Raw genomic sequence first — 226,563 nt, forward strand, 5'->3', positions numbered from 1 at the left:
CATCCTAAAAAGCGAATATCGCATGGCTGAGACCTTTCCGGACTACAAAACGGCACTTGCACAGCTGGTCAAGGCAGTCAATATATACAATCATTTTAGGCCACATATGTCCTGCAATATGATGTCTCCCCAGCAGGCACATCAGCAATTGCAGAACCAAAAAGTTCCCAAAATGTTTCAAAGACGTAACGCTGAGTCAAAAAAGTTCCGCAGCAAAACTAGGGAAACTGTGGTTAGGGAAAGGACAACCGATAACAGTCAGAAAACGGACAATGACAACCAAATCCAGTAGAAAAAATAGGATGTAAAATCTATATAGTAATCTGTTCGGTAAATGTAAACCTATTTCAGTATAATATATTCTGCCTTTTAACGCTGCTTGTTCGGTGCTTCTTCGGTACTTGTTCGGTACTCATTCGGAGCTTCTTCGGTTACAAGCGAAGAAGCTCCGAATGAGTACCGCTTCATATCCGTCGATAATTCCTATAAATACCGAAGTTGTCCTATGCTTTTCATTGTCTAATTCCAGTTTATTCCGCATTTGTTTTTCTCTGTATCCATATCGCTTTATTGCCAATAGGTTTAATATCGTCTTTGCTAAAGATTAAAAGATTTTAAGTAAAACGATCCGCTGTTTTTGTTAGCTTTATATGGATTATTGTCCATTTTATGAAGGGCATTCAGATTAACTTAAAGGATAACTAAAACAAAAAAATATGAACATTGAAGATCTGAGAGAATATTGTTTGTCTATTGGGCCAGTTATGGAGGAGACGCCATTTGGTCCGGATACACTGGTATTTAAGGTTGGTGGCAAGATTTTTTTATTGGTGGGACTGGATCAGATTGATGAGCTTCGGTTTAATGTGAAGTGTAATCCGGAGTGGGCAATTGAACTGCGTGAAAGGCATGAACACACAGTGCTTCCGGGGTATCATATGAATAAAAAGCATTGGAATACCATTATTGCTAATCGGGAACTTGATGATAGAAAGCTTGAAGAGTTAATTTTGCATAGCTATCAACTTATTGTCGAAAGCCTGCCTGTGAAGATTAGACAAGAAATAAGTGTACGCTAAGTGTGGTTTACGTGTAAAGAATTACGGGACCTGTATTGACAGATCCACTTTCGGCAACGCAGTTTGGTCTTCCTTTCAATCAGATACCGTTGGTTTTGGAAGGTTACTATAAATATAGTCCTGGCGCGACGGTGACGGACGAAAACATGAAGCCGGTCAATACCAAAGATTCCTGTGATATCTATGCGGTTTTTTATAATCGCAAGCAGCTGATGGATTCGGAGCCTGATCCGAAGAAGAAAGTTTCCTATTTGACCGGACATAATATTTTGAAAGATCCAAGTATAGTGGCTATAGCCAGGCTGGAAAATGGTGGCGCAACAGCGACCAATGGTTTTGTCAAGTTTACATTGCCATTTAAGTACACGGCGAAAGTAACTGATGCTGACGTTGCCAATTTGGATTATAGCATTGCTATTGTGATGTCTTCGAGTAAATATGGTGATAATTTTATTGGTGCTGTCGGTAGTAAGTTAACGGTGGATGATCTCAAAATTGTAACGAAGAAATAATGAACATGATAAAATATACAATCGCAGTGGCTGCGATGGTTTTGATAGGGTCTGTTGCAAATGCGCAGGAAAATACATCGGGTGAAAGTAAATTAGGTTTTGATGTGATGGTTGGCAGTAAGATCGGCGGAGCCGCACCGCTTTCATTGCCACGTGAGATCCGAAAAATTAAAAGCTATAATCCGAATGTTCCCTTTTTTGTCGGAACAAGGGCAAACTATCGTATTGATCCCAAATGGGGAGTATCTTTGGGACTCGTCTTCGAAGGAAAGGGAATGGATACGAAAGCGACTGTTAAAGGATACAAGACGACATTCAATGCTGTGAATGATGCAAAAGAGGAGTTGAGAGGTTATTATACCGGTGATATTACAACTAAAGTGCATAATCTGTATCTGTCTGTGCCGATTCAAGCGACTTATCAGCTTTCAAATCGTTGGAATGTGCAGGCAGGTCCTTATATTTCTTTTGCGGTAAAAAAGGAATTCTATGGTGAGGCTTACAATGGCTATCTTAGACATGAAGAACCTACTGGAAATAAAATTGTTGTGGATAATGCCGATTATGATTTCTCGGAAAGTGTTAGGAGTATTGATGTTGGTATGAGTTTGGGAGCCCATTATGCTATTGACAAAAGATTTTTTGCGTTGGCACAGTTGGATTATGGCTTCAATAATATTATGAAAACCGGATTTGAAAGTATTAGTTTCGGATTGCATAATATCTTTATGAATGTTGGTATAGGTTATAAATTGAAATAGCTTTCATATCCGTAAAAAAGAAATGGCCGATCCTAAGATCGGCCATTTCTTTTTTATATGCTGTTCTGCTCATTTAAACCAATTTAAATGATGCGGAGTGTTACATTTTTAATCCGATTTCTCTTAAGCGTTCATCCAGGTATTGACCGGCGGTATAATCTTCATAGACTTTCGGGTGTTCTGCATCGATGCAGGAATCTAATGAAGCCAAACTCATGGCGGATTTTGGGTGTAAAAAGAATGGAATAGAAAAACGGGAAGTGCCCATTTTTTCACGTGGCGGGTTTACTACGCGATGCGTAGTGGATTTCAACTTATTGTTTGTTAACCGTTGCAACATATCACCCACATTGATGACGATATCTTCACCTTTGGCTTTGATAGGGAACCATTCTCCGTCTTTTGTCAATACTTCAAGTCCATCCGCACTAGCCCCAATCAATAAGGTGATAAGGTTGATATCTTCGTGAGCGCCTGCACGTACGGCATCTGGAGATAAGGCATCAGGATCGCTGATTGGAAAGTAGTGTATTGCACGTAGAATAGAATTACCATTGATAACATATTTTTCAAAGTAATCTTCTTCCAGATCAAGGTAGGTAGCAATCGCTTTTAATAAGTCCCGGCCTGTATCTTCTAATTTTTTATAGACCTCCGCTGTCACACCATTAAAGCGAGGTATTTCAGCCACTTCAGGATTGTCCGGAAAATCTGCTTTGGAGTATTCTTCACCAACGATCGTTTGACCGCGTTGCCAAAATTCCTTTAAATCAGGAGTCTTCGCATCTTTCGCTTTTTCTCTTCCTTTTGCTGTATAGCCACGTTGACCTGCAAGTTCTGGAAATTCATATTTTTCCTTCGTCTCGGTCGGCAAACCAAAAAACTCAGGAACTACCTGATATAATTCTTCAATCAGCTCTTTTGATAAGCCATGATTTGCAATCGTTACAAAGCCCGTTTCGTTAAAAGCCTTGCCAATATCTTGGATGAATTGATTTCGTTGTTCTTGGGTTCCTTGAGTATAATGTAGCAAGTCCAAGCGAGGTATGTTTACTAAAGCCATACGGTGTTGATGTTTGTTCAGGACAAAGTTAACGGAATTAATTTTGATTATTAAACAGGGGCTGTTAATAAAAGTTTTGTGTTTTGTTTTATTTAGTTGTATTTCAGTGCTTAAAAGTTTTCCACATTTTCTATTATTGGCAAATTCAGCTAAGAAATATGAAGCGCAGTCATGCTGACGAATATATGACAAAATTTATATTTTGGATCTTGTTATTCTGATTACTAACTGGTATATTTGTTATGCAAGCATAACAAATAGCTTGTGAGTACGCTTATGAACCAAAATCAGACAATCGACTATTTTTTAAAAACAGGCTGGCAGACAATTGCCAATAAATATAATCAAATTGCTTCGCAGTACGGTTTTACCCAGGCCGCAGGTTATATTTTGATTAACATTCATAAAGAGGGTACACCTGTTTCTCAGATTGCAAATTTGACAGGAGTTAAAACAACTAGTTTGTCTCGGGTGTTGAATAATTTGGAGTCATTGGGATTTATATACCGTGAGACGAGTGAGACCGACAAGAGATCTGTAAAAGTATACTTGACTGAATTGGGTCGGGAGAAAAGAAGAATTGCCAAGGATGTGGTGCGTAATTTCAATCAATACTTAGCGGATAATTTTTCAGAAAATGAACGTGATCAATTGATTGCTTCTTTAGCGAAACTCAATGAGCTTGCAACCAGTTACAAGGAAGAAGTAATCGTTTAGAAGTTAAACCAAATGTACAGAAGTGCATAATAAATATGTTATGATGAACAGAAATATTAGAAAAGTGGCGGTTCTCGGTTCGGGTGTTATGGGCTCGCGAATTGCTTGTCATTTTGCTAACATTGGTGTTGAGGTTTTATTGTTGGATATCGTTCCACGTGAACTGCTGCCAGCGGAACAAGCCAAAGGTCTCACGCTGGAGAGTAAGGTTGTTCGGGACCGAATTGTCAACAGCTCCCTAGAAACGGCTTTAAAAACAAACCCTTCGCCAATTTATAGCAAGTCATTTGTCAGACGTATCAAAACAGGTAATTTTGATGATAATCTAAAAGACATTGCTCATGTGGACTGGATCATAGAGGTTGTTGTTGAGCGACTTGATGTTAAAAAGTCTGTTTTTGAGCGTGTTGAGCAATTTCGTAAACCTGGAACATTGATTACTTCCAATACTTCTGGTATTCCTATTCATTTAATGACAGCGGACAGAAGTGAAGATTTTAAAGATCATTTCTGCGGTACACACTTCTTCAATCCGCCACGCTATCTTCCTTTATTGGAGGTTATTCCCACACCGCACACGAAGCCTGAGGTCGTTGACTTTATTCTTCATTTTGGCGATAAGATGCTGGGAAAATCTGTTGTATTATGTAAAGATACACCTGCATTTATTGGTAATCGTATCGGTGTTTATTCGATGTTGGCGGTTACTCATTTGGTGGAACCTCTTGGGTTAACCGTGGAAGAGGTCGACAAATATACCGGTCCCGCAATGGGGCATCCCAAATCGGCAACTTTTCGTACGGCTGATGTTGTAGGGCTTGATACCCTGGTGAATGTTGCCAATGGGCTGGCACAAAATGCGCCTGAAGATGAAGCCAAGGGTGTCTTTCAACTTCCAACATTCATCAGTAAGATGGTAGAGAATAAATGGTTGGGTGAGAAAACCAAGAAAGGGTTTTATGAAAAAGTAAAAGCTGCCGATGGTAATTCGGAGATTTTGTCTCTAAATCTAAAAACACTGGAATTTGGTTCACAGCAAAAAGTGAAATCAGCAACTTTGGAAGCCACCAAGCCTGTGGAGGATATCCGCAAGCGGATGAAAGTATATGAACAAGGGGGAGATAAAGCGGCGGAACTTTTCCGTGCCATGCATTATCCCTTGTTTGAATATGTGTCCCGCCGTGTTCCCGAAATTACAGATGACTTCTTCCGCATTGATGATGCCATGCGTGCTGGATTTGGTTGGGAGTTAGGACCATTTGAAGTATGGGATGCGCTAGGTGTCCGAGAGACCTTAGCTAAAATTAAGGCCGAAGAAAAACGACTTCCAGGTCAGGATGGGGAGGTTGCTTCCTGGGTACACGAGATGTTGGAAGCGGGATGTGAATCATTCTATAAAATTGAAAATGGTGTACGTCACTATTATGATATTGCGACCAAATCTTATAAAGCTATTCCCGGAACGGAAGATCTGATCGTATTGGATCATATTCGGGAAAGTAATACAATCTGGAAAAATACGGGGGTTTCTATTATTGATCTTGGCGATGGTGTCATTAACTGTGAATTTCATACCAAGATGAATACCATCGGCGGAGATGTTATCCAGGGCTTGAATAAAGCTATTGATCTCGCTGAAAAGGAATATCGCGGTTTAGTGGTGTCCAATGATGGGAAAAACTTTTCTGCTGGCGCCAACATTGGAATGATTTTCATGATGGCCGTAGAACAGGATTTTGATGAATTGAATATGGCAGTCCGTGCCTTTCAAAATACATCCATGCGCTTACGCTATTCGTCAATACCTGTAGTCGTTGCGCCATTTCAAATGACCCTCGGTGGGGGCTGTGAATTCTCCATGCATGCTGATTTTGTGCAGGCTCACGCCGAAACCTATATGGGCTTGGTTGAACTTGGCGTTGGTGTTATTCCCGGTGGCGGTGGAACCAAAGAATTTACACTACGTGCCTCGGAGGAATTTAAGGAGGATCAGATTGTTCAGAACACCTTGAAAGATAAATTCCTGACCATTGGGCAGGCGAAAGTTTCGACTTCTGCTTATGAAGCCTATGAACTCGGCTATTTGCAGAAAGATAAATTTGCAATTACAATGAACCGTGCCCGCCTTTTGGCAGATGCCAAAGCAAAGGCATTGGAATTGGCTGATGCGGGTTATGTTCAGCCTGCTCCACGCAATGATATCAGGGTTTTAGGAAACCAAGGATTGGGGATCGTGTATGTGGGGGCTTCGTCGATGCGTGAAGGTAATTATATCTCTGATTATGATCGAAAGATCTCAGAAAAACTAGGCTGGGTGATGTGTGGTGGAAATTTATCGTCACCGACCGAAGTATCTGAACAGTATCTACTGGATCTTGAACGTAAAACTTTCCTCGAGCTTTGTGCCGAACGCAAAACGCTTGAAAGGATTCAATTTATGCTGACCAAGGGTAAGCCTTTACGGAACTAAAAATCACTACTCACGAAAAAAATAAAAATAATGGAAGCATACATAGTAGCAGGATTTCGTACAGCAGTAGGCAAAGCGCCGCGGGGAGTATTTCGCTTCATGCGGGCGGATGATTTAGCCACGGATGTTATTAAACATCTTGTATCCACTGTGCCAAATTTAAATAAAGAAGATATAGACGATGTCATCGTTGGGAATGCGATGCCGGAAGCGGAGCAGGGACTCAATATGGCTCGTTTCATTTCACTGATGGGATTGGATACGGATAAGGTCCCGGGAGTAACCGTTAATCGGTACTGCGCTTCAGGTTTGGAGACTATTGCAACAGCGGTCGCAAAGATCAAGACTGGCATGGCAGATGTTATTATCGCCGGTGGGGTAGAGGTGATGTCCGGAATGCCCTTTGGAGGTTGGAAAATTGTTCCTAATCCTGTCGTAGCAAAAGAGCATCCCGATTGGTATTGGGGTATGGGATTGACTGCCGAAGCTGTAGCCAAAGATTACAATGTCTCACGTGAAGATCAGGATGCTTTTGCACTTAAATCAAATCAAAAGGCAGTTGCAGCTATTCAAAATGGTCATTTGAAAGATGGTATTGTGCCTATCACCGTAAAGGAAAATTACTTGAAAGACGGCAAGATTGCAACGCGTGAATATGTCGTTGATACGGATGAAGGTCCTCGAGCTGATACTTCCCTGGAGGCTTTAGGGAAATTAAAACCAGTTTTTGCAGCGAATGGTTCCGTGACAGCAGGGAATTCCTCACAAACTTCTGATGGGGCTGCATTTGTCTTGGTGATGTCTGAAGCAAAAGTGAAAGAGCTTGGTGTAAAACCTATAGCAAAGCTCGTTAGTTTTGCTGTAGCAGGTGTTCCACCTCGCATTATGGGTATTGGACCTATCTATGCCATACCCAAGGCTTTGGCAAGAGCCGGTCTTAAAAAGGAAGATATTGATCTCTTTGAGCTGAATGAAGCTTTCGCCTCTCAATCGCTAGCCGTAATTCGTGAACTTGGATTAGACGAAGAGAAAGTAAATGTCAATGGCGGTGCCATCGCTTTAGGGCATCCTCTTGGATGTACAGGAGCTAAATTGACGGTCCAAGTCTTAAACGAGTTGAAACGCAGAGGCAAAAAATATGGCATGGTGACGATGTGTGTCGGAACTGGTCAAGGAGCTGCTGGTATTTTTGAGTTACTTTGATCTTAGGAGTAAAGAACAAGGAGCAAAGATAAAAGATGCATAATTTTAGGAATTTAGAAATTTGGAAAGGAGCAATGGATTTGGCTCAAATTCTTTTAGAAACAACCAGATTATTCCCTGTTGATGAAAAATTTGGTTTAACCAGTCAATTGCGACGTTGTGCGGTTTCCGTTCCATCAAATATTGCGGAAGGATCTTCTCGTAGTTCAAATAAGGAATTTGCTCATTTCTTAAAAATATCTTTGGGATCCTGCTTTGAAATAGAAACGCAACTGGTTCTTGCAGAGAGATTCGAATACATTCCATCAGATCATAATGTCAAAATAATTGAACAAGTGGTTACACTGCAAAAACGAATAACAACATTTTTAAAAACAATAGAAGCAAAGCAATAGGGTATTGAGAGTCAATCTTTACTCTTTATTCCTTGCTCCTTAATCTTAAACAAAATGGACAATAAAGCAATTAAAGGCGGAGAGTTCGTGATTAGAGAGACTCCCTATACAGCCGTTTTTATTCCGGAAGAATTTGATGAAGAAGCCAAAATGATTCGTCAGACCTGCTTGGATTTCTTGGATACGGAAGTATTGAACAAGCTGGACCGTATCGATGCGCAAGAAGAAGGACTTATGCCTAGTTTGATGGATAAGGCCGGTGAACTGGGGATGTTGGGTGTTTCTATTCCCGAAGAATATGGTGGTTTCGGCAAGAATTTCAACACTTCTATGCTTGTTGCCGATGCGGTAGGTGGCGGGTTTTCTTTTGCTGTCGCATTGTCTGCTCATACGGGAATCGGTACGCTGCCTATTTTGTATTATGGTAATGATGCCCAAAAGGCAAAATATGTTCCAAAGCTTGCTACTGGTGAATGGAAGGCGTCGTATTGTTTGACAGAACCCAATGCTGGATCGGACGCAAATTCGGGTCGTACTTCCGCAAAATTAAATGCCGAAGGGACACATTATTTGATCAACGGACAAAAAATGTGGATTACAAACGGTGGTTTTGCAGATATCTTCATCGTATTTGCAAAAATCGATGATGATAAAAACCTAACGGCATTTATTGTCGAGAAAGATTTTGGTGGCATCACGATGAATCCCGAAGAACATAAATTGGGTATCAAGGGATCTTCAACACGTCAGATCTTTTTCAATGATTGCGCCGTTCCTGTAGAGAATATGCTTTCTGATCGTGAAAATGGATTTAAGATTGCTGTAAATATCCTGAATATTGGTCGTATAAAACTGGGCGCTGCCACGATCGGTTCGGCACGTATGGTGATCAACCATGCGGTGCAGTATGCCAATGAACGTGTGCAGTTTAATCTGCCGATTTCTAAATTTGGTGCCATTCGGTATAAGCTGGCTGAGATGGCAACACGTTTGTTTGCTGTGGAGTCGGCATCGTATCGTGCCGGTCAAAATATTGATGATGCTTACGATGCATTGATTGCTGGCGGTATGGATGAAGCAAAAGCAAAATTGAAGTCTGTGGAGCAGTTTGCAATTGAGTGCGCTATCATCAAAGTATGGTGCTCGGAGATGTTGGATTATGTGGTTGACGAAGGGGTACAGATTTATGGTGGAATGGGTTACTCAGCAGATGCGCCAATGGAACGCGCTTATCGGGATTCACGGATCAACAGGATCTTTGAAGGTACGAATGAAGTGAATCGATTGCTTGTCGTTGACATGCTGTTAAAACGGGCCATGAAAGGTGAATTGGATCTGATGGGACCTGCCCAAGCTGTAGCTGGAGAGCTTCTCGCTATTCCAGATTTTGGTGAAGAGGAGGATGCGCCTTTCGCTGCAGAAAAGAAAATTGTGGCAAACCTTAAAAAAGCTGGGTTATTGATTGCGGGAGCAGCAGTGCAAAAATTGATGATGTCTCTTTCCAAAGAAGAGGAAATCCTCATGAATATTGCGGATATTATCGGGTATGTTTATATCACCGAGTCAGTTTTGTTGCGCGCAGAAAAATTGCTGCATACAGGATCTGATAAAGCAGACTATGCAAAAGATATGGCTAAGATCTATCTGTATGGTGCTATTGATAAAATCAGCGCTGCCGGTAAAGAAGCATTATATTCTTTTGGTGAAGGTGATGAACTGAATATGATGTTGGTTGGTTTGCGCAGATTCACAAAAGCACAGCCATTTAATGTGAAAGATGCACGTCAGCGAATCGCAAAGAAATTGATAGATGAGAATAAATATTGTTTTTGATTGATAATAGATTATTGGTTTTGGTTGATGGCCGGAGAGAAATCTTCGGCCATTTTTGTGTTACAATCCTAGAAAGTCACTGTAATTATGCTAAATTTAACCTTTTAAACCCTAACCATTATATGACATCTTCAAGATCATTTACATTTACAGAAGACTGGGTAGTCGTCATTTTGGGGATCGCTACCATATTTCTCGCACTCTCAGGAATTGTTGCGCCAGTACCTAGTTTTTCGTGGAGTAATTCCGCCGAACTCGTCGCAACGGTTTTCGACCCGACAAATTTAATGAAGCTTTTTGAGCAGTTTATTTTTGTATTCGTTACCGCGATATTGGGCGCCTTTCTTTTGGGGAAATCTGTAAAACATTTATTCGTTGTATTTCCTGTTGTATTTATCCTTACCGTATTTGCATTGGTGCTGGCAGGGAATGCAACAGTTAAAGAATACAATCTCGAAGCTGTAATTTTTAGTTTGATTATCGGTTTAGTCATCAGCAATTGCTTTAAACTGCCTAATTGGTTTAAAGAGGCGCTCAGTACCGAGCTGTATGTCAAGATAGGCCTAATTCTGCTCGGGACTACCGTGATCTTCGGGGATATCCTGAAAGCGGGATCCTTGGGGCTTATTCAAGCACTGGCTGTCGTATTGTCCGTTTGGTATTTTGCGTTCTGGATCTGTAAAAAATTAAAGATTGACAAGGAGATGTCGCTGATGCTGTCGAGTGCAGTATCTATTTGTGGTGTTTCCGCAGCGATAGCAACTTCGGGAGCAATTAAAGGTGATAGCAAAAAGCTTTCCTATGTCATTTCACTGGTCCTTATTACGGCGATTCCAATGATGATTTTCATGCCTTATATGGCGGAGTGGATGGGCTTGTCGCAAGAAGTTACCGGTGCTTGGCTCGGCGGGAGTATTGATACAACTGGTGCTGTCGTGGCTTCAGGTTCCCTGGTCGGAGAAGAAGCGTTGAAGATCAGTACCATTGTGAAATTTTCCCAAAACGTATTGTTGGGGCTGGCTGCTTTTGCAATCAGTATTTATTGGACTTATGCGAAATCGGTTGATGATGAAACCAAGCGGGATAAGCCTACGCTAAAAATTATATGGGAGCGTTTTCCGAAGTTTGTGTTGGGATTTGTATTTGCATCGCTGCTCTTTTCATTCGTGATATCTCCCGAGAAGATTGATGCCGTCAAAGGAAGTTTGAAAAATTTACAGGGCCTCTGGTTTACCTTGGCATTTACATCTATTGGTTTGGAAACGAACTTTAAGGATCTTTTTGCTCAAGACAATAAGAAACCGCTATATGCTTTTCTGATTGCGCAGACTTTTAATGTTATTATTACCTTATTGATTGCACTGGTGCTATTTCGCTAAGACGGTAAGTGTTTCAAGGTGAAATAGATTGTTAAAATATGACTGTAAAGATGGGGCTGTCCAAAAAGGTTGGATAGCCCCTTTTTTCTTGAATTTTTACCGAATCCCTATACAGGTACTTTTCAAATATTCAATTCTCAGAGGGTTTGTTTTTACTTTTTAGACACCTTCTTTTTTATGCTTTTTCATCAAGGGTTTATGCGTGAATTTTTTTCTGATTCGTAGCACAGATCTTCGTTTTTTATACAATCGCTTGCTTCTTGATTTTCGCTGGGTAGTTGGTGATTAGGATGGTTGCCTTCGCGATTTTTTTCATGCTGAAAGAAATTTGAGACGCTTTTTATTTGCTTTAAGTGTCTTAAAATTAAGGCTTAATGGCTTTTTGAAAAAAATATTATTAAATCTATCAAATTAGTAGTCTTTTAAAAAATATTTATATATTTGTATCGTTATCTGATTTACAGGTAAATAGGAAGGCGAGCAAAAAGGACTGACTTGATTATGAATCGAACTAGCCATGAAATTGATTTTATAAAAAAGAAATGTGATGAAAGTTGTTTGAAATTGCCGCCTGATAAGTGCATATACGGATTCGTTTATGCAGCAGGAAATAAAAGAAAATAACAAGATAAAAAGAATGAAACAAAATTACTCTCCAAAAACAAATTTATTGGTTGCTTCGGTAGAAGGATCTGTTGTTACCCTAAAAAGTGACAAGAAACGAATGTGTTGTTAAAATTTCTCTCTTACACTCTCTTATATTAGAAAAGGGAAGCCGAGGCTTCCCTTTTACAAAGTTTTAACAATGAAGCAAGTATCGATTGGCGTTGGCACTTGTTTTAGATTCACCATTAAACTGAATAAATTTATGAAAAAAAATGCTATTTTTCGAATTAGCGTCATTTTTAGCTTGCTTTTAACAGGTTCTTACCATACCTACGCGCAAGTAGAAAACCCTAAACCTATTATAAATGCCTCGTTAACAGGTACCGTAATTGACGCCGTAACAAAAGAGCCCCTGCAAGGCGTAACGGTTCAGTTGGAAGCCGTTACACACCAGGTGAAAACCGACAGTAAAGGCGTTTTTCAATTTGTAACTGGACAAAAATTGCCATTTTCATTGATCGTATCCATTGTTGGTTATCAAACTCGTCATATCGTGGTGGACCATTCTCCAGCAGTGATTGAGCTTACCCCACGATTGGAAGCATTGGATCAAGTAGTGGTCACCGCACGCCGTCGTAAGGAGCAGTTGCAGGATGTTCCGATTCCCGTATCGATTATTCGTGGCGCAGCATTGGAGGATGCAGGGGCATTTAATGTCAATCGACTAAAAGAGCTTGTACCTACAGTTCAGTTATATGCATCGAATGCACGTAATACGACGCTTAATATCCGGGGACTGGGCTCAACTTATGGCCTCACCAATGATGGTATCGATCCTGGTGTAGGATTTTATCTTGATGGTGTATATATCGCCCGCCCTGCCGCGACTTGGCTGGACTTTATTGATATCGACCAGATAGAGGTGCTGCGTGGACCTCAAGGTACACTCTTTGGAAAGAATACAACAGCAGGTGCATTTAATATAACCTCACGTTTACCACAATTCACACCAGAGGCCAATGTGGAAGTCAGCTACGGAAACCAAGGTTTTATTCAGGCGAAGACTTCAATCTCAGGGCCATTGGCCAAAAACCTGGCTGCGAGAGCTTCTTTCTCTGGCACACAACGGGATGGAAATTTGTTTAATGTACATACCAATAGGAAGATCAATGATATTAACAACCTGGGCTTTAGAGGGCAATTGCTGTTTACCCCAACCGAGAATATCAAACTGGTGCTTTCGGGTGATGTGTCATCACAGAAACCCGATGGTTACGGCTGGGCGGTTGCCGGAGTTGTAAAAACACAGCGTGCGGACTACAGACAATTTGATGCAATTATTAAAGATTTGGGCTACGAGTTGCCTTATAAAAGTGCCTTCGAGCGTAAGATAGATTTGGATACTCAATCTAAAGCTGATAATAAATTGGGTGGGGTCGCATTGAATGCCGATATCAAGATTGGAGAAGGGACACTGACCTCAACCTCTGCGTGGCGGACATGGACATGGGTTCCGCTCAATGACCGCGATTATTTAGGACTTCCGGTATACACCGTTTCAGCAGGTAATTCCGTCCATAACCAGTGGTCACAGGAGTTCAGATACTCTGGTAAAATCAGTGAAAAGGTCAGCGGGGTTGTTGGTTTATTTGGCCTTTGGCAGGATTTGGGGACAGATCCCGTACATACCGAAGAAACAGGATCTGCCTTTTGGCGTTTTCAAAAAAGCTCTACCAGTGCTTTGTGGCAGACACCGGGATTATTTGATAATTTTGGAATCAAGACCGTTTACGGGATTAAAAGGACAAGCTTGGCAGCCTATACACAGATTGATTGGGCTGTAACGCCAAAATTACATATCCTCCCAGGGCTGCGCTACAACTACGATAAAAAGGTGGCTAACTACGATAGGCAGACCTATGGTGGTTTGCAGACCTCAGATCCCGCCCTGCTTGCCTTAAAGAACGGTGTATATACCAATCAGACTTTTGATGTCAATGCGGATGCAGACAATTTCTCTGGTCAACTCTCCGCAAGATATCGCTTCAATCCGAAGATAAATGCTTACGCAACGTATTCAATCAGCTATAAACCTGTCGGTATCAACGTCGGCGGATTGCCGACAGCCAATGGAGCGGTGTTGCTGGATCTCGCCGAAGTAAAACCTGAGGCTGTCCGCCATAAGGAAATTGGTGTGAAGACAAATCCAACACGCAATTCACTCCTCAATCTGACCGTCTACCAAACGGATATCAAAGACTATCAGACCCAAGTGCAGACTCCTGAACCAGGGGTAAACCGTGGTTATCTGGCCAATGCCGAGAAGGTGCGTGTAAAGGGAGTTGAATTGGATGGAAACATCAACATCGGACATTTTCTCCGATTGAATGGAGCACTGGCCTATACAGATGCCAAGTATGTCAAATTTACCAATGCACCTGTCCCTTTAGAAGAGGTTGGCGGAGCTCAGGCTTTTAAAGATATTTCTGGTGGCGTCCTTCCTGGTGTTTCCAAATGGTCTTGGTCGCTGGGTGGCGAAGCGAATAAAAGCGGTAAGCTGATCGGGATTAATGGATCTTACTTTTTGGGTGCAGACCTATTTCACCGTTCTAAATTTTCGTCCAGTTCTTCACCATCTCAATACCTAAATATTGATGCCTATTCGGTCTTGAACGCCAGGCTAGGATTCAGGGGATCGAATGGTATTTCGGTGTTTGTGTGGAGTAGAAATCTAACAAATAAAGATTACTACGAGCAGTTGCTGGCGGCACCTGGAAGTTATGGGCAATACGCAGGTGTAGTTGCAGATCCAAGGACTTACGGCGTTACACTGCGATACAATTGGAAACAAGGGAATTAAATCCGTAATTCATATTATATTCTTATCGACCGTCTCCATTTTATCATGGGGACGGTTTTTGTTTTTTCGGTAATTTTGAATAGCTCCTTTTTTTATATATGGAAATTTGTATATTAAATCATCATTAAGGTGAATGATTTGCGCATGAACGAAAAAGAGCTTTTACAACACTATAAAACAAGCGGTGACTTGTCTACACTGGGGAAACTATATTCGCCCTATATGTCTTTGCTTTATGGTGTGTGCTTTAAATACTTACAGGATCCCGATCGTAGTCAGGATGCTGTGATGCAGATATTTGAAGAACTGATACCGAAGCTTCGTCAATATGAAGTCGATAATTTTAAGAGCTGGTTACACGTTTACAGTAAAAATTATTGCCTTATGCAATTACGTAAGGATAAGCGGACGACGCAGGTTGATATTGAAAACAATTTGTTTGAAAGCGAACAAAAGCTAAATGATACCAGTGAAGCGAAGTGGGAAGAAAAGGATTTCGAGAAACTGGAAGGCTGTATGCAAACTTTAAACCGCGAACAAGAGGAATGTGTACGTTTGTTCTATCTCGAGCAAAAATGTTATAAAGATATTGCAGATTTGACTGGATATGATTTGAATAAGGTCAAAAGTGCTATTCAAAATGGAAAGCGCAATCTGAAAATCTGTATGGAAAGGAAAGAAAATGGAAAATAATTATCAATTATCAAGGATCCATAATTACATCCATGGTTTGATGAGTAAAGAGGAGATGTTTCAGTTGGAACGTGAAGCGTTGGAAGATCCCTTTTTACAAGATGCCATCGATGGTTACCGATTGCAAAATGGTGTGGATGCCCGGCAATTGAGCCTATTGCAACAACGCCTGAATCGTAGGGTGGAAGATACTGTTGCAACAAGACACGCCCAGTATTTCACATGGCAGCGTTTGGCCATAGGTGCTACCGCGGGTGTACTTTTTGTGACTTTATTGGCCCTGCTATATTTTAAACATTTTAGCGGTAAAGCTGAGCGCACAACGGATGTAGAATTAAGTGAACCTGAAAATAGGGTATCTGTTCAACCTTTGCTGGATGGGGGGGATGCAACACCCCGTGAAGGATGGAAAATTTTTGAACAGTACCTCAACCAGAAGTCCGTAGCGCCTGCAGGAGGTGGCGAAATTATTGTCAATTTTACAGTCGACAAAAATGGAGTGCCCACTAATATTAGTACCGAAGGGCAACCCGATCAATCACTCTATAATGAAACGGTTCGCCTTCTCCAGAATGGACCAAAATGGCAGGGAACAAAAGGACGTTTAAAGATTGTTTTCCCCGCGAAAGCGGAAAATAATCCGGCACAAGCAGCTGTCATTAAACCTCCGCATTGTTTTGGAATTGAGAAGAAATAGAAGTGATCTGATAAAAGCAGCGAGCCATTTCTTTCATAGGAAATGGCTCGCTGCTCTTTTTATAGGGTCTGAATTACTTAAAATGCATATCTCAGGCCCAGTTGTACTTGATAAGGATTACCATTTAAGTTAGATACGCCAACGCCTGAACTCATATTATAAACATATTGTTGATTCGCTGCATCAAAGCTTTTGATGGCATATAGATTTTGTTTACCCAGATTGTGTCCTACGCCCCAAGTTTTTTTCAAAAGGTTGGCTACATTGAAAATGTCTATCGAAGCTTCGATGCCATGTTTCTTGTAAACTTTTAGATTTTTGGCCAAGTGCAAGTCAAATACGCCATAAAAACCGTTGATGCCTCCGTTACGTTCGGCTATGCGGTCGAGGTTTCCATTGATGTATTTTTTGATGCTTTGCTCTGCATTTGGATCGTCTAAAATAGCTTGAATGCCGGTTTTGATGTAATCGGGGGTGTTTTTGTTATTTGGATCGTATACGAAGGCAAGATCGTTGGAATTTACAAAATCACCGTTGACATTCCCATTGACCGCTAAAGAATAGCGTGTTCCTGCAATTCCGCTGAAACGTAAACCCATCGAAACACCCCATAATGATGGCATGGTACCATAAAAGACGACTTTATGGCGGAATTGATTGTCCGAATATGTCATCGTACTCAAGTCGCGTGGATCATCTTTGACCATCAGGGAAAGGGTGGCGGAGTTGGCAACATTACCGTTATAGGAGGTATTATCTTTTGTATCGTTCCAAGTGTAAGACATGGTGATCTGACCGTCCTTATAATAACGATAAGTTCCGTCCAGTACAACGGTGTAAGAATTATTTTTCCCTTCACTGTTCATTTCTAATACACGGCCTATTTGTTTGGTTTTACGGCTATTGGTCCAGTTGGCGGCACCATTTGTCGTGTTGATGCTCGATGCAGGAACATACACCCCACGGTTACCTTCGGCAGTAAGTCTAAAGTAAGGGTCCTCCACCATATTGCGATCTACATACATATAATTGTTGCGTCCCCAAGTTCCGTAAGCACTTAATCCGATACGTAATGAAGGTGTGAAAAAGTGATTGATGGAGATATTGGCTTTATATACCGTCGGCACTTTCACATCCTTACTATTGGTATTGATGGTGACAAGTTTTTCAATCTTTGGATTGTCCAACAATTCACGTCCCGGAGCTGTATCGGGATCCTTGCGATATCCTGCAAAATTTGGCTTGGGAATTAAGGTCGGGTCAGTAATATCTACACCGGCAATGCGTGAACCATCAAACAACATATTGTTTAACATAGAATAGGGGTTGAGGGCCGAACCGAATATACCAGCGCCAAAACGGATGATATTTTTCTTTTCTTCATTGATATCCCAGTTGAACTGCACACGGGGCTGTATCTGAAAGGTATTGATCCCATTATCGGTCGAGAGACCCAGTTCGTCATAGACCGTTTGGTTGAATGTTGCCTTCTTTAGGTATTTCGTGTTGTCTAGACGTAGCCGCCGACAACATCAAGACCTCTTGCGATTTTAGCTTCCATTTGTCCATAAAGGCCTACAGCCAGATTGTTGACCAGGGTGTTTTCTTTGTCGGTCATATATACATCACGGGCATAGCGATAAGGAGTCAGGTTGTCGAAATTTTGCAGACCGGTAAAATAAAAGCGACCATTCATTTCGCTGCCGTAGCGGAAGTCCATGTTGGTATACATGACATCTGCACCGAAGGTATATTTGATTTTATCTGTATTATAATATAGGTTGTTGACCAATTGTAACATATTTCCGTTGAACCATTCTGGCGCGTAACGCTGACCACCAAGCTGTATTGAATTGGTATATTTATTTGTACCGTCTACAGATTGAACGGATTCGACGATCGCACGCGGAATACTGTGTGATTGATCAAATCCAGCAACATTATGCTGTGCTTCTGAGCGTTCATAGAAATGTTGTACCTTCAAATCGTTGGTCAGTTTGGAGTTGATAGACGTACGCAAGGAGGCCATTAGGCTATTGTTTATGTATCTTCTGTTGGTATAAGATTCAAAAGCATTGATCCCTGTATTGTCCCCTTCCTGTTGATTGTCCATATCGTAGACAAAGTTGTTACGAATTGTCAATAGGTTTTTATCGTTCAACTGCCAGTCAATGCGGGCAAAGGCAGCATCGGTCTTTTTCTTTTTGTCGAAAGAGCCAAACAGACGATCGGCGCTAGCGCCATATTTGCCCACAGCAATGCGGGTAAACTCATCTAAAGTAGCCTGCGTTACTTTGTAACGTGCAATATCCTCGTTTGTTTGAATATCAGCGATCTGAAGTGGGCGGGTATCCATTTGACGGTCCCAGGTTACAAAGAAATGGGCTTTGTCCTTGATGATTGGCCCACCAAGTGAAAATCCATATTGATAGGTGGAGAATTTTTGTTTACGTGCCGTTCCATTCAGGTTGTACTTGCTCGAAAGCCAGCCCGCACGAGCAAAAGTGAACGCACTTCCCGTTAAGGTGTTGGTGCCTGATTTGGTTACTGTGGTAATACTTCCGCCACCGCTGCGGCCGAACGTGACATCGTAGTCATTGGTCACTACCTTGAATTCCCGAATCGCTTCCATGGAGATTGAATAGGCGCCACCGCTGTTCCCGCCAGCGACGGTACTCCGTGAATTCATGCCGTCTACCGTAAAATTGGTCGAAGATGCTCGTTGTCCGGCTAGATTTGTTCCACTGCTAACAGGTGATAAATCAATTAGCGAGGAGAAATTACGTCCATTTACAGGCATTTTTTTGAGATCATTGGCCGTAATAGCTGTGGATGCACCCAATGTCTTGATCTTGTTTTTTAGATCAGCTGCAGTTCCCTGAACGATGACTTTATCCAATTTATTTTCGGCTGATGATAAGGTAAAATCTACATTGAGTTCGTCACCATAGCTTAATTTATAGTCGGTCTTTTTTTGTTCGGCATAGCCAACATGGTTTACTGATATGCTGTACGGTGACCCTAAAGGTAATTGTGGAAAGGTATAGATACCATTTTGATTCGTCAGTGTTGTTTGTTTAAACCCGGTAGATTCATTTTTTACCGATACAGACGTTCCTTTTACGGGGCCATTGTTGTCCATGATACGACCTGTAATGGTTGCTTCCGTACCCTGAGCCCAGCTGTTGGTTGGAATTTGAAAAAATGTAATGATGGTCAATGAGATTAACCAAATGATCTGTCTTTGCATAATAATTTCACTTTTTAGTTGATTAGTGTCTGTCACAAGTATGTTGCGAAATTATCCCTGCAAGATTGTTAAATGGTTAAGGGCTCATTATTAAATATTTAATAAAAATGGATTTAGGTTGCCTATTGCGTATAATTAATTAACCTATACACAGAGCGGGCGGCTCGGAAGAAACCGAGCGGTTTGCTATTAAAATATCTTTAAATAGATAAATATTTGTTTCTTTTGTTCAGTGCAGTGAACGATTTTTTATATTTTTGTTTTTTATAATAAACAAAATAGGCATTTTTCAAACAAAATAAACATTATCACATGGAAGAACTAGTTCAACAATTTAAACGACGCATAAGGTTTGTGGATATGAATTTTGTGCGAAATATAATGTATGAAATTAATTGGTCCGCTCGCTTAATTGGAATTAAAGGAGCAAGGGGAATTGGTAAGACGACCTTATTGCTTCAATACATTAAGCTAAATTTGTTCGACAGGTTGGACGAAGTGCTTTATGTCAGTTTGGATGCAGTGTGGTTCAATAATAAGTCTTTGCTGGATTTAGTATATGAATTCGATCAAAAAGGAGGAAAGTATCTGTTTCTGGATGAAGTACATAAATATGAAGGCTGGGCCCAAATATTAAAAAATATTTATGACGACTACCCTGAGATGAAGATCATCTTTACTGGCTCCTCCCTTTTAGAAATTCTGAATGCCCGTGCTGATTTAAGTCGTAGGGCAGTAGTTTACAAAATGCAGGGATTTTCCTTTCGTGAATTTCTTTCATTGGAAACAAAAACTACTTTCCCAATATTTAGCCTGGATCAAATTTTAGAAGAGCATAGCAAAGTGGACTATAAAATCAATGCCATAGTTAAACCTTTTCAGCATTTTGAGAAATATTTGAAATATGGTTATTATCCTTATTACCGAGAACAGCTTGATTTATATGAGATGCGAGTAATGGAGGTCATTAATATGATTCTGGAAATTGAATTGCCGCTCTTACGAAATGTAGATATCGCTTATGTTACTAAGATTAAGCAATTGCTTGTTATCATTGCTGAATCTGTCCCTTTTGTGCCTAACATCAGTAAGCTCAGTGAAAAGATTGGTATTAGCCGGACAACTCTGTTGTCTTATCTCTACTATTTGGATGAAATTAGTTTAACGCATAATCTCTATAAGGTGGGTGAAGGTATAAGTCAGTTACAAAAACCATCTAAAATTTTTCTAGACAATACCAACCTTTCCTTCTTATTTGCACATGAAAATGTTAACCCTGGAAATCTAAGGGAAACATTTTTTGTTAACCAACTTGCATTTCAACATCAGGTGAACTATGCGGAGCAAGGAGATTTTATTGTTGATGAAAAGTACACCTTTGAGGTAGGAGGGAGAGACAAGTCCAATAAACAAATTAAAGGAATAAACAATGCCTACATTGCAGCAGATGACATTGAGTTTGGTCATCAAAATAAGGTCCCACTATGGTTGTTTGGCTTTTTATATTAATAGCATACTATTTGATGCAAATGGTAGCAAGAAAAAATCAGAAGCGGCCTGGAAGTGTGGCTAGACCGCTCTGTATTTCTATATAGAGATTTACTCTTCCCAACGAATTTTATCTGCAATGGGTGTACGGATAGGTTCACGCGCCTCAGATTGGTGGTGTCCTAAGTAGAATAGACCGATACATTTTTGATTTTCTTCGAGATTTAAGAAACCACCCAAGTGATTGATTAAACCTGGAGTCGCCCAGTATCCCCCGATATTTAGCGAGTGTGCAGCCAACCACATGTTTTCAACTGCAGCAGCTGTACAAGCCAATTCTTCCCATTCGGGAACTTCACCTGTATAATTGACAACAATAGCGATCGCAACGTTTGACTGTGTTGCTTTTTTGCCCATTGTTATTTCTGTTGCTTCAGTGTACTTCTCTGCTGGTGTTACCGATTTGTAAATACGTGATAACTCCGTGCCCAAACGTTCCAATCCCTCTTTGCGGAAGATGACAAAACGCCAAGGTTGTGTCCTTTTATGTGTTGGAGCAGCATTGGCCGCTTCCAAGATACTCAAGATATCTTCTTTACTGACTTCTTCTTCAGTGAAGGAAGCTTGAAATACTGATCTTCTGTAGTGTATTGCCTTTAATACGTCGTTTTTCATTATAATTTATTTTTCCTTTATGCTTTTTCTTCCCATAAAGATACAACATGCAAAATTGTTTTGACGGCTTTTTCCATATCTTGTACAGCTACCCACTCTTGTTTTCCATGGAAAGCATGCCCTCCGGCAAAAATATTTGGACAAGGCAGCCCCATAAACGAAAGACGGGAGCCATCTGTTCCACCACGGATACTTCTTCTTTCGGCTACCATTCCTGCTCGGTTGATGGCTTCCATCCCGATTTCCATAATTTCAGGATGCTGATCCAGCACTTCTTTCATATTACGGTATTGTTCTTTTACAACAAAAGTATAAGTACAGTTTGGATATCGCTCCACGATTGATTTTGCTATACCTTCCAGTTCATCTTCATGTTTCTTGAGATTGGCCGTAACGTGATCACGTACGATAAATTGAATTTCTGCTTTTTCCACAGATCCACTGATATGAACAGGATGTACGAAACCGTCTTTTTTGTTGGTGCTTTCAGGTGAAAGCCTATCTTTCGGTAGCGCCTCAATTATTGCACTGGCGATTTTGATGGCGCTTTGCATCTTCCCTTTAGCAAAACCTGGATGCACCGATACGCCATGAATAGTTAATGTAGCTCCATCTGCGGAAAATGTTTCATCTTCGATGGTTCCGGCTCTTTCACCATCCATGGTATAAGCGAAATCTGCTGCTAAACGTTTTAAATCTGCTTTATCAACACCTCTACCAATCTCCTCATCTGGCGTAAAAAGAATTTTGATGTCACCATGTTTGATTTCAGGATGTTTCATTAATAAACGGGCAGCATCCATGATTTCGGCCACACCTGCTTTGTCATCTGCACCGAGTAAAGTAGTGCCACTCGCTGTAATGATATCATGGCCAATTTGATTGGCTAGATCGGGATGTTCGGCATATTTGATGATAATACTATTGTCATCAGGAAGCACAAGATCTTGGCCCTGATAGTTAGCATGAACCAGTGGTTTTACATCTTTTCCAGAAGAGTCCGGAGATGTATCCATATGAGAACAGAAACAGATAACGGGAACTTGCTTTGTGGTATTGGATGGAATAGTTGCGTAAATATATCCATTTTCATCCATTGCCGCGTCTGAAATACCCAATGCCAGCAACTCCGTTACAAGTAACTTTCCTAGGTTCTTTTGCTTTTCTGTAGAAGGACATGTTGGTGAATTTGCATCAGATTGTGTGTCAATCTGTACATAGCGTTGAAATCTTTCGGATACCGAAAAATCACTTATGTTGTTGATCTCAAATGTGCTCATTTTCTAATAGCCCTAATGTGATAAGGGTGGTCAAACTTAGATAAATTGCTTTTTATTTGCAATTTAATTTGGTTGCATTTACAAACAATTTACCCTTCATACATGCGTTTGACGCTATTGTAACAAATGGGCAATAACAGAAAGAGATCGGAGCGGATAGAATCCTAATTTTCCTAAAGAGAATGTACCGCTAAAGAAAATGTATCGCTAGATAGCATTGTGCTGGAGATCTTTTGAGCTGTTTGGTTTATCCATGGATAGGAAAAAAGAAATCATGATGGTCCTGCATCAATTAAAACCTTCATGACTTCGCAGACACCAACAGCAATGAAAGCAAACTGAAGGTTCTTCCTGGCCAATAAGACCAGACAATTTCAGATAAAAAAAGGACCTATCAAATTGTTGACAGGTCCTTTTTTTACATGTAAATCGTGTTCTATTTCTTTTGATCAGCGTAACCAAATACCTTCTGCAGGATATTGGTATTTCTACTGCCATCTATGTTGTGTCTAATTTTTGACTCCTGGTCGGCAACTTTGATAAATAGACCATCTATTGCTTTCTGCGTAACATATGCCGTAAGATTTGTCTCCACTTTATTGCCTAAAGGAAGGTTGTTGTAAGCTGTTGTCAATTTGGTCCAGTACTGGTCCACATTGTTTGTACCCATGGCAGATTTGATAACAGGACTAAACTTGTTTGTTAATTCGGTCGATGTATTTGTTTTAAAAAACGTTGTCGCGGCGTCTTCTTTGCTACCTAAAAGAATGTTGGTTGCATCTGTAATCGTCATCTTCGAAAGTGCATTGACAAATACTGGGGCAGCCTCTTTAACGGCTCCCTCCGCAGCTCTGTTCATGCTCTGTATAAACTGATCGCACAATTTCCCCATCCCAACAGCACGAAGCGTTTTTTCTACTTTCTGTGCTTCGGCAGGCATCAAAATCTTTACTGCTGCATCTCCCAAAAAACCATCCTTCTTGGCTAGAGATTCGATACTCAGATTTAAGCCGTTGCTTAAAGCCTGTTTGATTCCCAACGATGCATCCTTATTGGACAAAGATGCCAAGGTATTCGATTTTGATGCTATTGCGGTCGTATTTGTTGTTGTCGTTGTTTTGGTACTGTCGGTCTGGCCCTGATTTGCTTTTGCCAATGTCTCACTGATTTTCTTAAAAATCTGTGCTTCGCTTGCATTGGAATAAAGCAGTCCGGAGACAAATAGTGTACAATATAATAGTGGAAATTTCATTATGTTTTTGTTTTGCTGTCAAAATTAAACATATCGACTGTTAATTTATGTGAAAGTTTAAACCAATTGCCAGGAAACATAGCTATTGTCTGGAATCGTAGCAGATACGCTACAGCGTGCTGAGTCGCTATTCCTGATGCGGTGTAAATAAAAGCTGTCCCACAAAATAAAACAGCAGATCCTAAGCGAACCTGCTGTTTGTGTTATAGGGTTGTTGTAATTAACAAGATATTATTTCCAGGAGAGTGTCGTTGCTACAGGAAAGTGATCCGATGGAAATTTATTCATGTATGTATCGGTCAGGATACCATATTTTTTTACTTGGAAAGGTTTGGTGATAAAAATATGGTCTATGCGGCCTGTTGGTCTAATGCTTTTGCCCCAACCATTGAAAGAAGAATTGGGCTCATATTTAAATGTTGCCAATTCATGTACATCAGTGACCACTTTGCTATTGGCAAGTGTAAAATAAGCCTCATCTTGTTCATCCACATTGAAGTCTCCGGTTAAAATGAGCGGTAGATCTTTGGCAAACTCTTTTGCTTTTGTCAGAATCAATTTTGCACTTTCGGTACGTGCAGTACGACCGATATGGTCAAAATGTGTATTCATAAAGATAAAGCGTTTTTTGTTGGCCTTGTCTTCAAAGATACCCCAGGTACAGATTCGCGGTAGTGCTGCATCCCAGCCTTTATTCGGGTGTTCGGTATCTGAGGCTGAAAGCCAGAAAGTTCCACTCTTTATCGCTTTAAAGCGATTTGTATTGTAATAAATCGCCGAGTGCTCGCCCTCTTGTGCACCATCGTCGCGACCTACACCCACGTAATCAAATCCAGGAAGGAGCTTTTTGAGATCTTGAACCTGATCAAAAAAACCTTCTTGGATACCAAAGATATCAAAACCATGGTATTTGATCAGATTGGTAAGCGGGACTTTCCGGTCGTTCCACATGTTATCGACATCGACGGTATTTCTTTGGCGTATATTATAACTGCCTGCAATAAATTCCTGCCCATACGATAGGAAAGATAAACACAGTGCTATAACGAGAAAAAGACTTTTTTTCATTTATTTGAATTATTTATGCTATTTATGAGTGATCTTCATGTGTTTAAATGAACTCGTTTCACTCGGTTATTTGTTCATCATTTATTCTTTATATAAAGGCAATCATGCTGCCTCGGGCGACACGAGTGTTTAGTTTCATCGCTATAAATGTCCTTTGTTCACTCGGTTTGTCCTTATTTCTTTAATATGCGGAGCAACAACTCAGGTTCATCAGTGGTAATAAAATCAATTTTCTGATCGATTAGATTTGTCATTTCTTCTTCTGTGTTTACGGTCCATGCATTCACTTTCATACCAAGTTGATGCGCATCTTTCAGCCATGTCGCATTCTTTTTAAAGACGGAAAAGTGATAATCCACCCCATTAATCCCAGCAGCTTTTACATCTGAAGGAGATTTATCTCCTGTAAGATATTGGATATTAGCCTTAGGAGCCAATTCGTGGATCTTTTGACAAGCTTCAAAGCTGAAGGAAATGTAATCCGTAATTTTCTCAGCTTTTAAGCTTTTGACCATTTCAACCGTTTTTGTGGTCGCTTCAAGCGTACGCTCGACCCCAAGTTTATTGATTTTCAACTCAAGGATAAGGCGTAAACCCTTTAATTTTTTTCCAGCATTAATATATTCTTCCAACGTGGGAATGGATTCACCGTTAGGATGTTTCTTTTCTAAGAGCTCTTTGTAGGTTGCCGTTGCGATATCAATGCCATAGAAATCATTGTCATGGTTGACCACAAGAATATTGTCTTTGGTCAAATGTACATCAAACTCGGATCCGAAGAGCTTGAGTTCGTGGGCCGCTGTTAAGGAAGCAATGGAATTTTGCGGAAGATGGCTGTTTTTCCATACGCCACGATGTGCAATGGCTTTCGTTTGTGCGAATAATGCGGAGGATGAGATTACCATAGCCAGTGTCAGACAGCTAAAAATATGTTTTTTCATGTGATAATTATGTATGAGTGTTTGTTTTCAACGGCATAATTTGCACGTTTCACTCGTTGATTTATTCCTATTCTATTTCTCTTTTTGGGCATTATATTACCGATTAAGATGTTTATGGTAAAAAATCGACCCCTAATGATAGGATCGTTTCTTACAAAGCTGTTTAAAAGCTGATTTTACATGGAACAAAAAAAGTGGTACTTTTTATCTCGATGTACAAGATCTAAAGTACCACTTTTATATTTAGGAATTGTTAAGTGTAATTTATTTTTTACCGTTCCATTCGGCCATGAACTCATCTAGGAAGCTGAGCATATAATCATGGCGATGCGCTGCGATTCTTTTCGCGGCTTCTGTATTCATCTTATTCTTTAACAATAGTAGCTTTTCGTAGAAGTGATTGATTGTAGGAGCTTCCGAATGCTTGTACGCTTCCTTATCCTTATATTCCTGAACGGGAACATTGGGATTATACATCTCACGGCCTTTGTTTCCGCCAAAGCTAAACGCGCGGGCAATACCTATTGCGCCAATAGCATCTAGACGGTCAGCATCTTGCACGATCTCCATCTCTTTTGAATGGAATGAAACTTCACCTAAACTTGCTTTGAAAGACATGTTGAAGATGATTTTCTTGACATGGTCAATGATCTCAGGCGAAATTTCTAGACTTGCCAAAAACTCTCCGGCAACACGAGGGCCGATTGTTTCGTCGCCATCATGGAATTTACTGTCAGCGATGTCATGTAATAGCGCCGCCAGTTCGCACACCATAACATCTGCTTCTTCATCTTCTAAAATTAACTTCGTATTGTTCCATACGCGTTGAATATGCGACCAATCGTGGCCTGCTTCTGCAAATTTCAACCGGTCTTGCACAAATGCTACTGTGCGCTCAATAATGTTATTCATACAATACTTTTGTTTTTTCGCGAGTACCCTCGTATAATTCGTATTCTAATAATCTACAATCTAATTTACCATTATAAAATTCTATACGTCGGGATGCACGCAACCCGATTTTCTTTGCCAGATCTGGATTTCCAGTAAATATATAGCCTCTATAACCTTTGCATTCCTGTTTCATGAAATCTCCCATACGCTTATAGGTAATTTCTAGCTTGCTGTGTGTGCCCAAACGTTCACCATATTCAGGATTGAATAAAATGACACCTCCTTCTTTAGGAACGTGTGTTTCGGCAAAATCGCATACTTCAAATGAAATTAATTGCTCTACACCAGCAGTTCTTGCGTTCATCTTGGAGACGTTGATAGCCTCTTCCGAAATATCACTTGCGATAATTTGCGGTGCCGCTTTTTTATTGATCTGATCTTTAAGTACGCGACGCTCCTGGAAGAAAACTGTTTCATCATAACCTATGAAATGCATAAATGAATAGTTCATGCGTAATAATCCAGGTTTTCTGTTTGTAGCAATCAGAGCTGCCTCAATAGCTAAGGTTCCGGATCCACACATCGGGTTCACAAAAGGAGAATTACCATCCCATTTGGATGCAATAATAGTTGAGGCTGCCAGGGCTTCTAACATTGGCGCTTTTCCAGGGATTTTCCGGTAGCCATGTTTCGCTAGTGTTTCACCTGAGGTATCGAGAAAAATTTCAGCACGGTCATCTTTCCAGTACAAGTGCACAACCGCTTTATTATTGTCCGGACCTGAATTAGGGCGCATACCCTTTTTTTCCTTGATACGGTCTACGATTGCATCTTTAACCTTGACGTTTGCAAATAATGGTGTGCTGATTGTCTCATTGTCCACATTGGAACTGACAGAGAAGTATCCGTCAAATTGAATGAGTTCTTCCCATGCGATTTGACGCAATTCGTCATAGAGCTCCGTCGGATTATTGGCCGTAAACTCTTTTAACGAATACAAAATCTGAGATGCTGTGCGCAGGTTTAGATTGAGCTTGATCGTATCGTTTATACTGACCTTTAATTCTACTCCTGTAGGAAATGCCCTGACAATGTCAAAACCTAACTCTTTAACTTCCTGTTGCAAATAAGGTGATAAGCGCTTATTGCACGTTATAATAACTTTATTGGGGGTGTTGAAAACTTCCATCATATTTTGTACAAAGTTAATTAAACTCTTCCTCAAAAATTGCTTAATTTTACGCTTTAATATTTATTTTTTTGATTATGGAAATTAGAGGAAAAGTACACGAGATAGGAGCGACACAACAAGTGACAGAATCATTCAAAAAACGCGATATGATTGTAGCTTATGCCGAAAACCCACAATTTGTTGAGTATATCCGTTTTGAATCAACACAAGACAGAACGTCAATTTTTGATAACCTAGCAATTGGTGAAGAGGTAGAAGTATCTTTTAATCTTCGTGGTCGTCCTTGGACTAATAAAGATGGCGTAACAACTTATTTCAATTCATTGGTAGCATGGCGTGTAACAAAATTAGGTAATGCTGCTCCAGCACCATCTTCTCCAGGTTACGCAGATATGCCTGCTCCTGTAGATTTGGCTGGTTCATCAGATGATGATGATTTACCATTCTAATTTGAATAGGATTTTATGCACTATCGCCCTTGCGGTAGCCAATAGATTATTTGAACTGTAAACAATTTTTACAATAGAAAGGCTTCTTCAAGAAGCCTTTTTTCTTTCATAGCATCAGCATGGGCACCTGATTTTTCTTGGCGCTGAAATTGCTTGCTATACGGTGTCGTACATCAAAAAACAATAAATATGAAATCATCCGTATTATTTCTTTGCTTAGCAGCAGTTTCGCTAAGTGCATGCAATCAAACTTCAAAAGAGAGTCCGCAGGCTACAGCAGATTCTTCAGTACATGAGACTGCGGCAGTAGATACTGCCCATACATCGCAAAACTCACTGGATTGGGCTGGTACCTATGAAGCTACTATTCCCTGTGCAGATTGTGAAGGTATCAAAACCAATATCACCTTAAAGAATGATAATACTTTTGCCATCGTCAGTGAATATATTAATAAAAATACCAAGGTTGAAGATACTGGCAAAGTCATGTGGCATGATAACGGATCTGTTGTTCATCTCACAGGGAAAGAGACAAATATGAAATTGAAGGTCGGTGAAAATAAGCTGATTGGACTAGATCAGGAAGGCCATGAGATCGATGGTCCCAATGCACATCTCTATGTGTACAATAAGGTCGAAGGAGAGAAACTGTAAAACGAAGCTCCGATAACAGAATTAGCCGCTGACGTATTTACCGTAGGGAACTTTTCGGAGAAGATACGTCAGTAAGGCACTCGCTAACAGGGTGAGAACCGTTGCTGCCGGGATTTTCCACAAAGTGGATAATGGAAGCAAAGGATGAATATAATTCAGCAATAAAATATGGCATAAGTAAATGCCAAAGCTGTGAATGTCGATAAATTCCCAGAAGGGGTTGAGCTGTTCTGGGAGTTTAAGGCCTTGCACGAAGATGAATAAAAAGCCTGCACTCAATGCGATATTTGGCGAAGGATAGTTGTAAAGTGTCGGGTCAAACTCTCCGCGAGAAACACTCAAATGCGATGTCCCCGAAGCCGTAATTAAACAACAGATCAGAAAAAACGTAAAACTTGATAATTTGACCATTTGGATTGGATAATTACGTAAATAATGCCCCAAGACAAGGTAACCCGCATACCCCGAGAAAAAGGTCAGGTCAAAATTAGGTAGGTAACTATTGAACCATTTATTCGTAAAAAATAACGCTGCAAACCACAATCCCAAAAAGATCTCAAGTTCCCTTTTACTGCAATTGCCAACAATTTTGCGTATGAAAGGAACTGCAAGGTAGAGCCCAAGTATCATGTATAGATACCAAAGGTGTGCGTTCGTGCCTGATTTTAAGCGAATTAACACAATGTTAATAACTTGTGGAAAACCAATGTAGTCAAAATCAATGTACCGAATAAAATAATAGAGAAGATAGACGATCGTCCAAAAAAGAAAGGGCGGGACAATTTTTAACAGACGTTTCCGATAAAATTGTCCCGTGCTTTCGTCTTTCTGTAGCAGCAGAGCGCCTGAAATAATGACAAACAGGGGTACCGCAAAGCGCGAGAAGCTATTGAGCCAATTGGCATAACTCCAGTCGAATGACTCAAATTCATTGCTGTTTAGGTAGCCCGAAGAGGAATGAATCAAGATAACGAGGAATATCGCAACAATACGTAGTACACTGATATAACTGGTTCGCGCCATTTGATTATGCTGTTTTTATTGACTTTTACTGTCGTAGGCTTTCAAATACAGCAGGGTTAGGAGCGCGCCAATGCTCGCCATGCCAACGCCAACAAGCGAAGGTGTGTTATAGGCTAAACCCCAGGTTATTGGAATTCCACCTAAAAATGCACCTAAGGTATTGCCCAGGTTAAAGGCAGCCTGGCCACCTGCCGCAGCCAATGTTGCAGCTTCTTTTGAAGCGCGAATTAACATCAGTTGTGTCGGCGAACCAATGGTGAAGGATACCAGTCCAGTAATAAATGCCAAAGGATAAGCAGTCCAGCCCAATGGCGATATAAAGTAAACCATCACAAGGCATAGCGCCATGGCAGAAAAACTAGCGATCGCAGCTTTGGTTGGGGAGATTGTATCTGCCAATTTTCCGCCGATAAGATTCCCGAAAAACATACCAACACCGATCAGGACCATAATCAACGGTACACGATCAGCAGCGATGCCCGACACATTGGTCACCAAAGGTGCGATGTAACTGATCCATGCAAAAAGTCCACCGGTACCGATGGCGATAATAGCCATTAATAGCCAGGCAATTTTTTTGTTGAAGAAGTTGAGCTGGCTAAAGATGTTATTCCCTTTGGAAGCTTCAATTTTTGGCATCCAAGCATAAATTGCTGCAAAAGTGATTAATCCCAATATACTGATAATACCATACGTCAAACGCCATGAATAATGATGGCCGAGGTAGGTTCCTAGCGGTACTCCAGCCAAATTGGCAATGGTCATTCCTGTAAACATGATAGATATAGCCTGGGCTTCTTTTCCCTTTGGTGCCAACCGAGCAGCAACAACAGATCCAACACCAAAAAATGCACCATGCGGAAGCCCCGCCATAAAACGGGAGAGGCTGATCAAAAATTGACCTGGAGCAATACTAAATAGGCCGTTGAAAATAAAGAAGAGCAACATTAAAAAAAGTAATACCTTCTTTGGCGGATATTTTCCCGTAAATAGGACTAATGTTGGGGCACCTACAACAACACCCAGTGCGTATAGTGCAATCAGGTGCGCGGCAGTAGGGATCTCGATATGAAGATCTTTGGCAATATCAGGCAAGATACCCATCATCGTGAATTCGGTCATTCCGATGGCAAGTCCGCCAAATGCCAAAGCGATAATTCCTTTGTTCATTGTATTTTAAGGTTGAGGTTGTACGATAATGGTACGAAGATAATAAATAGATTGTACTAAAAATTATTGATACCTTTTTTGAGGGACACAAGTAATATTTTTAGTTTTTCTTAAGATGATCTGACGTTGATCTAATCTGCTTTCCAGTACCACCGAATCCGCAGCATGATAAACAACTTTAAAGCGGGGGATATACTGGCCGGAAAGATAGCAGCCTGAAATTTTCTGCTTGCCATTCTCTTTGGTATAAATACCATCGACAATGATGGAGTCTCCACGCAAAACATAAATACCCTTTGCATGTTCTGTCCAGGATCCATTTTTGTAACAGCTATCCGGGATTGTTTGTACCTTATTGTTGACGTGCATGGTCGCGTAAACAGAATCACAGGTAAACTTGAAATCGGTCAAGGTATATTGCATCATCTGCTGTTGTCCTGGAATACTGTCTTGGACCCATTCTCCCTGTAAAAAGGGTGCGCCTTCGTTCTGCATATCCGAATTGAATTTGCAGGCAGTAAAAAAGAAAAACATACCTATGGCAAGTGCCAATAGGTATGTCTTTGTTCGTATGTTTTTTATTGAAATAAAAGTCACAGCTTATTTTAAACTTCCAACCATATCTTCTGGTTTTACCCAGGCATCGAAATCTTCAGGAGTCACATAACCTAAGCGTACGGCTTCTTCTTTAAGCGTAGTACCATTTTTATGTGCTGTTTGCGCGATTTCTGCTGATTTGTAGTAACCAATTTTTGTGTTCAGTGCCGTTACTAACATCAATGAGTTGTCTACCAATTCTTTGATGCGTTTGTAGTTCGGTTCAATACCAGCTGCACAGTGCTCTTCAAATGAAACACAAGCATCACCCAATAGGCGAGCAGACTGTAAGAAGTTTGCGGCCATCAATGGTTTGAACACGTTTAGTTCATAGTGACCTTGCGTTCCACCAATTGTAATAGCCACATCATTACCCATCACTTGCGCCGCAACCATTGTCAATGCTTCACATTGCGTTGGATTAACTTTACCTGGCATAATCGATGATCCTGGTTCGTTCTCAGGGATCAAGATTTCACCGATACCTGAACGTGGGCCAGAAGCCAACATACGGATATCGTTTGCAATTTTATTTAATGAAACAGCCAATTGCTTCAATGCACCGTGTGTTTCAACGATTGCGTCGTGAGCAGCCAATGCCTCAAATTTATTTTCAGCGGTTACGAAAGGTAGGCCGGTAAATTCAGCGATATATTTAGCAACGACAACGTCATAGCCGTTTGGTGTATTTAATCCTGTACCTACAGCAGTACCACCCAATGCAAGTTCTGACAAATGCGAAAGTGTATTTCTTAAAGCTTTCAGACCATGGTTCAATTGAGCGACATAACCTGAAATCTCTTGACCTAGAGTCAATGGAGTAGCATCCATTAAGTGTGTACGGCCAATTTTAACTACGTTTTTAAACTCTTCAGCTTTTTTCGCCAATGTGTCACGCAATTTTTCTACACCTGGAATGGTAACTTCAGCAACAGCTTTGTAAGCCGCAATATGCATTCCTGTAGGGAAAGTATCGTTAGATGATTGTGATTTGTTTACATCATCATTTGCTTTTAACACAGGTTCACCTTCACCAATTTTATGTCCAGCCAATACTTGTGCACGGTTTGCTACAACCTCATTCACATTCATATTGGATTGTGTACCCGAGCCCGTTTGCCAAATAACCAATGGAAATTGATCATCCAATTTGCCCGCCAAGATCTCATCACATACTGTAGCGATCGCATCACGTTTCTCTACAGGTAATACCCCCAACTCGTGGTTAGCATAAGCAGCTGCTTTTTTCAAATAAGCAAAGCCTGCGACGATTTCGTGTGGCATTGAGGCTGCCGGTCCGATTTTAAAGTTGTTGCGTGAACGCTCTGTTTGTGCACCCCAGTATTTGTCTGCAGGTACTTGAACTTCACCCATTGTGTCTTTTTCAATTCTGAATGACATAGTATGTAAGTATAAGTAAAACGTAAAAATTAAAAGCATATGTGCAAAGCACATCATACATCACTCACAAAGTTACAGGATAATACAGTAAAGAACAAGGATTAAAGCATAAAGACACAATAAGCAGGCTTTAAAAACCAAGACGTTTTGTCAAGGAATCATTCACATGGTGGAAAACCTGTTTCGGTTTTAACGTCCGCCAGGGAATCACGTTCAATGTACCACCGAAATTAATGTAATAATCTATATTTTGCTGCTGGAATTCTTCAATAACATGCTCACGGAAACCAATACCCGCAATCCATCCGTCCTCGATATCCTGAAACCATTCCTCGTAGTAAGAGTCGTCTGAAGCATGAAAATTCAGTACATTCTCTCCGATGAGAATAAAATACTTGATCCCTTGACTGATCAATACATCAATAATCTCTCGCTTGAGTAACATGATGTCATTGTAGATTGCATCATTCCATTCACCAATCAGTTCGATAATACAGTATTGTTTTTCATAGTCTACAAATAGTATTTTCAGATATAAGGTAAGCGAACCGAATTCGTCCCATTGTGGGTGCAGAAGGAAATTATAGATCTGTTTGTCAAAATCGAATTCGCTGTAGACTGTACCATAAAATGGAGATTGTTCATCTTCAGCGGCAATGTAATAGTCCCGCCAATTGTAATAAGGTTCGATTTCGTGCATAAAGTGGAATCTTTTTCAATTCAAACTAAGATAAATTTATGCACATTTGCAAGTTAAATTATAGACATTATTGTCATCTATGGAAACTAAATGTTTGCCTCTCCAATCGGTGGTTTGCTGATTTTTTAATAAGGATTTTTCGCCAAGTGCAGCTTTGCTCTTTAATGAAAACAAGGACGTGGACTTTTTGTTTTTAATGTAAAAATATGGGTTCAAAAACTCGTTTAACCGAATAAACTTGCTATTTTTGATAAAGTAATTAATTGTTGAATAGTTTGTCTCATCTTCGGTAATTCATGAAGATTTCCCATGCAGAAAAGTATTAAACGAAATATTTTTGTAGCCGCTACATATGCTGCAGTATTGCTTCTCGGCTTGCTGTTGGGACAAAATTATGCCGAGGAGCAGGGAAGTAACCAGAAAACAACTTTTTCAAGTTTGCGCTCCAATGGCAATTCCGATAAATTACAATATCTCATTCAGTTAATTTCCGAGAATTACGTCGACAATGTCAGTATAGACACCGTGCAGGATGAAGCCATTGAGCATGTTGTTTCCCGCCTGGATCCTTTTTCCACCTTTTTGAAACCCAATCAAGTGCTAGCAAAGCAGGAAACTCTTGAGGGAACATTTGATGGTATCGGAGTAGAGTACTTTCGCCTGAAAGATACGCTACTTGTTGTTGGGATGGTTGCAGCTGGTCCCGCTGAAAAAGCAGGTATGCGTATTGGCGACCGCATTTTAAAGATCGGAAATAAGGATCTTGTCGGAAGAAAGGTAACCGAATCCGAAATTGAAAAACTGATCCGCGGAAAGAAGGGTACAGCTGTATTGATCTCCATTCAACGCAATGGAGTAGTATTGGGCAATCCAATAAAAGTCATTCGTGATCAGGTAAATGTTTCGAGTTTAGATGCATCGTATATGATCGCTCCGAAAACAGCTTATGTGAAAATTCGAAGATTTGGACATAAGACAGCAGATGAATTCCGGCAGTCACTCATTGACTTACGAAAAAGCGGAGCTCAAGATCTTATTTTGGACCTACGTAATAATGGTGGCGGATTTGTACATACGGCAATTGATCTGGCTGGTCAATTTTTCAAAGAAAAGAGACTGTTGATGTATACCGAGGGTGCGAATGAACTGCGCCAGGATTTCTATTCTGAGAAGGCTGGTGATTTTGGTGATGGCCGGGTCATTGTGCTGATCAATGAAAGCACAGCATCAGCGAGCGAAATACTGAGCGGTGCTCTTCAGGATTTGGATCGGGCAACTATTGTCGGCCGCAGATCCTATGGCAAAGGTTTGGTGCAAGAGCAATTTGATTTTTCAGACGGTTCTGCAATCAATCTGACTGTTGCTCGCTACTATACACCGCTTGGAAGATGTATTCAGCGAAAATATGCACGGGCAAATTTTGATGCAGCAAAATACATGACAGGCTTCGATCTATGGACAATGGATACCGAATTCAGCCAAAAAGAAATGTTTACAACCAGCAAAGGAAAGCTTGTATTCGGTGGTGGCGGTATTCTTCCGGACGTGACTATCCCGATTGACACCAATGAAACCAGTGCCAAGTACCGCGAGATATTTCATTCCAATGCAATCGAAGAGTTTGTTTATGATCGTTTCACGAAACATCTGCCAGCATATTCTATCGAGAATTTCATTAGTGGCTATCACTTGCCAGCAACAGAATTTGATCTATTCATTTCATATCTTAATAGCCAAAAACGGATCGCGGTCACAGCCAAAGAAGCAAAAAACTTACATGATTTAATTCAATCCGATATCGAGGCCTTGGTCGGTCGATATTATTTTGGTCGTGAAGCGTATTACAAAATCAAAAACCGAAGAGATAAATTTATTGAAATAGGTCTTAAAACGTTGGGGTATCAGATGCCTAAGGTTTAAGTCTAAGATCAGACCATACAGGATAATGATCCGACAATTTCTGTTTGACAATCTGATAGTTCATCACCTGAAATTTCGGACTGGCAAAAATATAGTCGATCTGGAATATCGGAAGCAGGGCATGATGGGTTACTCCCCAGCCATTACCTTTCTCCTTAAATGCATTATACAGCCTGTCTCCAATTAGATTGACCGAGTAGCTCATTGGCGTATCATTGAAATCACCTACCGCAATATAAGGATATTGACATTCATTCATGTGTTTCTTTAACGAATGCGCCTGTTCGCTACGAAGCTCGAAGGCATTCTTAAGTTTACGGCTCAATTTACGTGTCCTCGAATTATCCGATTCATTATTATTCGACAGATTTTGGATAAATTCCTTGTCTTCATTTTGAAGCGCAAAAGAACGGAGATGTATATTATAGATACGAATCAGTGTATCTTGTTTTTTGATATCTACATAACTAATCCGGTTGATTCCGTAATCGTTGTCTCTGATGGTCCCTGAATCATAGATCGGGAAACGCGAAAGAACAGCCATTCCATACGCCTCGTAATCGTTTTTAGAACTAGGCTCAAAGAAAAAATAATCATAGCCCAGTTTATCTTTGAATTCCTCTGAGAACACATGTTTTCCTTTAATCTTGCTAATATATTCCTGAAAGCAGATCACATCGGGAGATATGCTGTCAATAATTCGGACAACGTCGGCTTTAAAGTTTTTTTTCTCATCGTTTACTTTTTTGAACAAATGAGCATTGAAGGTCATGATGCGAAGGGTACGTGTCTCGGAGGATACAGGGGCATTCTCTTTGCGAATGTTCCAATGTTTAGTTAAAAAAGGCCATCCAATGAGGATTGTAACGAGTGAATAAAGTGCAATTTTCCGTTTGCGGAGTAGCCAGTAAAAGATAAATCCAATATTGATAAGGAGAATTGGAAGGTAGCCCAGGCCCATAAATGCAATGGGCCAAAAAGATTTAGGATTAATGAAGGTCGCCGAATAGCTCATAAGCAATGCAACGATCGCAAGCATATTTGCCAGGAACATTGTTTTACTTATAAAGCCCAGTTTTCTTCTTAAAAATGTCCTTTTATCCATCAACCTTGTCACCACTATTGCTTGCCCTAAAGAGCGTTTCTTTTTCATGGTTCGTTAGACTGTCGTAGCCAGAAACAGAAATTTTATCTAAGATAGCATCGATTTCGTCCTGATTGGGTAAGTCATAACGATGTTTCCGATTTGTCGGAATATTGTTACCTACAACGACTTTCATTTTTGCAGGCTTCTGTTGTTTTTTCTGAAAAATCGTAGACCAGTCCATTCCCGATTTTAGCGCATAAGTGAATCCCATTCCAAAAAGTATAACTGCAAAATACGAAATGGCAGCAGGTCGATTGGTCATCGTAAGGGTAAGGAATTCCAATCCAAAATAAATAATAGCCACTAATTTTAGCTTAACAGTACCAATAAGGAGAAAGCGTAATTCGTACTTGGGAACCAAAGTCACAATCGCGGCTAATACCGCTGCCAGGGGAAGAGAACCTCCCATAAGCTGTAAGTTACTTGGCATGGGAATAAGTGACCCAAAGCCCATATAGAGCACGCTGCCGAGCAGCCATGAGGCGATATAGACAAATAGAAATTGCCGTTTGTTTAAGAAGGTAAAGAAGATCTGACCGACCCAATAGAGCCAGAGACTATCAAAAAGTATGGTCCAGAGCTTGACGTAAACGAAATTCGATGTAACCAATGACCAGGGTTGTGCAATAAAGCTTGAGAAATTACTCGGTAAACTTAATAGACGCACCGTAGGCTCCAAAAAGCTTTGTGGTACAATTTTTAATTCGAAGAGCAGGTCTAAAAAATAAATGAGGACAAATAAACAGACCTGAATACTGATCACCAAAGGTACGGGCGATCCAGTTTTATAGGTTTGTCTCCAAAAATCTTTTAAACCGATGTTATTCATTGCGCACGATATTAATAAATTCCTTTTCTAATCTTCCACAGTTTAAGCAGTAGATAGCCAAATAGTGCACCACCGACATGAGCCAGGTGAGCCACAGAATCCCCTGGTCTAGACAAACTCATATAAATTTCGATGAGAATGAATCCACCGATCATATACTTTGCTTTGACTGGTACAGGAATAAACAAAAATTGAAGCGGTATGTTTGGAAAAAGGTAGGCAAATGCTAATAGAACACCATAAATGGCTCCTGAGGCCCCCAACATCGGAATGAGGTAGGTTAGTGCTTCATTATTTCCGGTATTGGCCATGGCAATAAGTTCGTTTCCGCTTATGCCGTGAAGTGGAGCGAAAGAACCTGTCGCATTATAGAGTTGTATACCATTTACAGCTGTATAAAGAAACCAGGCACCGATTCCCGAAACCAGGTAGAAATTTAAAAAACGTTTTGAACCAAGGACCTGCTCAATCATAGGACCGAACATGACCAGGGAAAACATATTGAAGAAGATATGGCTAATATTGTTCTTGTCGTGCATAAACATATGCGTGATCACCTGCCAAATTTTAAAATAAGGGGAGTCCGGATAATAGACCGCAAGATAATCATATGCTACAGGTACAAGTTGTGATCCAATATAAAATATGATATTGATGATCAATAAATTCTTGATAACAGGTGTCAGTTGTGGAAACATATATTTTATCTTCTAATTTTTGCCAAATTTTTCCGCTAATTCTTGCAATGTAAATGTTACAATCACAGGGTTGCCATAGATGGAGATATTGGGTGAGTGACAGGCAAATAGTCTGTCCACAAGCTCTGCCATTGCTGTATTGTCCAACGCGGTACCAGGTTTAATGGCCGCATTACGGGCAAGGCTTTTTGCAAGATTTTCGCGCTTAGCGAGCTTATACTCAGATTGATTGTTTTTGTAATCCTCCAATATTTTCTCAATCATCTTTATTTCGTCGAATCCTGTCCCTAAGTCTGCAGGAATTCCGTCAATAATATAGGAATTTTTTCCAAATTCACGAATTTGAAAGCCTAAGCCATTGATGTCCTCCAAAAGGTCTTTCATTAATTCATTATCTGCAGCATTTAGGTCCAAAGTCTGTGGAAACAAACTTTGCTGACTCAGCCCTTTATGTTGGTCCAGTTGCGCAAGAAATTGCTCAAAGAGAATACGTTCATGTGCAGCCTGTTGATCAATTAGAATAAATCCAGAGTGAATCTGAGAGACAATATATTTATTATGGAGCTGAAAAAAGAGCTTTGAGGATGACTTATCTTCGACCTGAATGACCTGTGAGCTATCCGTATGCAATTCCGGCTCCGCATGCAATGGCAGCTGAACAGATTCCTCCTCTTCGACGATTTGGTACAGGGAATCCCAATTGCTAGGTATGCCACCTGTTTTCTTGTTAAGTCCTTCAGCGTAGCTTTCTGAACGGGTGTAGCTCGAATTGGATTTCGATTTGTCTGTATCAAATGGATTGAAGTCTGGATTAAAAGTTACCGTTGGAACGATGATTTCATCTAATGCCTTTTTTGTAATAAGATTGGTGAAGCTTGTTTCCTGTTCAAAATCCAAAGATGGCATGATATTGTACCGTCCCAACGATCTTTTTACGGCTGAACGGATAATGGCGTAAATAGCCTTATCGTCTTCATACTTAATTTCGGTCTTGGTAGGGTGTACGTTGATATCGATGCGTGCAGGATCTATGTCGATAAATAATACATAGAAAGGGAATGTTTCGGCCTGTAAAATATCTTCATAAGCATTCATGACTGCATGGTGCAGGTATGGATCACGTACAAAGCGTTTGTTGACAAAGAAAAACTGTTCACCACGTGTTTTTTTTGCAAATTCAGGTTTCCCAACAAAACCTTCTACCTTGATGATGGACGTATCTTCTTCCACAGGGACAAGTCGCTGATTGTAATTGTTGCCAAAAATATGGACAATACGTTGTTTCAGCGTCTCAGCCGGCAAATGGTAGATCTCATTTCCGTCGCTATGTAAGGTTAGGAAAATCTGTGGATTTGATAAAGCAATACGTTGAAATTCATCAATGATATGACGCATTTCTACCGAGTTGCTCTTTAGGAAGTTTCTCCGTGCAGGAATATTGTAAAAAAGATTTTTAACTAAAATATTTGTCCCGGCAGCAACAGCTTCCGGGTATTGGTTGACAACTTTTGATCCCTCTATCTCAACAACTGTACCCAGTTCATCTTCAATGCGGCGTGTTTTGAGCTCTACCTGTGCAATCGCAGCAATGGATGCCATTGCTTCACCACGGAAACCCATCGTACGGATAGCGAATAAGTCTTCAGCCTTACGAATTTTCGATGTTGCGTGACGTTCAAAACAAAGACGAGCATCAGTTACGCTCATGCCACAGCCATTGTCAATGACCTGGATCAATGACTTGCCTGCATCTTTAACAATAAGTTTTATTTTGTCAGCTCCAGCATCAATAGCATTCTCAATCAATTCTTTAATGGCAGACGCTGGTCGCTGCACCACTTCTCCCGCCGCAATCTGATTAGCAACATTATCTGGAAGTAATTGAATAATATCCGACATATAATACAAAGTTAAGAAATATCCATATTTACAGCGTATAAACACTGATGAAAATCAACTGGACATTCCGTATGTTCTTTAAAAGCAAAAACCTTTAATGTGTTCATTTATACAAATGAAATGGATGGCATTGATAAATAGTTGCGCCCTATTCCTCGGCCGTCAAAGTCAGTGTGCGATATCTATTGCCCCATGTAAGACAAAGCTCAAGGAGTTGGAAAACATTCCTGCGCAATAACCGAGCCATCCCGAGCAAACAGCAGTCACGAAATATAATACTTCGCGGCTGCCGTTTCAAAGGCATTACATTTCCAATTTTAAGAAACGTGCTGTTTCGCTTTTATTATTTTTAATTAAGTTTTCAGGTGTTCCTTCAAATAGAACCTGCCCGCCGTCTTTGCCACCCTCGGGACCGATATCAATGACCCAATCGGCCGATTTAACGACATCAAGGTTATGCTCAATAATCAAAATGGTATTCCCGCGCTCGACCAGACGATTGATAACGCCCATAAGGACATTGACATCTTCAAAGTGAAGACCTGTTGTCGGTTCATCAAGGATATAGAATGTATTTCCAGTGTCTTTTTTAGAAAGTTCAGTAGCCAATTTTACCCGTTGTGCCTCACCCCCCGATAAGGTTGTGGAGGACTGTCCTAAGGTGATATAACCCAAACCTACATCCTGCAGTGTTTTGATCTTTCGGTAAATACTCGGTACATTTTCGAAGAAATCCACAGCATCGTTGATGCTCATATCAAGTACATCGGAAATGGATTTTCCTTTGTAGCGTACCTCTAAAGTTTCTCGGTTGTAGCGTTTTCCGTGACATGTTTCACAAGGAACCTGTACATCGGGAAGGAAATTCATTTCGATGACTTTCAGCCCGGCTCCCTGACAGGTTTCACAACGACCACCTTTGACGTTAAAGGAAAATCTTCCTGGTTTATAGCCTCTGATCTTAGCTTCTGGAAGTTGAACAAACAAGGTTCTGATATCCGAAAATACACCGGTATAGGTCGAAGGGTTGGACCGTGGTGTACGGCCGATAGGACTTTGGTCGATCTCGATGACTTTGTCAATATGTTCTAACCCTTCAATTTTTTTGAAAGGAAGTGGAATTGCTTTGGCTCTGAAAAAATGTTTATTCAAAATCGGGTATAAAGTACCTGTGATTAGGCTTGATTTACCCGAACCTGAAACACCCGATACAACAATGAGTTTTCCTAATGGAAAAGAGACAGACAGATTTTTTAAGTTATGTCCGGTTGCTCCATGTAATGACAATGTTTTTCCATTGCCCTCACGGCGTTTCTCGTGAATCTTAACCTCTTTTGTCCCGTTGAGGTAAGCTGCTGTTAAAGAGTTCGATTTTAGGATTTCTGTTGGTGTACCTTCGGCAACCACAGTCCCACCATGAACGCCTGCAGCAGGTCCCATGTCGATAACATGGTCGGCATGTAGGATCATGTCTTTGTCATGTTCCACAACAAGGACCGAATTGCCAATATCGCGTAGGTTTTTAAGCGCATTGATCAAACGTTCGTTATCCCGCTGATGGAGCCCAATACTCGGTTCATCCAGAATATAAAGTACATTCACCAGTTGGGAACCAATCTGTGTGGCCAGACGGATCCGCTGTGCTTCACCCCCCGAAAGTGTTTTAGCTGTACGGTCTAAAGTCAAGTAATTTAGGCCGACATCCAACAAGAAGCCCAAACGTGCACGGATTTCCTTTAATATCTCTGTTGCAATAATGAGCTGGCGTTCATCAAGTTTGCTTTCTACCTGATCAAACCATTCTTTGATGGATGTAATGTCCATCGTTGAGAGCTCATGGATATTTTTATCCGCAATTTTAAAATGTAAAGACTCTTTTTTTAGACGTGCTCCCGCACAGGTTGGACAGGTCACTTTCGTTCTGAAGTCATCTAAAGAAGGCGCTTCATCCGATGATTTTCCCGAAAACTCTTCCAGCATCTTAAAGATTCCTTCAAATTCAACACGATATTCGCGTGTGCCATAACTTCCATAAGATACCGTGACAACGATAGGCTCTTCCTTATTGCCAAATAAAAGCTGGTCAATCTGTTCTTCAGTTAGTTTTTCAAGCGGTGTTGTAATGGTAAAATCTAATTTTTTTGCGACAGCTTTCAATACTTCTGAAGTCCAATTTTCCCGGGTAGGTCCCAAAGGGGCCAAACCACCTTTTTGAATACTTAGTTTTTTATCCGGGATAACGGCATTCTTATCAATTTCAAAAATATAGCCCAAACCATCACATGTCGGACACGCACCGTATGGGGAATTGAATGAGAAGGTATTTGGCTGTGGCTCATCATAAGAGATCCCCGATTCGGCATCCATGAGATAACGGCTATAGAATTGCTCCTGATTATCTTTCGTGGAGACCTTGATGATACCTTTCGCTGTTTTCATCGCCTGCATCACGGAAGTTTGTAAGCGCTTTTTATCTTCACGCTCTACTTTCAGACGATCTACGACGATTTCAATATCGTGTATTTTGTAGCGGTCAACCTGCATTTTTGGAACAAGGTCCAATATTTCTCCATCCACACGTACTTTCACATAGCCTTGCTTACGGATTTGTTCAAACAACTCACGGTAGTGGCCTTTACGCCCTTTAACCACTGGTGCCAGGATGTTCAGTGCCTGTCCTTCAAACTCAGTCAAAATCCGTTCGATAACCTGATCGTCCGACATACGCTCCATTTTCTTCCCAGTCACATAGGAGAAAGCTTCTCCTGCTCGGGCAAATAGTAGACGCATAAAGTCATACACCTCAGTAATGGTTCCAACAGTGGACCTCGGGTTTTTGCTGGTGGTTTTCTGTTCAATGGAGATCACTGGACTTAAGCCCGATATCTTGTCCACATCCGGACGTTCCATGCCGCCCAAAAACTGACGGCTGTAGGCACTGAATGTCTCCATATACCGACGTTGTCCTTCGGCATAAATGGTGTCAAAAGCCAAGGAAGACTTTCCGCTGCCACTTAAACCTGTGATAACAACCAATTCATTTCTCGGAAAAGAAACATCTATATTTTTTAGATTATGCGCACGCGCTCCAAATACCTGAACTTCACTTTGTTCGCCCAAATCTGGGCTTCTTTTTACTGCCATGAAAACTCCTTAAGGTCCCGTGTGAGGGATTAAATGCAAAACATGCAAAATTACAGATTTTAAAGGAATTATGCGAGCCTTTCTGACTTTTGGAACAAAATGTGATATACAAGTGATTTAAAAAAATAATGTACCTTGCACAGTAAATCTAAATTTATGCGAAAATACGACGTCAGCAAACAAGAGAAACAATCGATCGACGATATTGTCCAATTTTGGAAGAAAGAGAACTTATTAGATGAGCAAAAAGCGAACGAGCTGATGGATAGTTTAGACGTAAAAAGTTTTGACTGGGGACAACTGGCTAGATATGCCTTTTGGATTGCCTTGGCATCTCTGGTCTTCGCTGTCTTTTCGTTGTTTACAGATGCATCATTCTTGGCCTTTGTGGACACCCTCTACGAAGCACCTAATATCCTATTTTGCTTCTTTTTCGCTGCCGTGGCTGTATTATTCTATACGCTGGGTTTTCGGTATAAGAAACGCTATCCTTATAAAAATCTATCCACGGAAACCATGATGCTGATTGGAGTTTTCGGAACTGCGGCCTGTATCGGGTTTATGGGTAAAGTATTGGACAAAGATACGATGCACTATTCGCTGTTATTTTTACTCTCCGTGGCGATTTATGGCTTTCTTGCCGTCAAGCTCGAGAGTAAGCTGATTTGGACGTTTATGCTTTTGGCCTTGGGCGTATGGTTTGCGACCGAGACCGCCTACCATAGCAATTGGGGATTTAAGTTTTGGGGGATGAACTATCCGCTGCGTTTTACCATTTTTGGGGCACTGATAACCGCCTTGGCTGTTTGGGTTCAACCCAGGTTTGAAAGGCTACAAATCTTTCAGCCCATCAGTTATATTGTGGGATTGATCTATCTGATGGTATCCTTGTGGACCCTTTCTATTTTTGGAAATTATGCTGATTTCTATGAATGGACGACTGTACGTCAATACCATATGTTCTACTGGGGTATTTTATCCACTGCCGTGTCGGTATTCCTGGTTGTCTACGGCTTAAAAGCGAAAGATAACGTCAGCAGAGAAGTAGGATTTGTATTTTTAGTGCTCAATATCTATACCCGCTATGTCGAGTATCTCTGGGATAATATCAATAGAGCAGTGTTCTTTTTAATTTTGGCCGTGTCCTTTTGGTTTGTCGGCCGTTGGGCAGAGAAATTATGGAACAAACGGAAGGAAGAGATTGCTGGATAACTCTTAAAATTGAATCGTAAATCCGACACCTCTATTCGAACTGATGCTCAGATTAGGATCCAGGCTTAAATATTTGCGGATCCGGGTAATAAAGACATCCATGCTCCTTCCTGTGAAGAAATCTGCATTTCCCCATACTTTTTCAAGGATTTCTTCACGCGTGACAAGCTGATCATTGTGTTGCCATAGAAAGAGGAGAAGTTGGGCTTCACGTTCAGTGAGCTTATATTGTTTCGAAGCATGGCTTAATAATAATTGTTCAGGATGGAATAGATAGCTCCCGATGGCGATCGATTTTGGAGTACTATTTTTCTGATTCCGCTTTAATATATTTTGTATGCGAAGCAATAGTTCCTCGGGATCACAAGGTTTAGTGACATAATCATCGGCACCGATTTTTAGTCCCGTGAGCTTATCTATTTTTTGCTCTTTGGCTGTTAAAAAGATAAAGGGTAAAGTAGGGTATAGTGCATTGATTTCTTTGGCGAGGCTAAAACCACTGATTTGAGGAAGCATAACATCCAGTATAACCAGATCATAATCGGCTAGCTGCTGGAAATTTTCCGTAAGATCATTGGGCTGTGCTATCCAGTCTATGGCAAATGTGGATAGCTCAAGGTATTGCTTAAGCATAAAACCAAAATCGGGATCGTCTTCAACGAGTAATATTTTATTCATTTTTGTTTTCAGTAGTTGAGTTAATATAAATACTTTAGTCTATGGCCGTCTATTGTCTTTTCACAGCTTATCCTTGTTTTTGGTCATATTTCCGATGATGGGACAAGCGCATGCGGCAGCTGGATTTTAAACGTAGTCCCGACATTGGGTTCGCTGGTTACAGTAAGTTGTCCGTGATAACGATCGACGATTTTTTTTACAAGGAAAAGACCTATTCCCAGGCCTTTGGTGTCGTGAATATTGTCTTTTTGGATGCGGTAAAACTTGTCGAAAATATAGGGTAGCTCGGACTCCTCCATGCCGTAACCGTTATCCTGTATATAAACCGAGAGTTTGCCTTTCTGATCCTCAAAAGAGATATTAATCCAAGTTGCACCATATTTTACGGCATTGTTCATCAGGTTCTGAAATAGTGTTGTCGCATCATTTGGGCTCAGGCATAGTTTGCCGTCAGGCAAGAGACTTAATTGGAATGCAATAGCGGAGTTGGTCAGTTGAAAATCGTCGAAAATAGCTTGTAGTTCTGTGCTTTTAACAGGAGGCTGATCAATAGTGTGAAGATTTTCGTTAAGTGGATCAAGGGTTTGTTCCAAGCGATTTACTTGTCGTTCAATGACGGTTATAATGCTTTCGTCTGTTGATTTCCAAAGTGTTTTAGCAGCAATTTTCAGGGTTGCAATAGGTGTTTTGAGTTCATGTGAAATATTGTCGACGACATCGTGCAGTACGGTGATCTGTTTCTGCTGTTTTCGGAGATTCTGAATGGTTCTATAAAAAAGCCAAAGAAAAGCGGCTAGAATAAATAAGGTGCTCAATAGGAGCGAAGTAAGTTCTTTGAACAATATCCAGTTGAGATTCGTCACCTCAAAGGATGTCTTCCTATGTACAAGAAAGGTATATAAGACCTCTTTGCTCTGGATGCTGTTTTCGATTTTCTGTGTTTCTGTTTTTTCTGTTATCCACTCGCTTGAGGAAAGTTCAACGGGCCGCCGAAAAGCTCCAGACGTTGTGTAGATGGTAATGGGACCCGCTGCGATCTGTTTTTCTAAGCTCTTGAAATAGATGCCCAAAATTTCTTTTTTCAGAATGACATCCATTCCAAGTGGCTGAAATAGACTGTCGACATATTGCGTTAGCCTCTGGGATGTTTTATGGGCGTTTGCATGGTATAACTCCTTTAATTTTTCGGCCGTTATCTCATGTTTAACCAATTTGATGTAGTAATCTCTAGCAATGTCTTTGCTCATTAAATCATCATCAAAAAGCTTGTCATTGTCATGAAGCTTACTTAGCTTACTTTTTACAGTGGCAAAAATATCACGCTGTTTGAGCTGATAGGTATTGTACAATTGATACCCCTGTATGCCAATAAGTACGGCAAAAAATAACGTGAATAGGACGATATAACTTTTGGGTTTCAATTCCATACACAAATATAACTGCTGAGGGCTAAGATAATGTACCTTAACCCAGTATTAACCCTTTATTAACCATTATTTGCCGTCACTATAGACACTTTTGAAGCATAGCATATCAGTATGAAATGGCCGCGATTGTCAAATAGAATAATGCGGATAAGCTATACTAGAATTAAAAGACTAATTATTTGTACATGAAATTGATCCTATTTTTTCTGGCTTTCCCCTTGTTACTTTCGGCACAGACCAAACAAATCGGGGGACAAGTACAGGATGCAAACAAAATTGTGCTGGCGGGAGCGACTGTTATGCTATTGGATAGCAACTATCAGGAGATCCGGGAAGTAAAGACGGACCATTTTGGAAAATTTATACTTATGCTGGATCATCCTAGTGGCTACTATCTACGAACAACCTATCTAAACTTCAAGTCTCAGGAACTTTTTTTTCACAGCGATACCATTTCACGCCCTTTCTTGCTTGAACTTCTTCCCGAAGCAAAGGTACTCGAAGAAGCACAAGTCGTCGGTCGCGCTCCTAGATTGATCCGCAAGTTGGACCGCTTGGAATTTAACGTTCAGAATTCAAATCTTTCAGCGCTCAACAGCTGGGACATTTTGAAGCGTACGCCATTGGTGATGGTGAATGGTGCGGATTTAATGGTCCGTGGAAACAAAAATATTGTTGTCCTCATTAATGACCGAAAAGTGATGCTCACGGGGGACGAACTGAAAACCTATCTGGAGAATACAGCAGGTAGCGACGTGCAATCGATAGAGGTTATTACCAATCCACCTGCAAAATATGAAGCTGAGGGAAGTACGATTATCAATATTAAACTTTCCAAATCCAACCTATATGGCTATAGAGGCACGGTGGTTGCATTGGCCGAAAAAAGCAGTACCTGGAAGCAACTGTTTGGACTAACCCAGTATTATAAAAATGAAAAATTCAATCTTCGAGGTACGTATAATTTCGGACGAGGGACTTACGCACGCTATGAAACGAATTATGTTTATTATCCAAATGAGCAAACCTCATGGGAAGGTGTCATGGATCGATTTGATACCAATAACAGTCAGAACAGCTATGTGTTTTCGATAGACTATACACCCGATACAACCTGGACGGTTAATGCTGGACTAAATGGATATTATGGACCGAAAACCTATGGGATTTATGAAGTGCCAACCGTTATATACGATAAAAATCATGTACAGGAGTCCAGTTATTTTACCACCAATGATCATCAACGATCGACAAAAACGAATAACCTCTACCTTCAGGTAACAAAGAAGCTTAATTCCAGGTGGAGCATAAATTGGTCATCCTACTTCACTGACAATCATTCGACAAATGATCAAGACGTGCTGACGGCACTGCGATTTAAGGGGGAGGAACCCACATATACCCGATTTATCAGTAATAATGGAAATAAAAATCGGCTTTTTTCTTCCCAGATAGATTTCACCGGAAAAATAAAGAAGCTGGGGCTGGAGTTTGGTGGAAAATTTAGCGATGTGAAAACGACGAGTACCCTTGCTTTCTTTGATGATGAATCAGGAGAGCTCGAGCAAAGGCCTGATAAGAGTAGTGTGTTTGATTACAAAGAACGTAATGTGGCTTTGTATGGCTCATTGGACTATGCCTGGAAAAAATGGAGCTGGAAAGCAGGTCTAAGGGGAGAATATACCGATTTGGAAGGTATTGTATCCGAACCAGCTGATATCAATAAGCGTGATTATTTTGTGCTCTTTCCGACATTTTACATGCAATATGCCTTGACTGACGATCAGCAGTTTGGTTTTTCCTATGGAAAGCGTATTAGTCGCCCAGCATACTCCTGGCTTAATCCGGCTAAGTCCTACTATAATCGCTTTTCCTATTTTCAGGGAGATCCACGTTTAAGGGCGACGATCGTTCATAACCTGAATCTGACCTGGACAAAAAACAACTGGAATATCGATTTATTCTACCGATTTGAGAAGTGGCCGAATATGGAAATTTCCCGCCAAGATAACAACAATCACCAACTTATTTTCCAATATACCAATATCAAGAAAGGACAAGGGGCAGGGATAGACTTAGGAAAGAGTTTTCAGCTGACCGGGCGCTGGGGATTGAATCTGCAGCTAGAGGGGATGTATAACCAGAATTACTTTATGGGTACTGATGACGTATTGCACAAGAATGATGTGTATATCGGCAACGGAAACGTAAGCACCAACTATGTGCTGAATAAGGATGCCGGTTGGAACCTTGAACTGGTTAATACATTTACATCGCCCACGATACAGGGGCCATTTCATATTACAGGGTATTCAAGTACCTATGTGATGACAAATCGAAAATTCTTTAAAAAGAAATTTGAAGTGAATCTCTCATTTATGGACATTTTCAAAACAGAAAAAATGACGATATCATCCAAATATGGTGACCAAAACAACTTTTATAAAGATTACCGCGATACTAGAAAGGTGAATCTGACGCTGCGGTATCATTTTGGAAACCAGAAGGTCAAGAGCAGCAATCAGCCAACAAGAACAGAAGAGCAGAATCGCTTGTAATTCGGTTAATTTTGGCAAAGTCAAATCCTGCTGGAGATTCTATTTCCTTGGTTATATTCTCCATACGCCTGTAAAAGAGAATAAATACCGCATGGATCAAAAACAATAATCCTCCACATGCGATGTGGAGGATTATCAGATGCAAGGAAAGTATTTCTTAGTTTATTTTCAGTGAATACGTGATATTAATACCGCCAGCGGCAAGCATATCGTGTACCGAACAATATTTTTTAACAGCTAATTCAGCTGCTTTGGCTGCTTTTACTTCATCAATTTCACCTTTTAGGAAAAAATTGATGTGAATATCTGTAAAGACCTGTGGAATTTCTTCGCGTCGTTTTCCTTCCACCTCAACCTGGATATCGTCAATTTGCTGGCGTTGTTTTACCAGTATACTATGGAGGTCAAAGACGCTACAAGAACCCAGTGCCATTAAAACCAATTCCATTGGACGAACACCTTTTCCTTCGCCGCCGATAGCTTCTGAACCATCGATGTTGACTTTCACGGGGGATAATTCACTGCTGGCTTCGAAATGCACAGCTTGGTTGACACGGTTTAATTTGATTTTCATCTTATTCTATTTTATTCTTTTTTGCTCGTTTAGGCTGTGGAACGTGAAACGAGTTTTTTTCTGTTCAATCTATACTAAACAAACTTAGATAAATTACCTTTTATATGCAATATAATTGCGTAGTATATAAAAGTAATTTATCGATCTCTCCTCTGCCTATTGAGGAACTTATTTATAGAGGAAATATACAAAAAAGGCAGACGATTATTCGTCTGCCTTTTGTCAGTATGTAGATCACTCTTTATTTTGTGACGGTATCGGGTAGTTTGACACCGCGATATTTCGCTACATCAACCTGTGGAATCTTTGAGCCATATTTAGAATTGATGGCGCTGATAAAGATGTTCGCCATTAGGGCGTTTCCAATTGGTGTTAAGTGAATACCATCTAAAGAGAATGCATTTCCGGTAATGTATTTTGCACTCACCGCTAGTCCGTTGATACGAACACCTCCTTTTACATTATTCAAGAATTCATGCACATCAGCTAAAGCTAGACCTTTTGAATTTGCAGCAGCTTTGATGGCTGCATTATACTCTTTGATGCGTTGTACGACCGTTGCTGTTTCGCTTACATCAAGCACGTATTTGTCTTCCACGGGGTTCAGTGGGTGTAAGCCGTACGGAATTTGTGCCGCATTTGGTTTCCCCAATAATCCTGTTGAAGAGAAAGGGAGCACAAAATAATCTTGATCAGTAGCTGCACGAGGACCTGACTTTGTTGCAATGTAGATATTTGTTACCGGTGTCGGCGGATTTGTTGCATTCACAGCTGCCAATAAAGCAGCACGGGTTACCGTCGTAAAATAAGGTGTTGCTGTTACATCTGGAATTGTGGCCAGTACGCCTTTTTGACCTCCTGCTGTTAATGTCGTTACATAGTTGCCCAATAAAGACGTGAAGAGCGCAGTAGAAGTCAATGTTGATGTTGGTCCATCTTCTACACCACCGTTAGTCGCCCAGCCTAAAGCATCGTTATTGCCTAAAGCAAAACTAAAGAAGGTATGGTTTTGCGTCGTTGAATAGGCAAAATATGTTTTCATCGCATCTGCGTCAGGTAGTAAGCGTTCGAAATACATGTTTCCAGCTTGGGATCCCACGCCAGCAGCAAAGGCCATATCCATACGCATGCCCGGTACGCCAAGGTTGTTAATCGGGTCGGTATATTTTGTCAATAATTTTGGTGAAGCAGAACGGTAGGCCAATTTATCCGTTACCTGTGCCGTTACTGGCTGGCCATTGACGAGCGCTGTAAGTGTAATATAACCAGAACCATTGGCTTGATCTTCACTGAAAAACGGCGATTTGAATTCACTACCATCGACTTGCTTTAACTGTTCAGCAATTAAATTTGGATAGGCTACCTTTTGGCCCTCCAAGTAGAGTCCGCCATCGGCATAACCTGCTGTCAATGAATTTCCGATGGCAACATATTTTGAAAAATTAAGCGATCCAGCCGAAGGCGTATATTCGTCCAAGGTAGGTTTACATGAGGCGATCGCTAAAAGTGCTAACGCCGCAGCTATATAAAGTTTGTTTTTTTTCATCTTAGTCAAATTTGGCTGTTAATTACCATTTATAGCTTACACCAATACCAGGAGCAAAAATATTTGTCGCATAAGTCCCCGAAAGATGACTCTCCACATTGGTTGATTGGCGAGCCACGATGCGCTGGTATGCAAAGGAACCTGTGACGTCAAATTTTGGTGATGGTTTTATTGTAAAACCTCCTGATATCAAATACCTGGTGTTATCTGGTGTCTCCGGATAAACATAAGCACTCTGCTGTACTGGAGTTGCGATCACACCGCCACCTATACGTAATTGCAAGCGTTCGGAAGCAATATATTCCAATCCTGCTTTGACGGATCCTGCTTTATCGTATTTTTTTGGAGAATGCGTATCTTGCAATACCGGCGTATTTTCTTTGTAATCGAAATCTAGCGCCTTATAGATGTCATAATTGATGATTGTTGCATCAAGAGCCATCTTCAATTTCTCCGAAATAGGGAAGGCAACGCCCGCGGCAAATGTGGATGGTAGCGGTAATTCAGCACTGAATTTGTTGCCCGCAGGGAAGTTGCTTGCTACCGATTCAGGCACGTCAAAATTTGCATCTCCATTTTTAAGTTTGGTGACGACTTTAGAGCGGTAACTTACCGATATAGCGAAGTCGTCTTCTAAGTTATAATGAATACCCACGTTATACCCCGTTCCAGTTCCGGTTCCTTTTAGGGTTGCCAGTCCGGCGTGACCGTCCGGATAGAATACCGGAACAGAATTTTCGAGGTCTACGGTACCAACGTTGTATACAAAACCACCCCCAACACTAAAATTTTCAGTCAGTTTGAAACTCAATGTGGGCTGAATATAGATTGCACGTAGCGAAAGGCTGACCAAACTGAATTTACCTACCCAATCTTTCCCCCAATCGACGGCCCCACCGTAAGGTGTGTATACTCCAATACCGGCTTTCCACCAGGAGTTTTTAGGGCCGAATGCAGCAAATAATGAAAAAGGAGTTGAAATCTGATTTCTAGTATGATAAACAACTGTACTGCCGACCTCTTGAAAGGCAGATTTGTACATCACGGCATTACCGGCAACTGAAATAGCGTTATGGTCCATTTTTGCTAAAGCACCCGGACTATAAAAAATGGAAGACTCATCTAAAAAGTAAGCAGAACCTGCTCCCCCCATTCCCACAGCTTTGGGACTTTGTAGATTCACTTGAGATCCTTGTGCAAACAGGAGTGACGGACTTGCACAAAGTATTGAAAATAGCAGTTTCTTCATACTAGTGTTTATTTTTGGTTAACATTCCTCTTTCAAATACAATGCTAACATAATAAATGTTTGACTAAAATTAATAAATGTTGTGTAATATTTTTTTTGCTCGTACCTTTAAGTGCAAGGATACTAAAAATTAAACGATCATATTATATGGCTACAATCACTTTTAAAGGCAATCCAGTAACCACGAAAGGCAGTTTACCACAGGTTGGCGAGCAAGCTCCTGATTTTAAATTAACTGCAGGCGATCTTTCCGATAAGTCTCTTACAGACTTCAAAGGAAAAAAAATTGTATTAAATATTTTTCCTAGTGTAGATACCGGAACTTGTGCCGCTTCCGTACGTGCATTTAATAAAGAGGCTTCTCAGTTGGATAACACTGTGGTGTTATGTATATCGAAAGATTTGCCTTTTGCACAAGGCCGCTTTTGTGCTGCAGAGGGGCTAAATAACGTAGTGACATTATCAGAGTATAAAGATTCAAACTTTTCAGATGCTTATCAATTGGCTATCGCTGATGGACCTTTGGCAGGTTTATTGAGCCGTGTTGTCATCACATTGGATGAAAATGGAAAAGTATTGTACGAAGAGCAAGTCGCAGAAATTGCTGATGAGCCAAACTATGCTGCAGCGATCGCATCGTTGAATTAAGTAGGATGAGAGTGAATAAAAAAAGCCTTTGCTTATGCAAAGGCTTTTTTAGTTAATGTATATTCGCTAACTATTACAAAGCGAACGTTTATTTCGTTTTCTCTAAAGCCTGTAAGATATCGTTGATGATATCTTGTTGATCTTCCAGACCCACAGACAGGCGGATACTGCCCGGTTTGATGCCCAGATTCAAACGTTCTTCTTCCGACAATTTTGAGTGTGTCGTTGAAGCTGGATGCGTTGCGATTGATCTTGAATCTCCTAAATTAGAGGTATATAAAATCATTTCCAAATGATCTACAAAGGCTTTTGCTCGCTCAAAACCACCTTTGACAACAAAGGTTACAATACCGCCACCAGCTTTCATTTGTTTCTTGGCCAGCTCATATTGTGGATGGCTTGGTAAAAATGGATATTTTACATCCTCAATTTCCGCATGATTTTCCAATGCCTCGGCCAAAGCCAATGCGTTAGAACAATGGCGATCCATACGGATGCCCAACGTGTCTAAACTTTTTGATATGATCCAGGCATTGAAAGGCGATAATGCGGGGCCTGTATGACGGATAAAGAACATCAATTTATCGATAAGCTCTTGTTTTCCGACAACAATACCGCCCAAAACACGACCCTGTCCATCCATATATTTGGTCGCCGAATGGATAACCAGGTCAAATCCATATTGAATCGGTTTCTGAAGATAAGGTGTGGCAAAGCAGTTGTCGATCGACAGAATGATATGAGGATATTTCTCCTTGAATTTACCCAACCATTCCAAATCAACCAATTCCAGACCTGGGTTGGATGGCGATTCTAAAAAGATGATTTTCGTATTCGGCTGAATTGCTTTTTCCCATTCTTCGGGATTAGCGGCGTCTACGTAAGTTGTTGTAACGCCCCAACGTGGGAATAGTTCCGTAAATAACTGATGTGTAGAACCGAATATTGCACGTGAAGAGACAATATGGTCTCCACTTTCGATAATTCCTGCAAAGGAGGCAAATACTGCTGCCATACCTGACGCAAAAGACAATCCTGCTTCTGCACCTTCAAGAATACAAACTTTGTTGATGAATTCTGAAGTATTTGGATTAGCATAGCGGGAATAAATCATTGCATCCTCTTCGCCAGCAAAGACCGCCCGACCTTGTTCAGCGCTGTCGAAGATAAAACTTGATGTAAGGTATAAAGGAGTCGAATGTTCGCGAAGTGCTGAACGATCGACCTGTTCACGTATGATTTTAGATTGATCTTGTTTCATGATGGGTAAAGTTACGAGATGAAATTTTTATATTCGTATAATTAGCAATGAAATAACCCATTTTATGAAAAAAATATGGCTTTTGCCTTGTACTATATTCCTAGTGCTTTGCTTTTCCTGTTCAAAGGACGAGGAAGGAACTTTTGACAAAGACCAATGCAAATTCCGATCTTGTATCTAGAGTCATCTACCGCTGAATTATTTATGTCTAACGTGAACGAAATGAAATTGAGTTATCGTGGGAAACAATTGGATCGCATTATAGGCGGATTTTTAGAGATACCTACCACGAACGGATTTGCCCCCTTTTTTACGGATAAGGTGTACTGGGACGTTCGTGTAAACGGAAATCGGATGATACTTGAAAAAAAGAGTTTTAATAAGGAACTTATATTTTCAGACAGACAGAAGTTATTATTTGAGGGCGGGAAAATTGTCGAACTTATCAATACATAGGTGATTTGCTAAAAGGGGAGTACAGCTACGTCGACGAGCAACTCAGGTCCTAAAAAACGTTCTATTTTAATTCAGCGAAGAACCTAGATAGCCTCGTTGTAAGTTATCCTAATTCAGCTTTTAAAACTGTTCAGATATTTAGTGACTATGATGCCAAGCCTAATGAGATCAAAGGAGTTATGGTGCTGGAAGAGTTTCTCCCCCGAGCCTTGTCGACAAACAATTATTTAAGAAAAAATACAGTTTCGATTTCTGAAACTGGCGAGCGGGTTCAAACTGGCGGGGCCGCATGTGCTGAACAATTGTTCTACTAGTGCCAAGTATTATTACAGCATTCATGTTTTGCATATTTTAATCAATCGATTGATTTGATCAAAAAATACGATTTGCCCCAGGAATACATCCTAATCGAGCTGAGCATCGCTCGGTTTTGTACGCAAATGTTACATACAGCATTTTGCAAAACTTCTTATCTTAGGGCTTTACAACCTAATTTTCTAGCACATAAATATAGACTATGTTGACAATCTTGTTATCCTCCATTTTACTTTCCAGCGGGCCTGTCGCCAAATCAGATACTTTAAAAGCTTACGGGGCCTTGCCAACCGAGCGTCAATTAAAGTGGCAGGAGATGGAAACGTATTGTTTGATTCATTATACGCCGACAACTTTCCAAAATAAGGAGTGGGGTTATGGTGATGCACAGCCCTCATTGTTTAATCCTTCGGCTTTTGATGCAAATCAAATTGCTAAGGCAGCGGCAGCGGGTGGTTTCAGGGGCTTAATTAGTGTGGCAAAACACCATGATGGATTCTGTTTGTGGCCAACCAAGACAACATCCTATAGTATCGCTTCCTCACCATGGGAAAATGGAAAAGGTGATATGGTCAAAGATTTTATGCAAGCGACCCATCGGAATGGGATGAAATTTGGTGTATATCTTTCTGCTTGGGACCGTCACGATGAACGTTACGGCACACCGGCCTATGCAGATGCCTACAGACAGCAACTGACCGAATTGATGAGCAATTATGGCTCTTTGTTTACCTCCTGGCATGATGGAGCAAATGGCGGCGATGGCTTTTATGGTGGCCATGAAGGGAAGCGTATCATCGATCGAACAACTTACTATGAGTGGCATGAGAAAACTTGGCCTATTGTACGAAAATTACAGCCTGAAGCGGTTATTTTCTCAGATATCGGTCCCGATATGCGTTGGGTGGGTAATGAAAAAGGATTTGCTGCTGAAACTTCATGGGCAACATTTACGCCGATTGGCTTAAACGGAAAAGTCGCTGTACCCGGAGCGACAGAATCACATAATGCCGAAACAGGTGACCGTAATGGTAAATATTGGATACCTGCTGAATGTGACGTGCCACAACGTCCGGGATGGTTTTATCATGAAGAACAAGATAGCCGTGTAAAAACACCAAATCAGCTTTTTGAGATCTATTTAAAATCCGTTGGAAGAGGAGCATGCATGAATCTTGGCTTAGCACCGATGCCTTCTGGTACATTACATGAGAATGATGTGAAGTCGCTGCAGGCTTTTGGGAAAAAAGTGAAGGAAACTTTCCGTACCAATTTAGCCAAAGGAGCGACCATCACGGCATCCAATGTCCGTAACGGTGATTCCAAATCCTATGGTACTTCATTTATTACCGATAACGACCGCTATAGCTATTGGGCAACAGACGATTCCAAAACATCGGCAACATTGGAAATAAAATTAAAATCCCCAGCGAAGTTCGACCTTATTCAGTTGAGAGAAAATATTAAGTTGGGACAACGTATCGATAGTGTTTCGATTGAACGTTGGGAAAATAACAGCTGGAAGCCTTTGGCCAAAGCAACAAGTATCGGCGCAAACCGCCTCATCAAACTCGAGCAACCTCAAACTGCAAGTAAATTACGTCTTCATGTTTATGCTCCGGTAGCAATCACGCTCAGTGATTTTGGACTGTTCAAGGAGTACAACGAACCCTTTGCATTTAATACCAAAGAGGTGAAAAAGCTGACTGGATTTAAGATTTCGACAGGTAGATCCAATAATAATGCTTATATATCTGACGGAAAACCAGGTACTTTTGCGACTGTTGCCGATCAAGGTGTAATCGTTGTCGCTACAGACAAACCTGTTTCTGGTATCGGCTTCCTTCCTCGTCAGGATGGAAAGAACATAGGGACACCAACACATTATAAAATATCAACCAGTACCGACGGAAAAACATGGACCCTTGTTAAAGAGGGCGAGTTTTCCAATATTAAGGCAAATCCAATTTTGCAACAGGTGTTTTTTGATACAAACAGTGCAACCAAGTTTATCAAATTTGAACCAAAACAATTTATCGACGGCAATGAATTGGCCATAGCGGAACTTGAATTGTATGGCAAATAAATTCTTAATGTTTATCGTGGTATGTATATGTCATACCACGTTGCTTTTTGCCCAACAAAATCCACTCGTACTTTGGTATAATAAGCCCGCGAAGGCTTGGGAAGAAACTCTGCCATTGGGAAATGGACTCATCGGCATGATGCCAGATGGAAATCCTAGTCAGGAAAAGATCGTGCTCAACGAGATCAGTATGTGGTCGGGCAGTCCAGAAGATCCCAATAATTATGAAGCCTACAAAAATGTTGAAGCCATTCAGGCACTGCTTAAAGCTGGTAAAAATGATGAAGCCGAAAAACTGGTCAATGAAACTTTTGTGACCAAAGGCAAGGGATCTGGTTTTGGTAATGGTGCAAAGGTTCCCTATGGCTGTTATCAGTTATTCGGTGACCTTTTGCTGGATTATAAATTGCCCGCGGGAACGATCGAAGAGTACAAGCGTTCCTTGGACTTAGCGACTGCCTCGGCACAAACTTCATTCAAGATAAACGGACAACAGTTCCAACGTCGTTATTATACTTCTTTTGACAATAATGTAGGTGTTATCCAATTGAGTCAACATAACGATGAGGTACAGCAGTTAGGCATATCATTCCAGCGGCAGGAAAATATTGACCGTTACACCTTGTTGGACGATGGGATTCTGATCGAGGGATTTTTGCCTGATGGAAAAGGAGGTAAAAATCTGAAATTCGTTGGATTAATTCAGGTTAAAGGTAAAAATCTGCAGATCAGCAAAAAGGATAAAACCTTAGAGGTGTCTGCAAAAGGTGGTCTCACGGTCTATTTCTCAGCAAGTACTTCCTATTATGGGAAGGATCCTTTACCTGTTGTCAAAGCGGCTGTTGCAGCCGCAAAAACTGCTGACGAACAGAAAATATATAAAAACCATCTTGCTGCCTATCAAAAAATCTTTAATCGGGTAAATCTTAATTTGTTTGGAAATAAGGCGAATAACGCTATCCCTACCAATGAACGGATTGCCAATTTCTATAAAAATCCAGTTCAGGACCCTGATCTGGCCACAATTTATTATCAGTATGGAAGGTATTTGAATATTTCAAGTGCTGCTCCTAAAAATACAAATTCTCTGCCGCCAAATCTGCAGGGACTATGGGCTAATCAGATCAATACACCTTGGAATGGTGACTATCATCTCAATATCAATGCACAGATGAATCATTGGGGCGTGGAGGTCAATAACCTGAGCGAATATCATAAGCCTTTTATTGAAATGATAAAGCGGATTGCAAAAACTGGCGAGCAGACAGCAAAGGCTTACTATAACGCACCGGGTTGGGTGGTCTATATGATGACGAATATCTGGGGGTATTCCGCTCCGGGTGAGCAGGCTTCCTGGGGAGCGAGTACGGCCTCAGGCTGGTTATGTAACCATCTCTGGGAACATTATCTGTTTACCGGGGATAAAAATTACCTCAAAGAGATTTATCCGATACTCAAAGGAGCGGCAGAGTTCTACGATCATACATTGGTTCAGGACCCTAAAACAGGATGGTGGGTCACTTCACCGTCGGTGTCGCCGGAAAATGCTTTCCGAATGGCCAATGGAAAAGTTGCTGCGGTTGTGATGGGACCTACCATTGATAACCAGATCGTACGGGAGTTATACCAGGCGGTGATCAAAGCTGATTCTATCCTTACGACGAACGATAGTTTTGCCGGCGCCTTGAAAGCGAAGCTGAAGGATATCCCTCCGCCTGTAGTTGTTAGCCCATCGGGGCGTGTGATGGAATGGCTCGAGGACTATCAGGAAGTTGAACCTAAACATCGACATGTATCACATTTATATGGTCTGTATCCCGCGGCATTTATCTCGCCACAGACGACACCTGAATGGGCTGACGCAGCACGTAAGACTTTAGCTGTACGTGGTGATGAAGGAACCGGCTGGTCTAGAGCATGGAAAATATTATTTTGGGCGAGATTACAGGATGGTGATCATGCACTCGAAATTCTAAGGCAGTTGCTTAAGCCCGCTTTTACCAATGAAACAACCTATCAGGGAGTCGGGGCAGGTACCTACCCTAATTTGTTCTGTGCGCATCCGCCTTTTCAGATAGACGGAAACTTTGGCGGTGCAGCCGGGATTGCCGAGATGTTGATACAGAGCCACAATGGTTATATCCATCTATTACCTGCGCTACCTAAAGCCTGGTCAAAGGGTGAAGTTAGCGGTCTCAAAACCAGAGGAAACTACACTGTGGATATGAAATGGGAGAATGGAAAGGTTTCCGACCTCCAGATTAAAGGTAAAAAAGGAAAGATTCGTCTATTTGAAAACGGAAACTATAAAGATTATGAAGTTCGTTAACTATTTTTGCTTGATTTCTGTGCTGGCCTTGGGGACGACAGCCTGTACACAAAAGTCCGAATCGGCGAAGACAGCCGCCTTGTTGAATAGCTTTAGCTATAAAATAACCGGAAAAACTTCCGCCGGGGACGGGACTCAGGTGAGCCTCGTCGATCACGATAATAAATTGCAGCAATTTGTAAAAACACAGGTTGCCAATGGGCAATTTGTTCTGGAAGGTGAATTGGCTATGGCCGGATTTTATGATATTCAGATAAAGGGTATGGAGCCCTATACGTTATTTGTCGAAGGCGGGAGTGAATATGATTTGAGTGAAAATCAGGGCAAGTTTACCTTGACAACCTCTTCACAGAATGCGAACGATTTTGTGCAGTTCAATGCAGCCTACCAAAAGCGTGAACAGGAGGAAAAAAATAAAACTGCAAATAAAAGTCAAAGGGTAAGGCAACTGGAGAGCCAGTTGCCTTCGATGGCTGCAAGAAATGACGGTTCCTATGAAAAAACAGTCGATGAAATACAGCGCTTAAGTGGCAATACAGCATTTAATCCACGCACACTATACGCCGATTTTATTCTCGATAGTACCCATCGTTCATCCTTGGTATTGCCTTATTTTTTTAAATACATCTCCTTGGATCAGACGAACTATAAAAAATTCGATGCCGCATTGCTGAGTTTTAATGCAGATTTACAGAAACATCCTTATTTTAAGTTTGCACGTGAAAAGGTCGATAAGGTGAAAGACTTCTATGAAAATATGCCTGTATTTCCTGCTATTAGCCCCATGAATGTAGAACGGGATAGTTTGAATTTGAAGGATTTTTCAAAAGCTAAAATGCTGATTGCCGCGTTTTGGAGAACTTCCAATACAAATAGTAAGGCGGATATAGAGATGTTACGGAAAAAAGAATCTCAGTTGAACGCTATGGGGGTAAGGGTTATCTATTTTTCGCTGGATAAGGATCTGGATAAATGGATCAAATCAAGTAAAGAGCTTGCCCTGGGCAAGCAGAGTTATTTTTTGAATTATAACGACCAAGCAACGATGGAAAATGATTTTGGTATAGATCGTACGCCAAGTTATCTATGGATAAATCCACGGACTTTCCAAATTTTATCCTTGAGTGGTGAGGACCCAGCGATGCCACAGTTTTTAGGGAAGGTAAAGGAATTTCTTGCTAAAAATTAACGATTATTGTCTTAAAAAATCTTACATTTGAATTAACTGTTTAATATTTGTTGTTTCAATACGTAATGAAAGTCGTTCAATTTACAGTTCCGGTAGTTTACCAAGGATCTATTTGTGTGCAGGAAGATATTCTGCCTTCATTCTATAGCAACTACCACCGACACAAGGAAATCCAGCTGACCTATATTTTGAAGGGGCGAGGAACCTTTATGATTGGCAACTTTACCCACAATTTTGAAGAGGACGAGATCTATATCGTTGATGCGGATGAACCGCATATGTTCAAAACAGGGGAGGATATAAAGGATGGTATTCATGCCATCCATATTTTTTTCGACTACGAACATTTTAAACCCTTTCTGGATTTTCCTGAATTCGATGATGTTAAGTATTTCCTGGAACACATCAACGTCAGTAAAAAATTGGATGCGGAGCATTCCGTCGCGTTGAAAGAAAAATTTGTACAGATTAACGTGAGTGCGGGCATAGATCGTCTCCTTTCGTTTGTGAAGCTGATTAATTTTTTAAGTAAAAAAGTAGATCAATGGACTTCGCTGTATACAGGTATTCCACAAAAGAAGTTCTCAGATGCCGAAGGATTGCGAATCAATGAAATATTCCAATATACTTTCCAGCATTTTGGAGACAAGATTTCCTTGGAAGATATAGCAGCGGTAGCACACATGACACCACACGCATTTTGCAAGTATTTTAAGAAACATACCCGGAAAACCTATGTGACCTTCCTCAATGAAATCCGGATTGAACGTGCCTGTAAAATGTTGATTGACGAATCTTCGGAAAGTGTTTCTAATATCGCTTTTAAAACAGGATTTAACAATGTTGTCAATTTCAATCGGGTGTTCAAGAAAATAACCAAACTGTCGCCGAGTGAATATGTACAGGAACATCGTATGCGCTACTAGGTTGTTTGGCGGATGTTACTATGCCGTTTAATGGAATAGTCTATGGAGATTTCCGAGCTATAACTGGATCCTCATACCGTTGATTTTTGGTGGGCTCCCCTCCACGGAAATCGGAAGAATGGTTTTGTTGACAATATCGGAGAAAGACTCGTCACTGTTAATTTTAAGAGCAATGACATCGCGATGCGCGAAATTGGACATTCCTTTGCCCAGCTTTCCGATGAGTATTGGACTGGTAATCCATATGCTATTGAGTCTGTAAACCGCTCGCAATCGGCAGATGCAAAGCAGGTCCACTGGAAATGCTGGCTTGGAAAAGACGGAGTTGGTATTTGGACAAAATTGATTAGCCAAAGAATATTCAGGTTAAAATCGACAAGAAGAAAAACACAGAACAATTGACAGTAAAGGATAAAGTCGATGCGCGTTATAGCTATATCTGGATGAATGAAGAAGGTAATCCGATCTATGAATGGGACGAATTTAATGGCGAGTATGTACGTCCAACAGGGATGAATAATGTGCTCAAAATGAAATTAACAACCTCTTCTGGAAAGATATACGTTCAAAAAATAGATAAAGAGACCACTGGCAAAAGTGAAAAAAGGATTGTAACTTTTTAGTTATACTATTGGAGTGAAATGATTTATAAGTTAATTTTAATCTGCCGGTTAATTAACTTATAAATCATTTATATTTATGAAAAGAAAATCCAAGTCAACTTGGGGAATTCTTTCATGTGTATTCATCCTGGTTTTAGCCGCAATGCCTTCGTGCAAAAAGCATGCAAAACTTCCCGATGAAAACGATGAAACAATTCATGCGGTAAAATTCAAAGTCAAGGATTTTGAAGCGATTGTTACTCCCCTAAAAAAACAATCAATCAAAGCAAAACGGGCTGCGCTAAGCGGAGCTGCTTCCGAAAACGAATTGCTGTACCACTGGACGTTTGATAGTAGCAACACTGTTCCTGAAGTCGCACTCGATGCCGCCGTTTCGATCGATTACAACAATGAAAAGACAGACTATGATTTCTTGGCTGGTTGGCCCGCAACGGGAAAAGCCGTTAGTTTTAAAGGGAGTAAAGAGATACTAGTCAAGATTCCTACTACAAGTATTCACTCGCTGGGTACTTGGACCTTTGATTGCAATAGTTCGAGTACAGGACCAAGGGCGCTGCTTTTGAGTTATTCGCTTGATAAGGGGAATAGTTTTTCCGCACTTTCAGACACAGTCAAGTATCCTTCTAATCTGTCTCTTTCATCTAAAGTTTCTGTAAGTGCTTCTTTGGCTGACATATCGCTTGGCAACAGTAAAGAGCTTTGGTTGAAAATCTCATTATTTGCGGGTAGCAGGGATGGAGGAGCGGGTTACAGTCCAACGACAGGTACCTTTAAGATGGACAACTTGATGATTTACGGACAAGTCAACCCGGCCGTTTTACCAAGCAAGTTTTACTATCATGTGTTCGATGCAAAATCGAAGGCCATGATCAAATCGGGAGTGCTTAATTCGCAGGAAACATTCGCTGTTGAATTGCCGATTGGAACTTATTACCTCAGTCTAATAGCTAAAAATTCAACATTACCGCTGATTATGGCAGAGGCTGTGGATTTTGAACATTTTTATGCTACCAATGCTTTTTCTGAACAATCTGCGGAGTTGTTTGCCGCTCGGGATACCTTTGAGGTTAAGGGGGCGTTAGAGCGGGTCCTAAACTTAAACCGGATCTACAGCGAGGTCAAGTTGACTTTTACAGACAGCGAAGATCTGAGCGCAATTGATAGTATTCAGGTAGAGCAACTTCATCCTGTATTTCATTATTATCCTTTTATGACGCGGAGTAGCGATCATTTCGATAAAAGTGTGTTGACGGTTGTCCCACATTTTACGGTGGCTAATCAAAGTTTTTCGTTCAACCAATTTATGGGCTATTATCTCGATAACAAGGCTATTAAATATCAGTTCCGAGTTTTCAAAGATGGCCAATTGCTACGTACGTTTGAATTGGGAAGTGAAATCCGAAATAATGTTCAAATACAGTTTAAGGGCAAATTGCTGGAGACCGCCAATGGGAATCTGGGATTTCAGGTCGTGAAGAACGAACAGTGGGACGACAATATTGTGATAGAATACTAGCACAGTTGTTGTACTTAGCATCTAGCCGCCCTACATCTATTAAAAACAAAAAGGTGTCCAGCAATGGACACCTTTTCTGTTATAGCGATTCGACTATATTAATTTTTTAAGTAGGGTGTTCCAACCAGCCAAGTCATTCAATATTTTTTCAAGGTCGGCAATGGCAACACGTTCCTGTGCCATCGTATCACGGTGACGGATGGTTACGGTGTTGTCTTCCAATGAATCGTAATCGACTGTGATACAGATTGGTGTTCCGATTGCATCTTGACGACGGTAACGTTTTCCAATGGCATCTTTTTCGTCATATTGAACGTTGTAATCCAATTTTAGTGTATTTAGGATCTCACGTGCTTTTTCTGGTAAACCATCTTTTTTGGTCAATGGTAAAATTGCAGCTTTTACCGGTGCCAATGCTGGTGGAAATTTCAATACAACGCGCGAATCTTGTTTTTCTGCTGTAGAAAGATCTTCTGTTACCAAAGAGTTACATAATACAGTTAAGAAAAGGCGGTCCAATCCGATTGAAGTTTCAATGACATATGGAATGTAGTTTTGATTGATCTCCGGATCAAAATATTGCATTTTCTTTTTAGAAAATTCCTGATGTTGTTTCAAGTCAAAATCTGTACGGGAGTGGATACCCTCAACTTCTTTGAATCCGAATGGGAAGTTGAATTCAATATCAACTGCAGCATTTGCGTAATGCGCTAATTTATCGTGGTCGTGGTAACGGTAGTTTGATGAATCGAAGCCCAATGCCAAATGCCATTTCAAGCGTGTCTCTTTCCATTTGTTATACCATTCCAATTCAGTACCCGGGCGGCAGAAAAATTGCATTTCCATTTGCTCGAATTCGCGCATACGCATGATAAACTGGCGGGCAATTACTTCGTTACGGAAAGCTTTACCAATTTGGGCGATACCAAAAGGAATTTTCATACGTCCTGTCTTTTGAACGTTCAGGAAGTTGACGAAAATACCTTGTGCGGTTTCAGGACGAAGGTAAACCTGATCAGCTCCATCTGCCATAGCACCCATTTGGGTTGCAAACATCAAATTAAATTGACGTACTTCAGTCCAATTTTTGGTGCCTGAAACCGGACATACGATATTATGTTCTTCAATGATGGTTTTCAGTCCAGCTAAATCGTCTGCATTCAATGCGGTATTCAAAGCGTCTAATAGGGCAGCAGCTTCAGCTGTCTTACCATCTGCCTCATAACGTGCAATCTTATCTTCGATCAATTGATCGGCACGGTAACGTTTTTTTGAATCCTTATTGTCGATCATTGGGTCGTTAAAACCATCAACGTGACCAGATGCTTTCCATGTTGTTGGGTGCATGAAAATTGCGGCATCAATACCAACAATGTTTTCGTGCAATTGCACCATGGATTTCCACCAATAAGTCTTTAGGTTGTTTTTTAATTCCGAACCCAATTGACCATAATCGTAGACGGCACTTAATCCGTCATATATTTCGCTCGATTGAAATACAAAACCGTATTCCTTCGCGTGTGATACTACACTTTTGAAAAAGTCGTCTGTCTGTTTGCTCATAAGTGGCAAATATAGATATTAGTTTTAGATTTTAGATATAAGATTCTTGATAAGAGGTATTCTTTAAATGCCTAAATCACGGATCTGCTGGGACGCATTTTTGTTATCTACTTTTTTGATGATATGTTGGATAATGCCATCTGCATCAATCACAAAAGTGGTACGTGCTGTGCCCATATACTTTTTGCCATACATGTTCTTTTCGACCCATACACCATAGGCCTCTACAAGGCTCTTGTCTTCATCTACAAGCAGCTGAAAAGGAAGCTCATGTTTGCTGATGAATTTTTGGTGCGATGCTTCGCTGTCCACACTTACGCCTATGATTTCAAAACCATCTTTTTTCAAAGACTGATAATTGTCTCTGAAATTACAGGCTTCCGTGGTGCAACCTGGTGTATTGTCTTTTGGATAAAAATATAAAATAACTTTTTTCCCTTTAAAATCTGAAAGATGGACTGTTTCACCATGTTGATTTTTTGCACTGAAATCCGGTGCTTTCTGTCCTATTTCTAGTGTTGCCATATTACATTGTATTTAGTCGATTAAGATACGAAATTATAACAATAAATCTATCCGATGGTATGCTTAAGCATTTTGGTTAACGTGCCTGCTGCTACTCGTGAAGTCGACAACTTGGTTCTCGCCAAGTAATTTGATAAAAGATCTGTCGGCTGGTACAGTGAGGATAATTTTTTAGAAAATCAATTGTTCTATCGACACATAAATTACTATTTTTAAAAAAACATGGAAATGGAACTATCATCTTTTGAAAAACAGATCAATAGTACGATTTTACAGCGAGGTAAAGTCTACTACCAAAAAGGACAGGTTGAATCTCTTGGAGAAACAGAAGATGGTGTATGGGGTGCAGTGGTAGCAGGGTCGGACGATTATTTTGTAGAGATTGAAATTAGCAAAAAAGGATCAGTAGGAGATTATGGATGTGACTGTCCCTACGATGGCGATTTGTGCAAGCACGTGGTTGCTGTCTTGTATGCTATACGGGATGAAAAAGCGATTGCTCCTGAGGATGTACCTAAAACTACCAAGAAAAAAACAAAACTATCCTTTCAAAAACTACTGGACAATATCAGTAGCGACGAGCTGAAAGCATTTATTGTCCAGTACAGCAAAAAGGACAGTAGCTTTAAATCTGATTTGGAACTATTCTTTGTAGAAAAAGATGAAAACTTTGACATAGAAAAGCAAATAAAGGATCAGATTAGGAAAGCGATCAAGACCTACAGCAAACACGAATTTATCGATTATGGTTCAAGTGGTAAGCTAGCACGGGAATTACAAAAAATTCTGATGCAAGGTCAATATTATCTATCCAAAAATAACATCCTAAACGGTAGCTTGTTATGCATGGCGTATATACAGGAAGTCATGCCAGTGATTACTTACGCCGACGATAGCAATGGATCTATAGGAGATGCTATCGATAGTGGTATATCCTTATTGACAGATATTGCGGTGCAGTCCCCCGTCGATTTGAAAGAAAAGATTGCTGCGTATTTGAATAAAGAGCTGCAACAGGATCTGTACTTTGACTATGGCGATTTCGGATATGATATGACAGATCTTTATGCGCAGCTATGTCTGGATTTAAGTAAAATAGATGATTTTCTGCACTTTGCCGATGTGGCTATTCATAAAGCTCGTTTAGACCGTTATGATTACCGTAGTAGTTTTTTTATACAGATTAAAGCCTCCATCCTTCAAAAAGGAAACAGGAAAGAAGAGGTACAGCAATTGATAGAACAACAAATCCATTTGCCACAAATGAGGAAGGTTCAGGTCGAAAAAGCTATTGAAAACGAGCGCTTTGAAGAGGCCAAGGAATTGCTGGTTGAAGGAATACGACTAGCGGAAGAAGCACAGCATCCTCGTGTAATAAGGGACTGGGAAGAAACCCTTTTTCATATTGCCGTTCTGCAAAATGACATTCCAATGGTGCGCTCTTTTACAGAAAAATTCGCTATAGGTTACTCTTTTAGCAGCCACTATTACAACCAGTGGAAAAACACCTATACCTCAGAAGAATGGAGAAGTGTCATTAACGACAAAATCAACTCGATTCGCGCAAAATCAACCGGAGAAAAGAGTTCCTATTCGAAACACCAAGACTACTGGCTTTTGAACGAAATAGGTCCTATCTATATTGAAGAGAATATGTTCGACCAATTACTTGCACTGGTGCAACGGCAGACCGATCTGGAAACCATACTAAACTATCATGAGCATTTATATAAATTGTATCCTGCGGAACTTATGAAATTGTACTCATCCCTATTGGATCAACATGCTGAGTCTGCCAATAAACGTAATGCCTACCAACGATTGATGGACATCGTATTCGCTATATTTAAAGATATACCTTCTGGTAGGGAAACACTCTTGGCCCAAATGCTTCACTGGAAAATGATCTACAGGCACCGTCCTGCGATGATGGATGAATTAACGAATATACTGGACAAAATCAATGCACAGGGGGAGTAGATGAATACATGTTCATCTAGGCCCCGATATCTGCATTTTGGTTAACTTGCTTGATTAAGCTCATGAGTTTGACAACATTGTTTTCGTCAAATAATCCGATAACCCCGCTGTCATCTAGCTCCGTAAAAGGAGGTTCCATGAGATCGGCGGTTTCTAGATAACCGTTGGTTACGAAATAACGTATTACAGTGTCCATAAACTTGATCTGCTTGGCCGAAAGGTTAGCTTCACCAATAAAATTTGTGAAATGAGCCTGTATAGCCTCTTGATCCAAGCCGATAATGGACCGAATAAAAGTTCCTAGCGGCTGATCACCAAATTCTTTTATAAACTCTTCCTTGGACCCCAGTGCCTCCGCTACGAGGTATTGTTCTAACTGCTGTAATTCGAAAGCATTGATCGGTTGATTTTTATGCAATTTGTCGATCACAAGATGATGCTTATTCTTTTTGATAAAGGCGGTTACTCGATCTTTATAACCTTGTAGATTTTTAAAATTTGCGATAATATCATACCCGATAATTTCTTCCTTTAAAAGATTATCATCAAGCTTTGTATAAATAGGTTTAATGTTATTCTCCTCTTTGAGCAAGTGTATTAGATCTCGAATTTCCTTTCGTAGATTTTCAATTTTTGATACTGATGCATCTTGCCAAAAATCTATGGAGGCCATCTCTCTTATGACGATTTCTTTAGCAGCGACAGCAGGTACATTTCGCTTTTTTAATAGTCTCTTTCCTATATCCATAAAGTTCTGGATAAGGACGGTCTGCCGCGGAGATTTATTAATCATTGCTCCTTGCAGTTTATAACTATTTAGATCGAATCGTTTAGCCATTTCATCTATGTCTTCAGTGTAAGGAATAAGATGAGACAGTTCCGTTTCTATAGCAATGATAGCAGATTTATTGAGGTTGTCCCACTTGCTTCTATCTGCAAATTGATGCACTACAGCGAGATGCTTTCTGACCTCATACCGAGCTGTATCCAGCTGCGCTACTTTGGCATGTAGTTGATTGATATATTCCTTTGCTAAAGCTAAATCTTGGTTATTGGCATCCATATTCTCCTGAATAAGGTTAGCAACATGTAATTGTTCCAGAAACAACAGTTGACTTAAAGGTCTTTGGGTATTCGTTTGATAACCGTCCGGATTCTCCTGAAAGAACTCAAGGTTTCGGCAGTAGTCAAATAGTAGGAAGAATTTTTTATCCTCATGGGGTCCAAATAAATCACGACGTAAACGAGTACCCCTTCCTACCATTTGCCAAAACTTAGCATATGATTTTACCGGTTTAAAAAATATGAGATTCAGTACGCTAGGTGCATCGACTCCTGTATCCATCATATCGACCGAAATAGCAATCTGAGGTTCTAGTTCTTCTTTGTCATAACAGAACTTTTCAAGTAAATCTTGCGCTTTGTCATTGTAATTGTCAATGACCCGGCAAAAGTTGCCTCCATATTCGGGATAGTTTTTGTTAAATCGCTCTTCGATAAAAACAGCATGACGATGGTTTCTGGCAAAAATAATCGTTTTGCCGACCTTATCGCCAGAAGCTACTTTTAACCCATTATTCATGAGGTGATCCAAAACAAGATCTACTGTAGGTTCATTAAATAAAAAAGAATTAATCTGAGACGCTCCAACTTCAAATTCCTGAAGGGCTTCATCAGATACCGCTGTCAATCCCAACTTTTCCTCTAATTCGGCCTTATCCTCATCGCTTAAATCTTTGTATTTCACGCCATCCCTTACCATCTGTACAGGGACAGCATACGAGCGTGGCGGTACTAAAAAGCCGTCGTTTACGGCAGTATCTAATTCGTAGGCAAAAGTGGGTATATCATCCTCTAATTGAAAAAATGAATACGTATTTTTATCAAGATCTTTTTTGGGTGTAGCCGTTAACCCAATCAATAAACCATCAAAGTAATCGAAGATAGATTGGTATTTTTGATAAATGGAGCGGTGTGCTTCATCGATGAAAATAGCATCAAAGTGACCTACACCATAATCCCGACTATCGCCCTCCATTTGGTTGTTGATAAGGTTCATCATGGTTGGATAAGTCGAAAAAACAATTCTGGTATGACCTGTTTCTTTTTCTTTGGTCAGATCTACTGCTGACAAGTGAGGCAAATGCTCCTTAAACGCATTTTTAGCCTGTGTAACCAACGCATTTCTATCTGCTAGGAAAAGTATCCGTTTGGCCCAATTGGACTTAGTAAGCATATCCACAATGGCAGCAGCAGTACGTGTTTTACCTGAGCCCGTTGCCATCACCAATAAAGCACGACGATTTGTTCCTCTCAGTTTATCATTCTTCACCGTTACGAAATGCTCCGAAAGTCGCTGTATTGCCTCTAGCTGGTAATATCTCCCCGCGATGGCAGCATTTACTTCAAATTTCCTGATATCCTTTCGCGATTCCCGTCTTTTGATCAATGTTTGTAACTCCGATTTGCTGTAGAAACCGTAAATCTGTCGGGGCGGATAAAACTGATCATCCCATATATACGTTTCATACCCATTGGAGTAAAAAATAATAGGGCGCTGGCCGGTATTTTTTTCTAGACAATCCGCATAAAGTGTGGCCTGGTGTTGACCCTTATGTACATCGTGAAGCGTACTTTTAGCTTCAACAATCGCTAGTGGTTTGGCATCATCGTTCCAAAGGACATAGTCGATGTATCCTTTGCCAGAAGGATTCGTTGATAAAGGCATTCCACTTACTTCAAACTCCAGATCGCGGGGTTTTTGTAGGTTGTCCCATCCAGCTTCTCTCAGATAAAGATCGATGAGCAAGCGACGTGTCTCCAGCTCAGTTATGAGCATAGGCGGCGCTGGTAAAGCGGCGATAACTTGTTCTCGTTCTTCCTTTCTGTTGGCGAGTAGCGATTGTACTTCTTCCAACTGTTTGCGCAACACTTCATTCTGCAGTAAAGCCTTTTGTTTTTCTTTGTAGGCTTCATCTGCAAGCTTTTGAGCCTCTTGATAAGATTGATTTAGTTCTTTAACTTTTTTTACGTTGATATCATCGACCAGACCACGAGGGATTAGATTCTCATCGAATTGTGCTTCTCCCGGAAATCTTTTGGCGTATAATTTTGCTATCCAATGTAAAAAGTTGTACATGCATTTGAGTACATGTAAGGCCTCTGTATCTTTAATTGTTTTTACGGTATTCCCTTTTCCTGCGTGCGAAGCAATATTGCCTAACAAACGAACAGTATTCAATTCTTCACGCACAGAGGACCTTATGTTTTCACGGAATGAGTCCGTATGCAGCAGACTATTGATCGATTTGTCAAATGGCATTTCAAAATCCGAGTCATTTTCGTAAAGCCAAAAAAGCGACATCTCTAAGGTAGAGCGGCATAGCATCGCCGCAAAACGCGGTGCTGTAAAAGTATGCTGTTCTGCCTGTGTGATTTCTTGGTAAATAAGAGGAAACTCTTCCGCTAAAAAGTCAAAATTTGATACCATTTATTTCTACTCAATTTTCTATCTATATTAATATGGTTTTATCGCTACATGAAAGGATACCTATGGAAGATACATTAATTATCCTTAAATCATTAAGAAAATGCCGGAAACTTTATTTTCTTTTCAAGTTCTTCACGCCACTCATCCTGATGTGCCATTGTTTCATTGATTTTGTCACGATAGTATACCTGATACCAACTCTGTTTATGAAAGCCTTTAATCGCCTTAAAAATACGCTCGGAATGAATCATCAGCTTCTTAAAAAACTCCTCTTTCGGTTCACGATGATTGTTCAAGATCTGACTTAGAGACACAGGTGTAATATCCAAATCTTGTGCAAACTGTTGTTGTTTTTCGTAGATGGTATTAATATATGTATTTAAAAATGACGTAAATTGATGTTGCACATCACTTTCAGCGGAGTTCAAGTACTCGTCAATTTGTAGTTTTAGCTGCATCAATTTTGCGCGCATTATATCCTGTTCGGACGTTCTAGCCATCCTATCCTTTCTCGCCTGCATTAACAGTTGAGCATCATTTTGTTTTTCCTCCTGCGAATTATACCTCGCGTCTACGCCATATTCGACCGTATTCAAAAGCGTTGTTTTTTTAGTTGTCATGGTCATAAAGTTCAATTAATTCAAAAATCTCCGGAACCTCTAAACTAAGTGTCACTCCGGTAATATTCATTTTATATTTATCGATATAATGCTGTGCGATCTGGGTTTTGGGTCGTAATGAAATACAGGCCCATTCACCAAAATCACGTACTGCAAGTTTGGCCACGTATGCCAATAAGTTGCCAATAATTCTGTCGTATATTTTAGCTGCCCCCACATTTTCTACCGATGCGGTTAATAACCTCACATGGATCCGCATCTCATCTGGGATTCTTTCAAAAGAAATCAAGCCCAATATATCGTCTTTCCCTTTAATCGTCAATTTGAATATTTCAAAAGAAGCTTCCTCATTCCAATCAAAGAAATACCTGTTGACAGGTAAGTTTTTGAAATCGCTCTTTTGAACCGGAGCAATTTCGATTAAATGGGACTGACTTGTAGCGACTTCGATAATATTCACAATACGAATATAACTAAAAAAGTTTACATTATCTGTAAACTTTTTGTTCTAATATTGGATAAAAATGAAAGGAGACTAACTTACCAACTCACCTTTGAATGCTTTCTGCAATAAGGACTGAAAAAGCTCCTCGGATTTCTGTGCATTGGTTTGCGCTTTGAGCTGGTTGATCAACTCTATTTTTTTAGCGAAGGCTTCTTGGAGGTGGAGAGGGGGATTAATTATTTCATAATTTTTAATCAAACCAGCATTAAGGTTAGGTTGATTTCCTCCTCTGCCTAAACTCCTCAAGTCTTCATAATTTTGCTTTAATAATTCGAATAAATAAGCATAATTCATTTTTTTTGAGGGAGATATAACAGCGCAAGCTTGATTCGTTGCGGCATCAATACCAAGAATACCGATCTGCCCTCTTGTCTTCCCCTGTCCATACATTGCAATAATTATCGACCCTTTAGGGTAAATTCTACAACTGGAAGACTTTAAAGCTTCTTCGGATATTTTTTCGTCTGTCTCTAAGATCGTTGTACCCCTAACTTCACCAGTTTTTACCCAGGGAATATTGCCAACATAAAAACTATCATTTGATCTGCTAGGGGTACTACCGGAAGAAACATTTGATAGGTCAGCTATCTTTATCACCTCCCAACCCTTCTCATTTCTAACCGGATCGCCGAACATATCGATAAAGATAGCTTGCGCAAGTTCGTCGTATTTGGTTTGTAGGTCTTTGTCTTTGCGACGTAACTCATCCGCCATGTCCAAGATCGTAGCTATTTTTTCTTGAATAGGTAACGGGGGGAGCGGGACTAAGGTATTATCAAAATTTCCTTTCGTAATATGTTTCATGGTAGCACCATGTACTTGAGATTTTAAGTCATCTAAAACATATTGAATAAGGTATATAAAAAAAGACTTATTAATTTCTTTTTTATTAAAAACTACTTTAAAAATATGTTGATTTAACCAACCATCAGACTTATTCCAAGTGTACACTCCAAGCGTAGCAGACCATGAAATCAGTATATCACCTTTGGTTATTTTGTACTTATTATCAAGTTGTCCTTTATAATAATTAGTTTCTGATGATGATTTTGTTAAATTTTGAATCCTAATTATTTCATGTCCCTCACTGGACCAATCAGAGGGCTTAAATGCGTAACCATTAATAAATGTTGCTAGTTCCCCTAACTTAACTTTCTCCCACATATTACAACAGCCCTTTCAATTCGTTTAACAATACCTGTCTCTCCCGATCAATCTCCGCTATCCGTTCAAGGATTACCGCTGGCTTTTCATAGCTCACGTCTTCATACACGACCTCTTTATAGCGGTTGATACTCAAATCATACCCATTATTGCGGATTTCTTGGGCTGGTACGAAGAATGACTGATTCGTACGTGTACGATCTTGTTCGTTAGCTTGGTTATGGTATCGTGTGATAATATCTGGGATATCATTGGTCGCAATAGCATTGCGCTTGTCGTCCAAGCTATAACCATCGGCTTTCATATCGTAATACCAAACCTTGTCAGTACCGCCCGAATTGGTCTTGGTAAAGATCAGAATTGCGGTACTTACCCCTGCATAAGGTTTAAATACCCCCGAAGGCATGGAGATCACAGCTTGCAACTGTTGATTGTCCACCAATTCTTTGCGAATGGCTTTGTGCGCAGTGGATGATCCAAATAAAACGCCATCAGGAACGATCACAGCAGCACGCCCCCCAAGGGTCATCATGCGTAGCATCAGACTCAAGAAAAGAATCTCGGTTTTCTTCGTATTTGTCATTTGGAGCAAGGAGCTCTCAACATCATTTGCATTCAGCGCGCCCTTAAATGGCGGATTGGCTAAGATAAGGGAATATTGTGAACTGATGCCATTGCGCTCAGCTAAGGCAGAACCTGAAAAAAGTACGGGATTCTCAATGCCGTGCAACTGCAAATTCATCGAAGCTATGCGCAACATGGAGGGATCGATTTCCATTCCATTGAACATATTGCCGTAATAGTGCTCACGGAAGGTTTTATCGAGCAGCCAATCTTCATGCGTTTCTTGGATGTACTCAGCAGCGTTCACCAAGAAACCTGCAGTACCCATTGCCGGATCACAGATGGTATCGTCTTGTTGGGGTTGCATCAGCTCCACCATCATGCGGATGATATGCCGCGGTGTCCGGAACTGCCCATTGGTACCTGCCTCGGCAATTTTACTTAGCATATACTCGTATAGATCACCTTTCGTATCTCTGTTACTCAACGGTAATTTGTCGATCTGTTGTACTACGCTATCTAACAGACTTGGACTCTCTATCATGAAAGTTGCACCTTTCATGTACTGCGAAAATTTACCTCCTGCAGTACCAAGCGTACGCATAAAGTCAAATGCCGTCAGGTTCTCTAGATCTGTTTGTGGTATGCGAAAGATATCCATCATGCGCTCAGGATCTAGTTCTTTAAAATAAGACCAACGTAGTGGCTTCTGCTCTTCAGTGTAGATATCTGCTTTTTTTGAGCTTCCCAATAATTGTTTTTCTTTGTCAATCGTAATCTGCCTATCATCCAATTGTTTTAAGAAAATCAGATAGGTAAATTGTTCAATAACGGTCAAGGGGTTAGAAATTCCTCCTGTCCAGAAGTCATTCCATATTTTATCTATTTGGGATTTTATTTCTCCGGTAATCATCAGTATTGGGGTAATTTGTTTTTTTTGCTCTGTAAAGGTAAAGATTTGTTTTTGTTCTTTATTTCCTAAAAGTTTGTATGCGGCCTTTTAAGACTGAATTTTATATTCTAATTCTAAAAGTGATTGCGAATCCAATAAAATAGATATATCAGTAATATCTCCAATAAAAACAGAATTGTCTTCAATAAGATTCGCTGCTATTCGGAATTCATTTTGGTATTCAAATGTCTTTTGCTTTTGAAAGATTTCATATTTGCCATCAAACATTGGGCAATTGTCATAATATGAGACATGATCCATATCATAATTTGATTCCATTTTTCCAATCAATCTTTCTAAGAACTCCAATGGCTTGGTGATTATTAAAGCACTTTCACCAAATTTCAGCATTTTGCTGTCAATTTTATACGTATCGTCAATCACATTTGGAATGGCATATAAACAGTAGAGATGGCTGTATTTATTCTGAAAGAGATTTAACTTCATTTCAGGGATATTTATTGTAACATCCTTTTGATCCTTGCTTTTGAATCGTATAGAGCCAGACCCCGAAAATCTTCTTTCCAACCCTTCTAAAGAATCTCTTCTATAAAAATCCGTTTGGTCTAAGTCAATATCTTCTTTCTCTTGCGTTCTATACCCTTCGAACATTCCAAAATAGACCTGTCCCAATTGTTGTAATTTAACCAAATCTTCTTTTCTCCCTATTTTTATTAGAATTGGAGGAACCTTAATTGTTTTGTTCATACTGCTTTTTTTATGATATAAAACTAAAAGGAAACTATGCAGTAGATGTGCATAGATGTTGTCTGGCTTAGCAGGCTATCCAATAAGGTTTGATATTGAGCGATGTGGTTTCATCCTAATAATATTGCTTCACGCTTTCTTCGAGCTTTGCACGAATTATCGCTCTTACCTCTGTCGGCTCCAAAACCTCCACAGCAGGACCAAAACCTAGTACTTGAGCATAAAACTCATAATTAGGAATAATCTCCAGTTGCAAGATGATATATTCCGAGCCGCGTTCGATAACAGTCTGTGAAGGATGTAAAGGCTTCGATTCAATATATGGCCATAGCGACTTATTCACTTTGATTTTGACAAACTGACAAGCGCCGCCAATAGGTTTACTAACGCCTATTATATCTTCGAAGTACGCTTCATGCGTGTCCTTCTGAAGACTAAATGCGATACCTTCGGCTGACTCAAACGTAATCATACGATCCAGCGCTAGACTGGTCCAAGTATCAAAGCCGTCCCGCTGGCCAAAGAGAAACCATCGCTTGTTATATTGTTTCAGAAAATATGGATGTATTAAAAAATCTTCTTCTTTATCTTGATTGAACGATTTGTACCGTACGGTCAATACTTGTTTTTGCTGTATGAATTTTAGCAAATCTCCCAAAAGATGGAGATTTTTAAGGTATTCATTTTGGTCAAAAAAGATGCATTCGTCCAGATCCTCCAATTGAAAACTCTTTTTGAGTTTCAACGCCAGTTCTTGGACAAAATCAAATTGGGGCAAACCTTTAAATCTTCCTAACATATCCAGCGTCATTTTTAGTAAATCAGCTTCCACGGGATTGATTTGTTGCATGCCGATCGAATATCCTCCGTCGGCATAACGGTAGTAGGTCTTTTTCCCATCTTTAAAAGATGCTATGGGGGCTCGGAAACCTGTCTCACTACGCATAAAATCGATGTCTTTCAAAATTTGTCTGCGAGAGATAGAGGAGTTCCTGCCAGTATAGTCCATTAAAGCTGCCGAGACATATTCGATAAGGTCATCGATAAAAAATTTCCGGCCTTTGTTGGAAAAACACCTGTCCAAGGCTTCGTAACGTATAATTGCATGTTTGTTGGTGGCCATCACAAATTTATTGGTCTATAACAAAGATAAGGCTTTTCTATGCATTGTATGTGCATAGAAGATCGTAAACCAGTGAACATACAGTGCACACGACCTTATTTACTTTGTAGCAAGTTTATTCATTCAATAATTACATTTCCTACGGTAACCCGTAATGTTGAGTGAAATGAACTGGATATGTTTGCCAAAATTATTTAACTATGTATAAATTACTACTTTCAGGATTATTGATCTTATCGCTGAGCGCTTGCCAAAGTTATAAATATGGCAGTGAGGGCCCCACAGAAAAGAGCAACCTGACCATGGGGGTGGTCAAAAGCCGAATCATCAAAGGTGAAACAACACAAGACGAAATCCTCAAACTATTTGGATCGCCAAATCTTGTTTCCAAAAATAAATCAAACCGTGAAGTCTGGAGCTACAACAAGATGTCAGTCGAACAAAAAGCGGGATCAACAGATTTTTTTGCTGGTCAACGTGCGAGCCAAAGCAGCAGCAGTAGATCTTTTGATCTGATCATTACGTTTGATGAAAAAGATATTGTTGCAGATTATTCCGTTATATCTACCGCATTTTAACCTTAAAACACACAAAAATGAAAAAAATTATTACATTATTATGTATTGCCATCCTATTTGGCTCATGTGCTACAAAAATGGTTACCAAATCACCTACAGAAGTAAAGATGATGACCACAAAGCAATTGGAATCTAATCAAGAACTCGTATTCAAGTCAGTAATCAGTCTACTACATTCCGAAAGCTATATCATTGATCGCGCCGATAAAGAAACAGGATTGATCAACGCCAGCAAAAGAATTGAAAATAAAAATGCGGCCTCCCAGCGTTTTTGGACGGGTGTATCCAAAGATGCCAATACTTCCAAAGCGATGTTTTATATAGAACCGATAAATGATGAAGTAACGGAAGTCAAGATTACCATGTACGAAGGGTCTGAGTCTAGCCGCAACGGTTACTGGGGTCAGGTGAATAAAGATACAAAAGAACAAATGATCTATGAGCCGCAGGTCTACCAAACCTGGTTCCAAAGCCTACAAGCGGAAATCGAACGTCGCAAAGCATTGGGTAGATAAATTGTCGTTAACAATATTATTCACTTAGATTTATAAATGAATAGTCATAAAAAAGGGATGTTCATTCTTGCAGAACATCCCTTTTTTATAATTTTTATACGACGGAGTACTATTTTCCTTCCTTCAATTTTTTTACTTCATTGGTAAGGTCCAACACCGCCTGGCTCAATGCTGCAATGGATTGTGTCTTCGCTCGATCCTCCTCAATAAATTTTTCAAGCAATGCGACCAGCTTATCTGATCCATCATTGTTAAATGTTGGTTGGGAATGTTGACTAGAGTTGGTTGAGTGATCGTTAAATGTATGTGAATGCTGTATATTATAAATTACATTCTCATCCTTAAAAGATTGAACAAATTCAGCTGTTACCCCCAATGCAGTAGCCAGCTCTTCTAAAAGCGGCTCATCGAGTGCGACCATATTTTCAAAGTCCGAAATCCGTTGCTGCGAGTACTTGTTGCGGCAAAGCTGACCGAAAGCCTCCTGCTTAATTCCCTGAATCTCACGGATGCGTTTAATATTGTGACCGATATGCATGGTTTCGTTTTTTTCTTTAAAAATAGTATTCATAATCTAGCAAAATTAGAGGGTGGTTTTTTACCGGTAAATCGGTGGAATACCACACCCTAAAATAATAAGTAATGCAATAACTTTGCCTTTAAAGTTACGAATTATTATTGTAACGAACAGCAACCGCTGAATGCTCTTTGACCTATTGGTATTGAAAGAAATTTTATAAGATCAATAAAAATTAAAAATAATGAGGCTGCTTGATAAGGCTTCTTGTCCAAATATACACAACTGAGGCCGTTCCTTGCTAATAAGGAAACTTTATAACGTATGCATAAAGTGGCTGTCTTACGTCTGCTACATATAAGAATAGCTGACCGTTTGTGACACCGCAGGTTGAAAGTGATTTCAAGTACAAAATCTATATTATGCACAACTAGTTTCTCACGCGCTCAACACTACTAAAAGTATATACAATAGGTGGGCTTGCTCTTGATATAAACTTACACAATTGGCGTTCGCTTACTCGTTTTCCGTAGCATATCAATAATTCGTATACACAAAGGTGGGCGCTCGCTTTAAATCTGTTTAATAAGAAATATATCAATACCAATTTTGTCAATGTGCTATTCAGCTTTAATATACCTATCATAAGATCAAGGTTTCCCGAGAAATCCGTCAGAGCCGGTCGAGATCTGTAAAAGTGATAAACCAATTAAACATGGATTATGGAAAAAGGAACTTTGACGCAAGAAGACGAGGAACTCATGGGGCAATACGGCGAATACAGACAGATTAAAAAGGGAGCTTTGCTCCACAGAGAGGGAATGGTAGCAAACTATGCATCAACTCAAAGACTCACCCCAGAAACGCTACGAAGATTTTGTGTCAAATTACCCCAATATCTACAATCGCATTCCGCTTTATATGATCGCTTCTTACCTAGGTATTTCAAGAAAAACACTGACAAGGGTTAGGGGCGGGAAATAATTAGTCACTTTATCACCATCTACACTCCTGATAAAAAGGTTTATCAAAATAATGATGATAAAAAAGGCTAAATTAACCGTAGTTCAGTTAGCCTCTTCTTACAACGTTGACAATAAAAAACCTTATGGATTGGTAGACCACAAACTGAATTCTTTTACAAAAGCACGTTTTGGCAATTTCAGATGGTGTACGACTAGGGTCGCCAAATCTTCCGGCTGTAATACTTTTTCTTCGTTTCCATCGGTGAAGTTGGCGTTCACCGTCATATCTGTGGCAATGGTACTCGGGTTGATGGTCGATACACGAATGTTGGACTTGCGGCCTTCTTGCATCACACTCTCGGTAAGATTGATCACCGCTGCTTTTGATGCTCCGTAGGCACTCATTTTTGCAGAACCTTTCAAACCTGAGGTAGATGCTATGTTAATGATATCACCACCATTGTTTTTGACCATCTCCGGGAATACCTCGTGGATCATATAATACGTTCCAAATACATTTATTTTGAAAGCTTGCTCCCATTGCTCAACTGGCAATTCGTTGATACCTCCTACAGCCAAAACTCCGGCACTATTAATAAGAATATCAATAGTTTCAAAAGTTTCCAAAATACTTTTTACCGTGTCTTGCACACCTGTATAATCTGAGACATCCAAGGCATAAGTTTGCACTTTTACATCGCTGTTAATGGCGCTGATTTCAGCAGCTACCCGTAACAAATCTTTTTCTGTACGACCTGCCAGAGCGATATTGACCCCTTCTTTTGCCAATTCCAAAGCCATCGCTTTACCTAACCCTTTACCAGCACCTGTGATAAGGGCATTCTTATTTTTTAAATCTTGCATATTTCTATTTTATATATCGCAAAATTCTGTTTTTATTTTATTATAAACGACTATTGAGTATTAAAATGTAAATTTGTTCCGTAATAATGAACAAAACATGATACAGTCGCTCGAGAAGCTATTTCTCATTATGGATTATATGGTACAAAACGGTAATCGGGTGCGTATACAAGATATTGCATCAGGTTTGGATATGAAAAAATCTACGGTACATAATTTTGTTAAAACCTTGGTGCAGATGGGCTATGCAGATCAAGAGGAACTTTCTACCCGATATTACCTCACAGGCAAAATGCATCACCTCATCCCAACGGAATATTCTACCGCTACACTGAAGACAGACTATCGTCCTATCGTAGAAAAAATAACCGAACTCACCGGTGAAACCGCTTATCTAACCATACAGCTAGGATCCTATATGCGGCACGAACTAAAAAGCGATCCCAAACGCTCTGTACGTATAAGTCTAGAAGTAGGTAAAGAAATGGATGTAATGAATTCGGCTTTGGGCAATGTTTTTATGGCACATTCACCGAGTTTGACCAAACAATTAATGGTTAATCTCATCGAGCCAGAACAAATCAAATTGCAAAAGCAACTCGATAATGTAATAGAAAAAGGCTATGCTGAAGATTATGAACGTTTGGAAAAAGAGATGAATTGCGTAGCGGTACCAATTTATAGTAATAATAAATTATTGGCAGCAATTGGTATTTCAGGCCCATCGTATCGTTTTGGAACTAAAGAAATGCAACAGGGAATACAGATCATTCAATCATTATTAAAGAATAAGGTATCTTAATCTACACGATAATCGTTCTATAGCGTGTAGATGGAATGCATCATGCTTATTGTACTGTGACAATTAAAAATGTAACATTGATTATTGTTGAGTAAAGGAAAAGAGTCCTCGCCAATTCCAGGACTCTTTTCCTTTACTCATTTTATCATTTCCCTTTTGTTTGAACCAAAAATCGAAAATTGCAATTAATGTAGCAGATCAGGTCGGACAAATGTTGTAAGTTTGAAATTAGCTGTTAACGCGATGTGGAGAATGAAGCCTCGTAGACCTTCAAATTCCCTTTGTTGTCTTTCACTTCAAGTTTAAAGTCGTGTCTGCCACTGCTGAGTTCCGGTTCGAAGTCATGCCAGATATGTCTTGTTTTAGGGTCATATTTCATTAAAGCCCATTTCCCGTCAATATAAGCGTCAAAAGTAGCTATACCCGATAGATTGTCACTGATGGTAAAATCGATGGAGCGTTGATTGGAAACATTCTTGCCGTCGGTCAGGTTACGCGCAGTGATATTTGGTGCAATGGTATCGACAGCGATGTAAAAACCACCAAATTCGCGTACGTTGGCTACCACCCAGCCGTTCTCATATTGACCACCTTGTGCTCCGCCATCAGAAGAAACAATCAAGGCTTTGTCATAAAGATTTTCAGACAAGCTGTAGTCTGGTTTGATCATGAGCTTATAATATCCGAACACCGGTGTATAAGCGTTGTGGATATAGTGCATTGCCGAGTAGCCTTTTGCAGGTTTTGCTCCCTGCGAATAATTGAAGTAAAGGTCGTCATACAATATGTTTTTACCCATGTAAATACGCGCATTTTCCGCCTCATATTTGTTTTCATCGGCATAGTGAAACATTTTAAGCCCCTTCGCATTTGGGCGGCTGATGGAAAGTGAAGGGTTATTCTGCACCTTAAAATTCAATTCGCTCGTATTCCCTTGAACATCCTTGACCACATATTTTATCTCATGCACCTCATTGTCTTTCAACGTGATTTTACCGAGGTTATCCAAGTTTTTGAAGATGTTGATCGGATTGTTAGGATCTTTGAAGCTCTTTTGCACGCGTACCCCTGACTTTTTTAAATAAGGGTAGTCTACGTAGGACTGTATCGCACGGGTCTGATCAAAAGGAATGGATTCGAACAGTACCGTGCTGATGTTTCTATTATCTAAAAATAGTTCAATCGAATATACACCATATGTAAAAGAGATTCCTCTCCGTTTATCAACGGTGTTGATTCCCAATCCAAAGGTACCATTCACAGAGATAGGGGCGTTTGTTGCTAAACTATAATTGCCGCTACCAACAGATCTGATGGTTTGATGCCTGCGGGGCGTATTTTCATCAAACAGTTCGGAACCCAAATCGTAGACCGTCATACCGCGGATAATCGGTTTGACACCGTCTGGAAACAACAGTCCAAACAATTGCGGATTGAGCGGCAATTGTGCTTTTGTATCCCGGATTTCGAAATGAAGATGTGGGCCAGCTGAACCACCGGTATTGCCCGAATTTGCAATAAACTCACCTTTTTTCACCGGGACCTGATTTGGTTTGAGGAATACATCGACATCAAAACGTTTCTGCTTGTACTGCTCATCTTTGATGATTTTAGCAAGATCTGAATTGAAACTCTCTAGGTGCATGTATACCGAGGTGTAACCATTGGGGTGATCAATGTAAACATAATTACCACCACCACCTATCTGTACCCTGACGCGGGATACAAAACCTTCCGCCGCTGCATGCACAGGAATATTGATGCGTTGTTGTGTGCGGTAATCGTCTCCGCCATGAAAATGCGTCGCGCGCAATTCGCCAAACGATCCCGAAGCCTGTGGAGGAATATCCATGGGGCGTACAAAATAATTTTGTGGATAATTGCGACTTTTGATAATATCTTGCCCTTGGCTTAGGCCTGCCGTACAAGTGAGGAAGGCCAGTAATGCTATTCTTTTTGTTGTCATAAGATGTCCGAGCTTATTTAATTTTACAGCTAAACATCTTCTGTTCGCCGATGAAACCTTCCAATAAATCGCCGATGGCTACAGATCCGACACCAACTGGAGTTCCGGTGTAAATGAGGTCACCTTTGCGGAGGGTAATAAATTTGGAGGTATATACAATCAGATCTTCGTAGGAAAATATCATATCCTTGGTATTTCCCTGCTGGACTGTTTGTCCATTTTGCTGCAGGGAGAACTCAATCGAGTTCACATCTGCAAGCTCTCCTTTAGGAATCAAGTTGCTGATCACTGCAGAATGGTCAAATGCTTTTGCCAATTCCCAGGGAAGGCTTTTCGCTTTAAGTTCCTGCTGTACATCTCTGGCGGTGAAGTCAATGCCCAGACCAATGGCATCATAATACGTTGACGCAAATTTGGGCGTGACATGCTTTCCTTCTTTACAGACCCGGAGGACAACTTCGGTTTCGAACTGAATGTTTTTGGAGAATTCGGGGTAATAGAAATCTTTGTTATCCTTTAATACCGCAGTATCGGGTTTTAAAAATATAATGGGATTTTCTGGGACTGGATTATTGAGTTCTTTCGCGTGGTCGATGTAATTGCGACCGATTGCAATTATTTTCATGATATAAATTTTTAAGGCAATGAAGCTTTCAGATTTCTTGGCAAGCGCTTTAGCTCGACGTTCATCGCGAGGATGTTTGAAGCCAGATCCAAAGATGGCTCCGCTTTTTATGTGAGCGTCTTACACGTGGCGGAGACATATAACTTCCATGAAGATCATATGACTATCTTCCTAAAGCTTGTTGCGGACTTATACCCAGTAAACCTGTGTTTTCGCTTGCCACAACAAACTTAGCAAATGTCCGATGGTTATCCAAAAATGAAGAGAAGCAAGTCCATTTTAATTTAAATTAAGATTGCTATTTATATAGGTTTTAGTTAGGTTTTGTTTAGGTTTTAGTTAGGTATAGTATAGGTTATAGCTAACTAAAACCTATAGTATACCTAATCTAATACTAGTTCATACCTAATTTAATTCAAACATTAATACAGATCGATTGTTAAGAGATCATTGTTAAGATGATAATTAAACAAAAAACTTAAAATATGGCTATATTAGAAGATGGGCCCAATGGTGGCTTTCGAGGTAAAGTTGGATCGATATATGGATACAATCGTATGGGGCAATGGATTATTCGGGGTGCAAGGAGGAAAAGTAGTAAACCTCCGACTGAAGCTCAGCGATTACATCGCCAAAAAATGAAGGCTGTCGGAAAATTTTGTGCAGAGAACAAAGCTGTCTTTGATTTTGGCTATGAGTTAAAAAAAGAAAATGGATCTAAATATGGTGCATTTCAGCTTGCGCAAAAGCATGTTTTCAATGATGTGTTGGCTTTTGATACTGACTATAATCCCGTCGTGAATTTTGAAAATTTGAACGTGTTTGTGGGGGATTTAATACCGCCTGAGGGTACTAAGGTGAGTGTGAGTGAAGGACGTATATTTTTGGAATGGATACCAAACCCAGCGTATGATGATGAAATTTATAAGTTAAATCTAGCATTTGTTAGCTTAAATGATTTCTGCTCGTTAAAACCAGCAGTTGCATCTGCTAAGGATGGTCAATGTTTCGTCAATGTACCAGTTGAATTAAATCAGAAAGCTGATTATCATGTCTACATCGGGTTTTGGGATACCTATCATGGTGCATTCTCAAATTCGACCTATTGTGGCGTCATTTAATAGGATTTTTCCACCTACTTGTGTATCTTTAACACTATGAATAAAATACAGGCGGTATTGTTCGATCTAGACGGTACGTTAATTGATTCGGAATATTTCTATTTCAAAAATTGGGCACCTATATTAAAACAGGAATTTAACCTTCAGATCAGCTATGAAGATTGGATTCGCGATTTTGCTGGACATACTTTAGCACATAATGTCAAGCGTCTTACCGAGGACTATGGCTACGACGTGACGGAAGAACATATGTGGAAGCGTACACGTGCGGCTTATGCCGATTCTAACATGAGCGATATTGAATTGATGCCTGGAGCACGAGAAATTTTAGCTTTTTTGAAAGCAGAAGATATCCGTATTGGGCTTGTGACCTCGAGTTATAGAAGCACAGTCGATACTGTTTTGGGCAAGCACGAGCTTTTGGATTATTTTGAGTTTTTTGTCACGCGTGAGTGTGTGGAGCTGCCAAAACCCAATCCGGAACCTTATCGTTTGGCATTGACACATCTGGGTCTACCAGCCGACCGCTGTGTGGCTATTGAGGATACGTCAACAGGAAGTACATCGGCATTGGGAGCAGGGACACAGTTGATTGCAGTTACGAAGCAAGAGGTAGAACGTGCTAGACTAACAGCTGTTGATAACATTGTGGAAAACTTATCTGAGGCGAAAGCCCTGTTGGCGCAATGGATTTGAGGGTTGTAAAATAATTTAATCGTTTTAGCATTTGTATTTTTAGTCGGATATATGTAATATTACCGAATTGTAAAGGGAACTCTGATTATGAACCGTAGAACCGCAATAAAGCAATTTTTCATTATAGCTGGCGGACTGACAATTTTGTCGTCCTGTCTGAATGATGGAGGTGCATCAATTGTATTAAATAAGCTGAAGATTTCGGCGGAAGATGAGCAATTTTTGGGCGATCTGGCTAACATCCTGATTCCGAAATCGGATACACCGGGAGGAAAGGATCTGAACCTGCATCTTTTCGTCATCAAAATGGTGGATGACTGTGAGTCGCCAGAAAATCAGGCTAAATTTGTCGCTGGTTTCAACAAATTGCGAAAACAGTTGAATTTAAAAAATAACAAAGAGACTGAGACCACTTTGGCGGGGTTAAAAGACCAAACCGACGAGAAGGCTTTTTTTGAGACCTTCAAATCGCGTGCAATTCAGGGGTATATGAACTCAGAATACGTGATGAAGAATAAGGTGATTTATAAACTTATTCCGGGTCCGTACAATGGTGCGGTAAAAGTTAAGGCATAAATAGCACATGGCAAATCTAAATATTGACAGTGAAAAAAACAGAACCTACGATGCGATCGTGATCGGTTCGGGAATTAGTGGCGGTTGGTCCGCAAAAGAGTTGTGCGAGAAGGGCTTGAAAACATTGGTTTTGGAACGCGGACGTGATGTGCAACATATCAAGGATTACCCAACCACCAATATGATGCCTTGGGAGTTTGAACATCGGAATGAAATGCCTTTCAAAGTAAAAGAAGAAAATCCGATTGTCAGCAAATGTTATGCATTCCATGAAGATGCAGCCCATTTTTTTGTAAAAGACAAGGAACACCCTTATATTCAAGAGAAACCTTTTGACTGGATCAGAGGCTATCAAGTTGGCGGCAAGTCGTTATTATGGGCGAGACAGACGCAACGTTGGTCTGACTTTGATTTCGAAGGGCCAGCGAGAGATGGTTTTGCCGTAGATTGGCCGATACGTTATGCTGATTTAGCACCTTGGTATGCTTATGTCGAAAAATTTGCTGGGATTGCAGGTAATCACGATGGACTTCCTGAATTGCCTGACGGTGAGTTTTTGCCAGGGTACCCCTTAAATATTGTCGAGAAGTATTTTAAAGAAAGCGTCCAAAAGAAATTTCCGGAGCGCAAAGTGATTTCAGCACGTTGTGCACACCTATCAAAACCAAATCAGATTCACATCGAACAAGGACGTGTACAGTGTCAGAATCGCGTACTTTGTCAGCGAGGATGTCCTTTTGGTGGATATTTCAGTTCCAATGCAACGACAATTCCTTGGGCGGCCAAAACCGGAAATATGACGCTACGTCCATTTTCGGTTGTTCATTCGATTCTCTATGATGAACAAAAGGGAAAGGCAGTGGGTGTACGTGTTATTGATACCAATACAAAAGAGGAAATTGATTTTTATGCCAAACTGATTTTTGTCAATGCGGCTGCAATCAATACGAATTTGATCTTATTGAATTCTAAATCGAACCGTTTTCCAAATGGTTTGGGTAATGATAGTGGTGTGCTCGGAAAATATGTTGCCTTTCACAACTATAGTGCACGCATTTATGCAGAGTATGAAGGGATGTTGGATTTTACGGCCGAAGGGCGGAATCCCGCAGGTGGAGGCTATATTCCACGTTTCAGAAACTTGCACAAACAGGAAACGGACTTTTTAAGGGGCTATGCTGCCGGTTTCGGAGCTTCGCGTAGTAAAGAGTCGGATCGTTCGGGTTTAGGGCTAGATCTGAAGAACAATTTGTTGAATCCTAAATTAGGTGTTTGGCAGGTTGGATCTCACATGATGGGTGAAACGATACCAAAAGAATCAGGAATGGTTTCATTGGATAGCAGTAAGAAAGATGACTGGGGTATTCCATTGTTAAAAATTGCTGTCGATTATGATGAGAATGATGAAAAAATGAAAAAGGATTACATCGCTGTCATGACGGAGATGTTTACGGATGCTGGCTTCACAAACATTCGCCCGGATTCACACTGGCAGGCTCCAGGTTTGGATATCCATGAAATGGGCGGTGCACGTATGGGGCACGACCCGAAAACTTCGGTATTGAATAAATGGAATCAGATGCATGCTGTGAAAAACGTTTTTGTCACAGACGGTGCAAGTATGACCTCGACATCAACACAAAATCCTTCATTGACCTATATGGCATTTTCGGCACGATCTGTCGATTATGCGATTAGCGAGATGAAGAAAGGAAATATTTAGTTTACCGGGGAAAGGTTTTGAAAATAAATCTTTCCTTTGTAAAATTAAAGTGCTATCTTTCCACCCGAATAGCACGTTAAAACCAAGAAAGAATAACCAAAAAGGAAAACAATAACGAATAAACAATTAATGAACCAATAAGTAATCAAAAAAAAGCAATTAAAAAACCAAAATAGGAAACCAAAAAATTTTACAACAAAAGCAAAAGCGATTTAGCAGACTTTATTGCAGATTCTATGCGGCAATAATACCATAGACATTTGAACCCAAACGTTTTCTGTTAAGTGAAAGCAATGGAATATAGCAGGCAATTTTAAGAAAGCAGATCGATTTTAAAACGATTAATTAAGGGAAACTAAATTAAACTAGACGTTCTAAGTATCTTTTTGCTAAAACGTTTTTATAAACCAAATCACTATTAATATGAGCAAAGTTGACGTAAAATCACTTGCGCAGCTTGGGAAAAAATCAAAGTTATTTTTCTCATTGGCTGTCATTGCTGGTACTTTCCAACAAGTCAATGCCGCGGTCGGAACTTCAGCCAATTACGATGGAAAATCCTTCGTAAAAGAAGTAAACCATGTGCAGCAGCAAGTTAAAGGACGTTTTTTTTAAAAATAAATGATTAATAATTCATAGGGTTTAATCTATTACGATAGAAATGAGGCTCACGTATTCGTATTAATTTTTTAAAAACTAATTAAACATGATCGTTTTAGTTTTGATCAGCTAAACGTTTTATAAACCAAAATCACTAGTTATATGAGCAGAATCGATTTAGAATCATTTGCCCGCTTAACGAAAAATACCAAGCTGTTTTTTTCGTTGGCTATTATCGCAGGGACGATACATCAGGCAAATGCGCATGTCATCGCCAAGAGGGAAGATCCAAAAGAGACCTTTACCCATAAGGTCGCTAAGTTTCAGGGTTTAATTAAAGGAAAGGTACAGGATGCAAAGACTGGAGAAGGGATCTCCGGTGTTTCGGTTACCGTCAAGGGATCAGCAAAAGGTACAACATCGGATGGCCAAGGTAATTTTGCCCTGCAAGCCAAGATAGGAGATGTCCTGGTCGTTTCGTCCATTGGTTATCGAACAAACGAAGTCAAAGTAATAGGAAATGCCCCGATTGATATTCGACTATCCGCGACAGAAGACCAATTGGAGGAGGTTATTGTTGTCGGTTATGGTACGCAAAAGAAAAGTGAAGTGACTTCAGCAGTGGCCTCTGTAAAAGAAAAGGATTTCAATCAAGGTGGTATGCGCAACCCAATGGATCTGGTGCAAGGTAAAGTTGCCGGGCTAAACGTGACGAGAACCCAGGGCAGTAATCCAAATGCTGGTTCAGATATCCAATTGCGGGGTATGGCCTCCATGAAAGGCGGAAACTCCCCGCTGATTGTCATTGATGGCATTCCTGGTGGAAATCTAGATTTGATCAAGCAAGGAGATATTGAATCCATAGACGTGTTAAAGGACGGATCTGCAGCGGCTATTTATGGGACGCGGGGTAATGGTGGTGTAATTTTAGTAACCACTAAAAAAGGCAAATCTGGAGAACCACGATTTGAATATTATACCTATGGTCAACATGAGTCTGTCGCAAAGAAACCTTCGATGCTGAGTGCGCAGCAATTTAGAGATTATGTGGTCAACGGACAGAATAAACCTGATCTTGACCTTGGCGCTTCAACAGATTTGTATGACGAATTGATCAATAAAGGTAATTTCTCAACATTCCATAATTTTGTTGCCAGCGGTGGTGGCGATAAATCCAACTACCGTGCTTCAATTAACTATGAAAATGCCGAAGGCATTGCTAAACAGAATGGACGTCAGCAATTTGGCGGTCGTGTCAATTTTTCGCAAACTGGATTAAAAGATCGATTGACTTTCTCCGGTAATATTGCTGCCAATTTCAATAAAGCAGATCTTTTGGGTGGAAAACCGGAATATTTCGAACAGGCAATCCAGCGCAATCCAACTGCTCCACTATACAATCCCGATGGAAGTTTCTACCAAACCCAGGGGTATAATAATTTTAATCCGTTGGATCGTATGGCCAACCGTGTAGATCAACGCAATCAGGAAACTTTTTCGGGAGACGCCCGTATGAAACTCAAGATTATAGAACCATTGAGCATCTCAGCCTTCGGATCCTATCTTAGAAATAATTGGAACGATCGTCAATATCGGTCGATCAAAGATTGGGACCAACGCCAAAATTCTGAGTATCAGGGTATGGGCTATGCCTGGAAAAGAAATGAGTTAAATTGGTCCAAGACCTTTGAAACCACAATTGATTACAACCAAACATTCAACGACAAGCATAATATAACGGGTTTACTCGGTTACAGTTTTCAATATAATGGTTATGAGCGATTTGAGATGTCCAATAATGGTTTTACAACAGACGCTTTTCAAGACTGGAATATGGGAAGTGGTACGGCTCTGACAAATACAAAACTTCCGCGACCATCGATGGGCTCATTTAAGGAAGACAATAAACTGATTGCCTTTTTTGGACGGGTAAATTATAATTATGACCAAAAGTATTTTGTGAGTGCAATTCTCCGTCGGGAGGGCTCCTCACGATTTGGTGCTAATCATAAATGGGGTAATTTCCCGGCGATTTCTGCGGGATGGACCATTACCAATGAAGACTTTTTCTCCAATAAAGAGCTTGTCAACAATCTGAAGCTCCGTGTAGGGTATGGGGTAACCGGTAATCAGGGTTTCCCGAATTACAATTCATTGATCTTGTTGGGAACAGGCGGGGTATATCCGCAGGATGGCATCTATTATCAAACGTATGGACCGACACAGAACCCCAATCCAGACTTAAAATGGGAACAAAAAGCCGAATTGAATATCGGGCTTGATTTTGGTTTGTGGAATAACCGACTAACAGGATCTCTGGATGTCTATAATCGTAAAACCAAAGATTTATTATACCAATATAAGGCGCAACAGCCAGCCTATGTGAGTACAAACATTTGGTACAATGTAGGCGAGGTTTCGAATAAAGGTGTTGAATTGCAATTGTCTGGAGTTCCAATTCAAAAAGAAGATTTTAAATGGACGGTGGATTTTGCGGGAAGCTATCAAAAGAATAAACTCGTTACCATGTCCAATGATATCTTTAAGAGTAATTGGATGACTTTTGGCGGTCTGCCCTCTCCAGGTAATCTTGGAGATGCCATTCGTCTTGAAGAAGGCGGTGAAATTGGTTCCTTCTATGGAAAACGTTATGCGGGTCTGAATGATGCTGGAGAATGGCTCTTCTATAAAGCTGACGGCTCCAAGGCTACCATTGCGGATATAAATGATAATGATCGCGCCTATATTGGAAATGGTGTTCCCAAATTCAATGCGTCGCTAGGTAACCGGTTTGCCTATAAGGGCTTCGATCTGACCGTATTTTTCAGAGGGAAATTTAAGTATGATATTTTAAATACAGCGGATATGTTCTTTGGTAATCAAAAATGGTTGCCTAATAATGTTTTCGAAAGTGCTTTTACTAAACATGCCGACCTTAAACAGGATCCACAGTATTCGGATTACTACCTTGAGAATGGAAGTTTTGTGAAACTGGATAATATTACATTGGGATATAACTTTAAACTAAAGACTGATTATATCAAAAGTCTATATGTATATGCGACAGGGAGAAATATCGCAACCATGACCAAATATACGGGGATTGATCCAGAGTTGCAGGATACAGGTTTTGAAGCAGGGATTGATTCGCGCAGTTTCTATCCAAGAACAAGATCTTGGACAATTGGTTTAAATGTTGGATTTTAAAATAGTAAGGTTATGAAAAAAACAAATAAATATTTATTCGCCATTCTGAGCACTGTTACCTTAGGTATCTCTTTTAGTTCCTGCACCAAGTTGGATGAGACAGTGTATAGTAAGATCAAGGATGATAATTTTTATAAGAATAAACGGGAGGTTATGCAAGCTGCGCTCCGCCCTTTTACACATATGCAGGCCTGGCTTGCACCTACAGGTGGAAATGGCTTTTATTATCATTCCGAATTAAGTGCCGATCAGGTGGCCTGGCCGCAAAAGGGACGCCATGGATATGACGGTGGAGACCATATCCGGCAGCACTATCATACCTGGACAAGCAATGAAAGCCGAATGCGTGGGGCCTGGGAGTTGATGTGGGGCGGCGTTGGCTATGTCAATAATGCTATTCAGGATATTGAGAAACTTGATATCGCTAAAATTGCGGATCTGACAGAGGATGAACGCACGCAAATACTTGTGCAATTAAAAGTAATGCGGGCATTTCACTACATTAAGATAATGGATCTTTGGGGCAACGTTCCTATCGTGACAAAGGTAGCCGATCCTATTAACCCCGAAACCAAACCGAGAACAGAGGTTTTTGCATTTGTGCAGAAGGAGCTGGAAGAAAATGTGGATAAGTTGCCTAAAACCTCGGCCAGTAATATCGGTCAGGTATCTATGGCTGCGGGTTATGCCATGCTGGCTGAACTCTATCTCAATGCCGAAAAATGGTCGGGTAAGGCAATGAATGATGAATGTATCGCTGCTTGTGATAAGATTATTTCCGGACAGGCTGGCGGCATTGGAGGGGCTCCCAAATTGAGCCCTGATTTGAATGCATTGTTCAGTAATACCAATTCGGCGAATCCGGAATCCTTATTTCAATTTCAATATAGCAGACAGGCGGGGTTTACATTCAATTGGTCGGGATTCTATATGAGTTATGACTATATGAAGGAAGTGCTCAAAGTTGGTTACGGTGGATGGAATGCATTTGTTGTTATCCCTACCGCATTTAATGCCTATGCTGAAAATGACTTGCGGAAGAAAGAATGGTTTTTGTTTGGACCACAATATAAATACGGCACCACTACACCTGTATTGGGAACGGAAGAGTATTCAGGTAAACCGCTGGTGTTTGTCAATTCGATCCGCAGAGAAAGCGAAGGTGATAAAACTTCAGAAGGTGGTATGACAAAAGGAGAAGAGAATTCTGGAGCTCGATTTAATAAATATAAATCAGGTACCTTGGACGATGCCAACTACTGGGAGAATGATTATATTATTTATCGTTTAACGGAGATCTATTTCGATAAAGCTGAAGCACTTATGCGTAAGAATGGTGGAAAAGCCAGTAGTGAGGCTGTGGAGTTGGTCAATGAATCCAGAAAAAGAGCATTTAGTAAGGCTGACTGGCCTATGGCGCAGTATACTGTCGCTACATTGACGCTGGATGAATTACTTGCGGAACGGGGACGTGAATTTATTTTTGAAGGAAAGCGCCGGACAGATCTAATCCGATTCGGAAAATATATATCCGGATCTTGGTGGGATCATAAAGCTACGAACGATAAGAATAAAGAACTATATGCGGTACCGATGGATCAATTGGCAATCAATCCCAATTTAAAACAAAACCCTGGTTATTAATGTTCAGGAATAGTAGATGCCGCATAGGTATCTACTATTCTTTTACCTAAAACACATGAAAAGATATTTTACGTTGTTTCTTCTGAACTTTATTGGTGTAACCTTATTTGCACAGAAAAATAATTTTCAGAACTATGCTATCCAAACTTTAGATAGCATCTATAGCAAGTTTGGAAATACCAAGAATCAGCTCTTGGCTGAAAAATATCCCTTTGATGAAAACTTCAAAGCTGATTATTTGGATAATAATCAACAGGCAGCACAGCAAAAGAAATATGCTTATCTATGGCCTTTCTCGGGTAGTTTCTCGGCTGTAAATACCTTGATGGAATTACCAAAAACAAAAAAGGCATTTCAGTTCATACTTGACAAAAAAGTCCTGATGGGGTTACAGGAATATAGAGATGAAAGTAGGTCGCCTATTGGCTATGCTTCTTATTTAAATACAGCTCCTCCCTCGGATCGTTTTTATGACGATAATATCTGGTTGGGTATCGATTTTACAGATAGCTATATCCATACAAAAAAAATAAACTACCTGACTTCGGCCAAAGAGATCTGGAATTTTGTAAAGAGTGGGGAGGATGATAAATTAGGCGGTGGCGTTTATTGGTGTGAACAGAAAAAGGAATCTAAAAATACGTGTTCGAATGCACCAGCAAGTGTATTTGCACTGAAGTTATTTATGGCAACCAATGATAGGTACTATCTGGAAGAAGGGGAGCGTCTTTATGAATGGACAAAAAGAAATCTTCAGGATCCCGAAGATAAGTTGTATTGGGACAATATGCAGCTCAATGGAAAGATTGGAAAAGCTAAGTTTTCGTACAACGCCGGACAAATGTTGCAGGCGGCAGCCTTGCTTTATAAACTAACGAAAAATAAGCAGTACCTTGAAGATGCGCAACAGCTGGCTGAGGCTTGCCTGGGATATTTTTTTGAGAAAAGTGGCGAACTGAGTTTTCCAAAACTAAAAAATAGCAATTTATGGTTTCATGCGGTAATGATGCGCGGTTATATGGAGCTTGCTGCGGTGAATGGCAACCAAAAGTATCTTGCAATTTTTTATGAAAACCTTGAATTTGCCTGGAAGCATATGCGCGACAAAGAAGGGCTTTTCAGCCCAGACTGGACTTTGAAGGATCAACATCAATCGAAGTGGCTCCTTGATCAATGTGCTTTTGTCGAGATGTATGCACGGTTGGCAAAAGCTGGGTACTGATCCCTTATTATCTGCGTGACTTGTAAAATATGATGTTGATCTAGCATGTGAGCGATTCATTGGATAGGCGGGAGATCAGGTTATTTGATTGATAACAAAGTCGTTCAAAAGGTCATTAATACCAAAGATGATGATGAAGCGGCTTTGAATACCACCGTGGACATTATAAAGAAAGAGAAACCGACCATTACTTTTGTGCATTTCGATCAACCTGATGGTGTAGGGCACAATATTGGACATAATACCCCGGAATACTATGCCGAGCTAAAACAGGTCGACAGACGCATAGGCACTTTGCAGCAGGCGGTAAAAGATGCGGGAATAGCTGATGAAACAATTTTTGTTATTGCTGCGGATCACGGTGGCACAGGAAAAGGACACGGTGGTAAATCGCTGGCGGAGGTGGAGATTCCCTGGGTAATGACCGGACCTGGTGTACCCAAAGGGAAAGAAATTAAGGAAACTTTGATGATTTATGATATCGCGCCTACGTTAACTTGGTTGCTTGGTGCACCGCTTGATGCCGCTTGGCGCGGAAAGGCGATCAAAGCATTCCAACAATAGTTGTTGCCCGTCAAACAAAAAGCCCCAAAGAAAACTCTTTGGGGCTTTTTGTTTGACAAATTGTCAATATTATATATCTACGACCACATCCATTTTAAAATCATCATCTTTTAGATGAACAATTTCCGTTGCTTTTTCGTAGTTAGTTGATTTCTTGGAGAAGAAGTCATGTTGTGTCGTTTCAGTATTCAATCCATTCAATACGATTGGGTTGACTTGTTTTACTTCGAAGATCGGATCAAAGCCCAAATTCATCAATGCTTTGTTGGCATTGTAACGAACATATTCTTTTACCTCTGCAGTTAAACCAACTTCAGTGTAGATCTCTTCTGTATATTTCAGCTCATTTTCATACAAATTGTAAAGCAAGGCCAGGAAACGAGCTTTTACCTGATCTTGATTTTTTAATTTTTTGAATTGATCTTGGGCTATTAATCCAACGAATACACCGTGGATAGATTCGTCTGCGATAATTTTCTTAATGATATCGGCAGAAGCAACCATTTCGCCCTGTCCACATAACCATAATGGCAAGAAGAATCCAGAATAGAATAAGAAAGACTCCAATAATACGGATGCAGCCATTGCCATATAAATCTCCTCTTCGGAAGCATCTTCTTTATCGATCGCGCGGTAGTAGCCATCAATCGTTTCTGCTTTGTATTGAAGATATTTATTTTGTTGAACCCATTCGAAAATATCATTTATTTCGGCGGTCGTAGAAACTGTCGTGAAAATGGTGGAATACGATTTTGCATGGATAGCTTCCATCATACACATATACGACAATACCGCTTTATTCTGTAAGGTGTCGATATGATCGATGATTTTAGGCATACCTGTATGGCTTTGAAGGGTATCCAAAAGGGTCAATCCTCCTAAAGCTTTTTTATACGCATCTTTCATTTCTGGACTGATACGTTTCCAGCTATCGATATCTTTTGATGGAATGTATTCCGTGTCGATCCAGAATTGACGGATATTTTGTTCCCAGAACATCAATACATAATCGTTCTCAGGGGTATTCCAGTTGACAGCTTTATATGTTTTACTCATTTTTAGTTTAAAGTATTAGGCATTTATTATCACGTATTTGGATTGTTGATTTTAGATAAGCCAAAAGCCGCCAATGGCGTAGGCAACTTTTGACTTTCTCCCATTATATATCCAAATACTAAAATCTCAAAATTAAGCTGAACAAGAAACACATTCGTCGATGGTCGATTTTCTTGTCCGTGTATAATAAAGGGATTTCAATCCCAATTTATGTGCATAGATATAATATCTTGACAAATCTCGTGTCGAATCCTTTGAGTTTGTATGCAAAATAGTAGATACACCCTGATCAATATGGCGTTGGATGACCGAAATCAATTTCAAGACTTTGAATTGATCCATATCATAAGCCGATTTGAAGTAGAAATAATTATCGTTTGTCAAATATGGCATTGGATAGTAAGTCGTACTATCTCCATATTCACGCACTTCAATGATATCGACGATTGGCATAACTGATGCAGTTGCATTCATGATATACGAAGTCGATTGATTTGGAGCAATGGCCAAGCGGTAAGCATGGTAAATACCATGTTCTTTGATTTTTGCTTTTAATTCCAACCAATCTTCGACTGTTGGAATATGTATTCCTTCAAATAACTCCGTTACCTTAGCTGTTTTAGGCATGTAATCGCGGTTTACGTAATTGTTGAAATACGTACCATCGGCATAGGCTGATTTTTCAAATCCAACAAATGTTTTACCACGTTCTTTGGCAATTTCCATCGATGCTTCCAATGAATAATAGTTCATCATCATAAAGAAGGTATTGGCAAAATCGAGCGCTTCGTTAGATTCATACATAATGAAGCTTTTTGCAAGGTAACCATGGAGGTTCATTGCACCTAGCCCTACAGAATGCAACTCACGGTTTGCTTTTGCAATAGATGGAACCATATCGATATTGGTCACGTCTGTAACGACAGTCAAAGCACGCATAGCCGTTTTTACGGTCTCTTTGATACGTTTGTTGTCCATTACAGTCGCGATATTTAAGGAGCCTAAGTTACAGGAGATACCATAACGGATCGTGTCCTGTTTGCCATAGATCTCAATATCGGATACTTGAGATACTTGCATGATTTCAGTACACAAGTTTGAGAATTTCACTTGACCGATTTCATTCAATGCATGGACACGGTTGGTGTTCTCTTTGAAGAAAATATAAGGATATCCTGATTCTTTTTGTGTCTGTGCAATTTTAACTAAAAGGTGACGAGCATTGATTTTTTTCTTTTTCACGTTTGGATTCGTGATCAATTCGTCGTACATCTTGTCCATATCCATCTCATCCAAGAATTGTCCATACTCTTGCATTACCGTATGTGGGTAGATCAAATAGCATGGTTCATCTTTTTCTGCCAATTCCATGAATTTATCCGGAACGATGATACCGATCGACAATGATTTGATACGTACTTTCTCGTCAACGTTGATTTTTTTACAATCCAAAAATTCTTCGATGTCAGAGTGGAAAATATTGAGGTATACTGCCCCAGCACCCGGACGTTGTCCCAACTGGTTCGCATATGAAAATGTATCTTCCATAATCTTCATGATTGGAAGTACACCGCCGGCACGGCCTTCAACACCTTTAATCGCTTCTCCGCGAGCACGGATTTTGGAGATATTGAACGATACACCACCACCGATAGAAGACAGCTTCATGGCGGAATCAACAGCATAACCGATACCATTTAAGTTGTCGCCGATTTCATCCAAGAAACAAGATACCAATTCACCCGAGCGTTTCTTTCCTGCATTCAAGAATGTAGGTGTCGCTGGCTGGTATTCTTGATTGATCATGATTTCAGCATATTCGATCGCTTTTTGAACACCCTCTTCTCTTGCTAAGAACAAGGAAACAGCAACTACACGATCCTCATAGCGTTCCAGGAACTTTTCACCAGAATCGTCACGTAAAGCGTAGCTCTGGAAGAATTTGAATGCCGCCATAAAAGATTCGAAACGGAATTTTTTCGCATACACATAGTTGAAGACCGTTTCCATTTCTTCAAATGTAAACCATTGGTAAAAGTCAATATAATAGTTGTTTTCTACCAAATAGTCTATTTTTTCTTTTAATGTATAAAAGAACACTGTGTTCTTATTTACATATTCTAAGAAATATGCACGAACCGCTTCCTTATCTTTATGTAAGCTGAATTCGTCATCATGCTTAATCATGATTTCATTATTAAGCAATATCCAGTTTTTTGCTACTTCGTTTGCTACCATCGCAAAAGTTCTTTAAGATGTCAATAAATTGATTAATATCTTCCATTGTTCCGGACAGTTCAAATTTGAACGCCAGTGGAATGTCGAAATCCTGTGAAATGCGATCAGCTGCTAGACCAAAATTCGGTCCCCAGTTGCGGTTGCCACTGGAAGTAACAGAATAAATATTTTTAGCTTCGCGTTTCATGAATTCTTTTGTATTTTCGGGCACCTGTCCAAAATTTGTGGTGAAAGTGACCAAATGCCCAGGGTCTTTTACCGTTAAATCGGCGGTGATTTTATGGATTTGCCAACCCGTTATCTGAGCTACTTTATCCATAAAACGTTGTACGTTCCCCGTTCTGGAATCATAATAAATGTGTATCATGTCACTGTTTCATTTTAATGATACGCTAAATTTATTAAAGTGCAATGGCAGCCAATTCCTCTGGTTTAAAGCCAATGATACGGTGTTGAATCTCTTCATTTTCCAACACAATTACCGTAGGAACAGTGCGGATTTTGAATCTTGCGGCCAAGTCTGGTTCATCAAAAGGATTAACCGTTTCATATTGGATACCTTTTTGATCCAAATAAGCCGATACTTGTGCACAAGGAGCACAATCGTTTTTCTCAAATTTGATAATTCTTGCCATGTTTACTTGTTTATTTTTTTACTCCAATCTTTATAGAAAAACCCGGTACGAAGTTAATGGTATCAATTTTAATCGGGGAGACTAGATTGAAGGTTAATCTAGCCATTTAAAATAGACAATTCGCCAAAAAGAAAAGTCTGTATTTCGATACTTAAAAACTTCGTTGAGTTGCCAATTCTTTCATTAGCTTAACAAATATCTTATATTTTCTTTCGATGCGGTAGTTTGACTTTTCCACATTTTGGGCAAAAGTTTGTCAGAGAATGCGTTTGCTGAAGATTCGTGTTTTTAAATTGCTGGTTTTCTGTATTTTGTAAATGTGGATAACTTTAAATTAGTAATTTTTACCGCTATTTTACAAATGATTTAAGTTTAATTTTAGTGTCATAAAAAAGCTACAAAGCTTGCTTTTTTATGAAATTTTTATTACCTTATTTTGCCCTAATTTGAAAAATAAATTTATGAAGAAACTATTCTATGGTCTCTTGCTTCTAGCATCGCTACAGACGCAAGCGCAGGAAAACATTACCTTTCAAAAACCCTCTACTGAAATTTTGGCCTTAGCCGATTATGTGCGCCCACCTCAAATAAAGATTTTAAGCGATAAAAATTGGATGTTATTTACGTTTCGACCTACGTATAAAAGCCTGACCGACTTAGGCCAGGAAGAAATGAAACTGGCGGGATTGCGGATTAATCCGAAGACGAACATGGAAAGTTCAACAATCTTTTTCGATAAGATTGCCTTGAAAAAAATAGGGCAAAATGTGGAATTTTCCGACTTCACGGGGATACCCGAAAAAGCGGCGATGGCCAATTTTGTATTCTCTCCAGACAATAAGCTTTTGGCATTTAGCAATACAAATGAAAGCGGAACGGCCTTATTTGTCATTGATCTTGCAACTCGAAATGTCAAACAGTTGACTGCCTACAATCTGAATGGAACATTAACAGCGCCATTTCAGTGGCTGAGAAATTCTTCCGGTTTACTGATTACAAGCCTGCCAAAGGATAGGGCTGCACTGTTAGATCCTTCAAAAGATTTGCCGACAGGACCTATTGTCTCAACGAGTGATGGGAAGGTGTCCCAATTGAGAACGTACCAAGATCTGCTTAAAAATCCGCAGGACGAAGCGAATTTCGAAACATTGGTGCAATCCAATCTTGAACTTGTGGACCTTGACGGTAAGATTTCTTCCTTTAAAGATAAAGCCATTTATACGGGAATCAGCTTCTCTCCGGATGGCGAGTACGTGATGATCACGACTATCACAAAACCTTATTCCTATGTAGTTCCCGTCTCGTCTTTTCCACAGCAGATTCGTATTTATGATCGATCGGGCAAAGAAATAGCGCTTGTGAATGAGACCCCCTTGACAGAGGTAATGCCAAAGGGTTTTTCGTCGACACGATCGGGAAAACGGGCCTGGCATTGGCGGAGTGATCAGCCAGCTACGTTGGCCTATGTAGAAGCTTTGGATGGTGGGAACGCGAATAAACCTGCTGAGTTTCGTGATGCCTTATATACTTTATCTTACCCTTACAACGGTGCGGGGAAACTTATTTTTAAAACCAAAGACCGTTATGCTGGTGTAACATGGGGAAATGATAAATATGCATTGATCAATTCGCAATGGTACGATACGAGAAATGCAAAAACTTTTGTGGTGAATCCTTCTACCGGAGAATCCAAACTGTTGCAAGAGCGGAACAGTCAGGATGTGTATAATGATCCAGGAGATGTGTATATGGAAAAAAATAGTTTAGGCACTTATTCAATGTATGTAGATAAAGATAAAGCACTGTTTGTTGGTAAGGGATTTACTAAAAATGGTGAGTTTCCTTTTGTGGATGAGCTTGATCTGCATTCATTGAAGAAAAAACGCATCTACACTGCTCCAGCATCTGAAATGCAAGAACGTATCGCCCAACTAGTGAACCCTAAAACTGGTGATCTGTTGATTTCGCTTCAGTCAGCATCGATTTATCCGAATTATTTCATGAAAAATATGAAATCGGGGAAACAGGTGACGCTCACCACGTTGGAAAACCCGTTTAAATCGTTGGAAAAAGTCCATAAAGAGATTTTAAAATACAAGCGCAAGGATGGAGTCGAACTTTCCGGAACGTTATATTTACCTGCCGGTTATGATTTTACGAAGAAAGAGAAGTTGCCTCTGCTAATGTGGGCTTATCCACGGGAATATAAAGACAAGAATACAGCAGGGCAAAGCACGGCCAATCCGAAAGAGTTTACCTTCCCAAGTTATGGTTCTTTTATCTACTGGGTATCGAAGGGCTATGCTGTATTGGATAATGCGGCCTTCCCTATTGTTGGAGAGGGAACAAAAGAACCGAATGATACCTTTATTGAACAACTTGTGGCAAATGCCGAAGCTGCAATTGATGCGGTAGATCATTTGGGTTATATCGATCGGAAAAAAGTTGCTGTGGGTGGGCATTCCTATGGTGCGTTTATGACAGCACATCTGTTGTCCAATTCAAAATTGTTTGCCGCAGGAATAGCGCGTTCTGGAGCATACAATCGGACCTTAACACCATTTGGTTTTCAGAGTGAACAACGTAACTTCTGGGATGATCCAGCCTTGTATATGACCATGTCTCCATTTGTGAGTGCTGATCGGATGAAAACCCCACTTTTGTTGGTTCATGGCGGAGCCGATAATAATCCCGGAACATTCACCCTGCAGACAGAACGCTATTTTCAGGCCCTGAAAAACTTGGGAGCTCCCGTGCGTATGGTCATTTTACCACGCGAAGCACATGGATATGTCGCCAAAGAAAATATCTTCCATTTACTATGGGAACAAGATCAGTTTCTAGAAAAATATTTAAGAAACTGACCATTTAACTAACCGAAATCAATAGCATTACAGAGTGAACACTTAAATAGAAAAAGGAAATAATTATTATTCCCTTTTTCTATTTAAGTGTTTATTTTCTTGAGGCCTGTTTTTTTTCATTAAGTACCAATGATCTCAATCGTTCTGTTTATAAAAATTGTTCAGACTCATTGACTTCAATACACTCCTTTCACTCGGTTATTGCTCAGAATATACCTTGTGTCTACTTTCATAGCCTCTATTCTTGCAAGATGATAAATATTTTGTAGCTATTTACTCGCTTTAACCATAAACGGAACGACATACTGTCCCCATTCTAAAGAGACGGTTCCTTGCGGAGTTGCATTGATCTTAAATTGTTCCTGTGAATTGCTTGCTGTGGCATTGCTAACAGAAACACGTAAAGCATCTTCGTTGGCATCATATTTTGTTCCCCACTGATTCCACACTTTATTGAACATAATTGTTGTTTCGTGTTCTCCAGGGATGCTGTAAAGGCCATATTTACCAGCAGCTAATTTCTTGCCTTCAACCAATACATCTTTATTAAATTCGATGGTGGTCGCTTCATTTGCTCCAGTACGCCATACAATACCGATAGGGGCGATATCAACACCAAGCTGACGGCCTTTCAATGAAGGGCGGCTATAATTAATGTCAATCGTGACACCATCGGTGGTGGTTACCTTAGTGTTGTCTGGAGGACTTGGGCGTTTACTTTTGTCGGTCTGAGCAAAAGTAAGTTGACCTATTAAGGTCAGAATCGTTAAAATTAGTACTCTCATTTTTCGTATAGTATTGATTAAACAATTAAACTTAGATAAATTACTTTTTATATGCAATATGCCTTTGGTCAAATAAAAATAATTTATCGCTCTCTCCTAAGCTATTGAATATCTTTTAATAACGGAAATATACGATTTTTTAGGTGATGGAATTGTTAGTTTTTTTTGAATATTTGGGGAATGGCAATTGTATTCTTATAAACAGAAAAAGCCCGTGATTTGTGCACGAGCTTTTTTCTGTTTATACGCTTTTACTTATACAAGGTATTCAAATAGTGTCTGGTCTTTATTGATTTCAATGACATCAAACTTATATTCTTTCATGCGTTCAATCAGTGTTTCGTAATCCTCAGGCTTGTTGAGCTCAATGCCGACTAGCGCTGGACCTCTTTCGCGTTCGGTTTTTTTGATAAACTCAAAACGGGTAATATCATCCTTAGGCCCCAATACTTCAGAAACGAAGAGTTTTAAGGCGCCTGGACGTTGTGGGAAACGAACGATAAAATAATGCTTGTACCCTTCGTAAAGTAGAGACAATTCTTTGATTTCACTCATGCGGTCGATATCGTTGTTTCCACCGGATATGATGCAGACGACTTTCTTACCTTTAATTTCATCTTTGTGAAATTCAAGAGCGGCCACGGATAGAGCGCCTGCAGGCTCAACGACAATTGCATCCTTATTGTACAGCTCTAGGATACAGGTACAGATCTTTCCTTCGGGAATAGAGCGTGTATCATCCAACAACTGTTTGGCAATTTCAAATGTCGTTGCACCGATCTTTTTAACGGCGGCCCCATCAACAAATTTGTTGATATGCTCGAGCTCGATCGGTGCGCCATGTGTCAAAGCCGCTTGCATAGAAGGAGCTCCTTCGGGTTCAACACCATAACATTTGATCGCTTTGTTTTTACTCTTCAGGTAATAGCTTGCTCCCGCGGCAAGTCCACCTCCACCAATTGGGATAAATATGGCGTCCATATCGGGAAGATCTTGTAAAGCTTCAACGGCTACAGTACCCTGTCCTTCCACAACTTTGAGATCATCAAATGGCGGAATGAAAGTCATGCCATGCTCTGCTGTATAAGCCAGCGCCGCTTTTTGGCAGTCATCAAAAGTGTCTCCGGTCAAGATGATTTCTACATTACCGTTACCCCACATTTCCGTTTGTGAAATCTTTTGGCGTGGTGTCGGACCCGGCATAAATATCACGCCTTTGATGTCGAGTTTATTGCAGGAGAAAGCAACGCCCTGAGCGTGGTTGCCTGCGCTGGCACATACAACGCCACGTTGTCGCTCTTCCGCTGTTAAGGAAATAATTTTATTGTAGGCACCGCGTAATTTATAGGAACGTACGACTTGTAAATCTTCCCGTTTGAGATAGACTTCAGCGCCATATTTTTCGGATAGATGCCGATTATATTGAAGCGGTGTTCTGTTGACCACAGACTTGATGCGGTCAAGCGTAGCTTCTGAATTGATGTTTAAGGTTGATAGATTCATTGTTAGATGATTGCCTAGTTAAGGTAGCAAATAAAACGCAGATATTCGCTGTTATATGAGAGATTCTACCTATACAGTGTTTAAATTTAGTTGATTTTGAATGGAAGACCGTCTGAACACATGCTAAAATAATAATCAGCTATGTGTCATGTGGATCCTTTTAAAAAAAATGTACTTATGATAAAAAAAGGCTGCATCTGCAGCCTTCCTTTTTTTATATTTTTTCCTGGATGAGGCTTTTTAGGTCATCATCACAAATATTTTTCTTTTCGTCGGCTAAAACCAGGAAACGTTGATAGCAATCTGCTAAATCATCTTTTTCAAGATGGAAACCTAAACGCTCCAAATGGTGCTTAAGGGCATGTCTACCTGAACGAGCTGTCAGGATAATATCAGCTTCAACCAAACCAACATCTTCTGGTCTGATGATCTCATAGTTTTCGCGGTGTTTTAGGAAACCATCTTGGTGAATACCCGAGCTATGCGCGAAGGCATTACGGCCAACGATTGCTTTATTCGGTTGGACAGGCATGTTCATCATTTCACTTACCTTGCGCGATAAGTACGTAAACATGCGGCTATCGATGTTTGATGTTAAGCTTCCAAACGACTGGTTGTGTACTTTAAGGATCATGGCCACTTCTTCAAGCGACGTGTTTCCGGCACGTTCACCGATACCGTTGATTGTACATTCTACCTGGCGGGCTCCATTTTGAATGGCAGCGATAGAATTTGCTGTTGCAAGTCCTAGGTCATTGTGACAATGTGCCGAAATAATGGCCTGATCGATATTGCGCACATTCTCCTTGAGATACTTGATTTTTGACCCATACTGATCCGGTAAACAATAACCGTTTGTATCAGGGATGTTGACCACCGTAGCACCAGCCGCAATGACCGACTCAACCATTTTAGCTAGAAATGCCAAGTCTGCGCGACCAGCATCTTCTGCATAAAACTCGACATCTTCCACATAGGATTTGGCATGTTTTACAGCCGCAACAGCACGTTCTAAAATTTCTTCTCTTGTGCTGTTGAATTTATATTTGATATGCATGTCCGAAGAACCAATACCGGTGTGAATACGTGGGCGTTTGGCATATTTTAATGCCTCAGCAGCTACGTCAATATCGTTTTGATTGGCACGGGTCAATGCACATATAATAACATCGTTCACCGCTTTAGATAATTCTACAACCGATTGAAAATCACCAGGGCTAGACACTGGGAAACCGGCTTCGATAATATCTACCCCTAGTTTTTCCAGGTCTTTAGCAATCTCAATTTTCTCCGGAGTGGTTAATTGGCAGCCTGGTACCTGTTCGCCATCACGTAAGGTGGTGTCGAAAATGTAAAGATGATTAGGATCGTGTAACATAATTTCTTAATTCAAAAGATTTACAAATTAAAAAGGGTATACTATTTAATAAACTCCAATACTTTTTCACCCATTTCCTGAGTACCTAAGATTTTTGAAGCTTCTGTGCTGCTGTTGGCAATATCACCGGTTCTCCAACCTGCTTTTAATGTTTCAGCAACAGCATTGGTAACCGCTTTAGCTTCTTCCTGTAGACCAAAGCTAATATCAAGCATCAAGGCTGCAGATAAAATTGAAGCAAGTGGATTTGCTTTATTTTGACCAGCGATATCGTGTGCAGAGCCGTGGATAGGTTCGAAGAAACCTGTACCATCGCCTACGGAAGCAGAAGCCAACATACCCATTGAGCCTGCGATCTGTGACGCTTCGTCTGTCAAGATATCACCAAAAAGATTGGCTGTCAATACCACATCGAATTTCTTCGGATTTTTAACCAATTGCATGGCTGCATTATCGATAAACATGTGCTCGGTTTCAACATCCGGATATTCTTTTGCGATTTCCTGTACAACTTCTCTCCACAGGCGGGATGTTTCCAATACATTTGCTTTATCAACAGAGCATAATCTTTTGTTACGTGTGCGTGCTGCATCATAAGCTTTACGTGCGATACGTTCAACCTCGTAACGGTGGTAGTTCATCAGATCTGACGCAAAGGTGTTGTCCTCATTGCGGTTTTTTTCACCAAAATACACATCACCTGTCAATTCACGGAAGAAAAGAATATCTGTACCTTGAAGAATTTCGGGCTTTAAACTCGAAGCATCCAATAACTCATCGAATAAAAGGATTGGACGAAGATTTGCGTAAAGACCTAGTTCTTTACGGATTTTCAACAAGCCTTGTTCAGGTCTTACTTTAGCAGAAGGATCATTATCATACTTGATATGGCCAATGGCGCCGAAAAGGATCGCATCAGAAGCTTTTGCTTTAGCTAATGTCTCATCAGGAAGAGGGTTGCCCGTAGCTTCAATTGCAGTATGGCCCATGATAGCTTCATCAAAGCTGAATTCATGACCATAATTTTCACCGATTTTTTCTAAAACTTTTTTACCCCAAGTTGTTACTTCTTGGCCGATGCCATCTCCAGGTATGATTAAAATATTTTTCTTCATTGTATTTTTAGTATTGAGCTATCAGCAATGTGTATATTGAAACTTTGGAAGATAGGCCTAAGCCCTATTGTATTGTCTTTATTTTTGACTTTTGATTTCCAATGTTTTGTCGATAGCTTGATTCTTTTTTTATTTTTTTGTTCTTGTTTTCGAATTAATTGAAGTTTTCCACAATTTTTATGTTGATAAAGTTTCTTTTTTGTGGATAACTTCGGATATAGCCTTTACTTCTCCCTTTTCCAACACGATTTTATTGTCAATGCACGTTGGTAGCTGGGTTTGGAAGTGACCTACATAAATGAGCGTCTGGCCACTTTTACTGAGGTCATCGATGACGTCGTTGAAATACTGGGTCTGCTCTTTATCTAAGCCCTGACAAGGTTCGTCCAAAATCAGCAATTCTGGATGTTTCACGATCGTGCGAGCCAATAGGACCAAACGTTGTTGGCCTAATGGTAACGACCCCAAGGTTTTGTGTTTAACCTCTTTAAGGTCAAAAAAATGGAGAATTTGCTCGAGCTTTTGCTGTTGTTCAAACCCTAATCGCTGGTATAGGCTCATGGAATCAAAAAATCCAGAAGCAATCGTCTGCCCAACGTTGGCATTCATATCATAGTACCAATGCAATTCTGGCGATATAATACCCAAATGTTCTTTGATATCCCAAATACTTTCTCCAGATCCTCTTTTTTTGCCAAAAAGATGGATGTCATTAGCGTAAGCCTGTGGATGATCGCCGTTGATGAGACTAAGCAAAGTTGATTTTCCTGAACCATTATGCCCTTGTAGCAACCATTTTTCACCGGCTTTTACTTCCCAGTCAATATTCTTTAAGACTTGTTTTTCGCCGTATGAAATATTGATTTTGTTCATTTTTACCATGACCTGGGCGGATACCTGAGGAGCCTGTTGTAGAAAATAAGGCAGCGCCTTTCTTGTTCGGGGCAAGCCTTTGGATAGCTCTTCACTCCGTTGGCGAATCCTGATTTTACCTTCCTGAATTTCCGCAAAACGATTGATACAATCCGGTTGTTCGTCATCATTACTGATCAACAACAAGGTGACCCCTTTATCCGCAAGCTGATCGAAAATCTGATTGAGATCTTCCCGAGACTGTGCATCTAGTCCTGTATAAGGCTGGTCGATAATGAGCACCTGAGGTTGAAGCCACAGAGCTTTAATCAATTGCAGCCTCTTGTGTTCGCCACTCGAAAGTTCAATCAACTGCTGATCTTTGAAATTTTCGAATCCGAAAATGTTCAGGTAAGAACGTACATTTTCAAAAGAAAGCTGTTCTTCTTGCGCAAAATGTTTCAACTCAGCAAAAACCGTTAATGTATCGTTTTTTGCAAATTTGTTGTAGCGCTGTTGGTAATAGAAATTGCGATCGCCTTCAAGATTGGTAAATTGAAACCAATTGGAAACGTAATGAATTTTTGCCGGCAGTGGGCTCGTTGGATCAAGGTGGAATGTGATCTCGCCTTCATACTTCAATTGCCCGGCAATCGCTTTTGCAAGTGTGGTTTTTCCTGTACCGCTCGGACCGCCTAAGATCCATTGCTCGCCAGGAAAAATTTGCCAATTTAAGTCGTGCAGTACGGTATCTTTACCGTACTGAATGGTTAAATTGGCAATATGGACGACAGGATCTACCATTGTCTGTTTGCTTCAAATGCTTCGATTGAATCTTTTTGGTTAAGGATAAAATCAATGTCATCATATCCATTGATCAAACATGATTTTTTGTATGGATTGATTTCAAACTCAAATTGATCACCTGTCTCTGTCAACATGACTGTTTGTTTTTCAAGATCAACGATAATCGCTGTTGTCGGATTTTGGTGCACCAATTCGAAAATTTTTGCCAAAAACTCTTCGGGTACCTGAATCGGTAATACACCATTGTTAAGGGCATTTCCTTTGAATATATCGGCAAAGAATGAGCTGATGACCACGTCAAAACCATAGTCTTGAATAGCCCATGCAGCATGCTCGCGGCTTGAACCACAACCAAAGTTTTTACCGGCAACCAATATTTTTCCTGTATAGGTTGGGTTGTTCAATACAAAGTCAGTTTTGGGCTGATTGTCTGTATCAAAACGCCAGTCGCGGAATAAATTATCACCAAAACCTTCGCGCGTAGTTGCTTTTAGAAAGCGTGCGGGTATAATTTGATCGGTATCAATATTTTCGATAGGTAGAGGGACTACCTGTGACGTTAAAGTTTCAAATTTTTTCATTTTTTTCTGCTTAGATCAACTCTCTTACATCTGTTACTTTACCTGTTACTGCCGCAGCTGCTGCTGTCAAAGGAGATACCAGCATGGTGCGGGCATTCGGTCCCTGACGCCCTTCGAAATTTCTATTTGAAGTCGAAACACAATATTTACCAGCAGGGATTTTATCTTCGTTCATCCCTAAACATGCCGAGCATCCTGGTTCACGTAACTGGAATCCTGCCGCTTCAAATATTTTATCCAAGCCTTCTTCTTTAGCTTGTTTTTCTACTTGTTTTGAGCCCGGTACAATCCATACTTCAACGTCTTGTGCTTTTTGCTTGCCTTTAACGAATGAAGCTACTTCACGTAAATCTTCAATACGGGAATTGGTACAACTTCCGATGAACACATAATCAACACGGTTGCCTAAGACTGTTGAGTCATCTTTGAAGCCCATGTAATCCAATGCTTTTTGGTACGATGGTCTTTCTGATTCCGCTTGTGCGCTAGTTGCTGGAATATGCTCCGCAATACCCATACCCATGCCTGGATTGGTACCATAAGTAATCATTGGCGCAATGTCTGCAGCATCAAAAGTCAACACTTTATCAAAGATGGCATCTTCGTCAGAATACAATGTTTTCCAGTACGCTAGGGCTTTATCCCATTCTTCACCTTTCGGTGCGAATTCACGGCCTTCTACGTAGTCGAAAGTGATCTGATCTGGAGCAATTAAGCCTCCACGTGCACCCATTTCTATACTCATATTACAAATGGTCATACGTGCTTCCATGCTTAAAGAACGGATTGCTGAACCAGCATATTCAATAAAGTAACCTGTACCGCCCGCAGCAGAGATTTTAGAGATGATATATAGGATGATATCTTTTGCTCCAACACCTTTTTGAAGGGTACCGTTGACTTCAATTTTCATTGTTTTTGGCTTCGACTGCAACAAACATTGTGTTGCGAAGACCTGTTCAACCTGAGAGGTTCCAATACCAAAAGCAATAGCTCCAAAAGCACCATGTGTTGAGGTATGACTATCGCCACAGACCATCGTTTTACCTGGTAGGGTGATACCCAGCTCCGGACCAATAACGTGTACAATCCCTTGGTATGGATGTCCTAAACCATATAATTCAATACCAAATTCAGCACAATTTTTGGTGAGCATATCAACTTGATAACGGGATAGCTCTTCTTTGATCGGTAAATGTTGATTGAGTGTCGGTACGTTGTGGTCGGCAGTAGCTACCGTTTGCTTTGGACGAAAAACTGGGATTCCTCTTTTACGCAAGCCATCGAAAGCTTGAGGTGAAGTAACTTCATGAATCAAGTGGGTGTCGATATATATAATATCCGGAAACCCTTCTTCACGCTTGACGACGTGCGCATCCCAAATCTTTTCTACTAATGTTTTTGACATTTTTTAATCTCTCTTATGTTATTTTTATATGAACCAAGGTGATATTGCAAATGTCTCAATATCACCTTGATTTCGATATACTAAATTACGAAATATTCATGATTTTTGGAGCATGTATAATTTCGTATGGACTTTTAAACAGTTTTGATGGCTTTCATTGCAGTCATCGCTTTGCGCAATTTGCGACCGACGATTTCTACAGGGTGATCGCGTAGAATTTCATTGATGACAACTAATTGTGCGTTATCAACTGCAGCATCTCTACCTTCATTGAAGTTTTTACCTACGAGATCAGTATCAACAGTTTTCATGAAGTCGGCCAACAAAGGTTTACAAGCTTGGTCGAATAGGTAACAACCGTATTCTGCTGTATCAGAGATAACACGGTTCATTTCGAACAATTTCTTGCGAGCGATTGTGTTAGCGATCAATGGTGTTTCGTGCAATGATTCATAATATGCTGATTCTGGTTTGATACCTGCTTCAACCATTGTTTCGAATGCCAATTCAACACCTGCACGGATGAAAGCAACCATCAGTGTATAGTTGTCAAAGTATTCTTGTTCGTTGATTTTAACATCACCAGCAGGTGTCTTTTCGAATGCAGTTTCACCTGTTTCGGCTCTCCATTTCAATAAATTCGCATCACCATTTGCCCAGTCTTCCATCATGGTCTTGCTAAAGTGACCTGACATGATATCATCTTGGTGTTTTTGGAATAAAGGACGCATGATATCTTTCAATTCTTCAGAGATCTCAAAGGCTTTTACTTTTGCAGGATTGCTCAAACGGTCCATCATACCGCTTACGCCACCATGTTTCAAGGCTTCAGTGATAACTTCTACACCGTATTGTACCAATTTGGATGCGTAACCAGCTTCGATACCTTTCTCGATCATTTTGTCGAAAGATAAGATCGAACCTGTTTGCAACAATCCACAAAGAATCGTTTGCTCACCCATTAAATCTGATTTTACCTCGGCTACGAATGAAGATTTCAATACACCGGCTTTATGTCCACCTGTTCCTACGCAGTATGCTTTTGCTTCAGCCCAGCCTTTTCCTTGCGGATCATTCTCTGGGTGAACAGCGATTAAGGTAGGAACACCAAAACCACGAAGGTACTCTGCGCGAACCTCAGAACCTGGACATTTTGGAGCAACCATGATGACAGTGATATCTTTACGGATTTGCATACCTTCTTCAACGATGTTGAAACCGTGTGAATACGATAATGTAGCACCTTCTTTCATTAACGGCATGACAGCGTTGATTACTGAAGTATGTTGTTTATCTGGAGTCAAGTTGATAACTAAATCCGCAGATGGGATCAATTCTTCGTAAGTGCCTACGTTAAAGTTGTTGTCCGTAGCGTTTTTCCAAGAATCTCTTTTTTGTTCAATAGCTTCTTTACGCAAAGCATAAGAAACGTCCAGTCCGCTATCTCTTAGGTTTAAACCTTGGTTCAAGCCTTGCGCACCACATCCTACGATTACGATTTTTTTACCTTTTAAAGCATTTACACCATCTGTGAATTCAGTGTTGTCCATGAATTCAGCGTGACTTAATTGTTCTAACTGCTCTCTAAGCGGTAAGGTGTTGAAATAATTTGCCATTGTTTTACTTTCTTTCTGTTATGGGTTGTTGATTATTTATTTTAATTATTATACTAATCTGCGTTGAGCCATGGCGTACCCAAAATGAACATTGTCATGTCCTGATGTCAGGGCAATCACTTCTTCAATAGTCTCCAACGGATAACCATAGGTTGCTGTTGAAAAGGAAGTGATTTCTCCGAAAACACCATTTTCATAATCAGCTGCAATTTGCTCGATACTGTGGATTGCGATTTCTTTCAATTCATCGATCTCTGCTTGTTCAACAAAGCGGGTTGGCTTGGTGTCTTTTTTATAATCTTCGTTATATTTTACCCAAGTCGTATCGGCCTTGATTCCTGTACGGACATAAACTAAGGTCTGTGTACTGACGACAATGTGGGCAAAATTCCAGATGATATTGTTGTTAAATCCTGCGGGAATTTTGTTAAGTTGTTCAATGGAAAGACCGTCAAGTAATTCAATGAATTTTTGACGTGACTTTAAGATAAATTTAAATGTCTCTTGCATAATACTATTAAAACTTACATCGTAAATACGTCATCTCTTTTGTCGAGATACTCGTTCTCTACAATTTCTATCGATGGTTCCTTGGCTTCAAACTGAACCAATTTGGAATGGAAACCTGCACTATCTTTAATGATGGCGATACGTGCGCCACGGACAAATTCGATCAAACCATATTTGGTCAATTCTTCTGTCAACTTATCGATCTCCTCGCGGTGACCTGCAGTTTCAAAGACAATATAGTCGTTGCGGATCACAACAACATTGGCACCATATTGACGTAATAAACGTTCTACATATACTTTTTCATTGACCACATCCGCAGGCACTTTATACAGCGCCTGTTCTTGCCAGATCACTTCATCATTGGTGTTGTAATAGGCCTTGAGGATATCAATCTGTTTTTCCAGTTGACGACAAAGCTTACGCAGAACATCTTCAGCCTCCGTGATTACGATGGTAAAACGATGTATTCCTTCTACTTCAGAAGGAGAAGTATTCAAGCTTTCAATATTGATTTTTCTTCTTGAAAAGATTGTTGAGATCCGACCGATAAGACCGATTGAATTCTCTGTATATAGGGTGATGGTATATTCTTGTTTTTCCATGTCAAATTCTACTTTAAACGTATCTCAGATACCGATGTTCCTTGTGCAACCATTGGAAATACATTGTTTTCCTTACCTACCATCACTTCCAATAGATATGCTCCGTCGTGATCAATCATGGTTTTCAGTGCATTACGTAAGTCTTTACGTTCCGAAATCTTCTGACCGTCGATGTAATAGCCTTTCGCAACAGCAACAAAGTCAGGACTCGTGATATTCACGAATGAATAACGTTTGTCATGAAACAATTGCTGCCACTGGCGTACCATGCCCAAGAACTCATTGTTGAGGATCATGATTTTGACTTTTGCACCAAATTGCATAATTGTTCCCAGCTCCTGGATCGTCATTTGTATACCACCATCACCGATGATTGCTACGACAGTTTTCTCTGGCGCGCCATACCAGGCACCGATTGCGGCCGGAAGACCAAAGCCCATCGTTCCTAAGCCCCCTGAGGTTACATTCGATTTGCTGTTGTTGAATTTAGCATAGCGACAAGTTACCATTTGGTGTTGACCGACGTCCGTTGTAATGATCGCATCACCGCCTGTCAATTCATTCAACACATTGATGACCTCACCCATGGTCATAATATCGGTTTGTGGGTGAAGTTCATTTTGGATGACTTCTTTGATTTCTTCTTTTTCAAGTTCACGGAATTGTGCAAGCCATGCGGAGTGATCTGTAGCGTTTACCAATTCCGTCAGCATTGGAAGTGACTCCTTACAGTCACCCCATACAGGTACGGTTGTCTGTACGTTTTTGTCAATCTCTGCCGGGTCTATATCCAAATGGATTACTTTTGCCTGTTTGGCATATTTGTCCAAACGACCTGTTACACGGTCATCGAAACGCATACCGATAGCTATTAAAACATCACATTCATTGGTCATGACATTTGGTGCATAGTTACCATGCATACCCAACATCCCTACGTGAAGTTTGTGATCCGTTGGAAGTGCACTTAAGCCCATAACAGTCGATGCCGAAGGAATGCCGGTTTTCTCAATAAAAGCTTTGAATTCTTCCTCTGCTTTTCCAAGAATGATGCCTTGTCCAAAAAGAACAAATGGTTTTTTTGCATTGTTGATTAACTCGGCTGCCTGCTCAACATATTCTTTACGAACTTGTGGTGCAGGTCTATAGCTACGTACGTGGTTGCATTTTTCATAACCGAAGTAATCGAACAATTGCATTTGTGCATTTTTAGTGATATCGATCAATACCGGTCCTGGACGACCTGTGCTGGCAATATAAAATGCTTTTGCGAGTGCAGCTGGAATTTCAGTTGCGTCGGTGACTTGGTAGTTCCATTTGGTGACGGGTGCCGTGATATTGATGACATCTGTTTCCTGAAAAGCATCTGTTCCCAAGAGTGAAGCAAAGACCTGACCTGTGACACAGACGATAGGGTTACTATCGATCATGGCATCAGCCAGTCCAGTAACTAGGTTTGTTGCTCCAGGACCACTTGTCGCAAAGACGACGCCTGTACGACCTGAAGTTCTTGCATAACCTTGCGCCGCGTGGATTCCACCTTGTTCATGGCGCACTAAAATATGCTTCAGACGATCCGTATAATCATAAAGGGCATCATAGATCGGCATAATTGCGCCTCCAGGATAACCAAATACGGTATCAACTCCTTCGCTCAATAAGGCCTCCAATACAGCTTTCGATCCCGAAATTTGTGTCGGAGTTTGCTGCGCTGTAGCGGCCTTATTTTCTGTTATTTCCAGTGTACTCATTACGTTGATTTTTTTATTGTTGATTATTCAGTCTTTTTAGTATTTAGATATTAGATCTGAGACATTAAGCATCGATTGTTTAGGTCTTTATCTGCTTAATGTCTCTGTTTTTTATTTTCTACTGATCCGTTACGCAGCCTTCTGAGGCATCGGCAACAGTTTTAGCGTATTTGTATAAAACTCCTTTGTTAACTTTTAACGCTGGTTGTACCCAAGCGGCACGTCGTTGCGCGATCTCTTCATCGGAAAGCAGCACATTGATGCTGTTATTTACCGCATCGATCTCTATAATGTCATCATCATGTACAAGACCAATTAATCCGCCTTTGTAAGATTCTGGTGTGATATGCCCTACGACAAAACCATGTGTTCCACCTGAGAAACGGCCATCGGTAATTAAAGCAACAGATTTACCAAGACCGGCACCAATAATCAAGGAGGTTGGTTTAAGCATTTCAGGCATGCCTGGCGCTCCAACAGGACCTTCATTTTTGATCACGACAACATCTCCTGGTTTGATTCTACCAGATGCAATACCGGCCACTAAATCATGCTCTCCATCGAATACGCGTGCAGGACCAGTGAATTTTTCACCTTCTTTACCGGAGATCTTGGCAACAGAACCTTTCTCTGCTAAGTTCCCATAAAGAATCTGTAAGTGTCCTGTAGCCTTGATTGGATCGCTCAAGGGTTTGATAATCGGTTGGTCATATTCCATGATTGATTTAACATCAGCCAAGTTCTCAGCGACCGTTTTTCCTGTTACCGTGATACAGTCACCATGTAATAAACCTTCATTTAAAAGATATTTCATGACAGCAGGTGTTCCGCCAAATTGCTGAAGATCTTGCATCAAGTATTTACCCGACGGTTTAAAGTCAGCTAATACCGGGGTTTCATCACTCATGCGTTGGAAGTCGTCTTGCGTGATGTCTACGCCTACGGCTTTGCCTATTGCAATAAAGTGAAGTACAGCATTGGTACTACCGCCCAAGATAACAATGGTACGTAGCGCGTTCTCAAATGCTTTACGTGTCATGATATCAGAGGGTTTGATATCTTTCTCAAGCAGCGTGCGGATATGTCGACCTGCTTCTAAACATTCATTTTTCTTTTCTTCCGAGATCGCCGGATTGGAAGATGAGTAGGGTAAACTCATTCCCAAGGCTTCAATTGCCGAAGCCATGGTATTTGCGGTATACATTCCGCCACAAGCACCAGCACCAGGGCAGGTATGTTTGATAATGCCTTCATAGTCTTCATCGGAAAGATTTCCGCAGATGCGTTGTCCCAATGCTTCAAATGCAGACACAATGTTTAATTCTTCACCTTTATAGTGTCCTGGAGCGATGGTACCACCATATACCATTAGAGAAGGACGATCCAAACGGGCCATGGCCATAATAGCACCAGGCATGTTTTTGTCACAGCCAGGAATAGAGATCAAGCCATCATAATATTGTCCGCCACAGATCGTTTCGATACTATCAGCGATTACATCACGGCTTACCAACGAATAACGCATTCCATCGGTACCATTGCTCATACCGTCACTCACGCCAATAGTTCCAAAGGTCAAACCCACTAAATCATTGTTCCAAACGCCCTTCTTGACGATTTGTGCCAAATCATTTAAGTGCATATTACACGTATTACCATCATATCCCATGCTGGCAATACCGACCTGTGCTTTGTCCATGTCGGCATCTGTAAGACCGATACCATAAAGCATTGCTTTTGCAGCAGGTTGCGTTTCGTCTTGTGTAAATGTACGGCTGTATTTGTTCATTGTGTTTTCGCCGTTAGATGATGACTTCATAATTTTCGTTCTCTAATACTAAATTTTTATATCTTCTTTGGATTGATGCACCTATGCTGTGTTCCCAGGCTTCTTTGTAGATGACATCATCGACTTGTTTGATTCCGATAATTTATGCCGCAGTTCCACATAAGAAAGCGCTGTCAGCAGTGTAAATATCCTCTACCGTCAATTGCTTTTCAATGACTTCGAAGTTTAATTTTTTACAAATGTTTTTTACCGTCTGGCGTGTAATGCCCGGAAAGATATTCTTCGCTGGCGGCGTATAGATTTTGAAATTCTTTTCGATGAAAATATTTTCACTGGATGCTTGGGCAACGTAGCCTTCGTGGTCGAGCATTAAAGCTTCGTCGTAGCCTTTCCTGATGGCTTCTGTTGTCGCAAGAATGGAGTTAACATACTGCCCAGAGATCTTCGAGTCAATTTTAAAGGATTTTGGATTGGGTCTTTTGATATCAGAGATACATACCTTTAATAGGTTTTGACCAAGATATGGACCCCATTCCCATGCTGCCATCATGAGGGTTGCTTCGGTTGATGAGGTGAGATGCATATTTGAACCAGTCAATACCAAAGGACGTATATAAGCTTCTCTTAGGTTGTTGTTGGCCAAGAGCTCATAACAGATGTCGATCAGCTCTCGGTTGCTCCAGCGATAGGGGATATTAACGGCTTCACATGATCTCTTTAAGCGATCGAAATGCTTGTCAGCTTTAAAGATACGTGGTCCATTGTGGGTGTTATACGCACGTAAACCATCGAACACCGCATACCCATAATGCAATGACTGTGCAAAGGGATCCAATGCAGCCTCGGAAGCTTTTACAAAAGCTCCATCTAAATAGATCAATGTGTTTTTATCGTAATATTTCATAACCCAAAATTTACCTGATGATAGTAGTTCCCTTTGTTGTAATATTGGTGGTAAATCATGCTATCTCGAGCTTCTATAAAAACTTTCGATTTTCATTTCCTCAAGGTAGCAGGAATTACAATAATTGGCAATAGGTAAAGTGCTAATTTTGCATTTAGAATAAAATTTCATTAAGTGTGTTTTTATGAAATTTTATTTTTTAATAATGCCTTTTATTCGGTTTTATATTTTGTTAGTCGCATACCATATTTAAAATTGGTCTACACGGTTGAAAAATTATTTTTTGTTACAATGGTTGATTTTCTTCCTAAAATGAAGAAAATGTCAAAAAAAATTTTAAAAAAAAGCTTCCGATATTTCTATCGGAAGCTTTTTAGATTTTATAAAATCGATTTGATTTAATCTCCGATAATTCCTTCAGCAAGCACGGTAATGACATTGTTTTTTGCTTCCACAACACCACCTTTAATGAACACTTCCTGTTCACCTTTACCTTGTTGAATAATTACTTTTCCATCTTCCAAAGTAGAAACAATGGCAGCGTGATCTTTTAAAATTTGAAAAGAACCCGCAGAGCCCGGTACAGTAACTGAAGTTACTTCGCCTTCGAATGCTAATTTGTCTGGAGTGATAATTGTTAACTTCATTATTCTTAGATATAATCTAGATTAAACTGCTTCTGCTAATAATTTTTTACCTTTTTCGATAGCATCATCAATGTTACCGACTAAGTTGAAGGCAGCTTCAGGGTACTCATCTACTTCACCGTCAATGATCATATTGAAACCTTTGATGGTATCTTTGATGTCTACCAATACACCTTTTAAACCTGTAAATTGTTCTGCAACGTGGAAAGGTTGAGATAAGAAACGTTGTACACGACGTGCGCGGTGTACTGTTAATTTATCTTCTTCCGATAATTCGTCCATACCTAAAATGGCGATGATATCTTGTAATTCTTTATAACGTTGAAGAATTTCTTTTACACGTTGTGCAGTATTATAGTGTTCGTTACCTAAAACGGCAGGAGAAAGGATACGTGATGTAGAATCCAAAGGATCCACAGCAGGGTAGATACCTAACTCAGCAATTTTACGAGACAATACTGTCGTTGCATCCAAGTGAGCGAAAGTTGTCGCTGGAGCAGGGTCAGTTAAGTCATCGGCAGGTACATATACGGCTTGAACCGAAGTGATTGAACCGTTTTTAGTTGAAGTGATGCGCTCTTGCATTAAACCCATCTCAGTTGCCAATGTTGGTTGGTAACCTACGGCTGAAGGCATACGACCCAATAGGGCAGATACTTCAGAACCTGCTTGTGTAAAACGGAAGATGTTATCAATGAAGAATAATACGTCACGGCCTTGACCTTCGCCATCACCGTCACGGAAGTATTCCGCTACTGTCAAACCTGATAAAGCAACACGTGCACGTGCCCCAGGAGGCTCGTTCATTTGACCGAATACGAAAGTACATTTTGAATCTTTCATCAGTTCGTGGTCAACAGTTTCCAAAGGCCATTCGCCTTTTTCCATGCCTTCCATAAAGTGCTCACCATATTTGATGATACCAGACTCCAACATCTCGCGCAATAAGTCATTACCCTCACGTGTACGTTCACCTACACCGGCGAATACAGAAAGACCACCGTGACCTTTTGCGATATTGTTGATTAATTCTTGGATTAATACAGTTTTACCTACACCGGCACCACCGAATAAACCAATTTTACCACCTTTAGCATATGGCTCTAAAAGGTCAATAACTTTGATACCAGTAAAAAGTACTTCGGATTCAGTTGACAAATCTTCGAATTTAGGAGGTACGTTGTGGATAGGACGACCATTCTCTTTATTCAAATTTTGGATCCCGTCTATGGCATCACCAACTACATTGAATACACGACCTTTGATTTCTTCACCAACAGGCATTTTGATAGGAGCACCAGTATCGACAACTTCCATTCCGCGAACTAAACCTTCAGTTGCGTCCATGGCAATTGTACGTACACGATCCTGACCTAAGTGTTGTTGAACTTCTAATACAACACGTTGTCCATTTTCTTTTTGAATGTACAATGCATCGTAAATTTTAGGTAGATTTTCACTGTCGGCGAAGTTGACGTCAACAACTGGGCCGATAATCTGCGCTATTTTACCAATCTTGGGCATATTATAGGGACTAAATATTTATTAATCAATTTTATATAAGAGACATAAAAGGCCTCTTTTTTGGTCAGCAAAAATAAGGTTATTCGTTTTTAAAAACAAATAGAATTTGCAATTAAATTACAATTTTATTAATGTAGGTCAAAATGTTATCTATTGTAATTCTGTATGTTTCGATTTCTATACCTGCAAATATAGTTTTTCTCTTTTATTCGGCTAGGTATTTTTGAAGTTTACTGCATTACTTCGTTGAATCTTTTGTTTGTTTTGAGGAATGGTACCTGATGAAATAAAATCGACCTGTAACGGAGTACCTCAAGGAGTCGTTACAGGTCGATCAAAATAAATATGCTATTTTAATGAGAAGCAGGACTATATTTTTTTATTTAGTTCGTCCTGCAACTGGCGCTTGAGCAGCTGTTCCTTTTCCATGGATTTTTTACGGAACGTAGCGAATTCTTCTTGCGATTGCTCCGCTGTCTTTTGGAATTCCACCGTGTCCACTTTCGCTTTCCGATAAGAAAATAAAAAGATAAATGCTGCTACGGCCAATACCGCAATGATCGTCCAAACAACTGTATTGTAAAAAGTTTTAGAGGTATTGATGCCCAAGAAAGAAAAACTTTCTGTTTTTTCCTTCTCCTGCGCCAGCTGATCTTTTAAAACCTGAATAGAATCTTGCAAAGTTTTGGTATTGGATGTATAGTTGCTTGAAGATGATTTTAAAGAGCTGATTTCCTTGTGGAGTTTTGCTACGGTATCTATGACATTTCGTTTCACAATATCCAGATTGGTTTTTCGCACCATCTTGAAATCATAGTTGTTTTTCGAAATATAATTCAGGTGGTCAAATTGATTTGCCAAACTTCCTTTTTTTAATCCATCCGGACTGTACTTGAAAGCATTATCCTGTTGTGCTGCTGTAGTGGCGGGAGCCGCAGTAGGAGTTTGTGCCTCCAGTAATGTATGTGATGAAATAAATAAAATCGTAAAGAATATAAATGCTAATCTCAATTTGCTCATGTTGTTTATTTTATAAAATGCGTTAATCCAGCCTATCCAAATTGCAAAACCAGGATATACCTGTGATAAATATAAGGAATTATTGAAAAAACGAAAATGTTAAGTGAAATATATTCCAATACATACCTGATTTTCCGTCACTTTATTATGATTCGATCGACCAACTTGGCAAATACCGTAAAAAGGACATGATCTTTTCCTTATAGATCGCCGTGTTTAGTTTGAAATAGTAGGCTCCTTTTTTTGAATTTTCCTTATCCTTTTCCTCCAGTTTGATGATGAGGTCTGAGGAAAGCAGTTTTCGGCTGAAATTCCGCTTGTCCAACTCAATATTGTAAACACCCTCATAAAGTGCTGCAATTTGGGGAATCGTGAATTTCTCGGGCAGCAGTTCAAATAATATCGGATACAAAGCCGCTTTCATGCGTAGACGGTGTTGTGCCGAAGCGATCATTTGATCATGATCGAAGATCAGTGTTGGGTGCTCCCGCAATGGAAACCATTGGGCTTCGTAATCGTCGCTGAGGATATGTTTATATTGCTGTGTGTCAATCAATGCAAAATAACAGATACTGACAACCCGGTCGCTAGGTTCCCGATTAGGTTCGCCGAATACACTACATTGCTCCATGTATACATTTTCAAGTCCTGTTAGCTGTTTGAGTACTCGGCTCGCGGCCTCTTCCGGACTTTCGTCGGATTGAACGAAACCACCCATCAGACTCCATTTATTTCTTTCTGGTTCGAAATCACGTTTAATTAAAAGTACTTCAAGGGATTCGCCGTTAAATCCAAATATGATGCAGTCTACTGCCAAAAGGATCCCTGAATCTTTTTTATAATATTCCATCGTCTATCGTTTTATCTTTTTATCTGACACCACCCCATTTATTCCACGAGCAAAACTATGTAAAAAAGTAAATAGCTAAAAATAAGTATAATAATTGTCTGATACATCCCTTTAAAAGGCATTTATACCCCTATATCAGGAATTCGGGTTAACCATAATTTGCTGCTATGAAGTTAGCTCTATTTTTTAAATATGAAAATTTTCTTTCATATTTAAAAAAATAAATGTTTATTTGACACTAATTATTTTCCATGGCTAACTTCGAAAGGGGGATAGTGGAAAGTAAGGCATTAGAGACAATTATAAGTTATAAACCAAATTCAGCAAAAATGAATAAATCGTATGTCATTGGGGTGGACTATGGAAGTGATTCGGTCCGTTCAGTATTGGTTGATGCTAACAATGGCGAGGAGATAGCTTCTTCTGTATTTTACTACCCGCGATGGAAAAGGGGGGCGTATTGTGATGCTGCTTTAAGTCAGTTTAGGCAGCACCCGTTGGATTATATCGAAGGCTTGGAAGCGACAATTAAAGATTGCTTGCTCAAATCGGGAGTCGACAATATTGGTAAAGCTGTAAAAGCAATTTCCGTGGATACAACAGGATCTACTCCAGTTGCTGTCAACGCAGCCGGCGTTCCATTGGCGCTGTTGGACGAGTTTAAAGACAACCCCAATGCCATGTTTGTCTTATGGAAAGATCATACAGCCGTTAGAGAGGCCAAAGAAATTAACCTGCACAATCAAAATAGTTCGGTGGATTATCTGAAGTATGTAGGCGGTGTATACTCTTCGGAATGGTTCTGGGCCAAATTACTCCATGTATTTCGGGTTGATGAAAAGGTCCGTGCCGCCACCTATAGCTGGGTGGAGCATTGCGATTATATTCCTTTTCTATTGACTGGAGGAACACAGGTATCTGCTATGAAGCGTGGGGTTTGTTCAGCGGGTCATAAATCACTTTGGGCTGAAGAATTTGACGGCCTACCTCCAAATTCTTTCTTTTCGACACTTGACCCATTGTTGGATGGTTTGGTTGATCGCCTGTTTTCAGAAACATACACTGCTGATCAATCTGCAGGTCAGCTTTCGGAAGAATGGGCGCAACGTTTAGGTCTTACAACATCAGTTGTTGTTGGTGTAGGTGCATTTGACTGCCACATGGGCGCAGTTGGAGGACAAATTGAGCCCTATTATCTGAGTAAGGTGATGGGGACATCAACCTGTGATATGTTAGTTGCTCCAAAAGAAGAGGTACAGCATACGTTGGTCAGGGGAATCTGTGGTCAGGTAGACGGTTCCATTATACCGGGAATGATAGGTATGGAAGCTGGTCAGTCGGCATTTGGAGATGCTTACGCCTGGCTGAAACAGGTGTTGCTATGGCCAACGAAAAATTTGATACAAGATGTTGAAGAGATCGATGAACGAACGCGCGAACAATTGATCGCAGCGTTGGAAGAGAAACTATTGGTCAGTCTAAGTGAGCAGGCTGCGTTACTTCCCGTAACAGAAACATCAGAATTAGCTTTAGATTGGCTCAATGGCCGCCGAACTCCGGATGCGGATCAATCCTTGAAAGGGGCGATCACAGGCTTACACCTCGGAACAGATGCGCCGCGGATCTTCAGAGCGATTGTCGAAGCGACCTGTTTCGGTGCAAAGGCTATTGTTGACCGTTTCGTGGAGCAGGGTATTCCGGTAAAAGGCTTGATCGGTTTAGGCGGAGTTGCAAAAAAATCACCTTTTATTATGCAAATGATGGCCAATGTGATGAATATGCCTATTCGTATTCATAAAAGTGAACAGACTTGTGCCATTGGCGCAGCCATGTTTGCCGCAACAGCAGCTGGTTTATATAACCGGGTAGAGGATGCCATGAAGGCAATGGGGCAAGGTTTTGAACGGACTTATATCCCTGAGGAAAAATGGGTGTCCATTTATGCCGAGCGTTATGAACATTACAAAGCGCTGGGTGCTTTTGTCGAAGGAAAGGAATCGCTCGCCATTACTGTTTAACCATTCAAATTTTAATCATGTATAATTCAATTAAAGAAGAAGCCTACCATTGCAATATGCAATTGCCCCAGCTGGGATTGGTGCTTTTTACATTTGGAAATGTGAGTGTTGTTGACCGTCACCATGAAGTTTTTGCCATTAAACCCAGTGGGGTCCCTTATGAGGAGCTTACTCCGGAACATATGGTGATTGTAGATTTTGATGGTCATGTGGTTGAGGGGAATCTTCGACCATCATCAGATACGAAAACCCATGCCCTATTGTATAAACAGTGGAAAGAGATTGGCGGTATAACACATACACACTCCACCTATGCGACAGCATGGGCACAGGCACAGCGGGATATTCCCATTTTTGGAACGACACATGCCGATCATTTGACCGTCGATATTCCTTGTGCCCCACCAATGCACGATGAGATGATCGCCGGAAACTACGAACATGAAACGGGGTTTCAAATTATCAATCACTTTGTCGAAAATAAGCTGGACTATAAAGAAGTGGAAATGATTCTGGTTGGCAACCACGCGCCGTTTGCTTGGGGTAAAACCGGAATAAAGTCTGTCTATAACAGTGCGGTGTTGGAACAGGTGGCGAAAATGGCTTGGTTGACAGAACAGATCAACCCGGATGCACCTCGATTAAAGTCTGCGCTGGTCAAAAAGCATTACGAGCGGAAGCATGGAGCCAATGCCTATTATGGTCAATAATTTCAATAAAAAATCTATAGCAAAAACTACAATTTAACATGAATATCAATTTAAAAGAGCTTGAAGTCTGGTTTGTTGTGGGAAGCCAAGACCTTTATGGTGAAGAGACCTTACGACAAGTGGCCCTACATGCTGAAGAAATAGCCCATTATTTAGATACCCGAGCGGTGATTCCGGTAGCGGTAAAATATAAACCGATCGTAAAAAATACAGACGAGATTTATGCAACATTGGCAGCCGCCAATAGTGAAAAAAATTGTATTGGGGTCATTACATGGATGCATACCTTTTCACCTGCAAAGATGTGGATCCGAGGATTAAAAGCGTTGCAAAAGCCATTGTTGCATCTGCATACGCAGTACAACCAGGATATCCCGTGGCATAGTATCGATATGGATTTTATGAACCTTAACCAAAGTGCACATGGGGATCGTGAATTTGGACATATCGTTAGCCGCTTAAAAATAGCGCGTAAAGTCGTCACTGGCCATTGGCAAGATGCGGAAGTATTGGAACGGATTAATGTTTGGGTGCGTGCAGCCGCAGGCTGGCATGACTGGCAAGGTGCTAAATTTGCACGATTTGGCGATAACATGCGTTATGTGGCTGTTACGGACGGCGATAAAGTAGAGGCAGAGTCGCAATTTGGTTTCGCTGTAAACACCTATGCGATTGGTGATTTGGTAGCGGTTATCAATGCGAGTACGGAAGCGGAAATCGCGGCATTATTAGCGGAGTACGAAGCGACTTATGAACTTGCCGAAAATGTGAAAGCTGGCGGTGAATATCATACTAACCTCATCGAAGCTGCTAAAATAGAAATTGGCTTACGGAAATTTTTGGAACAAGGAAACTTTAAAGGTTTTACGGATACTTTTGAGGATCTGCATGGGATGGTACAACTTCCGGGCTTGGCGGTACAACGTTTAATGGCTGAGGGGTATGGTTTTGCCGGCGAAGGGGATTGGAAGACCCCGGCTTTGGTGCGCGCTTGCAAAGTGATGGGAGCAGGATTAGCGGGAACGACCGCATTTATGGAGGACTACACCTATCATTTTGATCCGCAGAATCCCATGGTACTTGGCTCACATATGTTGGAAGTGGACCCCGCATTGGCAATTGGAAAACCACGAATAGAAGTGCATCCACTAGGCATTGGCGGCAAGGCAGATCCTGCTCGCTTGGTTTTTAATGGCCAAAGTGGTGATGCATTGAATGCTTCTTTGGTCGATATGGGAACGCGTTTCCGTTTGATCGTGAACAAAGTACAAGGTGTTGCTGTAGAAGAAGAACTCCCTAAGCTTCCTGTCGCACGGGTGTTATGGAAACCGCTGCCCGATATGAAAACAGGTTGCAGTGCCTGGATTGTGGCTGGGGGTGCGCACCATACTGCCTACAGTTTGAGCTTAACACCCGAATACCTGGAAGATTTTGCACGTATGGCGGGTTTAGAATATGTATTGATCGACGAGGACACTACGGTAGCAAGACTCGAAGACCAATTGAAATGGAATGAACTCTATTATTTACTGGGTAAATAATAACCTAAGCCATTTATACCTGTTCTTCGCGGTATAAATGGCTTATTGATAATAACCAATTTGGGAAATATGGAAAAATTTGCAACGGTAGATTACATCATCTTCGTAATTTACTTCTTTATTGTAGCCGGCTATGGCTATTGGATTTATCGTAAAAAGACGAATAGTTTAAGCAGCAGCAAGGACTACTTTCTGGCGGAAGGATCACTGACCTGGTGGGCCATAGGCTCTTCATTGATCGCATCGAATATTTCTGCCGAACAGTTTATTGGCATGAGCGGCAATGGATTTGAGGTCGGTATTGCTGTAGCTGCTTACGAGCTCATTGCTGCGGTAGCGTTAATTATTGTTGCGGTTTGGTTTATTCCGGTCTATCTGAAAAACAAGATTTTCACGATGCCTCAGTTTTTGAACAACCGATACAATGAAACGACGAGTCTCATCATGGCAATCTTCTGGTTGTTTTTGTATGTTTTTGTCAATCTGACATCTATCCTGTATCTCGGGGCAATTGCCATTTCGAGTATGGCCGGAGGTGGCGACAGCTTCCACACCATTACAGTTGCTTTAGCCGTATTTGCCGTCATCATTACGCTGGGGGGAATGCGTGTTATTGGTTTTACAGATGTGATTCAGGTTGTTGTATTAATTATTGGCGGTATAGCGACGACGTATGTGGCATTGACCTTGGTCAGTGAACATTTTGGTTTGGGACAAGACGCCTTGGCTGGATTCAATAAATTGATGGAAGATTCGCCGGAGCATTTTAACCTATTTGTCGATAAACCAGGGCCAGGAGCTAGTCAGGAAGATATCAATAAGTATCTGATGCTGCCTGGAATAGGAATGTACCTTGCCGGAATCTGGATTGTCAACCTAAATTACTGGGGTTGTAATCAATACATCACACAACGCGCTTTGGGAGCCGATCTAAAGACTGCACGCACAGGGATTCTTTTTGCGGGATTTCTAAAATTGTTTATGCCAATTATCGTTATGCTTCCGGGGATAGCCGCTTATGTGCTATACAAAAATGGTGCGTTACAACACGAAATGGCTCCTGGAGGAGTGTTTCACGCCGATAATGCATATTCAGCGATATTGGGCTATCTGCCCAATGGAATGAAAGGGCTTGCGCTGGCGGCGCTTACAGCGGCTATTGTGGCCGGATTGGCCGGAAAGGCCAATAGTATCGCAACGATCTTTACACTGGATATCTTTAAAAAATACATCAATAAAGATGCGAGCGAAGCAAAAATGGTCTGGGTTGGTAAGATAACCATCGTGATCTCTATTCTACTTTCTGTTTTATTTACCTGGAATGATGCACTGGGCATCGGTGGCGCCGGAGGATTTACTTTTATCCAAAAATATACAGGCTTTATCAGTCCGGGTGTTTTTGCGATGTTTTTGCTAGGAATGTTTTGGAAAAGGACGACAGGTGCAGCCGCCATTACAGGCCTTGTTACGGGATTTGCGTTGTCTATATTTTTCAATGAGTTTGCAACAAAGGTTTTCGGACCAGAGACATGGATCTATACGGCATATCTCAACAAAGCGGGCGTTTATGAAATACCATTCCAGATATGTATGGGACTCGCATTTGTATTTACAATGATTGCTATGATTGCTGTGAGCTTATTTGGACCAAAGGTTAATCCAAAAGCTTTTGTATTGGATCGGTCGATGTTTAAAGTAGAACCATCCGTATTGGCATTAATTGTTGTGACTTTATTGTTGGTGACCGCTATCTATGTGCGTTTTTGGTAGAAATGTTGCCATTTGAATAATTAAAAAATTATGAACCATTCCTAATGAAAATTAGGAAGCCTCCATCAGACCGATGGGGTAAAACTTAATTACAGATGAATAAGAAAATTATTATTGGTTTGTTGACTTGTGCTTCATTGGCCTATGGCTGCCAATCTTCATCAACTCAAAATAAGCAAGCAGCAACGATGGCTGATTCTACTTCCAGCCCGGCTTTCGACAGTCAGATTGATGGTAAAGAAGTTAAACTGTTCCAGCTCAAGAACGACAAACTCGCCATTACGTTGACAAATTATGGTGCACGTCTGGTGAGTTTAAAAGTGCCAGATAAAGACGGTAAATTGACTGATGTGATTTTGGGCTATGATTCGGCCAAAGAATACAAGGATAACTATAATAATTATTACGGCGCAATTGTAGGGCGTTACGGGAATCGGATTGGCAAAGCATCATTTAAACTGAATGGAGAGGTTTATTCTTTAGAAAAGAATGATGGCGAGAATTCACTTCATGGCGGTACCAATGGCGTTTACAATAAAGTGTGGGATGTCGTCAGTAGCACTTCGACATCAATCACATTAGCCTATACTTCACCTGATAAAGAAGCGGGTTATCCGGGAACGGTCAAGATGGAGGTTACCTATACCCTGGAGGAAAATGGTGCTTTGGCTATAGCCTATCAGGCGACAACAGATAAAGAGACGGTCTTAAATCTGACCAACCACGCGTATTTTAACCTCAATGGGGCTGGAGATTCTTCTATTTTGGATCATGAACTTCAAATTGATGCAAAGGCAATTACCGAAGTTGACAGTACGTTGATCCCAACTGGAAAGAGTTTGCCTGTAGCGGGCACCGCATTCGATTTTACAAAACCTACACGTATTGGTACTCGTATTGAAGATGAAAATGCACAACTGAAGATTGGAAAGGGCTATGACCATAATTTTGAACTCAACAAGAAGGATGGTTTCCAGAAAGTCGCACAGGTGTATGCCGCGAAAACAGGTATTGAAATGGACATCTACACAACCGAACCTGGTTTACAGTTTTATAGTGGTAATTTTATGAAAGATTCGGACCCTAAAGGGAAAGAGGGAAAAGTGTATCCATTCCGTTCTGCTTTCTGTTTGGAGACACAACATTTTCCAGATGCACCAAATCACCCCAATTTTGCATCAACGGTGTTAAAACCTGGAGAAAAATATAGTTCAAAAACAACCTACCAGTTCAGTGTGAAATAATTAAATCTATATGATGAAGCTAAGATTAAAATTAGGCGTTGTTTTTACGCTGGCCACTGGATTACTGTATGGACAGAGTAGTGTAAGATTAGAAACGCCGCAGCAGGAGCAGATTATAAGTCGACATATCTATGGACATTTTGCGGAACATTTGGGACGCTGTATTTATGATGGATTTTATGTCGGTGAGAAAAATGACTCAATTCCGCATGCTGATGGTGTCCGGAAAGATGTTATCGAAGCCCTTAAGAATTTGAACATTCCCAATTTACGTTGGCCGGGTGGATGTTTTGCCGATACGTATCATTGGAAGGATGGCGTTGGCCCCAAAGCCCAGCGTCCTGCTATCGTAAACAATTGGTGGGGCGGCGTGACAGAGGATAACTCTTTTGGTACACACGATTTTCTCAATATGTGTGAATTGTTGGGTGCAGAGCCTTATCTGGCGGGAAATGTGGGGAGCGGTGAGGTGCAGGAACTTGCCGACTGGGTTCAATATGTGAATTTTAAAGGCGAGAGCCCCATGTCGGATTGGCGACGAAAAAATGGTCGGCAAGATCCTTGGAAGGTGAAAATCTGGGGCGTAGGAAATGAAGCCTGGGGCTGTGGCGGAAATATGACTGCCGATTACTATACCGACATTTATCGCAAATACGCCACTTTTATGTCGGATTGGACCAATGGAAGTGGTTTGTATCGGATAGCATCAGGAGCTAATAGTGCAGATTACAATTGGACGGAGACACTCATGAAGAAAATTCCGAGTGGTTTGATGAAAGGTATGGGACTTCATCACTATGCCGTGATCAACTGGGACGACAAAGGCTCTGCAACGCAATATTCGGAGGAGGAGTATTTTAAAACCATGAAATCAGCTTGGTTTATGAATGAGCTCGTGGAAAAGAATATCGCCATCATGGACAAATATGATCCGAAAGGACTGGTGGATCTGATCGTAGACGAATGGGGCGGCTGGTATGCGGTAGAACCTGGTACGAATCCGGGCTTTCTCTACCAACAAAATACCATGCGTGATGCCATGATTGCAGGAATGACACTCAATATCTTTAACAATCATGCTCGCCGGGTGAAGATGGCCAATCTTGCCCAAGCCGTGAATGTATTGCAAGCTGTTATCCTGACAGAAGGAAAGAATATGATTTTGACGCCGACTTATCATGTGATGGAAATGTATAAGGTACATCAGGATGCCAAGTTAATTCCTATTTCCCTTCAATCAACGGATTTTGAATTTAACCAGGAAAAAATTCCGGCCGTTTCGGTTTCAGCGTCACAAGACAAGCAGGGCCGTACTCATATCTCCTTGGTAAATATTGACCCGAAAAAGAATAATAAGGTACGTGTGGATCTCGGTTCAGTGAAAGCTGCAAAAATTTCAGGCCGAATCCTTACTGCGGAGAATCTACGCGATTATAATTCCTTCCAAAAACCCACAACAATTAAACCTGTTGTGTACAATAAGGCAAAGGCAGTGAATGGTGCCATTGAAGTGGACATTCCGGCATTTTCAGTTATTGTATTGGAATTAATATAACAGCCAATTTTGATAGGGTTGTCATGTTGTGCTACCCTATTTATGCTGTTATAGCTGGTTTAAAAACCTGAAATGATAAATTATTGTTGAACAAATACATATAGGGATGAAAAGAGTAGTGTCGACACTGTTACTGTTAGCGAGCTTGGGCTCTTCAGCAATGGCACAGTCACCGATAACATTAAATATTGCATTGGATAAACCTACAGGCAAAATATCGCCGCATATGTGGGGCGTCTTTTTTGAAGATATCAATCTTGGTGCTGATGGGGGAATCTATGCGGAATTGGTAAAGAATAGATCATTTGAGTTTGATCAGCCTTGGATGGGCTGGAAAAAGCTTGAAAATGGCCCTGAGGGAAGCTACCTGCTGTTAAACGATAGTAAACGTAAAGGCAACAAACGTTATTTAAGGATAAACAATGCGGCTAATCTGAAATTAGGGCTACAAAATGAAGGCTTTAGAGGAATGGGTGTGAAAGCGGGTGCAGCATATGAGTTTTCTGTACAATATCAAAATGCTGCTAAGGGGATGAAAATCCATGTTGAGTTGCTCGATCAACAGAATAAGGTTATTGGTGCAGCTGAACTTCCACTTGAACCCGTCGGATCATGGTCTGAAGCTGCAGTCAAATTTCCTGTCAACCAAACGACAGATAAAGCCAAATTAAATGTTTGGTTTACAGGGGCGGGTACGTTAGACGTGGATATGCTTTCGTTATTTCCAGTAGACACCTGGAAAGGGAGACCGAAGGGGTTGCGTAAAGATATGGTTCAGATGCTTGCCGATATGAAACCCGGCTTTATCCGTTTTCCCGGAGGCTGTATTGTTGAAGGGAAAGATTTGGCTAATCGCTTTCAATGGAAAAAAACTGTTGGACCAATAACGGAAAGGGAATTGATTATCAACCGGTGGAATACCGAATTCAGCCATCGGCTGACACCTGATTATTTTCAGACTTTTGGTTTAGGATTTTATGAATACTTTTTACTCGCAGAAGATATTGGAGCATCTCCAGTTCCCATTCTCAATTGCGGTATGGCCTGCCAATTTAATACCGGAGAACTTGTACCATTGGACGAACTTGATACCTATGTTCAAGACGCTTTGGACCTGATTGAATTTGCCAATGGCCCAACAGATACAAAATGGGGGAAATTACGGGCGGATATGGGGCACCCTGAACCTTTCCACCTCAAAATGCTGGGAGTTGGAAATGAAAATTGGGGTCCGCAATACATCGAGCGGTTGACCGTCTTCAAGAAAGCGTTAAACGAAAAGCATCCTGAGATCAAAATTATCGCCAGTTCGGGCACTGATCCCGAAGGAGATCGTTTTGACTTCTTAAATGATAAGCTGCGGGCGATGAATATCAATATCATTGATGAACATTATTACCGTCCACCATCCTGGTTTCTGTCGAGCGCCAATCGCTATGATAATTACGCTAGAAATGGGGCGAAAATTTTCGCAGGGGAATATGCTTCGCATACGACGCGACCAAACGGCCCAGGGAAAAGTACCTGGGAGGCGGCCCTCTCGGAAGCCGCTTTCATGACGGGCCTGGAACGAAATGGCGACGTGGTAGAGATGGCATCTTATGCGCCATTATTCGGTCATGTCGATGGCTGGCAGTGGTCACCGGATTTAATTTGGGTGGATAACTTGCAGGTATATGGAACACCGAGCTACCACGTGCAAAAATTATATGCTACCAATAAAGGGACAAGCATTGTTCCGATCAAACGGGATGGTGAATTCGTTGCTGGCAAAGATAGCCTATATGCTTCTGCAGTATTTGATGCAGCTGCGCAACAGCTTATCGTGAAAGTCGTCAATTACAACAGTAAACCGATGAAAGTGAACCTCGACATAGATTCGAAGAAAAAGCCTGCTGCGACAGCAGAGAAAATCACGTTGGCCAACGCCAACCTCAACCTGAGTAACAGTATCGAGGAACCATTGAACATCCGTCCAAAACAAAATACGGTAACTTATAAGGGAAAGACGATTGTTGAAACATTTGAACCCTATTCCTTGACCTTGATTAAAATGTCCGTTAAATAAGATGAATATCCGTAGACTCTTTTTTACTACCCTGATTCTATTTGCACATAACGTGTTTGCACAGGTAAAAAAACAAAATGGGAGCGTTACGGTCGCATTTGGGTGGGTAACAACCGCGGTATAGTAATGTGCTATTTACAAATGAAATAACCTTTTTATGAATAAAAGAAAGTTGATATCCCTCATGGGAGTTGTTGGTTTGATGATGGCTGCCTTGTGTTCCGTATCGGCACAGGAATATAAAGCTGGACCATCGGAAAAAGATTTTGCGGGTTATCTATTTACCTATTTTAAAGGTAATGCAATTGCGGATGAGGCCGTATGTTTTGCGATTAGTACTGACGGTTATACATTCAGGGCACTGAACAATAATCAGCCCATATTGGATTCTAAACGCATCAGCAGTACAGGTGGCGTAAGGGATCCACATATTTTACGGGCCGAGGACGGAAAATCATTTTATATGGTGCTAACGGATATGACGGCATCCAAAGGATGGGATTCTAACCGAGCCATGGTTTTGTTAAAATCTACAGATTTGATCCACTGGGAGCATCATGTGATTAACATCCAACAACGTTATCAAGGGCAGAAAGACTTAAAAAGGGTTTGGGCGCCCCAGACTATATTTGATCCAAGTGTAGGTAAATATATGGTTTACTGGTCCATGAAATATGGAGATCAACCCGATGTGATTTATTATGCCTATGCTAATCGCGATTTTACGGATCTAGAGGGTGAACCTAAGGTGTTGTTCTTGCCTAAAAACGGTCAATCTTGTATAGATGGGGATATTATTGTTAAAAACGGCTTATTCCATTTGTTTTATAAAACTGAGGGGAACGGGAAAGGGATAAAACAGGCGATCACAGATTCATTGACTTCGGGGAAATGGGTTGAACAACCTGGTTATAAACAGGCAACAGCAGACGATGTGGAAGGATCTGGGATTTTTAAACGCAATCAATCAGACACCTATATCTTGATGTATGATGTTTATAAAAAGGGGAAATACCAGTTTTGTGAATCTCAGGATCTAGATCATTTTAAAGCAATAGATCAACAGATTGATATGGATTTTCATCCTAGACATGGCACTATTTTACCGCTTTCAAGAAATGAGTTGAATAAATTGATACAACATTGGGGAAAACCAGCTGATATCACATTGAACAATGTGAAAAATCCTATATTGGAGGGATTTTACGCGGATCCAGATGTATTGTACTCTAATAAGACAAAGAAATATTATATCTATCCAACGAGTGATGGCTTTGACGGTTGGGGTGGATATTACTTCAAAACCTTTTCTTCTACTGATTTGATAGCATGGAAAGATGAGGGAGTGGTATTAGATTTAAAAAAAGATGTACTATGGGGCAACCACCATGCCTGGGCGCCGACGATCGCAGAGAAGAAAGTCAAGGGTGTGTATAAATATTATTATTATTTTACAGCAGCTCAGAAAATCGGTGTTGCAGTAGCAGACTCGCCAATCGGGCCTTTTAAGGATTCCGGTAAACCGCTGATAGACTTCAAACCAAATGGCGTAAAGGGAGGTCAAGAGATCGATCCGGCTGTTTTCACTGATCCCAAAACCAATAAGAGTTATCTTTATTGGGGAAATGGTCATCTTGCTGTAGCCGAACTTAATAAGGACATGGTGACAATCAAGGAAAATACGATCAAATTATTGACCCCCGATAGAACATTCCGTGAAGGAACTTATGTCTTTTTCCGGAAAGGGATTTATTATTTCCTATGGTCGGAAAATGATACACGTAGCGAAAATTATCGGGTTCGTTATGGAACTTCGACTTCTCCTTTGGGACCCATTCAAATCCCCGAAGATAATCTTATTTTGCAGAAAGATGTTGCTCTTGGAATTTATGGCACGGGGCACAATTCGGTATTGCAGCTGTCAGGAAAAGACGAATGGTACATTGTTTATCATCGATTTAACTATCCCAAGGGAATTACGATGGGCGAAGCTGCTGGGTATAACCGGGAAGTTTGTATGGACAAATTGCTGTTTGGTACAGATGGGAAAATTCTTCCAGTCGTACCGAGTCATTAAAATGGGCCATTACCCAAAGAGGTTACTGGTGAATTTTACTTTAATTCCAAGCTGAAAGTTATTGATCGTTTTAAATATTTCCTTAATGGTTGCCTTTTCAATATTTGTCAAGCTGTCCATCGGTACATAATTGTTTGGGCTAAGTTTGGCTATCCGAATCTGATTCGCTTGATTTTTTAGGCGAATCGACATCAGATAGTAGTAAGATTGATGTAATTCTTCATATTGTTCCTGCGTGAAAATCCCCAATTCGAGTAACTGCTTGAGTCTTCCACCTGTATTTTCTTCATAAATTCGGTTTTTCAGGGCATATACACGAACCAAATCGACAATAGGTGTCATAGCTTTTTTGATGTTGAAGACTTCAGAGGATCCGATGGTTTGCGTTTTGATCGCCTTAAAAAATGTCAAGGGAGGTTCATATTGTAGGGCATTTTTTGCGATAAATGTAAAAAAGCGCTCATTAGGTTTTTGTAATTCGACATTTAGAAACTCTTTAAGTTGATCTATAATCTCTTGGTCGCCATATAATCGTCGGCAGTCAAAGAATGTGGAGAACTTAATTGCATTTTCGGGGATGCTTTCCTCGATCCATTTTTTGTAGTTGTTTTTCCAATGTGATAGTGAATGTGTCCATTCAGGATTGCTGGCCATATATCCTCCTGTACAATAACTGAAACCTATTGTATTTAAATGATCAGATACACGACTTGCAAAATTCAAAAAATACGCTCGGACGAGCTCGCGTTGTTCATTGGCTTTATCTTCATAAATAATCGCATTATCCTGATCTGTCATCAGCGTTTGTTCTTTTCTTCCTTCACTACCAGTCACCATGAAGACAAACTTTGCCGGCGGTTCGCCCATCTCTTCGATTACTTTTTCGATTACTTTTAGTGCAATACTGTCCGCTACAGTTGTAATCACCTGATTGGCAATTTCGGCATTTACTCCTCTGCCGAGCAGTTGATGGATAATTTCTGGAACGTTGTTCCACTTTTCGCGCAATTCGTCTAAAGTTTCTGCTAGTTTGACAGATTGAATAAATACGAGTGGCGATTGCCCTTGCTCACTCAATAATCTGTTACGGCTTAGGAATCCAACGTAGTTCCCTTCTTTTTCAACGAGCAGGTATCTTGATTTCGTTCGGAACATTTTTAGTACAGCCTCATACAGGTAAGCTTGATCAGAGATACTAACAATTGGGTTGTCCATCACTTCGATAATCGCGCGGTCGACAGCGATTTGTTGCGCAACGACATTATCCCGCAAGGTCATATCAGTAGCATAGCCGATGATACCATTTTTGTTTTGGATAAACACACAACTTACCTTTTGTTTGGCCATCATCTTTGCAACCTCAAAAATGGGGGTTTCAGCGGTACAGGCAACAATATCTTTGTAAGTGATATGTTCTATCTTTCGCGAGTACAATTGATCCGCAGCAAAGTAGCTCTCCTCAAAAGAAGCTGGGGATTTTACAAAGTGTGAAAACTCCTCATCTAACATCCTTTTTCCAAAAGAATTGGTGAAAAAATGAAAGAACTCTTCATTGGCATTACAAAGCTCAATGAAATTTTTCCGCGGTAATCGATAGATGATTGTACCTTTTTTAGCGATGACAGATTTTAACGCTTTTGTTCGATTCAATAAGACTGAAATACCGCCAAAGCAATAAGGCATATGATGGATTTCGACTAATCGTTTATTATCTGAAGCATCTAAGAAAAATGTTTCGTATTCTCCTTCGAAGATTAAGTCTACTCCATCCATATCGGTAATATTCTGTCGATACACCAAGGTGTCTTTGGAGAAGCGATGTTCATAGAGTATATCGACAATACTTAGCTGAAGGGTTTCGGGCAATACCTGAAATGGTTGGGTCGATTTCAGCAAGGATAGGAGGGATTCGTTTTTTTCCATGAATACGGCATTAAAAAAGATTATCGAACTCAGTTTGTTGGTTTAGAATTTCTTGATCGGAGAGATCTTTTCGTTGGATCATTTCAAAATAACATTTCGCTGTGATCTCAGCATCTTTCTCCGCATCATGTATATTTTCGGGAAGAGCCAGGAAAAGCGATTCATGTAATAATGAAAGCGGAAGATGGACCATATGTGGGTTTCTAACATACCTTTTGCTATGCAGCAAGGTGCAAAAGTATTTTAAGTCGCAAAATGGGAGCGGAAGATTGGAACGATAGAATTCAGCAGATAATACCTGCAAATCAAATGAAAGAAAATGTCCAACGATTTGCGGTTTATATTTTTTGATGTCATGACTCAGTTTACGCAACACCTCTTTTTTCTTTTCGCCGTGCTTCATTAAAAAAGGGGGAGTCAATCCGTGTATTTGCTCTGAAGCGGGACTGATTGGTATTAGCGGTTCATAAATATATTTATTCGTACGTTTAACTTCATTGCGTTCTTCGTCAAAAATAATCCAAGCCAATTGCAATATATGCGGCCAGTTGTCGCTGTCGGTGTACTTTTTATTCCATTTTTTCGGCAGCCCGGATGTTTCGGTATCTATGAATAACAAATATTTTTTCAAGGAAGTATTTATAATAAGTAACTAAAAGTAATCAAAATTTACTGTAAGCTGTAGATGCCGTTTAAATAAATTATCTTGTATAGGGCAACTGTCTTGGTTATGTGGCATAACAGTGCATAACAGTTCCTCCCATCAAATCATTTAATTTAGTTTTTGTAATACCTAAAAAGATACACAATGAATGCTGTTTTCGGAGTTATATTCCATTTTATAGGCGGTTTCGCGTCTGGTAGTTTTTATGTGCCGTATAAGAAAGTGAAAGGCTGGTCCTGGGAATCCATGTGGATATTAGGTGGACTTTTTTCATGGGTGATCGTTCCGCCGATAGCGGCAATGTTGACGATCCCAAATTTTGTAGAAATTATCCAAGATACGAATAGTTCCATTGTAGGCTACACTTTTTTATTTGGATTACTCTGGGGGATTGGGGGACTGACCTATGGACTTGGTGTACGTTACCTCGGTGTATCTTTGGGAAGTAGTATCATTTTGGGACTTAGCATGGTTTTTGGATCCTTGATGCCAAGTATTTATTATTTTTTCAATAAGACTGCAGGCAAACATGGTATAGACTATTTTTTTACAACACATTCCGGTATTTGTATTCTCATAGGACTTTTAGTGTGCGTGCTTGGTGTGTTTTTATGTGGGAAGGCTGGAGTGTCAAAGGAGAAGCATTTATCTGCATTATCATCTGAAAGCAAGTCTGATTACAATTTTGGATTGGGTATCGTTGTGGCTATTATATCGGGGATATTAAGTGCTTGTTTCAATTTTGGAATAGAGGCTGGAAAGCCGATGGCTGATGTGGCTAACAACTTATGGAAGGCTACTAATCCAAATCAAGGAGAATTTCTCTATCAAAATAACGTCACCTATATTGTAATCCTTTGGGGTGGCTTTGTGACGAACTTTCTTTGGTGCCTTTACTTATTGTTTAAGAATAGAACTTTTGGGGATTATACAAAGTCCGATGTGCCAAAAGGCAAAAATTTCCTTTTATGTGCGATAGCGGGAACGACTTGGTATCTGCAGTTTTTCTTTTATGGTATGGGCGAAAGCCGTTTAGGAAATGGAGCCAGCTCCTGGATCTTGCATATGGCATTTATCATTCTCATTTCAAATGCTTGGGGGGTTGCACTCAAGGAATGGAAAGGTGTGGATCGTGCGACTTATCGTTCTATAATCGGAGGAATTGTAACCATTATCATCTCTATTTGCATTGTAGGGTTTGCAAAGACATTAGAAAATTAATATTTAAATAAATATAGAAGAAGTGAAAACGTACAAACATGTCAATTACTTATGGGACGATGAGAAAGCTCAGGCACTAAGCGGTGATGAAGTAGCTTTACTGTTATATCGTTCGAATATTTTAGGTGCAGATTTAAGGATCACAAATTATGGCGGGGGAAATACCTCGTGCAAAGTTTCTGAAAAAGATCCTTTGACAGGTGAAGAAGTGGAGGTGATGTGGATCAAAGGCTCAGGAGGTGATATCGGAACTTTGAAAAAATCCGGTTTGGCGGCTTTGTATCTCCAACGTCTACGTAATTTGGAAAATGTCTATCGTGGATTAGATCACGAAGATGAAATGGTTGAATTATTTAACCACTGTATCTATGATCTATCATCTAAAGCTCCATCTATTGATACACCATTGCATGGATTCCTGCCATTCAAACATATCGACCACTTACATCCCGATGCGGCAATTGCCATTGCCGCGGCCAAAGATGGAAAGACAATCACGCAAGAGCTTTTTAATGGGACCATCGGCTGGGTAGACTGGCAACGACCGGGATTTGATTTAGGCCTGCAGTTAAGAGCTTGTTTGGAGGAGAATCCAGGAATCCGAGGTATTATGTTAGGCTCTCATGGTTTGTTTACCTGGGGCGATACAGCATACGAATGTTATGTTAATTCGTTGGATGTCATTGAAGCCTGTGCAGAATATCTTGAGCAGAATTATGGTAAAAAAGCACCTGTCTTTGGTGGACAAAAAGTGATTAGCTTGGGCAAGGAAGAAAGAACTGCACAAGCGGCTAAACTGGCGCCGGTTTTAAGAGGTTTCTGTTCCAGTGAGCGCCATATGATAGGGCATTTCACCGACGATGAACGCGTATTGGAATTTATCAATTCCAATGATTTAGCACGTTTAGCTCCACTTGGTACCAGTTGCCCGGACCACTTCTTAAGGACTAAAATCCAACCATTGGTGTTGAATTTGTCTAAATCAGAAGATTTAGACAACGTTGAGGAGCTCAAAGCGAAATTGGCGCCATTATTCGAAGATTACCGTGACATGTATGCGCAATATTATGAAAACTGCAAACATGAAAACAGTCCAGCTGTACGTGATAAAAACCCGGTAATTGTTCTGTATCCAGGTGTAGGTATGTTCGCATTTGCGAAAGACAAACAGACTGCACGGGTGGCAGCGGAATTCTATACCAATGCAATCAATGTAATGAAAGGCGCTGAGGCTGTAAGCGAATATACCGCATTACCTCGTCAAGAGGCATTTGATATTGAGTATTGGTTGCTAGAAGAAGCAAAGTTGCAGCGCATGCCAAAACCCAAGGCACTTTCTGGAAAAATTGCTTTGGTTACTGGCAGTGGTGGTGGTATTGGAAAAGCAATCGCTAAAAAGATGGCTCAAGAAGGCGCTGTGATTGTCTTAAATGATATTAACGCAGAACGGTTGGAATCGAGTAAGGCCGAATTTGTAGGCGAATTTGGAACAGACTCGGTCATCGCTACAATTCTTGATGTAACCAATGCAGATTCTATCAAAGGTGCTTTGAAAGATGCGGCTTTAGCATTCGGTGGTATTGATATCGTCGTTAATAATGCTGGATTGTCGATTTCAAAAACAATCGAAGACCACACGGAGAAGGATTGGGATTTATTGTACGATGTATTGGTAAAGGGCCAGTTTTTGGTTACGCAAGGAGTGACGTCAATATTAAAAGGGCAGGCAATCGGTGGCGATATCATCAATATTGTCAGTAAAAATGCTTTGGTTAGCGGACCAAACAATACGGGGTATGGAAGCGCAAAAGGTGCCCAGTTGCATTTGAGCCGTTTATGTGCAGCAGAATTGGGTCCTGTGGGAGTGCGTGTAAACGTTGTCAATCCCGATGCGGTTATTTCAGATAGCAATATCTGGGCTGGGGGTTGGGCAGAAGGTCGTGCTAAAGCCTATGGCATTACTGTTGCGGAACTTCCTGCATACTATGCAAAGAGAACCTTGTTAAATGAGATTATCCTTCCACAAGATATTGCGAATGCATGTTTTGCTTTTGTGGGTGGATTGCTGAGCAAGTCTACTGGGAATCTGTTAAACGTTGACGGAGGCGTTGCAATGGCGTTTGTACGCTAATTTTTATATCTTTAGGTGTCGTGTTCAGAAAGGGAAAAATTAAGACGGCACCTAAAGAATTTTTAGACGATAACCAATAATATTATGATTCTTGATAAACAAATTATAGATCAGCACAATAACCAATTAGCGGAGAAACATACACGAGCTTTTGACTATGTATCGGCAGATATTTCAGACACAGAGGAAATCTTGGACAAACTCCAGAAATTTCAAATTGCTATCCCAAGCTGGGCATTAGGAACAGGTGGTACTCGATTTGGGCGGTTTTCCGGAGCGGGTGAGCCCGGAACTTTGGAGCAAAAGTTAGCGGATGTAGGCTTATTACACGCGCTCAACAAATCAAGCGGTGCTATTTCCTTACATATACCTTGGGATATCCCTTCGGATGCAGAAAAAATCAAATCATTGGCATCTAAACTCGGTATTGCATTTGACGCAGTGAATTCCAATACATTTCAAGATCAGACTGGACAAGAATACAGCTATAAATTTGGTTCGCTTCACCATGTCAATCCTAAAGTACGTGAACAGGCTATTGCCCACAATATTGAAGTTATCAATTATGGAAAAGCTTTGGGATCTAAATCTCTTACAGTTTGGCTCGCTGACGGTTCATCTTTTCCAGGGCAGTTGAGTTTTAGAGAGGCATTTCAAAATACATTGTCTAGCTTAAGTGAAATTTATAAGCACCTACCAGACGATTGGAAATTGTTTGTGGAATACAAAGCTTTTGAACCATATTTCTATTCTACAACTATTGGAGACTGGGGGCAATCCTTACTATTGGCCAATAAATTAGGTCCTAAAGCTTATACTTTGGTTGATTTGGGACACCATTTACCCAATGCTAACATTGAACAGATTGTTTCTCTATTGCTTATGGAGGGCAAGCTTGGTGGTTTTCATTTTAACGATAGTAAGTACGCTGACGACGATCTAACAGCGGGCAGCATTAAGCCATATCAGTTATTTCTGATATTCAACGAATTGGTCGATGGAATGGATTTGAATGGGATAGACCATGCGACAGGGTTGGGTTGGATGATTGACGCTTCTCATAACCTGAAAGATCCCTTGGTCGATTTGTTACAATCAGTTGAAGCGATTAAGATCGCCTATGCACAGGCTTTGTTAGTTGATCGCAAAGCATTGAAACAGGCACAGCAGACAAATGATATCGTGAAAGCTCAGGAAATCTTGCAAGATGCGTTTCGAACTGATGTCAGACCGCTTGTTGCAGAAGCAAGGTTAAGAAGTGGTGCTGCACTAAATCCAGTTCGATTATTCAACGAAGAAAACTTACGAAGTAAACTTATCGAAGAACGCGGAATAAATTCTGTAGCTACTGGTTTGTAACAAGGGAAAAGAATGAAGGGGAAACCAATACCAGTAGTTGCAATATTCGACGTCGGGAAGACGAATAAGAAATTATTTCTCTTTAATGAGCATTACCAGATTGTTTTTGAGAGGTCGGCTCGTTTTTTAGAAACTACCGATGAAGATGGCGATAGCTGTGAAAATTTAGAAAGTTTACGTTTGTCTGTTTTTGACTCATTACATGAAGTCTTTCGGAAAGGTGAGTTTGAGATTAAGGCGATTAATTTTACTTCATATGGGGCGAGTTTTGTCTACATTGATAAAGATGGGCGGCCTTTAACACCATTATATAACTATTTAAAGGAATATCCCAAAAAACTGCTGGAGTCTTTCTATGCACAATATGGTGGAAAAGATAGATTCGCATTGGAAACTTCGTCTCCGAGTTTGGGAAGTCTTAATTCTGGGCTACAGATCTATCGTTTGTTTAAATTAAAGCCAGCGCTGTTTAAGGAAGTCAAATGGGCGTTACATCTTCCACAATATTTGAGTTATTTAATTTCAGGACAACCCTATGCCGATATGACAAGTATAGGTTGCCATACAGCATTGTGGGATTTTAAGAAAAATAATTACCATCAGTGGGTTTTTGATACAGGCATTTTACAAAAAATGGCACCTATCGTTCAAGGAGATCAGCTCTTCAGGGCAACTTTTCCAGGAAGTGGTTATCTAGTTGGAAGTGGGCTACACGATAGTTCTTCGGCTTTGATTCCTTACCTGCTCAATTTCCATGAACCTTTTGTATTGATTTCAACGGGGACTTGGTGCATTTCATTCAATCCATTTAATACAGAATCTTTGACAAAAGATGAATTGAATCAAGATTGCTTGATGTATATGACCTATACAGGTCGGTCTGTAAAAGCATCGCGGTTATTTGCCGGTTATGAGCATGAAGAGCAAGTCAAACGTATTGCTCAATTTTTTCAAGTGTCAACTGGAAAATTCAAACAGATTGGCCTCGATTGGGAAATTATTGAAAAATATCAAGTGATGGAGGTGTCGGACCAATTGGATGCATTTGCTTCGATAGATTTGACACATTTCAATACTCATATTGAGGCGTATCATGTCTTGATGATGCATCTCGTAAAGGCTCAGATAAAAGCGACATCTTTGATTCTTCAAAAGAATGGTGTACAACGGATATTTGTAGATGGTGGATTTAGCCGTAATGTAATTTATATGACGTTATTAGCGCAAGCTTTTCCAAATAGTGAAGTTTTTGGTGCATCAATGGCACAAGCTACGGCACTTGGTGCAGCTCTGGTTATTCACGATCATTGGAATAAGCAGCCTATTCCAAATGACATTATTGAACTCCGTTATTTTAGGGCAGGCAAAAAAATACATTAATTTCAATAATAGGAATAAGAATTTAGTTTTTTTATTAGTTATCGTGAGAGGTCAGGCGATTTTTGCCTGGCCTATTTTTTTTGAAAGTGTCTGATGTTATTGGCTAGAAAGAACCTTCTGTTCGCTTTCATTGCTGTCGGTACCTGTGAAGTCATTTTCTAATATATCGGTAGGAGTGTATTTATATGGTTACGACCAGTTTTAAAAAATAAAAAGTTTCCAAACGGGGGTGAGGAAACCTTTTATTAAAAACCTAAAATTAAGAATAATTATACCAATTATTATATGATGATTAAAGGTGCGGAAAATTAGGCGATTAGCTGTCCTGAACTGTTGGCGAAAGGGAGGCACAGGTAAGCGCAGGGTGGTCTGACCAATTGGAAAAATTATATTTGAGTCTCCTAAATTAATAAAACTTAGAGATGAAGAGATTAATCTTAACGATCACATTTTTTATACAGGTCTGTTGCCATGTTTTATTTGCCGAACAGATTGTCAGGGAATTTCGCTTTGGTGGTACTAAGAAAAACCAGACTGTAATTTCTTTAAGGGAAGCACAAGCCTATAAGGATAAGCAAGGGTATGGTTTTGAATTTTCAACAGAACAAGATGTCAGGATTGATTCAAATAACAAAAGCCTTTTCAGCGAAAAGCCATTTTATTTTTCGGTAAGAGTTCCTGAAGGCAATTATAAAATTACGATTACCTATCAGGGTTTGAACGATAAGCCTTACCGCAGTACCGTACGTTCTGAATCCCGGAGGCTGCAGATCGAAAACCAAGAGGTATTACCTAATAAATCTTTCGATAGGACCTTTATTGTACATATCAAAGATCCAAAGATTGTTTCTGGCGAAACTGTAGCATTGAAGAAGCCAAGGGAGCTGCAAAAACTCGACTGGGATAATAAGTTGACTTTGGAGTTCCAGCAAACAAATTGTATTTCGACCATTCGAATCGAGTCGGTAAGCAATGTCGCGACTGTATTTTTAGCAGGGAACTCGACGGTAGTTAATCAAGAGGATGAGCCCTGGGCGTCCTGGGGACAAATGATTCCTCGATTTTTTGATGCAGGTGTGGCCATTGCTAATCATGCGGAATCTGGACTGGCACTAAGTTCGTTTTTGTCCTCAAAAAGATTGGAAAAAATTCTCTCTGTTGCCAAGCCTGGAGATTATTTATTTATTGAATTTGGGCACAATGATCAAAAGGAAAAAGGAGAAAATGCAGGTGCTTATAAGGGCTATAGTGATCGTTTACGTTATTTTGTACGTGAATTTCGGGCAAAAGGTGGCCTGCCAGTTATCTTAACCTCCACAGCACGACGAGCATTTGATGGACAAGGAAAACTGTTGCAGACATTAGGTGATTTTCCCGATGCGGCTCGGAAGGTCGCAGCAGAACTTCAGGTGCCTTTGATAGATCTTAATCAGAAAACGAGTTTGTTTTACGAGGCATTAGGAGTTGAGCAGTCTAAACAAGCATTTGTTCACTATCCTGCGCATACTTTTCCAAATCAAAAAAATGATTTGGCCGATAATACCCATTTCAATCCCTATGGTGCCTATGAGATCGCTAAAATGGTGCTCACAGGAATTAAAGAAAACAACTTGAAGATAGCAGACCATATCGTCGATTTTCAGGACTTTGATCCGCAGCAACCAGATGATTTTAAAACTTGGTATTGGCCGCCAAGTTTGATCAATAGTGTTATCAAACCAGATGGCAATTAATTTGTATTGATATAATGTTACGGTCGGGCAGTATTTGTCCGACCTTTTTTATGTTCTATTTGCTCATTTAGACAGGATAGTGCAGGTTGGTGGAAATGTCTTTTAGACATATATTTGTCACACCAATTATGAACCGCAAAAGGACAAACTTTCGCTTCATAAAACGTATTATTTGAAGTATCTCAACGAGCACTTGCCGTAATTTATTATTAACCAAATTATTGACCTAATACATTTACTATGTTATCATCCAAATTTAACCTATTTTGGATTGCACTATTGATTACGGTAGTGTCATGTAGGAAGGAAGCCTTTGACGCCTACTATGGTAGACCCGAATGGCTGGCAAGCCCAATTTACCAGCAGCTCGATTCAATGGGCGACTTTAAGAAGTACCTGAGCTGCATTGAACTGTCCGGCTATAAAAATACACTCGGGACTGCGGGTTCTTGGACAGTATTTGCACCCACTGATCAGGCCTTTGATCAATTTATGAAGGAAAATGGTATTAGTGATGTATCAAAGATCGATGCGAAACTGGCCGAGAAGATTGTGCGTTCTTCAATGATTTATGACGGTGAGCGACTTGAAAAGCTGAACGATTATTTTTCAGCAAAAGGTTGGCAGCAAGGTTTTGCTTTTCGGCGTCGATCTGTATACTATGACTTTGTTGAAAAAGAGGATTTAGGGAATGGCAAGATTAGACGGTTTGTCTCAGCAAATCGCGGCCCTAATGTAGCTTATGCAGCTACGGATAACAATAATAAACACATTAGCTATTTTTTTGATGCTTACATGAACCAGCGTGGTTTGGGTGCTATAGATTATCAGTCATTTTATCCTAACAGCAGCTATACGGGGTTGAACGTTGGATCAGCTGAAATTGATCCTGCAAGAAGCAATATCTCCGCAGAGAATGGCTATATCCATGTTGTGAATAAAGTTTTGATTGCGGAGAAGAGTATCGATCAATACCTCCGCGATAATACGAGTTACTCCACATTCAAATCAATTCTGGATTTTTTTGCCTCTTATACATATAATGCGGAGATAACACGGAAGAATGAGGTGCTTACCGGGGAAAAGGATTCTGTATTTGTTAAAGGATATGCAGGGATTGGTTTGGCGCTCAACAATGAAAATTATGCAAAGGAAGATCCCAACGATGCCCAAACCAATAATTTTTCGATCACGGTACCTACCAATGAGGCTGTAAGTAATTACGCTAAACGTGTATTGTTAAAGTATTACCCCCAAGGCACCACGTTAAAAGATCTTTTTTATACAAATCCTGCTGTCTTAACAGAATTTGTAAATTCTCATCTGTATAATACACAGGTGTGGCCATCCCAGTTCTCCCAAGCGCAAAACTTTGTCGGTGAACTACTTAAGGTGACAAAGGCCAATATCAAAGAGACAAAATTATTGAGCAATGGTGCATTTTATGGTATAGACGCGTGTCAACAGGCCAATGTCTTCCACTCCGTCTATGGCAATGTTTTATTGGATCCTAAATATAGCTTCATGCGTCGCGCATTGGAACGCATGAGCATGAATTTGACCTTAAAGATTCCAACCATTCGTTATATGTTGATCCTTGTATCGGATCAGAAGTTATATGAAATGGGCTTTGACTATGATGCCTATAATACCTCAGACCCGATCCGTTTTAATGGCGGAAATGGCACCCCGGAAATGCGAGAGGTGCTGATGGCTCATATTATTCCATTAGGAAACGATCCCTTGCCTGATTTAACGGGAAAGGGAATATTGGAAAGCTATGCAGGTGAGTATGTAAAGTTTAACCAGATGAAAATGTCTTCTAGCGGAACTTTGGATGGACCAACGGAAACACAGCAAATCCGTATTGATTCAATCAGCATTGGAAATAACCTTTCGGGGCCATTAAATGGAGTTGCGGTCTATCTTAACGGCGGATTGACTTCATCGAATACCAATATTGGATTTTATCTTAAAAATATTGGAGCGGATCAGACCTCCTCTCCATTCAATTCATTTTATAAATATCTTATTGCAAGCACACTTTATTCGGCTACAGATGGAGTTGTCAAAGGAATAGAACTCGGATTGAATTATACTTTGTTGATTCCTAATAATGAGGCAATCGCTAATGCAGTTGCAAACGGTGATTTGCCAACCGCTACAGCTCCTACGGCGCAAGCGGATATTGATAAGGTAACACGATTTATCCAATACCATATTGCGCGCAATTCATTTGCGATCGATGGAAAGAAGACGGGATTCTTTCAGTCGCTTTGTAAAAATGTAGACGGGGATGCCCAATCGATACAGGTTGCTGTCAACCAGGTTAATAAGTTGCAGGTGATGGATAATCTTAACCGAACCGTTGAAGCTGATGTCGTGCAGAGTAATCAACTTGGACAGCGCGTATTGATACATTCGCTCAAAGGATATTTAAAGCATGGCCTGTAATCTAACCGAAAACATGATGAAACAGATAAACTATTTGATTTTAATAGGGTGCATCGTATGGATGACTTTCTGGGGAGGAGGAGTTTACGGGCAAAATAATGCGGCTTTGCTCACCGGAAAGGTAACAGAAAAGGGAACAAAACAACCCATCGCCGGAGCAACAGTTGTCTTAAAAGATAATGATAACCGCACAATTGTCGGAACGACTACAGATGTTGAGGGGAACTATAGTCTTAGAGCTCGAATGCAAGGCTTGAAACTGGCGGTCTCCTACACGGGTTATAAATCTTCGGGTGCGATTGCTGTAGGGGATAGGAAAACAATCAATGTACAGATTGAATCGACAAATAATGTGATTGATGAGGTTGTTATCTCAAAGTCAAAACCTGTCAATGACGGTACGGGTATGGGGATTTCGAAAGAACGCAATACAGCAGCGATCTCAACGATTAGCATGGATGAGCTGTCCGAAATGCAATCAGTGTCTGTCGATCAAGCGTTGCAGGGAAGGTTACCAGGAGTGGATATCACGACGGTATCGGGCGATCCGGGGGCTGGAATGCAGATCCGGATTCGTGGTACGTCGTCTCTAAATGGAGCAACTGACCCGCTTATTGTAGTTGACGGAATGCCTTATGATATTACCATTCCGGACGATTTCAACTTTGCAACTTCTGATGATAATGCGTATGGGCAGCTTTTAAATATTGCGCCATCTGATATTCAGGATATCTCGGTATTGAAAGATGCTGCTGCAACTGCTGTTTGGGGGTCGCGTGGAGCAAATGGGGTGTTGGTTATCACAACGAAACGCGGAACTGTTAGTGCTCCCACGTTGGGATACACTTTCAAAGGATCTATTTCAAAGCAACCTGAATCTATTCCGCTATTGAATGGCGATCAGTACTCGACCTTGTTGTCTGAAGAATTCTATAATGCGGGTAGGGTCTTTTCAACGACAGACAATGCGCAGCAGTTCCAGTACGACCCGAATAACACCTATATATATCACAATTATAGTAACAATTCCAACTGGGTAGATGCCATTACACAGTTGGGGTATTTTCAAGATCATAATCTCCAGGTACGTGGTGGCGGTGAAAAAGCACGCTATCTGGCCTCAATAGGTTATTTTAATCAAGAAGGAACGACCATTGGAACAGGGTTAAATCGCCTATCTGCTCGTATCAATCTAGATTATGTGGTTTCTGAGCGCATCGGCTTTCAGTCGGACGTTTCATATACCCACGTCGACAATGATAATCTTTATCATGCTAATGTACGGGATATTGCTTATCGAAAGATGCCCAATCAGGCCATTTGGGAATACGATGAATATGGGAACCTAACAGGTAATCTATTTAATCCTGCTTCTTCGGCGCAAGGATTTTATCCAGGGACATATAATCCGCTCTCTATGGTTCAAAATGCGATTGGTAAACAGTTGGGTGATATTTTGGGAACCCGTTTTAATGTGGATTATAAATTGATACCCAATACCTTGCGATTTGTAAGTACACTGGCGTTAAATATTAGAAACAACAAAACTAAACTCTTTTTACCTCAGTTGGCAACAGGTCGGCCTTTTACGGAAAATACGGTGAATAAAGCATCGGATTCCGATTTGGATGAATTTTCACTGAGTACCAATACCCGGCTTTTGTTTACACCTGCATTGGGCGACAATCACCAACTGACGGCTAATCTATCCTTTTTAACATCAGATTATCGGTATACGATCCAAGGGCTCAGTTCAACAAATACGGCATCTTCCTATCTGCAGGATCCAAGTGTTGCGTCGCGCACATTGACCGGCGACGCTAAATCTGTAACGACACAATCGCGATCAATCGGAGCCTTAATCCAGGCAAATTATATGCTCAACAAAAAGTATGTTTTTGCCGCAAGTCTGCGTGGTGATGGCAACTCAAAATTTGGTCCTGATAATCGTTATGGATTATTTCCTGCTTTCTCCGCCGCTTGGCAGATCGGAAGGGAAAATTTCTTGAAAGATATTAACGCCATAAAAGATATTAAGCTAAGAGCAAGCTGGGGACGCAGTGGTAATGCTCCCCGACGTGATTATACTTATATCAATGTATATAGCACCAATGATTATGCTTATTTGGATGAAAACGGTGTCTATTCAAAAAATATAGAGTTGTCCGACTTAAAATGGGAAACGGTGACACAGCAGAATTTGGGTATGGATGTAGAGATGTTCGACTACCGTTTGATGTTTGGTGGAGAGATTTATAAAAATAGAACAACGGATTTGATGATGGACAATATTCAGATTCCGACCTATACTGGATATAGTGGACTGGCTATGAATGTTGGTACAATGGATAATGATGGCTGGGAAGCAAATTTTACCGTGGTGCCCATTCGTAATAAAAAATGGGATGTCAGTTTTACGTTCAATATTGCACACAATCAAAATGTGATCCGCGAGATATCACCGCTTTATCCGCGCGAAAATGCTAGATCATCATTAAAGAATAAAACATTCTTTACCTATTTCCAGGAAAATAATCCGTATGGATCTTTCTATGGATTTCGCTATTTGGGCGTTTACAAAGATCAGGAAGCTACCATAGCAAAAGATGCACAGGGAAATGCCATCGTGAGCCCAGACGGCGAGACGATTTATATGCGTTTTAATTATCCTACGGTAGATTATGTATTCCAGGCGGGCGATGCGATGTATGAAGATATCAACCACGACGGTGTGATTGATCAAAAGGATATTGTGTATTTGGGCAATAGTAATCCGAAGCTTACGGGTGGGTTTGGATTTAATGTGGGATATAATAAACGTTTGAAATTAAGCGCCTTCTTTAACTACAGACAAGGATCTCAAATTATTAATGGAACCAAAATGAATACAACTGATATGCTTGGGTATAACAATCAAAGCACGGCCGTGTTGCGCAGATGGCGTAAGGATGGTGACATTACAGATATCCCGCGTGCATTGTTTGGAACTGGATATAATTCTTTGGGATCCAGCCGCTATGTCGAGGACGCTTCTTTTTTACGTTTGCGTACAGTCACCTTAAAGTATGACTTTGCGAAAGAGTTCTTGCAGCGGTTTCACATCGAGGGGCTTGGCGCTTATTTGACCGTAGAAAACATATTTACGCTGACGAAGTATACCGGTCAAGACCCTGATGTTGCCGTAAAGTTAAAGGATGCATTTACGGTGTTAATGGATAATTCAATGACACCGCCATTAAAAACAGTTACACTAGGTATTACAGCACGTTTTTAAAACAAGGTTATGAAAAGAACAATTTTATGGAGTTTAGTTGCTGCGGGAAGCATTTTACTCAATTCTTGTAATAAATGGCTGGATTTACAGCCGCAGGATGGAATAACCCGTGCAGAATTTTGGAAAACAAAGGAGGATGTCCATGCCGCCTTAATCGGTATCTATTCTTCCCTTAATTCAGGACCTGTTGAACAGCAATTGTTCACGTGGGGCGAACTTAGGGCCGATCTAGTTGGGTTGACAAGTTATGCGACAGACGACAATCGCCTGGTAAAAAATTACAATATTTTAAGTACAAATGTAATTGCGGACTGGAGTGCTATTTATACCGCGATAAATAATTGTAATCTGCTGATTGATTATGCAGGTCAGGCAAAGCAAGCAGATCCTACCTTTACAGAGGCGGAATACAATACAGATTTGGGAGAAGCTTTAGCTGTCCGCAGCTTTTTGTATTTCTATTTAGTTCGCACTTTTCGGGATATCCCTTTAAAATTAAAAGGCACCTCCAAAGACACCGATATTGTTTCTGTAGGGCAGTCCACTGGCGATGAAGTGCTCAAGCAAATCGAGAAAGATCTCTTGCAGGCTTTGGATTGGATACCCGAATACCATGTCAATACTTCGGGTTACAATGCGACAAATACCGGTCGGGTGACAAGACCCGCGGTACGAGCGATGTTGGCCGATGTATATCTGTGGCTCGAACAATACGATAAAGTGGAAGAGCAGACCACAAAAATTTTAGAAACTGGACGATATAGTTTAATTGGCGCAGCACTACCCGAAATTTTTGATGGTGGCACGATGGAAACGATTTGGGAGTTGAGCCATAAAAACTCCAGTGAAAATCCGATGTATAATATTGGCGTGACTGCACGTAGACCATTCACAGCCAATGTGGATATCTTGAATAATGAGATTTTTCCCTCCAACGAAGGGACAGATATAGATTTATTCGATAGTCGTGGAGAAGGAATCCTGTATGGTATGTCGGGAGATCTGAGAAAATACGGTACGGAATCCCCCGACTACTACAATTTTCAGCTCTACCGCGTATCTGACGTCATGTTGATGCGTGCTGAAGCTCTGGCAGAGCTCGGGCGAGGGACGGAAGCATTGGCACTTCTGGAGGATTTGCGAACCAAGCGTAAAGCCATAAGAGCTACGGATCCGAATATTGAAGCGACAGATTTAGAAGGAATCATCCTATTCGTCTTCGCTGAGCGTGCACGTGAACTTACTTTTGAAGGTAAACGTTGGTTTGACCTTTTGCGCTTGGCAAAGAAAGATAATTATGCGAACATCAATGTGCTAGTAGATCTTGTAACGAAAGTTGTAGACGCTAATGTACGCCAATCGGCAATTAATAAAGTGCGCGATGTGGACAGCCATTATCTTCCCATTTTGGAAACGGAACTCTTCAAAGACAAACAGTTGAAGCAAAACCCATTTTACCTAAAATAGATCGTTATGAAAAGAAATTTTAGAAAACAATATTGGCTGATAGGGACATGGTTTGTCCTATCTGTTGCGCTTATATTTTCCTGTCAAAAAGAGAAATATCGAATTTCAACTTCAGATGAAGTGAATATTACAGGTTATTTGGAAGCGCATGAAACTGATTATTCCTTATTGACCGAAATCTTATACCGCTCGAAAACGGCGGGCTATCTAGGTGCGTATGGTACCTATACATTGTTTGCTCCCAATAATGAGAGCATTAATGCCTGGATCAAAGATAATGGAAAAACAGGATTGAATGATTTTACAGATGCGCAGCTATTGGATTTTGTCAAATATCACGTGGTCAGGGATACGGTAGGCAGTACACGTTTTACAGATGGGAAAATCAAAACAGCGAGCTTATTAGGTGAATATTTATACACAGATGTGCAAAATGGGATTTACCGAATTAATAAATCGGCAAAAATTATTAGATCCAATATTAGCTGTGGTAACGGCATTATTCACTCCATAAATAAAGTATTAGTTCCACCAGCACAGAGTCTTGCTGAATTGATAGGCAATAATCCTCGTTATTCCATTTTTGCCGAGGCTTTAAAAGAGACTGGGTTTTATGATACTTTATATTATCAACGCGGTGTAGCTGTGGCGGATGCTAAACGTTTTCAGACCGCTATTGTTGAGTCAGACTCCGTTTTGCAGCTACAGGGAATCAAAAGTTATGCGGATATGAAAGCAGCCTATTCACAGACTGGTGATGTAAAAAGCCATAAGGATAGTTTGTGGTTATATGTGGCCTACCATTTAAGCAACGATATCAAATTCTTGGAAGACATCGTTGCCGCAAATACGATCTATACTTTGGCTCCAAAAGAGATTATTTCAACCAAATTATTAGGTGCGCAGATCTTATTGAATGATGACGTGTTTAATGGGGTTCATGAAGCGGGTGCTGAAATCAACAGATCACAAAGCGATGTATTGGCGTCCAATGGTGTGCTGCATGAAGCGAAACAGCCATTTAAGATTAAGGTCCGCCAGCAGGTGCCCGTGTATTTTGATATAGCGACCTCTCCCGAATTAGTCAATGCACTGGGAAGCGCCTATTTTAATAGTTCCAAGGCATTGGTGGCAAATGGTGCGACCATTGCCAATTCTTTTGCCTTTAATAGTTTGACGGTTTCGACCATTGGTACGAACGGATATTACTATTATAAAGCCTTAGAAACGAAGCGCCCTTATGCAAATGGAGACCTCTTAAGTCTGTCGCTTTGCGCGAACAATAGTGCGCGAGCAAAATGGATTGAATTTAAGACTCCATATCTCGTAAAAGGACGGTATAAAGTCTGGATCTGTTATGCCCAGCATGGCGATGCCCCAGAGATTCAGGCGACGTTTAATCCTGGAAAAGGGGATGAACAAATCCTGCCCAATACGATCATATTGAATCAAAGTCTGACCGCTTCGGGCGTTAGCGACCTCGCGAATGCAAATGCGGATAATCTGATGCTGGCACAGGGTTACAAACGTTACATGGCAACAGTAGGCGATTACAATGCAAATAATATTACCGGTGGACTCAAGGCAAAATCGGGTAGTGAAGCTCCATTGAATGTTGGCCGTTTGGCCGGTATTATCAATGTCGAGACGACTGATCGACATGTCATCCGTTTTGAAGCGATCAAAGATAAGAAGTGTGGTAGCAATACCGTCTATCTGGATATGATCCAATTTATCCCCGCAGATGATCTTGAGCAGAACTACCCTAGATTTCATCAGATTTCAGGTGAACTTTTTTATAGACCAAAATAACAGGATACACAATTATGAAAGCTATAATTTATAAAATTTACCTAGTCGTATTGGGCATGTGTTTATTGTCTGCTTGTTCCAAAAATTGGGAGGATCATTTTGGAGGAGGTGATGCCGATGCTCAAAAAAACTTGTACACCATTATTTCCGAGCATGCTGAGTTTTCAACTTTTATGGACCTGCTCAATAAATCGGGCTATGGTGAATCGTTGAAAGCATCGAAAAATTATACCTTGATTGTACCAACTAATGATGCCATTGCTGCTGTACAGGATCAATATAATTTTTCCGATACTGCGGTGATCAAGAGTTTTGTAGGCTACCATATTATCAATTCGGTCTATAATGTGAATTCAGGAGCTGATACCGTAAAGGCATTAAACTTTCGTAATAAATATGTGGAGTTTACGCATGGCGCATTTGACGGTGTTGAACCTCTTCAGGGGAATCTGGTGGCGAGCAATGGACTGTACCATGTGGTAGGTCGTCCCCTAAAGCCTCTTCAGAATATATTTAATCTAGTACGCACCTTTTTTGCCGACACCAAGCAAATTGAGGCTGTAAATTCCTTTGACACAGTGTCCACAGAGGGTGATATTATATATTACAGGTATAGTCCGGTATGGTATACGGAAGTACGTCGCAATATGACGACTGAAAATAAGAAACACACCTATTTCGTCGTAGACGACGAAAATTTTGAGACCGAGTATGCTAAGTTAAGACCTTTCTATGCGACAGCCTATGAGGAAGGGAATACGCTCCGTCCCGACAGTACGACTACGTTTTTTGCTAAAAAGGCTTTGTTGCGCGATTTTATTGTAGAGGGGGAATTGGCAACGGATCAACTTACAAATAATCTGATTTCAATAGCGGGAACCAAATTTAGTCTTGACCCCACAAATATTATCTCGCGGACAAAGGCCAGTAATGGAGTTGTTTATCGTGTGAAGCGACTTGAGTTTGCACTAGCGGATCAGATCAAGGAAATCAAGGTATTGGGGGCAAGGCCCATCGGTTACAAGCAAACGGATAAGCGATCAAATACCTTTTTCAGGGAAAAGCGAGATAATGAAGGAAATTTATACAATGACATTGAAGTATATGATCATAAAGTTACTTCCTTTTATGTAAAGTATCGCGCTACAGGTATGAACGTCGCTAAATATAAAGTATACGGACGAGCAATTATGGGATTGGCTGGTGATCCGCAAACAGCAGCGTTTATCCAATATGTCTACTTTTTTGATCCGAAACTTATCTCGGTGAATGAGGTGGATTTATACAAACGTTCAGTCGTCAATAACTTGGGCGCAAACGATACGCGAATGACATTTGATGTACAGCCGCTCAATCACGGAGAAGTTTATTTAGGTGAGGTGACGCAAGACCAATATGGGAATCTGCCTTTGCTTGTTATGAGCAATGGTACTGGTCCTATTATTTTAGAATATCTCCGATTCGTCCCGATTATTCAATAACTAAGCAAAACGAAATGAGTTCGATCAACATAAATTATAAATTGGGTATTATCTTGTTTATTTCCACTTTGGGAGCGCACAGCAGTTGGGCGCAACAAGATACTGCCGCCCGCAATATACAACAACAAGGACAAGTTACTTCTGCTTATTCGGTTAAAGGTACTGTCTATGACAGCCAAACCAATAAACCCATCGCAGGTGCTCGTATAACTTACGGCAGTAACGTTGCAAAATTGACGGATAGTAAAGGAAATTTCCGCTTGGAGCTACCGGTTTCCAATGCAATTGTTGAAGTTTCTTTGGATGGATATATAGCTAAGCAGGTACCGGTACTGCTGGATAAATCAATGAAAGTGGTCCTGTACCCTGACGGGTATCGTTCTTTCTATAAAAAAACAGAGACAGTATTTGGTGATAATGGAGTTTTAAACAATACTGGCGCAGTCGATAAATTGGAACTCAATGCCTGGGAACAGAATTCTGAGACGGTCGTTAGCTATCTACAGGGCAAGCTAGCCGGAGTACAAGTAACCCGCCATTCAGGAACACCTTCTATTGGCGGAAATCTCAATATTCGCGGCTTGCAATCGCTGTATTCCAATAATCAGCCCTTATATATTGTAGACGGTATTGTGTATAATACGGAGCATTTGAGTCCTTCTATAACGACAGGACATCTCAATAATGCATTGCAGCATATTGATGTGCGCGACATTCAAGATATTACGGTATTGAAAGATGCTGTATCCGCTAATATTTATGGAGCCAAATCCTCCAATGGAGTCGTGGTCATTAATACAAACCATTCAAAAGAGTTGGCTACACAGATCGATTTGCAGGCAACAACAGGATATAATTTCCGTCCGAAACGTATTCCCGTCATGAAGTCTTATGCCTACCGAAGTTATTTGAATGACTTGTTAGCAACGAGTACGTACAGTGGTGAGGAAATTGCGAATATGCCTTTCAATAATGATAACCCAAAATTCGAAGAATATGCGAAATATCATAATGAAACGGATTGGCAGAAAGATGTGCTTAATAATACGGTCGACCAGAATTATTTTCTTCGGGTTACAGGGGGAGATAATATAGCACGGTATGCCTTGTCGGTAGGTTATAACAATGAACAGGGTGTTTTGGATAACACGAAGCAAAATCGCTATACGGCACGGTTTAACGGCGACATGAACCTGACCAAAAAATTAACTGCTCAGACCAATATCTCCATGGGTTATGGACAGCAAAGCTTGAAGGATCAGGGCTTATCACCAAAGACCAACCCTTTGTTTCTTTCGCTGATTAAGTCTCCATTTTTAAATACGCATGATATTGCTCCAGACGGCAGCATTTCACCGAATTATGCTGAAGCTGATTATTTCGGCTATTCCAATCCGATGCAAATCACACAAAATGGGATTAATAATAAAAAGGCCTATCGGTTTTTAGGTTCTTTGGTGTTCAACTATGCGTTCAATACAAATTTTAAGTTAAGTAACCTGTCTACCGTGACCTATGATAAAGCACAAGAGGACTTCTTTATTCCTAAAAAAGGAGTCGCAAAGGACACGGTAAATAATATGGAAGTTTATAGTCGTCTCGGTACGCAGGTGGCACGTTATTATTCGATTTCAAATGATTTGCGTCTGCAATATAATCAGGATCTAGGAACTCAGGGCCGATTGGAAGCTATTGGTGGAGTCCGGTACCACAAGCATGATTCGGAACAAGACTATGCACTAGGCTATAATTCGGCGACCGATCAGTTGGTCAGTATTGGTAACTCAACACCGGCATCTCGGGTTTATGGAGGGCATATCGGTAAATGGGCAAATATGACGGCCTATGCTATGGGTAATTTTAGCTGGAAGAATACTTATATCTTAAATGCATCCATATCGATGGATGGATCTTCCCGCTTTGGAGAAAATGCAAAAGGAGGCTTAAAGCTTGCAGATAAGGTATATGCAGTATTCCCGGCAGTTGGAGCTGCATGGTTATTGTCCAATGAGGATTTTTTAAAAGGAAATAGTACGATCTCATTATGGAAACTTCGGGCGAGTTATGGAATTACAGGCAATGATGATATTGGAAATTATGATGCGCGGCAGAATTACATCTCCCAGAACTTCTTAGGTGTCCAGGGACTTGTGCGCGATGGTGTTGCCAATCCTTATCTGAAATGGGAGAAAGTAGAAAAAATAAACGTTGGGACGGATCTTTCGTTGTTGAACGAACGCATCAATTTAGGCGTTGATATCTATCAAAATAGGACAAGTGATATGCTGGCTTATAATTCGGGGAATACTGTTTCGGGAATTAGTTACTACCTCTATAATAATGGTTCAATGCGTACACGAGGTATTGACTTCTCCTTGTTTGGACGTATTCTGACCGGTCCGGTCAAATGGGATGCCTCATTGACACTAAGTCACTATAAAAGTACGATCACAGATCTCCCCGAAACATCCTATACACAATATGCCGGTGGAACTTTTGTGAGCGAGAAAGGTGGCGCACCCAATGCCTTTTATGGGTACCAGTTCAACGGTGTCTATCATACCAGTGCCGAAGCTGCCGCTTCTGGACTAGCAATTTTAGATGCAACAGGTCATAAAATACCATTTCAGGCAGGAGATGGGAAGTTTACTGATCGTAACGGCGACAAGATCATTGATGATCGTGATCGAATGATCATAGGGGATCCCAATCCAGATTTGGTGGGCGGATTGAATAACAGCCTGACCTATAAAAATTGGAAATTCGGTGCATTGGTGACATTCAGCTTAGGCAATGATATTTATAACTATACACGGGCACAACTAGAGTCGGGAAGTACATTTTATAACCAGACAGAACTATTACAAAATAGATGGCGGGCGGAAGGCCAGGAAACTGATGTGCCTCGCGTTGCGCTCAACGATCCAATGGGAAATAGTCGATTTTCAAATCGATGGATAGAAGATGGTTCATATGTTCGGCTTCGTCAGCTTTCCGTTGAGTACGGTATTCCAGTAAATAAACGTATCATCAAATATGTCCGTCTATATGGTACTGCCAATAACGTGTTGACTTTTAGTAAGTATTTAGGTTATGATCCTGAATTTGCACAGTCTGCTGATGTTTTTCATCAGGGGGTTGATGTGACGTTGGAACCCATTGTTCGCTCTGTGCAGCTGGGATTGAGGATCGGTTTATAAAAATTTAATATACTATGTTTATCACATACAGAAAATATTCGAAATACTCACTCTGGGCCTTATTGGCCTGTAGCCTCTCTTTTACATCTTGTAAGAAAGCATTGGATTTCTCGCCCGAGGATAAATTGGACAGTTCAAAAATGTACAATACGCTTGCCGATGCTGATGCGGTAGTGCTTGGGATTTATGGACAAGTAGCTGGGCTAGGTGAACGTTATATTGTCCTGAACGAATTAAGGGCCGATCTCATGGACGTTACACAAAATGCAAATCCCTATTTGCAGCAAGTTTCCAATCATGAAGTAGCAGAAGATAATCCTTATGCAGATCCATCTGCTTTTTATAAAATTATCTTCAATTGTAATGATGCCTTGAAGAACTTCAAGGTGATGGAGCGGCAGGGGAAGCTGAGCAATACCGAATTCAATCAGCGTTATTCTGACCTCGCTATGCTACGTGCATGGTTGTATTTACAATTAGGGATTCACTTTGGAAATGTCCCCTATGTGAAAAATACCATTGAAAGTGTTGACGAGATTAAAAGTTTGGAGAACTATCCGAAAACAACTTTCGATAATTTGGTTGATTCTCTCATTAGTGACACAAAAGACCTGCCTTATCAGGATCCGTACGCCTACCCAACAGGTAGCACATTGGTTTTTACGACAGATGGCGCGAGCACACAGAAGGTGTTTATCAGCAAGGCTCATGTCCTGGGCGAACTTTATCTTTGGAAAGGAAACTACTATGAAGCGGCAAAGAGTTATAAGCGATTGCTGTCTGCTGAAGACAATAACAGTAATATTGATTATCTGTTCAATTTCAACCGTATTGGCTGGAGCTACTTTAATGTGAGTTTTGCAAGAGCCCAGGAGGGGGCATCTTTGGTAAATTCTTTAACAGCAGGGTGGCGAAGTATGTTTGCGCTATCGAACACGGTACGGGAATGGAATTCCGAATGGAACTGGTCTATTCCATACCATAACTCTTTTGCTCCTGGAAATCCTTTTATAGATTTATTTTCTAAGTCAGGTAACTATGCACTTAAGCCCTCTCAAAAGGTGATTGATTTATGGAATTCACAGACCAATAATGCGGGTATTCCCTGGGATCCCCGGAGTAAGCTATCTTATGAAGTTGCTGCAAATGGTGATCCTGTGATTACAAAATTTACGGATAATTCAGGGGATTTATTGAGCTTGTTAAATAAAGGCGGTCGTTGGAATATCAATCGAGCCGCAGGGGCGCATCTTCGCTTTGCAGAGGCCGCCAATCGGGATGGTCAGGGCCGTTTGGCCTATGCATTGGCAAACTGGGGGCTAATCAGTACCTTTTATTATGGCGCGTTTACGAGTGCAGGAACAATTGCTCCGGGCAATTTTTTTGAATTGGAATCCGAAATAACTTATGAAGGATTTGGAACGAATCGGACCACTTTTGCTGAATCCTCGCCCTATTATTTTGATGCACGCGACAATGCGAGTATCGTACGTGGGGTTTGGTATCGGAATTCGGGAATCCGTGGACGGGCTACCATGCCGCGTTGGCAATTCTCAGGCATTGAATATGGTCCGGGTACAGTAAGTGGTTACGGAAGCATGATGACCGCTTTTAATGTACCGCAAGCTGATCTGGAGGATAAGATCGTCGAAGAATCTGCTCTTGAGTTAGCCTTCGAAGGCGAACGTTGGTCAGATCTGATGCGTATAGCAAAACGCCGTCATGACCCCGCTTTCCTAGCCGATAAAGTCTATGAGAAATTGCTGAAAGCAAATAACCCGAAAGCTGGAGCAGTACGTAGCAAGTTAATGGATATGAACAATTGGTATTTACCTTTTAAATTGCGGTAAACCTGATATACGTTTGGATTATTGATTTAATGGTTAAAGGTCTGCTTTGTGCAGGCCTTTTTCTTTGATGTTGACCATGAGACAGCAGGATAGTGAATTCGAAACTCTTTAATATCATTGTGTGGAGATATTGCTCTTTAGCGGTAATCGATACTTACTAGGCTCTATCAACAGCTCATTCAAATCGTGTGTTTATCGTGAGACGAGTATGTTATCGTAACATGTCAATGACAGTGCAATCTTTTGATAATGCCATTTGTATGTTATAAGTGTAATTTTTACATTTATGTGTACTTCTGATTAATTATAACCAATGGAACGAGTTTCTTTAAGATTTAGAATCTACTATTTTTTTCTGGCAAAAGCGATCTGCTTTTTTTGTCTATTTTGGATTTTCAATACGCCTGCATATGCCTATAGCAGCGGGACTTCTGAACTGGATTCGGCTTATTTCTTTGCTTATGCGAAAGAAAAGAATGCTGGCAGAGAAGGGCTATTATATGCCTGGAGTTTGGATGGTAAGCAATGGAACTCCATCGGGACAGAACTTGCCTTTGTAAAGTCAGATTATGGACGCTGGGGATCAGAAAAACGGATGATAAATCCTGTATTGTTTCCTCGAACTGGAGGCGGCTGGTCCTGTGCGTGGCAATTAAGTCCTGAAAGTGACGGTCCTTATGCATATACTTTTACATCCGATTTTTTCAATTGGGGCAGACAAGATTATTTTGTTGCATTAAATGATTTGGATAAATCAGTGGTATCTTTTGTAAAAAACAGTTTATTGACTCGTGATAATATCTCCATAAATGGCGAAAGTTTACGTGGAACCAAGTTGAAAGTTTCATGGTCTGTTATTAAAGAATTAATCAAGCATTATGATCTCGCGCTGCTTAAGCAAAAACAATGGTCCGAACGAAGCGTTGACGATGGCGCCCGCTTCCCTGGCCTAAAGCCATTGGATGTCAAATTAACGCCGAAGGTAGGGCAAACCAAGTCCATCAGTGATATGTTGGTGGGTGTTTTTTTTGAAGATATTAATTATGCCGCAGATGGAGGCCTCTATGCGGAATTGATTCAAAATAGAGATTTTGAATATAAATTGAGCGATAAACAAGGGCGTGACAAAAATTGGAACGCGAAAACTGCTTGGCGTATGGATGGCTCGGGACAATTTCATATTGACAGCATCAATCCAATTCATCCTAATAATAAACATTATGCGAGATTGCAGGGTGAAGGCATCCTCAGAAATATAGGCTACGATGGCATTGCCTTGAATAAGAACGAACGCTATGATCTTTCGTTTTTCGGAAGGGGCACTGTTGGTAAAGTACCTAAACTAAAGATCCGGATAAGTACAAAAGACGGAAAAATCCTCGATGAGAAATCCGTAATTGTTGACAGCAAAAACTGGAAAAAATATCAATTGGTATTGACATCCAATGCGACCTGTAAGGATGCTGTGTTGGAATTTGTATTTACCGATCAACAACAATTGGATTTGGATCTGATTTCTTTATTCCCTCAGCATACATTTAAGGGCCGTAAGAATGGATTACGGAAGGATATGGCCGAGGCTATAGCTGCATTGAATCCCCGTTTTGTCCGTTTTCCGGGTGGCTGTTTAGCACATGGGGATGGAATTGAAAATATCTACCATTGGTCTAATACTGTAGGGCCGCTGGAAAGCCGTATGCCACAGCGTAACATGTGGGGATATCATCAAACCGTGGGCTTGGGGTATTACGAGTATTTTCAATTTTGTGAAGACATCGGTGCCTATGCTGTTCCAGTAGTGGCGGCCGGTGTACCCTGCCAAAATTCGGGTGCTCATGGTCACCCATTGGGTGGACAACAATGTGGTATCCCAATGGAAGATATGGATGACTATATCCAGGAAGTACTGAATCTGATTGAATGGGCCAATGGCGATAAAAATAGTACCTGGGGAAAGGTACGAGCTGCCGCGGGGCACCCCGAACCATTTCATCTAAAATACATTGGTGTTGGTAACGAAGATTTAATATCGAATGTTTTTGAGGAGCGTTTTACCATGATCTATAACGCTATCCGTGCAAAATATCCCGAAATACAGGTTATTGGAACGGCAGGGCCATTTTTTGAGGGAACAGACTATGTAGAAGGTTGGAAAATTGCCGATAAATTGAATGTACCCATTATGGACGAACACTATTATCAGACACCGGGCTGGTTTATTCATAATCAAGACTTCTATGATAAATATGATCGCAGCAAATCACAGGTGTATTTGGGCGAATACGCTGCCCATATTCATGGACGGGCGAGTACCTTGGAAGTTGCATTGGCTGAAGCGGCATATCTCACGGCATTGGAAAGAAATGGTGACGTTGTTAAGATGGCCTCTTATGCGCCATTGTTAGCCAAAGATGGCTATACGCAATGGCGCCCCGATCTTATTTATTTCTCCAATACCGATATAAATTTAACACCATCCTATTATGTACAGCAATTATTTGGGCGTAATAACGGAACCGAATATATTCCAGTAGAAGCAGTTTATGCCAATGCTGACGTTGAGGTACATAAGCGCGTGGCATTTTCTATTGTTAAAGATCCGAAAGATCAATCGCTCATTGTAAAACTGGTTAATATTTTGCCAGTTGCGGTCAATATACAATTGGAATTGGATCAACTCCATTTGAAGGGTGATACAGCTCTTGTCGCTCAGTTGGCGGGGAAATTGGACAGTAAAACGGCAAAACCCGAAGAAAAGACCGTGTCCGTTGACAAGCTTAAAAACCAACAATTACCGCCTTATTCGTTAACGGTCATCCGAATTCAGTCGGGTGCAAAATAGCCTCATTCAATTCATATGATATATCCAGCTTTGCAGAAGAAGTCTATTTTAGTTTTTATAAACCTCTGTTTGACAATTGTGCCCTTGTTTGCCGGCTCAGGCTTCAATCTGATCAAAAATAATCGGGCTGCGGATGTTTATTATGGTGGAAGAAATCCTATCATTGAAACCGCTTTGGAACTTTTGGATGCAGATGCACAACAAGTTGGTCAATCTGCTTTTAAACGAATCGACAATGCTGATCCTGGGGCGATTATCGTTGGAGAATTGCATGATCCAATAATTGGCAAATTGATAAAAGATTATCATATCCGTCTTCCTGAAATGGAAGGTCAATGGGAAATGTTTTGTTTGAAGGTGATTCCAATAGAAAAAGTGCCGACACTTTTAGTGATAGGATCTGATGCTAGAGGTACGGCATATGGAGTGATGGAAATTTCTAGAAAATTGGGCGTTTCTCCATGGAGTTGGTGGGCAGATGTGGTTCCCCTTAAAAAATCAACAATTTCTCTGCCCGTCGATTTTGAAGACAAGCAATTTCCTAAAGTGCAATTCCGGGGAATTTTTTTAAATGATGAGGACTGGGGATTAACACCTTGGAGCAGCAAAACCTATGAACCCGAAGCAAAGTTAGATGCAGGAATTGATCCAGCCAAAACAAAAAAAATGGCGACGATAGGGCCTAAGACCTATGCACGTATTTTTGAGCTGTTATTAAGGCTGCGGGCTAATTCAATTTGGCCAGCAATGCATGAAGTAACTGTTCCTTTCTATTTTGTCCGGGGAAATCGCGAAATGGCCGAAAAATATGGAATATATATCGGCTCATCTCATTGTGAACCCCTCGCTCGAAACAGTGCGACGGAATGGGATATCGTAGGTCGGGGGCCCTATAATTATTTGACAAATAAAAATGAGATTGTTGATTATTGGTCCAATCGACTCAAAACACTGGGGCAATCCCATAACATATTTACACTGGGTATGCGTGGGAAACACGATGGAGCAATGGAAGGCGTCAAAACAACTGCAGCTTATAAAGATGCGATCAATAAGGTCATTAAAGATCAAACGGATCTGTTGAAAAAATATGTCAATGCAGACCCCGCGCAGATTCCTCAGGTTGTTATACCTTATAAAGAGGTATTGGACGTGTATAGGGCCGGTATGGATCTTCCTGACTATACAACACTGATGTGGTGTGACGATAATTATGGTTATATCACCCACTTCCCAAATCCGATAGAAAGAAAAAGATCGGGTGGTAATGGACTGTATTATCATGTTTCCTATTGGGGACGACCACATGATTATCTTTGGTTGTCGACCATGAGTCCGGCGCTGATTTACCAGCAGCTTAATACAGCTTATCAACATGATGTTAAAAAAATGTGGATTGTCAATGTTGGGGATATTAAGCCTGCTGAATATCAGATTGAACTCCTGATGGACATGGCCTGGGATATGGACCAGGTACAGAAAATAGGCATCTACCAGCATCTGAATCAATTTTTGCAACGGGAATTTGGACATCGTTTGGCGAAGAAGATCGTGCCGATTATGCAGGAACATTATCGGTTGGCTCATATTCGAAAACCTGAGTTTATGGGAAATACACGTACGGAAGAAAAAGATCCAGCCTATAAAATTGTGAAAGACCTACCTTGGTCCGAACAGCAGATTAAAAAGCGATTGGTGCAGTATAAACATATTCAAGATGCAGCCACCGCAATTGAGGCTTCAGTCCCGTTGGATCGCAAGGATGCATATTTTGAATTAGTGCTGTATCCGGTTGTTGCAGCGGCAAAGATGAATGAAAAGCACCTTTATGCGCAGTTGGCACGTCATGGCAAAGCTGAATGGCAAAAAAGCCACGATGCGTATGATAAAATCGTTTCCTTAACTGCGCAATACAATGCCTTGAATAAAGGAAAGTGGAAGGGGATAATGGATTATAAACCCAGAAACCTTGCCGTTTTCGATAAGATTATAGAAGAGAAAGCGGTTGCTCCACTGGCCAATAATGATCAGCCCGTCAAGCGGATTCCTGGTAGAGATCTAAAAGGCTCAATAGGATATGAAGGTTTGGGGTATGAAGGGCAGGCCGGAGCTATCCCATTGGATGTAGAAGCCAGTTATCCGCTCAAAGGGCTCAAGGGCGATTCTGTTACCGTTGTCATCCACTTACTGCCTACACACCCGGTCTCTTCAGATGATTTGCGTTTTGAAGTTTCTTTGGGGCAACAGCGTTCGCCTGCCATTTCTTATAAAACAATTGGACGAAGTGAGGAGTGGAAAGAGAATGTCTTGCGCAACCAGGCCATTCGAACGATTAAATTTAAGATAGCTTCATTGCAACAGGACATATTGCGTATCAAAGCGCTTGATGAGGGCGTAGTGGTCGATGAAGTAACACTATATTTGGATTAAAGTATTCGTTTCCTGCTCTATAATGGAAACTCGTTATAGACTTATTCATAAGATTATAAAAATGAAAAAACAATTTCTAGTCACGCTCCTCGTTATTTTAACTTGCCTCGTTAAGGCACAATCTTCTGTCTACCTTTTCTCTTATTTTATAGGTAATGGTGCTGACGGACTGCATCTTGCTTATAGTTTGGATGGTCTGAAATGGGAACCCTTGAATCAGGGAAGACCTTTCTTAATACCAACGGTCGGAAAAGATAGGCTGATGCGTGATCCCAGTATTTGCCAAGGCCCTGATGGCACCTTTCACCTTGTATGGACAACGGGTTGGTGGGATAAAATTATCGGATATTCTTCTTCCAAAGATCTTGTACATTGGACCGAACAAAAAGAAATTCCAGTCATGGTAGATGAACCTGATGCGAAAAATGCATGGGCTCCAGAGCTTTTTTACGACAAGGCGACGAAGGAATATTATATCATTTGGGCCACGACGATCCCTGGTCGACATAAAGAGGTAAAGACCAGCGACAGTGAGAAAGGCTTAAACCATCGGATGTATAACGTCACGACAAAGGATTTTAAACGTTTTTCAAAAACCAAGTTATATTTTGATCCCGAATTTAGTGTCATCGATGCGGCCATTATACAAAAAGGTAATAAGGAATACATGATGGTGTTGAAAAATGAAAATTCTAACCCACCTGAGAAAAATATTCGGATCACAACAACAAAGCGTTTAGCGAAAGGATTTCCGACGACTGTCTCTAAGCCGATTACAGGAAATTATTGGGCGGAGGGGCCTGCTCCGCTGCAGGTTGGGGAGTATATATATGTATATTTTGATAAATACCGCGACCACAAATATGGAGCTGTACGAAGCAAAGACGGCATCAACTGGGAAGATGTCTCCGATCGGGTGAGCTTTCCGAAGGGAGTACGTCATGGAACTGCTTTTACGATAAATCAAACGGTTTTATCAAATCTGTTAAAAGCAAACTGATAGCCTTGTTAATTATTGACAGGCTATCGTATTATGCTATAGGGTGAAACAGTGAAGTACAGGTTGCATATCGATAAATAGATGCTTAATTTCATTGCATGAGTTCGGCACTGAATCCGAATATATGCAGACATAGATAAATATTATTTAAGGGATAGTCATGACGGTTTTTCTATGCCAAGCCGCTGATTGAACGTTCCTCTTGGTTTTAAGAATAGACAATTCAATAAAAATAGCATGAAGAAAATCCTCTTTTCCTTTATTTTGGCAGGTATTGCGTTCAGTACACAGGCTAAAGTCACATTACCACATGTTTTTGGATCGAATATGGTTCTTCAGCAAGGAAAACCAGTGGTGGTATGGGGGCATGCGGATCCTCAGGAGAAGATTGAAGTCAGATTGAAAGGTTTGATAAGGAAAACAGTGGCCGATCAAAAAGGAGCATGGCGTGTTACCTTTACTGCTCAAAAAGCAAGTTTTGATGCATTTACTATGGAAGTAAAGGGAGATAATACCATTTTGCTGAAAAATGTTGTTGTGGGTGAAGTTTGGCTATGTTCAGGGCAGTCTAATATGGAGTATACGATGCAGTTACATAAGGGTTATAAGAAGCCTGCGGTTGGAGTTGATCGGGCTGAGGAAGAATTGCGACAACCTGGAAATCCGAAAATTCGGTTATTCCTTGTTGCCAAAAAGAAAGGGCAGCAGGACGATGTGGAAACTAAAGGGTGGGAAGTAGCGGATCCGAATTCACTCGCGCAATTTTCGGCTCCGGGTTATTTCTTTGGAAAGACCCTGCAACAACAGCTGAACGTTCCCGTGGGATTGATCAGCTCATCTTGGGGAGGTAGTAGGATAGAGCCCTGGACACCCTTGGAAGCCTATCAAAACTCCAGCACTTTTAAACAGGAAACCCGAAATGGGGAAACGAATATTGAGCATGCTGTTGCCGGAGAAATGTATGAAGCGATGATCCGTCCATTGGCGCCTTTTGCGATGAAAGGATTTATCTGGTATCAAGGTGAAAGCAATCTGATGTTTGAGGATGCTCGTTACTATGCAAAACAGAAATTGCTGATCGATACCTGGCGTAAAAACTGGAAGGACAAAAATATGCCTTTTTACTATGTTCAGATTGCCCCTTATTATTATAGTAAAAGAAAGGATAAAACACAGCATCATGTAGAGGCGTTGCCTTGGTTTTGGGAGATTCAGACAAAATGCATGAACATTAAAAATTCGGGAATGGCTGTAGTCACTGATTTGGTCGACGACCTATCTGACATACACCCCTCCTATAAATGGGAAGTAGGACGTCGCTTGGCATTATGGCCACTGGCATTTGACTATGGTCAAAAGAATATTGTTTTTTCAGGACCACAATATAAGAGTAAAAAGATAGTCGGAAATAACGTAATCCTGAACTTTAAGCATGTTGGCAGCGGATTGCAATGTAAAGGCGATCAATTGACCTGGTTTGAGGTTGCTGGAGCAGATGGTAAATTTGTACCTGCAGAAGCAAAAATTGAAGGTGATCATGTCGTTGTATCCGCTGCTTCGGTAAGGTCACCAAAACAGGTACGCTTTGGTTGGCATGAAACAGCGCGTCCCAATTTTTTTAATAAGGAAGGATTGCCTACTTTACCTTTTAGAACGGAGTAGTGTATTTCTGAGACCTTTCTTTCGAAATATTCACGCTTTTATAATGATCAAATTGTAATGCTGTTGCCATCTTAAGAAAAGGGATTGTTATAAAAAAAGGTTTTCAAACGGGGAGAATGAAAACCTTTAAAATAACCAATTAATCCTAAATTTATGATAAAAAATATGATACTATTTTACTGGCTTTCCTTTGCTATAACAGCTTTTTTTATCTAAATCATACCAAAAGTAGGCACCGTCTAAATTGGGAAATAACCAATTTAATACAGCAAGTTTAGGTATACCGAATGAATTTGTCATCCTGTGCTGTTCTGTCTCGACAGTATCGCAGGGGGTGAATGCCGATATCGGCAACATAACCATACAGGTAAGTTCAGGATACTTAAGTGTCCTGAACTTTTTATTTTAGAGGTTTGCTAATTCAATGAATAAACCTATGCTTAAAATTCGAATTGTCTTCTTTGCTTTGCTATACGTTATGATGGCACATAGTGCCTCAGCACAAACGATGAAGCAAATACGCTATCTCTCAGGAACGGACAACGTTCATACGGTCAATTGGGACTTCTGGGTAACTGGGGGACGTAAGGCTGGAAAATGGGATAAGATTGCGGTTCCCGGTCATTGGGAACAACAGGGATTTGGGGCTTATAACTATGGTCGGGACTATGTGACCTATGGCAAGAATTTCATCTTTCACGATGAGAAAGGTTTGTACCGGCATCAATTTACTGTTCCAAAAAACTGGAAAGGTAAAAAAATAAGCCTTGTGTTTGAAGGTTCGATGACAGATACCGAAGTTAAGATCAACGGTAAGCTGGCTGGAGATATCCACCAAGGTGCTTTCTATCAGTTTAAGTACGATGTCACCGAGAAGATCAGCTTTGACAAGGCCAATATATTGGAAGCGACTGTATCAAAAATGTCATCTGATAAATCTGTTAACAATGCGGAGCGCCTTGCAGATTATTGGATTTTAGGCGGTATTTATAGACCTGTATACCTCGAGGCGACACCACAAGAGCATATCAGTTGGACAGCTATCGACGCCAAAGCAGATGGAACTTTTCGAAGCAACGTGCATTTAGAAAGTTTGTCTAAAGCCACAAATCTACAGGTGGAGATCAAAGATCTGAAGGGCAACGTGATCGCAAATCAGAAGTTTCCGATTATGGCGAAAGATTCGGTAAAATTGATCGAAATGAAAGTGGAAAAACCGTTATTGTGGACAGCGGAGACGCCAAACTTGTATCAGGTCACGTACACCCTATGGGATGGGAAGAATAAAGGATATCAATCTCAAGATCGTTTTGGTTTCCGGACGATCGAAGTTCGAGAAGGAGATGGTATCTATGTCAATGGTGTAAAAGTGAAGATGAAAGGTGTCAACCGTCATGTATGGTGGCCCGAAACTGGACGATCTGTGAACGCACAATTGGATCTGAATGATGTTAAACTGATCAAAGAAATGAACATGAATGCGGTACGCTGTTCACATTATCCGCCAGATAGATCGTTTTTGGCCTATTGCGATTCATTGGGCTTATATGTTTTGGATGAATTGGCCGGATGGCAGAAGGCATATAGCACTGTTGTGGGTAAAAAGCTAGTGCGAGAAATGGTTATCCGAGATGCCAATCATCCTTCCATTATACTTTGGAGTAATGGCAATGAAGGCGGGCATAATAAAGAACTTGTTGATGAGTATAAAAAATATGATCTTTCGGCAAGAACGGTAATCCATGCACATCATAGACCTGGGAACGCCATCAATGGAATCGATTGCAACCATTATGAAGACTTTTATTCAACAAAAAAAATTCTGGAAGGGCCAAACATTTACATGCCGACTGAATTTCTCCATGCACAGGACGATGGCGGCGCCGCAGCAGGATTAGCAGATATATGGGAGTTGCACTGGAATGCCAAATTAGGTGCAGGCGGATTTATTTGGGATTTTGCAGATGAAGGTATCGTGCGTACAGATTTCAACAATGTGATTGATGTCAACCGCGTAAATGCCCCCGATGGAATCCTTGGGCCACATCGCGAAAAAGAGGGAAGTTTCTATGCTATTCGGGAAATCTATTCACCTGTACATATTACGATGAAGAAATTACCTGCCGACTTCAATGGAACTATTCCGGTGGAAAATCGTTATCACTTTACCGACCTAAAAGATTGCAGGTTTGAGGGTAAATTGATTACTTATAAACAGCCCTATGCCGAAGAAGCGGGGGTGGACTCGGTGTTGAATCTAAAGATAAATAGTCCTGTATTGGCTCCGACTCAAAAAGGAAACGTGCGGTTGAATTTACCGAGCGATTGGAAACAATATGATGCACTAATATTGATGGCAACTGACTCACATGGGGAGGAAATTTATACTTGGACATGGCGTATAAAATCCAATCAGGCTCTTACAGCTGAAATTCTACCTTTAAAATCTTCTACCGATGTTGAAGCGAAAGAGGACAGTGTAAATTATATTCTCAAGGCAAACGGAATAACAGCTTTTATCTCCAAAAAAACAGGATTATTGGTTGATCTGGCCAATGATTATAGCATGAAATTAGCTTTTAATAATGGCCCGGTGCTTATTGATGGACAGTCGGAGATGAAAAGTGCTAAACGTTGGCAGGATGGAAAAAATGAAGTTGTTGAGTTTATGTTTGATGGCAATCTAAGTTTTATCCGTTGGACGATGCGGCCAGACGGCTGGTTGAAACTTGATTATGCTTACAATATGAAAAAAACAGTGCCTTATGCCGGAGTAAGCTTCAACTTTCCTGAAAACTATATTATTGGGGCCAAATGGCTCGGTAATGGACCGTATCGCGTATGGAAGAATAGGATGCAAGGTGTCACCCTAAATACATGGGAAAAAATGTACAATGATGGAAAAGCCGGTATTGGTCCATGGGCATTTCCTGAATTTAAAGGCTACTTCTCCGATGTTAGCTGGGTACAATTCAATACAGTGCAAGGCAAGTTTTTGGTCGCAACAGATCAGGAAGATTTATTTGTGCGATTGTTCGAGTTTTACGGAATTTCCGGTCCTAAAGGATATCCGCAATTGCCGTCTGGAGATATTTCCTTTTTAGATGCTATTCCCCCTATTGGAACAAAACTGGCATTGGGAATTAATGGAAATGCTGCCGTGAATGGACCCGCGGGTGAGCTTAATCAAATGGATAAAAGGATTAACCGGACACTTTATTTTTACTTTGGGACCCCAAAAGGCGAAAAAGAAAATACACAATTTGTGATGCCTAAGGTTAATGTGTTGACTGATTAAAAGAATAATGCATAAAAAAAGGGCTTTTCTATGTTAATAGAAAAGCCCTTTTTTTATGGCGTAACCCTAATAGTATGTATTCTTTTCCATAATGCTTATTTAGGTTTCTTGAACCCAAAAAGGTTGTGCTTTATTCACTTTTATCACTATTCGTGTAGGAAAAATCATTGACGTATTTATTTTGAATAGCAGTTGATGTCGTTTTTTTAAGATGTACATCCTTCAATCGTATGGTCTGAATTGGAAGTTCGGGATTACCATTGATCTTCGAGACAAACTGACCTACTTCAGCTTTAATGTGGGAAAGATAGACATTCGTTATTGGAGTCAGTTTTTTTACTTTGGTTGGTACCAGGTTGCGCCATTGATAGAGCACATCCGTATCTATTCCAAGTATACCTTCCTTTACGTTTTGGGCTTTGATCTTTGAAAAATAAATGTTTTTAACGTAACCGCCCATTCGTTCATTGGTTTTGATGAAAAGTAGATGCATGAGCTTCTCATTCGGCAGTACTGTGCAATTGTTTACGTAAATATTTTCAATCCCTCCCGAGAGTTCACTTCCAACGGCAAGGAGCTGGTGACCGTCACGGATCTCGCAATTACGGATCACAATATTCTTTGTTGGCGTTTTCAACCGCCAGCCTTCGGGATTTCTACCCGACTTCAAGGCAATAGCATCATCCCCCTGGTCAAATACACAATTTTCAATCAATACATTCTGACTCATTTCTGGGTCAATTCCATCATTGTTATGCCCATGGGCGTAGATGTCGATGCCACGGATAAGCGCATCTTTCGTTAGGTAGAGATGCAAGGTCCAAAAAGGACTGTTTCGGATCTTGATATCTTCGACCCTCACATGTTGGCAACGGTTAAATTGAATAAACTGAGGTCTAAGGTTAGATGTGTCGTTGACCATGAGACGCTGTTCCACAGGCATCCCTTCTTGTGCCCAATTATAGAGATTTTTGATGCTTTCCATGTGCGGCTTTGGTCTCGGAAACCATTTCTCCCAAACAGTCAGATCTGCTTTTATGGTTCCCTTACCGGTAATGGCAACATTTGTCGCTTCGTATGCATAGATCAATGGCGAATAATTATAGCACTCAAGCCCTTCCCAGCTACTGTGAACAGCAGGTAAATAGTCTTTCGGGTCGCCCGAAAATAATAAGGTTGCTCCTGCACTGACATGTAAGTTAACATTGCTCTTTAGGTGTATTGCCTTGGTTGACCATTCTCCAGGAGGAATAATGATATTGCCACCCGATGTTGTCGCTAGCGCAATTGCCTTCGCGATTGCTGTGGTAGTACTTTCCTTGTCACCCTGACGTGCACCAAAATCGCGGATATCGTAGTTTTTACAATGCTCGAAATTTGGGACCTTAAATACTGGGATTTCAAAAGGAGCTTTGATTTTAATATCGTCTTGGTTGATCTTGCTGATCTGCGCGACGCTCAATCGAGTAAAAGCGATCGATAGTAAAATAAAGGCGAAGATTGATTTATATTTCATGTTAATAATTATTTCATGAGCACGCAAGCTCGGTTTGTGTTTTTTAAGGCCATATGGAATATCCAGTTTATTTTTCATCAGGAGGTCCTAAGCAATTGGTTAAAAACAATAAAGACTAAAAATAAGGAACAATCAAGGGGGAACCTAATTTTACCAAGCAGGACAGTACAAGGTGGTTTGGATATATTTTCTTAAGGATAAGGTATCACCAAATCCATATCAACTCCTGACTGCAAGCGGATTGTTAAAAAGGTGAGTGCATGGTGAATCAACCTCTAAAAGGTGGACTCAACGTGGACTCACTGTGCACTCAACGTGGTTACAGTTAGGAGTTGGTCATAAGTTGGTGTGGCGTTGGAGTTGAGAATTCTATAACAAATATATTACGAATGACGTTGAATCCCTGTTTTTAACCTTATTATACATGAAAACGAGCACTTTCTGACTGTATTGTCTGGTTTGTTCAGGATACTACAGGACGGCTCTTGTTAAAAATGTTGATACTTTTAAAACTAGCTACTTATTTAAGTATCCTTAAATACGCTAATCAATTCGAAGGCATTGTCTACACGTTTTAATTAAGCTGTAGACAAGCGGGGAAACAAGACTTAATAAAACTAAATATGATGAAAAAATTCTTTCGATTTTTACTCCTGCTTACATCAATTGCGATCTTGTCCAATGCACATGCGCAAGGAAAGTTTCCGGACGGAACAGCAATCTCAAAATGGTTCGAGACTGTAAAATCGACTGAGATCGGAACGCTCGGAAAGAAATTTCTCATCACGGATTTTGGTGTGGTCGCAGATAGCACCATCGTGCAAACTGCCAAAATCCAACAAGCAATTGATAAAGCATATGAAAGTGGAGGCGGTGTCGTCGTCGTACCTAAAGGGATCTATCTGAGTGGTTCATTATTTTTTAAACCAAAGACACACTTGCACTTGGAAGAAGGGGCTGTGTTAAAAGGAAGTGATGATATCGCAGATTTTGCGCTAGCTGAGACTCGAATGGAAGGTCAGACAGTGAAATATTTTTTGGCGCTTGTCAATGCGGATCAGGTGGATGGATTTACAATTTCGGGCAAAGGCACACTCGATGGAAACGGGTTGCGCTACTGGCGATCCTTTTGGCTTCGAAGACAGTTTAATCCACAATGCACAAATATGGACGAGATGCGCCCACGCTTACTTTATGTTTCCAATAGCAAGGACGTACAAATATCGGGCATTCGTTTGATCAATTCACCGTTTTGGACCTCACATTATTATAAATGTGAAAATCTCAAATTGATCGGTTTGCACATTTCGGCGCCAAAGGAACCTGTGAAAGCGCCTAGTTCAGATGCGATTGATTTGGATGTCTGCCGCAATGTATTGATTAAGGATTGTTACTTATCCGTTAACGATGATGCGATCGCATTAAAAGGAGGTAAAGGGCCTAAGTCCGACAAAGATCCTAATAATGGACCTAATTCAAATATTATTATTGAGAACTGTTTCTTTGGATTTTGTCATAGTGCACTGACTTGTGGTAGTGAATCTATTCATAGCTATAATGTGATTTTTAGGAACAATACCTTAGATAAAGCACGCAAGCTGTTGCAGTTAAAGATGCGGCCAGATACGCCACAGGAATATGAAAACATTTTGATCGAAAATGTAAAGGGAAATGTCAATAGCATGTTGTTTATTAAACCTTGGACCCAATTTTTTGATTTGAAGGGCGAGAAAGATATTAAAATGTCCTATGCAAGAAATATTGTCCTACGCAATATAGATCTGGATTGCGACATCGTATTCGATGTCCTCAATTCGGAACAATATGTGCTGTCGGATTTTACATTTCAAAATATGCACGTCCGTGCAGCCAAAGATCCAGCGATTCACAGGGAATATATTAGAAACTTTGTCCTAAATAATGTAACTGTTAATAATAAAAAGCAATAATAATATGTACCAGCATATTGCTGTGGCTTAGACCTTGAATTATGAAGACAAAACTTATTCTTTTGACCGGGGCGCTGATCGGTTCCCTAGCCGTTTCAGGCCAACGTAAAATGGAGTTTTTGGATCGGGGGATGGTGGGTGTAAAAACGACGGACAACGCTGTTTTTTTAAGCTGGCGTCTGCTTGGCACTGACGATTTTGATACGGCCTTTGCAATTTATAGAAAGGATGGGAATGGCAAGCAGAAAAGACTAAATACTTCACCTTTGACCAAAGGGACTAATTTTTTGGACGATCAGGTCGATTTGAATCAAGATGTTACTTACATTTTGGATATAGTAGCCGGAGGTAAAGAAAAAGAAGTCGCTAAATTGACCTTATCGAAAGATCAAAAAGTACAGCAATACTTAAATATTCCCTTACGTACTCCCAAAGGGTACACTCCGGGTGATATTTCTGTAGGTGATTTGGATGGCGACGGGACTTACGAACTGATTGTTCATCAGACGGGTGTTGGACATGACAACGCACACAATGGGATTACTTCGGAACCTATTTTTCAGGCATATAAACTAGATGGTACTTTTCTTTGGGAAATCAATTTGGGTAAAAATATCCGAGAAGGAGCACATTATACCCAATTTATGGTATACGACCTCGATAGTGACGGCCGTGCAGAGCTGGTCTGTAAAACGGCCGACGGTACGAAAGATGGACTGGGAAATGTCATTGGTGATGCCCAGGCCGATTGGCGTGATACCGTATTAAATTCGCGGACTGTTGGTCGCATATTGAAAGGACCTGAATATTTAACCGTATTTGATGGATTGACGGGCAAAGCCCTAAGCTCTGTAGATTATTTACCAGAACGTGGAGAGCTAAGTTCATGGGGAGATACAAATGCTAATCGCAGCGATCGATTTTTAGCTTGTGTAGCCTATTTGGATGGTGTACATCCAAGTGTTGTGATGACGCGGGGATATTATGAACGGACAGCTCTGGCAGCGTGGGACTTTAAAGATAAAAAATTAGTGAACCGCTGGGTATTTGATAGCAAAGTTCGTAAAGATCCTTATTCCGGACAGGGATATCATAATCTTACGGTCGCGGATGTTGACCAGGATGGCAAAGATGAAATTGTGTTTGGTTCGATGGTTATTGATGATAATGGCAAAGGTCTATACAGTACAGGACTGGGACATGGCGATGCGCTGCATGTCGGCGACCTAGATCCTGAAAGACCCGGCCTGGAGATCTTTGGAATCCATGAACTGAAAGGAGGGCGGAAAGGGACCGGCGTGGCTTTATTGGATGCCAAAACTGGCGCAATATTGTTTAAAAGTGCAATAGACCAAGATATTCCCCGCGGTGTTGCTGCAAATATAGATCCCGATCATAAAGGGGCGTATCTGTGGTGGCTGGGATCTAGCGATATGTACGATACCAAAGGTAATCGTGTCGGGCCGGCTCCGAGATCGACCAATTTTCTGATTTGGTGGGATGCCGATTTGAGCCGGGAACTTTTAAACAGTAACTATATTGAAAAATATAAAAATGGGAAAATAGAACGCATCTTTACGGGGATTGGAGCATCATCGATCAATGGAACTAAAAGTACACCTAACCTGAGCGCGGATATCTTTGGCGATTGGCGTGAAGAATTGATCCTACGTGCAGACGACAACCAAAGCCTACGTATCTATACAACAACGATCCCTACAACGCAAAGGGTATATACGTTGATGCATGATCCACAGTATCGCTTGAGCATAGCATGGCAGAATGTGGCTTACAATCAACCGCCACATACGGGGTATTATCTCGGTGCAGGTATGGATCGTCCAGTCAAGCCGAACATTCAGCTGGTTAAGTATGCCCATAAAAAATAGAAATTCGGAAGCGCGATTTGGATTTTTTGACTAAAAGAAATAGATAAGATAGCAAATGAAGCATACAATAAAATGGATAGGGATGGCACTGACAGCCGTTCTTTTGATATCCTTTGCAAAACAGCAAGATAGACCTACGATTTATCTTATCGGTGATTCGACCGTTAAGAACAGCAATAAGGAATATTGGGGCTGGGGTACCCTGATTCCTGAATTATTGGATACGACACGAATCCGTGTAGATAACCATGCAATGGCGGGGCGTAGTACACGAACATTTGTCAAAGAAGGAAGATGGGCAAAAGTTGATTCGTTGTTCAAGCCGGGAGATTTTTTATTGATTCAGTTTGGCCATAACGAGGGCAGTAAGCCCGATACCAGCAAACAAGGCTATCGGGGTGTGCTGCGGGGCATCGGTCAGGACTCCGTTGTGTTGGATTGGGGAAATGGAAAGAAGGAGACCGTGCACACTTACGGTGAAAACCTGCGTCGTTTTGTGATTGAAGCAAAGAAAAAGGGGGTAACACCAATTTTGTTATCCATGATTCCGCGCAACCAATGGGATAATCAAGGTAAGGTGAAACGAGCCGACAACGACTTTGGCTTGTGGGCTAGGCAGATTGCAGAAGAACAGGGCGTTCCCTTTTTGGATCTGAATAGTATTACCGCAGATAAATATGATCAGCTTGGTGCTGAACGGGTAAAATCCAATTATTTTCCAGGTGACCATACGCATACGAATAAAGCTGGAGCAAGAGAAAATGCATTGTCTGTTATCGAAGGATTTCGGAGGATTAAAAGCCAATTAGTACAATACATTAAATAAAAATGAAGATGAAATTGAAATTGTTGCCTTGGGCTGCGGTCCTTTTCGCTGTAATCAGTATGTCTTTTTTGGAAAAACAGCATAAACCGACCTTATTTATTATTGGTGATTCCACCGTAAAAAACGGACAGGGAAATGGGGCCAATGGACAGTGGGGCTGGGGAAGTTTGATCGGTCAGTATTTTAAATTAGATAAGATCAATGTCAAGAATCGTGCTTTGGGGGGAACAAGTACCCGGACATTTTATAACAATCCAAAGCTTTGGCAGAGGGTACTGGATAGCATACAGCCGGGCGATTTTGTCCTTATGCAATTTGGACATAATGATTCAAGTCCTATTGTGGATACGTTACGTGCTCGTGGAACGATAAAAGGAAATGGCGACGATTACCAAGAAGTGTATAATCCATTGCTGAAGCAACATGAAGTTGTCTATAGTTATGGTTTTTACTTACGTCGATTTGTGAAAAATATTCAAGACAAAGGAGCCACAGCAATTATTTGTTCACCTATTCCGCGCAATGCCTGGGAAGGAAACCAAGTGCGTAAATCGGATTATGCAACATGGGCAAAAGAAGCTGCACAACAGGCTAATGCGTTTTTTATCCCCTTGCAGGATCAAGTGATAGCCCAGTATGAAACATTGGGGAAAAAGAAAGTAGAAACAGAATTTTTTGATCCTAAAGATGCGACCCATACAATTAAAGCAGGTGCTTTGCTAAATGCTAAACTCGTTGCTGAACAATTGAAAGCACAAACCAAAATCGGTCTAAAGAAATTTATGTAGTATGATAAAATCTACTTTTCCGCTGGCGATCTTCTTTCTGCTCACAGTATTTACAGTCCGTGCACAGCAACGGCCCAATATTGTGTTGATTCTGGCCGATGACATGGGCTATGCCGATTTAGGTTGTTTTGGTTCCGAAATTCAGACCCCACATTTGGATAAAATGGCAAAGGAAGGTATTAAGATGACTAACTTTTATAATGCTTCGCGTTGTTGTCCATCACGTGCTTCTCTATTGACCGGATTGTATCCGCATCAGGCAGGTGTGGGCGATATGATGAACAAGCGTCCTTTTCCTGCCTATCAGGGCTATTTAAATCGAAACTCGGTCACATTGGCCGAACTATTGAAAAGCGCAGGTTATGGAACTTATATGGCTGGGAAATGGCATGTTGGACAGGAAAAAGAAAATTGGCCTCGGCAGCGTGGATTTCAGCGCTACTATGGGCTAATTGATGGAGCAAACAGCTACTTTGAAAACCGGCCTTATCGTCCCAAACAAACATTGACGATAGCTTTGGACAATGAGACGATCGTTCCGCCAAAAGATTACTATAGCTCGGATGCCTATACGGATTATGCGATGGCTTTCATTGGTGAGCATTTGGAAACGAAAAAAGAGGATCCTTTTTTTCTATACCTCGCTTTTCAGGCGCCCCACTGGCCTATACATGCCAAACCGCAGGATATTGCAAAGTATCGGGGTAAATATATGGAAGGCTGGGAGGCTATCCGTGAAAAGCGTTTTCAAAAACAGCAGCAGTTAGGGATAGTGCCACCAACGACCAAATTGTCTCCAATGGATACCACCTTGCGAAATTGGAATGATTGCAGCTGGGAAGAAAAAGTAAAATGGGATGAAAAGATGGCTGTCTACGCGGCGATGGTAGACGAATTGGATCAGAATGTTGGCCGACTGGTTGATTATCTCCAATCAAAAGGGCAATTGGACAACACTGTTTTTATTTTTCTCTCTGATAACGGGGCGAGCAATGAGACCATAACCAATGCGGGATTTACAGCAGAAATTAGAGCTGCGAATGAATTTCCTGCTAGTCATCCACGTTCTTTTACAGCTTATGGAATCGAAGGCGCTGCAGTGAGCAATACGCCTTTCAAAAAGTTCAAGCATTGGGAGTTTGAGGGTGGCAATGCAACCAGTTTTATCGCATATGGCCCCAAGTTTCTGCCTCAAGGAAAACAGTTTGATAGGCCAGCCCATTTGATCGATATCATGCCAACCTTAGCACAATGGTCGGGAGCAAACTATCCTAAAAATTATGCCGGTAATACGATTAAACCGATGGAAGGGGCCTCCTTGCTTCCGCTATGGAATGAGCAACAGAAGGATATGGATAGGGAAATTTGTTTTGAGCACGAAGGTAACAAAGCTGTGCGCAAAGGAAAATGGAAATTGGTCTCTTCCTATCCTGAAAATAGGTGGTATTTATATGATATAGAAAAAGATAGAAGTGAAACAGTAGACTTATCAGCCTCTTTTCCGAAAATATACCGAGAAATGGTTCAGATCTATGAAAACTGGGCGAAAAGGGTTGGTGTGATACCCTACGAGCAGCTCGCTCAAAAACCTTCATGATTTCGCAGACACCAACAGCAATGAAAGCAAAAGAAGGTTCTCTCTGGCCAATAAGATCAGACACTTTCAGAAAAAAAAGGAATTCCCGTTATGAATAATTATATAAAGAAAAACATGAAAATATTTAATACTTATACGACCACTTTATTGATTGCATTTTTCCTTTCAGCATGTTCATCGACGAAGAAAGTTGTCGAACAGAAGCCGGAATTATCTGCTGTAGATGTACTCCAATCGTTGCAGTTGACCAATCGTTATTTCATGAACAAATGGACAGATACAGGGAAACCGATCTACACCAACCGTTGGCGGCCGAGCAACATCTGGACCCGGGCTGTTTATTACGAAGGGCTCATGGCACTTTATCAGATTGATAAAAACAACGAATACTACAATTATGCAGTGGATTGGGGAAATAAACATGACTGGGGGATGCGCAACGGTTTAGAAACTCGAAATGCCGATGACCAGGCTTGTGGGCAAACCTACTTGGATCTCTATGAGATTGAAGCAAAGCCTGAGCGTATCCAAAAGATTAAAGCCAATATAGATTACATTATCAAATCTGGAAAAGTAGACGATTGGACTTGGATTGATGCCATACAAATGGCCATGCCAATTTATGCCAAACTGGGTGTAATGACGAAGGATCAAACTTACTTTGATTACATGTATAAAATGTATCATCATTCAAAAACACAGGAAGGTGGAGGCCTATATAATCAGACCGATAAACTTTGGTGGCGCGATAAAGATTTTGTTCCTCCCTACAAAGAACCAAATGGTGAGGACTGTTATTGGTCACGCGGTAATGGATGGGTGGTAGCAGCTTTAGTGAGGGTACTATCTTTAATTCCGGAAAACGAAGTACATCGAGCAGAATATGTAGCGGATTATAAGGCATTGATGGAAGCACTTGTTCCTATCCAAAGACCAGATGGATTTTGGAATGTCAGCCTGCATGATCCCAATAATTTTGGCGGACGGGAAACCTCAGGGACAGCATTATTTGTCTATGGTATGGCCTGGGGTATCAATAATGGTTTTCTAGATGCTAAAATATATCGCCCTGTTGTAGAAAAGGCATGGAAAGCAATGCTAGCAGAAGCGGTACACCCTTCTGGGTTTTTGGGCTATTTACAAGGAACAGGGAAAGAACCTAAGGATGGTCAGCCCGTCAGTTTTTCAAGTCAACCGGATTTTGAAGATTACGGTTTGGGTTGTTTTTTATTGGGAGGGACAGAGGTTTATAAAATGTTGTCAAGATAAGATGAAAAGGTTCCTGTTTATTTTTTGTTGCCTGCTGCTTTCATTCGGTACATATGCTCAAGCGGGGAGGAGGACTTTTAGTTTTAACGCTGACTGGCGTTACCATATTGGCGATGTTAGTGATGCTTCTGCTGAAGACTTCGATGATCGCGCATGGAAACAGGTTGCTCTGCCCCAAGCATGGAACGAAGATGAAGCTTTCACAAAAGCGATACATGACCTTTCGACAACTATTGTTTGGTATCGAAAAAAGTTTAGTATTCCCAAGGGAATTACTTCCGATAAGGTCTTTTTGGAATTTGAAGGGATTCGCTTTGGCGGAGAATTTTATCTCAATGGAAAATTTATTGGTCGTCATGAAAATGGCGTTATGGCAGCAGGACTTGATATTTCGGACCTGATTGATCGCGATCACGAAAATATCTTGGCCATACGTATAGACAATAGTTGGAGCTATCGTGAAAAGGCAACAAATAGCACGTATCAATGGAACGATAAAAACTTTAATGCAAACTATGGTGGAATTCCAAAAAATGTGTGGATCCACTTTACTTCCAAAATTTATCAGACTTTACCATTGTATTCCAATTTGAAGACTACAGGTGTTTATGTGTATGCGAAAAACATAAATATCCCTGAAAAGACAATGGATCTTTTTGTTTCTTCGGAGGTAAAGAATGAAACCCTGCAATCGCGTCTGGTCAACTTTGTTGCCGAAGTACATAATGCCGAAGGAAAATTAGTGAAAACATTTTCAAAAAAGTTCAACCTTCCTGCCAATCAAACACAACAATTGACCATGAACTCAACCATGAATCAGGTTAATTTTTGGAGCTGGGGTTATGGCTATCTCTATACGGTTACGACAAAAATTGTACAGGACAACAAAACTATAGACGCTGTAAAGACGAAAACAGGATTTCGAAAAACGGCTTTTAAAGATGGCATGGTCTATCTGAATGATCAGGTTTTGATGATGAAGGGCTATGCACAGCGTACAAGTAATGAATGGCCTGCTGTTGGTTTGTCTGTAGCACCTTGGTTAAGTGATTTTAGCAATGGACTCATGGTCAAGAGCAATGCCAATTTGGTTCGTTGGATGCACGTAACACCTTGGAAACAGGATGTTGAATCCTGCGACCGCGTGGGACTGATGCAAATGCTACCCGCAGGAGATGCCGAAAAAGATGTCCAAGGTAGACGTTGGGAACAGCGAACAGAGCTTATGCGTGATGCGATTATTTATTACCGCAATAATCCAAGTGTCTTGTTTTATGAGTGTGGAAACGAGTCTATTTCGGAAGAGCATATGGCAGAGATGAAAGCCATTCGTGATCAATACGATCCAGCTGGCGGACGGGCAATTGGCTCACGTGAAATGCTGGATAGTAAGCTAGCTGAGTATGGTGGTGAAATGTTGTATATCAATAAAAGTGCGCGTCATCCCATGATCGCAACCGAATATATGCGGGATGAGGCCTTACGTAAATATTGGGACGAATTGAGTTATCCATTTCATAAGGATGGTGAAGGGCCGCTTTATAAAGGCGTAGATGCTAGTGATTATAACAGAAACCAAGATAGTTATGTTGTTGAAGCGGTACATCGTTGGTGGGAATATTGGAAGATGCGTCCGGGCACTGGTGATCGCGTAAATTCGGGCGGTGTCAATATTATTTTCTCGGATTCCAATACCCATTTTAGGGGAAAAGAGAATTACAGAAGAAGTGGCGAAGTAGACGCCATGCGTATTCCCAAAGATGCTTACTTTGCCCACCAGGTGATGTGGGATGGCTGGATCGCTCCTGATCCAAAAGGCTTGTACCTTGTAGGACACTGGAACTATGCTCCCGGAACGAAAAAAGATGTATTGGTCGTTTCGGCCGCTGACCGGGTAGAATTAGCTGTGAACGGAAAAGTACAGAAAGAAGCGGAAAAGCTATACGACTTCCTATACCGTTTTCCAGCCATTGATTTTGAGGCCGGCGTATTGACGGCAAAATCATTCACAAAAGATGGAAAGTTGTTAAATAAGAAAGAACTAAAAACAACAGGTGAGCCTTACAAAATCCGTTTGACGGCGCAACATGGTAAAAATGGCTTATTTGCTGATGGTAACGATATGGTATTGGCAGAAGTCGAAGTGCTTGACAAAAACGGATTACGTTGCCCATTGGCTTCTAATACGATTGACTTTAAGTTGGATGGACCGATGGATTGGCGCGGGGGTATCGCCCAGGGGCCTGATAACTATATTTTAGCTACCTCACTTCCTGTGGAGGCTGGTGTAAATCGTGTATTACTTCGCACAAAGTACGATAAATCGGGGCGTGTGATGTTGAAGGCGACATCAAGTGGTCTGCTGTCAGATTCAACCGTCTGGACGGTGCAACCGCTCAAAACCATGGCGGATTATTTCGTCAAGGAATCCAACGAAAATTTGCCTTCATTTTTAGCGCGTGGACCAAGTCCTGCGAACCCCACATTGGTGCAACTGAAAAAAAGTCTCAAAATCCGTGCAGTTGCTGCTGGCGCCAATCAAGAGAAAGCATCACACTCTTACGACGACAATGAACTGTCGGATTGGGTCAATGACGGACAACTAGGTACCGCCTGGATTACATATACTTTGCAGGAAAAATCCGATATTGATGAAGTTGACCTGAAACTGAATAATTTTAGATCAAGATCTTATCCATTGCAGATTTTTGTGGACGAAAAACTTGTTTTTGACGGCAATACCGATGTGACATTAGGCTATTGTACCTTGTCATTTCCGCGCACAAGGGGTGAAAAGATAACAATAAAACTTAAAAATGCACCTTTTACCACGAGGGAAAACAATCAGGTTGAAATGGGGGGCAAGAAACTTGATGATGGTGTGGCCCGTAATGACGCGAATGCCAAAGGCACCTTGAGCATTATCGAAGCTGACATACATCAGGTAGTGGCCAATTAAGAAAATTTGTCGATCATAAAATAGTTGAAGACTTAAAAGAAATGGAGAAAATAGCATTTAAAATGAAATTGAAACCGGGAATGTCTGGGGAATATAAGCGGAGACATGACACGATCTGGCCAGAATTAATAACCTTATTACGCGAAAATGGGGTGTCTGATTATTCCATTTTTTTGGATGAGGAGACAGATACTCTATTTGCTGTTCAATATTTAGCAGGACATTCGTCACAAGAGTTGGGTAAGGAAGCTATTGTTCAGCAATGGTGGGATTATATGTATGATATCATGGAAGTACATGCCGATCATTCTCCAGTATCGGTCAGTTTGAAAAAAGTATTTCACATGGATTAGGCCAATTGTAACATGAAGAAAATTTATATATCATTAGTGCTTGCCTGTAATCTGTTGGCTGTCGGTCGAACGATGGCGCAGGATTTATGGCCAGCAGTTACCAAAGAAATGAGGCCTTGGACGCGTTGGTGGTGGCTCGGTTCGGCTGTGGACCGACCTAATCTCGAACGCGAATTAACCTTATTTGAAAAAAGTGGTTTTGGTGGAGTTGAGGTAACACCTATTTATGGCGCTAAGGGATTTGAATCCAGCTACCTGAACTTTCTTTCACCACAATGGATGAATATGTTGGGGGTAACAACGGATAAGGCCAATGCCTTGGGCATGGGAGTGGATATTAATTTGGGAACTGGTTGGCCATTTGGGGGACCTCAAATCAAAGAAAAGGATGCCGCTACCAAATTGATCCTAGATGAATTTGAATTAAAAAAAGGTGAAAAAGTCACGTTTCCCCTAAAACCTAAGGATCCTAAACAACATTATTTCTTTTTGCAGGCATTACGGGCATTTAGAGCCGACAATAGCGAGATTAATCTGGATGATCATATTTCAAAGACTGCTGGAACATGGGAAGCCCCTACCGATATTCGTTTAATAGCTGTCTTTTCTGGTAGAACAGGGCAGAAAGTCAAACGTGCCGCTCCGGGCGGAGAAGGATATACGTTGGATCACCTGGGGAAGCATTCTGTCGCATCTTATTTCAATAGATTTGCCGAAGCTTTTCAGGACAAACCATTGCATGTACGTGCTTTTTTTAACGATAGCTACGAAGTATACGGTGCGAATTGGACGGATGAGTTTTTGCAATCATTCGAACGGATAAAGGGATATAGGTTACAGGATCATCTCCTGGATTTTGCAGGTAAGGGCAAGAATGAAGCTAAAACAGCAGGCCTTAAATCGGATTATCGTGAAGTTGTGGATATACTACTTGCCCAGAATTTTTTGACCCCATTTACGGATTTTGCCCATCGCTTTAGTGCAGTCTCAAAAAATCAAGCCCATGGATCTCCAGGAAATCTGATTGATTTGTATGCGGATACAGATATTGCGGAGTGTGAAACCTTTGGATCCAGTAGTTTTGATATTCCCGGATTAAGACGGGATACTGCTGATATCCGTAATGTGGATCCAGACCCCATGATGGCGAAATTTGCGACGTCGGCGACAAATGTATATGGTAAAAAATATACTTCTTCGGAAACATTCACCTGGCTGACGGAACATTTTAAAACTTCTTTGTCACAAACGAAACCAGAAGTCGAACAACTATTCCTTGCTGGAGTGAATCATGTATTCTATCATGGGACAACCTATTCGCCGAAAAATGTACCTTTTCCAGGATGGTTGTTCTATGCTTCCGTTAATTTTGTTCCACAAAATTCGTTCTGGGACCACCTTACCGGTTTGAATCAATATATTACACGTGTGCAATCTATCTTGCAATCTACGCGTGCTGACAACGAACTGCTGGTATATTGGCCCATTTATGATATTTGGAATAATGCAAAGGGAATGGATAAGGCATTAAAGGTTCATGATGTTGACGAGTGGTTACATCCGACGCAATTTTATAAACAAAGTGTTCAGCTGCAGAAACGGGGCTATAGCTTTGATTTTGCAACAGATAAAATTCTGGCAGGAACTACAGTAAACGACGGGAAATTACAAACCTCAAAGGATGCGATCCCTTATCGGGCAATTTATATACCTGCCTGTCATTATTTTTCTGAAGTGACACTGCAGAAAATCCTGGAAATGGCCAACCAAGGCGCAACTGTCATCTTCCAGCAATTACCGCAAGAGATTCCTGGATATAGCCAATTAGAGGAACGCCGTACACTGTTCAATAAATTAATTGCATCGCTAGGTTTCGAAAAGGATAAAGCGAATCAGTATACAGCTTTTGGAAGAGGCAAAATCTATCTTACGACAGATGTCAATTCGGCACTCGAAACAGAAGAGATCGCACCAGAACGGATTAACCAAACAGGGTTGAAGTTTTCACGCAGAGCCGCTGGTAAGGACAGGTATTATTATTTGGTCAATCATAGTGGGCAGACCGTTGATCGTAACATTACACTAAATGTACAGGCTTCACATTATTCGCTGTTGGATCCTCAAACTGGGCAGACATATCAGTTGCCATCAGCTAACGGCAAAATACGGGTGCAGATTCCATCTGGCTATTCCTGGATAGTCCTTGCCTCAGCGCAACAGGCCGGAGAACCCTTTCGTTATCAGGACGAGTTAAACCAAGTGGCGCAATTGGATCGCAATTGGAAAGTGAGTTTTATTGCTGGTGGACCTGTTTTACCAAAGGCGAAAAAGCTCGATCAACTCTCCTCCTGGACAGATTGGGGAGACCAAGATGCTGTCAATTTTTCCGGAACAGGGGTTTATGAAACAACAATTTCGATCAATAAGGATCAATCAAAATCCTATCTACTGAAATTGGGTCGTGTTGCTGAAAGTGCAAAGGTCTATGTCAATGGAAAGGAGGCCGGTGTGTTATGGTCTATTCCGTTTCAGCTAGATATTACAACCATGTTGGTAAATGGTGAAAACAAGATTCGCATAGAGGTTGCCAATTTAATGGCAAACCGTATCAGCTATTTAGACCGTAAAAAAGTTGCCTGGCGAAATTATCATGAAATCAATTTTGTCAATATCAATTATAAAGATTTTGATGCAAGCGGCTGGAAACCCATGGAAAGCGGTCTGATTGGACCTGTTACCATTTGGAGTTATTAAAAGCAGTAAGCACTATTGAAAGCCTCGTATAAAACGAGGCTTTTTTTTGGACATTACTTTTTACAATTTTGATGGTTAAAATATACAAAACAGAGTGCGTTTTAAGTTTTTAAAATTTGCAATTGTCTGGTTATCATGTAAGTTCAGGACAGTTAATCAAATGAGTTCTTTTAAATTGATTTACCAATATAAATCAGATTAATAATTAAAAAACTCAGCCCATGAAAAACATAATGCGATATGGGGCCATTGTTGTGGCTCAAATGGCTTTTACACATGTATTGTACGCACAGGGGACACTGACGGGAAAAGTTGTTGATAATAAAAATCAGCCGATCAGTGGTGTTACAATCCAGGTAAATGGCAAAAATGAAGGGGCAAGCAGTCAAAATGGTGATTTCAGTATTCATGCAAAATCTGGTGACAATATTGTATTTCGTTCTGTGGAATACCAGCAGAAAGAAGTCCGCGTATCAACATTAGCATTTCTACGTGTTGAGTTGTTGCCGAAACAAGAAGCATTGGATGAGGTTGTCGTCATTGGCTATGGATCCCAAAAACGAACTAACCTTATAGCTCCAGTTTCAAAGTTTAATGCTGAGAATCTCGATGAGCGCCCTATTGCACGGGTTGATCAAGCCCTGATCGGACAGATGTCCGGTATACGGGTTAAGCAATCTACAGGTGTTCCCGGAAAAGGGTAAGTGTTCAGGTCAGGGGATCGGGCTCTATTACCGCTGGGAGTGAACCCTTGTATGTCATTGACGGTTTCCCACTGTCAACGGCCTCGCAAAACGGCTCGGGAAACTATGCCTCAGGAAATCCGCTGGATAATATGAACCCAAACGATATTGAATCTGTGGAAGTCCTAAAAGATGCATCTGCAGCTGCAATTTATGGATCCCGGGCAGCAAACGGAGTTGTTTTGATCACCACAAAACGCGGGAAGAGCGGCCAGGCTAAAGTAAGTCTCAATTCATACGTAGGCATGTCCGAGGCTTATAAAAAATTGGATATGTTAAATGGTGAAGAGTGGATAGATAGAGCGGTGGAGATGATCAATGCACAATGGGAAGCCTCAGGTACCGGAAGGCTGGCAAGCCAAAGCAATGCCGAACGACGGAAAATATTGGGACTCGCCGACGGGACATATAATACATCTTATATGTATGATGACCGTTGGTTGGAACCCGGACGTCCCGGGCTTTACCTTATCAATTGGCAAGACGAAGCGTATCGAAAAGGAGTGATCCAAAACTATCAGGTTGCGGCTTCGGGAGCGACAGAATTTGTCAATTATTATGTCTCGGGGAATTACCTCAATCAACAAGGTATTGTGAAAGGCTTGGATTATAAAAACTATACTGCCAGAGCTAACGTTGAAGTCAAACCGAATAAAAAAATCGCATTTGGTTTAAACCTAGCACCTACCTATTCTATCGGAAATGACCCCGGAGTGGAAGGAAAGGATAATATCATGCATCAGATTTATTCGATGTCACCTGTTCAGGACCATCCTGCTGGAACAGTAAACGTTTTTGACAATGAAAAATATCCCTGGAGTACTTCAACAAATGATCCCATTGCCAAATTGAATTATTATATCGGGGAAACCAAAATTTCACGTTTACTGGGGACAGTTTACGGACAGTACAATATTCTTGATAACTTCAATTTTAAGACTACAGTTAATTTGGATCAAACCGATAGCAGAAGTAATAGATTTCAGCCCTACACTGTAGGCGGAACTTTGGCTAACCGAACCAACAACCCGAATCAGGCTACCTATGGCTCCAACAGTGTGTATCGAAAGCAAACTTTTGTAAACGAGAATACGTTAAATTATCATCTCAATTTTGACAAACATGATATTACCGCTTTGCTGGGGCAAGCCTATAATTTTGATAAACTTGAAACTTCTTCCATCACCTCGCAGGGAGGTTATACCAATAGTTCTATAACAACTTTGAACGGTGCAGTTGCTACAGTTGCCTCAACAGGCGCAACACAAAGTGTCTTGCTTTCTTATTTTGGGCGTGTCCAATATGCCTATGACGGTAAGTATTTGCTTTCTGGAAGTATTCGTCGGGACGGCTCATCGCGTTTTGGATCCAATACAAAATGGGGTTGGTTCCCATCGTTGTCCATGGGCTGGCGTCTGTCACAGGAGAGTTTCATGAAACCAGTTACCTTTATCAATGAGCTGAAATTACGCGGAAGCTATGGTGAATCAGGGAATAACAATATAGGTGATTACAGTAGCATTGCCTTGTTGGGCTTTTATAATTATTCGTCAAATGGCCTTTCCGTTTCTGGACAGGCGCCAAGCAATATCATTAATCCGGATCTAAGATGGGAAAAATCGCGGACTTATGATGTGGGATTGGATTTTGGCCTTTTGGGTTCCCGCATTACAGGATCATTTGACTGGTATACCCGGAAGAGCAGTGATTTATTGCTAAATGTTCCTTCCATGCTTTCGACAGGTTTTTCTTCCTATTTGGATAATGCAGGAGAGGTGAAAAGTAAAGGCTGGGATTTAGAGATCACTTCCCATCAGGTCAGAAAAGCAGATTTTTCATGGTCTACCTCTTTTAATATTAGTCATAATTCCAATAAAGTAACAAAACTTGATGGTGAGCAAAAGGAGATTTTAATACCGTCCTCATTTGATATCCAGCATAGTCTTCTACGGATTGGCGAGCCGATGTATAGCATTTATGTCGTTAAACAAGACGGCATATTGACTCAAGCAGACATTGATGCTGGAGCTGCGTTGTATGGCAGCCAAAAGGCAGGTGATCCAAAGTATGTGGATGCCAATGGAGACGGTGTGATTGATGCGAATGACCGTGTGATTGTGGGGCATCCAAACCCGAGCTATGTATGGGGGATAACCAACAACTTTAAGTATAAAAATTTTGATTTGAGTTTTATGTTCCAAGGCCAGAATGGTGGTCATATCTATTCTTTATTAGGACGTGCCTTGGGACGCACCGGTCAAGGATCATCAGACAATGCGCTTGGATTTTATCGGGATAGATGGCGTTCAGAAGAGGATCCTGGAGAAGGTCGTGTTGGAAAAGCTTATTCAACTTTTGGACGGATTAAAAATACAGATTGGCTGTATTCGTCAGATTATTGGCGTTTACGCAACGTCACTCTTGGTTATAATATCAAAGACCTGAAATTGGGGAGTCAGTCAAAGCTTAGTTTAGTCCGTTTATTCGTGACATTGGAGAATTTTTGGGGAAAGGACAAATATGACGGGGGGGTAAATCCGGAATCTTCAAACACAAATCTAAGCGGAAGCTCTGATTATCCCGAGGCGGGTGATTATGGAGGCCTGGCAATTCCAAAGACAGTGACATTTGGTTTAAACGTAAATTTTTAGAACGATGAAAAAATTGAGTCTATTTTTTTTGATAGCAGGTCTATTGGGATCTTGCAAAATGGATCTGAACCAGCAACCAATTTCGAGTGCTACTTCAGATACCTACTTTAAGACAGCAAATGATTTTATTCAAGGATTGAACGCTATATATAACAGTACACGAGGATATCCTGATCGCCTGATGAATCTCTCGGAAACACGGTCGGATAATTTGTACGCAGTGTCGGACGGCGGAGTGCGTGATTGGGAAGGGATCAACAGTTTTCATAAAACGATTGCCAGTAACCCCTATGTGATAGAAGCTTGGCAAACAAATTTTAACGGCATCTTTCGTGTAAACAATTATTTGGAACAACTTGCTGCGAATGGTTCCACGGCTATTATCGATGAAAGCCTTCGCAATAGAATGGAAGGCGAAGCCCGGTTCTTACGTGCATTTTTTTATTTTGATTTGATTCGGTACTTTGGCAAAGTGCCACGGATAGACAAGGTGGTATCCGCCAGCCAAGCTAAAAGCATTGGTCGGAGTAACGTGGAGGAGTTGTATGCGTTGATTATTGAAGATCTGAACAAAGCAATTAATGCGCTACCTGCACCCAGTGCGTACGCTGCAGCAGATAAAGGCCGTGTCAATAAATACGCTGCAAGAATGTTGCTTGGCTTGGTCTACATGACACGATCGGGGCCCTCATTGGGTGTTGAAGGTGCGGGTTTGAACAGCAACGAATGGGGGAAAGCGGTGGAGCAGTTCAACGAGGTGATCAACAGCAATGAATTTAGTTTGCTGACCAGCTATAATAGCATTTTTGATTACGGTAATGAGCGCAACAAGGAAGTGATTTTTAATATTGAATATTCAAGCGGCGCTAATCCTGTTGTTGGGGCAACATTTCCTTGGGTGCTTGTACCTGATAATTGGTTCAATTCACTCGGGCTAGCCACGCAAGGAGGCTTAACAATCAGGCCAGTATCTGATGACCTGCTTAAGCTGTATGATACTGGTGACAGCAGAAAGACGTTCAGTATTCAGCAAGGCTATATTTATGGCAATGTTGCTGAAACAAGATCATTTGTTAAGAAGTTTGTAGACCTTACCAAAGTGCCTGCAAACCGAATGGATTGGCCGATCAATTATATTGTATTTCGTTATAGCGATTTGCTGTTGTTAAAGGCGGAGTGCATATTGAATGGCACTTCTGGGAACATTCAAACGGATGTAGACGCGGTCGTCAATCAAATTAGAAAACGCGCCGGATTGACAACTGAGCTGACGAATGTCACTAAATCACAGTTGATGGATGAACGCAGAAGGGAGTTTATTGGCGAAGGGGTGCGATGGTTTGATCTTATCCGCAGTGGCAGTGTCGAATCGGTCATGAAAGCTTGGATCAGGAAAGAGGACGTCGCAAAGCAGATGTTAGATTTTCAAGTCAATTATGTCCTATATCCGGTACCACAGTCAGAACTAGACAATAGTCCCGGCTTGTATACACAGAATCCCGGATATTAATATCTTAATTTATTTAATCGCCTTTAGCATTTAAGGGCGATTTTTTTATTTTTGGCGCCAGCTAATGACAGGATTGAACAGGATGGTTATTACAAATCATCCTGTTACTTTTAACCAACATTATAAGCCTAAGGGGAAATCTGATTATTTTTTTAAGCCAGTCGTCCTATAAAGCAATAAGTAAAGATCATACAACATTTTCATTATCTCGTATAATGAAAACCGATTTTCACTACCGAAGATCAACAAGGGAAAGAATAAAATAATACCTAAATAATACTTTAATGATAAACTATTTAACAATTAGGTTTGATCATCATGTAAAGAAGTACACTTTTTTGCTATTTATGGCGATGCTGTGCACCTTGAATTTATTTGCTCAAACCACTAGGACTGGAAAAGTAAACGATGAAAAAGGTTTGCCTATCCAAGGTGTAACTGTACAGGTAAAAGGCAAAACTATGACGGCAAAGACCAATGCCGATGGGTCATTTACCATCAATGCACTGCCATCTGATGTATTGGCGTTTAGAAGCCTTGGTTTCGAATCCCAAGAAATTTCTGTGGGTAATCAAAATAACTTGAATGTAGTTCTAGCACAAAAGGTCGATGTCATGGAAGAGGTCGTGGTAGTTGGTTATGGCACGATGAAAAAGAAGGATGTGACGGGGTCAATTGCCAGTGTGGGTGAGAAAGAACTGAAGGCAATGCCTGTGAAAGATGCATTGCAGGCAATGCAGGGTAAGGTGGCTGGTGTTGATATCACTTCGAACCAACGTCCGGGAACAACAGGTAGTATAACGATAAGAGGTGTGCGATCGATCACTGCAGATCAGGGACCACTGTATGTAGTCGATGGGATGGTATTACAGGCCGGTGGCATTGACAATATTAATCCGAGTGATATAGAGACCATTGATGTCTTAAAAGATGCTTCTGCAACAGCTGTCTATGGTTCACGTGGTGCAAACGGCGTTGTTTTGGTGACGACCAAGCAGGGAAAAAAGGGACGTTTAATGTTGAATTATGCTGGTACGGCAACTTTTGAGAAAATGTATGATGTCACAGAGTACATGGATGCTGCGGAATGGTTGGATTATGCGCGTTTGGCGAAATTCGGAACGACGACACCTGATTATGCAAAGGATTTTTCTAGATGGGGATCTGTAGCTGCCTCATGGGCAAATATTGCTAAAGGTTGGACTAATAACAATACCGTATGGGATCCAAGCTTAGTCGGTAATTACGATTGGGCAGATCTTGGACGTAAAAATGCCTTATCTACCGAACATACTTTAAGCGTCTCAGGTGGAGGGGAAAACTCCAAAGGTTATGGTTCTTTTGGTTATCTCAAGCAAGATGCTACACAACCCGGTCAGAAATTTAATCGCTATACTTCAAAAGTAAGTTTTGAAGCTACACCAACAAAATGGTTTACCATGGGAGCTTCAATAAACACATTCTTCTCCGATCAAGATTATGGCTATAATTTCTCTAAATCTGTAACAGGTGCAGGTGACTATTACAGTGCTTTACGAGGTATGTTACCTTGGACAGTTCCTTATGATGACAACGGAAACTATCTGAGAAATCCTGCTGCGGGTGATATCAATATCATCAATCCAATTAATGAATTGGAATATAATACCAATCAACGTCAGACTTTTGGTGCGAATGGTAGTTTCTTTAGCCAATTGGATTTTGGGCAGATTTATGAACCATTGAAAGGTTTAAAATATCGGGTGCAATTTGGACCTGAATTTAGATATTACCGGTTGGGTTTAGCAAATGCAGCGGAGGGAATAAATGGTGATGGAAATAATGCGGTGACTTATTCAACAAACCGCAATTTAGCTTGGACTTTAGACAATTTGATCTATTACGACCGCGATTTTGGAACGGATCACCATCTTGGTATAACCTTGTTGCAGAGTTCTTCCAAGTATAATTCTGAATCAAGTAATATGAAAGCTACGGATGTGTATAGCGCAGAAGAATTATGGTATAATATAAATTCAGGAGGTTTTATCGGCAGTTGGGGAACAGGCTTATCTGAGCGACAAATGGAATCCTATATGGCTCGTGTAAATTATAGCTATAAGGACCGTTATATGTTAACTGCTTTTGTGCGTTGGGATGGATCTTCGGTATTGGCACCGGGGCATCAATGGAGCTCATTTCCTTCCGTAGCTGCATCATGGCGCATTGACCAAGAAAATTTTATGAAGGACGCTCGCTTTGTCAATACACTAAAATTGCGTTTGGGAGCTGGTATTGTTGGTAATGCCGCAATTGGACCTTATCAAACGAAAGGATTATTGACGCAAAATTTTTACAACTGGAGCGCGACGAATTCAACACCAGGATATGTTGCTTCAGATCCTTCTGCTGCTAATCCGCAAAAAATGGCCAATCCCGAATTGGGCTGGGAACGTACGACCCAATATAATTTGGGTATAGATTATGGCTTTCTAAATAACCGAATCAGCGGTGCTTTAGACATGTATAAAACGAAGACGAATGATCTGTTATTGGCCATGACGCTAAACTCTGTTTTAGGCTATGGGGCCACAATGGCAAATGTTGGTAAGACTTCAGGCTGGGGGATTGACCTTCAGATCAATACTGTCAATGTTAAGAATGATAACTTTCAGTGGAATACGACTTTAACTTGGTCCAAAGACAAGAATAAAATACTCGAATTGAATAACGGACGAAAAGAAGATTTAACCAATAACTGGATTGTTGGTCAGGAGATTCAAGTCCCTTATGATGTGGTTTACGATGGTATTTGGAAAACCTCAGAAGCAGAGGAGGCTAAAAAATATGGCGCTAAACCGGGACAGATCCGTGTGAAGGATATTAGTGGTCCAGATGGTGTGCCTGATGGCAAAGTAGATCGCAATTATGATCGACAAGTGTTGGGATCCTATCGTCCAAAATGGTCTGGCGGGATTATGAATACATTCACCTACAAAAACTTTGACTTATCTTTCTTTATTTTCTCGCGTTGGGGACAGACCATAAACGCTGGAGCTGCAACGTTGGATGGGCGTTATATGCAACGCAAATTGGACTACTTTATTCCGGGCGTTCATGAAGATGCTGAATATTATCAGCCAGGCTCAAATGGTGAAGCGGCAGATCCTTGGAACTCTTCCATGAATTACCGTGACGGATCATTTATCAAGCTAAGAAATGTAAGTTTAGGTTATAATTTTCCGAAAACAAAATTACAAAAACTTGGCATCAGTAATTTTAAGGTTTATGCACAGATTATGAACCCGGCGATGTTGTATTCAAAAGTGGATTTTCTGGATCCAGACTTAGCAAGTTATAATAATAATACAACGCAAGCCGGCTCCGCCATCACCACAAGAGGAGCAGTGATCGGCGTGAACATAGGATTTTAAGCAGCAAAAGGATTTAAAAAATTGACTCTCATGAAAAATTATAAAATATTAGTTGCTTCAATGTTAGGTGCGGCAGGATTATTAGTATTGAACGCCTGTAGTAAAGACTTTTTGAAAGAGGAGCAGATTACCATACCGGATACAGACTATTTTAAAACTCAGGCAGGGCTAGATGATTTAGCAACAGGTGTTTACTCCAAATTGAAATTTAAATATAATTATACCTGGGGGATGGCCCTGTTCAATCTAGGTGTAGATGAGTTTACAGATGCAAATAATGCTTCCCCAAGCTTTAATAGTTATAGTATGGATCTTAATCCTGCTGAATCAACTTATGGTGGTGGAAATATTCAGCCGGTGTTTGATAATATGTATAGCGGTATCGAATCGGCCAATACCCTGATTCAAAACGTACCCTTATATTATGATAAATCCAATGCCAATTATAATACACGTCTTGGCGAGGGATACTTTATGCGGGGATATTTCTACTTACAGCTGATTGTACAGTTTGGAGGTGTCCCCCTGAAATTGACCCCGACCGAAAAGGTTGAATCCTATTTTACTAGAGCTTCCGAAGATGCTTGTTTTGCACAGGCCATAGCGGATCTTGAGCAGGCTTATACGTTGTTGCCGGCTTCGGCGACAGAATTTGGGCGTGTAACAAAGTCAGCTGCAGCACACTATATTGCTAAAGCACGATTGACTCGATCGAGTGAGTTATATGCCGCTTGGAATTCAAAATATACCGCGGAAGACTTAGATGCTGTCATCAAATATGGAACGGAGGTCGCGGCGGCACATCCCCTGGTAGATGATTACGTAAAACTATGGGATTATCAAAAGGCCAATAGTGCTAACGAAAAAGTCTCGGAGGTTGTTCTGTCGGCACAGTTTTCGGACGACCAGGCAACATGGGGACGTTATGGAAATCAGATTCATCTTTACTACCCTGCTGTTTATCAAGATTTAGGAGGAACAAGCCGCGATATCTCCGGCGACCGTGAATTTTCTTATGCCCGTACCACAAATTATACGCTGGATGTATTTGACAGGGTGAATGATTCACGTTTCTGGAAATCCTTTATTACGATGTATGGCGCCAATAATACCGCTAATGCCCCTGTCTGGACTGCAGCTAATGCATCGCTTGGGCCTGAAGGAAGTGTTGTTGGAACGAAGCGATTTAAAGGTGGAGAGCTGGGTATTAAATACATTGTCAACAACGCTGGCGATACACGCTACAAAGCAGTGGCCGGTGATGCAACAGGAGTTCTTAAAAATGGCGTGATGCAGAACCCGCATACTTTTGTACGTTACTTTCAGGGAGAACCTCAAGCTTGGGTGGGTCAACATGGAAATAACGGATACTTTGGTGTTCAATCACGTTATGTGGCGCTTTCGAAGTTCAGAGATGGCTATCGGGTTAGTATAGCGTCTGCCAATGGTACGCGAGATGTTATTATGGCGCGCTCGGCGGAAGATGTCTTAATGGTAGCCGAAGCCTATATCCGTAAAGGTGAAGGTCAGTACGCGAATGCAATCCAGTGGATCAATAAATTGCGCAGTCGTGCTGGCTATAAAAACGGTGAAGACCGAGCGAAGAATGTCGACGGCGGGCAATCCTACAAGAATAATTCCTATGCTGTTGGAAAGGGCGGCGGCTTTTCTGCGGAAGGAGCAATCTATTGGGAAGGAAATTCATACTACGAATCCAATAATGATATTGCGAAAACTACGGCCTCTTCCGAAACACAGATGCTGATCAATTCTGTCGCTGACATTTATAATTCAGCAGTTGATGCGCCAATCTACGAGAAATTGGGCGCAACAAGCAATGCACAGAAAATGATGGCATTTTTGTTGAATGAACGCACACGTGAATTGTGCGGTGAACTTTACAGATGGGAAGATTTGGCGCGCACCAAAACATTGGAAGCGAGATGGAAAGCCTTTAATGATGGTTATGTACGCGGGAATACAGTATTTAGTCCAAATACACATTACTATCGACCGATTCCGCAATCTTTCTTGGATGCAACAACCAATGAAAGTGGTGCCGCATTGACGCCTGCAGAAAAACAGGCTATGCAAAATCCAGGCTATTAATTTTTGATGGTAATAAACGTGAACCTGACCTACCTGTTCTGAATGGAATGGGTAGGTTTTTTTTTATCAAAATGTAAGCGATTGCAGGATAGCGCAGGATAGGGACTATTGCTAGTTTTGGTATCTTTCGGTTTGATTCTCATTACATTGGGAATCGGAATAAACCAAATTATAGATCAACGGAAGGGAAATGTTCACATGGATAGAAGAGTCTTCTTAAAATCAAATGCATTTTTGTGGGCGATGATGGTGTTACCTTTAGATACGACAGCTAAAAAGGGTATACTGGAGTCTCCTTATTTCAAATTGAAACCGATTGGAAGATCCTTACAATTGGTAGATTACTTTATTTGGTGCTCATCTCCGATTTGGGGCGACGATGGTAAGGTTCATCTTTTTTATTCACGTTGGCGAAAGGAAAAAGGGATGGGTGGCTGGATCAAAGGTTCCGAGATAGCGCACGCAGTTGCTGATTCTCCCTATGGAACATTCCAACATAAGGATGTTGTTATACAACCTCGAGAAGGGTTTTGGGATAGTACAACCTGTCATAATCCACTGATAAAAAAGATAGCGGATACGTATTATCTTTTTTATATGGGAAATTCCAACGGAAAGACAGATACCAAAAGGATAGGCGTAGCAACGGCGAAAAACCTGGATGGACCATGGAAACGGCAGGATAATCCAATCTTATTGCCTGGCGTGGAGGGGGCATGGGATGATCATTGTACCACAAATCCTGCATTTCTAAAAGGTAACGATGGTAAATTTTGGTTGTATTATAAATCTTGGAATACTGCTGAATATCTGCGGGATAAAGGTCCTGTCAGAGGAAATCGAAAGTATGGATTGGCCAAAGCTGAACATCCCTTGGGACCATATGTGAAAGAATCAGAGCATCCGGTCATTGATTTTTCTGATCGTCCGCATAATGCACAGCTTGAAGATGCTTTCGTATGGAAACAGGATGAACAGTATTGTTTATTAGCAAGGGATATGGGGTTTTACAATCACGAAGATGGATTGATCTTAAAATCATCAGATGGCGTTAAATGGTCTGAACCGCAAGTGGCTTATCTAGGTTTATCGACCTATATTCAGGAACCGCCCCCACCAGCCAACTTGAAGCGCTTTGGCAGGCTTGAAAGACCTATGATCCTGATGGATAAAATAACGGATAAACCGCGTTTCCTTTTTGGAGCCACCCAAGGCGGAATAGCAGAAACTTCGACAGCCTTTGTATTTGAGATCGTGTGAAGAGTCTGCGATAATCGTGTTTAATTCGAGAAAATAACTGCAAAGTTTTGCTTCTGTATGTTGAAGATCGATACAAGTGAGCCGAATTTGACAGCTGATATAAACAAGTACAACCAGAAACAATTATAAGCCAATGAAAAAGATTTTTAGTATGCTCCTCGTAATTTTTGCATGCGTAGCAAGTCAAGCGCAACAAACATCCTGGACCAGTGCAAAGCAACCCTTAAAGGAAATTGAACAGCTTAAAAAGATCATTGTTGCTCCTACATTTGAAAAGAAAGATTATTCCATCGACGATTTCGGTGCTATTGGAGATGGCAGGACAAAAAATACTGTAGCCTTTAGAAAAGCAATTGAAACGTGCAATAAGCAGGGTGGAGGGCGTGTAATAGTCCCGAAGGGAGTCTATCTGACCGGTGCAATCTATTTGAAAAGCAACGTCAACCTTCATGTCAGCGAAGGGGCAACCGTACTCTTTAGTCGTGATAGTGCTGATTATCCGATGGTATTCACGCGTTGGGAGGGCATGGAATGCATCAATTTTTCTCCTTTCATCTATGCGTACAAAGAAGAGAATATTGCCATCACAGGAAAAGGATTGCTGGATGGAAATGCCGATAATGATCATTGGTGGTATTGGTGTGGTGCCCGAAAATATGGATGGCACGAAGGACGCCCTGGAGAACAAAAGCCTGCCCGGGCAATTTTGCATCAGCAGATGGCTGAAGAGATGGACCCGTATAAAAGAGTATTTGGCGAGGGCAATTTTCTTCGCCCCAATTTTGTGCAGCCTTATTTATGCAAAAATGTCTGGATTGCTGACGTCAAGCTGATTAATTCTCCGATGTGGAATCTTAATCCTGTCCTATGTGAGAATGTATTGATTGAAGGTGTGAAAGTGGTAAGTCATGGACCTAATAATGACGGCTGCGATCCTGAAGCAAGTAAAAATGTATGGATCAGAAATTGTTATTTTGATACCGGCGATGACTGTATTGCTATTAAATCGGGAAGAGATGAAGATGGCCGTACTATTGGTCGACCTGCGGAGAATCATATCATCGAAAATTGTGAAATGAAAGATGGTCATGGCGGCGTCGTTATCGGTAGCGAAATTGCAGGCGGAGCCAGAAATATCTATGCACTCAACAATGTCATGGACAGTCCAAATTTGGATCGGGCGCTACGGATAAAAACCAGTTCCAGCCGAGGTGGGATCATTGAGAACGTTTTTTTTTATAACACGGAAGTGGGGCAATATAAGGAAGCAGCTGTACGATTTAATATGTTTTATGAAAAACCCGGAAAACATATTCCAACGATTCGCAATATCTGGGTCGAAAACCTCCATGTTAAAGGTGGCGGAAAGTATGCTGTGCTCTCCACAGCATACGAATCTTCACCTATAACCGATTTTACGATGGTCAATTGTAAAATTGATGGTGTAAAAGAAGCGTTTAAAGTTGATTACCTCAAGAATGTCTTGCTAAAAAATGTCATTGTCAATGGAAAAGAAATCAAGTCTTTCGATTAACGTAACATAACCATCGACGGAAAGTATAAACTCCAGCGACTAAGAAGTAGCTACCGGTCATTAAAAAGATTTGCACATAGCTAATTCATGAAATAATTATTGATATGATACGAAAGTATTTGATTTTTTGCGGCTTGCTAGTTGGGACTATCCTGGAGATAGCTGTTGCCCAGTCAAAACATTGGCAAGATAACGACCGTGTGCTGCATTATACCGAGGATAAAGGAGATTTCTTACTGGTGAATGGAAGATATCGATTTAATCGTGCTCTTTATGGTAATAACCTGGCATCCCGTGTAGAAGTAGGCGATTTACCTGAATTTGCACTGTACATGCCGGGGATGGCAGGGAACTTACAGTTTGTTCTCAGCAATAAACAGCAGCGAAAAAAAGTGATTGATGCCGATCATATTGAGACAAGGTATCGACCCGGAGCTATGTATTATCGCATCAAAGATGCTTTACTTGGAAATGGTTATATCGATATCGTTGTGATGGCGCAGGCCGATGCCGAAGGGATGATCGTAAAATTACAGGCGGCGAATATTAAACCGGATGCACATCTTTACGCTGTCTATGGGGGAGCTAGCGGAAAAACATTCAGTAGAAATGGCGACATAGGCGCAGATCCAGAATCGGGGTTTTATCTTCTTCCTGGATATTGTGAACATAATCAATATACACTGGAAAAAAATAGTTTTGGACTTAAGTATCAAAATAAGAAAAATGAGCCCCAATTTATTCAGGGTAGTTTTTCAGGACTCTCAGCACTGCGGATGTCAGATGCTACCGTTTTGGATGATCTCTCTAATCTGACGAAAACGGAGAATAAGGGTAGTCCTATCCTTGTCGGGAAATTTATGCTGACTAAAAAATCAAGTTATATTCAAATCGCTAAAGGGAAGCGTTCTGCTGCGGAATTTTCTGAAGGCTCATTAGAAAAGATTTATGAGCTGGCGGATCAGAAAAGGGTTTCGCTGGCTAGTCGGGTTAAAATAAACACACCGGATCGATACATCAATAATTTGGGGGCAGCGCTTTCGGCAGCCGCTGATGGAATTTGGGAATCGCCTACTTTCTTGCATGGAGCTGTGGCATGGCGTATGCGTTTGAATGCTTGGCGGGGAGCTTACACCGCAGATGTATTGGGATGGTATGACAGAGCGAAAGAACATTTTTCGAGTTATGCGAATTCGCAGGTTAGCGAACCCGCTGCTGGACGGGTGGTGATGGATACAACTTTGCACTTAGCTCGACATTTGGAAAAAATGGGTACTTCTATGTTTTCAAGCGGCTACATTTCTCGGAATCCAAATAATAATACGGTACCCCATCACTACGATATGAACTTGGTCTTTATCGATCAATTGTTGTCACATTTTAATTATACAGGGGATGTTGCTTATATCAAAGAGATGTGGCCAACGCTGACTCGGCATCTCAACTGGGAAAAGCGAAATTTCGATCAGGACAATGATGGCTTATACGATGCCTATTGTGCAATATGGGCAAGTGATGGTTTACAATATTCCGGTGGCGCGGTCACGCACACAACCGCCTATATGTACCGTGCCAATCAAATAATAGCCAAACTCGCAAAGGTAATAGGTGAGGATGCGACGCCCTACCAACAAGAAGCAAATAAGATTCAAAAAGCGCTAAAAGATCGACTTTGGTTGCAAAAGAAAGGTCATTTTGCCGAGTTCCAGGATGCGCTTGGCAATCAGCTTATACACGAAAATGCGGGTTTGTGGACCATTTATCATACCGCAGACGCTGCTATTCTAGATGATTTTGAAAGCTACCAAAATCTCCAATATGTAACTAATTATTTGCCAAAGATTCCTATTCATATCAAAGGACAGGAACAGCACGACCTGTATACATTGCCGACGACGACATGGCAGCCTTACACTTGGTCGGTCAATAATGTTGCTTTGGCAGAGAATCTACAGACAGCATTGGCCTATTGGCAATCTGGTCGGGCGGATGATGCCTATCAGCTCTGGAAAAGTAACCTTATGGAAAGTATGTATCATGGGATCAGTCCCGCCAACTTTCAGCAGCTTTCCCACTATGATGCATTTAGAGGCGAATTATACCGTGATTTTGCCGACCCAATTGGTGTAGCATCTCGTACATTAGTCGAAGGATTATTTGGCGTGCATCCACGTCTACTGGACAAACAATTGTTTCTTAAACCTGGTTTCCCATCGACATGGAATTTTGCACAGATTGAAATGCCGGAATGGAGTTATACGTATAAGAAAACTAAAACTGCTATTACATTTCAGATTAACACGCGTTATGCGATGCCCGTAAAACTTGCTTTGGAAGTTCCCGTAGATTTTACCCAGGTGAGTGCTGTTAAAGTCAATGGAAAAGAAGTCAAGTGGTCATTAAAATCTTCCGCTATAAATGGGGCATGTATTGTTGTTGAATCTGAAGCTGAGCGGAATTTCGACATCACGATAATGGGGGATGGTAAACTCGAAAAGATGGATACCAAAAATGTGGAGCAAGTATTCACCGATCAATGGGCTTTTCCATTACCTGCTAACACCCAATTGTTGGAAAGCTACGATCCTCAAGGAATTATCCAAAAGAAAGCCGGTCACAAATTTTCTTTTGTCCAGCATGAGCGGGTAGGAACCTTTTTCGTGAAGCTTCAGCAGGGAGTTATGGTTTGGTGGCAGGCAGTTGATATTCGGCTATTACCGCCTGTAAATTCAACTATTCTGCGTAAAGAGCGAAACTATTTTTTGACGATGGAAAACCGTTCTGCTCAGCCACAACAACTGGTAATTGATCATCAGGATTTTCAAACAGCCTTCAGCTTGAGATCAGGAGAAATAAAGAAATTGGAACTTCCCATCAATAGCTTTTCAAAGGGAACAAATAGCGTTAATCTGGTTGTGGGAACTTATCGCCAAACAGTAGATTATATCGATTGGAATATCGATGATAAACCTGATTTTTTAGCGGAAAATTTATCGAGTTATTACAACGCGCGTTTGACGGATATCTTCAAACAGAAATACCTTTCGCCAAGATCGGAAGGGCCAACCTTGCAGTTGCCTTGGCAGGGAATAGGCAATTGGTGTTATCCATTGACGACGGCAAATATTGACGACAGGGGAATCATGAAAAAAGGCAAGCAAGGGGATCTAATATACCTAGGTATTCCGTTTCAGCTAAAAAATGACTCCAAAAATGTGGTCTTTGTCAGTCAGTGGGATAATTATCCAAAAAGCGTCAAAATACCTTTAGCCGGCCAGGCCAGCAAAATGTATCTCTTGGTCGCCGGTTCAACAAATCCGATGCAATCCCAGCTTATCAACGCCAAGATTAAGGTCAATTATACTGATGGAATTTTTGATACGTTAGATCTCATCAACCCTATCAACTGGTGGCCTATCGAACAGGATTACCTCGATGATAATCACGCTTTTGAACTCCCCGATGAACGAATTCCTTACCGAATCAGTCTGAAGTCTGGAGAGCTTTATAAGGGCGGAACCTGGAGTCATTATACCGATATCAAGGGGTATAGCAATCGTGCCATTGATGGTGGAGCAGCTTCATTATTGGACTTGCCTCTAAACAATAAAAAGAAACTTCAATCAGTAGAGCTTATCGCCGTCGCAAACGATGCGGTCATCGGTCTGATAGGTCTCACTTTAATGCGATAGATAAATTGAGAATGTACTCCGGAATTTCCGGAGGAATCTTGAACACGAATATAGTATGCATAAAAATCCAATATAGATGAAAAAGAAGTTTAGTATTATTTTCACTTTCCTTGTAAGTGTTCTAAGCCCTATGTTAGTCCTAGCTCAACAAGGAACCAAAATTAATCGGGAAAATGTCGTTAAAAGGCACAATGTCTCCAATCATACCATGGATACATTAGCTTCGCTCACAGTCGGTAATGGGACCTTTGCCTATACGGTCGATGCTACAGGAATGCAGTCTTTTCCCATTTATTATAAAAATGGGGTTTCCTTGGGAACACAGTCCGAGTGGGGATGGGATTCTTTCCCCAATACAAAGAACTATAAATTCGAAGAAACATTAAAATCCTACGACTTTAACAGCGAAGGGCGGAACGCGCAATATAGTATCCAATTGAAAGAACCGGAACGCAATGCAGAAGCTGTAAACTATTTTAGGGAAAATAAACACCGTCTGCAATTGGGTAATGTGGGCTTGGAACTTTATTTGAAAAACGGGCAACGGGCAACTGCACAACATATCCAGGCTATTCGACAGGAGCTGAACCTTTGGACGGGTATTATCACAAGTGAATTTCAAATTGAAGGAGAACCTGTCTCTGTAAAAACGACATCGTATCAAAGCAGTGACCGCGTTGCAGTACATGTCGCTTCACCATTGATTGCACAGCAAAGACTGAAAATATTTGTACACTATCCTTACCCAAGCGGAAAATTTTTGGATGAAGGTACCAACTATGATCAGGTGAATGATCATAAAACAACGATCGTAGCTCAATCTGCACATGTTGCAGTAATAAATCATCAGTTGCAGGGAGCCAGTTACTTTACACAATTGAATTACTCACAGGGAACTTTAAAAAATACGGCTTCACACTATTTTGTGTACCAACCGGCTGCTACGCTTGGAGAATTTGATTTTTCATTTGCATTTGCGCCCACAAACAATTTTGATAAAAAGAGCGTAGGATATATTGATGCGGTAGGTGAAAGTGTAAGGTCCTGGAAGCATTTTTGGGAAAGTGGTGCTGCGGTTGACTTTGCGGGTAGCACAGATCCGAGAGCCAATGAGTTGGAAAGAAGAGTTGTACTCTCTCAATATCTGACAAAAGTACAATGCGGAGGAAGTAATCCGCCTCAAGAAACAGGCCTCACTTTTAATAGTTGGTATGGAAAGCCACACACGGAAATGCATTGGTGGCATGCTGTGCATTTTGCATTATGGGGACGTCCTGAAATCATGGAAAAAACATTGGATTATTATTTTAGAACCTTTGAAAAAGCGAGAGAACTCGCAAAACGACAGGGCTATCAAGGGGTTAGATGGATCAAAATGTCCGATAACGAAGGGAATGAAAGCCCCTCATCGGTAGCTGCATTTTTAGTTTGGCAACAGCCACATATTATCTATATGACCGAATTGGCCTATCGGGACAAAAAGGATCTCGCTGTCCTAAAAAAATATAAGGATCTCGTATTTGCCACAGCTGATTTCATGGCCGACTTTGCAGATTATGATCAGGAAACGGGTCGCTATAATGTAGGCAAGGGAGTTATTCCTGCACAAGAAGTTTTCAAAGCTTCCGAGACGATGAACCCGACGTATGAGGTCGCCTATTGGGATTGGGCACTTCGTATAGCGCAACAATGGAAGGAGCGTCTGGGAGAACTAAGAGTGACCAAATGGGATCAAGTTATTGAAAAACTGGCCCCCTTACCAAGTAAGGACAACGTCTACTTGGCTACTGAAACTGCTCCCGATTCTTATACGTACGATCGTTGGATGACGGACCATCCCGCGGTACTCGGTGCATTAGGGATGGTTCCTGAATCACCGAAGCTAAATAAAACGGTGATGAAAAACACACTGGATGTCGTTTGGGAGAAATGGCATTGGGAAAAGACCTGGGGGTGGGATTTTCCCATGACGGCCATGAATGCTGCTCGTCTGAATCTTCCCAATAAAGCGCTGGATGCATTATTTATGAATGTCCAAACCAATACCTATCTCAAAAATGGACATAATTATCAAGATGGACGCCTGCGGATCTATTTACCAGGTAATGGTGGGGTGCTCGCGACCGTAGCGATGATGCTTGAAGGATGGGACGCTTCCAACAGTGATTTACCAGGGTTCCCAAAAGATGGCTCATGGGTTATAAAGAAAGAAGGATTTAAAAAAATGCCCTAATATGATGAAGAAAATAATATTACTATTGCTTTTGGGTTGTGGAACAGTATCGACGAAGGCTCAGGAGTTGCCCGTTAAGTCAACGATCGTACGTTCTTTAAGCAGTGTAACCATAACTTGTACAATCTTAAATATACACCTTCGTCCGAAACAAAAGAGGAATATTAAACTGTTCATTGAAAAACAGTAGTATGGTGTAGAATAATGAAATCGGACAGATTCTATACTATTGCAATAAATAATTTAGCTTACTACGTTGGAGAATGTATCCGTGAAAATGATGCTAAGGCGACAGGTCCTTTTATTATGGGCTGTGTAGAGGCTGGGTTTTGAAAAGCGAGTTTTAAGTATTTTTTTTAAATATTTATAAACAAATCGTTAATTTTATAATTAATAAAATCTAACAATGACCAATTCCGTAAATCAATTTTTAAAAACTTTAGAAATTAGCGATTTTTCTGCCACACCTAAGTATTTGCAATTGGCAAATACAATTATCGATGCTGTTAAAAATGAAACATTGGTCAGAGATGATATGCTCCCTTCTATTAATGAGCTCAGTGCATATCTGGAAATATCACGTGACACTGTAGAAAAAGCATACCGCTATCTTAAGAAAAATGAAATTATAGCATCTAATCCCGGAAAGGGGTATTATGTAAATAAAACGGATGTAGAATCCAAACTTAAGATAGCACTCTTTCTAAATAAACTAAGTGCCCATAAAAAGATAGTATACGATTCCTTTGCAAAAGAGCTGAGTGATTATGCCAACTTGGATCTATTTGTATACAATTCAGACCTATCGTATCTGAATACATTGTTGGGAAGCTTAACGAAAACATATGACCACTATGTTTTATTCCCCCATTTCAAAGAGGGAAGGGACAAAGCGCCGGATATCATCCGAAAAATTCCTGCAGAAAAACTCATGTTATTGGGTCGCTTTATTGAGGATGTACCGGGCGAATTTCCTGCTGTTTATGAAAATTATGAGCAGGATATTTATAGTGCCCTGGAGGAGGCTAACGAGTCATTAAGTAAATATCAGATGCTCAAATTGGTGTTTCCAGATCATAGCGATTTTCCAAAAGCTATTATTAAAGGATTTTATAAATTCTGTCAGCAATATGCTTTTGATCACGAATTGGTCGCCGACCTCCATCGTGAAAAAGTTGTAAAGGAGACTTGCTACATCAATATTATTGAAGATGATCTTGTCAAGTTATTGAATAAGATTATACAGAAAAAATTGGTCATCGGGATGGATGTTGGGGTTATATCCTATAATGAAACACCATTGAAAAAATTTATATTGAATGGTATTACGACGATATCGACCGATTTTGAAATGATGGGGCGATTGGCTGCCGAATTGATCAGAAGTAAATCAAAGGAACGTGTTGAAGTCCCATTCTATTTAAAACTTAGGCCTTCTGTATAGACCAAAAAAAACAGACTAATCGTGCTGATTAGCCTGTTTTTTTGATAAATATTTCCTAGCTCTTTTCGTATTATGATGCAATAATCAAAGAAGCAGCTAGTTGATTTTTATTTCTTTAAGGTCTTCACAGGAAATAGATCAATAACACCTTTTGCAACCTTGCTGATGTTATTAATTGCTTTTTCTGGATTGTCAACATCGCCAGAACCACGTGCCTGCCAGATCACTGCGTTTGTTTTACGATCGATGGCTTCGATAATCAAATGACCATAACGATAGCGTTCTTTTGCAACTGGGTAATAACCGCCACCATAGTAATATGGTGAAAACCATGGACGGTACCAACCCCAGGGGCCACCCCATCCGTAATAACCGCCGCCGCCATAGATCAAACGGCTTTTATTGTTGACAATGGTAATATACCGAAATAGTAAATCAGGATTATCTTTAGAATATTGTAGGCCCTTTGCCTCCAGCGCAGTATTCGCGGCATCCAGGATATTAGCTTTGGCGATATCGTTGTCAAAATAAGACTTCGAAAGCGAGTCTACCGGAGGTAACCAAGCATACGTCTTGAAAGGAGTAAAATCCATCTTTTCTACCCGAGTGGTATTGTATTGATAAGACGAACATGATGCGAGTGCAACGCAAAGCACCAAAAATAATAGAATCTTTTTCATCGTAGTAATTTATTTATCAACTGTGATGAATCTACCATGAGTATTCTGTCGCTGCATTGGACAACCACACTCATGATGGTTCATGGCCTATATGGAACTTATATTTATTTAACTAATTTGTTCTTATTCTTTATCCGCATACCTTTCAATTGTAAAAAATAGTACAGTTGACGGTCTTCATGGCAATTGTTTTTTTATCGTCTGGGATGCTGCCATCCTTTTTGATTTTACAATCTATTACTTTAGACAAAAAACTATAAATATGGTTTAATCCGAATTGTAAAATTAATACGGATATTTTGCCACCAACGGAATCTGCCTTCCTGGACCAAAAGCTTTTGCACTAATACGCAGGATGGGAGGAGCTTGAAAACGTTTGAATTCCGCATTATTAACCAATTTACATACCCTTTCTACTAACGATTTTTCAAAGCCCATTGCTACAACCTCAGATCCCGCTTTCTCATTTTCGATGAGTTCAAAGAGGATTTGATCCAATAGATCGTATTCCGGCAGCGAGTCCGAATCTTTTTGATCTGGCCGAAGTTCCGCAGAAGGCGCTTTTTCAATGGTATTGACTGGAATGATCTCCCTTTCTCGATTGATATAGCGCGCTAAATCATAGGCTTTGGATTTGTAAACATCACCGATTACAGAGATGGAACCTGCCATATCACCATAGAGTGTACCATATCCTACAGCAGCCTCACTTTTGTTGGATGTATTGAGTAAAATATTGCCGAATTTATTGGAAGCGGCCATCAGAATTACCGCACGTGCGCGCGCTTGAATATTCTCTTCAGTCGTATCTGGCTGCAGCCCTTCAAAAAGAGGAGCTAAACTATGTTCGAAGGCATTGGCAATATCTTTGATCGGAACGATATAATGTTTGCAACCGGTATTGTTGACAAGATCCATCGCATCTTTTATCGAATGGTCGGAAGAGTAGACCGATGGCATCAGTATGGCTAATACATTATCGGCACCCAGAGCCTCGCAGGCCAAAGCAGCAACTAAGGCCGAATCTAGCCCACCGGACAAACCTAAAACCGCCTTCTTGAAACCAGATTTTTGAAAATAATCACGTAGCCCAAGGATCAATGCATCATGTATAAGAGCCATCTCAGCTATAGACTCTTTCGAAGATGCTGTGGTGGAGGTTATATTTTGTTGATGGTAGGTGACAAATTGAAGATCTTCTTCAAAGCTTTTTAGCTCAGCAATTTTTGTTCCTTCATTATTCAGGGCGATTGAGCGGCCGTCAAAGATAATATCCATGTGAGCACCAATTTGATTGACATAAATTAGCGGTCTGCCAGACTTTTTTACCTGTTGGCTGAGGACCTTGATCCGTTCATCAAAATGGGTATAGGAAAAAGGGGATGCCGCAATATTGATGAGGAGGTCTGGATTTTCTTTTCTCAGCTCTGCCATGGGGTCACCAACGTAAGAGTTGCCCCCTTCGTCATCATCCCACAAATCTTCACATATGGTTAAGGCGATTTTTACGCCGTTCAACTCGATACAATCAAAACGTCTGCTGGGTTCAAAATAACGATATTCATCAAATACATCGTAATCGGGCAAAAGGCCTTTTTTAACAATGTTTCGGACTGCCCCATGCTCAATAAATACAGCGGTATTATAAAGCTCTTTGCCCTCAGGATCACTGTTTTTGACTGGGGCTCCGATGATACAGGCGATATCCTGACAATGAGCAGCAATTTGATGAATAGCTTCATCGCATTGACGTTTAAAGGCCTTACTCCGCAAAAGATCCTTGGCAGGATAACCACCAATTGCGAGTTCGGCGAAAATAATAAGATCGGCCGTTGCTTCTTTGGCCTGTTGGATCGCGCTAATTATTTTTTTAGTATTTGCTTCAAAATTACCGATATGGTAATTCAATTGTGCTAAAGCTATTTTCATATGCTATTAATCGTCTAACTAAATAAGATACCAATTGATGTCGGATCTTCTCACAAATTTATTTCTTTTTTTTGATACTCAGACCACCCTTGGTCGAATAAAAGCGCTAAGATTTTATTGCCTCTTTCGGCTCGCAAGCGGAGTGCGTGCACAGTGAGTCCACGTTGGGTCCACCTTTTAAACTGCTGTCATTGTAGATGCACGCTTTTTACAAGTTGGGAGCAAATCGACGTTAGGAATAACTTTTTTATATGCTATTTACAAGGAGCAGTATGGGAAATTGCAAATGAGCACCGATTGGTTATACAGCTCTTTGGCTGAAGATTTTGTTATTGAAAATCGAAAGGTTAGTAGACTCCCTTTTAAGACACAAGGAGTGCTAAATTGTTTTAACATAATTTTAACAACGTTAAATGCTGTTAAATTTCTTGACATGAAAGCAGATCTGTAGTACCTTTGATATATCAAAAGAAACGAAAGATATTAAAAATAATATATAAAGAACTTTTCATAATTTAGGTTAATAATTGGTTAGGTAAAGCTCGGAGTTCCCCACTTCGAGCTTTTATTTTTTCTAAAATCCTGTTTCGAGTGGTGTTTCAACTTCCTCCTTGGTTTAATTAATTTAAAGTGTTGTTTTCGGATCATACCATTACCGCACAGCAGCGATCCTTTTGTTACTTAAGTATAGCGCCTTTCTTTTTTCTCTCATTTTTTCTACAGAAAAATTAGAATTAGATAGTGACCAAATTAATTCTTTAGACAGTGCTTGTTCAGTGATCGTTCAGTGCTTGTTCAGTGATTGCTCAGTGAGCACTGAATTATTAGTGACTGATCACTGTTTAAAAATTGATTAAAAATTATTATTAGGTATAAGTAGGTATCAAGATATATCAGTATTAATATCGATCTTACTTTTGAGTTTTTGGATAATTTTGGAAACACTAAAACTATCGTCCAATAAACAGATCAATCCTTATTTCTTAGTTTGAAGAGATTGTGGGAGCATATTTCCCTGTAGAGAGGGGGCGATATGAGGCAATGATGCTGTGAAGGTTTATGTTGAAAACCTCTTTGAACTAAAAAGCTCCTAAAATGAGATCATTTTAGGAGCTTTTATGCTTTATTGCTTCAGAAGGGGCGATAATTATTTGATATCTGTAACTTCAATGACAAAATCCAATGGTGAGTTTGCCGGAATAGTTCCGACAGCCTGGTTTTGGTATCCATAAAGGGAAGGTGCCATGATGTGAATTTTACTGCCTTTTTGTAGACCTTTTTCGGTTAAGCCGCCCAATTTCATGTCACCGATTTTTTGTGGTGCAAATGCGAAGGTCCAAGCAGGAATAATGGTGCTATAAAATGGATATTGATACCCCGTGTTTGTGATGATTTCAAATTCTTTGGCCGTATCAGTTTTATCAAATACACTTCCACTCAATAACTTTCCAACATATTTTACAGTCGGTTTAAATTTTAAGTATTTACCATTTAATGTGTCAACCACTTTATATTCATAATTTCCGGTTCCTTCGGCAAGAATTTCATACCAAATTCCTGTTTCGCTGTTGTATTGTGCAGCAGGGTAATTTTGGCTAACGTAATTTTTAAGTGTTACAGAATCCGTCTTAAATTGTGCATTCGCATCATAAACAGGCGCATCGTCACTTTTGTTACAGCTTACAATAAGGAAAGCGATTGCTGCAATTCCCATGAATAGTGGTGATAACAGTTTTTTCATTGTATTTTTTTATTGGTTTTTCAAGGAAAAGCTATTTTCTATAAAAGTAGCTTTGCAAATGTATATTATTTTTTCTTCGTTAGAAGTTTTCACTGTAAGAATTAACATTTTGATACAGTAATTTACACTTCTGATCGTGGACTACGGCGGTGGTTGCTTACAAAAAAGCCATTCTCACGAGGAAAATGGCTTTGATGAATGCATTGTTTTTCATTTTTTTATTTAACAGCACCAACAGCTTTTAGGTCGATGGTGTATACTACCGGTGTATTTTTAGGAACAGTTACCTTTTCGCTTCCCGTTGTATATTCCACTTGATCAAAAGAATAGTAAGAAGGAGCAATAAAGCTAATTTTATCACCTTTTTGCAATCCTTTTTGTAATAAACCTTCAAATCTTACATCTTGACCTTGGATATTAATAATGGTAGGAATAAATGCTTGCACCCACGCTTGTCCATAAGTTTTTATGGCAACGCGGATGTCGTCATAAACTTTAGGAACACCATCTGTATTTTTGTCGAATACAGTTCCATCCATTAGTTCACCTTTGAAGTTTAAGGTTGCAGACCACGCGTTTGCTTGTGGACCATAATAGCCAACACTTCCTGTATAACTATATGGTGTTGAATTATCTGTTGCAAGCTCTACTTTGTACCAAATTCCTGTGGAGTCGGAAAACCGTGCATTTTCTTTCCATTTGGATTTGGCATACTGCTCTAAAAGAGGAGCTTGTATTTTTAGTAGGGAATCCCTGCGTGCTTTTTCTTTTCTAGCAGCTTCTATTTGTTGTCTATTCAATGCATCATAATCGATATTATCTTTATTACAAGCCGTAAATAGAACTCCCAGACACAAAAACGCCATTAATAATTTCGTGATATTTTTCATAATTTCTTAAAGTGTGTATTAATTATAAAATCCAAAACGCAGGAATAATGGAGTTCGCTACACGTAAATGTTAAATTATTCTAAAAAAACAGCTAACTCCTTTGATTTCAGGTATTTTTGTTGTATGTTTTTTAACCGAAATTCACTGTCAAAACGTAGGAGAGTTGGGAAAATCATTTTTCTCCTTTGTAGCAATTGCAAAGCTAAAGGATGGAATTGTCCTGTTTTTTTTCTTTTGCTTAAGGGCTTCCATATGCTTCGATCAAAAGCAATCTCATCGATAGATTCTGCGTCAAGCTTCACCGCATAGTAGCGCTTGTTGATTAATTGGACAATCTCTTTTTTTGTAAAGATTTCCTGTTCCATTTTTCGGCAGTAGCTGCACCAATCTGTATGAATAAAGAGCAGTGTTTCGCGTGGTGAAACGGCCAGGAGTGAATCCAATTGCGCAAAATCAATCCAATTTATCCGCTCCTGTCCATAGTGGCAGAGCGGATAAAAGAATAGGATCACTAGCACATATATTTTTTGGAAATGCTTCATATCCCAAATTTATGTTAATGAAAATGACCAACACGAAGTCCAAACGTGTAAGTACGGGGGCGTGTTGGACCATAGATATAGTCTGAATCACGTAGCGCTCCCTTGTCGAAGTCCTTCTGAAAAGCATTGAACATGTTTTGTACTCCACCAAAAATTTCGATGCTGAAATCCTTATGTATTGGAAAGGTGTAGCCTAAGCGGAGATTTAATTCCACAAAGTCCCGGGCATTTTTGAGGGTCATCACATCATTTTGAATGTGTGGAACAATCATTTTTCCCGTATATACTCCAGTCAGATCGATCGCAAATTGTTTGGTTGCTTTCAGGTTGCTATTCAAATAACCATAAATGTTGGGCGTACGGACATATTTTTTGGTGAGGATATCCTGCCCATCTTCTTTTCCTGTATAGATGATTTGGTCTTTCTTGTAACGTGAGCGCTGGATCGTCCCGCCGGTTTGGATAGAAAACCAGGAGGATGGCGCGATATTGATTTCAATATTAGAACCATACACCCGGGCCCCTTCACCATTTTGCATTTCCTGGATAATCAATCCGTCTTTTTCAGACGCCATGACGTTGACAAACTGATTATTTAGATCCGTGTAAAATCCCTCCACGAGCAAACTGGTTTGTACATTTCCAAAATTTTTATTGTAGCTAAAAGAACCTGTATACGCATTGGAGTATTCTGTTTTCAGATTTTCACCGATCAATACAAAGACTTGGTTTCCGCCAATGGAAGTGACATGCATGTCCTCATTAAATGCCTGTGGCGCACGGAAGCCACGTGCATAACCCCCTCTAAATTGGAGGTCTTTTGTGATATCGTATAAGATGGTCAACCGTGGACTAAAGGTGCCGAAGCGCTGATCTGAGTTCCTATTTATACCTGCAAGACTATATTTACCGTCTACATAGGTATAATCATATCGCGCTCCAATTAACGTTTTAAAATTACTTAAAGGTTTCCATTCGTATTGGGCATAACTGCCTAGTCCTTTATTCTGCTGATCGATGGTTCGTTTATACCCCGGTATTTCATCCTGGGTATCGTTGTATGAAAACTCCACTCCGGCAGTAAATACATCTCTTTCAAAGTTGTAGGTATATTGTCCCCCGGCAACCAGCGCGATATCATTTGTTTTTCCATAGGCATTTGCGGCTAATGTGCTGTCGGCAAGTGTTGTTCCGCCTCCAAGACCGCCATAGTAGCTGTCGCGAACAGTTTTCTGCACAGAGCCATACAGGGACATTTTTTGCTTATAATCGGTGGAATAATGATCGTAGGTGATTCCGCCAACAAGCGAACTGGTTTCCAATTGCTCGGTGATTTGCGTCAGATGGGGTACTTTATCAAGTTGATCGCCACCGCGGCGGAACTCGTTCACGGTGCTAAAGTCAACCGTTATCTTATCCAGGTCACTCGGCTTGTAAAATAATTTTGTGCCGAAAGTGGTGTTACGAAGTTTGGTTATTTCCGAAAAACCATCACCATTCGCATCGTAAGCTTCCCGATTACGGTGCATGCCGTAGAATGTGGCTCCTCTTTTGAGGTCTTCCGAATCGGTTGAGGTATTAAAATCAACGGTATTATCCCAGCTTTTGCCACCAATAAGTGAGTTGGTGGATTTGACCTGCCAGTCGTTCTCTACCGGATCTTTTGTAATAATATTGATGGTCCCTGCAATGGCATTGGCACCAAATAAAGCCGAACCGCCGCTACGCACAACCTCAATACGATCGATCATACTGGTTGGAATCTGATCCAAACCGTATACGCTATTTAGTGCGGAAAATACCGCCCTACTATTGATCAATATTTGTGAATAGGGGCCCTCGAGACCATTAAGCCGGACTTGTGAAAAACCGCAATTCTGGCAATTGTTTTCTACCCGTACCCCCGGTTGATAATTCAATGTTTCCGACATAGCGACAGATTGTGTCGCATTAAATAATTTGGGACCAATGACATTGACCACCACAGGAGCGTCCTTACGTTTTACGCCATAGCGTGTAGCTGAAACCACAACCTCATCCAAATTGAGGTTGTCTTCCTCCAGTTGGATTTGCAATGGTGCCTTCAACGTGTCTAAAGAGATGACTTTGCTGAAGGAACGATAGCCCACTGCAGATATATTCAAGGTTACTTTTTGCGTTGATATTGCAGACAGCTTAAAGTAGCCATCGACATCGGATGTTGTCGCGAGCTTGCTGTTTTTTAAGGTCAGGGTACCGGAGGGAACCGCTTCATGATTTTTATTGAACAAGTAGCCTTCAAGTTTTGACTGGGCGTATATAGTGGATGTACCAGCCAGTAATGTGGCCAATAATGTGTATTGCTTTAGCATCGTAATTTGATAAAAATTTAAAACATTTAAGCCTGGTATAGCGAGGTCTATTCCTATTGCATAAATGGCGATCGAGGTATTGTGAACTTCTCGAAAACAGGCGAATGGCTCGTTTTTTAGTAAGGTGCTTTATACCAGGCAACGTACTGAACTCCCGCCAAGGTTATTCAGCAAACGTTTTCGCCATTGTGAAAAGACAATGCTCGAAAAGGAGGCAACGAAAAGATGGTATCAAAAGATATTTATCGATAGGTATTACATTCCATAGCAACTGGACCAATCAATTGAGCGCATGGCTAACATATTGTTTTTTGCACAACACGAGTTTGGCCGCCCTGGACTGCAGACCTTCGAAATCTTTGATTTTTGATTTATGCTAAGCTGGGGGGACCACGTAAGTGGTAATGATCGATGGTTGTGGTGAATGCTTCCGAACAAAATAAATGATAGCGTTCCTCTTTTACTTCACGCGCAATAGGAAGCTCAAGGACGGTAAATTCAGTTTGTACGTAGGTATTGTGATAGATGACATTGAGGTATTCGATTTGGTCATCTGTTTCTTGCGGCTTTTGTTTCTTTGTAAAATCATAAGGGTGGGTGTGCATGACAATCTCACCGGTTGATTTTACCTCTTTGTGCATAAAAACAACACCCGAAATAATAATCAGCGACATTAATACCAATTGGCAAAATGCGATAAGCTGACGTGGGGATTTCGTTGTTTTTCGGTACATAAAAAAGCGTTACTTTTTAGGGTAACGCTTCAAAAATACGATTTTATTTTGTGAGTATTCGTGATCCACTCATTAAAAAATTATAAAGTTTCTATGTGCTAAGCTTAACTTGCTTCCTGACTATTTAATCAGATGATTGTTGTCGTCTGGAAATACAACGGAAGGTTTAAACTGCTTAGCTTCTTCAAAGTCCATGTTCGCGTAGGAAATAATAATGACGATATCGCCAACTTGAACCAGGCGAGCCGCAGCACCATTCAAACAGATAATACCTGATCCACGTTGACCTGGGATGACGTATGTTTCAAGACGGGCTCCATTATTGTTGTTTACGATTTGAACTTTCTCGTTAGCGATGATATTTGCGGCATCCATCAAATCTTCATCTATTGTGATACTACCCACATAATTCAATTCCGCTTGTGTGACTTTAACGCGGTGAATCTTGGATTTCATTACTTCTATTACCATGGCGCAAAGGTAGGGCTTTCTGCTGAATTTGAAAGATTTGTCAATTAATTTGACAAATTATTCAGAATCATATTATCAATCAAACGGACACCTTCAACCCAGCCAGTGACTAGTGCGACATGCTGCTTGCTGAAATCGATGTGATCGACTTCTTTTAACGTTGAACTTTCACATAGCGCAAAGTATTCAACGCTAAGCCCATCGGTGTCTGTTAAAATCTGCAGGGCTTTGTCTTTTATTTCCGCTAGTGGGATAGGGTCATGTATATGATCTTTTACGAATTGCAGAGAACGGGAGAGTGCCAAAGCTGTTCTTTTTCCAGCTTCACTTAAGCGCGCGTTTCTAGAGCTCAGTGCTAGGCCGTCTTGGTCTCTAATGATAGGACATATCGCCAATTGAATCGCGAGATCCTTCATGGCTATCATGCGTTTAATAACCATGACCTGCTGAAAATCTTTCTGCCCGAAACAAGCAATATCCGGTTGTACCAATGTAAATAATTTATAGACCACCTGCGTGACTCCTTGGAAATGGCCGGGGCGTTTTTCACCTTCCCAAATTTGGTCCAGTTCGCCAAGATCGAGATGCCAGGCCTCATTTTTATCGGGGTACATCTCATCAACACTTGGTAAGAAAAGGATGTCGCAATCGACGGATTCCAGTAATCTGATGTCGTTTTCGATGGGCCGTGGATATTTTTCGAGATCTTTCGGATCGTTAAATTGTGTGGGGTTAACAAAAATGCTGCAAACACGAATATCACTGATTGGTTTTGCATAATTTAATAAGGATAAATGTCCTTCATGTAAAGCGCCCATCGTAGGGATTAGGGCGATTTTTTGACCTGTTGATCGGGCTTCTTGCAGGTATGCTTGGAGAGATGCTTTCGTTTTGAAAATTTCCACTTTGCTATTTAGTTTTTTGTTGGCAAAGGTGCATAATATTTTGGGAATATAAAACGATGATTAATAGTAAATTGCATAGTAAGTATTTTTTTCGTACCTTTGTAGACCGATTTTACTGTTCGAAAATAATAAATAAAAATAACTGGAGATGGCAAAAACGAAGATATTGTTTATTACTCACGAGATGTCGCCTTTCCTCGAATTAACTAAAATTTCTGAAATTACACGTCAACTTCCGCAAGCAATGCAAGAAAAGGGTTTTGAGATCCGGATCTTAATGCCGCGTTTTGGGAATATCAATGAGCGTAGAAATAGATTACATGAGGTTATTCGTCTTTCAGGCTTGAACATTGTTGTGGATAATAATGATAATCCGCTAATTATTAAAGTTGCTTCATTACCTGCGGCCCGTATGCAGGTGTATTTCTTGGATAATGAAGACTACTTTCAGCGTAAAAAAGTTTTTAGTGATGAGCATGGCGAATTCTTTGCAGACAATAATGAGCGTTCGGTGTTCTTCTGTAAAGGAGCGTTGGAAACTGTGAAGAAATTAGGATGGTCCCCTGATGTAGTACACTGTCATGGATGGTTCTCTGCTTTGGTACCGGCTTACGTGAAGACAACTTATAAAGACGATCCTACATTCAAGGATGCAAAAGTGATGTACTCTTTGTTCAATGAAGAATTTAAAGGTACATTAGGTACGAAGTATGCTGAAATGGCGCCAGAAGGTTCCTTTAAAGCCGCAGATGCGCAGGTGTACGGTGATGGTAGTTATGAGGCGATCTACAAAGGTGCTTTGCATTTTACCGATATGGTGGTTGTCGCTGACGAAAATGTCAACACTGAAATAGTTGATTTTGCTCGCTCAAAAGATATTCAGGTTTTTGAGCCTAATGGCGATCAGGACTACGATGCTTTTGGAGAAGTATATGATCAGTTTGCGCCTGAAGAAGTAGAAGCGTAAGCTTTACTTTTCGAAGCGTTTCGAAAAACAAACAGACAATAATATAAAAAAAGGCTATTCTCAAGGATAGCCTTTTTTTATGCGTCTCTTTTTTCATCCGGTCGAACCGTTATTTCAATGATTTTCGTTGCGCTACCTGTTAGAAACCTTTTGTCGCGATAAATATAGCTGCGAATTGTTATCTTCGCAATAATCTGTCATTGTTTTTAGCTATTCATACCAGGAGATCTCCGCGAAGATAAATCGGGTGTGATCTATACCTCATAGCTTAGGTTATCAAATAGCATACATTGGCTGTATTTTATTGTATATAATTCGTGTCATGAAAATTAAGGTAGGATTTGGATTTGATGTCCATCAGATGAAAGAAGGTCATCCATTTATTGTCGGTGGAGTGCAATTGGAGCATCATGCTGGTGCCTTTGGGCATTCTGATGCCGATGTGTTGGTCCATGCGATATGTGATGCCATTTTGGGCGCTGCCAATTTAGAAGATATTGGCTACCACTTTCCAAATACAGATATGCGTTGGAAAGGCATTAGCAGTTTCTTGTTGTTAAAAGAATGTATGGCGCTGATTGCTGCGAAGGGATACACGCTTGGCAATATTGATGCGATGCTGTGTCTGGAAGCTCCTAAGATCAAACCCTATATTCCACAAATGAAAGTTAAACTGGCTGAAGCAACGGGTTTGGATATCGACGACATCTCTATTAAAGCAACAACAAATGAAACGATGGGATTTATCGGTCGTCAGGAAGGGGTGGTTGCTTATGCGGTTTGTTTGATTGAACGCGCGTAGTCGCCTCAATATTTTCACGTTTAAATTCTTGCTTTTGGCCCAATTAGTAATACCTTTGCCAAAGTAGGGATTCTTGGCACACTATCTGATAGAGTGAGCATTAATGTCTTAATTGAAGTCTTTAAAGATCGAAATAATGCCGTATCCAAGTTTGCAAAACACAACTGTGGCTGGAAAAATGGACTATGCATTGCGGTCTTTAAAATGAATAATATTTACGTCTGAAATTTAGTAAATAGATGAAACGAGTATCAAAAAAAAATCAACTTACTGAGGCTGATGTCAAGCGGTATACGTTCAATTTTTGGAAAATTATCATCGGGATCGTCGCGATAGGTTTCCTCTTTATATTGAGTATACGTCTTGGCGTATTTGGAAAATTACCCTCCTTCAGTGATTTGGAAAACCCCAAAAGTAATTTAGCTTCCGAAGTTATCACGGAAGATCATAAGGTATTGGGAACTTATTATGTCCAAAACCGCTCCAATGTAAAGTATAGCGAATTGTCTCCTTATTTGGTCAAAGCATTGGTTTCGACAGAGGATAAACGCTTTTATGATCACTCTGGGATAGACTACTCACGTACATTTACAGTTATCTTTCACACGCTGACCGGTAACAAACAGGGGGGAAGTACAATTACACAGCAGTTGGCACTTAATCTATTTTCGGATGGACGGCAGAAGAATTTTCTAAAGCGTGTCATCCAGAAATTTCAGGAATGGATTACAGCGGTTCGCTTGGAAAGAAATTATACCAAAGATGAGATTATTACCATGTATTTTAACACGGTAGACTTTGGTGCTTACAATACATACGGAATCAAATCCGCTGCGCGGACTTATTTCAATACGACTCCGGATAAACTGACAGCAGACCAAGCAGCCCTTTTGGTGGGAATGCTTAAAGGTCCAGGAGCATATTCTCCGGTGCGGTATCCCGAAAAATCACGTACTCGCCGTAATACGGTGTTGAATAATATGGTTGCCGAAAATTTTATTTCGGCTGAGGAGGCTACAAAAGCGAAAGAAAAACCACTTGGTTTAGAACTTAAGATCGCAAATTACGGTGAGGGTTTGGCGCCATATTTTAGAGCGGTATTAAAGGATGAAATCAAAAAGGAATTTGCAAAATTGTCTATCACCAAACCAGATGGCACACCTTATGACCTCGATCGTGATGGATTGAAAATCTATACGACGATCAATATGTCTATGCAGCAATATGCAGAGGATTCGCAAAAAGAGTGGATGAAGCAACTGCAGTCTAAATTTGCTGCCCAATGGAAAAATAGGGATCCTTTTAAAGGCGAGAAAGCCAAGCTGCTTATTAGCGGAATGAAGCGCTCTGATCGTTACCGTATTTTGAAAGAAGAGGGCTTGAATGAAGACGAGATCAAAAAGGCCTTCAATGTAAAGGTTCCGATGAATATATTTACATGGAAGGGAAGTGTTGATACGATGATGACGCCAATGGACTCCATTAAGTATAATAAACTTATGTTGCGCAATGCGATGATGTCTATGGAGCCGAAGACCGGACATATCAAAGCCTGGGTTGGAGGTATTGACTTTGACCACTTCAAATATGATCAGGTAAAAATGGGTACCCGTCAAGTCGGATCCACGGCGAAACCATTTACGTATGCGGTGGCGATTGATAATGGTTATTCACCATGTTACAGTATTCCCAATTACCAACAAACTTATAACGGATGGACACCAAGAGGAAATGCACAAGGTGGAAACCCTATTACTTTAGCGAAAGCATTGGCTTATTCACAAAACTATGCGACGGCCTATCTGGTGCACGAAGTTGGCGCTGCGGAAGTAGCTGCATTGACAAAACGGATGGGTATAACAAGCGATGTGCCTAACTATCCATCGATCTCATTAGGTGCTTATGAAGCGTCGGTCTTTGATATGGTGGGTGCTTATTCGGCATTTGTGAATCAAGGAACTTGGATTGAGCCAACAGCGATCTTACGGATTGAAGATAAAAATGGTACACCGATCTATGATAAAGCACCAAAGGTCGTAAAAGCCTTAAATAGTGAATCCGCTTATATTATTGTTGATATGTTGAAAAAGGTGGTATCCCAGGGTACGGCGAGACGTATTCAATGGATGTATAAGCTCACCAATCCAATTGGTGGTAAAACAGGTACAACCAACGATAACTCAGATGCCTGGTTTATTGGTATCACACCGGAACTGGTTACAGGGGTTTGGACCGGTGCAGAAGATCGAGGTATTAGTTTCGACAGGATGGAGTACGGACAGGGGGCGGCAGCGGCGATGCCTGTATTTGCGTACTATATGCAGAAAGTATATAAAGATTCAAATCTGAAGTATACCAAGGGCGATTTTGAGCAACCGCAGGGTGGGCTTACCCGTGTCATTGACTGTAATCAGTATTGGGGCGGTGGTGGCTCAGATGTCGAAGATGGATCTACGGATTCAAGCGGTAAAGATGCGACTAAACTAAAAGATGATCGCTTAGGTTTCTAAGTTATTTTAACGATTACCATTGGGCCAGATAATAAATTTTTTCGAGATTTTTTGTCTGGCCTTTTTGCTGAACATGTTTGATATTGGAACGTAATGGACGTATTTGATTATAGAGAAGAATTAAAAAAGATACCACATCGACCGGGAGTCTATCAGTATTTTGATAAAAATAGTGAGCTGATCTATATCGGTAAAGCGAAGGATCTGCGTAATCGGGTCGGTTCGTATTTCGTGAATGAAAATCAGCTGAATGGCAAAACCCGTGTTTTGGTTCGCAAGATCAACCGTATATCTTTTACTATAGTTGATACAGAGATTGATGCTTGGTTGCTTGAGAATTCATTAATCAAGAAACACAAGCCCAAGTATAATGTTCTGTTGAAGGATGATAAAACCTATCCATGGATTGTCATCAAGAACGAACCTTTTCCGCGGGTTTTTTGGACCAGACAATATATCAAGGATGGGTCTCGTTATTATGGCCCCTATCCTTCGGTGGGGATGATGCATATTGTATTGGATCTGATCCGTGAACTATTTCCCCTCCGTACCTGCAATTTGGCTCTCACACAGGAAAACATACGGAAAGGCAAGTTTAAGATCTGTCTTGAATATCAAATTGGAAATTGTAAGGGGCCCTGCGAAGGGTATCAGTCCGAAGACGACTACGATCAGAACCTGAGTGATATCAAGGATATTCTGAACGGAAAGATTGCTGTGGTGACCAATCGTTTAAAGGAAAGTATTGGCACAGCAGCAGCGGCTTTGGATTTTGAAAGGGCACAGTTAATGAAGGCGAAGTTGGATAAGCTGGACAATTACCAGAGCAAGTCGACGGTGGTCAACTCATCCATTACCAATGTGGATGTATTTAGTATTGCTTCAGACGAGGGTTACGCTTTTGTCAATTACCTGAAAGTCATGAATGGTGTTATTATTCAGACACAGACCCTCGAAATGAAAAGGCGTTTGGACGAGAGTGAACAGGAGCTTTTGGCCTTGGCGATACCAGAGATTCGGGAGCGCTTCAAAAGTCTCTCGCGGGAAATTATCGTACCTTTTGAATTGGATATTGAAGAGAACGAACGGATTCGATTTACGATTCCGAAGTTGGGGGAAAAGAAAAAATTGCTGGAGCTTTCCCAAAAGAATGTGGCATTTTTTAGAAAAGAGCGTCTGTTGCAATATGAAAAGCTTAATCCGGATATTCGGACGGAGCGCATCTTAAAGCAGATGCAAAAAGATCTGCGCATGAATGTGCTCCCGCAACATATTGAATGTTTCGATAACTCGAATATTCAGGGGAATTATCCCGTATCGGCTATTGTTGTCTTTAAGGATGCAAAACCTTCGAAGAAAGATTACCGCCATTTTAATGTGAAAACCGTGGAGGGGCCCAATGATTTTGCCACGATGGAGGAGGCTGTTTTTAGACGCTATAGGCGATTATTGGATGAAGATCAGCCTTTGCCGCAATTGATCATTATCGATGGGGGAAAAGGGCAGCTGGGCGCAGCCTTAAAGAGTCTGCGCTTGTTGGGGATAGAACGGAAAGTAACGGTCATCGGCATTGCCAAAAGACTTGAGGAGCTTTTCTATCCGGGTGATCAGTACCCACTTTATTTGGATAAGAAGTCTGAAACCCTCAAGGTCATTCAACATCTCCGGGATGAAGCACACCGCTTCGGAATCACCTTCCACAGAAATCAACGGAGCCGCAAAACCTTTGTTTCAGAGCTGGAAAATGTTCCGGGTATTGGAAAAACAACGGTTGAGAAAGTATTAACTGAGTTTAAATCGGTAAAAAAAGTGAAGGAAGCCTCCGATGAAGAGCTAAAAAAAGTGCTTAATCTGAAACAGATTAAAGCACTTCGTGAATATTTTGCAACGTAAAAATTTAAAAGAAGAATAGTTCGTGCATTCGAGGTCGGTAAAAAAGGTCTCCGTACGAACTTTTCAAAGCGAATTAATCATCGTAACCAAAACGTTTAAGGTAGTTCTTTTTACTTCTCCAGTCAGGAATCACCTTAACAAAAAGTTCGAGGAATACTTTTCCATCGATAAACTCTTCGATATCCTGGCGGGCATAGGTACCGACTTTTTTGATCATTGCGCCTGCTTTTCCGATGATAATATTTTTTTGAGAGTCGCGCTCTACAATAATTTCGGCAGCAATACGAGTGATATTTGCTTCTTCTTTGTATGATGTGACGATTACTTCTGTACTGTAGGGGATTTCCTTATCGTATAGTTTGAATACTTTTTCACGGATCATCTCAGAGACGAAGAAACGCATGGATTTATCCGTTAGCTCATCTTTCTCATAATAGGCTTCGTGAATCGGTAACTTGTCCTTGATGTAGTGCATCACGGCGGCGACATTATGATTTAATTTTGCTGAAATTGCAAAAACGGTATCTGGATTTAATTTTTCCTGCCAAAATTCAATCTTAGCCTTGACCTCTTCTTCCGAAGATTTATCAATTTTGTTGATTAGCACGGCAACAGGGGAATTTGTTTTACGCAATTTCTCCAGGACATCGTTCTCATCGTATTTTTCGTGGATATCTGTCACAAATAAAATAATGTCTGCATCGATCAACGATCCTTGGACAAAATTCATCATCGATTCTTGCAAAGAATAGTTTGGTTTGATAACACCAGGGGTGTCCGAAAACACAATTTGATGGTCTTCATCGTTTACAATACCGATAATGCGGTGTCTTGTCGTTTGCGCTTTGGGTGTAATGATAGACATTTTTTCACCCACTAAAGCGTTCATTAGGGTGGACTTACCAGCATTTGGCTTTCCGATGATACTTACGAATCCTGCTTTATGTGACATTTTTCTAAATTTTATTAGGATTACAAAGAAACAAAATATATCTTTGTACTCCAATTCGGAAGGATCATAATCTTGTTTTTTCAAAAGAAAAAAGCAATTTTGTTCAAAAATATATTGCGGGGTGGAGCAGTTGGCAGCTCGTCGGGCTCATAACCCGAAGGTCACTAGTTCGAGTCTGGTCCCCGCTACTAAA

165 protein-coding genes and 1 tRNA gene are annotated in these 226,563 nt (G+C 40.7%); 92 read left to right on the forward strand and 74 right to left on the reverse strand.

The genetic code is table 11. The features are described 5' to 3' along the window. The 4 genes from IQ31_RS06285 to IQ31_RS06300 form a co-directional block, all read left to right on the forward strand. The coding region (locus IQ31_RS06285; RefSeq protein WP_208734141.1) for an integrase core domain-containing protein at positions 1 to 292 on the forward strand (292 nt) is incomplete at its 5' end. Between the two features lie 424 nt (positions 293 to 716). Next, positions 717 to 1,079 (forward strand): MmcQ/YjbR family DNA-binding protein, encoded by a 363-nt coding sequence (locus IQ31_RS06290; RefSeq protein WP_145327482.1) that lies wholly within the window; start codon positions 717 to 719, stop codon positions 1,077 to 1,079. Positions 1,080 to 1,114: 35 nt separating this feature from the next. Further along, positions 1,115 to 1,591: a PCMD domain-containing protein gene (locus tag IQ31_RS06295; RefSeq protein WP_158638807.1), complete on the forward strand. Its 477-nt coding sequence runs from the start codon at positions 1,115 to 1,117 to the stop codon at positions 1,589 to 1,591. Positions 1,592 to 1,596: 5 nt separating this feature from the next. Continuing rightward, positions 1,597 to 2,352: a porin family protein gene (locus tag IQ31_RS06300; RefSeq protein WP_232475631.1), complete on the forward strand. Its 756-nt coding sequence runs from the start codon at positions 1,597 to 1,599 to the stop codon at positions 2,350 to 2,352. 100 nt (positions 2,353 to 2,452) lie between these two features. On the opposite strand, the gene IQ31_RS06305 is transcribed toward IQ31_RS06300, so the two are convergent. Next, on the reverse strand, positions 2,453 to 3,415 hold the full coding sequence (locus IQ31_RS06305) for an isopenicillin N synthase family dioxygenase (RefSeq protein ID WP_088163168.1): 963 nt from the start codon (positions 3,413 to 3,415) through the stop codon (positions 2,453 to 2,455). Between the two features lie 276 nt (positions 3,416 to 3,691). On the opposite strand from IQ31_RS06305, the gene IQ31_RS06310 reads away from it, so the two are divergent. From IQ31_RS06310 to IQ31_RS06350, 9 genes are all read left to right on the forward strand, one after another. Beyond that, positions 3,692 to 4,132, forward strand: a complete 441-nt coding sequence (locus IQ31_RS06310; protein ID WP_075995002.1) for a MarR family winged helix-turn-helix transcriptional regulator — start codon at positions 3,692 to 3,694, stop codon at positions 4,130 to 4,132. Between the two features lie 40 nt (positions 4,133 to 4,172). Then, positions 4,173 to 6,602 (forward strand): 3-hydroxyacyl-CoA dehydrogenase/enoyl-CoA hydratase family protein, encoded by a 2,430-nt coding sequence (locus tag IQ31_RS06315; protein WP_145327485.1) that lies wholly within the window; start codon positions 4,173 to 4,175, stop codon positions 6,600 to 6,602. Positions 6,603 to 6,632: 30 nt separating this feature from the next. Continuing rightward, on the forward strand, positions 6,633 to 7,805 hold the full coding sequence (locus IQ31_RS06320; protein WP_075994427.1) for an acetyl-CoA C-acyltransferase: 1,173 nt from the start codon (positions 6,633 to 6,635) through the stop codon (positions 7,803 to 7,805). A gap of 35 nt (positions 7,806 to 7,840) precedes the next feature. Then, positions 7,841 to 8,200 carry a four helix bundle protein gene (locus IQ31_RS06325; RefSeq protein ID WP_075994426.1) on the forward strand — a complete coding sequence of 120 codons (360 nt, stop codon included), beginning with the start codon at positions 7,841 to 7,843 and terminating at the stop codon, positions 8,198 to 8,200. A gap of 54 nt (positions 8,201 to 8,254) precedes the next feature. Beyond that, complete coding sequence (locus tag IQ31_RS06330) at positions 8,255 to 10,033, forward strand: acyl-CoA dehydrogenase family protein (protein ID WP_145327486.1); 1,779 nt, start codon at positions 8,255 to 8,257, stop codon at positions 10,031 to 10,033. 122 nt (positions 10,034 to 10,155) lie between these two features. Then, a complete protein-coding gene (locus tag IQ31_RS06335; protein ID WP_075995001.1) occupies positions 10,156 to 11,412 on the forward strand; it encodes a YeiH family protein in 1,257 nt (418 codons plus the stop codon). 868 nt (positions 11,413 to 12,280) lie between these two features. Further along, entirely contained in the window at positions 12,281 to 14,878 is a 2,598-nt protein-coding gene (locus IQ31_RS06340; protein WP_145327487.1) for a TonB-dependent receptor, read from the forward strand. Positions 14,879 to 15,022: 144 nt separating this feature from the next. Next, positions 15,023 to 15,571, forward strand: coding sequence for an RNA polymerase sigma factor (locus tag IQ31_RS06345; RefSeq protein ID WP_075994424.1), 549 nt, complete (start codon positions 15,023 to 15,025; stop codon positions 15,569 to 15,571). Further along, positions 15,561 to 16,268 carry a hypothetical protein gene (locus tag IQ31_RS06350; protein WP_198385998.1) on the forward strand — a complete coding sequence of 236 codons (708 nt, stop codon included), beginning with the start codon at positions 15,561 to 15,563 and terminating at the stop codon, positions 16,266 to 16,268. Before IQ31_RS06345 ends, IQ31_RS06350 begins: the two co-directional genes overlap by 11 nt. Before the next feature lie 77 nt (positions 16,269 to 16,345). Here IQ31_RS06350 and IQ31_RS27605 read toward each other — a convergent pair whose 3' ends face one another. Next, positions 16,346 to 17,674: a hypothetical protein gene (locus IQ31_RS27605; RefSeq protein WP_208734142.1), complete on the reverse strand. Its 1,329-nt coding sequence runs from the start codon at positions 17,672 to 17,674 to the stop codon at positions 16,346 to 16,348. A 104-nt stretch (positions 17,675 to 17,778) separates the two neighbouring features. Further along, a complete protein-coding gene (locus IQ31_RS27610; protein WP_208734143.1) occupies positions 17,779 to 19,518 on the reverse strand; it encodes a TonB-dependent receptor in 1,740 nt (579 codons plus the stop codon). Positions 19,519 to 19,830: 312 nt separating this feature from the next. Between IQ31_RS27610 and IQ31_RS06360 the strand changes: the two genes are divergently transcribed. Continuing rightward, positions 19,831 to 21,027: an ATP-binding protein gene (locus IQ31_RS06360; protein ID WP_145327488.1), complete on the forward strand. Its 1,197-nt coding sequence runs from the start codon at positions 19,831 to 19,833 to the stop codon at positions 21,025 to 21,027. A 90-nt stretch (positions 21,028 to 21,117) separates the two neighbouring features. Here IQ31_RS06360 and IQ31_RS06365 read toward each other — a convergent pair whose 3' ends face one another. From IQ31_RS06365 to IQ31_RS06395, 7 genes are all read right to left on the reverse strand, one after another. After that, a complete protein-coding gene (locus IQ31_RS06365) occupies positions 21,118 to 21,681 on the reverse strand; it encodes a nitroreductase family protein (protein WP_236560304.1) in 564 nt (187 codons plus the stop codon). A gap of 17 nt (positions 21,682 to 21,698) precedes the next feature. After that, the gene (pepT, locus tag IQ31_RS06370; protein WP_145327489.1) at positions 21,699 to 22,961 is read right to left on the reverse strand and encodes a peptidase T; all 1,263 of its coding nucleotides are present in this window, start codon (positions 22,959 to 22,961) and stop codon (positions 21,699 to 21,701) included. A 436-nt stretch (positions 22,962 to 23,397) separates the two neighbouring features. After that, positions 23,398 to 24,213, reverse strand: coding sequence for a DUF4197 domain-containing protein (locus tag IQ31_RS06375; RefSeq protein ID WP_145327490.1), 816 nt, complete (start codon positions 24,211 to 24,213; stop codon positions 23,398 to 23,400). Positions 24,214 to 24,444: 231 nt separating this feature from the next. Continuing rightward, positions 24,445 to 25,281, reverse strand: coding sequence for an endonuclease/exonuclease/phosphatase family protein (locus IQ31_RS06380; RefSeq protein WP_145327491.1), 837 nt, complete (start codon positions 25,279 to 25,281; stop codon positions 24,445 to 24,447). A gap of 173 nt (positions 25,282 to 25,454) precedes the next feature. Then, the gene (locus tag IQ31_RS06385) at positions 25,455 to 26,222 is read right to left on the reverse strand and encodes a glycerophosphodiester phosphodiesterase (RefSeq protein WP_046673673.1); all 768 of its coding nucleotides are present in this window, start codon (positions 26,220 to 26,222) and stop codon (positions 25,455 to 25,457) included. Between the two features lie 264 nt (positions 26,223 to 26,486). Next, positions 26,487 to 27,134 (reverse strand): HD domain-containing protein, encoded by a 648-nt coding sequence (locus tag IQ31_RS06390; protein WP_088163158.1) that lies wholly within the window; start codon positions 27,132 to 27,134, stop codon positions 26,487 to 26,489. After that, on the reverse strand, positions 27,127 to 28,305 hold the full coding sequence (locus IQ31_RS06395; RefSeq protein ID WP_145327563.1) for a THUMP domain-containing class I SAM-dependent RNA methyltransferase: 1,179 nt from the start codon (positions 28,303 to 28,305) through the stop codon (positions 27,127 to 27,129). The genes IQ31_RS06390 and IQ31_RS06395 overlap by 8 nt, the downstream gene beginning before the upstream one ends. A 77-nt stretch (positions 28,306 to 28,382) precedes the next feature. Between IQ31_RS06395 and IQ31_RS06400 the strand changes: the two genes are divergently transcribed. Then, positions 28,383 to 28,757 (forward strand): DUF3127 domain-containing protein, encoded by a 375-nt coding sequence (locus tag IQ31_RS06400; RefSeq protein ID WP_075994416.1) that lies wholly within the window; start codon positions 28,383 to 28,385, stop codon positions 28,755 to 28,757. Between the two features lie 189 nt (positions 28,758 to 28,946). Beyond that, positions 28,947 to 29,411 carry a copper resistance protein NlpE gene (locus IQ31_RS06405; protein WP_145327492.1) on the forward strand — a complete coding sequence of 155 codons (465 nt, stop codon included), beginning with the start codon at positions 28,947 to 28,949 and terminating at the stop codon, positions 29,409 to 29,411. A gap of 21 nt (positions 29,412 to 29,432) precedes the next feature. On the opposite strand, the gene IQ31_RS06410 is transcribed toward IQ31_RS06405, so the two are convergent. From IQ31_RS06410 to IQ31_RS06430, 5 genes are all read right to left on the reverse strand, one after another. Next, entirely contained in the window at positions 29,433 to 30,434 is a 1,002-nt protein-coding gene (locus IQ31_RS06410; protein ID WP_145327493.1) for an acyltransferase, read from the reverse strand. 15 nt (positions 30,435 to 30,449) lie between these two features. Further along, positions 30,450 to 31,604, reverse strand: coding sequence for an MFS transporter (locus IQ31_RS06415; protein WP_120335055.1), 1,155 nt, complete (start codon positions 31,602 to 31,604; stop codon positions 30,450 to 30,452). Between the two features lie 63 nt (positions 31,605 to 31,667). Next, positions 31,668 to 32,099, reverse strand: a complete 432-nt coding sequence (locus IQ31_RS06420; RefSeq protein WP_227550058.1) for a fumarate hydratase — start codon at positions 32,097 to 32,099, stop codon at positions 31,668 to 31,670. Between the two features lie 105 nt (positions 32,100 to 32,204). Continuing rightward, positions 32,205 to 33,602, reverse strand: coding sequence for a class II fumarate hydratase (gene fumC / locus IQ31_RS06425; protein ID WP_075994412.1), 1,398 nt, complete (start codon positions 33,600 to 33,602; stop codon positions 32,205 to 32,207). Between the two features lie 130 nt (positions 33,603 to 33,732). Then, complete coding sequence (locus tag IQ31_RS06430; RefSeq protein ID WP_075994411.1) at positions 33,733 to 34,302, reverse strand: hypothetical protein; 570 nt, start codon at positions 34,300 to 34,302, stop codon at positions 33,733 to 33,735. A gap of 309 nt (positions 34,303 to 34,611) precedes the next feature. On the opposite strand from IQ31_RS06430, the gene IQ31_RS06435 reads away from it, so the two are divergent. Continuing rightward, a complete protein-coding gene (locus IQ31_RS06435; RefSeq protein ID WP_145327494.1) occupies positions 34,612 to 36,222 on the forward strand; it encodes a S41 family peptidase in 1,611 nt (536 codons plus the stop codon). On the opposite strand, the gene IQ31_RS06440 is transcribed toward IQ31_RS06435, so the two are convergent. The 5 genes from IQ31_RS06440 to uvrA all read right to left on the reverse strand — a co-directional run bounded on the left by IQ31_RS06440 (position 36,212) and on the right by uvrA (position 43,939). After that, on the reverse strand, positions 36,212 to 37,375 hold the full coding sequence (locus tag IQ31_RS06440) for an endonuclease/exonuclease/phosphatase family protein (protein ID WP_244294384.1): 1,164 nt from the start codon (positions 37,373 to 37,375) through the stop codon (positions 36,212 to 36,214). The two genes, IQ31_RS06435 and IQ31_RS06440, sit on opposite strands and share 11 nt — an antisense overlap. Then, entirely contained in the window at positions 37,320 to 38,198 is an 879-nt protein-coding gene (locus IQ31_RS06445) for a rhomboid family intramembrane serine protease (RefSeq protein WP_088163151.1), read from the reverse strand. Before IQ31_RS06445 ends, IQ31_RS06440 begins: the two co-directional genes overlap by 56 nt. 11 nt (positions 38,199 to 38,209) lie before the next feature. Next, a complete protein-coding gene (locus IQ31_RS06450) occupies positions 38,210 to 38,896 on the reverse strand; it encodes a rhomboid family intramembrane serine protease (RefSeq protein WP_088163150.1) in 687 nt (228 codons plus the stop codon). 12 nt (positions 38,897 to 38,908) lie between these two features. Beyond that, the gene (gene mutL, locus IQ31_RS06455; RefSeq protein WP_088163149.1) at positions 38,909 to 40,795 is read right to left on the reverse strand and encodes a DNA mismatch repair endonuclease MutL; all 1,887 of its coding nucleotides are present in this window, start codon (positions 40,793 to 40,795) and stop codon (positions 38,909 to 38,911) included. A 303-nt stretch (positions 40,796 to 41,098) separates the two neighbouring features. After that, entirely contained in the window at positions 41,099 to 43,939 is a 2,841-nt protein-coding gene (gene uvrA, locus IQ31_RS06460; protein WP_145327495.1) for an excinuclease ABC subunit UvrA, read from the reverse strand. A gap of 156 nt (positions 43,940 to 44,095) precedes the next feature. Here uvrA and IQ31_RS06465 point away from each other — a divergent pair, with 156 nt between their 5' ends. Then, positions 44,096 to 45,151, forward strand: a complete 1,056-nt coding sequence (locus IQ31_RS06465; protein WP_070570250.1) for a DUF2157 domain-containing protein — start codon at positions 44,096 to 44,098, stop codon at positions 45,149 to 45,151. 3 nt (positions 45,152 to 45,154) lie between these two features. On the opposite strand, the gene IQ31_RS06470 is transcribed toward IQ31_RS06465, so the two are convergent. Then, positions 45,155 to 45,829, reverse strand: coding sequence for a response regulator transcription factor (locus tag IQ31_RS06470; protein WP_070570249.1), 675 nt, complete (start codon positions 45,827 to 45,829; stop codon positions 45,155 to 45,157). Between the two features lie 83 nt (positions 45,830 to 45,912). Further along, entirely contained in the window at positions 45,913 to 47,256 is a 1,344-nt protein-coding gene (locus IQ31_RS06475) for a sensor histidine kinase (RefSeq protein ID WP_145327496.1), read from the reverse strand. Between the two features lie 185 nt (positions 47,257 to 47,441). Here IQ31_RS06475 and IQ31_RS06480 point away from each other — a divergent pair, with 185 nt between their 5' ends. Further along, positions 47,442 to 49,814, forward strand: coding sequence for an outer membrane beta-barrel family protein (locus IQ31_RS06480; protein WP_070570245.1), 2,373 nt, complete (start codon positions 47,442 to 47,444; stop codon positions 49,812 to 49,814). A 157-nt stretch (positions 49,815 to 49,971) separates the two neighbouring features. Here the strand turns inward: IQ31_RS06480 and IQ31_RS06485 are convergent, their stop codons facing one another. The 3 genes from IQ31_RS06485 to IQ31_RS06495 form a co-directional block, all read right to left on the reverse strand. Further along, positions 49,972 to 50,388 carry an OsmC family protein gene (locus IQ31_RS06485; RefSeq protein ID WP_070570243.1) on the reverse strand — a complete coding sequence of 139 codons (417 nt, stop codon included), beginning with the start codon at positions 50,386 to 50,388 and terminating at the stop codon, positions 49,972 to 49,974. A gap of 241 nt (positions 50,389 to 50,629) precedes the next feature. Continuing rightward, positions 50,630 to 51,934 carry an SGNH/GDSL hydrolase family protein gene (locus IQ31_RS06490; protein WP_145327497.1) on the reverse strand — a complete coding sequence of 435 codons (1,305 nt, stop codon included), beginning with the start codon at positions 51,932 to 51,934 and terminating at the stop codon, positions 50,630 to 50,632. A 22-nt stretch (positions 51,935 to 51,956) separates the two neighbouring features. Continuing rightward, positions 51,957 to 53,183 carry an OmpP1/FadL family transporter gene (locus IQ31_RS06495; protein ID WP_145327498.1) on the reverse strand — a complete coding sequence of 409 codons (1,227 nt, stop codon included), beginning with the start codon at positions 53,181 to 53,183 and terminating at the stop codon, positions 51,957 to 51,959. 147 nt (positions 53,184 to 53,330) lie between these two features. Between IQ31_RS06495 and tpx the strand changes: the two genes are divergently transcribed. Then, a complete protein-coding gene (gene tpx / locus IQ31_RS06500; RefSeq protein WP_115046479.1) occupies positions 53,331 to 53,831 on the forward strand; it encodes a thiol peroxidase in 501 nt (166 codons plus the stop codon). A gap of 88 nt (positions 53,832 to 53,919) precedes the next feature. On the opposite strand, the gene IQ31_RS06505 is transcribed toward tpx, so the two are convergent. Next, positions 53,920 to 55,092, reverse strand: a complete 1,173-nt coding sequence (locus tag IQ31_RS06505; RefSeq protein WP_070570235.1) for a trans-sulfuration enzyme family protein — start codon at positions 55,090 to 55,092, stop codon at positions 53,920 to 53,922. 156 nt (positions 55,093 to 55,248) lie between these two features. Here IQ31_RS06505 and IQ31_RS06510 point away from each other — a divergent pair, with 156 nt between their 5' ends. The 5 genes from IQ31_RS06510 (at position 55,249) to IQ31_RS06530 (ending at position 62,393) form a co-directional block, all read left to right on the forward strand. After that, entirely contained in the window at positions 55,249 to 55,548 is a 300-nt protein-coding gene (locus tag IQ31_RS06510; protein WP_145327499.1) for a hypothetical protein, read from the forward strand. A 517-nt stretch (positions 55,549 to 56,065) separates the two neighbouring features. Then, positions 56,066 to 57,949, forward strand: coding sequence for an alpha-L-fucosidase (locus tag IQ31_RS06515; RefSeq protein ID WP_145327500.1), 1,884 nt, complete (start codon positions 56,066 to 56,068; stop codon positions 57,947 to 57,949). Then, entirely contained in the window at positions 57,939 to 60,278 is a 2,340-nt protein-coding gene (locus IQ31_RS06520) for a glycoside hydrolase family 95 protein (protein WP_145327501.1), read from the forward strand. Before IQ31_RS06515 ends, IQ31_RS06520 begins: the two co-directional genes overlap by 11 nt. Beyond that, positions 60,265 to 61,467: a DUF4369 domain-containing protein gene (locus tag IQ31_RS06525; protein WP_158638809.1), complete on the forward strand. Its 1,203-nt coding sequence runs from the start codon at positions 60,265 to 60,267 to the stop codon at positions 61,465 to 61,467. The genes IQ31_RS06520 and IQ31_RS06525 overlap by 14 nt, the downstream gene beginning before the upstream one ends. A 65-nt stretch (positions 61,468 to 61,532) precedes the next feature. Next, on the forward strand, positions 61,533 to 62,393 hold the full coding sequence (locus tag IQ31_RS06530; RefSeq protein ID WP_145327503.1) for a helix-turn-helix domain-containing protein: 861 nt from the start codon (positions 61,533 to 61,535) through the stop codon (positions 62,391 to 62,393). 57 nt (positions 62,394 to 62,450) lie between these two features. On the opposite strand, the gene IQ31_RS27270 is transcribed toward IQ31_RS06530, so the two are convergent. Then, on the reverse strand, positions 62,451 to 62,747 hold the full coding sequence (locus IQ31_RS27270) for a hypothetical protein (protein WP_158638811.1): 297 nt from the start codon (positions 62,745 to 62,747) through the stop codon (positions 62,451 to 62,453). Between the two features lie 44 nt (positions 62,748 to 62,791). Here IQ31_RS27270 and IQ31_RS06540 point away from each other — a divergent pair, with 44 nt between their 5' ends. Both IQ31_RS06540 and IQ31_RS06545 read left to right on the forward strand, forming a co-directional pair. Further along, positions 62,792 to 63,016: a hypothetical protein gene (locus IQ31_RS06540; protein ID WP_145327505.1), complete on the forward strand. Its 225-nt coding sequence runs from the start codon at positions 62,792 to 62,794 to the stop codon at positions 63,014 to 63,016. Between the two features lie 76 nt (positions 63,017 to 63,092). Beyond that, positions 63,093 to 64,532 carry a hypothetical protein gene (locus IQ31_RS06545; protein ID WP_112374996.1) on the forward strand — a complete coding sequence of 480 codons (1,440 nt, stop codon included), beginning with the start codon at positions 63,093 to 63,095 and terminating at the stop codon, positions 64,530 to 64,532. 93 nt (positions 64,533 to 64,625) lie between these two features. Here the strand turns inward: IQ31_RS06545 and IQ31_RS06550 are convergent, their stop codons facing one another. Together IQ31_RS06550 and bcp are read right to left on the reverse strand one after the other, a co-directional pair. Next, positions 64,626 to 66,095 (reverse strand): glycine--tRNA ligase, encoded by a 1,470-nt coding sequence (locus IQ31_RS06550; RefSeq protein WP_145327506.1) that lies wholly within the window; start codon positions 66,093 to 66,095, stop codon positions 64,626 to 64,628. A 63-nt stretch (positions 66,096 to 66,158) separates the two neighbouring features. Next, the gene (gene bcp, locus IQ31_RS06555) at positions 66,159 to 66,620 is read right to left on the reverse strand and encodes a thioredoxin-dependent thiol peroxidase (protein WP_145327507.1); all 462 of its coding nucleotides are present in this window, start codon (positions 66,618 to 66,620) and stop codon (positions 66,159 to 66,161) included. Positions 66,621 to 66,842: 222 nt separating this feature from the next. On the opposite strand from bcp, the gene IQ31_RS06560 reads away from it, so the two are divergent. Continuing rightward, on the forward strand, positions 66,843 to 68,600 hold the full coding sequence (locus IQ31_RS06560) for an SWIM zinc finger family protein (RefSeq protein ID WP_145327508.1): 1,758 nt from the start codon (positions 66,843 to 66,845) through the stop codon (positions 68,598 to 68,600). A 16-nt stretch (positions 68,601 to 68,616) separates the two neighbouring features. Here IQ31_RS06560 and IQ31_RS06565 read toward each other — a convergent pair whose 3' ends face one another. The 7 genes from IQ31_RS06565 to IQ31_RS06595 form a co-directional block, all read right to left on the reverse strand. Then, the gene (locus tag IQ31_RS06565; protein WP_145327509.1) at positions 68,617 to 72,090 is read right to left on the reverse strand and encodes a DEAD/DEAH box helicase family protein; all 3,474 of its coding nucleotides are present in this window, start codon (positions 72,088 to 72,090) and stop codon (positions 68,617 to 68,619) included. A 92-nt stretch (positions 72,091 to 72,182) separates the two neighbouring features. Further along, positions 72,183 to 72,710, reverse strand: coding sequence for a helix-turn-helix transcriptional regulator (locus IQ31_RS06570; protein WP_145327510.1), 528 nt, complete (start codon positions 72,708 to 72,710; stop codon positions 72,183 to 72,185). Beyond that, positions 72,700 to 73,170, reverse strand: a complete 471-nt coding sequence (locus IQ31_RS06575) for an N-acetyltransferase (protein ID WP_145327511.1) — start codon at positions 73,168 to 73,170, stop codon at positions 72,700 to 72,702. Before IQ31_RS06575 ends, IQ31_RS06570 begins: the two co-directional genes overlap by 11 nt. 75 nt (positions 73,171 to 73,245) lie before the next feature. Beyond that, positions 73,246 to 74,379 carry a restriction endonuclease subunit S gene (locus tag IQ31_RS06580; protein ID WP_145327512.1) on the reverse strand — a complete coding sequence of 378 codons (1,134 nt, stop codon included), beginning with the start codon at positions 74,377 to 74,379 and terminating at the stop codon, positions 73,246 to 73,248. A 1-nt stretch (position 74,380) separates the two neighbouring features. Beyond that, positions 74,381 to 75,856: a class I SAM-dependent DNA methyltransferase gene (locus IQ31_RS06585; RefSeq protein ID WP_145327513.1), complete on the reverse strand. Its 1,476-nt coding sequence runs from the start codon at positions 75,854 to 75,856 to the stop codon at positions 74,381 to 74,383. Positions 75,857 to 75,943: 87 nt separating this feature from the next. Continuing rightward, positions 75,944 to 76,603, reverse strand: coding sequence for a hypothetical protein (locus IQ31_RS06590; protein WP_145327514.1), 660 nt, complete (start codon positions 76,601 to 76,603; stop codon positions 75,944 to 75,946). 115 nt (positions 76,604 to 76,718) lie between these two features. After that, positions 76,719 to 77,726 carry a helix-turn-helix transcriptional regulator gene (locus IQ31_RS06595; protein WP_145327515.1) on the reverse strand — a complete coding sequence of 336 codons (1,008 nt, stop codon included), beginning with the start codon at positions 77,724 to 77,726 and terminating at the stop codon, positions 76,719 to 76,721. A gap of 200 nt (positions 77,727 to 77,926) precedes the next feature. Here IQ31_RS06595 and IQ31_RS06600 point away from each other — a divergent pair, with 200 nt between their 5' ends. Together IQ31_RS06600 and IQ31_RS06605 are read left to right on the forward strand one after the other, a co-directional pair. Next, positions 77,927 to 78,304 (forward strand): hypothetical protein, encoded by a 378-nt coding sequence (locus tag IQ31_RS06600; protein WP_112374984.1) that lies wholly within the window; start codon positions 77,927 to 77,929, stop codon positions 78,302 to 78,304. 17 nt (positions 78,305 to 78,321) lie between these two features. Further along, a complete protein-coding gene (locus tag IQ31_RS06605; protein ID WP_112374983.1) occupies positions 78,322 to 78,819 on the forward strand; it encodes a hypothetical protein in 498 nt (165 codons plus the stop codon). Between the two features lie 109 nt (positions 78,820 to 78,928). Here the strand turns inward: IQ31_RS06605 and IQ31_RS06610 are convergent, their stop codons facing one another. After that, positions 78,929 to 79,390, reverse strand: a complete 462-nt coding sequence (locus tag IQ31_RS06610; protein ID WP_088163129.1) for a helix-turn-helix domain-containing protein — start codon at positions 79,388 to 79,390, stop codon at positions 78,929 to 78,931. Between the two features lie 668 nt (positions 79,391 to 80,058). Between IQ31_RS06610 and IQ31_RS06615 the strand changes: the two genes are divergently transcribed. Further along, complete coding sequence (locus IQ31_RS06615; RefSeq protein ID WP_145327516.1) at positions 80,059 to 80,307, forward strand: hypothetical protein; 249 nt, start codon at positions 80,059 to 80,061, stop codon at positions 80,305 to 80,307. A 135-nt stretch (positions 80,308 to 80,442) separates the two neighbouring features. Here IQ31_RS06615 and IQ31_RS06620 read toward each other — a convergent pair whose 3' ends face one another. Next, entirely contained in the window at positions 80,443 to 81,165 is a 723-nt protein-coding gene (locus IQ31_RS06620; protein WP_088163127.1) for a 3-ketoacyl-ACP reductase, read from the reverse strand. Between the two features lie 97 nt (positions 81,166 to 81,262). Between IQ31_RS06620 and IQ31_RS06625 the strand changes: the two genes are divergently transcribed. After that, positions 81,263 to 81,967 carry an IclR family transcriptional regulator gene (locus tag IQ31_RS06625; RefSeq protein WP_145327517.1) on the forward strand — a complete coding sequence of 235 codons (705 nt, stop codon included), beginning with the start codon at positions 81,263 to 81,265 and terminating at the stop codon, positions 81,965 to 81,967. Between the two features lie 235 nt (positions 81,968 to 82,202). Here IQ31_RS06625 and IQ31_RS06630 read toward each other — a convergent pair whose 3' ends face one another. Further along, a complete protein-coding gene (locus IQ31_RS06630; RefSeq protein ID WP_145327518.1) occupies positions 82,203 to 83,933 on the reverse strand; it encodes a M23 family metallopeptidase in 1,731 nt (576 codons plus the stop codon). A gap of 13 nt (positions 83,934 to 83,946) precedes the next feature. Continuing rightward, positions 83,947 to 84,558 (reverse strand): fumarylacetoacetate hydrolase family protein, encoded by a 612-nt coding sequence (locus IQ31_RS06635; protein WP_115046513.1) that lies wholly within the window; start codon positions 84,556 to 84,558, stop codon positions 83,947 to 83,949. 485 nt (positions 84,559 to 85,043) lie between these two features. Between IQ31_RS06635 and IQ31_RS06640 the strand changes: the two genes are divergently transcribed. The 9 genes from IQ31_RS06640 to IQ31_RS06680 all read left to right on the forward strand — a co-directional run bounded on the left by IQ31_RS06640 (position 85,044) and on the right by IQ31_RS06680 (position 95,911). Further along, complete coding sequence (locus tag IQ31_RS06640; RefSeq protein WP_115046514.1) at positions 85,044 to 85,679, forward strand: DUF6266 family protein; 636 nt, start codon at positions 85,044 to 85,046, stop codon at positions 85,677 to 85,679. A gap of 36 nt (positions 85,680 to 85,715) precedes the next feature. Then, positions 85,716 to 86,375: an HAD family hydrolase gene (locus IQ31_RS06645; protein ID WP_112374977.1), complete on the forward strand. Its 660-nt coding sequence runs from the start codon at positions 85,716 to 85,718 to the stop codon at positions 86,373 to 86,375. 87 nt (positions 86,376 to 86,462) lie between these two features. Further along, positions 86,463 to 86,951: a gluconate 2-dehydrogenase subunit 3 family protein gene (locus IQ31_RS06650; protein ID WP_070570191.1), complete on the forward strand. Its 489-nt coding sequence runs from the start codon at positions 86,463 to 86,465 to the stop codon at positions 86,949 to 86,951. Positions 86,952 to 86,958: 7 nt separating this feature from the next. Next, on the forward strand, positions 86,959 to 88,674 hold the full coding sequence (locus tag IQ31_RS06655; RefSeq protein ID WP_070570188.1) for a GMC oxidoreductase: 1,716 nt from the start codon (positions 86,959 to 86,961) through the stop codon (positions 88,672 to 88,674). Positions 88,675 to 89,097: 423 nt separating this feature from the next. Next, positions 89,098 to 89,289, forward strand: coding sequence for a hypothetical protein (locus IQ31_RS06660; protein ID WP_145327519.1), 192 nt, complete (start codon positions 89,098 to 89,100; stop codon positions 89,287 to 89,289). A 147-nt stretch (positions 89,290 to 89,436) separates the two neighbouring features. Further along, on the forward strand, positions 89,437 to 92,481 hold the full coding sequence (locus IQ31_RS06665; RefSeq protein ID WP_145327520.1) for a SusC/RagA family TonB-linked outer membrane protein: 3,045 nt from the start codon (positions 89,437 to 89,439) through the stop codon (positions 92,479 to 92,481). 12 nt (positions 92,482 to 92,493) lie between these two features. Beyond that, positions 92,494 to 94,125 carry a RagB/SusD family nutrient uptake outer membrane protein gene (locus IQ31_RS06670; RefSeq protein WP_145327521.1) on the forward strand — a complete coding sequence of 544 codons (1,632 nt, stop codon included), beginning with the start codon at positions 92,494 to 92,496 and terminating at the stop codon, positions 94,123 to 94,125. Between the two features lie 55 nt (positions 94,126 to 94,180). Next, positions 94,181 to 95,347, forward strand: a complete 1,167-nt coding sequence (locus tag IQ31_RS06675; protein WP_145327522.1) for a glycoside hydrolase family 76 protein — start codon at positions 94,181 to 94,183, stop codon at positions 95,345 to 95,347. A gap of 84 nt (positions 95,348 to 95,431) precedes the next feature. Next, positions 95,432 to 95,911 (forward strand): alkaline phosphatase family protein, encoded by a 480-nt coding sequence (locus tag IQ31_RS06680; RefSeq protein WP_204990860.1) that lies wholly within the window; start codon positions 95,432 to 95,434, stop codon positions 95,909 to 95,911. A 69-nt stretch (positions 95,912 to 95,980) separates the two neighbouring features. On the opposite strand, the gene nrdF is transcribed toward IQ31_RS06680, so the two are convergent. From nrdF to IQ31_RS06700, 4 genes are all read right to left on the reverse strand, one after another. Then, on the reverse strand, positions 95,981 to 96,967 hold the full coding sequence (nrdF, locus tag IQ31_RS06685; protein ID WP_046673716.1) for a class 1b ribonucleoside-diphosphate reductase subunit beta: 987 nt from the start codon (positions 96,965 to 96,967) through the stop codon (positions 95,981 to 95,983). Between the two features lie 132 nt (positions 96,968 to 97,099). Further along, a complete protein-coding gene (gene nrdE, locus IQ31_RS06690) occupies positions 97,100 to 99,205 on the reverse strand; it encodes a class 1b ribonucleoside-diphosphate reductase subunit alpha (RefSeq protein WP_145327523.1) in 2,106 nt (701 codons plus the stop codon). Continuing rightward, a complete protein-coding gene (gene nrdI, locus IQ31_RS06695) occupies positions 99,165 to 99,572 on the reverse strand; it encodes a class Ib ribonucleoside-diphosphate reductase assembly flavoprotein NrdI (RefSeq protein WP_053003630.1) in 408 nt (135 codons plus the stop codon). Before nrdI ends, nrdE begins: the two co-directional genes overlap by 41 nt. Positions 99,573 to 99,606: 34 nt before the next feature. After that, positions 99,607 to 99,840 carry a thioredoxin family protein gene (locus IQ31_RS06700; RefSeq protein WP_046673718.1) on the reverse strand — a complete coding sequence of 78 codons (234 nt, stop codon included), beginning with the start codon at positions 99,838 to 99,840 and terminating at the stop codon, positions 99,607 to 99,609. A 461-nt stretch (positions 99,841 to 100,301) separates the two neighbouring features. On the opposite strand from IQ31_RS06700, the gene IQ31_RS06705 reads away from it, so the two are divergent. Beyond that, the gene (locus IQ31_RS06705) at positions 100,302 to 102,704 is read left to right on the forward strand and encodes a S9 family peptidase (protein ID WP_145327524.1); all 2,403 of its coding nucleotides are present in this window, start codon (positions 100,302 to 100,304) and stop codon (positions 102,702 to 102,704) included. 269 nt (positions 102,705 to 102,973) lie between these two features. Here the strand turns inward: IQ31_RS06705 and IQ31_RS06710 are convergent, their stop codons facing one another. The 17 genes from IQ31_RS06710 to IQ31_RS06790 all read right to left on the reverse strand — a co-directional run bounded on the left by IQ31_RS06710 (position 102,974) and on the right by IQ31_RS06790 (position 122,349). Beyond that, positions 102,974 to 103,489 (reverse strand): DUF2911 domain-containing protein, encoded by a 516-nt coding sequence (locus IQ31_RS06710; protein ID WP_112374970.1) that lies wholly within the window; start codon positions 103,487 to 103,489, stop codon positions 102,974 to 102,976. Positions 103,490 to 103,744: 255 nt separating this feature from the next. Further along, on the reverse strand, positions 103,745 to 104,992 hold the full coding sequence (gene ilvA, locus IQ31_RS06715; protein WP_088163111.1) for a threonine ammonia-lyase IlvA: 1,248 nt from the start codon (positions 104,990 to 104,992) through the stop codon (positions 103,745 to 103,747). Between the two features lie 214 nt (positions 104,993 to 105,206). Next, positions 105,207 to 106,370: a 2-isopropylmalate synthase gene (locus IQ31_RS06720; RefSeq protein WP_145327525.1), complete on the reverse strand. Its 1,164-nt coding sequence runs from the start codon at positions 106,368 to 106,370 to the stop codon at positions 105,207 to 105,209. 41 nt (positions 106,371 to 106,411) lie between these two features. Beyond that, positions 106,412 to 107,485, reverse strand: coding sequence for a 3-isopropylmalate dehydrogenase (gene leuB, locus IQ31_RS06725; RefSeq protein ID WP_088163110.1), 1,074 nt, complete (start codon positions 107,483 to 107,485; stop codon positions 106,412 to 106,414). 177 nt (positions 107,486 to 107,662) lie between these two features. Beyond that, positions 107,663 to 109,141 carry an ATP-binding cassette domain-containing protein gene (locus tag IQ31_RS06730; RefSeq protein ID WP_145327526.1) on the reverse strand — a complete coding sequence of 493 codons (1,479 nt, stop codon included), beginning with the start codon at positions 109,139 to 109,141 and terminating at the stop codon, positions 107,663 to 107,665. After that, complete coding sequence (gene leuD / locus IQ31_RS06735; protein WP_075994369.1) at positions 109,135 to 109,725, reverse strand: 3-isopropylmalate dehydratase small subunit; 591 nt, start codon at positions 109,723 to 109,725, stop codon at positions 109,135 to 109,137. The genes IQ31_RS06730 and leuD overlap by 7 nt, the downstream gene beginning before the upstream one ends. A 10-nt stretch (positions 109,726 to 109,735) precedes the next feature. Continuing rightward, positions 109,736 to 111,133, reverse strand: coding sequence for a 3-isopropylmalate dehydratase large subunit (gene leuC / locus IQ31_RS06740; protein WP_075994368.1), 1,398 nt, complete (start codon positions 111,131 to 111,133; stop codon positions 109,736 to 109,738). 134 nt (positions 111,134 to 111,267) lie between these two features. After that, positions 111,268 to 112,749, reverse strand: coding sequence for a ketol-acid reductoisomerase (gene ilvC, locus IQ31_RS06745; RefSeq protein ID WP_075994367.1), 1,482 nt, complete (start codon positions 112,747 to 112,749; stop codon positions 111,268 to 111,270). Positions 112,750 to 112,797: 48 nt separating this feature from the next. Next, positions 112,798 to 113,259, reverse strand: coding sequence for a DinB family protein (locus tag IQ31_RS06750; RefSeq protein WP_244294387.1), 462 nt, complete (start codon positions 113,257 to 113,259; stop codon positions 112,798 to 112,800). A 14-nt stretch (positions 113,260 to 113,273) separates the two neighbouring features. Then, positions 113,274 to 113,864, reverse strand: coding sequence for an acetolactate synthase small subunit (ilvN, locus tag IQ31_RS06755; RefSeq protein ID WP_070570155.1), 591 nt, complete (start codon positions 113,862 to 113,864; stop codon positions 113,274 to 113,276). An 8-nt stretch (positions 113,865 to 113,872) separates the two neighbouring features. Further along, positions 113,873 to 115,615 carry a biosynthetic-type acetolactate synthase large subunit gene (ilvB, locus tag IQ31_RS06760; protein ID WP_145327528.1) on the reverse strand — a complete coding sequence of 581 codons (1,743 nt, stop codon included), beginning with the start codon at positions 115,613 to 115,615 and terminating at the stop codon, positions 113,873 to 113,875. A gap of 118 nt (positions 115,616 to 115,733) precedes the next feature. Further along, a complete protein-coding gene (gene ilvD / locus IQ31_RS06765; protein WP_145327529.1) occupies positions 115,734 to 117,434 on the reverse strand; it encodes a dihydroxy-acid dehydratase in 1,701 nt (566 codons plus the stop codon). Positions 117,435 to 117,546: 112 nt separating this feature from the next. Next, the gene (gene ilvE, locus IQ31_RS06770) at positions 117,547 to 118,308 is read right to left on the reverse strand and encodes a branched-chain-amino-acid transaminase (RefSeq protein WP_244294388.1); all 762 of its coding nucleotides are present in this window, start codon (positions 118,306 to 118,308) and stop codon (positions 117,547 to 117,549) included. Between the two features lie 398 nt (positions 118,309 to 118,706). Further along, positions 118,707 to 118,955, reverse strand: coding sequence for an ATP synthase F1 subunit epsilon (atpC, locus tag IQ31_RS06775; RefSeq protein ID WP_145327530.1), 249 nt, complete (start codon positions 118,953 to 118,955; stop codon positions 118,707 to 118,709). Between the two features lie 21 nt (positions 118,956 to 118,976). Continuing rightward, the gene (atpD, locus tag IQ31_RS06780; RefSeq protein ID WP_070570146.1) at positions 118,977 to 120,479 is read right to left on the reverse strand and encodes a F0F1 ATP synthase subunit beta; all 1,503 of its coding nucleotides are present in this window, start codon (positions 120,477 to 120,479) and stop codon (positions 118,977 to 118,979) included. Positions 120,480 to 120,848: 369 nt separating this feature from the next. Beyond that, on the reverse strand, positions 120,849 to 121,499 hold the full coding sequence (locus tag IQ31_RS06785) for a hypothetical protein (protein ID WP_070570144.1): 651 nt from the start codon (positions 121,497 to 121,499) through the stop codon (positions 120,849 to 120,851). 145 nt (positions 121,500 to 121,644) lie between these two features. Next, a complete protein-coding gene (locus tag IQ31_RS06790) occupies positions 121,645 to 122,349 on the reverse strand; it encodes an NUDIX hydrolase (protein WP_070570142.1) in 705 nt (234 codons plus the stop codon). A gap of 329 nt (positions 122,350 to 122,678) precedes the next feature. Between IQ31_RS06790 and IQ31_RS06795 the strand changes: the two genes are divergently transcribed. The 8 genes from IQ31_RS06795 (at position 122,679) to IQ31_RS06830 (ending at position 135,332) form a co-directional block, all read left to right on the forward strand. Next, on the forward strand, positions 122,679 to 124,367 hold the full coding sequence (locus IQ31_RS06795; RefSeq protein WP_145327531.1) for a ribulokinase: 1,689 nt from the start codon (positions 122,679 to 122,681) through the stop codon (positions 124,365 to 124,367). A gap of 17 nt (positions 124,368 to 124,384) precedes the next feature. Further along, positions 124,385 to 125,077 (forward strand): L-ribulose-5-phosphate 4-epimerase, encoded by a 693-nt coding sequence (locus IQ31_RS06800; protein ID WP_145327532.1) that lies wholly within the window; start codon positions 124,385 to 124,387, stop codon positions 125,075 to 125,077. A 38-nt stretch (positions 125,078 to 125,115) separates the two neighbouring features. Continuing rightward, the gene (gene araA, locus IQ31_RS06805) at positions 125,116 to 126,618 is read left to right on the forward strand and encodes an L-arabinose isomerase (RefSeq protein ID WP_145327533.1); all 1,503 of its coding nucleotides are present in this window, start codon (positions 125,116 to 125,118) and stop codon (positions 126,616 to 126,618) included. Positions 126,619 to 126,687: 69 nt separating this feature from the next. Then, positions 126,688 to 128,388, forward strand: coding sequence for a sodium:solute symporter family transporter (locus tag IQ31_RS06810; RefSeq protein WP_112374965.1), 1,701 nt, complete (start codon positions 126,688 to 126,690; stop codon positions 128,386 to 128,388). 95 nt (positions 128,389 to 128,483) lie between these two features. After that, on the forward strand, positions 128,484 to 129,632 hold the full coding sequence (locus IQ31_RS06815) for an aldose epimerase family protein (RefSeq protein ID WP_145327534.1): 1,149 nt from the start codon (positions 128,484 to 128,486) through the stop codon (positions 129,630 to 129,632). A 10-nt stretch (positions 129,633 to 129,642) separates the two neighbouring features. After that, positions 129,643 to 131,187, forward strand: a complete 1,545-nt coding sequence (locus IQ31_RS06820) for an alpha-N-arabinofuranosidase (RefSeq protein WP_244294389.1) — start codon at positions 129,643 to 129,645, stop codon at positions 131,185 to 131,187. A gap of 106 nt (positions 131,188 to 131,293) precedes the next feature. After that, positions 131,294 to 133,255, forward strand: coding sequence for an alpha-L-arabinofuranosidase C-terminal domain-containing protein (locus IQ31_RS06825; RefSeq protein WP_145327535.1), 1,962 nt, complete (start codon positions 131,294 to 131,296; stop codon positions 133,253 to 133,255). A gap of 157 nt (positions 133,256 to 133,412) precedes the next feature. Further along, entirely contained in the window at positions 133,413 to 135,332 is a 1,920-nt protein-coding gene (locus tag IQ31_RS06830) for a glycoside hydrolase family 43 protein (protein ID WP_208734145.1), read from the forward strand. Between the two features lie 9 nt (positions 135,333 to 135,341). Here IQ31_RS06830 and IQ31_RS06835 read toward each other — a convergent pair whose 3' ends face one another. Beyond that, a complete protein-coding gene (locus IQ31_RS06835) occupies positions 135,342 to 137,255 on the reverse strand; it encodes a DUF294 nucleotidyltransferase-like domain-containing protein (protein WP_145327536.1) in 1,914 nt (637 codons plus the stop codon). A gap of 10 nt (positions 137,256 to 137,265) precedes the next feature. After that, complete coding sequence (locus IQ31_RS06840; RefSeq protein ID WP_157698585.1) at positions 137,266 to 137,886, reverse strand: 3'-5' exonuclease; 621 nt, start codon at positions 137,884 to 137,886, stop codon at positions 137,266 to 137,268. Between the two features lie 177 nt (positions 137,887 to 138,063). On the opposite strand from IQ31_RS06840, the gene rhaT reads away from it, so the two are divergent. The 17 genes from rhaT to IQ31_RS06925 all read left to right on the forward strand — a co-directional run bounded on the left by rhaT (position 138,064) and on the right by IQ31_RS06925 (position 172,513). Beyond that, complete coding sequence (gene rhaT, locus IQ31_RS06845) at positions 138,064 to 139,140, forward strand: L-rhamnose/proton symporter RhaT (protein WP_145327537.1); 1,077 nt, start codon at positions 138,064 to 138,066, stop codon at positions 139,138 to 139,140. 22 nt (positions 139,141 to 139,162) lie between these two features. Further along, the gene (locus tag IQ31_RS06850; RefSeq protein ID WP_145327538.1) at positions 139,163 to 141,271 is read left to right on the forward strand and encodes a bifunctional aldolase/short-chain dehydrogenase; all 2,109 of its coding nucleotides are present in this window, start codon (positions 139,163 to 139,165) and stop codon (positions 141,269 to 141,271) included. A gap of 84 nt (positions 141,272 to 141,355) precedes the next feature. Beyond that, the gene (locus IQ31_RS06855) at positions 141,356 to 142,630 is read left to right on the forward strand and encodes a sugar isomerase (RefSeq protein WP_088163089.1); all 1,275 of its coding nucleotides are present in this window, start codon (positions 141,356 to 141,358) and stop codon (positions 142,628 to 142,630) included. Positions 142,631 to 142,642: 12 nt separating this feature from the next. Further along, positions 142,643 to 144,010, forward strand: a complete 1,368-nt coding sequence (locus IQ31_RS06860; protein WP_145327539.1) for an FGGY-family carbohydrate kinase — start codon at positions 142,643 to 142,645, stop codon at positions 144,008 to 144,010. A gap of 422 nt (positions 144,011 to 144,432) precedes the next feature. Continuing rightward, a complete protein-coding gene (locus tag IQ31_RS06865; RefSeq protein ID WP_088163087.1) occupies positions 144,433 to 145,743 on the forward strand; it encodes a rhamnogalacturonan acetylesterase in 1,311 nt (436 codons plus the stop codon). Positions 145,744 to 145,983: 240 nt separating this feature from the next. Next, positions 145,984 to 148,197 (forward strand): fasciclin domain-containing protein, encoded by a 2,214-nt coding sequence (locus IQ31_RS06870; RefSeq protein WP_145327540.1) that lies wholly within the window; start codon positions 145,984 to 145,986, stop codon positions 148,195 to 148,197. Between the two features lie 13 nt (positions 148,198 to 148,210). Further along, the gene (locus IQ31_RS06875; protein WP_244294391.1) at positions 148,211 to 151,471 is read left to right on the forward strand and encodes a SusC/RagA family TonB-linked outer membrane protein; all 3,261 of its coding nucleotides are present in this window, start codon (positions 148,211 to 148,213) and stop codon (positions 151,469 to 151,471) included. A gap of 9 nt (positions 151,472 to 151,480) precedes the next feature. Beyond that, positions 151,481 to 152,938: a RagB/SusD family nutrient uptake outer membrane protein gene (locus tag IQ31_RS06880; protein WP_145327541.1), complete on the forward strand. Its 1,458-nt coding sequence runs from the start codon at positions 151,481 to 151,483 to the stop codon at positions 152,936 to 152,938. Between the two features lie 6 nt (positions 152,939 to 152,944). Then, entirely contained in the window at positions 152,945 to 154,750 is a 1,806-nt protein-coding gene (locus IQ31_RS06885) for a fasciclin domain-containing protein (RefSeq protein WP_088163084.1), read from the forward strand. Between the two features lie 14 nt (positions 154,751 to 154,764). Continuing rightward, positions 154,765 to 156,231 (forward strand): fasciclin domain-containing protein, encoded by a 1,467-nt coding sequence (locus IQ31_RS06890; RefSeq protein ID WP_145327542.1) that lies wholly within the window; start codon positions 154,765 to 154,767, stop codon positions 156,229 to 156,231. Positions 156,232 to 156,245: 14 nt separating this feature from the next. Next, on the forward strand, positions 156,246 to 159,431 hold the full coding sequence (locus IQ31_RS06895) for a SusC/RagA family TonB-linked outer membrane protein (RefSeq protein WP_145327543.1): 3,186 nt from the start codon (positions 156,246 to 156,248) through the stop codon (positions 159,429 to 159,431). Between the two features lie 14 nt (positions 159,432 to 159,445). After that, entirely contained in the window at positions 159,446 to 161,281 is a 1,836-nt protein-coding gene (locus IQ31_RS06900) for a RagB/SusD family nutrient uptake outer membrane protein (RefSeq protein WP_145327544.1), read from the forward strand. A gap of 313 nt (positions 161,282 to 161,594) precedes the next feature. Then, the gene (locus IQ31_RS06905) at positions 161,595 to 164,123 is read left to right on the forward strand and encodes an alpha-L-arabinofuranosidase C-terminal domain-containing protein (RefSeq protein WP_145327545.1); all 2,529 of its coding nucleotides are present in this window, start codon (positions 161,595 to 161,597) and stop codon (positions 164,121 to 164,123) included. A gap of 15 nt (positions 164,124 to 164,138) precedes the next feature. After that, positions 164,139 to 166,553 (forward strand): glycosyl hydrolase 115 family protein, encoded by a 2,415-nt coding sequence (locus tag IQ31_RS06910; protein ID WP_145327546.1) that lies wholly within the window; start codon positions 164,139 to 164,141, stop codon positions 166,551 to 166,553. Positions 166,554 to 166,614: 61 nt separating this feature from the next. Then, positions 166,615 to 167,553, forward strand: coding sequence for a glycoside hydrolase family 43 protein (locus IQ31_RS06915; protein WP_145327547.1), 939 nt, complete (start codon positions 166,615 to 166,617; stop codon positions 167,551 to 167,553). 237 nt (positions 167,554 to 167,790) lie between these two features. After that, positions 167,791 to 169,215, forward strand: a complete 1,425-nt coding sequence (locus tag IQ31_RS06920) for a sialate O-acetylesterase (RefSeq protein WP_145327548.1) — start codon at positions 167,791 to 167,793, stop codon at positions 169,213 to 169,215. 436 nt (positions 169,216 to 169,651) lie between these two features. Further along, complete coding sequence (locus tag IQ31_RS06925) at positions 169,652 to 172,513, forward strand: glycoside hydrolase family 2 protein (protein ID WP_145327568.1); 2,862 nt, start codon at positions 169,652 to 169,654, stop codon at positions 172,511 to 172,513. 130 nt (positions 172,514 to 172,643) lie between these two features. On the opposite strand, the gene IQ31_RS06930 is transcribed toward IQ31_RS06925, so the two are convergent. Further along, positions 172,644 to 174,029, reverse strand: coding sequence for a glycoside hydrolase family 28 protein (locus tag IQ31_RS06930; protein WP_088163779.1), 1,386 nt, complete (start codon positions 174,027 to 174,029; stop codon positions 172,644 to 172,646). A 623-nt stretch (positions 174,030 to 174,652) separates the two neighbouring features. On the opposite strand from IQ31_RS06930, the gene IQ31_RS06935 reads away from it, so the two are divergent. The 20 genes from IQ31_RS06935 to IQ31_RS07025 all read left to right on the forward strand — a co-directional run bounded on the left by IQ31_RS06935 (position 174,653) and on the right by IQ31_RS07025 (position 209,002). Then, entirely contained in the window at positions 174,653 to 175,978 is a 1,326-nt protein-coding gene (locus IQ31_RS06935) for a rhamnogalacturonidase (RefSeq protein ID WP_232475624.1), read from the forward strand. A gap of 41 nt (positions 175,979 to 176,019) precedes the next feature. Continuing rightward, positions 176,020 to 177,867, forward strand: a complete 1,848-nt coding sequence (locus tag IQ31_RS06940) for a rhamnogalacturonan lyase (protein ID WP_088163076.1) — start codon at positions 176,020 to 176,022, stop codon at positions 177,865 to 177,867. Positions 177,868 to 177,922: 55 nt separating this feature from the next. Continuing rightward, a complete protein-coding gene (locus tag IQ31_RS06945) occupies positions 177,923 to 178,693 on the forward strand; it encodes a rhamnogalacturonan acetylesterase (protein ID WP_088163075.1) in 771 nt (256 codons plus the stop codon). An 8-nt stretch (positions 178,694 to 178,701) separates the two neighbouring features. Beyond that, the gene (locus IQ31_RS06950) at positions 178,702 to 179,481 is read left to right on the forward strand and encodes a rhamnogalacturonan acetylesterase (protein ID WP_088163777.1); all 780 of its coding nucleotides are present in this window, start codon (positions 178,702 to 178,704) and stop codon (positions 179,479 to 179,481) included. A 1-nt stretch (position 179,482) separates the two neighbouring features. Then, complete coding sequence (locus tag IQ31_RS06955; protein ID WP_088163074.1) at positions 179,483 to 181,078, forward strand: arylsulfatase; 1,596 nt, start codon at positions 179,483 to 179,485, stop codon at positions 181,076 to 181,078. Between the two features lie 114 nt (positions 181,079 to 181,192). Beyond that, positions 181,193 to 182,347 carry a glycoside hydrolase family 88/105 protein gene (locus IQ31_RS06960; RefSeq protein WP_088163073.1) on the forward strand — a complete coding sequence of 385 codons (1,155 nt, stop codon included), beginning with the start codon at positions 181,193 to 181,195 and terminating at the stop codon, positions 182,345 to 182,347. A gap of 1 nt (position 182,348) precedes the next feature. Beyond that, positions 182,349 to 185,306 carry a glycoside hydrolase family 2 protein gene (locus tag IQ31_RS06965; protein ID WP_088163072.1) on the forward strand — a complete coding sequence of 986 codons (2,958 nt, stop codon included), beginning with the start codon at positions 182,349 to 182,351 and terminating at the stop codon, positions 185,304 to 185,306. A 41-nt stretch (positions 185,307 to 185,347) separates the two neighbouring features. Next, on the forward strand, positions 185,348 to 185,659 hold the full coding sequence (gene rhaM / locus IQ31_RS06970) for an L-rhamnose mutarotase (RefSeq protein WP_088163071.1): 312 nt from the start codon (positions 185,348 to 185,350) through the stop codon (positions 185,657 to 185,659). A 12-nt stretch (positions 185,660 to 185,671) separates the two neighbouring features. After that, positions 185,672 to 188,413: a glycosyl hydrolase gene (locus tag IQ31_RS06975; RefSeq protein ID WP_088163070.1), complete on the forward strand. Its 2,742-nt coding sequence runs from the start codon at positions 185,672 to 185,674 to the stop codon at positions 188,411 to 188,413. Positions 188,414 to 188,634: 221 nt separating this feature from the next. Next, complete coding sequence (locus tag IQ31_RS27845) at positions 188,635 to 189,117, forward strand: carboxypeptidase-like regulatory domain-containing protein (protein WP_244294393.1); 483 nt, start codon at positions 188,635 to 188,637, stop codon at positions 189,115 to 189,117. Between the two features lie 47 nt (positions 189,118 to 189,164). Further along, entirely contained in the window at positions 189,165 to 191,807 is a 2,643-nt protein-coding gene (locus IQ31_RS06980) for a SusC/RagA family TonB-linked outer membrane protein (RefSeq protein WP_244294396.1), read from the forward strand. Positions 191,808 to 191,811: 4 nt separating this feature from the next. Beyond that, positions 191,812 to 193,317, forward strand: coding sequence for a RagB/SusD family nutrient uptake outer membrane protein (locus IQ31_RS06985; RefSeq protein ID WP_145327549.1), 1,506 nt, complete (start codon positions 191,812 to 191,814; stop codon positions 193,315 to 193,317). A gap of 284 nt (positions 193,318 to 193,601) precedes the next feature. Next, positions 193,602 to 196,730 carry a SusC/RagA family TonB-linked outer membrane protein gene (locus IQ31_RS06990; RefSeq protein ID WP_208734147.1) on the forward strand — a complete coding sequence of 1,043 codons (3,129 nt, stop codon included), beginning with the start codon at positions 193,602 to 193,604 and terminating at the stop codon, positions 196,728 to 196,730. Between the two features lie 30 nt (positions 196,731 to 196,760). Then, positions 196,761 to 198,839 carry a RagB/SusD family nutrient uptake outer membrane protein gene (locus IQ31_RS06995; RefSeq protein ID WP_145327550.1) on the forward strand — a complete coding sequence of 693 codons (2,079 nt, stop codon included), beginning with the start codon at positions 196,761 to 196,763 and terminating at the stop codon, positions 198,837 to 198,839. 198 nt (positions 198,840 to 199,037) lie between these two features. Next, on the forward strand, positions 199,038 to 200,099 hold the full coding sequence (locus tag IQ31_RS07000) for a glycoside hydrolase family protein (protein WP_145327551.1): 1,062 nt from the start codon (positions 199,038 to 199,040) through the stop codon (positions 200,097 to 200,099). A 133-nt stretch (positions 200,100 to 200,232) separates the two neighbouring features. Beyond that, positions 200,233 to 201,633, forward strand: a complete 1,401-nt coding sequence (locus IQ31_RS07005; protein WP_088163065.1) for a glycoside hydrolase family 28 protein — start codon at positions 200,233 to 200,235, stop codon at positions 201,631 to 201,633. Positions 201,634 to 201,737: 104 nt separating this feature from the next. Beyond that, positions 201,738 to 205,325, forward strand: a complete 3,588-nt coding sequence (locus IQ31_RS07010; protein WP_145327552.1) for a DUF4450 domain-containing protein — start codon at positions 201,738 to 201,740, stop codon at positions 205,323 to 205,325. 76 nt (positions 205,326 to 205,401) lie between these two features. After that, positions 205,402 to 207,558: a hypothetical protein gene (locus IQ31_RS07015; protein ID WP_088163063.1), complete on the forward strand. Its 2,157-nt coding sequence runs from the start codon at positions 205,402 to 205,404 to the stop codon at positions 207,556 to 207,558. 1 nt (position 207,559) lies between these two features. Beyond that, positions 207,560 to 207,748, forward strand: coding sequence for a hypothetical protein (locus tag IQ31_RS07020; RefSeq protein WP_088163062.1), 189 nt, complete (start codon positions 207,560 to 207,562; stop codon positions 207,746 to 207,748). Positions 207,749 to 207,964: 216 nt separating this feature from the next. Next, positions 207,965 to 209,002 carry a GntR family transcriptional regulator gene (locus IQ31_RS07025; protein WP_145327553.1) on the forward strand — a complete coding sequence of 346 codons (1,038 nt, stop codon included), beginning with the start codon at positions 207,965 to 207,967 and terminating at the stop codon, positions 209,000 to 209,002. 107 nt (positions 209,003 to 209,109) lie between these two features. On the opposite strand, the gene IQ31_RS07030 is transcribed toward IQ31_RS07025, so the two are convergent. The 9 genes from IQ31_RS07030 to panC all read right to left on the reverse strand — a co-directional run bounded on the left by IQ31_RS07030 (position 209,110) and on the right by panC (position 219,246). Beyond that, positions 209,110 to 209,682, reverse strand: a complete 573-nt coding sequence (locus IQ31_RS07030; RefSeq protein WP_112374943.1) for a DUF4136 domain-containing protein — start codon at positions 209,680 to 209,682, stop codon at positions 209,110 to 209,112. A gap of 285 nt (positions 209,683 to 209,967) precedes the next feature. Then, on the reverse strand, positions 209,968 to 211,611 hold the full coding sequence (locus IQ31_RS07035; protein WP_145327554.1) for an NAD+ synthase: 1,644 nt from the start codon (positions 211,609 to 211,611) through the stop codon (positions 209,968 to 209,970). A gap of 1,147 nt (positions 211,612 to 212,758) precedes the next feature. Next, positions 212,759 to 213,352 (reverse strand): FKBP-type peptidyl-prolyl cis-trans isomerase, encoded by a 594-nt coding sequence (locus tag IQ31_RS07040; protein WP_145327555.1) that lies wholly within the window; start codon positions 213,350 to 213,352, stop codon positions 212,759 to 212,761. A gap of 218 nt (positions 213,353 to 213,570) precedes the next feature. Beyond that, positions 213,571 to 214,242, reverse strand: a complete 672-nt coding sequence (locus IQ31_RS07045; protein WP_145327556.1) for an FKBP-type peptidyl-prolyl cis-trans isomerase — start codon at positions 214,240 to 214,242, stop codon at positions 213,571 to 213,573. Positions 214,243 to 214,317: 75 nt separating this feature from the next. Further along, positions 214,318 to 214,785, reverse strand: coding sequence for a thioredoxin family protein (locus IQ31_RS07050; protein WP_145327557.1), 468 nt, complete (start codon positions 214,783 to 214,785; stop codon positions 214,318 to 214,320). Positions 214,786 to 214,799: 14 nt separating this feature from the next. After that, positions 214,800 to 217,136, reverse strand: coding sequence for a TonB-dependent receptor (locus IQ31_RS07055; RefSeq protein WP_145327558.1), 2,337 nt, complete (start codon positions 217,134 to 217,136; stop codon positions 214,800 to 214,802). 371 nt (positions 217,137 to 217,507) lie between these two features. Next, positions 217,508 to 217,870 (reverse strand): hypothetical protein, encoded by a 363-nt coding sequence (locus IQ31_RS07060; protein ID WP_145327559.1) that lies wholly within the window; start codon positions 217,868 to 217,870, stop codon positions 217,508 to 217,510. A gap of 120 nt (positions 217,871 to 217,990) precedes the next feature. Further along, entirely contained in the window at positions 217,991 to 218,341 is a 351-nt protein-coding gene (gene panD, locus IQ31_RS07065) for an aspartate 1-decarboxylase (protein ID WP_070570112.1), read from the reverse strand. Between the two features lie 44 nt (positions 218,342 to 218,385). Beyond that, a complete protein-coding gene (gene panC, locus IQ31_RS07070) occupies positions 218,386 to 219,246 on the reverse strand; it encodes a pantoate--beta-alanine ligase (protein WP_145327560.1) in 861 nt (286 codons plus the stop codon). A 148-nt stretch (positions 219,247 to 219,394) separates the two neighbouring features. On the opposite strand from panC, the gene IQ31_RS07075 reads away from it, so the two are divergent. The 4 genes from IQ31_RS07075 (at position 219,395) to uvrC (ending at position 225,418) form a co-directional block, all read left to right on the forward strand. Next, positions 219,395 to 220,213: a glycogen/starch synthase gene (locus IQ31_RS07075; RefSeq protein WP_070570107.1), complete on the forward strand. Its 819-nt coding sequence runs from the start codon at positions 219,395 to 219,397 to the stop codon at positions 220,211 to 220,213. Positions 220,214 to 220,535: 322 nt separating this feature from the next. Then, a complete protein-coding gene (ispF, locus tag IQ31_RS07080) occupies positions 220,536 to 221,015 on the forward strand; it encodes a 2-C-methyl-D-erythritol 2,4-cyclodiphosphate synthase (RefSeq protein ID WP_145327561.1) in 480 nt (159 codons plus the stop codon). Between the two features lie 239 nt (positions 221,016 to 221,254). Then, positions 221,255 to 223,525: a penicillin-binding protein 1A gene (locus IQ31_RS07085; RefSeq protein ID WP_145327562.1), complete on the forward strand. Its 2,271-nt coding sequence runs from the start codon at positions 221,255 to 221,257 to the stop codon at positions 223,523 to 223,525. Between the two features lie 93 nt (positions 223,526 to 223,618). Continuing rightward, on the forward strand, positions 223,619 to 225,418 hold the full coding sequence (gene uvrC / locus IQ31_RS07090; RefSeq protein WP_115046553.1) for an excinuclease ABC subunit UvrC: 1,800 nt from the start codon (positions 223,619 to 223,621) through the stop codon (positions 225,416 to 225,418). A 73-nt stretch (positions 225,419 to 225,491) separates the two neighbouring features. Here uvrC and era read toward each other — a convergent pair whose 3' ends face one another. Then, on the reverse strand, positions 225,492 to 226,370 hold the full coding sequence (gene era / locus IQ31_RS07095) for a GTPase Era (protein WP_070570335.1): 879 nt from the start codon (positions 226,368 to 226,370) through the stop codon (positions 225,492 to 225,494). 115 nt (positions 226,371 to 226,485) lie between these two features. Here era and IQ31_RS07100 point away from each other — a divergent pair. Beyond that, a tRNA-Met gene (locus IQ31_RS07100) sits at positions 226,486 to 226,558 on the forward strand. Positions 226,559 to 226,563: the final 5 nt, after the last annotated feature.

The sequence above is a fragment of the Sphingobacterium siyangense genome, from assembly GCF_007830445.1.
GTDB classification, from domain to species: domain Bacteria; phylum Bacteroidota; class Bacteroidia; order Sphingobacteriales; family Sphingobacteriaceae; genus Sphingobacterium; species Sphingobacterium siyangense.

What these genes read in the sequence shown, in the direction of transcription:
- IQ31_RS07075 (WP_070570107.1), top strand. Translation starts at nt 219,395, where the DNA reads ATGGCAAAAACGAAGATATTGTTTATTACTCACGAGATGTCGCCTTTC.
- IQ31_RS06955 (WP_088163074.1), top strand. Translation starts at nt 179,483, where the DNA reads ATGATAAAATCTACTTTTCCGCTGGCGATCTTCTTTCTGCTCACAGTA.
- ilvA (WP_088163111.1), bottom strand. Translation starts at nt 104,992, where the DNA reads ATGAATCTATCAACCTTAAACATCAATTCAGAAGCTACGCTTGACCGC.
- IQ31_RS06600 (WP_112374984.1), top strand. Translation starts at nt 77,927, where the DNA reads ATGTATAAATTACTACTTTCAGGATTATTGATCTTATCGCTGAGCGCT.
- IQ31_RS06900 (WP_145327544.1), top strand. Translation starts at nt 159,446, where the DNA reads ATGTTTATCACATACAGAAAATATTCGAAATACTCACTCTGGGCCTTA.
- IQ31_RS06645 (WP_112374977.1), top strand. Translation starts at nt 85,716, where the DNA reads ATGAATAAAATACAGGCGGTATTGTTCGATCTAGACGGTACGTTAATT.
- IQ31_RS06700 (WP_046673718.1), bottom strand. Translation starts at nt 99,840, where the DNA reads ATGGCAAGAATTATCAAATTTGAGAAAAACGATTGTGCTCCTTGTGCA.
- IQ31_RS06865 (WP_088163087.1), top strand. Translation starts at nt 144,433, where the DNA reads ATGAAGAGATTAATCTTAACGATCACATTTTTTATACAGGTCTGTTGC.
- IQ31_RS06820 (WP_244294389.1), top strand. Translation starts at nt 129,643, where the DNA reads ATGATGAAGCTAAGATTAAAATTAGGCGTTGTTTTTACGCTGGCCACT.
- IQ31_RS06450 (WP_088163150.1), bottom strand. Translation starts at nt 38,896, where the DNA reads ATGTTTCCACAACTGACACCTGTTATCAAGAATTTATTGATCATCAAT.
- IQ31_RS06925 (WP_145327568.1), top strand. Translation starts at nt 169,652, where the DNA reads ATGCTTAAAATTCGAATTGTCTTCTTTGCTTTGCTATACGTTATGATG.
- IQ31_RS06290 (WP_145327482.1), top strand. Translation starts at nt 717, where the DNA reads ATGAACATTGAAGATCTGAGAGAATATTGTTTGTCTATTGGGCCAGTT.
- IQ31_RS06795 (WP_145327531.1), top strand. Translation starts at nt 122,679, where the DNA reads ATGAATAAATCGTATGTCATTGGGGTGGACTATGGAAGTGATTCGGTC.
- IQ31_RS06345 (WP_075994424.1), top strand. Translation starts at nt 15,023, where the DNA reads ATGAACGAAAAAGAGCTTTTACAACACTATAAAACAAGCGGTGACTTG.
- IQ31_RS06610 (WP_088163129.1), bottom strand. Translation starts at nt 79,390, where the DNA reads ATGAATACTATTTTTAAAGAAAAAAACGAAACCATGCATATCGGTCAC.
- IQ31_RS07020 (WP_088163062.1), top strand. Translation starts at nt 207,560, where the DNA reads ATGATGAAGAAAATAATATTACTATTGCTTTTGGGTTGTGGAACAGTA.
- IQ31_RS06395 (WP_145327563.1), bottom strand. Translation starts at nt 28,305, where the DNA reads ATGGAAGTTTTCAACACCCCCAATAAAGTTATTATAACGTGCAATAAG.
- IQ31_RS06635 (WP_115046513.1), bottom strand. Translation starts at nt 84,558, where the DNA reads ATGAAAATAATTGCAATCGGTCGCAATTACATCGACCACGCGAAAGAA.
- IQ31_RS06800 (WP_145327532.1), top strand. Translation starts at nt 124,385, where the DNA reads ATGTATAATTCAATTAAAGAAGAAGCCTACCATTGCAATATGCAATTG.
- IQ31_RS06435 (WP_145327494.1), top strand. Translation starts at nt 34,612, where the DNA reads ATGCAGAAAAGTATTAAACGAAATATTTTTGTAGCCGCTACATATGCT.
- IQ31_RS06705 (WP_145327524.1), top strand. Translation starts at nt 100,302, where the DNA reads ATGAAGAAACTATTCTATGGTCTCTTGCTTCTAGCATCGCTACAGACG.
- IQ31_RS06880 (WP_145327541.1), top strand. Translation starts at nt 151,481, where the DNA reads ATGAAAAGAACAATTTTATGGAGTTTAGTTGCTGCGGGAAGCATTTTA.
- IQ31_RS06525 (WP_158638809.1), top strand. Translation starts at nt 60,265, where the DNA reads ATGAAGTTCGTTAACTATTTTTGCTTGATTTCTGTGCTGGCCTTGGGG.
- ispF (WP_145327561.1), top strand. Translation starts at nt 220,536, where the DNA reads ATGAAAATTAAGGTAGGATTTGGATTTGATGTCCATCAGATGAAAGAA.
- IQ31_RS06570 (WP_145327510.1), bottom strand. Translation starts at nt 72,710, where the DNA reads ATGACAACTAAAAAAACAACGCTTTTGAATACGGTCGAATATGGCGTA.
- IQ31_RS06445 (WP_088163151.1), bottom strand. Translation starts at nt 38,198, where the DNA reads ATGAATAACATCGGTTTAAAAGATTTTTGGAGACAAACCTATAAAACT.
- IQ31_RS06420 (WP_227550058.1), bottom strand. Translation starts at nt 32,099, where the DNA reads ATGCAGAACGAAGGCGCACCCTTTTTACAGGGAGAATGGGTCCAAGAC.
- IQ31_RS06910 (WP_145327546.1), top strand. Translation starts at nt 164,139, where the DNA reads ATGATATATCCAGCTTTGCAGAAGAAGTCTATTTTAGTTTTTATAAAC.
- IQ31_RS07045 (WP_145327556.1), bottom strand. Translation starts at nt 214,242, where the DNA reads ATGAAAAATATCACGAAATTATTAATGGCGTTTTTGTGTCTGGGAGTT.
- IQ31_RS06405 (WP_145327492.1), top strand. Translation starts at nt 28,947, where the DNA reads ATGAAATCATCCGTATTATTTCTTTGCTTAGCAGCAGTTTCGCTAAGT.
- IQ31_RS06825 (WP_145327535.1), top strand. Translation starts at nt 131,294, where the DNA reads ATGAAAAGAGTAGTGTCGACACTGTTACTGTTAGCGAGCTTGGGCTCT.
- IQ31_RS06440 (WP_244294384.1), bottom strand. Translation starts at nt 37,375, where the DNA reads ATGAAAAAGAAACGCTCTTTAGGGCAAGCAATAGTGGTGACAAGGTTG.
- IQ31_RS06915 (WP_145327547.1), top strand. Translation starts at nt 166,615, where the DNA reads ATGAAAAAACAATTTCTAGTCACGCTCCTCGTTATTTTAACTTGCCTC.
- uvrA (WP_145327495.1), bottom strand. Translation starts at nt 43,939, where the DNA reads ATGGCAGTAAAAAGAAGCCCAGATTTGGGCGAACAAAGTGAAGTTCAG.
- atpD (WP_070570146.1), bottom strand. Translation starts at nt 120,479, where the DNA reads ATGCCCAAGATTGGTAAAATAGCGCAGATTATCGGCCCAGTTGTTGAC.
- IQ31_RS06430 (WP_075994411.1), bottom strand. Translation starts at nt 34,302, where the DNA reads ATGCACGAAATCGAACCTTATTACAATTGGCGGGACTATTACATTGCC.
- IQ31_RS06590 (WP_145327514.1), bottom strand. Translation starts at nt 76,603, where the DNA reads ATGAACAAAACAATTAAGGTTCCTCCAATTCTAATAAAAATAGGGAGA.
- IQ31_RS06400 (WP_075994416.1), top strand. Translation starts at nt 28,383, where the DNA reads ATGGAAATTAGAGGAAAAGTACACGAGATAGGAGCGACACAACAAGTG.
- IQ31_RS06305 (WP_088163168.1), bottom strand. Translation starts at nt 3,415, where the DNA reads ATGGCTTTAGTAAACATACCTCGCTTGGACTTGCTACATTATACTCAA.
- panD (WP_070570112.1), bottom strand. Translation starts at nt 218,341, where the DNA reads ATGGTAATAGAAGTAATGAAATCCAAGATTCACCGCGTTAAAGTCACA.
- IQ31_RS07085 (WP_145327562.1), top strand. Translation starts at nt 221,255, where the DNA reads ATGAAACGAGTATCAAAAAAAAATCAACTTACTGAGGCTGATGTCAAG.
- IQ31_RS06630 (WP_145327518.1), bottom strand. Translation starts at nt 83,933, where the DNA reads ATGACAACAAAAAGAATAGCATTACTGGCCTTCCTCACTTGTACGGCA.
- atpC (WP_145327530.1), bottom strand. Translation starts at nt 118,955, where the DNA reads ATGAAGTTAACAATTATCACTCCAGACAAATTAGCATTCGAAGGCGAA.
- IQ31_RS06860 (WP_145327539.1), top strand. Translation starts at nt 142,643, where the DNA reads ATGAAGGGGAAACCAATACCAGTAGTTGCAATATTCGACGTCGGGAAG.
- rhaM (WP_088163071.1), top strand. Translation starts at nt 185,348, where the DNA reads ATGGAGAAAATAGCATTTAAAATGAAATTGAAACCGGGAATGTCTGGG.
- IQ31_RS06505 (WP_070570235.1), bottom strand. Translation starts at nt 55,092, where the DNA reads ATGAAACAAGATCAATCTAAAATCATACGTGAACAGGTCGATCGTTCA.
- ilvB (WP_145327528.1), bottom strand. Translation starts at nt 115,615, where the DNA reads ATGAGTACACTGGAAATAACAGAAAATAAGGCCGCTACAGCGCAGCAA.
- IQ31_RS07000 (WP_145327551.1), top strand. Translation starts at nt 199,038, where the DNA reads ATGGATAGAAGAGTCTTCTTAAAATCAAATGCATTTTTGTGGGCGATG.
- IQ31_RS06885 (WP_088163084.1), top strand. Translation starts at nt 152,945, where the DNA reads ATGAAAAGAAATTTTAGAAAACAATATTGGCTGATAGGGACATGGTTT.
- IQ31_RS06855 (WP_088163089.1), top strand. Translation starts at nt 141,356, where the DNA reads ATGATTCTTGATAAACAAATTATAGATCAGCACAATAACCAATTAGCG.
- IQ31_RS06595 (WP_145327515.1), bottom strand. Translation starts at nt 77,726, where the DNA reads ATGGCCACCAACAAACATGCAATTATACGTTACGAAGCCTTGGACAGG.
- ilvE (WP_244294388.1), bottom strand. Translation starts at nt 118,308, where the DNA reads ATGAAATATTACGATAAAAACACATTGATCTATTTAGATGGAGCTTTT.
- IQ31_RS06475 (WP_145327496.1), bottom strand. Translation starts at nt 47,256, where the DNA reads ATGGAATTGAAACCCAAAAGTTATATCGTCCTATTCACGTTATTTTTT.
- IQ31_RS06300 (WP_232475631.1), top strand. Translation starts at nt 1,597, where the DNA reads ATGATAAAATATACAATCGCAGTGGCTGCGATGGTTTTGATAGGGTCT.
- IQ31_RS06490 (WP_145327497.1), bottom strand. Translation starts at nt 51,934, where the DNA reads ATGAAAAAAAACAAACTTTATATAGCTGCGGCGTTAGCACTTTTAGCG.
- nrdE (WP_145327523.1), bottom strand. Translation starts at nt 99,205, where the DNA reads ATGGTAGCAAACGAAGTAGCAAAAAACTGGATATTGCTTAATAATGAA.
- araA (WP_145327533.1), top strand. Translation starts at nt 125,116, where the DNA reads ATGAATATCAATTTAAAAGAGCTTGAAGTCTGGTTTGTTGTGGGAAGC.
- IQ31_RS06545 (WP_112374996.1), top strand. Translation starts at nt 63,093, where the DNA reads ATGAAAAGAAAATCCAAGTCAACTTGGGGAATTCTTTCATGTGTATTC.
- IQ31_RS06375 (WP_145327490.1), bottom strand. Translation starts at nt 24,213, where the DNA reads ATGAAATTTCCACTATTATATTGTACACTATTTGTCTCCGGACTGCTT.
- leuB (WP_088163110.1), bottom strand. Translation starts at nt 107,485, where the DNA reads ATGAAGAAAAATATTTTAATCATACCTGGAGATGGCATCGGCCAAGAA.
- IQ31_RS06485 (WP_070570243.1), bottom strand. Translation starts at nt 50,388, where the DNA reads ATGAAAATCAAATTAAACCGTGTCAACCAAGCTGTGCATTTCGAAGCC.
- IQ31_RS06985 (WP_145327549.1), top strand. Translation starts at nt 191,812, where the DNA reads ATGAAAAAATTGAGTCTATTTTTTTTGATAGCAGGTCTATTGGGATCT.
- IQ31_RS06995 (WP_145327550.1), top strand. Translation starts at nt 196,761, where the DNA reads ATGAAAAATTATAAAATATTAGTTGCTTCAATGTTAGGTGCGGCAGGA.
- IQ31_RS06870 (WP_145327540.1), top strand. Translation starts at nt 145,984, where the DNA reads ATGTTATCATCCAAATTTAACCTATTTTGGATTGCACTATTGATTACG.
- leuD (WP_075994369.1), bottom strand. Translation starts at nt 109,725, where the DNA reads ATGAAAAAATTTGAAACTTTAACGTCACAGGTAGTCCCTCTACCTATC.
- IQ31_RS06730 (WP_145327526.1), bottom strand. Translation starts at nt 109,141, where the DNA reads ATGGTAGATCCTGTCGTCCATATTGCCAATTTAACCATTCAGTACGGT.
- IQ31_RS06520 (WP_145327501.1), top strand. Translation starts at nt 57,939, where the DNA reads ATGGCAAATAAATTCTTAATGTTTATCGTGGTATGTATATGTCATACC.
- IQ31_RS06625 (WP_145327517.1), top strand. Translation starts at nt 81,263, where the DNA reads ATGATACAGTCGCTCGAGAAGCTATTTCTCATTATGGATTATATGGTA.
- IQ31_RS06905 (WP_145327545.1), top strand. Translation starts at nt 161,595, where the DNA reads ATGGAACGAGTTTCTTTAAGATTTAGAATCTACTATTTTTTTCTGGCA.
- IQ31_RS06720 (WP_145327525.1), bottom strand. Translation starts at nt 106,370, where the DNA reads ATGTTACACGATCCTAATCATCTTTACATTTTCGACACCACCTTACGT.
- IQ31_RS06655 (WP_070570188.1), top strand. Translation starts at nt 86,959, where the DNA reads ATGGCAAATCTAAATATTGACAGTGAAAAAAACAGAACCTACGATGCG.
- IQ31_RS06990 (WP_208734147.1), top strand. Translation starts at nt 193,602, where the DNA reads ATGATAAACTATTTAACAATTAGGTTTGATCATCATGTAAAGAAGTAC.
- IQ31_RS06650 (WP_070570191.1), top strand. Translation starts at nt 86,463, where the DNA reads ATGAACCGTAGAACCGCAATAAAGCAATTTTTCATTATAGCTGGCGGA.
- IQ31_RS06415 (WP_120335055.1), bottom strand. Translation starts at nt 31,604, where the DNA reads ATGAACAAAGGAATTATCGCTTTGGCATTTGGCGGACTTGCCATCGGA.
- nrdF (WP_046673716.1), bottom strand. Translation starts at nt 96,967, where the DNA reads ATGAGTAAAACATATAAAGCTGTCAACTGGAATACCCCTGAGAACGAT.
- IQ31_RS06785 (WP_070570144.1), bottom strand. Translation starts at nt 121,499, where the DNA reads ATGAGCAAATTGAGATTAGCATTTATATTCTTTACGATTTTATTTATT.
- IQ31_RS07025 (WP_145327553.1), top strand. Translation starts at nt 207,965, where the DNA reads ATGACCAATTCCGTAAATCAATTTTTAAAAACTTTAGAAATTAGCGAT.
- IQ31_RS06390 (WP_088163158.1), bottom strand. Translation starts at nt 27,134, where the DNA reads ATGAATAACATTATTGAGCGCACAGTAGCATTTGTGCAAGACCGGTTG.
- IQ31_RS07030 (WP_112374943.1), bottom strand. Translation starts at nt 209,682, where the DNA reads ATGAAAAAGATTCTATTATTTTTGGTGCTTTGCGTTGCACTCGCATCA.
- IQ31_RS06895 (WP_145327543.1), top strand. Translation starts at nt 156,246, where the DNA reads ATGAGTTCGATCAACATAAATTATAAATTGGGTATTATCTTGTTTATT.
- IQ31_RS06790 (WP_070570142.1), bottom strand. Translation starts at nt 122,349, where the DNA reads ATGGAATATTATAAAAAAGATTCAGGGATCCTTTTGGCAGTAGACTGC.
- IQ31_RS06605 (WP_112374983.1), top strand. Translation starts at nt 78,322, where the DNA reads ATGAAAAAAATTATTACATTATTATGTATTGCCATCCTATTTGGCTCA.
- IQ31_RS07040 (WP_145327555.1), bottom strand. Translation starts at nt 213,352, where the DNA reads ATGAAAAAACTGTTATCACCACTATTCATGGGAATTGCAGCAATCGCT.
- IQ31_RS27610 (WP_208734143.1), bottom strand. Translation starts at nt 19,518, where the DNA reads ATGCAAAGACAGATCATTTGGTTAATCTCATTGACCATCATTACATTT.
- IQ31_RS07015 (WP_088163063.1), top strand. Translation starts at nt 205,402, where the DNA reads ATGAAAAAGAAGTTTAGTATTATTTTCACTTTCCTTGTAAGTGTTCTA.
- IQ31_RS06675 (WP_145327522.1), top strand. Translation starts at nt 94,181, where the DNA reads ATGAAAAGATATTTTACGTTGTTTCTTCTGAACTTTATTGGTGTAACC.
- IQ31_RS06510 (WP_145327499.1), top strand. Translation starts at nt 55,249, where the DNA reads ATGCAAATTCCGATCTTGTATCTAGAGTCATCTACCGCTGAATTATTT.
- fumC (WP_075994412.1), bottom strand. Translation starts at nt 33,602, where the DNA reads ATGTCATTCAGAATTGAAAAAGACACAATGGGTGAAGTTCAAGTACCT.
- tpx (WP_115046479.1), top strand. Translation starts at nt 53,331, where the DNA reads ATGGCTACAATCACTTTTAAAGGCAATCCAGTAACCACGAAAGGCAGT.
- bcp (WP_145327507.1), bottom strand. Translation starts at nt 66,620, where the DNA reads ATGGCAACACTAGAAATAGGACAGAAAGCACCGGATTTCAGTGCAAAA.
- IQ31_RS06815 (WP_145327534.1), top strand. Translation starts at nt 128,484, where the DNA reads ATGAATAAGAAAATTATTATTGGTTTGTTGACTTGTGCTTCATTGGCC.
- IQ31_RS06890 (WP_145327542.1), top strand. Translation starts at nt 154,765, where the DNA reads ATGAAAGCTATAATTTATAAAATTTACCTAGTCGTATTGGGCATGTGT.
- IQ31_RS06335 (WP_075995001.1), top strand. Translation starts at nt 10,156, where the DNA reads ATGACATCTTCAAGATCATTTACATTTACAGAAGACTGGGTAGTCGTC.
- IQ31_RS06875 (WP_244294391.1), top strand. Translation starts at nt 148,211, where the DNA reads ATGATGAAACAGATAAACTATTTGATTTTAATAGGGTGCATCGTATGG.
- IQ31_RS06465 (WP_070570250.1), top strand. Translation starts at nt 44,096, where the DNA reads ATGCGAAAATACGACGTCAGCAAACAAGAGAAACAATCGATCGACGAT.
- IQ31_RS06670 (WP_145327521.1), top strand. Translation starts at nt 92,494, where the DNA reads ATGAAAAAAACAAATAAATATTTATTCGCCATTCTGAGCACTGTTACC.
- mutL (WP_088163149.1), bottom strand. Translation starts at nt 40,795, where the DNA reads ATGTCGGATATTATTCAATTACTTCCAGATAATGTTGCTAATCAGATT.
- IQ31_RS06585 (WP_145327513.1), bottom strand. Translation starts at nt 75,856, where the DNA reads ATGATTACCGGAGAAATAAAATCCCAAATAGATAAAATATGGAATGAC.
- era (WP_070570335.1), bottom strand. Translation starts at nt 226,370, where the DNA reads ATGTCACATAAAGCAGGATTCGTAAGTATCATCGGAAAGCCAAATGCT.
- rhaT (WP_145327537.1), top strand. Translation starts at nt 138,064, where the DNA reads ATGAATGCTGTTTTCGGAGTTATATTCCATTTTATAGGCGGTTTCGCG.
- IQ31_RS06940 (WP_088163076.1), top strand. Translation starts at nt 176,020, where the DNA reads ATGAAGACAAAACTTATTCTTTTGACCGGGGCGCTGATCGGTTCCCTA.
- ilvC (WP_075994367.1), bottom strand. Translation starts at nt 112,749, where the DNA reads ATGGCAAATTATTTCAACACCTTACCGCTTAGAGAGCAGTTAGAACAA.
- IQ31_RS06365 (WP_236560304.1), bottom strand. Translation starts at nt 21,681, where the DNA reads ATGAAAAACGACGTATTAAAGGCAATACACTACAGAAGATCAGTATTT.
- IQ31_RS06620 (WP_088163127.1), bottom strand. Translation starts at nt 81,165, where the DNA reads ATGCAAGATTTAAAAAATAAGAATGCCCTTATCACAGGTGCTGGTAAA.
- IQ31_RS06665 (WP_145327520.1), top strand. Translation starts at nt 89,437, where the DNA reads ATGAGCAGAATCGATTTAGAATCATTTGCCCGCTTAACGAAAAATACC.
- IQ31_RS06515 (WP_145327500.1), top strand. Translation starts at nt 56,066, where the DNA reads ATGTTGACAATCTTGTTATCCTCCATTTTACTTTCCAGCGGGCCTGTC.
- IQ31_RS06710 (WP_112374970.1), bottom strand. Translation starts at nt 103,489, where the DNA reads ATGAGAGTACTAATTTTAACGATTCTGACCTTAATAGGTCAACTTACT.
- IQ31_RS06360 (WP_145327488.1), top strand. Translation starts at nt 19,831, where the DNA reads ATGGAAGAACTAGTTCAACAATTTAAACGACGCATAAGGTTTGTGGAT.
- IQ31_RS06315 (WP_145327485.1), top strand. Translation starts at nt 4,173, where the DNA reads ATGATGAACAGAAATATTAGAAAAGTGGCGGTTCTCGGTTCGGGTGTT.
- IQ31_RS06580 (WP_145327512.1), bottom strand. Translation starts at nt 74,379, where the DNA reads ATGTGGGAGAAAGTTAAGTTAGGGGAACTAGCAACATTTATTAATGGT.
- IQ31_RS06835 (WP_145327536.1), bottom strand. Translation starts at nt 137,255, where the DNA reads ATGGAAAAAAACGAATCCCTCCTATCCTTGCTGAAATCGACCCAACCA.
- pepT (WP_145327489.1), bottom strand. Translation starts at nt 22,961, where the DNA reads ATGAGCACATTTGAGATCAACAACATAAGTGATTTTTCGGTATCCGAA.
- IQ31_RS06350 (WP_198385998.1), top strand. Translation starts at nt 15,561, where the DNA reads ATGGAAAATAATTATCAATTATCAAGGATCCATAATTACATCCATGGT.
- IQ31_RS06410 (WP_145327493.1), bottom strand. Translation starts at nt 30,434, where the DNA reads ATGGCGCGAACCAGTTATATCAGTGTACTACGTATTGTTGCGATATTC.
- IQ31_RS07060 (WP_145327559.1), bottom strand. Translation starts at nt 217,870, where the DNA reads ATGTACCGAAAAACAACGAAATCCCCACGTCAGCTTATCGCATTTTGC.
- IQ31_RS06930 (WP_088163779.1), bottom strand. Translation starts at nt 174,029, where the DNA reads ATGAAATATAAATCAATCTTCGCCTTTATTTTACTATCGATCGCTTTT.
- IQ31_RS07035 (WP_145327554.1), bottom strand. Translation starts at nt 211,611, where the DNA reads ATGAAAATAGCTTTAGCACAATTGAATTACCATATCGGTAATTTTGAA.
- IQ31_RS06960 (WP_088163073.1), top strand. Translation starts at nt 181,193, where the DNA reads ATGAAAATATTTAATACTTATACGACCACTTTATTGATTGCATTTTTC.
- IQ31_RS06340 (WP_145327487.1), top strand. Translation starts at nt 12,281, where the DNA reads ATGAAAAAAAATGCTATTTTTCGAATTAGCGTCATTTTTAGCTTGCTT.
- IQ31_RS07005 (WP_088163065.1), top strand. Translation starts at nt 200,233, where the DNA reads ATGAAAAAGATTTTTAGTATGCTCCTCGTAATTTTTGCATGCGTAGCA.
- IQ31_RS07055 (WP_145327558.1), bottom strand. Translation starts at nt 217,136, where the DNA reads ATGCTAAAGCAATACACATTATTGGCCACATTACTGGCTGGTACATCC.
- IQ31_RS06560 (WP_145327508.1), top strand. Translation starts at nt 66,843, where the DNA reads ATGGAAATGGAACTATCATCTTTTGAAAAACAGATCAATAGTACGATT.
- IQ31_RS06495 (WP_145327498.1), bottom strand. Translation starts at nt 53,183, where the DNA reads ATGAAGAAACTGCTATTTTCAATACTTTGTGCAAGTCCGTCACTCCTG.
- IQ31_RS06385 (WP_046673673.1), bottom strand. Translation starts at nt 26,222, where the DNA reads ATGAAAAAACATATTTTTAGCTGTCTGACACTGGCTATGGTAATCTCA.
- IQ31_RS06965 (WP_088163072.1), top strand. Translation starts at nt 182,349, where the DNA reads ATGAAAAGGTTCCTGTTTATTTTTTGTTGCCTGCTGCTTTCATTCGGT.
- IQ31_RS06950 (WP_088163777.1), top strand. Translation starts at nt 178,702, where the DNA reads ATGAAATTGAAATTGTTGCCTTGGGCTGCGGTCCTTTTCGCTGTAATC.
- IQ31_RS06660 (WP_145327519.1), top strand. Translation starts at nt 89,098, where the DNA reads ATGAGCAAAGTTGACGTAAAATCACTTGCGCAGCTTGGGAAAAAATCA.
- IQ31_RS06640 (WP_115046514.1), top strand. Translation starts at nt 85,044, where the DNA reads ATGGCTATATTAGAAGATGGGCCCAATGGTGGCTTTCGAGGTAAAGTT.
- nrdI (WP_053003630.1), bottom strand. Translation starts at nt 99,572, where the DNA reads ATGATACACATTTATTATGATTCCAGAACGGGGAACGTACAACGTTTT.
- ilvN (WP_070570155.1), bottom strand. Translation starts at nt 113,864, where the DNA reads ATGGAAAAACAAGAATATACCATCACCCTATATACAGAGAATTCAATC.
- IQ31_RS06830 (WP_208734145.1), top strand. Translation starts at nt 133,413, where the DNA reads ATGAATAAAAGAAAGTTGATATCCCTCATGGGAGTTGTTGGTTTGATG.
- IQ31_RS06330 (WP_145327486.1), top strand. Translation starts at nt 8,255, where the DNA reads ATGGACAATAAAGCAATTAAAGGCGGAGAGTTCGTGATTAGAGAGACT.
- IQ31_RS06975 (WP_088163070.1), top strand. Translation starts at nt 185,672, where the DNA reads ATGAAGAAAATTTATATATCATTAGTGCTTGCCTGTAATCTGTTGGCT.
- IQ31_RS06550 (WP_145327506.1), bottom strand. Translation starts at nt 66,095, where the DNA reads ATGAGCAAACAGACAGACGACTTTTTCAAAAGTGTAGTATCACACGCG.
- IQ31_RS06325 (WP_075994426.1), top strand. Translation starts at nt 7,841, where the DNA reads ATGCATAATTTTAGGAATTTAGAAATTTGGAAAGGAGCAATGGATTTG.
- IQ31_RS06565 (WP_145327509.1), bottom strand. Translation starts at nt 72,090, where the DNA reads ATGGTATCAAATTTTGACTTTTTAGCGGAAGAGTTTCCTCTTATTTAC.
- IQ31_RS06480 (WP_070570245.1), top strand. Translation starts at nt 47,442, where the DNA reads ATGAAATTGATCCTATTTTTTCTGGCTTTCCCCTTGTTACTTTCGGCA.
- IQ31_RS06750 (WP_244294387.1), bottom strand. Translation starts at nt 113,259, where the DNA reads ATGCAAGAGACATTTAAATTTATCTTAAAGTCACGTCAAAAATTCATT.
- IQ31_RS06310 (WP_075995002.1), top strand. Translation starts at nt 3,692, where the DNA reads ATGAACCAAAATCAGACAATCGACTATTTTTTAAAAACAGGCTGGCAG.
- IQ31_RS06935 (WP_232475624.1), top strand. Translation starts at nt 174,653, where the DNA reads ATGATGAAAAAATTCTTTCGATTTTTACTCCTGCTTACATCAATTGCG.
- IQ31_RS07010 (WP_145327552.1), top strand. Translation starts at nt 201,738, where the DNA reads ATGATACGAAAGTATTTGATTTTTTGCGGCTTGCTAGTTGGGACTATC.
- IQ31_RS06615 (WP_145327516.1), top strand. Translation starts at nt 80,059, where the DNA reads ATGGAAAAAGGAACTTTGACGCAAGAAGACGAGGAACTCATGGGGCAA.
- IQ31_RS06320 (WP_075994427.1), top strand. Translation starts at nt 6,633, where the DNA reads ATGGAAGCATACATAGTAGCAGGATTTCGTACAGCAGTAGGCAAAGCG.
- uvrC (WP_115046553.1), top strand. Translation starts at nt 223,619, where the DNA reads ATGGACGTATTTGATTATAGAGAAGAATTAAAAAAGATACCACATCGA.
- IQ31_RS06945 (WP_088163075.1), top strand. Translation starts at nt 177,923, where the DNA reads ATGAAGCATACAATAAAATGGATAGGGATGGCACTGACAGCCGTTCTT.
- IQ31_RS06810 (WP_112374965.1), top strand. Translation starts at nt 126,688, where the DNA reads ATGGAAAAATTTGCAACGGTAGATTACATCATCTTCGTAATTTACTTC.
- IQ31_RS06380 (WP_145327491.1), bottom strand. Translation starts at nt 25,281, where the DNA reads ATGAAAAAAAGTCTTTTTCTCGTTATAGCACTGTGTTTATCTTTCCTA.
- IQ31_RS06530 (WP_145327503.1), top strand. Translation starts at nt 61,533, where the DNA reads ATGAAAGTCGTTCAATTTACAGTTCCGGTAGTTTACCAAGGATCTATT.
- leuC (WP_075994368.1), bottom strand. Translation starts at nt 111,133, where the DNA reads ATGTCAAAAACATTAGTAGAAAAGATTTGGGATGCGCACGTCGTCAAG.
- ilvD (WP_145327529.1), bottom strand. Translation starts at nt 117,434, where the DNA reads ATGAAGTCATCATCTAACGGCGAAAACACAATGAACAAATACAGCCGT.
- IQ31_RS06470 (WP_070570249.1), bottom strand. Translation starts at nt 45,829, where the DNA reads ATGAATAAAATATTACTCGTTGAAGACGATCCCGATTTTGGTTTTATG.
- IQ31_RS06920 (WP_145327548.1), top strand. Translation starts at nt 167,791, where the DNA reads ATGAAGAAAATCCTCTTTTCCTTTATTTTGGCAGGTATTGCGTTCAGT.
- IQ31_RS07050 (WP_145327557.1), bottom strand. Translation starts at nt 214,785, where the DNA reads ATGAAGCATTTCCAAAAAATATATGTGCTAGTGATCCTATTCTTTTAT.
- IQ31_RS27845 (WP_244294393.1), top strand. Translation starts at nt 188,635, where the DNA reads ATGAAAAACATAATGCGATATGGGGCCATTGTTGTGGCTCAAATGGCT.